Raw genomic sequence first — 226,128 nt, 5'->3', positions numbered from 1 at the left:
ATGGCGTTCTTGATGGCGGCGGGCACCGAGCGATTGTGCTCGGGCGAGACGAACAGCACGCCCTGGGATTCGGTGATCTGCTGCTTGAGCTTGGCCACGCCCGGGGGCAGGTTGTTCTCGTTGTCCTGGTTGAAGAGCGGCACGTCCAGATTCACGTAGTCGAATTTGAAATCCGGCGGAACCAGTTTTTCCAGCGCGCGGGCCAGGCGCAGATTGATCGAGGCGGCGCGCAGGCTGCCGACGAAAACGGCGATCTTGTAGTTGCTCATGGGACGCGTGCTCCAAGTGGGGGAGGGGGTCGGGACAGTGTAGACGCGCAATCCCGCAGGCTCAATGCGGGCCGCTACGTCCGCCGCGCAACCCGGCTGGCACGCCGCTTGCTTGATGTTCCGGTGCCAGGCTTGCCAGTTGTCGCGAGCCGCTCAGGAGTCCCTCATGCCGCGTTCCGCCTTGTCCGCCCCCGTCACCCTGCTCGTCACCCGTCACATCCAGCCCGAGCGCTACGGCGATTTCCTGGCCTGGATGCGGCAGGGCGAGATCCTGGCGGCGGGCTTTCCCGGTTTCCTGGGTTCCGGCGTGCTGCAGCCGCCGGCGGGTGGCGACCAGTACCAGATCGTGCTGCGCTTCGACGACGAGGCCAGCCTGGATCGCTGGGAACGCTCGCTGCCGCGCCGCATGTGGCTGGAGCGCGGCGCGGCGCTGGTGCGCGGCAGCGAGGTGCGCCGCGCCCGCGGCATGGACGGCTGGTTCGGCCAGGGGCCAAGCGCGCCGCCGCGCTGGAAGCAGGCGGTCAGCATCTGGCTGGCCTACTTCCCGCTGCTGCTGATGTTCTCGGCGCTGCTGGGCGAACGGCTGGCGGCCTTGCCGACGTTCTGGCGCGCGCTGCTGACCAGCGTCGCGCTGACGCCGGTGATGGTGTACGCCTGCATTCCGCTGGCCACGCGGCTGTTGCGACGCTGGCTGCGGCCGGCTTGATGGAGTCAGCTTGCTGCGGCGGTTCGCGTCCGACATGCGTTACATCGGTGCCGAGCGCGAACCGAGGCGGTGCGCCATGCACCAGTTGGAGCTGAAAGGGGCGAACTCCGGCTGCAACGGCAGGTCGGTCGTCTTGGGGAATTGATCTTCCGGTCCCAGCGGTTCGTCCTGGCGCCATTGGGCCAGCAACTCGACGATATTCCGTGGCGTGGTGATGGGCTCGTTGATGAGCCTGGCCTCGTGTGGCCTGGACGGATCATTGCGGATAGGCACGGCGTTCTTCTTTTGCGTTGAAGGTCCCCGCCGCCGGGCAACCCCGAGTGCGGCGCACACCTTTTCAGAGCGTACCCCGTCGCCAACGGGAAACGCACAGCATCTGTTCGGATAAATGTCAGCTAGCTGACCCTATGCTGAACGACAAACGAAAATTGTTTACACTCTCATCCGCAAAATAGAGTCCAGGCTGGCTCGCCGTGGGGGCGGGCCGCCGGAGTCACGGGAGAATTCGTATGCGCAAGTTGCTTTTGGGGGTGGCGCTGGCCGCCGCCGTATACGGCGGCACGGCACTGGCCACGGTGCAACCCAAGGCCGTGGTCGCCAATTACTCGGATCTGGCCCAGGCCGGCTACGAGGACGCGCTGGCCTCGGCCAGGAACTTGCGCAAGGCGGTGGATGCGCTGGTCGCCCAGCCCAGCCCGGACACGCTGAAGGCGGCGCGCCAGGCCTGGCTGGAGGCGCGCGTGCCGTACCAGCAGACCGAGGCCTACCGCTTCGGCAATGCCATCGTCGATGACTGGGAAGGCCGGGTCAACGCCTGGCCGCTGGACGAAGGCCTGATCGATTACGTCGACGCGTCCTACGGCACCGAGAAGGACGACAACGCCTATTACGCCGTCAACGTCATCGCCAATTCCAAGATCTCGGTCGGCGGCAAGACCGTCGACGCCAGCAAGATCACGCCCAAGCTGCTGTCCGAGGTACTGCACGAAGCCGACGGCAACGAGGCCAACGTGGCCACCGGCTACCACGCGATCGAATTCCTGCTGTGGGGCCAGGACCTGAACGGCACCGGTCCGGCGCCGGCCGGCCGCCAGGGCACGCCGCAGGAACGCCACTCGGGCAACCGTCCGCACACCGACTTCGACATCAAGCAATGCACCGGCGGCCACTGCGAGCGCCGCGTGGACTTCCTGAAGGCCGTGACCGAGCTGCTGGTGACCGACCTGGAAGAAATGGCGGGCCACTGGAAGCAGGGCGGCGCCGCGCGCAAGGCCGTCGAGGAAGATCCCAAGGCGGGCCTGGTGGCCATGCTGACGGGCCTGGGCAGCCTGTCCTACGGCGAACTGGCCGGCGAGCGCATGAAGCTTGGCCTGATGCTGCACGATCCCGAGGAAGAGCATGACTGCTTCTCGGACAACACCCACAACTCGCACTTCTACAACCAGATCGGCATCCGCAACGTCTACCTGGGCGAGTACAAGCGCATCGACGGCAAGACCGTGTCCGGCGCCAGCCTGTCGGAACTGGTCAAGGCCAGGGACCCCAAGCTCGACGCCGAGGTGCGCGCCAAGCTCGATGCCACCGTGGCCGCCATGCAGGCCATGAAGACGCGCGCCGAGACGGTCGAGACCTACGACCAGATGATCGCGGACGGCAACAAGGAAGGCAACGCGGTGGTGCAGGCCGCCATCGACCGCCTGATCGACCAGACCCGCAGCCTGGAACGCGTGATCGCGCTGCTGGACCTGGGCAAGATCGCCATCGAAGGCTCCGACAGCCTGGACAAGCCCGACGCCGTATTCAAGTGAAGCGCGTCCTGGCAGCCATACTGGCGGCGTCGGTCCATGCCGGCGCCGCCGCGCAACCGCCGGTGCGCGACGACCTCACGCCCGGGGATCTGAAGCGCGTCACCGCCATCACCGCGCCCGCCCGCGATTTCTCCAAGGCCGAGACCTTCGAGACCATGCAGGCCGGCGCGGCCACCACCGGCAAGATGATCAACGCCGACATTTTCTCGCAGCCCTCGGCCAACATGGATTTCGAGCGCCGCCAGGAGTTCCAGGTCGGCAATGGCCTGTTTCGCAAGGACTGGGTGTCGGCGCCGTCGTCCACCCAGGCCTCCGATGGCCTGGGGCCGCTGTTCAACGCGCGCTCCTGCCAGGCCTGTCATACCAAGGATGGGCGCGGCTCGGTGCCGGGCTTCGATCCGCTGGAACGGCCCGACGCCGTGGCGCTGCTGCTGCGCCTGGCCATCCCCGCCGGGCCGGATCGCGGCCATTCGAAGCTGGGGCCGGACGAGATCGCCTCGCTGCCCGAGCCCATCTATGGCGTGCAGCTGCAGAACTTCGCCGTGGCCGGCCTGCCGGCCGAAGGGCGCATGGAGATCGATTACACGCCGATGGTCGTGCCGCTCAATGGCGGCGAGACCGCCACGCTGATGAAGCCCGCCTACCGCATCGAGAACCTGGGCTACGGCCCGATGCGCGCCGACACGCAGATCTCGCCCCGCCTGGCGCCGCCCATGATCGGGCTGGGCCTGCTCGAATCCATCCATGAGGCTGACATCCTGGCCAATGTGGGCGCCGACAAGCGCGACGGCATCGTCGGCAAGGCCAACTGGGTGACCGACGCGCGTAGCGGCAAGACCGTGCTGGGCCGTTTCAACCTGAAGGCCGGCCAGCCCACCGTTGAACAGCAAAGCGCCGCCGCCTTCTCCAACGACATGGGCCTGTCCACGCCGATGTTCCCCAGCCATTGGGGCGACTGCACGCGCGGCCAGCAGCGCTGCCTGGACATGCCGCACGGCGCGCAGCCGCGCTTCGGTCCCGAAGAGGTGCCGGCCAAGCTGATGGACTTCGTCACCGTCTACTCCACCAACCTGGCCGTGCCGCAGCGGCGCGACGCCGGCGAAGCGCGCGTGCTGGCGGGCAAGAAGCTGTTCTACGAGGCCAATTGCGTGGCCTGCCACGTGCCCAAGTACGTCACCAGCCGCAATGCCAGGCAGGCCGAGCACCGTTTCCAACTGATCTGGCCGTACACCGACATGCTGGTGCACGACATGGGCGATGACCTGGCCGACGGCGTCAGCGACGGCCTGGCCAACGGCCGCGAATGGCGCACGCCGCCGCTGTGGGGCATCGGCCTGACCAAGACCGTCAATCCCGGCGCGACCTGGCTGCACGACGGCCGTGCGCGCACGCTGCTGGAAGCCGTGTTGTGGCATGGCGGCGCGGCCAAGCCGGCGCGCGACCGCGTGGTGGCGATGACGCCCGAAGAGCGCGCCGACCTGATCCGCTTCCTGGAGTCCCTGTGATGCCTCCATTCACCGCCGGCCGCCGCGCCGGCTCCGTGCCGTCCCGGCCCCTGCTTGCGTCGTTGACGGGGGCGACGTTCCGGACGGTGCCTCGGGCATTGCCCCGATCCTTCGCGCGGGCCCTGTGCGCCGCCACGCTCTGCTCGCTGGCGCCGGTCGCGATCGCGGCCGGGCTGCCCGCCGACCTGGGCGAGCGCCTGGCGCGCGACTACGCCCGACCCGCGATGGCCAGGATGGCGCAGGCCTCCGAACAGATGGACGCCGCGCTGGGCGCCTGGTGCGCGCGGCCCGACGCCGCCGGCGCCACGCGCGTGAACGACGCGCACACCGGGCTGGCCCTGGCCTGGTCCGGCATCGAGTTCCTGCGCTTCGGTCCGCTGGTCCAGGCCAACCGCTATGAGCGGCTGGCCTTCTGGCCCGATACGCGCGGCGTCATGCCCAGGCAGGTGCAGGCCGCCATCGCCGCGCAGGATCCCGAGCTGATCAAGCCCGGCGCGATGGCCGGGCGCAGCGTGGCGCTGCAGGGCCTGCCGGCGCTGGAATACGTGCTGTACGGCGAGCCGGCGCTGCTCAAGCGCGCCGACGGCGCGGACTTCGCCTATGCCTGCGGCTATGCCCGGGCGGTGTCCGCCAACGTGTCCGGCATCTCGCGCGAATTGGCGCAGGCCTGGAGCGCCGAAGGCGATTTCGGCCGCCAGTTCGCCGCGCCCAGGCCCGCCAATGACCTGTACCGCAATTCGCAGGAAGTGGCGGCCGAGGCCGTCAAGGCGCTGTCCACCGGCCTGCAGTTCGCGCGCGACGTGAAGATCCTGCCCGTGCTGGGCGACGCGCCCGAGGCCGCCCGGCCCAAGCGCGCCGCCTATTGGCGCAGCAATCTGTCCTCCCGCACGCTGGCGTCCAGCCTGGACGCCATGCTGGCCTTCCACCGCGCAGGCGCCTATCCGCTGCCGCAGGGCGGGAGCTGGATCGACGAGGCCGTGCGTGGCGAATTGTCGCGCGCCGCGCAGACCCTGCGCGACGCGGCGGCGCCCTACCAGGACGTGGCCAGCGACGGCGAGACGCGCCGCCAATGGACGCTGGCCGGGTTGACCTTGAAGAACGCCAAGGCGGTGGTCGACCAGGACCTGGCGCCCGCGCTGGGCGTGACCATCGGCTTCAACGCGCTCGATGGCGATTGACCGTCGCCGCTTCCTGGCGCTGGGGGCCGCGCTGGGGCTGGGCCATATACCTGTCGCGGCCCTGGCCGCCGAAGCAGAAAGGGCCGCCGAGGCCGCGCGGACCGGCGGGGCCCGCTACCTGAGCGCGCGCAAGCGCGGCGGCCGCGACGAGACCGCGCTGCTGGACGAATCGGGCCGCGACCTGCGCGTCGTGCCGATGCCGGCGCGTGGCCACAGCTTCGCCATTGACGCGGCCGGCGGGCGCGCCGTGGTCTTCGGCCGCCAGCCGGGCTTCTTCGCGCTGGGCTTCGGCCTGGATGGCGCGGCCGGCCCCGTTGAACTGGACCTGCCGCAGGACCGGCATTTCTTCGGCCATGGCGCGTTCTTCGACGACGGCCGGCTGCTGGCCGCCACCGAAAATGACTTCGATGGCGGACGCGGTGTGCTCGGCATCTACGACGCCTCGGCCGGCGGCGCCTACCGGCGCGTCGGCGAATTCGATTGCGGCGGCATCGGGCCGCACGAGGTGCTGCTGCTGCCCGACGGCAAGACGCTGTGCGTGGCCAATGGAGGCATCCTGACGCATCCGGACTACGGCAAGCTGGAGCTGAATCTGGACACCATGCGCCCGTCCCTGGCCTATCTGGACGCGGCCAGCGGCAAGCTGCTGGAGCGGGTGGAGTTGGATCCCGCGCTGCACCGGCTGTCGATCCGGCACCTGGCCGTCGCGGCCGACGGCGCGGTGTGGTTCGGCTGCCAGTACATGGGTCCGGCGGGCGACCGGCCCGCGCTGGTCGGCCGCCATCGGCGCGGCCAGGCGCCGGAACTGTTCCCCGGCCCCGGGGATGCCTTGCGCCAGATGCGCAACTACATCGGCTCGGTCGCGGTGGACGCGGCCGGCGCGGTGGTGGCCACGTCCAGCCCCGTGGGCGGGCAGATCATGTACTGGGACGCGGCCAGCGGACGCAGCCTGGGCGCGACCGCCGTGGCGGACGGCTGCGGCGTGGCGCCGGCCAGCGCCGGCGGCTTCCTGGTCAGCAGCGGCCTGGGCGCCATGCTGCGCGCGGATGCGGGCGGGCAGGAACGGCCGGTGTTGCCGGCTTCATCGGACCTGTCCTGGGACAATCATTTCCGGCGCGTGCCGGACGTGGCGGCTCCCCGGTATCCTTACAAAGCTTGACACAGGAAGCCCGCGCCCGCGCCTTGGGCGCCATGGTCTTCTGATAAAGTTTTCGGTCGCATTTTTCGCCGCCGCGCCGCTCGCCCGGGTTGGCGACCGTTACACACTTTGCAGGAGATACCGTGGAAGAAGCCTTGAAATCCGTCAATGCATGGGCGCCCAAGCTCATGGACCTGGGCACGAATCTGCTCATCGCCCTGGTCATCCTCGTCGTCGGCTGGTGGGTATCGGCCTTGCTGGGCCGCTGGGTCCGGCGCATGGCGACCCGTTCCAGCAAGATCGATCCGACGATCGTTCCCATGTTCTACAGCACCGTGGTCTGGACGGTGCGCATCTTCACGCTGATCGCCGTGCTGGCGCGCTTCGGGGTGCAGACGGCCAGCCTGATCGCCGTGCTCGGCGCCGCCGGCCTGGCCGTGGGCCTGGCCTTGCAGGGCACGCTGCAGAACATCGCGGCGGGCATCATGCTGCTGATCCTGCGTCCGGTGCGCACCGGCGAGTTCGTCGGCCTGAGCACCGGCGCCGAGGGCACGGTCGAGGAAGTCGGCCTGTTCCTGACGCGCCTGGTGCAGGTCGACGGCATCCACATCACGCTGCCCAACAGCGTGGTCTGGAACGCCACCATCACCAACTACAGCCGCAACAAGACCCGCCGCCTGGATATCCCGGTGCCGGTGCGCTATGGCGACGACCTGGAACTGGCGCTGGCCAAGCTCAAGGAAATCGTGGCGGCCAACGAGTTCGCGCTCAAGGATCCCGAGCCGCTGGTGAAGGTCAGCGAGTATCGTGAGAACGGCGTTATCGTCAACGTGCGCGCCTGGGCCGAGGCTTCGAAGTACTGGGATCTGCGCTGGGGCCTGTACCAGCAGATCCGGAGCAAGCTGGAGGCCGCCGGCTTCCAGGCGCCGATTCCCGTGCGCGAAATCCAGAACCCGGCGCAGTCCGCCAAGTCCGGCGCCGCCTGATTCTCCGCAATACGCAGCAAAACCGGCAGCGGCCGGGAGGTTCGCATGTGCTCGAGCATGTCCTTCACCCTGCCGCTGGCGGCCACGCGCTTCATCGGCGACGCCCGGCTGTCGCCCGACGAGGTCGGCGAATCGCCTTGTGACGTCTACCGCTTCACGCGCGGCAACGACCGGTACTTCCTCAAGATCTCATCCGCCGTCCTGGCGCCCACGACCTATAGCGTGGTGCGCGAGGCGCAGGTGCTGCAATGGCTGTCGGGCCGGCTCAATGTGCCCGAAGTGGTGCAGGCCGGCGCCAACGGCGGCGGCGCCTACATGATCACCCGCGCCGTGCCCGGCGAACCGCTGACCGCGCGCGTGGACGCCGGGCGGCCGGTGCGCGGACTGTTCGCCGAGGCGCTGCGCCAGCTGCGCGCGGTGCCGGCGGCGGATTGTCCGTTCCAGGCGGGCGCGGCCTTTCGCCTGCGCGAGCTGGAATACCTGCTGGCCAATGACCTGTGCGACAGGAACTACGACCTGGAACCCTGGCCGGACCTGTCCACGCCCGAGGACCTGCTGGAGCGGCTGCGGGCGACGCTGCCGAGCGAGGACCCGGTGTTCTCGCACGGCGACCTGGGCGACAGCAATGTGTTCGTGGACGCGCGCGAACAGCTGCATTTCATCGACATGGGCCGGGCCGGACTGGCGGATCGCTGGATGGACGTGGCCTTCATCCATCGCAACCTGCGCGAGGAAGTATCGCTGCCTGAGGCCGCCGCCTTCCTGGATGCGTTGGGCGAGCCGGACGAGCCGGCCAAGCGGGAATTCTTCGAGATGCTGGATGAGCTGTTCTAGCGCGCTTGCCGGGGCAAGATCGGGTTCCAGGCCGAGTGTTCGACGGACCGCGTTCGAGGGCGCCGTGGCGCCATCGAACGGGCCGCGCCGGCTAGGCCTGCGCCGCCAGCCTTGCCAGCTCGGTCTTGATCCAGCCGGCGATCTCGCGCTGGCGCTGCGCCGGCATGCGGTCGATGATCGCGGTGACGCTGACGGCCAGCAGCGGCGCGCCATGCGCGTCCAGCAGCGCGCAGCCCACGCCCAGCGCGCCGCGCACGGCGTGGTTGCCCACCACCGAATAGCCGCGCGCGCGGGTGTTCTCGATCAATCGGTACATTTCCTGCGGCGTCATGCCGCCGTACTCGTCGAGCCGGCCGGAATTGCGCTCGACGATGCCGCGCGCGACCTCGTCGGGCAGGGCGGCCAGGAGCGCCATGCCGCCCGATCCCACGCCCAGCGGCTGGCGCTTGCCGGCGTAGGTGGCGAGGATCTGCACGGGGTAGCTGCCGATCTCGCGGTGCAGGCTGATGGAATCGTCCTCGTCGCGCACCACCAGGAACACCGCGTCGCCGGTGCGGTCGGCCAGCCGTCGCAGCACCGGCAGCAGCTGGCGCACGCGCGGGTCGCGGGAGCGGGTATCGGGGTCCACCGCGAGCTGGGCGCGGTACTTCTTGGTGCCCGTCACGGGCAGCACCAGGCCGGCGTCTAGCAGGGCCGCCAGCAGGCGGTAGATGGTGGGGCGCTGGATGCCCGTCAGGCGGGCGATATCGGTCACGCTCAGGCCGTCAGGGCCCTGATCCCGCAGGGCGGCCAGGACGGCCAATCCGCGCCGCAATGTGCGTGGGCCTGCGGCCGCGGCATCGCTGTCTTGCATGCAACTCTCTGAAAACTTTGGGGATTATCACCAACTGGCAAACGCCGGGCAAGGGAAAACCATTGTCCGTTGCGTGGACTCTACCTTGATGCGCCGGCCGTGTATAGCCGAGAATTCCCTATTCAAGAATTCAAATCGTCCACTTGATGGACAGTACCTGCACGGAGACATCATGATTCCAGGTCACAAGCCCGGTCTGCGGCGCCTTGCCGCCACCCTACTGACCGCCGCCGCGGGTGTGTTCGCCAGCGGCGTCGCCCTGGCGGCCTATCCGGACAAGCCTGTCCGCATCGTGGTCGGCTTTTCCGCCGGCGGAACCACCGACGTGATCGCCCGCATCATGGCCAAGGAACTGACCGAGAGCCTGGGCCAGTCCTTCGTGGTCGAGAACAAGCCGGGCGCGGGCAGCAACATCGCCACCGATCAGGTGCAACGCGCGGCGCCGGACGGCTACACGCTGCTGTTCGTGGCCGTGACCAGCGCGATTAACCAGACGCTGTACAAGAACGTCAACTTCGACCTGACCCGCGATTTCGCGCCGGTGGCGCTGGGCGCCAAGGTGCCCAACATCCTGGTGGTCAATCCGCAGGTGCCGGTAAAGACCGTGCAGGAACTGGTCGACTACGCCAAGAAGAATCCCGGCAAGCTGGCCTTTGCCTCGTCGGGCAGCGGCACCTCGATCCACATGGCGGGCGAGCTGTTCAAGATGCAGACCGGCATCGACGTGCTGCACGTGCCCTACAAGGGCAGCGCGCCGGCCATCACCGACCTGATCGGCGGCCAGGTGCAGTTCATGTTCGACAACATGCCCTCGGCATGGCCGCACGTGCAGTCGGGCAAGCTGCGCGCGCTGGCGGTGACGACCACCGAGCGCTCCAAGAGCGCGCCGGACGTGCCGACCATGAAGGAAGCTGGCTTCGCCAATTTCGACGTGTCGTCCTGGTTCGGCCTGATCGCCCCGGCCGGCACGCCGCCCGAGGTCATCAACAAGCTCAACGCCGCCATGGTGAAGGCACTGGACAAGCCCGAGGTGCAGCGCAGCTTCGAGCAGCTGGGCGCCGTGGGCGTGAAGACCACGCCTGCCGAGTTCGGCCAGTTCATCAAGTCGGAAGTGGAAGGCTGGGCCCCGGTGGTCAAGGCCTCGGGCGCCAAGGTGGACTGAGCGCCGCGGGCCGGCGTGGCCGGCCCCGGCGAATCGCCCGGGCCCGTCGCCGGATGGCGGGGCCTGGACGGACAGGGGACGGAATTTCCGTCCCTTTTTTTGCCTATTTTTTCCTGCTGTTCCGGTAGTCCGTCAGCATGGCGGTGCAGACGCCGCGCATCATGTCGACCTCGTCGCGCGTGAGGCCGGCCCGGGAAAACAGGTGTCGCATGCGCGGCATCAGCTTCTTGGGGTGGGCGGGGTCCAGGAAACGCACCTCGACCAGCGCCGATTCCCAATGGGCCAGGAAGGCCTGCACCGCTTCGCTGGAGGCCGGCTCCGCGCCGCGCGAGGGTTCCTGCGCGGTCGAGACGGGCAGCAGGGCCGCGCCCTGGTCGATCAGCAGCGCGTAGCGCAGTTCCCAGGCGGCCAGCTGCAGCGCCTGGGCCACGTTCAGCGAGCTGTACTCGGGATTGGCCGGGATGTGGCAGATGCGGTGGCACAGCGCGATCTGGGCGTTGGTGAGCCCGGACTTCTCGGTGCCCAGCACGATGGCCGCCACGCCCTCGGCCGCCTGTCCCAGGTGCGCGCAGGCCAGCTCGGCCGCCTGGCGGATGTCGCAGGGCGGGGGGGCCAGGTCGCGCACCCGCGCCGTCAGCGCGAAGGCCAGCGTCACCGGGGCCAGCGCCTCTTCCAGCGTGGCGTAGACGCGGGCGTTCTCCAGCACGTCGGCGGCGCCGCTGGACAGGGCCACGGCCTCGGGGTGCCGGGTCACGTCCTCGACATGGGGCGCCACCAGCACCAGTTCCGAGAACCCCATGGTCTTGATCGCCCGGGCGGCCGAGCCGACATTGCCGGGGTGGCTGGGGTTCACCATGATGAAACGGACGCGGGAAAACACCGCCGGCGAGCCGGTTTCGGGGGGCGCGCAGACCCCTTCGGAAGAGGGCGATTTACCGTCCCGGGACGGTTCGCCGATGAAATTTTCTTGAGTCATTTAAAATGGCGCGTTTGGCTTGGCGCTTTCCTGATATTTTCGGGCCGTTACCCCAGTGTGGGAGCGGCGCGGCGGGGAGGCGGCTGACGGCCTATCTCACCGCATTCGTACGGAATTTTATGCACCCGATGCTCAACATCGCCATCAAGGCGGCCCGGCGTGCCGGCACCATCATCAACCGTGCCAGCCTGGATTTGGAACGCCTGAACGTGGCTCGCAAGGGGCCGCGCGATTATGTCACGGAAGTCGACCGCGCCGCCGAGGAGTCCATCGTCGAGACGTTGCGCGCCGCCTACCCGGACCACGCGGTCCTGGGCGAGGAATTCGGCCTGCAGGGTCCGGATCAGGCCGAGTTCCAGTGGATCATCGATCCGCTGGACGGCACCACCAACTTCATCCACGGCCTGCCGAACTACGCGGTGTCGATCGCGCTGACGCAGCGCGGCCAGGTCACGCAGGCGTGCATCTATGATCCGTCGCGCAACGAACTATTCACCGCCAGCCGTGGCGGCGGCACCTTCCTGAACGACCGCCGCGTGCGCGTCTCGGGCCGCATCCGCTACCACGACGCGCTGCTGGGCGCCCACTGGCCCAACTCGGGCGACATGGAGCAGGGCTCGGCGCGTTTCCGCAAGATGGCCGAAAACAGCGCCGGCGTGCGCCGCCTGGGCGCCACGGTGCTGGATCTGGCCTACGTGGCCTGCGGTCGCCTGGACGGTTTCTGCGGCGTGGGCCTGAAGCCCTGGGATGTGGCCGCGGGCAGCCTGCTGGTGCTGGAAGCGGGCGGCCTGGTCGCCGACTTCGACGGCGAGCAGGGCTGGATGGACTCCGGCAACGTGCTGGCCGCCAGCCCCAAGATCTTCACGCAGATGCTGGCCGGGCTGAATCCCTCGGCCTCGATCTGATTCCGGCTATCCCAGCCGGGCCCGGCCGCCGTCGGGCAATGTGAACCACGCGCGCAGCCCCAGGCTGCGCGCGATTTTTTTGGCGTCCTCCAGCGGCATGTGGGAAAAGGCGGTCGACAGCGCGTCGGCCGCCGTGGCCGTGGGCGCCATCACCGACACGCTGCGGTAGCGCGGCCGGGCGTTGCCGTCGCGCGGATCGAACAGGTGCGTGTAGCGTCCGGCCGCGTCTATCGGCGTGCCGTAGCCGCCCGAGGTGGCGAGCGCGCGGTCGCGCAGCGTCACCTGTCCGGCCAGCGCGTCGGGATGGTCGGGGTCGGCCAGGCCGGCGCGCCATGGCTGCCCGTCGCTCCGCTCGCCCATGGCATAGATCTCCCCCATGTCCACCAGCGCGCGGTCCAGGCCGCCGCGCCGCAGCAGGTCGGTCACGCGGTCGGTGATATAGCCCTGCGCGATGCCGTTCAGCGTGACGGCCATGCCGGGCCGCGCGTAGCGGATGGCGCGGCTGTCGAGCACCACGGCGGCGTGGGACACCTTGGCCAGCGCCTCGCGCAGGCGCGCCGGCGGCGGTCCGTCGGGATCGGCGCCGGGCTGCGAGAAATGCCCGGCGTACAGTTGCCACAGCGGCTGCACGGTGGGATCGAACACGCCGCCGGTCAGCACGCTGAACCGCCGGCTTTCGCTCAAGAGGCGCAGCAGGTCGGCGGGCGGGTCGTTCAGATGGCCCTGGCGGTTCAGCACGGCCAGCGCGCTGTCGTCGCGGTACAGGCTGAATACCGTCTCCAGCCGGCGCAGCTCGTCCACCGCGCTGTCGATCAGGCGCCGGGCCGCATCCCGGTCCGGATGCAGCAGATGCAGCTCGGCGTCCGCGCCCAGCGCGACGCCGCGCCAGACCACGGGTTCCAGGCCGGCTTGCGGGCGGGCGCTGAAGGCCAGCGCCCGCCAGGGCAGCAGGCCGAGCGCCGAGCTGGCGGCGGCGATGCCGATGAATCGGCGGCGTGAGGGAAGCTTCATGATGCGGGTCTCGATGTGGGGCTCGATATGACTCTGGATGCGAGGGTCTGTTGACGCGATGGGTTGATGCGATGGGGGCGGCGCCACCGCGCTATTGCGCGAAGACGTAGCGCTCGGGCACCTCGCTGAAGGCGGCCACGCGGCCGCCGTGGCGGCGGGCGAAGTCCTGCGCCCGCGCCTGGTCGGAAAACGGCATGGCGTCCTCGGCGCCCATGCCGCCGATGTAGCCGCCCTCGATCACGTAATAGGCCTGGCGCGCGTCGATCCACACGGCGGGATCGGGCGCGCCGTCGGCGCCGGCGGTGGCCATGTCGTTCACGTACACGGCGAGCAGGCCCTTGGGCTCCTCGGGCAGCATGGTGTAGGCGAAGACCTGCTTGATCGACGAGAACCACACCGGTCCGGCGCGGCCGCGCACGAAGATCTGGCCCTTCGGGCCGGCGTGGTCGTTCAGGACCATGCCGCAGTAGTGGCCGACGGCGTCGGCGCTCATGGCCTGCGGCGCGGGCGGCGCGGCGGGCGTCTCGTCGCGGCAGGCCGCCAGGGCCAGCGCGGCCGTGGCGGCGGCCAGCAATGTACGTAGCGTTTTCATAGCTGGCGGCTCCGGAATACCGCCGCCGCCAGCAGCAGCGGCGCCGCGATCCACAGCAGCAGCGCCAGCGCCAGCGTGGGCAGCGGCAGGCTGGCCTGATCGCCCACGCCGGCCATGCCGGCGTACATCGCGATGTGCTCGAAGCCGGTGAGGTTCAGCAGCCGGTACACGTCCGAGGGGTTGAGCAGCAGCAGCGCGTTGAGCGCGCCCGGGCCGATGTGGCGGCCCTGGTCGGCCGCCAGCGCGCCCAGCAGCGCCATGTCGTAGATCACCACGAAGAACAGCCAGACGCCGACCGCGATGCCGGCCGCCGTGGCGCGCTCGCGCACCGCCGCGCTGACCAGGTAGCCCAGCGCCAGGAAGCTGGCGCCCAGCAGCACGCTGGCGCCGATCAGCAGGGCGAAGGGCCGCCAGGCGGCCGCGTCCAGGCCGCCGCCGTGCAGCCATTGCAGCGCCAGGCCGGCGAAGCCGTAGCCGGCGCCGGTGGCCAGCGCCAGGATCACCAGGTGGCCGGCGAACTTGCCCGCCATGACCTGCCAGCGCGCCACCGGATAGCTCAGCAGCAGCGCCAGCGTGCCCCGGTCGGCCTCGCCGACGATGGCGTCGTAGGCCAGCAGCATGGCGATCAGCGGCACCAGGAAGATCGACAGGCTGGACAGGCTGACCACGGTGACGGTTAGCGGATCGACCTTGACCGAGCCGGTGGGGGCGCTGCCCAGCAGCCCCAGGGCCAGCGCCAGCGCGGCCAGCAGCAGCGAGGTCGCCAGCACCCAGCGGTTGCGCAGGCCGTCGCGGATTTCCTTGGCGGCGATGGCGTGGATGGCGTTCATATGTCCTCCCGTTCCAGCAGATGGGCGTAGATCTCGTCCAGGCCCGGTACGTCGATGTCCAGATCGCGGATGTCCTGGCCGATGGCGCCGATGGCGCGGATCGCCGCCACCTTCTCGTCCTCGGCGCACAGGCGTTCGTAGCGGCCGCTGTCCAGCGCGCGCCAGGGCGGGGGCAGCGGCGCGCCGGAGCCAGACCCAGACCCAGACCCGGACCCAGGCCCGGCCAGCGTCAGGCGGATGCGCAGCGGCAGGCCGGTGCGCCGGCGCAGTTCGGACAGGGTGCCGTCGGCGATCTTGCGTCCGGCCTTCATGACCACGACGCGGTCGGCGTGTCCGGCCAGCTCGGACAGGGCGTGCGTGCTGAGCAGGATGGTGGCGCCGGCCGCGCGCAGCTCGGCGACGATGCGGTAGAACAGCTGGCGCGAGGCCGGGTCCAGGCCGGTGGTGGGTTCGTCCAGCAGCAACACTTGCGGCTCGCCCAGCAGCGCCTGCGCCAGCGCCAGGCGCTGGCGCATGCCCTTGGAATAGCCGCCGACGCGCCGGCCGCTGGCGGCGGCGATGCCGACCCGTTCCAGCAGCGCGGCATTGGCCGACAGCGGCTGGCGCTTGAGCCGCGCATAGAAGGCCAGCGTTTCCGCGCCCGTCATGGACGGATGCAGCGCCACCGTTTCCGGCAGATAGCCGACGCGCGCGCGCAGCTGTGCCGCGCGCGGGCTGTGGGCGTCATGCCCGAACAGCGCGACGCGTCCGGCGCTGGGGCGGATCAGGCCCAGGATCAGCTTGATCAGCGTGCTCTTGCCGGCACCGTTGTGGCCGGCCAGCGCCACGCATTCGCCTTGCCGCAGGTCCAGGTCCAGGTCCTGCAGGGCATGGTGCGCGCCGTAGCGCTTGCCGACGCCGGCCAGCGCGACGAGGGGGGAAGTCATTGCAGCTCCTGGTTGCTTGCGCCGGGCGGTTTCATCAGCGGCGCGCTGTCCACCACGCCGCCCGGCAGGATCGCGGGGAATTGGGATTGGGCCCAGCGCACCACCGACACGGCGGGGCTGTTGAGCAGGATGCGCGCGGACGGGGCGCGCCACAGCAGCTGGTCGACCACGTCGTTGGGCCGGTAGGCGGTGTCGGCGATGCCGTCGCCATCCAGGTCGAAGGCGGTGTTGTCGCTCCAGTAGTTGCCCTGGCCGTCGACCGACCAGTCCAGCGTGCGGGTGCCGACATACTTCACCTGGTTGCGGTTGTGCAGGAAGGCGTTGCGCGAGATGCGGTTGCCGTCCGAGCCGGCGGTGAAATGCACGCCGATGTCGCAGTTGGCGAAATGGTTTTCCTGGAAGGTGTTGTGATTGGCGTTGTAGATGAAAACGCACTTGCCGCCGCCGTCCACGCTGTTGCCGGTGATGACGGAGTGGTTCGCGTAGTTGAACATCAGGCCCTGCTCGACGCTGCCGCGCGCGACGTTGTCCTTCACGACCAGGCGGTGCGAGTACATGATGGCGTAGGCGATGTCGTTGCCGATCGAGACGTTGCCGCTGATCTCGCTGTCGTTGGTGTACATGTAGTGCACCGCGTAGCGCAGTTCGTGGAAGCGGTTGCCTCGAAACAGGTTGCGCTTGCTGGTGTTGACGAAGATGCCGTCGCGGCCGGCGGAAATGTCGTTGTCCAGCACCCGTGTGCCGGGCGTGTTCCACAGGGTCAGGCCGTTGCCGCGCTCGGCCACGCGCAGCTCGCGGTTGCCGACGATGCGGTTGCCCTGGACGGTGGCGTCGTCCGGTCCCCAGACGTGCACGCCGACCAGGTTGTCGAGGATGTCGTTGCGCTCGACCAGGGCGCGGTGCGCGGTCCGGTCCAGGAATACGCCGGCGTCCATCTCGGCCAGGCTCAGGCCAGAGCGGGTCACTGTCAGGTGGCGCAGCGTCACGTCGGGCGCGGTGATCCACAGCGTGCGGCCCTGGCGCGTGCCGACGATCTCGGCGCTGCGGTCGGCCGGGCCTTCCAGCGTGAGCGGCTTGTCGATGACGAGGCCGCCGGCGTAGCGGCCGGAGGCCAGCAGCAGGCGGTCGCCGGGCGCGGCCGCCGCGACGGCGCGCGCCAGGTCGGCGCCGGCGCCGATGGGGATGTCGGCCGCGGCGGCCGGGCCGGCCAGGGCCGCGCACAAGGCGGCTCCGGCCAGCCGCCGCGGCAGGGGCGGGGCGGGCTGGCGCATGGGACCCTACGCGGACTTCTTGGGATGCACGATCATCTGGCCCGACATCTCCATGTGCAGCGCGTGGCAGAACCACTGGCAGTAGTACCAGTGCACGCCCGGACGGTCGGCGGTGAAGGTGACCGAGGCCGTGGCCTGCGGCGCCAGTTCCATGGCGATGCCGTGGCCTTCCAGCGTGAAGCCGTGCGTCAGGTCCTCGATCACTTCCATGTTGGTCACCACCACCGTGACCTCGTCGCCCTGGTTCACTTCGAATTTCTTCAGGCTGAACATGGGCGCGACCGCCATCATGTAGACGCGCACCTTGTTGCCATCGCGCACCACCTTGGCCGCGTCCTCCAGCGTCACGCCGTCCTTCTTGGCCATCTGGCGGGCGTCTTCCCACATGGGGTCGTCGCGCTTCCAGACGCTGACCGGATTGATCTTGGAGCGGTGCACCAGGCACATGTCATGCGGCTCGGCGAAGCTGGGGCCGTCGTGCACCAGCTTCATCTCATCGCCGGAGATGTCGATCAGCTGGTCGTTCTCGGGCTTGAGCGGGCCCACGTTCAGGAAGCGGTCCTTCGAGAACTTGTTCAGCGACACCAGCCACTTGCCGTCGGCCTCGCGCGTCTCGCCCATGGTCGAGTGGTTGTGGCCGGGCTGGTAGTGCACGTCCAGCTTCTGGATGATGGGGTCGACCTTCTCGCCCTTGAAGGCGCGCTTGGCCAGGTCGATGTTCCACTTGACCATCTGGCTGTCGATGAAGAGCGTGGTGTAGGCATTGCCACGGCCGTCGAAGGCGGTGTGCAGCGGGCCCAGGCCCAGCTGCGGCTCGGCCACCACGCAGTCGCGCGGCTTGATCTTGTCGTCGAACAGGTCGTCCAGCGTGCGCACGTCCAGCACCGTCACCGTGGGCGAGAGCTTGCCGTTGAGCACCAGGTGGATGCCGTCGGGCGCGGCGTTGCAACCGTGCGGCGAGTTCGGCACCGGGATGTAGCGCGTGTACTTCGAGCCGTGGCGTCCGTCCACCACCGGCACGCCGCCCATGGTCTTGAAGTCGCCTTCCTTGATGGCCTGCTCGATGCGCTTGATGTTGAACACCACGACCCAGTCCTGCTCGTTGGCCGAGGCTTCCTCCACCGATACGCCCTTCTCGGAGTTGTAGCAGGTGGAGAAGGAATACTTGCCCTGGTAGTCGGCGTCGCCGTTGTCCAGGTTGCCGTCCACCAGCACCTGCCAGGCGATCTTCATGGTGTCGCCGTCGATGGCGGTGTAGACGGCGAAGAAGTTCTTCTTGGGATCGTCGGTCACCTTGCCATCGTTGGGCAGCGGGATGATGTGCTCGCCGTTGGCGAAGACATAGCCGGTGCGCGGATAGCGCTGCGGCCGCAGGCCGTGCACGCCCGACACGTTGGGCAGCTCGACGATCTTGTCCGTCTTCATCACGTCCAGGCGGATGCGCGCGACGCGGTTGTTGGCCTTGTCGTTGACGTATAGATAGCGCCCGTCGTAGGTGCGGTCGGTGAAGGACAGGTGCGGGTGGTGGGCGTCGCCGTTGATGAACACGCCGCCCTTGTCCTTCAGGTAGGCGCGCGTCTCCGGCGTCAGGCCCTCGGTCAGGATCTTGCGGCTTTCGTTGGTGCGGCCCCAGCCGGTGGCGCTGCAATGGTTGAAGACCGGAATGCGGACCAGCTCGCGCATCGACGGCAGGCCCAGCACGCGGATTTCGCCCGACTGGCCGCTGGAGTTGAAGGCATAGTATTCGTCCAGCTCGCCGGGGCCGATGTGCGAGGTCTGGCCGCCGGCGGCGGGCTTGGCGTCCTTGCCGTGCGCGACCGGCAGGTGCGAGCCCGCCACCAGGCCGGCGGCGCCGGTGATGGCGGCGGTCCCCAGGAAACTGCGGCGGCTGAGACCGGACTTGGGAGCATTGCTTTCAGACATGGGTGACTCCAGGTAAAGGACGGCGCATGCGCGTCGTGTATCGGAACGGTCGGGCTCAGGCTCCGGCTGGAGGCTGGCCGGCGTCGCCGGGATTGGGAAAGCGGCGCATCACGACTTCCTGCGGCGCGGCCTCGGCGGGCGGGGCGCGGCGGCGTTCGCGCCGGGCCTTGCGCTGCAGCAGGTGCGGGCACTTTTCGTCGTGGTGGTAGAGCATCTGGCAGTGCAGGCACTGGATGCACTCGTTGGGATTGATTTCGCCGCTGGGCTCGATGGCCTGCACCGGGCATTCGTGGTTGCAGCGCTGGCAGGGATTGCCGCAATCGTGATAGCGCTTGAGCCAGTTGAAGATGCGCAGGCGCGCGGGAATCGCCAGCGCCGCGCCCAGCGGGCACAGGTAGCGGCAATAGAAGCGTTCGATGAAGAGCCCCGCGGCCAGCAGCAGCGCGGCGAACAGCACGAAGGGCCAGGCGCGCGCGAAGCGCAGGATGATGGCGGTCTTGAAGGGCTCGACCTCGGCCAGCCGCTCGGCCAGCGCCAGGTCGTACAGCGCGTAGCCGAACAGCAGCACGAAGATGATGTACTTCAGGGCCGACAGGCGCTGGTTGACGCCGTGCGGCACCTGCAGCTGCTTCACGCCCAGGCGCTTGGCCGCGCGGTTCAGCAGTTCCTGCAACGCGCCGAACGGACAGAGCCAGCCGCAGAAGGCGCCGCGGTTCCAGAACACCATCGACACTGCCGTGGCGCACCACAGGATGAACACCAGCGGATCCATCAGGAAGTAGTCCCAGCGGAAGTCGCTGCGCAGCGCCGAGAAGAAGGTCAGCACGTTCACCACCGACAGCTGGGCCTGGCCGTACCAGCCGATCCAGAACAGGGCGAACAGCAGGAAGGCCAGCCGCAGGCGGTCGTGCAGCAGCGGCCGGCGGGCCAGCTGGTCCTGGAAGAAGAAGATGCCCGCCAGCACCGCCAGCGCCGCCGTCAGGATGGCGATCTGCAGCGGCTTGCCGTTCCAGATCTGGCGCCACAGTTCGGGCGGGGCCTCGTCCGCTGGCGCGTCCGCCTGGGCCGCGCCGGCGGACGAGGGGCCCTGTGACGCAGGCGTGGCGGTCGCTGGCCCGGCCGCAGCGCCAGCGCTGGCCGGGGCCGCACGCGTATACACATCCGGCAGCGCGTAGTCCAGGTCGAAGGTCACGAAGGCCTTGTCCGAGACGCTGAGCACGCGCTGCACCATGAGTTGCAGGCGCCATGGCGCCACCGGATCGAACGGGGCGTCTTGCGGCACCACGAACAGCGCCACCTCGCGCAGCGCCGGCGCGCCCTCGGCGGCGATGTCCGCCAGGCGCTGGTGGTCGCGGTCGCGGAAGCGGAAGCCGGCGTCGTGCTGGACGATTTCGACGCGGTCGAAGATGCCGCCGCGCACATAGCCGGAGCCCTTGAACGAATACAGGCCGCCGCCCGCCACCAGCACCGCCTGCTGCCCGGGCTTGAGCCGTTCCTTCAGGCGCAGCCAGCCGGTCTCGCCCAGCAGGCTGCGGCCGATGGCGGGCGCGCTGACCTGCGCGACATAGAGTTCGATGAAGGCATCGGCCTCGTCGCGGCTTTCCGCGTGCGCGGCGGCATCGTCGCGGCCGGAGGCGCGGAAGGCCTGGTTCACGTCGGCCACGCTCAGGCGCAGCTGGCGCACCGCGCCGTTGTCGAGCAGGGCTTGCCAGGAGCGGACCTCGCCCGGCGTCTCGTCGACCGTGCGCGCCTGGACGCGCGCCGTCGCCGCCTGCGCGGGCCGGGCTGCCTTGCCGACGCCGTGGGCGCGCGCCACCGCGATGGCCGAGCGCGTGATGCTGTCGCCGATCACCATCAGCGTGACCGTGGCGCCGCTGACGATGTCCACCGGCGGCGGCGCGCCGTGGCGCGGCGGCGTGTCGACGAAGTTCAGGCCGACATAGCCGCTGATGAAGTGGTCCACCTTGGACTGGGGGATGCCGATGAGCACGATGGGCTCATGGTGCTCGACCAGCTTGGCGCCCGCGATGCGGCCGTCGCTGGCCAGCGCCACCAGCACGTCGATGGGCTTGCTGGAGTAGCCGCGCGTGTTGACGACGTCGGACGTGAGGTACACCAGCCCGAGTTCGCGGTCGCCCGAATAGGCCTTGGCGACCATGGGCTTGCCTTCGGGCGGGCCGTAGCGGTCGGCGCCGGGGAACAGCTCGGCCGGCGGCGTGGCGCCCAGGAAATCGGGCAGGCGCTGGGCCCGCGCCGACTGCATGAGTCCCGCGGTCAGACAGAGCAACAGCGCAATCGCCATGCGGATGATGCGGAAACTTCCATGACGCCCTGCGGTGCTGCCAGACATGCTTGAACCCGATCCGTCGTTGTTATTCAGGCGCATCCTAAGAGCGCGCTGGAGGCGCGGTTTTGCGGTGCGTCAAAAGCGCCGTCCTGCGAGCGCGGCAGGACGCAATATCCTTGCGCGGCGTGGGGATATTGGCTGCTTGCGGCCCCGCGCAAGGCGCGCGCTTGATGCCGCGCAAGCGCGACGGACGCGCGGCGGCGTAGGCTACCGGCGCCGACCAGGCCTGCGCGTGGCGGGCGGGGCACAGGCTTTCCAGGTACGATGGCCCGCACACACATATGCGGGAGGGGCTGATGGGGTGGATGAATCCGATGGAGTGGATCGGCGGACCGCAAGCCTGGTTCGGCGTGCTGGGCCTGACCATGATCGAGATCCTGGTGGGCCTCGCCAACGTGGTCTTCATCGTCATCCTGGCCAATGAGTTTCCCGCCGCGCAGCGCAACGGCGCGCGCCTGTTCGGCCTGGGCCTGATGTTGCTGATGCGCCTGTGGCCGCTGGCCCAGGGGCTGGACTGGCCGGTCAAGTTCCTGAACCGGTCGCAGCTGTCCGTCGGACCGTATGAGTACACCGGACAGCATCTGGTGCTGATGGCGGGCGGCGTGCTGGTGCTGTCGCTGCTGTTCCAGGGCGCCAGGTCCGGATGGCGGATCTGGAAGGGTGCGCCGGATCCGGCGGATTCCGGCGGGGGCGCCGGACTGAGGGCGATGCTGGTCCTGTTCCAGATCGTGGCGCTGAATGCGGTGTTCGCGGCCCGGTCGGTCGTTACCGCCTCGGCGATGGCGTCCCGGGTCGAGGTCGCCATGGCCGCGATGCTGGCCGCCTTCTGGTTCCTCCTGCGCCTGTCCCGGCCGCTGGCGCGCGTCGCCGGGACGTCCCCATGGCAGATGATGGCCTGGACCGCGCTGCTGGTGTTCGCCAATCGGATGGACTGGGCCTGACGTCCGCGTCTGACATCCATATGACATGCGTGCCTGACCTCCGGGCCGGAACACTGAGCCGGAACATCGGGCCAGCCCCCTGGCCGGACCTGGCCGCGTTTCCTGCCTGGATCCCCCCCCGGCGCGGGCCCGGCGCCTTGCCGGGCGGGGTTTTCATGACCGGCGTGTCATGGATTTTCCAGGTACGATTGTCGGCTGAGTAACTTTTGGAGCTCCTGATGGAGTGGCTGCTGGACCCCGCTGCGTGGGTCGGCCTGCTTACCCTGGTCGTTCTTGAGATCGTCCTGGGCATTGATAACCTGATTTTCATCGCCATCCTGGCGGACAAGCTGCCCCCTTCGCAGCGCGACCGCGCGCGCATCCTGGGGCTGAGCCTCGCGCTGGTCATGCGCCTGGGCCTGTTGTCCGTCATGTCCTGGCTGGTCACGCTGACCACGCCGCTGTTCTCCATCGGCCCCCTGGCGCCGTCCGGACGCGACCTGATCCTGATGGCGGGCGGCTTCTTCCTGCTGTTCAAGGGCACCATGGAGCTGCACGAGCGGCTCGAGGGCGGCGGCCACGGCTCTTCGTCGGGGCCGCGCGTGTACGCCAGCTTCTGGGTCATCGTGACGCAGATCGTGGTGCTGGACGCGGTGTTCTCGCTGGACTCGGTCATCACCGCGGTCGGCATGGTGGACCACCTGGCCATCATGATGATCGCCGTCATCATCGCCATCGGCATCATGCTGCTGGCGTCCAAGCCGCTGACCCGCTTCGTCAACGCGCATCCCACCGTGGTGGTGCTGTGCCTGGGCTTCCTGCTGATGATCGGCTTCTCGCTGCTGGCGGAAAGCTTCGGTTTCAAGGTGCCCAAGGGCTATCTGTACGCCGCCATCGGCTTCTCGGTCGCGATCGAGGCGCTGAACCAGCTGGCGCGGCGCAATCTGCTCAAGTTGGATGCGCGCCGCCCCATGCGCGAGCGCACGGCGGCCGCCGTGCTGCGCATGCTGGGCAAGCGTCCGCCCGCCGACGAGCCCGATCTGCCCAGCGCCAACGCGCCGGCCATTCCGGCTTTCGGCGTGGAGGAGCGCAACATGGTCAGCGGCGTGCTGACGCTGGCCGAACGCTCCATTCGTTCCATCATGACGCCGCGCACCGACGTGTCGTGGATCAACATCGACGATGACGCCGACACCATCCGAGGCCAGTTGATCGAGGCGCCGCACAGCTTCTTCCCGGTGTGCCGGGGCTCGCTGGACGAGGTGCTGGGCATCGGCCGCGCCAAGGACCTGATCGCCGATCTGCTCACCGAGGGCCGGGTGCGCCGCAACCGGCTGCGCGATCCCATCATCGTGCACGAGGCCATCGGCATCCTGCGCCTGATGGACACGCTCAAGCGCTCGCGCGGCCAGCTGGTGCTGGTGGCGGACGAGTTCGGCGCCATCGAGGGCCTGGTGACGCCGATCGACGTGTTCGAGGCCATCGCCGGCGAATTCCCCGACGAGGACGAGCTGCCCGACATCGTGGCCGACGGCGAGCACACCTGGAAGATCGATGGCGCGGCCGACCTGCACCATGTCGAGCAGGTGCTGGAAACCGAGGGCCTGATCGACGAGGCCCAGGACTTCTCCACGCTGGCCGGCTACCTGCTGTCGCGCTTTGGCCATCTGCCCAAGCCGGGCGACGCCTGCGAGTATGAAATCCACCACGATCATTTCCGCTTCGAAGTGCTGGAGATGGACGGACGCCGCATCGCCCTTGTGCGGGTCGACAAAAAGCCCCAGGAGCCGCTGTCCGACGAAGCGTCCCTGACCAACGACTAACCCCGGACCCGCCCATACCGTGACCGAAAACACCCTGTATCTGATCAAGGCCTTCTTCCTGGGCATCGTCGAAGGACTGACCGAGTTCATCCCGGTGTCCAGCACCGGCCACCTCATCCTGATCGGCGACTGGATCAACTTCGAATCCAGCCAGGGCAAGGTGTTCGAGGTGGTGATCCAGCTCGGCTCCATCCTGGCCGTGATGTGGGTGTTCCGCGCGCGGCTGCTGCAGCTGATCCGCGGCACGCTCACCGGCGTGCCCAGCGAGGTCGCCTTCACGCGCAACCTGCTGATCGCCTTCCTGCCGGCGGCGGTGATCGGCGGCATCTTCATCAAGTCCATCAAGCAGGTCTTCTACCACCCGGGCGTGGTGGTGGTGACGCTGGTGCTGGGCGGCCTGATCATGCTGTGGGTCGAGCGCAAGACGCGGCATACGCCCGGCGATGTGCCGGGCGCGGCCGACGACACCGCTTCGGACGAGCGCGCCACCGCGCGCAGCCTGGAGCAGATCACCTGGAAGCAGGCGCTGGGCGTGGGCGTGGCGCAATGCCTGGCCATGATCCCGGGCACCTCGCGCTCGGGCGCCACCATCATTGGCGGCATGATCGCCGGCATCCAGCGCAAGACCGCGACCGAGTTCTCGTTCTTCCTGGCCATGCCCACCATGCTGGGCGCGGCGGTGTACGACATGTACAAGAACTTCGGGCTGCTGACCCAGCACGACCTGTCCGGCATCGCGGTGGGCTTCGTCGCGGCCTTCCTGAGCGCGATGGTGGTGGTGCGGGCGGTGCTGCGCTTCGTGGCCAACCACACGTACCGCGTGTTCGCCTGGTATCGGATCGTGTTCGGCGCCATCGTGGCGGCGTGGATCTGGATGGCGTGATCGCCCGTCCGGCAAGGCGCCTCGCGGGCGCGACATCGCCGCGCGCTCGCTGAATCGTTCGCTGAATCGTTCGCGCATTGCGGCCCAAGGGTGGGATATCAGTCCAGCCCTTGGGCTTTTTTACGCGCGCGCGCTCGGCGTCGCCGCGCTTGACCGTTGTCGCGCCGCGATGCCCCGGAAGCCTGGAATCCCGGGCTCCGTCCTAGGACATCCGGTACGCCAGCATGGCGGCAAGCCGATGGAAAAGGTGACTTCCGTGTCATTGCGCGCAACGCTTGCATGGAAATATGCCTTTTGACGACGCACTGTTGCCCAGCGCTGTCAACAACTGTCAAGAGGAAAAAATCCAACACGAACGGCGCTGTATTGTCCGGGCGTTCATGGCGTGCCAGGCAGATTTCCATCGCCTGGCATGCGCTGGACGGAATGGGCGATAGCGCCGCGCGAGCCTTGCCGGACAGGCTGCGATGCGCATCGGTGAACGGCTTGAATCAAGGCGGCGGGCATGGCCCGCGTCGACGCCAGTCTGGCGTCCGTCGCGGGGCGCGTGCCCGGCATGCGGGATTCGGCATTGCGGATGTCTCGGGGTCTTGCCGCGTGGCGACAACAGAGCTTCCAAATCGATGTTGGAGAGTAAGGATGAAGTCAGTGTCTAGAGCGGCCCAGGGCCGCGCGGGCCGGCCGGCTGTTGGCGTCCCGGTTTCGTCGGCGACAGGCGGCAAGGTCGGCCCGATGCGGGTCGCGGCCTGTGCGCTGGCGATCACGGCGGCGATCGCGGCGAGCCCCGCGCATGCGCAGTACTACAGCGTGAACGACGGCGGTACGCCGGGCGGGAACAGCACGAATAACGGCGCGACCGGCGCCGGCTCCCTGGCCGCCGGGACGGATGCGACCTCGACCGGGCTTGCGGCGACGGCGGTGGGATCCAAAGCGCAGGCATCGGGAGATTACACCATCGCCATCGGCGAGCAGGCGCTGGCGACTGGCGAGAATAGCGTGTCGATCGGAAGAGGCGCTGGCACTCTCTCGCATGCCTCAAGGGACAACGTCGCGGTGGGCACGATGGCGGGTAACACGATGCAGGGCGAGGGCAACGCGGCAGTTGGCACGGGTGCTGGGGCGATCGTGCAGGGCAACCACAACACGGCGACGGGCAACACCAGTGGCGTCTCGGTGACGGGCAGCTACAACAGCGCCTTTGGACACAGCGCGGGGATAGCCGTCTACGGGGATAGCAACACGGCGATAGGCACGAGTGCCGGCATCGGCGTTGGTCGCATCGGGGCGCCGGTACTCAACAACGCGGCGTTTGGCGCCCTGGCTGGCAACGGCGTGTTGACCAGCACCAACGTGGCCATTGGCTACGTCAGTGGCAATGCCGTCTCTGGCGGAGACAACAACGTCTCGATCGGTACCTATTCCGGTACAGCAGTGGCCGGCGGCAACAACGTGAGCATCGGCTCCCGGGCGGGGCTGTACGCGACGGGCAACAACAATATCGCGATCGGCATGGACGCGGGCAGTTCCATAGGCTCGTCGGCCGCGCCGGTCAACGACGCGATTGCCTTCGGCAACGCGGCCCAGGCCACGCAGAGCACCGGCGTTGCGCTGGGTTATCAATCGAGCGCGACGACGGTCGGCGGGGTCGCGCTGGGGGCCGGCTCGGTGGCCGACCGGGCTGCCGGCGCCTACGTGGATCCGGTCAGCGGCAACGGCTTCACGACGACGGCCGGCGCGGTGTCGGTCGGCGCGGCGGGCGGGGCGCGGCAGGTCATCAACGTCGCGCCCGGCGTGCAGATCACCGACGCGGTCAACCTGGGCCAGCTCCAGAGCGCGGTCAGCACGCTGAACCAGACCATCAACGGACTGCCGCCGGGTGGCGGCGGCAGGACCTGGGCCACAGGCAATCCGACGACCTACACCGCGCCATCCGCAAGCGGCCGGAACGCGACGGCGACGGGCAGCGGCGCGGTGGCATCGGGCGACGCCAGCACCGCGATAGGCGATCACGCCTACGCCAGCGGCGCGAATTCGGTCGCGGTGGGGGCGAATTCGGTGGCGAGCGCGCCCAACACGCTGTCGGTGGGCTCGGTCGGCAATGAGCGCGGCATCAGCAACGTGGCGCCGGGCGTGAACGGCACCGATGCCGTCAACCTGAACCAGTTGAACAACGCGGCGGCGCAGTCGAACCGCTACACGGATCAGCAGATCAAGGGGCTGAAACGCTATGTGGATGGCGGCGTCGCCGCGACGATGGCGGTCGCGGGCCTGCCGCAAGCGACGGAGCCGGGCAAGAACATGGTGTCGATGGCCGGTTCGACGTGGCAAGGGCAGCAGGGCATGGCGATCGGCATATCCCGGGTGTCCGAGAGAGGCCGCTGGATCTACAAGGGTTCGCTCGCGACCAGCACCCGGGGGCACGGCGGCGCGGTGATTGGCGCCGGCTATCAATGGTGAGATCGGGCGCCCGCGCCACTACGTGGCGCGGGCGGATACGGCTGCGCGTTCAGTCCTCGGTATCGAGGTCGTAGAACGTCAGGCCATCCTGATCGATCACCAGCCAGCCGCCGCGCGGCGGCTGGGCGTGGTCGCAGTCCCAGTCGGGCAGCACCCAGCGCTCGCGCTTCTTGCCGTCGACCTCCAGCACGTGGCGGGCCGGGCGGTGCGTGTGGCCATGCACCAGCAGGCTCACGCCCGTGTCGCGGAAGACGGCTTCGATGGCGCCAGGGTTGACGTCCATGATTTCCTGCGACTTCATCTGGTTGGCGGCCTGGCTTTCGCCCCGCGCCTGCTGGGCCATGGCCAGGCGTTCCGGAATGGTCTTGGCCAGGAAGGCGGCCTGCCACTGCGGATCGCGCACCATGGCGCGGAACTGCTGGTACGGGGCGTCGTCGGTACAGAATTCGTCGCCGTGGGTCAGCAGCACCGTGCCGTAGTCCGTTTCCAGCAGGGCCGGTTCCGGCAGCAGCTTGGCGCCGATCGCGGCCGCCAGTTCCTCGCCCATGAGGAAATCGCGGTTGCCGCGCCCCAGCCAGACCGGAATGCCGGCGGCCGTCTCGCGCAGCGCCTTCAACACCGTCGCCAGCCAGGGCGGGGCGACGCGGATCGCGTCGTCGCCGATCCAGGCGTCGAATATGTCGCCCGGCAGCAGCAGCGCGCCCGCTTCCTCGCGCGCGGCCTGCAGAAAGGCCAGGAAGGCTTCGGACGTGGCCGGCGTGGCCGGCCCCAGGTGCAGATCAGAGGCCAGCCAGACCGGGCCGGTCAGGGCGATCTTATTCAAGAACTTCGGCCTTCTCGATGATCACGTCCTCGTTCGGGACGTTCTGGTGGAAGCCCTTGTTGCCGGTCTTCACGCCCTTGATCTTGTCGACCACGTCGGTGCCTTCGGTCACGGTGCCGAACACGGCATAGCCCCAGCCATTGGGCGTGGGGGCGGTGAAGTTCAGGAAGTCGTTGTTGGACACGTTGATGAAGAACTGGGCGGTGGCCGAGTGCGGGTCGCTGGTGCGGGCCATGGCCAGCGTGTACTTGTCGTTCTTCAGGCCGTTGTTGGCCTCGTTCTCGATCGGGGCGTGGGTCTGCTTCTGCTTCATGCCGGGCTCGAAACCGCCGCCCTGGACCATGAAGCCGTCGATCACGCGATGGAACACCGTGCCGTTGTAGAAGCCTTCCTTGGTGTAGGTCAGGAAATTGGCCACCGTCTTGGGCGCCTTGGCGGCGTCCAGGGTGATGACGATGTCGCCTTGGTTGGTGTGCAGCTTGACGCGGGGATTGGTGCTCATGGATTTCGTGCCTTCAGTGGTGGAGGGGGTGGAGGAGGCCGCGGGCGCGGCGCTGGCGAGCGCGGGCGCGACAGCGGCCAGCGTGAATGCGCAGGCCGTCAGGCGCAGCAGGCGCAGGGGAGAATAGCTCGACATCATTTGCCTTGTTTTTCCTTCAACATGGTTTCGACTTCGCGGGCCTTGTCCTGCATGCCCGGCACGCCATCGCTGGCGGCCTGCTTGTAGGTGCGCAGGGCCTGCAGCAATTGCAGGTCGCCCAGGTTGGCGCGCGCCGCGGCGTAGCCGGGATCGGCGCGCAGCGCCATTTGCAGGGCGTCCTGCGCTTTTTCCAATTCACCGCGACCCGCATATAGAGCGGCAAGGTTGTTCCAGGGTTCCGGCAATTCGGGGTAGCTGGTGGTCATCTCGGTGTAGACGTCGATGGCCTCCGCCGTGCGGTGCAGGGCGGCCAGGGCGCGCGCGTGCTGGAACATCAGTTGTACGTCGGTGCCGCGCTGGCCCTTGGTCTCGGCCTGGCGCTTTTCGATCATGTCCAGCGCGGTGGCGTTGTCGCCACGGTTGAGCAGGCGCTCGATATGGTCGGTGACCTGCGACGCGGTCGGCGTCAGGCGGGTGTCGACGCCGGGTTGGACGGCCTTGAGCACGTTGGCCAGGCCTTCCCAGCCGCCTTCGGGGGGATGGGATCCAGGGTGGTGCGGCTGGCGTTGGGATTGGCGGCGCCGCCGCCGGACATGGATTGGGCGAACGAGGGACCGGCCGATCCGCCGGCCAGGGCCAGGGCGATCAGGGCGACGCAGAAACGCGGCTTGATAGTCACGTGGGCATCCGTTAAAAGTCGCGAACCCGCCGCGCTTACGCGCGCGGCCGGGCCGCTTGCTATACTTGTCGGTCGCCATTTTAGCCCCGGAACCGATTCTTGCCGGAAGACCGGGCGGATATGGCGGACAGCCCCCTGGAGATGATCCTCCCGGCGACCTGGAGCACAGGCCGGGGCAGGAGCCGGCGGCTTGCGGCGCGAGATTCTCGAGCGTATCCGTGCCATATGGGGATGCCGCGCCGGAGCGCAAGACCTCGCGGCCATCCCGGAAACCCACACGAACCCAATAGCGCCATGCTGCAAATCTACAACACGTTATCGCGTACCAAAGAACCGTTCAAACCGGCCCAGGCCGGCCAGGTGCGCATGTACGTGTGCGGCATGACCGTGTACGACTTCTGCCACCTGGGCCATGCCCGCATGCTGGTCTCCTTCGACGTGGTGCAGCGCTGGCTGCGCGCCAGCGGCCTGGCGGTCGACTACGTGCGCAACATCACCGATATCGAAGACAAGATCATCCGCCGCGCCGTGGAAACCGGCCGCCGCATCGGCGAGGTCACCGAGTTCTACATCGACGCCATGCACGCCGACGAGCGGGCGCTGGGCGTGCAGAAGCCCGACCGCGAGCCGCGCGCCACGCAGTATGTCGGCGACATGCTGGACATCATCGGCAAGCTCGAACAGAAGGGCCTGGCCTACCAGGCCGATGACGGCGACGTGAACTACGCCGTGCGCGGCTTCGAGGGCTACGGCAAGCTGTCGGGCAAGTCGCTGGACGACCTGCGCGCCGGCGAGCGCGTGGCGGTCGGCTCGGCCAAGCGCGATCCGCTGGATTTCGTGCTCTGGAAATCGGCCAAGTCCGAGGAGCCCGAGGACACCAAGTGGGAGTCGCCCTACGGCCTTGGGCGTCCGGGTTGGCACATCGAGTGCTCGGCCATGAGCAAATCCTTGCTGGGCCTGCCGCTGGATATCCACGGCGGCGGTCCCGACCTGAAGTTCCCCCACCACGAGAACGAGATCGCCCAGACCGAGGGCGCTTTCGGCGGCGTGCTGGCCAACGTCTGGATGCACTGCGGCCCGCTGATGGTGGACTCGGACAAGATGTCCAAGTCGCTGGGCAATTTCCGCACCATCCGCCAGACCATCGCGCTGGACGACGCGCCCGCCGACCAGGCCGGCTATCGCGTCAATCCGCGCGAGGCCGAAATGGTGCGTTTCTTCATCGTGCGCAACCACTACCGCAGCCCGCAGAACTACACGCCCGACAACCTGGTCGACGCGCAGAACGCGCTGGACCGGCTGTACCAGGCGTTGCAGAACGTGCCCGCCGACGGCCAGGGCGTGGACTGGAACGAGCCGCAGGCCCAGGCATTCAAGGCCGCGATGGACGACGATTTCAACAGCTCGGGCGCCGTCGCGGCGCTGTTCGAGCTGGCCTCCGAGGCCAACCGGACCAAGAGCGCCCGCAGCGCCGGCCAGCTGAAAGCGCTGGGCGACCTGCTGGGCCTGCTGCAGCAGGAACCGGCCGCCTATTTCCAGTCGCCCACCCGCTATTCGGCCGTGGGCATGGAGCAGGGCGGCCGCCCGGCGCTGGACGCCGAGGCCATCCAGGCCCGCATCGACGCCCGCGCCGCCGCCAAGGCCGCGCGCGACTTCGCCGAAGCCGACCGTATCCGCGCCGAGCTGCGCGATGCCGGGATCGAGCTCGACGACAAGCCCGGCGGCGTGACGCAGTGGCGCCGGGCCTGATGAGCCGGCAGGAATAAGCCCGACATGTCCACCGCAGATACCCCGATTCCCAAGCCCGACTATTGGGAAGCCGCCGTCGCGCACCTGATGCGCCGCGACCGCATCCTGAAGAAAATCATCCCGCAGCACCCGGACGCCTGGCTGACCTCGCGCGGCACGCCGTTCGTGACGCTGGCGCGCGCCATCATCGGGCAGCAGGTGTCGACCAAGGCGGCCGACGCAGTCTGGGACAAGTTCATCGAAGCCGCTGGCAAGCGCCCCACGCCGGTGGCGGTGCTGCGCGTCGGCATCGACGGCCTGCGGCAGGCCGGCCTGTCGCAGCGCAAGGCCGAATACGTGCTGGACCTGGCCGCCCATTTCGGCGAGCGCCGCGTGCATCCCGAGCGTTGGGCGGACATGGACGACGAAGCCGTCATTTCCGAGCTGGTCGCGATCCGCGGCATCGGACGCTGGACGGCGGAGATGTTTTTGATTTTCAATCTGCAGCGACCCGATATCCTGCCACTGGATGATCCTGGGTTGCTGAAGGCAATCTCGTTACACTACTTCAGCGGCGAGCCCGTCTCTCGTTTCGAGGCCCGCGAGGTCTCGTTGGCGTGGCAGCCCTGGCGTACCGTGGCGACCTGGTATCTGTGGCGCAGTCTGGAACCGGATCCGGTTCAATACTGACGTTCATCAGGCCGCCCATCTACGGAACCACACTACATGCGCAATACTTTCCTGGAATTCGAACAACCGCTCGCCGAGCTTGAGAACAAGATCGAGCAGCTGCGCTACGTGCAGGCCGATTCCGCCGTGGACATCTCCGATGAAATCGGACGTCTGCAGCAGAAAAGCCAGACGCTGGCCAAGGAGATCTACGCCAAGCTGACGCCGTGGCAGACGGCGCTGGTGGCGCGCCATCCCCAGCGTCCCTACACGCTGGACTACGTGCGCGAGATTTTCACCGACTTCCATGAGCTGCACGGCGACCGCATGTACGCCGACGACCAGTCCATCATCGGCGGCCTGGCCCGCTTCAACGGCATGCCCTGCATGGTCATCGGCCACCAGAAGGGCCGCGACACCAAGGAACGCGCCGCGCGCAACTTCGGCATGCCCCGGCCCGAGGGCTATCGCAAGGCGTTGCGCCTGATGCGCCTGGCCGAGAAATTCAACCTGCCCGTGTTCACCTTCGTGGACACGCCCGGCGCCTATCCCGGCATCGGCGCCGAAGAGCGCGGCCAGTCCGAGGCCATCGGCCACAATCTGTACGCCATGGCCGAGCTGAAAGTGCCGGTCATCGTGACCATCATCGGCGAGGGCGGCTCCGGCGGCGCGCTGGCGATCGCCGTGGGCAACGCCGTGCTGATGCTGCAATACGCCACCTACGCGGTGATCTCGCCCGAAGGTTGCGCGTCCATCCTGTGGCGCAGCGCCGACAAGGCACCCGAGGCCGCCGAGGCGCTGGCCATCATCGCCCCGCGCCTGAAGGACCTGGGCCTGGTCGATCGCGTCGTCAACGAACCCGTGGGCGGCGCGCACCGCGACCCCCGCGTCATGGCCCGCCTGCTGCGCCGCGCGCTGGGCGACGCCCTGCGCCAGCTGCAGGGCATGACGCCCGAGCAGCTCGTGGAGCAGCGCATCCAGCGCCTGCTGTCCTACGGCGCCTTCCAGGAAGTGCGCGCCTGATCCGCGCGGGCGCCGGCCTTGTCGCCGGCGCCGCGGCCGAGGTCCACGCGCCCCGTTCCGCCATGAACACGCCGACCGCGCCCGACGCCATGCCCTCGGGCGCGCCGGCTGGTTGCCATCCCCATGTGCTTTCCCCGGCCCTGGCCGAGGCGCTGCGACAGGCGCTGGCCGGCCTGCCCGCGCGCCCGCAGCGCATGGCCGTGGCCGTCAGCGGCGGCGCCGATTCGGCCATGCTGGCGCTGCATGCGGCCGCCATCGCCCGGGAGCAGGGCATCGACCTGCTGCTGTTCCACGTGCATCACGGCTTGCAGGACGCCGCCGATGCCTGGAGTGAACAGACACTGGCGCTGGCCCGGCTGCTGGGCCTGCCGGCGCACGAGGCGCGCGTGACCGTGGCCGAAGGCGCCGGCAAGGGCATCGAGGCGGCGGCGCGCGATGCGCGCTACCGCGCGCTGGCCGGGCTGGCCCGCGAACACGGCGCGCCGCTGGTGCTGCTGGCGCATCACCGGGGCGATCAGGCCGAGACCGTGCTGCTGCGCCTGTTGCGCGGCACCGGGCTGGCGGGCATGGCCGCCATGGCGCCGCTGTCGCGCCGTGACGAGGTGGACTACCTGCGGCCCTGGCTGGACCAGGACCGCGATGACATCCTGCGAGCCTGCGCCGCCTTCGAGGCGGCCACCGGCTGGCGCGCGGTGCAGGACCCGACCAATTCCGATCCCCATTACACCCGCGCGGCGCTGCGCGAGTTGCTGGCGCCGGCGCTGGACGCGCGCTGGCCCGGCTGGCGCGGCATCGTGGCGCGGCATGCGCGCCACATGGCCGAGGCCGCGTCGATCCTGGACGAAGTGGCGCGCGAGGATTTCGCCGCGCTGGAGCCGGGCCCGGACGGCGCCAGCTTTTCGCTGCGCGCGTGGCGCGATCTGTCGCCGGCGCGGCAGGCGCAGGTGTTGCGCTGGTGGCTGGACGCCAATGGCGCGCGCATGCCTTCGGAAGCGCGCATGCGCGACCTGCTGCGCCAGCTGCGCGGCCTGCACAGCCTGGGCCATGACCGCCAGCTGCGCGTCGAGCAGGCCGGCCATGCGATCCGCTGCCACCGTGGCCGGGTCTGGCTGGAGCGTCGCTGAATCCAGGTCGGGCCTGGCTGGAACGCCGCTGTCTCCGGGGCGGGCAGGGCGGTGTTGCGGGTAAACCCGAGGGGAAGCCCCAGGCTGCGCAAATTTTCACCGTGGCGCTAGAATATGAGGTTTTGCCCGTCAACATACTTGGGGCGGGTTCCCAGCCAGAGTACGAGATGTCCCTCATCGTTCACAAATATGGCGGTACTTCGATGGGCTCGGTCGAGCGCATCAGGAATGTGGCGCGTCGCGTCGCGAAGTGGCACGCCGCAGGCCACCAGGTTGTCGTGGTGCCGTCGGCCATGGCGGGCGAGACCAATCGCCTGCTCGGTCTGGCGCGCGAGATTTCGCCCGTGCCGGACGGCCGCGAGCTCGACATGATCGCCGCCACCGGCGAGCAGGCCAGCAGCGGCCTGCTGGCCATCGCGCTGCAGGCCGAAGGCGTGGCCGCGCGCAGCTACGCCGGCTGGCAGGTGCCCGTGCGCACCGACTCGTCCTACACCAAGGCCCGCATCACCTCGATCGACGACGCGCGCATCCGCGCCGACCTTGACGCCGGCCGCGTGGTCATCGTGACGGGCTTCCAGGGCGTGGACGCCGACGGCCACATCACCACGCTGGGCCGCGGCGGTTCCGATACCTCGGCCGTGGCCGTGGCGGCGGCGATCAAGGCCGATGAATGCCTGATCTACACCGACGTCGACGGCGTCTACACGACCGACCCGCGCGTCGTGCCCGAAGCGCGCCGCATGGCGGTCGTGTCGTTCGAGGAAATGCTCGAGATGGCCTCGCTGGGCTCCAAGGTCCTGCAGATCCGCTCGGTCGAATTCGCCGGCAAATACCGTGTGCCGACGCGGGTGCTGTCCTCGCTGACCGACCCGCTCATCCCGCTCGAAGAAGAAATGCATTCGGGCACGCTGATTACTTTTGAGGAAGACGAAAAAATGGAAGCCGCCGTTGTCTCCGGCATCGCCTTCAGCCGCGACGAAGCCAAGATCACCTTGCTGGGCGTGCCGGACAAGCCCGGCATCGCCTTCTCCATCCTGGGTCCGGTCGCCGCCGCCAACATCGACGTCGACATGATCGTGCAGAACCAGTCCGTGGCCGGCACGACCGACTTCTCGTTCACCGTGAACCGCAACGAGTTCGCGCGCGCCGTGGACCTGCTCAAGCGCGAGGTCATCCCGGCCGTGGGCGCCCGCGAGCTGTCCACCGACGAGAAGGTCGCCAAGGTCTCCATCGTCGGCATCGGCATGCGCTCGCACGTCGGCGTGGCCAGCCTGATGTTCCAGACCCTGTCGCAAGAGGGCATCAACATCCAGATGATCAGCACCAGCGAGATCAAGACCTCGGTGATCATCGACGACAAGTACATGGAACTGGGCGTGCGCGCGCTGCACAAGGCCTTCGGCCTGGACCAGGCGCCCGCCGCCAAGGCCTGAGGAACAAGGATCCGGCGCAAATTTTTTTGTGATTCGTACCCGATTCCGGGCAAGGCCCAAAAAAGTCGTGCTAGAATCTCGTTCTCTTCGGAGACGTGCCCGAGAGGCTGAAGGGGCTCCCCTGCTAAGGGAGTATGTGGCTAAAAACTGCATCGAGGGTTCGAATCCCTCCGTCTCCGCCAGACGCCTCTTCGGTCCAGTCTGACTGGATCGAAGACAAAAACCCGCAACAGTGCAAGCTGTTGCGGGTTTTTCTTTTTCAGGCGGCGCTTGCTTGTCCGGCCTGTGGTTCGCGTGTGCCGCGCATGCCTGGGGTTGATGCCGTTGCCAAGGGATCATTCCACATGCGCCAGTGAGTAGATCGAAATCTGCGTGGCATGTGCGAGGCATGCGCGGAGCGCTTGTACGAACCTGTCTGCGCGGCTGTGCAGGTCGCCGTTCCTGCGTCATGACATTGTGCGGCGGCACCAGTCGACTTGCGCAGTTTCCGAAACAACGCTATTATTCAAGGCTTGCTTTGAAACGCGCCCGTAGCTCAGCTGGATAGAGTACCTGGCTACGAACCAGGGGGTCGTAGGTTCGAATCCTGCCGGGCGCGCCAAGCTCTTGAAAAAGAGCCTGGATGCCGAAGCAAGCGCAAGTAGCATGCAATTCGTAGTATGCAATGCGCAATATGCAGTTCGTAGTATGGCAATGCCGTGACGAATTGCCAGAAGTACGGCGAATTATCTGATATAATTTTGCCTCTTTACCGGAGCGCCCGTAGCTCAGCTGGATAGAGTACCTGGCTACGAACCAGGGGGTCGTAGGTTCGAATCCTGCCGGGCGCGCCAAGTCTTGAAAGAGACAGATGAGAAGGCCTTTGATCATTGATCGAAGGCCTTTTTGTTTTGGTTCCTGTCCTTGTCCTTGCGCTGCTCTTGCCGGCCCCGGAGCGCGCGCAGGCGGCGATAGTCAGCTTTCGCGGGCCTCGCGTCCGGAAGGCCGGCCCGAGCCTATCGCTCCAGCGTCTTGCCGTTCGCATCGCGCGATGCCGCGTCGGCTTCCACTTCCAATCCCCACTTGCCCACCGTGTACCAGTCATCGCCCAGCAGTTCGGCCGGATGCATGCTGCGGTCGGAGCCGTTGCCACAGGCCATGGCGTCGGCCGCGCAATAGCGGTCGCAGCCCCAGCAGATGCGCTCGGGGTGTTTGGGATGGAGCGGAAATTTCTTTGCCATGGGGTCTCCTCGTGCTTCATGCGAGCCTGGGGCCACGCGCGCCTTGCGCCATGGCATCCCGGCCTGCTTGCCCCCAGGCTACGCCGGGCATGCGCCGCGCCATTTGCGCTGGCGCAAGGACGCGCGGATTGTGCGCGGGCCGTATGCGGTCCCGCATGCCGTCCATTTGCGAGCCCCGGCCTATCCATGGTATAAACACGCCTCTTTAGCGCGCCCGTAGCTCAGCTGGATAGAGTACCTGGCTACGAACCAGGGGGTCGTAGGTTCGAATCCTGCCGGGCGCGCCACCAATACGAAAGCGGCTTGATGACATTGCGCATCAAGCCGCTTTGCTTTGGGCATTTTGCTTTAGGGCCCAGTCGCGGCGATTTACTTCTGACACGCGCTCTGCCTATAGTGCGCGTCTTGCCGCCGGCTTGCGCAGGGATTCGACATCGCGCCGGCGTTTTTCATCGCCTCCATGACAGGATCGCCGCTACATCCATGAGCCAGCTCGACATCCGCCACGCCAGCGTCGCCGACGCCGCCCGCATCGCGCCCTTGTTCGATGCGTATCGCCAGTTCTATGAGCAGCCGGCGGACGCCGCCGCCGCGCTGGCCTTCATCAGCGCGCGCCTGGAACGCGGCGAATCGGTGATCCTGCTGGCCAGCGTGGACGGCGCGCCGGTGGGCTTCTGCCAGATGTACCCGTCGTTCTGCTCCGTGATCGCCGCGCCCATCTACGTGCTGTACGACCTGTTCGTCGCGCCGGCCGCGCGCCAGAGCGGCGCGGGCCGGGCCTTGCTGCGCGCGGCCGAGACGCATGCGCGCGAGCGCGGCTGCAAGCGCATGGACTTGACCACGGCCCGGAACAACGCCACCGCGCAGTCGCTGTACGAATCGCTGGGCTGGGTGCGCGACGAGGTCTTCTACACCTACACCCGCGACCTGGCGGCCTGACGCCGCGGCGTTGTGTCCGGCCCCGGCGCTTACCAGACCTGGAATACGCGTCCGGTCTGCGCACCTTCCACGCTGCGGCTGTAGGCCAGCGCCACGCGCTGGGCAGGCACCGCCTCGAAGCCCAGGAAGTATGGGCCGTAGCTGCCCCAGGACTCTTGCAGCACGCTGGGGCTGACGGCGTTGATGCGGCGGCCTTGCAGTTCCACCGCCGCGCCGCGCACGAAGCCGTCGATGGCCGAGTTCACGGCCGAGGCGTTGGCGCCGTAGCGGATCGGTTCGGCGCTGACGATGCCGCTGGTCAGCGTGATGGAGCCGCCTTCGTTGAGGTAGTGCTGTCCGATCAGCGCCAGGTCCACCTGGCCCAGCAGCTTGTCGTGCAGGCCGATCTTGAATTGTTCGGCGGTCATTTCCGCCAGGGGGCCGAAATGCAGGCCGCCCGCCGCCGATACGATGGCGTCGACCTTGCCGATGCGCTCGAACAGCGCGCGGATGCTGTCGCTGCGGGTAATGTCGACCTGATGCTGGCCGCTGTTCCTGCCGACCGCGATGATGTCGTGGCGCTGGCCCAGTTCCTGGACGATGGCGCTGCCGACGGTGCCGCTGGCGCCGATGAGTACGATTTTCATGGGATCTCCGTGAGTGTGGTTGCGGGCGCTGGCGGAAGGCCGGCGCATGCAAGCATTCTGGCCGCCCGATTCCTTTCGAAAAATCCTAGAATGGTTGGAATACTTCATACCTGGAGTCAGTAATTCATGGACCGCCTGCTCAGCATGGAAGTGTTCGTGGCCGTCGTGGAGCTGGGCAGCCTGACCGCCGCGGCCGCGCTGCACGAAATGTCGCCGGCCATGGCCGCCAAGCATTTGAAGAACCTGGAGACGCGTCTGGGGCTGCGGCTGATGGTGCGCACCACGCGCCGCCAGAGCCTGACCGAGGCCGGGCAGGCGTACTTCGCGCGCTGCAAGGGCATCCTGGCCGAGATCCGCGATGCCGAGCAGGGCGCCGAGGCCATGCGCGAGGCGCCGCGCGGCAATCTGCGCATCACCTCGACCGTGTCCTTCGGTTCGTTCGCCCTGACGCCGGTCATCGCCGACTACCTGTCCACCTATCCGGACGTGAGCGTGGAACTGTCGCTGAGCGATCTGGTGGAAGACCTGGTCGCCTCGCGCTACGACCTGGCCGTGCGCATCGGCGAGCCGGCGGATTCCGGGCTGATCGCGCGTGGGCTGGGCCGCTATCAGATGATGGTCTGCGCGGCGCCTTCGTATCTGGAGCGCTACGGCACGCCGGCCACGCCCGCCGATCTGGTCCGGCATCAATGCCTGGATTTCTCGTACTGGAGCCGTCGCACCGGCTGGCGCCTGGGCAATGGCGATGGCGGCGAGACGGGCTATCCCAGCGGCCGTTTCGTGTCCAACAATGGTCAGGCGCTGCGGCAGGCGGCGCTGGCGGGATTCGGCATCGTGCTGCAGCCCGAGCTGCTGCTGGCCGATGATGTGCGCGCGGGCAGGCTGACGCCGATATTGCGGCCCTATTGGCCGGCGGCGCGGCCGATCTCGTTGCTCTATCCGAAGGACAGGCAGGCGCTGCCCAAGCTCACCACTTTCGTGAACTTCGTGGTGGCGCGTTTCACGCCCTAGCAGGACCGGGGGTCAGCCGCGTCGTCGGTCGACGGCGGTCAGCGAGGTGCCGCTCTTGAGCAGCTGGTAGGTTTGTCCGCCCAGCCAGGCGACCTTCTCGCCGGAGCTGGTGCGGCAGACGCAATGCGTCCGGGGGTCGAAGCGCGAGGTGCCCATGGCCGAGTAGGCGTCGGGGTCCGAGACGAAGCGCTCGATCCGGTATAGCGTGCCGTCTGGCGCAGTGGCCAGGACGTCGGTCAATCTTCTTGCTGTTCCGAGCATTTTTTCCATCCCCCTCATGCGCGGGCCATTTCCTGCTACGGCGCCGAAACCGTCCCGCCAGCGGACATCAATGCATGTGTCCGCCAAAAGACGAGTCGTCGAGCTGTTCGGGCGATACCCCCAGCGCTGCCGATACCCGCTCCAGGATGATCTGGCGGGGGCGCGGCCGCGGCCGTTCCAGTTCGATATAAATGGAGTGGTCCACTCCCAGCCGGGCAGCCATGTCAGCGGTGCTGATGTTCAGGTGCTCGCGCCAGGCGCGGATCAGGCTCCAGTCGTTGCCGGTTTTCAGGTTGATCACAGCCAATGGTAACTCGGTCCTGGGCGGAGGCGACGCAGCGGGACCCGCCTGCGTGCGGCAGGCGTCCAGCGCGGGCTCGGCGTCAGGATTCTGCTTGCGGGCGTCGCCCTGGGCTTGTTGGGGCCGCACCGCCGTGTAGACCTTGCCGCCATCGACCTGGCGATAGCGGTTGTCGCCGATCCAGGTCAGGGCTTCCCCATTGTCGAGCATGCACTGGCAATCCAGGTGATAGTCGCTGGGAATGCTCTCAAGCTTGGCAATGGTCTCCGTGGTCGTGGCATGCCGCACCACGCGGTGCAGGGCACCGTCGGGCGAGCGCACGAACACGTCGGGAAGTCTCCAGGAAAATGGAATGATGCTCTCCAGGGCCGGATGGTGTCTTGCCACTTTAAGTCCATCGCGAGCGCCCTGGAATTTGGGGTTTCCCCTCGTTTCGTGGCGGCGCGCGCGTAGCGCTCACAGGACTCGGCTACAACTTCACAAATCTTCACCGGCGCGAGGGCTATCATCCCCCGGTCGCCCGTGGAATCGGGCTTGTCAGTCGAGTATTGCAGATGGTCCCGATGCTTGCCGCCGGCCATGTCAACGGCCTGGGCTGGGATGGCGGGAATGCGCGCGGCAGGCGCGCAAGGTCGTGGATCGCGGCCTTGCTGGCCTGCGCCTTGCATGTGGGCATCGGAAGCCTGATCTGGCGCGGCATGACGCCGTCGCCGATTCCGCCGGCCATGCCGTCTGATTCCGAATCCATGTTCGTGGAGCTGCTTGCGCCGCCGACTCCACGCGTCGAGCGCAGCGCGTCGCCACGCGGCGAGAGCGGGCAGGTCGCGGCGCCCGCGCGGGGTTCCGTGGAGACGCCGGCGGCGGATGTGCCGCGAGCGCAGCCCGAACGCGCCGAGCCATCGTCCACGCAGGCGAACACGCAAAAAAGTACGCAGACAAGCACGCAGCCAGCGGCAGCGCGACCTCGCGTCCAGTCCGAGCCTCGCGCGGGCAAGCCGGCTGATGTGCCGTCCGCCGGCGCGTCAGCGCCTGCGTCGCGCGATTTCGGTTGGCAGCCGTCGGACTCGGCCGCGCCCGGCGAACGGCGCGCGCGCGGCGAACCCGTGCCCAGGCTCGCGCCCAAGGCGCCGGCCGAACGCACCGTGCTGTCGCGCGAGATGGAGAAGGCCGCGCGTCCGCCTTGCCGCGATGCGCATGCGTCCAAGGGCCTGCTGGCGCTGCCCTTTCTTTTGGCTGATACGGTCACGGACAGCGGCTGCAAGTGGTGATCGCCGCAGACGCGGCAGGGCACGCATGATGCGCGTGGCTGATAGCCATGCGGGCGCCATTTGCGGATGATGCGCACGGCGTGGCCCGCGTTCGCGGTCGCCGGTTCAGATCCCCGCGCTTTGCAGCAACCTGGGCAGCACGTCGGCGGCCTGGCCGCGCAGATTGAACTTCACGCGCGCATCCATTGGCGTGGCGGCCGGATTGACCTGCGCGACGACGGCGCCCGCGGCCAGCGCGCGTTGCGGCAGCTCCGCGGCGGGATAGACCAGGGCCGAGGTGCCGATGCTCAGCAGCAGATCGCATTGCTCGGCGGCGAGCTGGGCCGCGCGCCAGGCGTCGGTGGGCAGGCTTTCTCCGAACCAGACGACGCCTGGCCGCACGGGACCGCCGCAAGTGGCGCAGCGCGGCGGCTCGATGCGGCGGCCTTCGTCCTGTTCCCCGCTCGGCGCGCCGGACGCGGCCGCGCTGGCGGTCGCGGCGTCGGCTGTCCGGATATCGGCTGCCGTTGTGCCGGCTGCCGCGGCGTCAGCGCTCGCGGGCTCGGCGCGGCTCCAGGGCGCGCGGCAATCGGCGCAGCGCGGCGCGTGCAGGCTGCCATGCAGATGCAGTACTTTCGGACTGCCCGCGCGCTCGTGCAGATCGTCCACGTTCTGCGTGATCACGGTGAGCGCCGGCGCATGCGCGGCCAGTCTGGCGATGGCCAGGTGCGCGGCGTTCGGCCGGGCGCGCAGGGCCTGCTCGCGTCGCCATTCATACCAGCCCCAGACCAGGTCGGGATGGGCGCGGAAGGCCTCGGGCGTGGCCAGGGCCTGCGCGTCGAAGCGCGACCATAGTCCGGTGAGCGCGTCGCGGAACGTCGCGATGCCGCTTTCGGCGGAGACGCCCGCGCCCGTGAAGACCACGGGCCGCCTGCTTTGCCGCAGGGCCTGCGCCAGCGCGGCGGGAATGTCGTGCCGCGGGCCGGTCATCGCGGACGGGCGCAAGCGGGGCGCGTGGGAAAGTCGGTGGCGTGATGCATGTTCAACCTGATCGATGGTTCACTACGCTGCCTGTACGCGGACATGCCTGTCAAGCGGGGGAGCAATCGCCGTGCTTGTTGCAATCGCCGCGACCGGCGCATGGGCATTGCGCCTGCGGGTTCCCGAATCGTGGATACTGCCACCAGGATTTTGGGAACATCAACCGGGCCAGGGCGGATTCGCCCGCCGCGCCCGACCTGGGAGACTAGCAATGCCTGAACCGATCACGGGCCTGGACCGGCTTCGTTGCTTCATCGCCACCGCCACGCGGCTGGCCGGCCCGGCGGGCCTGGCGCAGAGCCCGGCGCTGGAGTCCGCGTTCACGGAGCTGCTGCGGCACGATGACTGGCTGCCCGAGGCCTGTACCGTGCCGCATCCGCAGTATTACCAGCAATACCTGCTGCATTGCGACCCGCTGGAGCGCTTCTCCATGGTCAGCTTTGTCTGGGGGCCGGGCCAGAGCACGCCGGTGCACGATCACGAGGTCTGGGGCTACGTGGGCATGTTGCGCGGCTCGGAGATCAACCAGCGCTACGTGCGCGAGGCGGACGGCGGCCTGCGGTTGGCGGGCGCGGCATCGACCCTGCTGCCGGGCGACGTGGAGCGGCTGGCGCCCGAGGAAGGCGATATCCATCAGGTGTCCAACGCGCATGCCGATCGCGTATCGATCAGCGTGCACCTGTATGGCGGCAATATCGGCGCGGTGTCGCGCCATGTCTATGATCCGGTCACCGGTATGGCCAAGCCTTTCGTGTCGGGCTATTCCTCGACCAGCCTGCCCAATCTCTGGGACCGTTCGCTAGCGGTGCGCGCCGGGCTGGCCGCCTCGGCCTGACAGGCGCCGGCCCAGGGGGCGCGGACCTGTCCGCGCTCCACGTCTCATGCTATGGTCTCGTCCTAAATATTAGGAAATAGACGATATGGACAAGACGCTGCTCAAGGGGCTGATGGTGCTGGAGGCGGTCACCGACGTGGACAATCCGCCGCGCACCATCGATGCGCTGGCCGCCCGCGTGGGACTGACCCGCAGCAATACCCATCGCACGCTGCAGACGCTGATCCATGCCGGCTATGTGATCAAGGACGACGAGGGCGGCGGCTATCGCGGCGCGGTGCGGCTGTTTGAGCTGGCCGCGCGGCAGCTGGCGCAGCTGGACGTGCGCAAGCTGGCCGCGCCCTACATGCGCACGCTGGCCGACCAGACCGGCGAAACCGTGCATCTGTCGGTGCTGGACGGCTTTGACGTGGTGTACGTGGACAAGATCGACAGTCCGCAGCCGATCCGCGCCTATTCCATGATCGGCGGACGCGCGCCGGCCTATGCCGTGGCCACCGGCAAGGCGCTGCTGGCCTATCAGTCCGACGGCTATGTCGAGCGCTATGCGGACCAGTTGCAGCGGCACACGCCGGCCACCATCGTCACCATGCCGCTGCTCAAGGACGAGCTGCGCAAGGTGGTGCGCGCCGGCTACGCCATCAATCGCGGCGAATGGCGCGAAGGCGTGGGCGGGCTGGCCGTGGCGCTGTTCAACAGCCTGGACCAGCCCGTGGCGGCCGTGGGCATCTCCGGGCCGCTGGACCGCCTCAGCGCGGCCCGGATGAAGCAGCTGGCGCCGGACGTGGCGGCCTGTGCGCAGGCGATATCCCAGGGCATGGGGTATCGCGGCGGCTTCCTGGGACAGTAGCGCCCGCGTCCGCCAGCGCGGCGGCGATGCGCCGCGCCTGGTCCCGCGCCAGGCGGGCGTTCACGTCCATGGACGTGGTCCAGAAGTAGGTGCCGCCGGCCAGGCTGCCCAGCACGGTGATCGCGGGTTGCACGACGCCGCCAGCGTCCAGCAGGCTGCCGGTGGCGTAGTCCAGCGCCAGCCCGCCATGCGGATGCGCCTGCCCGTGGCCGTCGCGCAGCAGCGCCGACACCAGGGGATCGGCGGCGCCAGCCGCGTCCACAGAGAAACTGGTGGCGTTGATCAGATAGCGGCTGCGCAGCTCGCGCTCGCCCGCCGGCGTGCGCAGGCGGGTCACGAAGCCGCCGGCGGCGTCATGGCGGCTGTCGACGTAGCCGCTTAGCACCTCGAGCTGGCCGGCGCGGAACAACGCCTGCAGCTTGCGCGCGTTGCGCATCGGAAAGTTGGCGCGGCGCGCCATCCACAGCGCGCGCCATTGCGACTGGAAGCGCGCGCGCTCGGCGTCCGGCAGCAGATGCCAGATCAGGTCCACGGCCGCGTTGGTCGCCGCGGCCACCGCCTGCCATGGGCGCGCGTCGTGTTCGGAACGGCGGATTTCATCGTCCAGCGCGGCCCGCGCGTCGCCATCGACGCCCAGGATGTCCTCGGCGTCGACCGCGCCGCCCAGCGCCCGCACTTCGCGGCCCAGCGCCGCGGCGATCCGTTCCAGCGTCAGCGCGCCGCCGTGCGCGTGCGCCAGCGCCTGCGCGCCATCGCGGCTCAGTTCGGTCAGGCCCCGCGGCGGCGGCCGGTTATGCGGGCTGCGCACCGAGGGCAGCCGGCCATTGCGCGACACGCAGATGAGCGGACCGCGATGCCCGGCCTGCTGCAGCGCGACCACGGCGTCGACCGCGCTCAGGCTGGTGCCGATCACGCAGACCGTGGCGTCGGCGGCGATGCCGGCCGCCAGCTCGCTGACCGGATAGGGGCTGTTGAAGTAGCCGGGCGCGGCTGCCAGCGCCGGGAAGGCGCGCGAGGGCAGGTTGCCGTTGCACAACGCCACGCGGCGCGCCACACAGGGCTGCCCCGATTCCGCCAACACCCGCACGCGTCCATTGGCCAGCGGCGTGACGCCGGCGACGCGCGCGCGCACGTGTTCCAGCGTCACGCCCCGGCTTGGCGCCAGCGCGCGCGCCCGCTCGTAGGCGTCGGCCATGTAGGCGCCGAACAGCGGCCGGGGCAGGAAATCGCCCGGATCGATCGCGCCTTCCACCCCGTGGCCGGCCAGCCAGGCGGGATCCTGGCGCCGCAGCCAGCCCACGAAGTCCAGGCGCTCGTCGGCCAGCGCCGACATATTGCCGGCCGGGATATTGAGCAGGTTGCTGCGCAGGTCGTCCTGGTAGGCGCCGCCCGGCCCGGGGCACTCCTGCGGTTCGTACAGCCGCAAGCTGAGCGGCCGGCCGCCGCCGGCGGGCAGCGACAGCAGGAACTGGAGCAGCAGGCTGACGCCGACCGATCCACCGCCGATGATGGCCAGGTCGACGGCCTGTGCGTCATGCGTGTCGGGGGCGGCCGTCATTTGGCCGCCGACAGGCGCACGACCTCGGCCCAGCGGGCAGTCTCCTGCTGCAACATGCGGCGGGTGTCGGCCGGCGACGTGGCGACGGCGTCGGCGCCGAGCTTCTGCGCCGCCTGCTTCACGGATTCCATCGCGGCGGCCTTTTGCATGCCGGCCGAGAGCTTGTCCACGATGGCGGCCGGCGTGCCAGCCGGCGCCAGCAGGGCATAGGTGGTGGCCACCGAGTAGTCCTTCACGCCCTGTTCGATCAGCGTGGGCAGCTCGGGCAATGCGGCGGCGCGCGTGGGCGTGGTCACGGCCAGCAGCCGGATCTTGCCGCTGGCGGCCTGCGGCAGCAGCGCGGGCAGGGTCTCGATGACCATGTCGATCTGGCCGCCCAGCAGGTCCGTGATGGCCGGCCCGCTGCCGCGGTACGGCACGTGCATCAACCGCGTGCCGGTGACCACCTGGAACAGTTCGCCGGCCATGTGCTGCGAGGTGCCCGGCCCGGCCGAGCCGTAGGTGATGGACCCAGGCTTGGCCTTGGCCAGCGCGATCAGCTCCTGCACGTTGCGCGCCGGCACCTTGCTGTTGACCGCCAGCGCCATGGGCATGCTGGTCGCCATCGACACGCCGACGAAGGCCGTGCCGAAGTCATAGCCGGGCTTGTCGGGCATGGCGGCGTGGATCGCATGGCTGCCCACCGCGCCCATCAGCAGCGTGTAGCCGTCGGGAGCCGACTTGGCCACGTACTCCGCGCCGATCTCGCCGCCGGCGCCGGCCTTGTTCTCGACCACCACGCTCTGGCCCAGATAGTCGCCCAGGTGCTGGGCGTAGATGCGCGCGGCGGCGTCGGTGGCGCCGCCGGGCGGGAAGGGCACGACCATGCGCACGGGCTTGCCTGGCCAGGCGTCGGCCGCCTGCGAGGGGCCGGCCGCCAGTCCCAGCGCCAGGGCGGCAGCGGCGAATACGGCGAGTGTTCTCATGACTGTCTCCTTGGGGGATGCGGACCTGCCTGCTCGGGGTGGGTTCTTATATGTCCTAAAAAATAGGACTTGAATTCCAATAAATGGTTTACCTAGAATTCCACACGGTGATATGCTGGTCAACGATTAAGCAATGGACCTAGGGAATGTTCTAGGTTTCATAGGGACGCCCGGCACGGCCAGGCAAGCGGGACGCTCATGGTGCCATTGCCGGATTCGCCGCTATAGATTATTTTTCGTATCCCAAATATTGAATTTTCATAACGAGAGGTCAGACATGACACCCAGCTCGGCACTGGCCGGCATCACGGTGCTGGAGATTTGCAATGTGGCGGCGGGGCCGTTCTGCGGCATGCTGCTGGCGGACATGGGCGCCGACGTGATCAAGGTCGAGAACCCGGACGGCGGCGACACGCTGCGCAGCTGGCCGCCGATCTCCGACGGCTACAGCGAGAACTTCGCCTCGCTCAATCGCAACAAGCGCTCCGTGACCTTGAATCTGAAAGACCCCGGGGACCTGGAGCTGGCGCGCGAGCTGGCGCTCACCGTCGATGTGCTGATCGAAAACAACCGTCCCGGCGTGATGGACCGCCTGGGCCTGGGCTACGAGGCATTGAAGGCGCGCAATCCCCGGCTGGTGTATTGCTCGATCTCGGCCTACGGACAGTCTGGCCCGCGCGCGCAGGAAGGCGGCTTCGACCTCACCATCCAGGCCATGAGCGGCATCATGAGCGTCACCGGCGAGGCCGGCGGCGAACCCGTCAAATGCGGCGTGCCGCTGGCGGACTTCTCGGCCGGGCTGTACGGCGCCTTCGCCATCGCCTCGGCGCTGCGCGCCGCGCAGGCCAGCGGGCAGGGCGCGCACATCGACGTGCCCATGCTGGGCGCCACGCTGGGCATCGCCGCGCTGCAGACCTCCGAGTTCTTCGGCAGCGGGCGCGATCCGGTCAAGCTCGGCTCCGCCCATCCGCGCAACGCGCCCTACCAGGCGTTCCGCTGCAAGGGCGGGTACTTCGGCATGGCCGCCGGCAACCAGGCGCTGTGGAAGAGCGTGTGCGAGGTGGTTGGCCGCGATGACCTGCTGGCCGACGCCCGTTTCGCCGACACCAGCCTGCGCGCCCGCAACCAGGACGCGCTGCGCGAGATCCTGGAAGCCATCTTCGCCGGCGACGAGGCCGCGTCCTGGCTGGCGCGCTTTCGCGAGGCGGGCGTCCCCTGCGCGCCGATCAACACCTATTCGGAAGTGCTGGCCGATCCGCAGGTCGAGCACATGGGCTGGGTGCAGCCGCTGGAACTGCCCAACGGCGTGCGCACGCGCACCTTCGGCCTGCCGGTGCGCTTCGACGGACAGACCACGGCGCTGCGTCGCCGCCCGCCAGCGCTGGGCGAGCACAACGAGGAAGTGCTGGGCGCGCTGCGCGCGCGGCGCAAGGAGCCGGCATGAGCGACATCACGGAAACGGACGGCCTGCGGGTCGAGCGGCGCGGCGCGCTGCATCTGCTGACGCTGGCACGGCCCGACAAGATGAACGCACTGTCGGCCGGGCTGGTCGAGGCGCTGATCGCGGCGGTGGACCGGGCGCAGGCCGAGCAGGCGCGCGCCATCGTGTTCCAGGGCGAGGGCCGCAATTTCAGCGCGGGCTTCGACTTCGGCGATTGGGAATCGCAGAGCGAGGGCGACCTGCTACTGCGCTTCGTGCGCATCGAGATGCTGCTGCAGCGCGTGGCGGCCACGCCCTGCCTGACGGTGGCGCTGGCGCATGGCCGCAACTTCGGCGCCGGCGTGGATCTGTTCGGCGCCTGCAAGTGGCGGCTGGCCGCGCCCGAGGCCAGCTTCCGCATGCCGGGACTGAAGTTCGGGCTGGTGCTGGGCACGCGGCGCTTCGCCGCGCTGGTGGGCGCCGAGCGCGCGCGCACCATCCTGGAACAGGCCGCGACCTTCGACGCCGAAGCGGCTTTGCGCGACGGCTTCGTCAGCCGGCTGGCGAAGCAAGACGAATGGCCGGCGGCGGCCGATGAGGCGCTGGCCGTCGCGTCCGCGCTGACCGATGCGAGCCGCGCGCAGCTGTACGCCGCGCTGTCGCTTGAGGCGCCGGACGCCGACCTGGCGCGGCTGACGCGCTCGGCCGCCGAGCCGGGGCTCAAGGCCCGCGTGGCCGCCTATTTGCAGGCCCGCTAGCCGCGCGGCGGGACAAGGAGACAAGATGGGTTCGGGATACAACCAGAAGAACAAGCAGCGCACGCTGGCGGAACTGGCCGCCATGGTGCCGGACGGCGCCAGCATCGCGCTGGGGGGCAGCTTCCTGCATCGCGGGCCGTTCGGCTTCGTGCGCGAACTGATCCGGCAGGGCAAGCGCGACCTGGAACTGATCAAGCAGTCGCCCGGCTACGACGTGGACATCCTGTGCCGCGCCGGCGCGTTGCGCCGCGTGCGCGCGGGCATCGTGGCCATGGAAGGCAACTTCGGCCTGGCGCCCTGGTATCGCAAGGCGATCGAGCGCGGCGAGGTCGAGCTGGAAGAGCATGCCTGCGCCAGCCTCACGGCGGGCCTGCGGGCGGCGGCGTTCGGCGTGCCGTTCCAGCCCTGCGGCGGCCTGCATGGCAGCGGCCTGCCCGAATTGAACGGCTGGAAATGCATCGACGATCCCTACGGCAGCGGCCAGCGGACCTGGGTGGTGCCGGCGGTGCGGCCGGACTTTGCCGTGATCCAGGCATCCGAGATCGACGCGCAGGGCAATGTGCGCGTGAGCGGCACCGCGCACTGGGACCGCATCATGTCGCGCGCCGCCGGCAGCGTGTTGGTAGTGGCCGAGAAACAGGTCGACAGCGCGGTGTTCGAGGCCCAGCCCGAGTCCACGCTGGTGCCGTACTTCATGGTGCAGGCCTATGCCGTGGCGCCGGGCAGCGCCTGGCCTGGCTCGTGCTGGCCGGCCTACGCGATCGACTACCCGGCCGTCGAGGCCTACATGGACAAGAACAGCGAACTGGCCGCCCACCTGGCGGCGGCGCCGGAAGCGAAGGAGGCCAGCCATGGCTGAGCAATGGTCGGGCTTTTCCTACATCGTGACCAACCTCGCGCGCTTCATCCGCCCGGACGAGATCACCTTCAGCGGCGTCAATTCCACCATGCCGATGCTGGCCTGCCTGCTGGCCAAGCGCGCCTATGACTGGGACTACGTCTACATCAACGTGGCGGGCGGCGTGAATCCCAGGCCCTCGCACGTGCCGCTTTCCAGCTCCGATCCGGTGCTGGCCGAACACACGGCGTCGATCTTCGCCAACGAGGATTTCTACGATCTGTGCACGCGCGGCCGCATGGACCTGACCTTCCTGGGCGCGGCCCAGATCGATGGCGAGGGCTGCGCCAACAACTCCTGCATCGGCGACTGGCACGCGCCCAAGGTCCGCCTGCCGGGCGGCGGAGGCGGCGCGGTCATGCTGCCCACGGCGCGGCGCGCCTGCACCTGGCGCACCGAGCACTCGACGCGCACGCTGGTGCCCAGGCTGGATTTCGTCACCTCATGGGGCGGCTTTCATGGCGTCGTCACGCCGATCGCCGTGTTCATCAAGCGTGACGGGCGGCTGGCCCTGCAGTCATGGCATCCGCAGGCGAGTCTCGCCGAGGTGCGCGAGCGCACCGGCTTCGAGTTCGACGCCAGCGGCGCCGCACCCACCGAGCCGCCCACGCCGGCCGAGGCGCGCGCCTTGCGCGAGCTGGACCCCGAGGGCCAATTCGAACGCGATGCGGCGGTGACGTTGCGCTGAGTAGGACCACCCCCGAGCGCTGGCGCGCTCCCCCCTCAAGGGGGCGCCGCGATGGCCCGGCAAAGCCGGATCCATGCGGCCCCGATCGCCTGGAGACACTGGTATGAACAACGCCGATGCCACGCTGGTGGCCGCCTACGCGCGCAGTTGGACCCGGCCGGACCGGGCGCGGTTGCCCGCCCTGGTCGCCGAAAACGCCACGCTGGACTACGCGGCGCTGCATGAGCGCGTGGCCCGCGCCGCGGGCGCGCTGCGGGCGGCGGGCGTGGGCGAGGGGGACTTTGTCGCCGTGGCGATGGAGCGCTCGCTGGAGCAACTGATCGCGATCCTGGGCGCGATGGCGGCGGGCGCCTGCCCGTGTCCGCTGGAACCGCGCCTGGCCGATGAGGAAACCGCGCGCCGCGTCGCCGCGGTGGGACTGGCCTGGATGCTGCACGACCCCGCGCACGCGGGCACGGCCGCCGCGTCCGGGCTGCCGGCGGCCCGCCTGCTGCCCGCCGAGCGCCTGGCGCTGGGCGAACCCGCCTGTGCGCAGGCGCTGGCGCCGGACGCGCCGGCGCTGCTGCTGTTCACCTCCGGCAGCACCGGCCATCCCAAGGGCGTGCTGCTGAGCCATCGCGGGCTGATGAACAATGCGCGCGGCGTGCTGGCGCATAGCGGCCTGACGCCGGACGACCGGCTGCTGCATGTGATGCCGCTGCATCACACCAACGCGCTGAACAACCAAGTCTTCACGCCGTTGCTGGCCGGGGCACGCGTGGCGCTGGCCGGACGCTTCCGCGCCGAGGACATGCCGGGACTGCTGGCGCGCTGGCGGCCCACCATCATGACCGGCGTGCCGACCATGTACGCGCGCATGCTGGACCTGGCATTCGAACCTGCCAGCCTGGCGGGCCTGCGCTACGCGCGTTGCGGCTCGGCGCCGATCACCGAGGCGCTGCACCGGCGCATCGAGGCTTTCCTGGGCTGCCCGCTGCTGGTGTCCTACGGCCTGTCGGAGGCGACCTGCACCTCGACCATGAATCCGCCCGGCGCGCGGCGCGTGGGCACGGTGGGCACGGTGCTGGCCGGCCAGCGCGTGGTCCTGCGCCAGCCCGACGGCAGCGCGGCGCCAGCTGGCGGCGAGGGCGAGATCTGCATCGAGGGCGACAGCCTGATGCTGGGCTACCTGGGCGCGCAGGGCCAGGCCGGCGTGGCGGACGGGCGGCTGCGCACCGGCGACGTGGGCCGCTTCGACGCCGACGGCTATCTGACCATCACCGGGCGCATCAAGGACGTGATCATCCGTGGCGGCGAGAACATCTCGCCAGCGCTGGTGGAGGGCGTGGTGGCGGCGCTGCCCGGCGTGGCGGCCTGCTGCGTGGTGGGCGCGCCCGATGCCGACCTGGGCGAAGTTCCGGTGGTGTTCGCGACCCGCGCGGCCGGCGCGCCGCCGGCGGACGAGGCGGGGATCCGCGCCGCCGTGCTGGCGGGCCTGGGCCGCATCTATGTGCCGCGCGACGTGCTCTGGGTGGACGCGCTGCCCGAGAACGCGGTGGGCAAGGTGGATCGCAAGGCGCTGGCGGCAAGGGTGGCGGCCGTCTGAGCCGCCCGCGTCTGCCGACGCGGGCGCACGCTCAATCCAGCCCTACGAACCCACCCGTCTGGTGGCTCCAAAGCCGTGCATACAGCCCGCCCCGGGCCACCAGCTCGGCATGCGTGCCGGCCTCGACGATGCGGCCCTGGTCCAGCACCACCAGCCGGTCCATGCGGGCGATGGTGGACAGCCGGTGCGCGATGGCGATCACGGTCTTGCCCTGCATCAGCGTCTCCAGGCTTTCCTGGATGGCGGATTCGACTTCCGAGTCCAGCGCCGAGGTGGCTTCGTCCAGGATCAGGATGGGAGCGTCCTTGAGCAGCACGCGGGCGATCGCGATGCGCTGGCGCTGGCCGCCGGACAGCTTGACGCCGCGTTCGCCAACGTGCGCGTCCAGGCCGCGGCGGCCTTCGCCGTCGATCAGACCGGCGATGAAGTCGCCGGCCCGCGCGCGCCGCACCGCGTCCTGCAGCTGTTGCTCGGACGCGTCGGGGCGGCCATAGAGCAGGTTGTCGCGGATGGAACGGTGCAGCAGCGAGGTGTCCTGCGTGACCACGCCGATCTGCGAGCGCAGGCTTTCCTGGGTGACGCCGGCGATGTCCTGGCCGTCGATCAGGATGCGTCCGCCCTGCAGGTCGTACAGGCGCAGCAGCACGTTGACCAGCGTGGACTTGCCGGCGCCGGACGGGCCGATCAGACCGATCTTCTCGCCGGCGCGCACCGTCAGGTCCAGATGCGGAATGACCTCGCGGGCGCCGCCATAGTGGAAGGAGACGTCGTCGAAACGCACCTCGCCGCGCGCGATCGCCAGCGGGCGGGCAGCCGGCGCGTCGAGCACCTGCTTGGGCTGCGAGATGGTGCTCAGCGCGTCCTGCACGATGCCGACGTTCTCGAAGATGCCGCTGACCTCCCACATGATCCAGGCCGACATGTTGTTGATGCGGATCACCAGCCCCAGCGCCAGCGTGATCGCGCCCAGCGTGATGCTGTCCTGGCTCCACAGCCACAGCGCCAGGCCGGCGGTGCCGACGATCAGCACGCCGTTCAGCGTGTTGATGGACACGTCCATCGCGGTGATGACGCGGGTCGACAGCTGCTGCTTTTCCGTCTGTTCGGCCAGCGCCTGGCGTGCGTAGTTCTCTTCCTGCCGGGCATGGGCGAAGAGCTTGAGCGTGCCGATGTTGGTATAGCCGTCGACGATGCGGCCCATGAGCTTGGAGCGCGCTTCCGACGCGGTCACGGCGCGCGCCTGCATGCGCGGCACGAAATAGCCCAGCATGCAGCAGTAGCCGACGATCCACAGCACCAGCGGGATCACCAGCCGCCAGTCGGCCTCGGCGAACAGGTACAGCGCGCTGACCACGTACAGGATGACGTGCCACAGCGCGTCCACCGACTGCACGGCGGAATCGCGCAGCGCGCTGCCGGCCTGCATGACGCGGTTGGCGACGCGGCCGGCGAAGTCGTTGTGGAAGAACGCCAGCCCCTGGCCCAGCACGTAGCGGTGATTCTGCCAGCGCACCAGCGTGGTCAGGCTGGGCGCGATGGTCTGGTGGGTCAGCAGGTCGTGCGCGGCGATCGCCAGCGGGCGCAGCACCATCACCACCACCGCCATCCACAGCAGCAGGCCGGCGTGGCGCTGGAAGAACTCGGCGGGCGGCGTGTCGCGCGCCAGGTCGACGATGTCGGCCAGGAAGCTGAACAGCGCCACCTCGACCAGCGCGCCCGCCAGTCCCACCACCAGCAGCACGGCGAAGATCGGCCAGACCTGCAGCAGGTAGTAGGCGTAGAAGCGCAGCACGCGGCCGGGCGGGGTGATGTCCGGGGCGTCCTTGAACGGGTCTATCAGGCTTTCGAAACGACGGAAGATGGATTTGTTCTGGACGCCGGGCATGGATGATCCGTAGGGGCGCCTGGCCGGCCTTGTGGGCGCGGCGGGCGCGGACGGCCGTGGCGCGGCTGCGCGGACGGCAGACGCCTAGCGTAGCAAATCTTTGTGGAGACGCCGTTGAATGGGGGCCTCTACCTCGCCCGGCGGGTGCCGCCGGCGCGCCGGCTGGCCTTGTCTGACACGATGTTGTCCTCGGCCATGCGCCGGCCGCGTTGCTCGATGCGCGCCAGGAAGCCGCGCAGCTGCTCGACCTCGGTCGCGCTCAGGTCCTGCACCAGCATGTCGTTCAGGCGCGCGACCTCGGGCAGCAGCGCCAGGTAGCGTTCCTGCCCGCGCTCGGTGGCCTCGACCCGGACCACGCGCCGGTCGGCGCTGTCGTGCAGCCGGCGCAGCCAGCCCTTCTCGCACAGCGTGCCCAGCGTGCGCGACGTGCGGGCCAGGTCCAGCTTGGCCGCCGCCGCCAGCTCGGCCGAGGTCATGATGCCGCCTTCCACCGCGCAGGCCAGCAGCCGCCACTCGCGCCGGGTGATGCCGTAGCGGCCTTCGCACAGGCGCACGAATACCGGGTTGGATTGCGACCATGCCTGGTAGAGACGGTACATCAGCATATCGGACAGGCTGGCCTGGCCGGGGGCTGGGGGCGTTGCCATGGCGTCTCCCGCGGGCCGAGCTGTTGCCCGTCGCGCATGCATATCGTTATGGAAAGTACTGGATTAGATCAACAAAGCGTCGCGTTGCTAAATTCATTTTGCCCATTTGGGCATGCGCCGGGCATAGGGAATAGCCCCCGGAGCAGCCACGGGGAATGGCCCCGGCAACCGGCCAACCGGCCGGGGAGCGCCAGGGCCGCAGCGAACCAGGAGATAGCGATGCGCAACAGATTGAGCGGCTGGGCGACGGGCCTGGCCTTGGCGGCAAGCGTGGCGGCCTGTCCCGCCGTACAGGCCCAGCCGCCGCTGGACGGCGCGCTGACCATCGTGGTGGGTTATCCGCCCGGCGGCAGTTCCGACCGCGTCGCGCGGCTGGTGGCGGACCGGCTCAAGGAGCGCATCGGTGCGCCGGTGGTGGTCGAGAACAAGACCGGGGCCGGCGGCCGCATCGCCGCCCAGGGCCTGCATGCGGCCGGGGCGGCGCAGAACGTGCTGATGCTGGCCAATCCGGCCGTCATGGTGGTGGCGCCGCTGGTCTACGACAAGCCTGGCTACGACGCGCAACGCGATTTCAAGCCGGTGTCGCTGGTGAGCCGCTACAAGTTCGCGCTGGCGGTGGCGGCGGATTCCAAGGTGCGCGACGTGGCCGGCCTGCGCCAGGTCCTGCGCGACGATCCCCGGCTGTTCTCGGTGGGCGTGCCCGCCACCGGCAGCCTGCCGCATTTCTTCGCGCTGATGCTGGGCCGCGCCATCAACCAGGAGCCCGAGATCGTCGGCTACCGGGGGTCGGCGCCGCTGATCTCCGAGCTGATCGGCGGCGTCCTGCCGCAGGCCATCGACACGCTGGACACGCTGCTGCCGCAGCACCGCGCCGGCAAGATCCGCATCCTGGCGACGTCGGGCCAGACGCGCGATCCCGACCTGCCCGACGTGCCGACCTTCCGCGAGGCCGGCGTGGACCTGGCCGCTGACGGCTGGAACGCCTTCTTCGCGCCGGCCGCCATGCCGGCGGACAAGGCTGAGCGGCTGGGCCGCGACATCGCCGCCGTGCTGGACGAGCCGGCCCTGCGCGAGGCCGTGCGCGCCGCCTACCTGGAACCGGTGTCGGCCGACGCCGCCCGCAGCGCCGAGGCGCTGGACGCCTACCGCAAGCAGTGGGAACCGGTGGTGCGCGCGTCCGGCTTCACGGCCACGCAATAAGGACAGGGGCAGACATGGGCGCCGTCCAGAATGTGCTGTTCATCATGGCCGATCAGCTGCGGGCCGACCACCTCGGCTGCTACGGCCATCCCTACCTGGAGACGCCCAGCCTGGACGGGCTGGCGGCGCGCGGCGCGCGCTTCACGCGCGCCTTCGTCAATTCCGGGGTGTGCGGTCCGTCGCGCATGAGCTACTACACCGGCCGCTATCCATCGCGCCACGGCGCGACCTGGAACCGCGTGCCGCTTTCGGTCAACGAGATCACGCTGGGCGAATACCTGGCCGGCCAGGGGCGCGACCTGGCGCTGGCCGGCAAGACCCACGTGATACCGGACAAGGCGGGCATGGAGCGGCTTGCCATCGACGGCGCGTCGGAACTGGGCATCCTGTTGAACCGGGGCGGCTTCGTCGAGCTGGACCGCTACGACGGTCACCATGAACCCGGGGCCGAGAGCGGCTATCCGGCCTTCCTGCGGCGTCACGGCTACGACAGCGCCGATCCCTGGACCGACTACGTCATCGCCGGCGTGGACGCGTCCGGGCAGGTGGTCAGCGGCTGGAACATGCGCAATGTGCATCTGCCTTCGCGCGTGGCCGAGGCGCATTCCGAGACCGCCTACATGACGGACCAGGCGCTGGACTTCATGAAGCGGCGCGGCGGCCAGCCCTGGGTGCTGCATCTGAGCTATGTGAAGCCGCACTGGCCCTACATGGCACCGGATCCCTACCATCGGCGCTACCGCGCGGACCAATGCCTGCCCGTGCGCCGCAACCTTGCCGAGCTGGAGAATGCGCATCCGGTGGTGGCCGCCTATCGGCAGCACGAGGAGAGCGTCAGTTTTTCCAGCGACGATTGCGTGCGCGTGGTGCGTCCGGCCTACCAGGGCCTGATCCGGCAGCTGGACGACCATCTGGGACGCCTGTTCGATTACATGGAAGGCGCGGGCCTGATGAAGAACACGCTGATCGTGTTCACCGCCGACCACGGCGATTTCCTGGGCGACCATTGGCTGGGCGAGAAGGAACTGTTCTACGACACCGTGCAGCGCGTGCCCTTCATCGTCATGGATCCGTCCGGCGAGGCCGATGCCACGCGCGGCCAGGCGCTGGACCACATGGTCGAAAGCGTGGACCTGGTGCCCACCGTGCTGCGCGCGCTGGACGCGCCCCGGCCGGCGCACCGGCTGGAAGGACGCGAGCTGCAGGAAGTGCTGCATGGCCTGCCGGACGGCCAGCCCTGGCGCGACTGCGTGTATTCGGAGCTGGACTACAGCTTCCGACAGGCCCGCCTGCTGCGCGGCAAGACGCCGCGCAATGCCCGCGCCTGGTCGCTGCGCACGGACCGGTGGCGCTATGTGTACTGGCTGGACGAGCCGGAGCAGCTGTACGACCTGCAGGCCGATCCCGAAGAGTTCCAGGACCTGGGGACCAGCGCCGCGTACGCCGAGGTGCGCGGGGCCTTGCGCCACCGTCTGCTGGAATGGATGCTGCGCGGCCGCACCCGCACCACGATGAGCGACGAGGCGGTGGAGCGGGCCACCAACGCGCACAAGCGCGCGGGCGTGTATTTCGGGCAGTGGTAGGCGGCGCGCCGTCGCGGCGGCGCCAAATCGAAGCGGGCCGGCGCCGCCGGCCCGCCGCGACGCGGGATCAGGCCTGGGCGGGCGCCTTGGCCTGCGCCTGGGCTTCCGGCTTGAGTTCGCGCCGCAGGATCTTGCCGACGTTGGTGCGCGGCAGGTCGTCGCGGAACTCCACGTAGCGCGGCACCTTGTAGCCGGTGAGCTGGGTGCGGCAATGGGCGATCAGCGTCTCGGCGTCCAGGTTCGGATCCTTGCGGATGACGTAGAGCTTGACCGCCTCGCCGGAGCGTTCGTCCGGCACGCCGACCGCCGCCACCTCGCGCACGCCGGGGTGCAGCGCGGCCGCATCCTCGACTTCGTTCGGATAGACGTTGAAGCCGGACACCAGGATCATGTCCTTTTTGCGGTCCACCAGGAACACATAGCCGGCCTCGTCCACGTAGCCGATATCGCCGGTGCGCAGGAAGCCGTCCGCGTACAGCACCAGCGCGGTCTCGTCCGGGCGCTTCCAGTAGCCGCGCGTCACCTGGGGGCCTCGCACGCAGATCTCGCCGCGCTCGCCGATGGGCAGTTCGCGGCCCTCGTCGTCGCGGATGGAGATGTCGGTGGACGGCACCGGCAGGCCGATGGAGCCGGTGAATTCCTTCACGTCCAGCGGATTGATGGTCACGGCGGGCGAGGTCTCGGTCAGGCCGTAGGCCTGGGCCAGCGAGCGGCCGGTGACGGCGCGCCAGCGCTCGGCCACCGAACGCTGCACCGCCATGCCGCCGCCCAGCGTCAGGCGCAGGCGCGAGAAATCCAGCTTGGCGAAATCGGGGTTGTTCAGCAGCGCGTTGAACAGCGTGTTGACCCCGGTGAAGGCGCTGACCGGCGCCTTGGACATTTCCTTGATCAGCCCCGGTATGTCGCGTGGGTTGACGATGAGCAGGTTGCTGGCGCCGATCTTCATGAACGTCAGGCAGTTCGCCGTCAGCGCGAAGATGTGATATAGCGGCAGCGCCGTCACGATGAGTTCTTCGCCGTCCCGGACCAGCGGCGTCACCCAGGCGTGGGCCTGGCTGACGTTGGCCATCAGGTTGCCGTGCGACAGCATGGCCGCCTTGGCCACGCCGGTGGTGCCGCCCGTGTATTGCAGGCAGGCCAGGTCGTCCTGATTCAGCTCGACCTCGGTGAAGGGCAGGGCGCGGCCGGCGCGCAGCGCCTGGCCCAGCCGCTGCGCGCCGGGAATCGACCACGCCGGCACCATGCGCTTGACGCGCTTGACCACCAGGTCGACCAACCGGCCCTTGAGCGGGCCCAGCAATTCGCCGATGGAGGTGACCAGCACGCGCTCGATGGCGCTCTTGGGCAGCGCCTGCTGCAAGGTTGCGGCGAAGTTGTCCGCCACCACGATGGCGCGCGCGCCCGAGTCGGCCAGCTGGTGCTCAAGCTCGTGCGCGGTGTAGAGCGGATTGCAGTTGACCACGACGCAGCCGGCGCGCCAGGCGCCGAACAGGCAGACCGGGTATTGCAGCAGGTTGGGCATCATCAGGGCGATGCGGTCGCCCTTGCCCAGCCCGTTGGCGTGCAGCCAGGCGGCGAAGTCGCGCGTCAGCGCGTCCAGTTCGGCGTAGCTGATCGACTTGCCCATGCTGATGTACGAGGTCTTGCCGGCATACTGCCGGCAGCTGTCCCGCACCACCGTCACCATCGTCGACACGCCGTCGAGCTGGATGTCCGTGGGCATGCCGGGGGGGTAGCTCTTTTGCCAGATTCGTTCCATATCGTTGGGGATTCCGCCTAGTTGCCCAGCAGGGCCTTCTTCAGGGAGGACTGCGACGGGTTTTCGCCCAGCCATACACGCAGCAGCGCCCGGGCGAAGGCGGGATCGTCGATGCGTCCGCGCGCCTTGCCGTTGTCGCTGACCGATACGCCCTTGGCGTCGAAGTCCAGGTCGATCACGTCGCCTTCCTTGGCCGAGCCCACGCTGGCCATCAGGGCCGAGAGGCGTTGGGCCGGTTCCTTCAGCGCTTCCAGCTCCTGCTTGGGCGTATTGTCGCGCAATCCGTCCTGCAGCGCCCCGTCCAGGCTCTTGCTGTCGACGTCGCGCAGCATGTGCAGCCGCATGCGGCGGGGTTCGGCGCTATTGACCAGCGCGGCGGCGTCGCTGGTCCTGGCGGTCGCGTATAGCGCGGCCACGTAGACCTTCACGACGAACTTGGTGCGCACGCCGGCGCCGTTGAGCACCAGCGCGCGGCCGCCCTCGGACAACTGGTCCGGGACGCGCAGGCCGCCGACTTCGACGTCGGCCGCCAGGGCCGGGGCGCCCGCCAGGGCGGCGGCCAGGATCAGGCTCAGGGCGGCGGTTCGCCCTCCGGGGATGCGATGCATTTGTCACCTCCTTGGGTCTTCTGCTTGTAGAACTTCTTGTTTGCGATATAGATCGTTCGTTCCACGACGGCGTAGACGACGCCGTCCTTGTCCTGCAGTTCCACCGTGTACGTCCGGGTGGTTTCATGCTCGCGCGCCAGGATCTCGCGGATTTCCGCGATTTCCCCGGCAGGCAGGCGGAAATCCACGTACAGGGTGGTGTAGGCGGGCTTGCGGTAGCGGATGGACGCCGCCTTGTCCCATACGATGTGATCCGAGCCTAGCGCGGACATCAGCATCGTGGGGTGGGCGCCGTCGGTCACCGCGAACAGCGAGCCGCCATACATCGAGCCAACGATATTGCGGGTGCGCCGCAACAGCGGCAGCTTGATCCGGATGTGATGAAAATCCGGAGACACGTGCAGCACCCGCCCGCCGGTGGCGCGGAACGCCGGATGCAGGTTGAACCCCACCCGCATCAGCCGCGCGCGCCATTCGGGGGACAGGCGCTTGAACCAATAAGGCTTCACTGGATACCCGCCGTCCTACAGCGCCTCGAACAGGCCAGCCGCGCCCATGCCGGTGCCGATGCACATCGTCACCAGCCCGTGCTTGCCGCCGGTGCGGCGCAGGCCATGGACCAGCGTGGCCGTGCGGATCGCGCCGGTGGCGCCCAGCGGGTGGCCCAGGGCGATGGCGCCGCCCAGTGGGTTGACCTTGGCGGGGTCGAGCCTGAGTTCGCGCATCACCGCCAGCGATTGCGCGGCGAAGGCTTCGTTCAGTTCGATCCAGTCCAGCGCATCCTGCGTGATGCCGCCGCGCTCCAGCACCTTCGGGATCGCGGCCACCGGCCCGATGCCCATGACCTCGGGCGGCACGCCGGCCACGGCGAAGCTGACGAAGCGCGCCAGCGGTTGCAGGTTGAATTCGCGCAGGATGCGGTCGGACACCAGGATCACGGCGGCCGCGCCGTCGGACATCTGCGAGCTGTTGCCAGCGGTGACGCTGCCGCGCGCGGCGAACACCGGGCGCAGCTTGGCCAGCGATTCCGCGCTGCTGTCGGGGCGCGGGCCTTCGTCCGTCTCGACCAGCCGGCGCGCCACGCGCACCGCGCCGTTGGCGTCGGGCAGGTGCGACACCACCTCGAAGGGCGTGGTCTCGGCCCTGAAATGGCCTGCCGCGATGGCGGCGCAGGCTTTCTGGTGGGAAGCCAGCGCGAAGGCGTCCTGGTCTTCGCGCGACACCTTCCAGCGCTCGGCGACCTTCTCGCCGGTCAGGCCCATGCCAAAGGCCATGCCCAGGTTTTCCTCGTGCGCGAAGATGGCCGGATTCATCGACACCTTGTTGCCCATGATCTGCGGCATGGCGCTCATGGACTCGGTGCCCGCGCCGATCATGATGTCGGCCTCGCCGGTGCGGATGCGGGCGGCGGCGTCGGCCACCGCCTGCAGGCCGGAGGCGCAGAAGCGGTTGACGGTGACGCCCGCCACGCTCTGCGGCAGTCCCGCCAGCAGCAGCCCGATGCGCGCGACGTTCATGCCCTGTTCGGCCTCGGGCATGGCGCAGCCCGCGATCACGTCCTCGATGCGCGCGGGATCCAGCCCCGGCGCCTGCGCCAGCGCCCCATTCAGCGCCGCCGCCAGCATGTCGTCCGGCCGGGTGGTCGCATAAGCGCCATTGCGCTTGCCCACCGGCAGCCGCGTCGCGGCAACGATATACGCGTCTTGAATTTGCTTGCTCATCTCATATCCTCAAATATTCATGGACCCAAACTCAACCCACAACGGCGCCCCAAGATCGGGGCCGCGCGGATCCGGCTCCGCCGGTCCGCAGCCGGCGCCCCCTTGAGGGGGAAGCGCCAAAGGCGCTTCGGGGGTGGACCCCATCAATTCCGCAGAGGCTTGCCGGTTTCCAAGGTGTGGCGGATGCGGGCCTGGGTCTCCGGCGTGCGCAGCAGCGCCACGAACTCCTTGCGCTCCACGGTCAGCAGCCATTCCTCGTCCACGCGCGTGCCGGTCTCGATCTCGCCGCCGCACAGCGCCACGGCGGCGCTGCGCGCCACGCGGTAGTCGTGCGCGCTGATCATGCCGCCTTCGCGCATGTTGACCAGCATCATCTCGAAGTTGGCGATGCCATTGCGGCCGGCGACCGGCACGTTCTGCAGCCTGGCCGGCGGCACGTAGCCGGCCTGGGCGGCGGCGCGGGCCTGGCCGATGGCCACGAACAGCAGCTCGTCCGGATGGAACAGCACGATGTCCTGTTCGCGGGCGAAGCCGGTCTCGATGGCCTCGCGCGCGCTCTTGGCGACCTGAGCGGTGGCGATGGTCTGGAAGATCGGTTGCAGGAACGGGAAGACTTCGCCGGGCGTGGCGGTCTTGGCGGCCAGCGCGGCCGCGCGACCGGCGAATTCCTTGCTGCCGCCGCCGGCCGGGATCAGGCCCACGCCGGCCTCGACCAGGCCGATGTAGCTTTCCAGCGCCAGCACGCGGTGCGAGGCATGCATCAGGAACTCGCAGCCGCCGCCGAGCGCCATGCCCTGCACGGCGGCGACGGTGGGGATCTGCGCGTACTTGAAGGCCTGCGAGGCGCGCTGGAACTTCTCGACCGTGGCTTCCAGCATGTCCCACTGGCCGGCGGCGCAGGCTTCGACCACCTGCTGCAGGTTGGCGCCCACGGCGAAGGGAGCCGGATGCCAGATGACCAGGCCCTCGAACTCGCGCTCGGCGCGGGCCACGGCCTGCAGGATGCCTTCCAGCACCTCGGCGCCCAGCGTGTGGTTCTTGGAGATGACCGACAGGATGGCCACGCCCGGATCCACGTCGGGCAGGTTCCAAAGGCGCACGCCTTCGTTTTCCCAGACGGTGACGCCACGGTTGTCGGGCGCTTCGCCGAATACGCGCTCGGGATAGATCTGGCGGCGGTACACCGGCAGGGCCGAGCGCGCATGCAGCTTGCCGCTGCGCGCCGAATACGAACCCTCGGGCGCGTGCACGCCCTGGCGGGCGGGCTCCAGCGCCCAGGCGGGCAGGGGGCTGTCGCTCATGGCGCGGCCGGCGGCGATGTCCTCGGCCACGGCCTGGGCGATCTGTTGCCAGCCGGCGGCCTGCCAGGTCTCGAACGGGCCCTGGGCCCAGCCGAAGCCCCAGCGCATGGCCAGGTCCAGGTCGCGGGCATTGTCGGCCACGTTGGCCAGCTGCGCGGCGCTGTAGTGGAAGATGTCGCGGAACAGGCTCCACAGGAACTGGGCCTGGGGATGGCTGCTGGCGCGCAGCGCGGCGAAGCGCTTGGCCGGATCGCGTTCCTTGAGGATCGCGCCCACCTCGTCTGCCAGCTTGCCGGCGCTGGGGCGGTAGTCCTGGGCTTTCAGATCCAGCACCTGGATCTCGCGGCCGGCCTTGCGATAGACGCCTGCGCCGCTCTTCTGGCCCAGCGCGCCTTTGGAAATCAGTGCGGCCAGCCACTCGGGCTGCTTGAAATAGCGGTGCCAGGGATCGTCGGCCAGGTTCTTGTCCATGGTGCCGATCACATGCGCCAGCGTATCCAGGCCGACCACGTCGGCGGTGCGATAGGTGGCGCTCTTGGGACGGCCGATCTTCGGGCCGGTCAGCGCGTCGACTTCGTCGAAGCCCAGGCCCAGGCGGGCGGTGTGATGCATGGCCGCCAGGATCGAGAACACGCCGATCCGGTTGGCGACGAAATTGGGGGTGTCCAGCGCGCGGATCACGCCCTTGCCCAGCGTCGACGTGAGCCAGGTTTCGAGCTGGTCCAGCACGCGCGGTTCGGTGTGCGAGGTGGCGATGATCTCGACCAGCCGCATGTAGCGCGGCGGGTTGAAGAAATGGATGCCGCAGAAGCGGTGGCGCAGCTGCTCGGGCAGGGCGTGGCCCAGCGCGTCGATCGACAGCCCGGAGGTGTTCGAGGCGATGATGGCGCCGGGCGCCACGTGCGGCGCGATGCGCTCGTACAGCGCGGTCTTCCAGTCCATGCGCTCGGCGATGGCCTCGATGATCAGGTCGCAGCCCTGCAGCCGTTCGATATGGTCGTCATAGTTGGCGGGCTGGATCAGGGCCAGGCGCGCGACGCCGGCCAGCGGCGCGGGTTCGAGCTTCTTCAGGCCGGTCAGCGCCTTCTTGACGATGCCGTTGCGGTCGCCTTCTTTGGCGGCGAGGTCGAACAGCGTGACGGGCACGCCGGCGTTGGCCAGGTGGGCGGCGATCTGTGCGCCCATGACGCCGGCACCCAGCACGGCGACGTGTTTAACGACGAACTTGCTCAAGGAAGTCTCCAAAAAATGCCCAAGGCTGTGTGCCTTGTTGCGCTTGCCGTCCCCGTGCAGGAAGGGACATGTTGCTCCGGTCCTTCACGAAACGGGCGCCACCCGCCGCGCATACAACGGGTGGCCCCTATTCCTGTCCAAACCGCGCGGAGCCGGCTTTGCCGGTCCGGTCCGCGGCGGCGCCCTTGATGCGGAGCGCATGGCGCTCCAGGGTGGGCGGCCCTTAGAAGCGCGACGAGACCTGCAGGCCGAAGATGTGGCCGCTGCTGTCGTAGCTGCCCGCCACGCGACCCTTGGCAAGGGCGTTGCCGGAGTTCGTGTCGATGTACGTCTTGCGCAGGTACAGGTAGGTGTAGCCCACGTCCAGCGTCGTGTTCTTGGTGGCCTGCCACTGCACGCCGGTCGAGAACCAGTAGCGGTCGTTGTCCGGCAGCGAGGTGGGGCGGTCCTGTTCCTTGTGGACCGGCGACTGGTCATAGGCCAGGCCGAACTTCCACTTCCAGTCGGGCGCGAACTTGTAGTTCGCGCCGACGGCCAGGCGCCACGTGTCGCGGAAGTTCAGCGGCAGCTCGTCATCCTTGGCGCCGGTGCCCGAGTTGCGGATCTTCAGCGCGGGGATGCTGCTCCAGCCGGTCCACGAGATGTCGCCCAGCAGTTCCCAGCGCTCGTTCAGCTGGTGCGCGGCGCTCAGGATCAGCGTGTCGGGCAGGTCCACGGTCGCCTTGGCGTCGAACGAAGCGGACTGACGGGTCGGCCCGATGTTGTCGATGTCGGTATCGCCCTTGGCCGTCTGGCGGATCTTCGAGCGGTACGACAGGCCGATGCGGGTGTCCTCGGTGGGTTGCAGCATGAAGCCCACGTTCCAGCCCCAGGCGTCGCCCTTCAAATTGAGGTCGGCATCGCCATTGGTGAAGACCGGGCGGCCCGGCACGGGCAATTGCACCACGGTCTTCTTTTTGTACTCGGCGTCGATGCGCTGCCAGTTCAGGCCAAAGCCCATCGAGAACTTGTCGTTGACCTTATAGGCCACCGAGGGGTTCACGTTGATGGTCTTGATGTCGAACTTGTTGGAGTGGTACTGGCCGGCCCAGCCTTCGTCGTACTTGGTCATCAGGCCGAACGGCGCGCCGATGCCCAGGCCGATGAACCACTTTTCATTGAGCTGCAGCGAGGCGTAGAGGTTCGGCACCACGCCGAGCTTGCCGGCGTCGCCGCCGTTGCCGCCGGTGGGACGCGAGCCGCCCAGGCCGGAGCCGGGTATGCCGGGCACGCCGGGATTGCGGCTGTCGCCGTTGTCCGAGAACTTGAACGAGGGCTTGATCAGGTTGACCCCGCCCGAGAAGTTGAAGCCCGGCAGGTACGTCATGCCGGCCGGGTTGTAGTAGATGATGCTGGCGTTTTCCGGATTTGCCGCCGAGCCCGCGTAGGCGTTGCCCAGGCCGCTGGCGTTCTGCTCAAGGAGCTGGAAGCCGGCGGAGTGGGCGACGGTGGACGCGCCCAGGCCGGCCACGATGACCGACAGGGTGCTCAGGGACAATGAACGTCTGCTCATGGTACTGCCTCCTCGTGTTGGATAGGTGTCGTTATGGCACTGCCGGGCTCGGCGGCCCGGTCTATCGGCGTGAGCCGTATTTCCTCTACTGCGCTACGTCTTGGTCCTGCCTTGATAATGCAAGGGACCGCCCGTGAAGGGGGCGAATCCCGTTCCGAAAATCACGCCGGCGTCGGCCAGGTCGGCGTCGGCGACGATGCCCTGATCGACCCGCTGCCGGGTCGCGTCGATCAGGGGCTGGATCAGGCCGGCCGCGAGGCCGGCGGGGGCGGCGGACGCCTTGTCCTTGACGGGCTTGCCGTCGCGCCAGGCATAGAAGCCCTGGCCGGTCTTGCGGCCCAGCTGGCCGCGCGACAGCCGGTCCGCCAGGCAGCGCGGCGGCTCCTGGCCGCCGGCCAGCTCCTCGCCGGCGGCGCGGGCGATGTCCAGACCCACGGTGTCGGCCAGCTCCAGCGGTCCCATCGGCATGCCGAAGGCCACCAGGGCCGCGTCGATCGCGGCCGGCGCGACGCCCGCGTCCACGCTGCGCATGGCTTGCAGTATGTAGGGCGCCAGTACCGCGTTGACCAGAAAGCCGGGCGCGCTCTTGACCGGCAGGGCGAGCTTGTCGATCTGGCCGACGAAGGCGCTGGCGCGCGCCAGCGCATCGGCCGCCGTGCCGTCGGCGTGCACCACTTCCACCAGCGGCATCTTGGCCACGGGATTGAAGAAGTGGATGCCCACCAGACGCTCGGGCCGCGCCAGTCCCGCGCGCAGCGTTTCCAGAGACAGGCTGGACGTATTGGTGGCTAGCACCGCGTCGGGCTTCATGCGCGGTTCCAGCGCGCGATACAGCGCGAGCTTGGCCTCGGGCTGTTCGCTGATGGCCTCGATCACGATGTCGGCCAGCGTCGCGCCTGTGCCGGCGGGATCGGGGATCAGGCGGTCCATGGCGGCGCGGGCCGCGCGCGGGTCCTTCAGGCGGCGCGCGTACAGCGTCGCGGCGCGCTTGATGGCGGGCGCGATGCGGGCCATGTCCTGGTCCTGCAGCGTGACGGTCAGGCCCTTGTATGCGCACCAGGCGGCGATGTCGCCGCCCATGACGCCGGCGCCGACCACATGGATGCGCCGCGCCGGGGCTGCCCCGGGCTGCCGGCCGTTGGCCTTGAGCCGCTCCTGCAGGCGGAACACGCGCAGCAGATTGCGGGCGGTGTCGGACGCGATGATGCCGTCGATCAGCGAGGGCGCGCGCTGGGCGTCGCCGTCGTGCTGTTCCCACAGCGTCACGATGGCCGGCGCGGCGGGATAGTGGCCCAGGGGATCCTTGGCCGCGATCTGCTTGCGCGCGCGGTTGGCGACGATGGCCTTGAGCGGCCAGCGGTTGGTCCAGGCGGCCAGGCCGCGCGTCTGGCGCGCCGGCTTGCCGGACAGCACCGTGGCGCGCGCGGCGGCTTCCAGCAGGCGCGGCGGCACGCGCGCGTCGGCCAGGCCCAGCGCGGCGGCGCGGCGCGCGTCGGCGCCCCGGCCGGTGAGCATCATGTCCAGCGCGGCCGGCGCGCCGATCAGGCGCGGCAGCCGCAGCATGCCGCCCCAGCCGGGGAAGATGCCCAGCATGACCTCGGGCAGCGCCAGCGATACGCCGGCCTGGTCCGCCACGAGGCGATAGCGGCAGGCCAGCGCCAGCTCCAGGCCGCCGCCCAGGCAGTGGCCCTGGATCAGGGCCAGCGTGGGATAGCGCACGGCGGCCAGCCGGTTGAACAGGTTCCAGCCGCGCGCCACCAGTGCACGGCCCTGCTCGGGCGTGTCCAGGCTGGCGAATTCGTTGACATCGGCGCCCACGATGAAGCCGGTCGGCTTGCCCGAGCGGATCACCAGGCCCTTGGGCGGGTCCTTGTCCAGCGCGTCCAGCACCAGGGCGAGTTCCGCCATGGTGTCGGCCGACAGGGCGTTGACCGCGCTGGCGGCGCGGTCGAAGGTCAACCAGGCCAGGCCGTCGGGGTCGCGCGCCAGGCGCCAGTGCGAGAGGGTGTCCAGTGCGCTCATCGGGCGGTCTCCGTGGTACGCGTCGAGGCGGCGTTGCGGCTCATGCGCGCTCCTCCAGGGTTTCGACCAGCATGGCGCCGCCTTGGCCGCCGCCAATGCAGATGGCGGCCATGCCGCGCCGTGCGCCGCGGCGCTTGAGCGCGTCCAGCAGGTGCAGCACGATGCGGGCGCCGGACGCGCCGACGGGATGGCCGATGGCGATGGCGCCGCCGTCGATGTTCAGGCGATCGGTGTCGAGCTGGCCCCAGGCCGGCGTGCCGAAGTGCTCCTGGCAATAGGCCTCGTCGCGCCATGCGGCCAGGCAGCCTAGCACCTGGGCGGCGAAGGCCTCGTTGATCTCCCACAAGTCCAGGTCATTCAGGCCCAGGCCTTGGCGTTGCAGGATGGGCGTGGCGGCGTGCACCGGACCCAGGCCCATCTGCGCCGGATCCAGGCCGGCCCACTGGCTGTCGACGATGCGGCCCAGCGGACGCAGGTTCCAGCGCTGCACGGCCTCTTCCGATGCCAGCACCAGCATGGCCGCGCCGTCGGTGACCTGCGAGCTGTTGCCGGCGGTGATGTTGCCCCAGGGCTTGTCGAACACGGGCTTGAGCTTGGCCAGCTTTTCCGGGGTGGAGTCGGCGCGCACGCCGTCGTCCTCGGGATAGAGCGTGCCCTTGGCGTCGATGATCGGCACGATCTCGGCCAGGGCGCCGGCGGCGCGCGCCGCCAGCGCGCGCTGGTGGCTGCCGGCCGAGTAGGCGTCCATGGCGGCTCGGTCGATGCCGAAGCGGGTGGCGACGTTTTCGGCCGTCTGGCCCATCGACAGTCCGACCACGGGATCGGTCAGGCCCTTGAGCAGGCCGATGACGGGCGCCAGGTTGCGCAGCTTGAAGCGGCGCAGCGCGGACAGCTTGGCGCCCAGGCCGCGCGCGGCATACCAGCCGGACAGCCAGCGCACCATGTCGTCCGAGAACAGCAGCGGCGCGCGCGACAGCGCGTCCACGCCGCCGGCCACCACCAGTTGCGAACGGCCCGACTGGATGTTGGCGATGGCCGAGTCCAGCGCCTGCATGCCCGAGGCGCAGTTGCGCATCACGGTCCAGCCCGGCACGCGGTTGCCGCAGCCCAGGCGTAGCGCGATCACGCGGCCGATGTTGACTTCGTCGGGCGAGGGCGCGGCGCAGCCAATGATGACCTCGTCCACGTCGGTGGGCGAGAAGGGCTGGCGCAGCAGCAGCGCGCGCCCGGCCTGCACGGCCAGGTCGCCCGCCGAAAACGGGCCGGGGCCCGTGCGCGCCTTCAGGAAAGGCGTGCGGGACCCGTCCACCACATATACCGGTTTGAATGCCATCCGTGCGTCCTTGGTGCTCATGCGGCCCGGCGCTCGGCGGCGGGACGGATCGCGCCCGCGCCAAGATCGAAGGGGAAATCGTCCACCTTGACCACGGTGTCGCGCAAGGTGTTTCTGCGCTTGACCACGGCGTATTCCTCGTCGGTCAGGCCGCCGGCCGCATAGGCGGCGTCGGCGATGTCGCGCACGTTGGCCTGCGGATTGCCGTCCAGCGCGCCGCGCTTTTCCAGCTCGCGGATCTTGGCCTCGATGGGTTCGGCCTCCAGCGTGGCGGCCAGCGCCAGTTCGATGGCGCCTACCGGCTCGTCGGCGGTGGCGGGCAGGTGGCAGCCGGCGGTCAGGCGATCACGGGCGGCGCCCGGGTTGATCAGCAGCTTGGCGACCTGCTGGCCCAGTTCGTCCGAGGGCAGCGATTGCGGATGGCCCCAGGGGAAGACGATGCGGCGCAGGCCCCAGGCGACGAAGCGGTTCGGGTAGTTTTCCAGCACGCCGTCGAAGGCTTCCTGCAGGCGGAACAGCGCGTCCTGGATCGACCAGTGCGCCAGCGGCGCATCGGCGGCCTGGCGGCCTTCGTCCTGGTAGCGCTTGAGCGTGGCGCTGATCAGGTACATCTGCGACAGGATGTCGCCCAGGCGCGCGGACAGGCGCTCGCGGCGCTTCAGGCTGCCGCCCAGCACCAGCATGGAGGTGTCTGCCAGCAGCGCGAAGGCAGCGCTGTAGCGGCTGAGCTGCTGGTAGTAACGCTTCATCTCGGGCGCGACGTCGGCGTTCACGCCGACCAGGCGGGCGCCGGTCAGCGCGGTGCCCAGCGCGCGCAGCTTGTTCTTCACGACGAAGCCCACGTGGCCCCAGAAGGCGCGGTCGAAGTCATGCAGACCTTGCTGGCGGTCGGACGATTGCGCGGCCTGCATCTCGGCCAGCACGTAGGGATGGCAGCGGATCGCGCCCTGGCCGAAGATGATCAGGCTGCGGGTCAGGATGTTGGCGCCTTCCACGGTGATGCCGATGGGAATCTGCTGGTAGGCGCGGCCCAGGAAGTTGGACGGTCCCAGGCAGATGCCCTTGCCTCCGATCACGTCCATGCCGTCGTTGACGACCTGGCGCGCGCGCTCGGTGACGTGGTATTTGACGATGGCGGAGACGACCGAGGGCTTTTCGCCCAGGTCCACCGCGCCGGCGGTCATGCTGCGCGCGGCGTCCATCATGTAGGTGTGGCCGCCGATGCGCGCCAGCGCTTCCTCGACGCCCTCGAACTTGCCCACCGGTGTGCGGAACTGGCTGCGCACGCGGGCATAGGCGCCCACGGCGCGGGCGGTCAGCTTGGACATGCCGGTGTTGGAGGACGGCAGCGAGATCGAGCGGCCGGCGGCCAGGCATTCCATCAGCATGCGCCAGCCCTGGCCGGCCATGGCGGGGCCGCCGATGATGAAGTCCAGCGGCATGAACACGTCCTGGCCGCGCGTCGGGCCGTTCATGAACATGGCGTTCAGCGGGAAGTGGCGGCGGCCCGTGTCCACGCCGGGGTGGTCGTGCGGCACCAGCGCGCAGGTGATGCCCAGGTCCTTCTCGTCGCCCAGCAGTCCGTCCGGGTCATACAGGCGGAACGCCAAGCCGAGCAGGGTGCAGACCGGCGCCAGCGTGATGTAGCGCTTGTCCCAGGTGACGCGCATGCCGACCACTTCGCGGCCCTGCCATTCGCCCTTGCAGACGATGCCGCTGTCGGGAATGGCGGCGGCGTCCGAGCCAGCCCAGGGGCTGGTCAGCGCGAAGGCCGGCACTTCCTCGCCGCGCGCCAGGCGCGGCAGATAGTGGTTCTTCTGCGCGTCGGTGCCGTAGTGCAGCAGCAGCTCGGCCGGGCCCAGCGAGTTCGGCACCATGACCGACACGGCCAGCGCCGACGAGCGGGTCGACAGCTTGGTCACGATCTCTGAATGCGCATAGGCGGAAAAGCCCAGGCCGCCGTAGGACTTGGGAATGATCATGCCCAGGAAGCCCTGGTTCTTCAGGTAGTTCCAGACATCGGCGGGCAGGTCGAAGCGTTCCTGCGTGACTTCCCAGTCGTTGACCATGCGGCAGGCTTCCTCGGCCTGGTTGTCCAGGAAGCGCTGCTCATCGTCGGACAGGCGCGGGCGCGGATAGGCGTGCAGGCGGCTCCAGTCGGGACGGCCGCGAAACAGCTCGCCTTCCCACCATACGGTGCCGGCCTCGAGCGCGTCGCGCTCGGTGTCCGACATCTGCGGCAGCACCTTGCGGTACATGTTGAAGATCGGGGCCGACAGCACGGCTCGTCGCAAGGGACGCAGTCCCAGCAGGACCACGGCCAGAAGCGCCAAGACGAGCAGCGCAAGAAGGATCGGGTGCATATTCTTGTCTCCTATCGCAATGTTCGGCCCATTGCCGGGGGCCTGACCGTTGCTGGCTCTAACAGGATGGCCGCTGCGGCAGCGGCGCGCGCAGGCCCCCGAGCAGGAAGCTCATCAGGCGCGGCAGCAGCAGTTCGGGGTTGTTGGGTTGTTCGGCTTCGTCGATGACCCAGCCGGTGACCGAGCGCAGCAGGTCCGTGCCGATGATGGCGTAGGACGTCGCGCCCAGCATGAATTGAAAGCGCCACATGATTTCGGCGCGCGGCACGTCCGGCAGCGCCGCGAACAGCGCGTTGCGGTAGCGGTCCAGCACGTCCGCGTATTCCTCCGCGAACAGCGCGCGGATGAAGTCCGTGGGGTCGGTCATGGTGCGTTCGAGCAGCGGCAGGAAAGTGCTGCCCGCCTGCTCCGGGTCGGCGGCCAGGCGCAGCAGCGTGCCGAAGAAGGCGTCAACGATTTGCGAGGGCTTGAGCGGCTTGCCCTCGGCTTGGGCTTCGAGCTCGTCCAGCAGGCGCATGCGCTCGCTGTTGAGCACGGCCAGGCGGCGCTTGAGCACCGCCTGCACCAGCGACTCCTTCGAGCCGAAGTGGTAATTCACGGACGCGAGATTCACGCCGGCCGCGCCAGTGATCTGGCGCATCGACGTGCCGTCATGACCCTGCTGGGCGAACAACGCCTCGGCAGTGTCCAGGATGGATTCCCGGGTTGAAGAGGATCTGAGTTCTTGCATGAGGTTGAATTCAAACGTTCGTTTAAATTGAGTATGCGACAGATTTCCGGCAAGAGCGAGTCCCTGCAATCCCGAATAGGGTTTACCCCAGGGGCATGAGACAAGGCAGAGGGATGCCGGCCGCCGCGCCCCGCGCGCCGCGCGCTGCTACGTCCGGATGGATGAACTCCCCCGGCGAATTTGGCCGAGGCAAGGGCGCTCGGTGGGCGCGCCATGCGCCATTTGGCTTCGTGCGCCAGCCCTAGGCTGAAAGCTCGCTGGAAGATGCCTGCGAAACGTTTCAGTATCCGTATGAAGGCTGTGTAGCCATGCCCTTATGGTTGCGCCGCCAGCCCGCCGGCTGGCGGCGGCTGGCCCTTGCCCCGACACAGGAGCTGGAGAAATGAAGACCTACAGAGTGGGACTGCTGGTCGACGGATACGAGCAGCCCGGCTGGATGCATGAGCTGGTCGAATGGCTGGCGCACAGCCAGGACTTCCAGATCGCCGCTCTGCTGGTGGCCGGCCGCGCGGGCGCGGAAACGAAGGCGCATTTCGGCGCCAGGGCTTTTTTCGGCGCGCTGTCCCGTTTCGAGTCCCGGCTGCTTGGAAGCAAGCCGCGCGCGCAGCTGGCTTGCCGCGACCTGCGCGAGCACCTGCCCGGTCCCGATACTGAGATCGTCGAGATGACGGCGGGCGGCGGCGCGGAGCGGTTGGCGCCGCCGGGGCTGGACCTGGTGATCGTGCTGGGCGCGCCGCCTGTGCCGCGCGAGCGTATCGCGGGCTGGGCGCGCCAGGGCGCCTGGCAGTTGAGCTATTCCGACGTTGCGGTTGCCAGCGGCAGCTATGCGGGATTCTGGGAGGTGTATCAGCGGGCGGATCACACCACGGTCAAGCTGTGGCGCCTGGGCGCGAGCGAGGACGAGGACGAGCTGCTGGACCAGCGCAGCTTCAACACCGAGATCTTCTGGCTGAAGAATCGGGCGCGCGCATTCTGCCTGGGCAACTTCATGGTCCGCGACGCGCTGCAGGCGCTGGCGCGCGCGCGCCGCACGCCGCCGGCTGGCATGCAGATCATGAGCGGCGAGCGGCGCCGGGATCCGGTGGCCTGGGACGGCGCGGCGTATGTCGCCCGCCAGGCCTGGTTAATGGCTGATTTTATTGTGCGTCGCATCATGAAACGTAACGTGCGCTGGCGGATAGGCATGTTTCCGTCGGGCCGGCAGCAGGCGGTGATATCCGAAGCGATGGTGTTGCAGCCACCCAAGGGCAGGTTTTTCGCTGATCCCTTTGTATATACCCACGATAAACAGCCCTATATATTTTTCGAGGATTACGACTTCTCCTCGCGCAAAGGGACGATCTCGGTCGCGACGTACTCCGACGGGGCTTTCCGCCTTTTGGGGACGGCGCTGAACCTGCCGTACCATTTGTCGTTCCCGTATATATTTGAATATGAAGGTGTCACCTACATGGTGCCGGAGACCTGCGGTAATCGCAGCATAGAATTATGGAAATGCACGGATTTTCCATTGAAGTGGGAGCTTCAATATAATCTGATGAGTAATGTTTCCGCTGTCGATACGATAATATTCAAGCACGGGGAATACTGGTGGCTATTGACCAATATCGACAGGACGGACGGGCAGAGCCATTGCGACGAGCTGTTCGCGTTCTTCGCCGATTCGCCGCTCTCCACCAATTGGACGCCGCATGCCTGCAACCCCATCGTGCGCAACCCGATGCGGGCGCGCAACGCTGGAATCGTTGTCTCGCCTGGCGGAGACGTCATCCGCTGCGCGCAGTACCAGGGCTTCTGCCACTACGGCAAGGGCGTGTCGCTCAACCGGATCGAGCAGTTGTCGCCGCACTCCTACGTCGAGGATGACGGAGAAATACACTACGCCAATTTTCTGGGACGGCGTCATGCTTCGATGCACCATTGGCATCATCAGGGCGGTCACACGGTATTCGACTTCGCCTATATGGAGTAAATGACCGTGCGTCCGAAAAAATAAAAGTGTTACCTATATTTCGATTAATCGGCCCATATCCTGGGGTGATGTGTCCGGCGCAACATATCGATAATTCTTGCCACGCCGGCGTCCCATCGGGCCAGGCACCAGGATGGTGCCAGCCTCATCCCCCGAAGCTTGCCAACAGCCGAATTCCGGGCTGTCATTCGGCTTTCTCCGCCCGTGGGAAGGCCTTTCCCTCTCTATGAAACTCCGTGTAAACCCTAGCGTCGAAATGGATGAGAACATGTTTTCATCCTTATTTACGAGGGCGATTAAGGCTAACGATTGATTTCTGTTTTTGTCGGATTATATCGCCCTGAAACGTCTTGATTTTGCAAATCCCGAACCATAAGATGGACTCATGCCATCCGCCGTAATGGTGGCTACCAAAGTCTCCCAGCCAAAATACCCGGATACGATGTATTCACATATCCAGGGCTACCGCGGACCCGCTTCGCGGGGCTGGAAAAATAAGTCTTCAGTACAGCGAAGATCCCTTCTAGGCCTGTCTAGTAAACCGGGAGGACATCATGGCCAAGATGGTCCTGATTGAAGCTCATCCGCTGCTGCGGCTGGGTTTGTGGCAGATTCTGAGCAAGTTGGATGACGTGTGGGAGATCGAGGGGATGGGCCTGGCGGACGTGTCCAAGGCCGATGGCGTCCATGCCGGCGCTGATCTCCTGATCTACGGACTTCCGGTGGATACGGATGAGGCCTGGAGCGCGTTGCATGAGATCCAGCGCGTGCTCACCCCCAAGCGCATCCTGCTATTGACCGATGTGATGCCCTTGCCGATGCCCGTCCAGGGTCTGCCGGGCGCCAGCGTCTACGGCTGTCTGATGAAGACCGCATCGGTCGAGATCCTGGAGGCGGCGATCCGGCTGGTGATGGCGGGAGGACAGTGCTTCCCCAGCGAACAGGCCTTGCAGGCGCCCGCCCAGACGATCTGCGCGTTGCCGGCGCATGACGCTGATGACGCCGCGGCCAAGGGCGCCATGCCCATCAGCGCGGGCGCGCAATTGCTGCAGATCACGCCGCGCCAGTACGAGGTGCTGGTGTTGCTGGCCAGGGGCTATCCGATCAAGACGGTCAGCCGCATGCTCAACATTTCGGTCGCCACCGCCAAGACGCATGCCTGCACGCTCTATCAGCGCCTGCATGTGAAGAACAAGGGCGAGGCCGTGTACGCGGCGTTGCAGCGCGGCGCCACGCTGGAATGGCACGAGCCCAACGGCAGGGAAGTCGACGCAGGACAACTATACGGCCGCAAAGCAGGCTGATACCGCGCGCGCGCCAGCTGCCGACCCGGCAGGCAGCCTGGCCCGACGCGATGCCGCCCCGCCTTCCCTCCTAGTGCTTTCATCGCAGTTCCGCCTGCATTGCGCAGCGCCTCAGTCCTCCCCCAATCATCCTCCTGAACGAGATTCAACGGCGATAGCCGCTGATAGCATGGTTCGTGTCCGCAAGTGCGGGCCGGGACGGCGAACCACAGCACGCCGCCCGGGCCGCAGCAGCGGACAGGATTCCCGTGAACCGCGCCGTCGCGCGGCCGCGCGCGCATCGCGATCCGTCTCGCGTGCGACATGGGAACCGCATTTGGGCCCTGTGTCGCAAGGTTCCATTCGGGATGACAACCGTTCTAATCGAAGACTATGCGTTGCTTCGCGTCGCCATCCAGCATGTGCTGGAGCGCGTGCGCAAAACGGACGACATCCTGGCGATCTCGCCGGCCCAGATGCTCAACCTGCCCAATTCGCTCAACCGTCCGGTGGAAATGCTGGTGGTCGGTTGCGGCGGCATCGCCGAGAACGATATCGCGCTGTTGACACAGGCCATCGCCTTCTTCGGGCCCAGGCTGGCGATGGTGCTGTATTCCGTGCTGGATCAGGCGGTGATGGCGGCTTGCGCCCGCGCGGGCGTGGCCGGCTATCTGCCCAAGGCATCCAGCCCGGACGCCCTGGCGGCCGCGGTCAGCCTGGTCCAGGCGGGAGGCGAATGCTATCCGCAGCCGGCTGGCCGGCCGCTGCCGCGCACCGCCGCGCCGGCGCTGGAGCTGCGCGAGCTGACGCAGCGGCAGGCGGAGATCCTGCAGCTGCTGGTGCAGGGCAAGACCATGCGCGAGATCGGCGAGCAGGTGGGCATATCGGTGGCCACCGTGAAGAGCCATGCGCGCACGTTGTACTGGAAGCTCAATGCGCGCAATCAGGCCGAGGCCGCCTATGTCGCCGTGCAGCTGGGGCTGGTCAGCGGCGTGGGCCTGCCGCCGACGCCGCGCGAACCTTCGGAGTGATCGGACGGACGCCGTCAGGCGTCGCGGGCGCGCGAGGCCTGTGTCCTGCCCGGGACGGCAAGGGCCGCCAGTTCGCGCTCGGCCGCGCCCAGCACCGCGTCCACGTGCAGATGAGCCAGGGCATGGCGCCGCGCGGCCTGGCCCAGCGCGGCCCTGGCCGCGCCGTTTTGCGCCAGGCTGAGCACGGCCTCGGCCATGGCCGCCGCGTCTTCAGGGGGAGTCAACAGGCCGCAGCGCGTGATCACGCCCGCCAGTTCCGTGCCCGGCGCGGCGCCGCAGACCACAGGACGGCCGCTGGCCAGCATGCCGGTCAGCTTGGACGGCATGACGAGGTCGGCCGCGCCCGCGCGCTGCGGCAGTAGATGGATGTCCGCCATGCACAGCAGCTCGCCCAGGCGTTCGGCGGGCTGCAGGTCCAGGAAGCGTGCGCGCGCCAGTCCGGCGCAGCGCGCCTGCAGCGCGGCCCGTTCCGGTCCCTGGCCGCAGAAAACGAACCACAGCCGCGTTTCGCCTTCCAGGCGGCGGGCCACGTCGGCCAGGACCTGCAGGCCCTGCTTGCCGCCCATGTTGCCGGAATACAGCGCCACGATCGCGTCGGCGGGGATGCCGAGTTGCGCGCGGTACGCGCCGCCGTCCAGGTCCGGCGTGATCGCCTGCGCGTCGATCCAGTTCGGCAGCAGCACGGCGCGGGCGGGCTCCACGCCCTTGTCCCTGGCCAGCGCCAGCATGCGCTCAGAAATGGTGGAAACGCGGTCGAAGCGGCGCATCAGCCAGCGCTCGGCGCGGGCGACGGCGCGGCGCAGCCAGGCGCCCTTGAGCAGGCCCAGCTCGAACGCGGCGTCCACTTCATAGTCCTGCACGTGCAGCCAGGCGCGAGCGCCGCACAGCCTGGCGGCCAGCCATGCCGCGGGCGCGCAGAACAGCGCCGGCTCGACCACCAGGATGACGTCGGGCCGCCCAGCGGCGGCGCGCAGCAGGCTGGGAAGGCTGGACAGGGCGAAGCTGGCCAGGTGCAGCAGGCGCTTGACGCCACCGGGCCGCGCCGGCACCCACAACGGGGCGCGGCGCACCGAGACGCCGGCGCGCTCCTCGCGCGCATAGCGTCCGGCGCGATAGCCGTCATGCACCCGCCATTGCGGATAGTAGGGCGGCGCCGTGACCACGCTGACGCTGTGTCCGCGGGCGGCCAGCCATTCGGCCATCTCCGCGCTGTACTTGCCGATGCCGGTCAGTTCGGGGGCGTAGTTGATGCCGTAGATCAGGATCTTCATGCGCGCTCCCGTCCGCGCGCACGCACGGGCCTGCACGGCGTGCCGTGGCAGATCATGGCGGGCGGCAGATCGCGAAAGACGGAGCTGCGCGCGCCCACCACGGCTTCGCGGCCCACGGTCACGCCGGGGGCGACGAACACGTCGGTGGCGACCCAGGCGCCGTCCTCGATGCGCACCGCGCGCTCGCGCAGCGGGAAGTCGGGTTGGTCCGGGTCATGGTCGGCGGCGCAAAGGTAGCTGCGCTGCGACACCACGGCGTGCGCGCCGATGTGCACCGGCCCCAGGCTGTAGATCACGGCATCGTCGCCGATCCAGGCATGCTCGCCGATGTCGACTTTCCAGGGATAGGTCACGGTGGCGCTGGGCCGGATCAGCGCCTTGGCGCCGACGCGCGCGCCGAACAGCCGCAGCAGCCAGCGCCGGAACCCATAGGCGAACTGCGGCGACCAGCGGAACAGGGAACCCTGGACCAGCCACCAGAGCTGCACCGTCAGCGCGGAGCGGCCGCGCTGGCCGGGCGCCAGTGTGAACAGGTCCAGCCGCTGCAGCGCGCCAGGCGGGTCTCCGACGCGTGGCCAGACATGCGCCGCATCCGTCGCATCCGCGACATCCGCCTCGCGCGCCGGGCCCGCGTGGAACCGACGGGCGGGGATCATTTCGCCGCTCCCGCCACCACCTTGTCGTCGCCATCCTCGGCGCAGGCCTGTCGGGCCTTGCGGATTTCCTCGGTCTTGATGCGGATCTGCCAGTAGTACATGGCGCGCGCGACCGCATAGTCGAAGCCGGCCTTGCCGTCCAGGAAGCCCAGGCGGAATACATAGGAATGCAGGAAGGAGATCGGAGCCTTGAACGGCAGCGCGTGGAACAGCCGCTTGAGCAGCGCGCGGCCGCCCAGGTTGGCTTCGCGCGGGTCGTTCATCAGGCCCTTGACGCGCAGGCTTGCCTCCCAGTCCGAGTAGCGGTTGTGCTTGTCGAAATAGTGGAACAGCGAGTCATGGTCATTGTGGACCATGGGCTCGCGCAACGCGAAGGTCTGGCCCTGTACCTGGGGCTGGTAGTGGCCCTCGACTTCCCACATGTGGGCCACGTCCAGGTCGTCGTAGTCCAGGAAGCGCGAGCGGTCGCGGGCCAGCAGCGCCAGCTTGTAGACGCGGTGGCCGTGTCGCAGCTTGCGGCCGCAGAACACGTAGTCGAAGGGCACGAAGGCGCCGCCGGCGCCGGCCTCGAAGCGCGGCAGGCTGGCGCGGATTTCGCGGGCCAGCGCCGGCGTCATCTCTTCGTCGGCGTCGACGTACAGGACGACCGGGTGCGAGAAAGGCAGCTGCTCCAGGCACCATTGTTTTTTCTTCGGATACTTGCCGTTCCACTGGAAGTCCACCACCTTCGCGCCCAGCGAGGCGGCCAGCGCGCACGTCGCGTCGGTGCTGCGCGAGTCGATGACGAAGACTTCGTCGAACTCTGCCAGCGCCTTCAGGCACTTGGCGATGTTGCGCTCTTCGTTCTTGGTCATGACCACAACGGATACCGGTATTTTCTGCATGATGCGATCCAGGTCAGGGCGCGCCACGGCGCATCAAGGGCTGGAATAGCGCAATGACGTCGCGGCAGTGCCGGTCTAGGGAGAATGCGTCGGCGCGGACCGGCCCTTCGGCGGCCAGCCGTTCGCGCGTCGCCGTGTCGTAGGCCAGGCGCCGGACCGCCGCCGCCAGCGCGGGCGCGTCGCCGACCGGGACCAGCAGGCCGTAGCGGCCGGCGTCCAGGATCTCGGCCGGGCCGTGCGGGCAGTCGGTGGAAATCACCGGCACGCCCAGGCACAGCGCCTCCACCAGCACGTTGCCGAAGCTCTCGCGCACGGAGGTCAGGGCGAAGGCGCCGGCCCGGGCGATGGTGGGGAAGGGGTTGTCGATATGACCCGCCAGGCGCACCGTGGTGCGGGACGGCCGCGCATCGATGCGGCGCTGCAGGGCCGCGTGCTCCGAGCCTTCTCCCACGATGGTGAAGGCGATGCGCGGATCATCCAGCAGCGCGGCCGCGTCGATCAGGGTGGCGTAGTCCTTGACCGCCTCCAGCCTGCCGACCGCGACGACCTGGTACGGTTCGTCCCTGGCGGCCGGAGCCGTCGCGGGGGCCGGCGGCGAGACGCTTTGCTCGCGCACGTCGTCCAGCGGCACGCCGTTGTAGATGGTATGAACCTTGCCGCGCAGCGGCGGGAACATGCTGACCAGATCTTCCTTCACGCCCTCCGAGACGCCGACCACGGCGTCATGGCGGCGGTAGGTCTGGCTGACCAGCCAGTATTTCAGGCGGCGCATGCGCGAGGCGCCGTAGTGGATGGCCGGGCTGCTGTGTTCGAACGCCACGATGGCGAAACGGCCGCGCAGGATCTTGCGGGCGGCCACGGCCAGCATATTGCACAGCAGCCCGTGCGAGCACACGATGGCAGGCTTGTCGCGACGGATCTGCGCCAGCAGTCGGGCGAAAGCCAGCGGCAGCGCCAGTCGCAGCGCCGTCGGCGATTCGATCACCGGCAGCGCCTTGACCACCTTCGGATTGTCGATGGGGTATTCGCGGTTGCGGGCGCGCAGCAGGAACAGCGAGGCATCGACCCCGTGGGCGGGCAGGCCGTCGGCGATGAAGGCCACGCATCTTCCGACGCCGCCGTGCAGGTCCGGCGCGACAAACATGACATCAGGCATGGGGCAGCACTCGCGTCAGGGTCCGGCGCGGCGCATCCGGACGGTTGCCGGGATCGGCGGGATCCCGCGCAGGCACGGGCATGGCGCGCGCGTTGCGCAGCAGGGACAGGCAGTAGCACAGCAGGAACCCGGTGAAGGCGGTCTTGGGCGCATAGGCCAGGCCGCCCGACATGGAGTCGATGAAGATGTAGATGGGCGCGGTGGCCAGCAGGTAGCGCCGGTGCAGTTCCAGGCCGGGATGGGCGTAGCGCCGGAACAGCGTCAGCAGCAGGATCAGCAGGGGCGGCAGCATGATCATGATGGTGCCGACCAGCCCGAACTTCATCAGGTAGAAGGCCCAGGAGTTGTGCGCGAAGGTGCTCAGCTCGAAGCCATTCTCGCCCATGACCCAGCTGCGGAATCCCGCGCCCTTGCCGAACACCGGGCTTTGCGCGAAGAAGTCCATCTGGCCTTGCATTTCCTGCACGCGCGCGCCGTAGCTGGAGTCCTCGTCCAGCCGCTCGACGCTGAAGATGCGGTTGGTCAGCACGTCCAGGTAGCCGATGCTGGCGAACACCAGCACGCCGGCGACGGCGGCGGGCGCGAAGATCAGCACGACGCGGCGGCGCACCTCGGAGCCGGACGCCAGCATCATGGCCAGCAGCACGGACACGGCCAGCTGCAGGTACTGGCTGCGGTTCAGCGAGAACACCAGCGCCAGCAGCATGTAGAGCGTCAGCGCATAGGCCTTGGGGCCCGAGATCCTGAGCGTGCGCCGGAAGTAGAGCAGCGACACCACGCCCAGCGGAATCGCCCAGACGCCCAGGCGGACATTGCGCACCGGGTTGGCGATGCTGAAGCCCTGCAATTGTTGCAGCAGCATCAGCGTGGCCACCGTCAGGCAGGCTGCGATGATGTACTTCTGCAGCACGGCATAGGCATGCGGCGTGTCGATGTCCTTGTAGCAAAGAAAGGGCGTGGTCAGGAAATAGAACACGATGCGCAGGTCGCGCGCCACGTCGCCGGTCTCGATGCCGGGATGGTCGATGGACACCAGCAGCAGATAGGCCACCGACAGCGCCTGGATGCCCAGCAGCAGGCCCAGCGCGCCGCGCGGCAGCGCGTAGGCCGCCGGATCCGCCAGCCGCATCGCCTTGACGACGAGGATGGCGACGAAGATGACGTCGAAGGGCGACAGCTTGAAGCTGCCCACGCCGAGGATGAAGCTGTCGTCGTTCAAGGCCAGCGCCGTGAAGGCAAAAAGGCCCAGCAGATGCAGGGTGGACAGATGGCGGCTGTGCATGACGGCGGCTCCGTGGCGCTGGGGGGATGGCGGACGCGCCTAGTGCGCGGTCCAGTCGTCCCGGCCCAGCAGCCGGGTGGCGAGCTTTTCGAACAGGTAGGACAGGTCGCCCTGGCGGGCATGGGCCGCCACCTTCGAGGCGCGGCAGGACAGCTGGAACAGCTTGCCCAGGCCGGGTTCGCTGTTGCGGATGCGGTCGACGATCTGCTTGCGTTCTTCCAGCAGCACGTCTTGCATCAGCGCGGTCTTGGTCTCGTCGTGCGCGGTGTAGACGCCCATGGCCTCGGGAACGATGACGTTCTTGCCCTCGCGCAGCAGGCGGCTCCACAGTTCCAGGTCCATGCAATAGCGCATGCTCTCCTGAAGCAGTCCGTGCTTTTTCAGCAGGTCGCGCCGGAAGATGGCGGACTGGTTCGGAATGGACGCCTTCACCACGGTCAGCGTGCCCCGGTTGACCGGGGTGTAGTGGATCTTGCGGAAGATGCGGTTGTTGGCGTCGGCCACGAACAGGTTGCCGCTGACGATCGGCGCCCGGCCGCGCGCCGCCGCCGCGCCCAGCTTGCGCAGCGCGCCCGGGAAGTACAGGTCGTCCGAGTTCTGCCAGCCCACGTATTCGCCGGTGGCGCGCTCGAAGCCCTTGTTGATGGCATGCGACTGGCCCCGGTCCGGCTGGCTTTCCCAATGGGTCAGATAGCGTTCGTACTTGCGGATGATGTCCACGCTGCCGTCGGTGGAGCCACCGTCGATGATGATGTATTCCAGCCTCGGATACCCCTGATTCAGCACGGACAGGATGGTTCGCTCCAGGAAGCGGGCCTGGTTGTACGACGGGGTCACGATGCTCAGCTTGGGCAGCAGGCCGCCGGCGATGGGGGCGGGCGGACGCAGCTCGCGGACGAAGTCGACCAGCTCGCGGGTGTATTCATTGTGGCGCTTGCTCATGGGGGCCTCTTCCTGGTTCGGTTTAGCGGGTGGCGGCGGGCATGGCGCCCTGGAATTCCGGACGGGACTGGCGGATCGCCAAGGCGACGCCGGCCAGGGTGATGACGGCATACGCCATGCGGCCCCAGGCCGCGGCCTGTTCGCCTGCGCTGGCGGCGAGCGCGGCCATGATGGCAAGCATGGCCAGTCCTCCGAGTCCGTTCAAAATGGCGATGGCGCGCGAATTGCCCATGCCCAGCAGCGAAAAGTGCGCGGCCGCGTTCAAGGACAACAGGCCCGACGCGACGATCAGCAGCCGGAATGTGTGCAGATGGCCGGCCGCGATGGCCGGTCCCAGCATCAGGTCCAGCAGCGGCCGGCTGGCGGCCAGCACGGCCAGCGTGGCGCCGGCAGACAGCGCCAGGTTCCACAGCATCTGCCGGCGGACCTCGCGTTCGGCGGCGCCGGGAAAGGGCGGCGCCGCCAGCAGCCGGCTGACGCGCGGCATGGCTTTCTGGAACACCGCCACCGAGGCGGTATGAATCATCTGGCCGACCTGTACGCCGACGGTGTAGATGGCCAGCGCGGCCGGGCCCATCAGGCCGCCGACCAGCACCCGGTCCACCGAGCCGAAGGCCAGCGCGCTCAGGCTGTTGAGCCAGGACCAGCGCGAGAATCTGAAGGCCGCCATCATGGCGGGACGGTCGATCACCGGGCGCAGCAGCGCATGGCCGTAGGCGCGCGAGAACACGAACATCTTGACGGTGCCGGCCAGCAGCAGGCCGAGCGCCTGCGCCAGCGCGGTCCAGGTCGGCGAGGCCGTCACCAGCGCCGCGGCGCAGGCCAGCCCCATGGTGCCGGCGCGGCTGAAAGCCTCGCACAGCGCCGTGGCGCGGAAGTCCTCTCGTCCCTTCAGGCAGCCCGATAGCAGCTGGTCGTATTGCTGGGTCAGGTAGACGGCCAGCGCCGGCATGGCCAGCAGCGTGACCGCCACGCCGCCGAAGGTGGCGCCGGGCCAGCCCAGGCCCACCACCAGCCACAGCAGCAGGGCGATGGCCGAGACCACGGCCAGCGCGCAGCTTATCAACGCCATGCCCACGCCCGCGGCGCGGTAGGCGCCGCCCGGCTCGTGCGCGCGTTCGGACACCAGCTTGGTGGCCGTGACGGCCGCGCCCAGGTTGGCGGCGTTGCCGAATCCGGCCAGCGCGATGATCATGGAATATTGCCCGAAGCCGACCGTGCCCAGCTGCCGGAACAGCATGGGCAGGGCGACCAGCGCGGCGGCCGGTCCCGCGCCGTACTCCACCAGCCCCCAGAAGGAGGCATTGCCGGCGACGTGTCTGCTGAGGAAAGCGCGCATCGGTAAGCCTGTCTGTCGTCCTCGCGGGCGCGACCCTCAGGCCACGGGCACCGCCTGTTGCGGATGCTCCCGCAGGAAATGGCCGTAGGCCAGCTCGATGCCGTGCGCGAGCGAGATCTCCGGACGCCAGCCCAATGCCCGGATGCGTCCGGAGTCCATCAGCTTGCGCGGCGTGCCGTCGGGCTTGGACCTGTCATAGTCGATCGCGCCGCGAAAGCCGACCACCCGCGCGACCAGCGTGGCCAGTTCCGCGATCGCGATGTCCTGGCCGGCGCCGATGTTGTAGATGCCCGTGGCATCCGGGTGCTCCATCAGCATGACGCAGGCGCGCGCCAGGTCGTCGACGTAAAGGAACTCGCGCAGCGGCGCGCCGGTGCCCCAGATCGTCACGCTGGCCTGTCCGGCCTCGCGGCCTTCGTGGAACTTGCGGATCAGCGCCGGCAGCACATGGCTGCTGTGCAGGTCGTAGTTGTCGCGCGGGCCATACAGGTTGGTCGGCATGGCGCAGATGAAGCGCGCGCCATGTTGCCGCTGGTAGGCCTCGCACAGCTTCAGGCCGGCGATCTTGGCGATGGCGTAGGGCTCGTTGGTCGATTCCAGCGGGCCCGTCAGCAGCGCGTCCTCGCGCAGCGGCTGCGGCGCCTCGCGCGGATAGATGCACGAGGAACCCAGGAACAGCAGCTTGCGCACGCCGGCCGCGTAGGCGGCGCGGATGACGTTGCTCTGGATCATCAGGTTCCGGTACAGGAAATCCACCGGGTGGTTCTGGTTGGCCAGGATGCCGCCGACCTTGGCGGCCGCCAGGTACACCACGTCCACCGGCGTGGTGGAAAAGAAGCGGTGGACCTGGTTCTGGTTCTCCAGGTCCAGCTCCTGCCGGCCGCGCGTGATCACGTTGCGATAGCCGCGCCGGTCCAGTTCGCGGGCCAGCGCCGCGCCCACCATGCCGCGATGGCCTGCGACAAACACCCGCTGATCCAGGTTCGTCATGGCGGCTTACTCCTTGTAGGCGTAGATTTCATAGCCGTTCTGCTCGACCAGCGCGTCGCGCCGGGCTTCCTTCAGGTCGCTCTCGACCATTTCCTTGACCAGCTGCGCGAAACTGGTGCGCGGCGACCAGCCCAGCTTCTCGCGGGCCTTGGTGGGGTCGCCCAGCAGCGTCTCGACCTCGGTCGGACGGAAATAGCGCGGGTCCACTCGCACGATCACCTGACCCGGCTTGATGTCGTGGATGGGGCTGAACAGCACGGTGGCGGTTTCCTCCACGCCTTCGCCTTCCCAGGCCAGCAGCAGGCCCAGCTCGCGCGCGGCGGTATTGATGAATTCACGCACGCTGTACTGCCGGCCGGTGGCGATGACGTAGTCCTCGGGCTTGTCCTGTTGCAGCATCAGCCACTGCATTTCCACGTAGTCGCGCGCATGGCCCCAATCGCGCAGGGCGGACAGGTTGCCCAGGTACAGGCATTCCTGCAGGCCCAGTACGATGCGCGCCAGGCCGCGCGTGATCTTGCGCGTGACGAAGGTCTCGCCGCGCTTGGGCGATTCGTGGTTGAAGAGGATGCCGTTGCAGGCGTACATGCCGTAGGCTTCGCGGTAGTTCACGCTGATCCAGTAGGCGTAGAGCTTGGCGGCGGCGTAGGGGCTGCGCGGATAGAACGGCGTGGTCTCGCGCTGCGGCGTTTCCTGCACCAGGCCGTACAGTTCGGAGGTCGAGGCCTGGTAGAAGCGCGACTTGTCTTCCAGCTTCAGGATGCGGATCGCTTCCAGCAGGCGCAACGTGCCCAGGCCGTCGGCGTTGGCGGTGTATTCCGGTTCCTCGAACGACACGCCGACGTGGCTCTGCGCCGCGAGGTTGTAGATCTCGTCGGGCTGCACCGATTGCACGATGCGGATCAGGCTGCACGAATCGGTCATGTCGCCATGGTGCAGCACGAAGTTGCGGGGCTGGTCGTGCGGATCCTGGTACAGATGGTCGATGCGCGCGGTGTTGAACAGCGATGCCCGCCGCTTGATGCCGTGCACCTCGTAGCCCTTGGCGAGCAGGAACTCCGCCAGATAGGCGCCGTCTTGGCCTGTGACGCCGGTAATCAGTGCCCGTTTTGGCATGGTTGTATCCTTAAGACTTAGTGACTGCACGAAAGGAGCCGATGGCTGCGGAACCAATGTGCAATGAGATTACTGTCGCACCCGCCGCCGAGATATCGGCCAAAAGGTCTAAGAGATCCGCCTGTCTGTACGGGAAGAACGACTGGATGCCTTCATCCAGCGCGCCCAGCGCGGTGGCGGACAGGAATGCCAACAGGGCGGGCCGCCGGTTGAACGAGGCGTAGGCCAGGCAGGTCAGCGTGGCGTAGGCGGCCAGGTGCAGGCGCTTGTCGCCGTAGGCGTCGGACATCTGCGCGGCCAGGCCGGGCAGGTTGCCGATCGTCACCAGCGCAAGGAAGAACAGCGCCGCCGCCGGCACGCAGACGCGCGCCAGCCCCGGACGCCAGAAGGGCGCCTGAACGGAATCAGGCGCGGCCATACATGTCCTGGAATCTGACGATGTCGTCCTCGCCCAGATAGGCGCCGGACTGCACCTCGATGATTTCCAGCGGGATCTTGCCCGGGTTCTCCAGGCTGTGGATCTCGCCCAGCGGGATGTAGGTGGACTGGTTCTCCGTCAGCAGGTATTGCTTGTCGCCGTTGTAGATGCGGGCCGTGCCGGACACCACGATCCAGTGCTCGGCGCGGTGATGGTGCATCTGCGACGAGAGCCGGGCGCCGGGTTTGACCGTGATCCGCTTGACCTGGTAGCGCGGACCCTGGCCCACCGAGTCGTAGGAGCCCCAGGGCCGCTGCACCTCGCGATGATGGTTCAGCTCGGAACGGTGCTGGACCTTGAAGGCTTCCACCAGCCGCTTGACGTCCTGCGAGCGCGACTTGTGGGCCACCAGCACCGCGTCCGCGGTTTCGATCACCACGATGTCGTCCAGCCCCACCGAGGCCACCAGCCGGCTGGTGGAATGGATCAGGCAGTTGCGCGAATCCTCCACCATCACGTCGCCGGTGGTCGAGTTGCCCTCCACCGATTTGGGGGCGATGCCCCAGACCGCGTCCCAGGCGCCCACGTCGCTCCAGGGCGCGGCCAGCGGGATGACCACGGCGCTGTCGGTGCGTTCCATGATGGCGTAGTCCATCGAATCGCTGGGGCAGGCCTCGAAGGCGGGGCCGTCAAGCTGGAACAGCGCATCGTCGCCATGCCCGGCGGCGATCGCGGCGCGCACCTGCTGCAACATGCGCGGCGCGAGCCGGTCCATCTCGGCCAGGAAGACCGAGGCCTGGAACGCGAACATGCCGCTATTCCAGTAGTAGTTGCCTTCCTCGATGAAGCGCTGCGCGACCTCCGGCGAGGGCTTTTCGACGAAGCGGCGCACGCGCCGGGCGGGCGCCATGGCGGCGGGCGCATCGGCCTGGATGTAACCATAGCCGCTGAGCGGCGCGGTCGGGGTGATGCCGAACGTCACCAGCGCGCCCTGGCGCGCCGCCAGATAGGCCTGCGCATAGGCCGTGGCCAGCACCTCGCCGTCCTCCAGCACATGGTCCGAGGGCATGATGAGCATCACCGGGTCCTCGCCGCCGCGCATGGCGCGCAGCGTGGCGGCGGCGATGGCCGGCGCGGTGTTGCGGGCGTGCGGCTCCAGGATCAGCTCGGCATCCTTGATGCCCAGCTCCTGCGCCTGTTCGGCCGCGATGTAGCGGTGGGCTTCGTTGCACACCAGCGTGGGGTGCGCCTGGGCGCCGGCCGAATCCAGCCGCAGCAGGGTGTTCTGCAGCAGGCTGCGGTCATCGGTCAAACGGATGAACTGCTTGGGCAGCAGCTCGCGCGACAGCGGCCACAGCCGCGAGCCCGATCCGCCGCAGAGGATGACGGCGCGGTAGGGGGGAGGGGGATTGGTCATGGCGCGTACTCCTTGAAGTAGGCCCGGGTGTAGGGATGCACGTCAGGGTCGGCGACGATGGCGGCGGGCGACAGCCAGCGGTAGCCGCGATGCTGCGCGTGCGGCAGGCTGGCCGGATCCAGCGCCCGCTCGGCCTCGTAGGCCAGCACGATGTAATGGGTGGAGCGGTTGATTTCGCCGGCGAAGTTGGTGGAGTAGAAATGCTCGTGGACGCCGCAAGGCGTCCAGGCGGCGGCCATTGCGTGCAGGCCCAGTTCCTCGCGGGCGATGCGGTCCAGCGCCAGCGCCAGCGGCTCGTTCTTGCGGATGCGCCCGCCGGGCACGAACCAGGCGCCCTGGGCCGGCGGATTGCTGCGCAGCCCCGTCAGGTAGCGCCCCTGGCCGTCGTGCAGCAGCAGATCGATGGACACCAGCGGCAGCATCTCCACCGCCCGCCGGAAATCCGCCGGCGACAGCAGGCCGCCGGCCGGTTCCGCCGCGCCCGAAGCCGCCGTTCCGTGCACACCAGACTCACCGCATGCAGCCGCCGCCCCCAGCCCGGAAGCGCCACCACCAGTGGCGGCGGCCTTCAGCCCGGGCGCACCACCACCACCAGCGGCGGCCTCCAGCACAGCCCCCCCGCACGCCACCGCTGCCACGCAATCGGGATGCCGCGGATCCGGCTCCGCCGGTCCGCAGGCATGCCCCCCTGGGGGGGAAGCGCGCAGCGCTTCGGGGGGGGGGCCACTCCTTCTAGTAGACATTGCGGCCCGTCCATCCGGAGATCGCCGTGCGGGCGATGATCCGCAGGTCCATGCGGAAGGTCCAATGCTGGATGTAGTACAGGTCGTGCTCGACGCGGTCGCTCATCTTGCGCAGCGTGTCGGTCTGGCCCCGGAATCCGTTGACCTGCGCCCAGCCGGTGATGCCGGGCTTGACGCGGTGGCGCATCATGTAGCGCTGCACCAGGTCCTTGTACATCTCGTTGTGCTCCAGCGCGTGCGGCCGGGGGCCGACCACGGACATGTCGCCCAGCAGTACGTTGATGAATTGCGGCAGCTCATCCAGGCTGGTGCGCCGCAGGAAGGCGCCGATGCGGGTCACACGCGCATCGCCCCGGGTGGCCTGCGTGACCACGCCGTGCTCCTGGTGCACCGTCATGGTGCGGAACTTGTAGACGCGGAACACCTTGCCGTCCACGCCCAGGCGGGGCTGGGTGAACAGCACCGGACCGCGCGAGGACAGTTTCACCAGCGCGGCCACGGTCAGCATGACCGGCGACAGGCCGATCAGCGCGCATAGCGCGAACACCCGGTCGAACGCTTCCTTGGCCAGGCCGCGCACGCCGGCGGCCGGCAGGGTGTTGAGCTGGATGGCGGGCAGGCCCAGGAAGTCGCCGATCCGATGGCCCAGCAACTGGATCGACAGCACGTCCGGGATCCAGCGCACGTCCACCAGGTCATTGCGCAGGTGATAGAGCACTTCGCGCAATTCCTGCCCGGCCTCCATCGGCAGCACGATCCAGATCTCGCGCACGCCATGCTCCAGGACGAAGGCGTGCAGTTGGTCCAGGCTGTGCAGGCGTCGCACCTGCGACGGCAGGTTCTCGTGCGGCTCGGCATAGATGCCGGCGACTTCGTAACCGGCCTCGCTATGGCGCCGCACCCGGCGCCACAGGTCGTGCCCCAGCGCGCCGAAGCCGACGATCAGCACGCGCTTTCTGTTCAGGCCGCGATCGCGCGCCGCACCCAGGACGGCGTAGGCGCCGACGCGCGCGCCGACCAGCGCGACGGCGGCCAGCGCGAACCAGGCGCCGGCCCACATGCGCGACAGCGCCGCCGCCTGGTGCATCAGGAAACTGATCAGGATGCCCAGCGCGAACACGGTCGCCCAGGCGGCGACGCAGCGCGCCGCCAGATCGGCCAGGCGCCGGCCGCGCCAGGACTGGTAGAGGCGAAACGCGGGGAAGACGGCGATCACGCCCAGCCCGCACAGGTAGATGAGGAACAGATGGATGGGCGGCGGATCGCCGGTCATGTCCTCGGCGAACTTCAGCTCGGTGGCCGCGAGTCCGCAGGCGATCACGATCCCCGCGTCCAGCAGGCGATAAAGCAAGCTGGCGCCATTGAATCTTGCCGACGCGTCCGATTGGGGCGTGTCCATCGCGCACTCCTCTGTTCTTGGCTGGATGCCAGAAGGAACCGGGAACAGGCCGCTGCGTTGCCGCAAAGCCTGGGGCCACTGGAAAAATCTTATTGACTGGAGGGCGCACTCGAAACCTCCAAACGATGTAGGAGAAGGCTTAGGGCATCCGTCGAATGTGCGGGCCGGAAAAAAGAGAGTGGAATGTCGCAACCCGTTACGCATCGGGCTCTCTTGCTGGCAACGAAGTCATTCACCGTGGAGTCGCCATGACGACAATTTTCGGAACCGTGAGCCGGGCCCTGGCAGCCATCGCGCTCGTGTCCTCGTTGGGCGCTTGCGCCTTGTCCCCCGGCATGACCTTCAAGGCCGGCCACCTCGTCGATCCCAATGATCCGAATTCCGTCTCGGAGGTCCGCGAGCTCACGCCGGCGCTGGTCATGGACGACGTGCGCGCCCGCGACGCGCTGATCGACAACGACGGCGTGGACCGCCTGTACGGCAAGAGCGAGCCGTACCGCATCGGCCCCGGGGACATCCTTTCGATCGTGGTCTGGGACCACCCCGAACTCGTGCTTCCGACGCAAACCTACGCCATCGGCGCGGGGGCGACCGAACTAGCCATTGGGGACACCGCCTCGGGCATTCCGGGCTATGCCGTATCAGCCACTGGATTCATCCAGTTTCCGTACACGGGATTGCTGAAAGTGGCCGGGTTGACGGAGCTTCAGGCGCGCAATCTCATAGTCAATAGTTCGAGCAAGTACATCCAGGATCCGCAGATCACCGTGCGCGTGCTGGGCTACCGGAGCAAGCGTGTCTATGTGGAAGGCGAAGTGAAGACGCCGGGCGCGCTGGCGATCAACGACATTCCCATGACCCTGATGGAAGCGGTCAACCGGGCCGGGGGCATCCTGGCGACGGGCGATCGCAGCGGCGTGTATGTCATCCGCGAAGGCCGCCGCACGCGCATCAATCTGCCGGCTCTGATCGAACGCGGCAAGGACCTGAACCAGGTCCTGCTGAAGGCGGGAGACATCGTGCGGGTGACGCCGCGCGATGACAGCAAGATCTTCGTGATGGGCGAGGTGACCACGCCCACGGTGGCGGTGATGCGGGACGGCCGCATGTCGCTGAACGAGGCGTTGGGACTGGCCGGCGGCCCCAGCCAGTTGAACTCGGATCCGTCGCAGGTGTTTGTCGTGCGCAGCACGGAGGAGGCAAAACCGCTGGTCTTTCACCTGAACGCGGCATCGCCGCAGGCGCTCGCGGTGGCGGAGAAATTCGAGTTGCAGCCCAAAGACGTCGTATTCGTGGATACGGCCGGTCTGGTGCGTTGGAACCGTTTCATCAGCAACCTGTTCCCCAGCGCGCAAACGGTGCAGACCGTCAATTCCATCAAGTAGTCGCCTGACAAACAACGCCTTTGGAGGCGCCGCGACGGCGGCGGCGCCTTCTCCTGGAGAGCTGCATGTCGTTGCCCATCGAGTCCTTTGAACCCACGGCGCCTGCCCGTCAGCAGGAAACCCCGCTGTCCTCGCACGTGGACGCGATCTTCTCCAACCGCTGGATGATCATCGGCATCACGCTGCTGGCCCTGCTGGGCGCGGTGATCTACGTGATGATGACGCCGTCGGTCTACCAGGCCGACATCATCGTCCAGGTGGAGGAGGAGCAGCCCAACGGACAGGCCCGCAGCCTGCTGGGCGATGTGTCCGCGATCTTCGACACCAAGACCGAGACCTCTGGCGAAATGGAGGTGCTGCGTTCGCGCATGGTGGTCGGACCGGCGGTCGACAAGTTCTTGCTGTATATCCACGCCAGGCCGAATTACTTCCCGGTGGTGGGCGCCTGGCTGGCGCAGCGCCACGAGAGCTTTCCCTATCCTGGCGGCCTGCCCCGGGGCGGCTACGCCTGGGGCGGCGAGACCATTTCCGTGTCGCAGCTGGATGTGCCCAATGAATGGCTGGGCAAGCCGCTGCGGGTGACGACGCTGGGCGACGGGCGCTACACGCTGTTCGACAAGATCACCGGCTCGACCTTCACCGGGACTGTGGGCACGCCGCAGCATTTCGTGCTGCCAGGCGGCGGCGCGCTGGACGTGCACATCGACGCGCTCAGCGGCCGTCCGGGCACCGAGTTCACCGTGTCGCGCAGCTCGCGGCTGGCGGCCATCGAGGACGTGCAGGCGCGCATGGGCATCTTCGAGCGCGGTCGCGCCTCGGGCGTGATCGGCGTCACGCTGGAAGGCAACGATCCCGCGCTGACCACCGCCGTGTTGAACGAGATCGGCGCGGAGTACGTGCAGCAGAACGTGAACCGCAAGGCGGCGCAGGCCGAGAAGTCGTTGAGCTTCCTGGAGCAGCAGCTGCCCCAGATGAAGAAGGACCTGGACGCGGCCGAGACCAAGTACAACGCCTTGCGCAACAAGCGCGGCACCATCGACCTGAGCGAGGAAGCCAAGCTGATCCTGGCGCAGTCGGTGGACGCGCAGACCAAGGTGATGGAACTGCGCGCCAAGCGCCAGGACCTGATCACGCGCTTCGCGCCCACTCACCCCAGCATCCTGGCCATCGACCGGCAGATCGCCTCGCTGACCGGCGACGTGAACCGCATCGGCAACAACATCAAGCAGTTGCCCGACCTGGAACAGGACGTGGTGCGGCTGGTGCGCGACGTGCGCGTGAACACCGAGCTGTACACCGCGCTGCTGAACAATACCCAGCAGCTCAAGCTGATTCGCGCCGGCAAGGTCGGCAACGTGCGCATCCTGGACGCGGCGGTGCAGCCGGACAAGCCGGTGCGGCCCAAGGCCGCCATCATCATCCTGGTGGCCAGCGCCATCGGCCTGATCATCGGCCTGCTGTCGGCCCTGGTGCGCAACGCCCTGTTCGGCGGCCTGTCCGAGCCGGAGGAAGTGGAGCGCTATACCGGCCTGCCGGTGCTGGCGGCGATTCCCTACAGCGACATCCAGGACAAGCTCTGGCGCCGCAGCCGCCGCAAGAATGCGACCGTGCCCGCGCTGCTGGCGCAGAGCCAGAGCAACGCGCCGCCCATCGAAAGCCTGCGGGGCTTCCGCAATGTGCTGCAGGCCTCGCTGCGCCAGTCGGCCAACAACATGGTCATGTTCACCGGCCCCGTGGCCGGGGTGGGCAAGTCCTTCCTGTCGGCCAACTTCGCCTTCATCCAGGGCGGCGTGGGCAAGCGGGTGCTGCTGATCGACGCCGACTTCCGCAAGGGCCAGCTCAACCGCTATTTCGGCGTGCCCAAGGAGGACGGCCTGTTCGAGGTGCTGTCCGGCACGATCCCGCTGGAGCAGGTGCGCCGGCACAGCGTGTCCGAGGGCGTGGATTTCATTTCCACCGGCGCCGTCACCTTCGACCCGTCCGAGCTGCTGGCCTCGCCCGTGTTCGGCCAGACGCTGCGCGAGCTGTCCACCCAGTACGACATGGTGGTGCTGGATACCGCGCCGGTGCTGTCCTCGCCGGATGCAGCAGTGGTGGGCAGCCATGCGGCCGCGGTGATGGTGGTGGTGCGGTCCGGCATGAACACGGTGGGCGAGATCCGCGAGACGGCCAAGCGGCTCATCCAGGCCGGCGCGCCGGTGGACGGCGTGCTGTTCAACGGCCTGAAGCTCTTGCCCGAACGCTTCGGCCTGCGGTCCAAATATGGCGGATACCGCTACTCCAGGGCGGCGTACTACGGCGATTTCAAGCAGAACGGTCCCAAGTGACGCCAGCCGGAGGAAACGGACATGCACGGAACTTTTGGCTGGGACGCTCCGAACATCCTTGATTCGGTTTTCAAGGCCTACGACATCCGTGGCACGGTGCCCGAGGAGATCGACGCGCGCTTTGCCCACAGCCTGGGCATGGCGGCGGGCGTGAAGGCGCTGGAGCTGGGCGCGCGCGCGATGGTGGTGGCGCGCGACGGCAGGCTGAGCAGCGTGGAGCTGTCGGCCGCGCTGCAGGCCGGCTTGCGCGCCGCCGGCCTGCATGTGATCGACATCGGCATGGCGACCACGCCCATGCTGTATTTCGCCACGCGGCTGATGGATACCGGCGCGGGCATCGCGGTCACCGGCAGCCACAATCCGCCCAACCACAACGGCTTCAAGCTCGTGCTGGATGGCGCTTCGCTCTACGGGGACGGCATCGCCGCGCTGCGTGACGCCATGCGGCGGCCGATAGAAGGCGCGGCCCATGCCGGCGGGCGCACGCAGATGCAGATGCAGCCCTGCTACGCCGCGCGCGTGATGGGCGACATCCGGCTGACCCGGCCGATGAAGATCGCCGTCGATTGTGGCAACGGCGTGGCCGGCGCGATCGCCCCATCCCTGTTCCGCGCGCTGGGCTGCGAGGTCACCGAGCTGTTCTGCGAGGTGGACGGCGCCTTTCCGGGGCACCATCCGGACCCGGCCGATCCGCAGAACCTGCAGGACTTGATCTATTGCCTGCGCTATTCGGACTGCGAGATCGGCCTGGCCTTCGATGGCGATGGCGACCGCCTGGGCGTGGTCAGCAAATCCGGCCAGATCATCTGGCCGGACCGGCAGCTCATCCTGTTCGCGCGCGATGTGCTGTCGCGCAACCCGGGCGCCGAGATCATCTACGACGTGAAGTGCAGCCGCCATGTGGCCCGCGCCATCACCGAGGCCGGCGGCAAGGCCACCATGTGGAAGACCGGCCATTCGCTGATCAAGGCCAAGATGCGCGAGACCGGCGCGCTGCTGGCCGGCGAGATGAGCGGGCATCTGTTCTTCAAGGAACGCTGGTACGGCTTCGACGACGGGTTGTACGCCGCCGCGCGCCTGCTGGAAATCCTGTCCGCGGCGTCGGATCCCTCGGCCATGCTGGAGGGGTTGCCGCAGTCCTGCGCCACGCCCGAGATCAAGCTGGAGACCGCCGAGGGCGAGCAGTTCGCCCTGGTCGAGGCGCTGCGCGCGCAAGGCGGATTTCCCGGCGCGCAGTCGATCAACGATCTGGACGGCGTGCGGGTGGATTACGTCGACGGCTTCGGCCTGGCGCGGCCGTCCAACACCACGCCGACGGTCGTGCTGCGTTTCGAAGGGGACACGATGGCCGCCCTGGCGCGCATCGAGGAGGACTTCCGCAACGCCTTGCGTCGCGTCGCGCCTCATGTCCGTTTACCGTTCTAAGGAGCACTACGCGATGGATAGGGCTGAATTTGCGAGGGAAGAGGCGCAAGCCGCGGGATTGCTGGACTGCGCCGAATGGCGCGCCTTCGACCATGCGGCGCGTTGCGCGGAACTGGACGCCGGCGCGCTCAAGCTGATCGAGGCGGCGGGCCTGAGCCTGGACTTGTCCATGCAGCGTCAGTCGCCCGCGCTGGAGGCGGCGGGGCTGGCCCTGCTGCGCGCCCGCGGCGTGCCGAGGGCGGTGCAGGCGCTGTTCGCGGGCGAGGCGGTGAACTGGACCGAGGACAAGCCCGCCTGGCACACCGCGTTGCGCGCGGGCCGCACGCGCGAGCAGCCCGACGGCCAGGATGCCGGCTCCGTCTGCGAGTACGCGCGCATGCTGGACTTCGTGCGCGCGCTGGACCAGGAGGCGGACATCGGCGCCGTGCTGCATATCGGCATCGGCGGCAGCGACTGGGGGCCGAGGCTGGCGGTGCAGGCCTTTGGCGGCCCCACGCAGCGGCGTCAGATCCGTTTCGTTTCGAATATCGACGGCCATGCGTTCAACGACGCGGTGACCGGGCTGGACCCGAGGCGCTGCCTGGTGGTGGTGTCGTCCAAGTCCTTCACCACCGCCGAGACCCTGCACAATGCCCGCGCCGCCATCGCCTGGCTGCGGCGCGGCGGCGTGACCGATGTGGCGGCGCATCTGGCGGCGGTCACGGCCAACGCGGCGGCGGCGCGCGCGCTGGGCGTGCCGGCCGAGCGGGTGTTCTCGATGTGCGACTGGGTGGGCGGCCGCTATTCGGTATGGTCGGTGGCGGGCCTGTCCATCGCGCTGACGGTGGGCGCGGAGGTGCTGATCGGCATGCGGGCCGGCGCCGAGGCCATGGACCAGCATTTCCGGCTGGCGCCGCTGGCGTCCAATGCGCCGGCGCAGCTGGCGCTTGCCGGTCTGGTCAATTGCAGCGTGCTGGGCCACAACTCGCTGAACATCGCGGCCTACAGCGCGCGGCTGCTGCACCTGGTGACCTACCTGCAGCAGCTGGAGATGGAATCGCTGGGCAAGCGGGTGGCGGGCGATGGCCAGGCCGTGGGCGTGCCGTCCGCGCCCATCATCTGGGGCATGCCCGGCACCGACGGGCAGCACACCTTCTTCCAGTGGCTGCACCAGAGCGAGAACGGCGCGCCGGTGGATTTCATCGCCAGCCTGCAAGGCTGCCCGGACAACCCGGACGCGCACCGCATGCTGCTGGCCAACTGCCTGGCGCAGCGCCAGGCCCTGCTGCGCGGCAAGAGCCTGGAGCAGGCGCTGCTGGACGTGGCCCATATCGACGACCGCGAGCGCGCGCTGCGTCTGGCGCGGCACATGGTGCATCCCGGCGGGCGTCCTTCCTCGCTGATCGTGCTGCGCAAGCTCGACCCGCGTGGCCTGGGCGCGCTGCTGGCCTTGTACGAGCACAAGGTGTTCGTGCAGAGCGTGGTCTGGGGCATCAATCCCTTCGACCAATGGGGCGTGGAGCTGGGCAAGCGGCTGGCCACCGGCATCGAGCGCGAGCTGGCGGTGCCGGTGTCGGCGGCCGTGGCCGACCGGGGGCACGACGCGTCCACGTCGTATTGGATCGATTGCTACCGGGGCCACGCCCAGGCGCCGCTGCCGCGCCATGCCTGGGTGCCGGGCGTCGCGGCGCATCTGTGAGCGGCGCCAGGGGGCCGGCGCCCAAGGGGACGACCCCTGCCGCATAACCCCTACGCCGTGTCGGGGGGATTCCGCGAAGAGGGCCCCAGCGGTTACAGTTGACGGGAATATTGCAAAGCAGCATCGGCCCGTCGGCCAGTCCGGCGGCCGCTGCTCCGTCAGCGAGGCACTTCATGTTCGACCTTCATTCCCACGCCGGCGCCGCCGGCATTTCCTTGCGGGCGCAGCCATGAGCGGGCCCAGCCACACCACGCCCGCGCACTGGAACCTGGACGGCATCGTGTCCGGCCTGCGCGAGGCGCGCCTGGCCTGGCGCGGTCCGCGCGGCCGCCTGCGCGAGGACGCCGGCCTGCGCGAGTTTCCGTCGCAGGAAAGCCTGCGCCAGATCGTCAAGGATCTGAGCGGCGCGCTCTTCCCCATGCGCCTGGGGCCCATCGATCTGCGCGAGGAAGTGGAAGACTTCTACGTCGGCCACACCATTGGCGCGGCGCTGGACGCGCTGCTGCACCAGGTCTGTCTGGAGCTGCAGTACGCCGGGCGCAATGATCCGGCGCTGCTGGCCGACACGCAGCAGCGCGCCATCGGCATCGTGCGCCAGTTCGGCGCCGAGCTGCCCAAGGTGCGAGAGGCGCTGGACCTGGACGTGACCGCCGCCTATCAGGGCGACCCGGCCGCGCACAGCGCCGACGAGGTGCTGCTGTGCTATCCCGGCGTGACCGCGATGATCCACCATCGCCTGGCCAACGTGCTGTACCGGCTGGGCGTGCCCATGCTGGCGCGCATGGTGGCCGAGATCGCCCATGCCGACACCGGCATCGACATCCATCCGGGCGCCACCATCGGCCGCAGCTTCTTCATCGACCATGGCACCGGCGTGGTGATCGGCGAGACCGCCATCATCGGCGACCGCGTGCGGCTCTACCAGATGGTGACGCTGGGCGCCAAGCGCTTCCCGCCCGGCGAGAACGGCGAACTCAAGAAGGGCCTGCCGCGCCACCCGTTGATCGAGGACGATGTGGTGATATACGCTGGCGCCACGATCCTGGGCCGCATCACCATCGGCAAGGGATCGACCATCGGCGGCAACGTCTGGCTCACGCGCAGCGTGGCGCCCGGCAGCAACGTGACCCAGGCGAGCTTGGTCAGCGACATGCCCGATTGCGGGCTGGGCGGCTGATCGTCGCGCCGGGCGCGTCCGCCGGTCCGCGCATCGGTGATTCTGGGAGCCTGGATGGACACACGCGTTTCGGATCTGGCCGCGCTGCGCGGCTTCGTCGACCGCCACCCGCGGCTGTTCGTGCTGACGGGGGCGGGCGTCAGCACCGATTCCGGCATTCCGGATTATCGCGACACCGAGGGCGAATGGAAGCGCAAGCCGCCCATGACCCTGCAGATGTTCATGGGCGGCGACCTGGCCCGCGCGCGCTATTGGGCGCGCAGCATGATCGGCTGGCGCCGCTTCGGCCGGGTCCTGCCGAATGACTCGCACCGGGCGCTGGCGCGGCTGGAATCGCGCGGCCGGCTCAGCCTGCTGGTGACGCAGAACGTCGATGGGCTGCACGAGGCCGCCGGCAGCCGCGAGGTCGTGGACCTGCACGGCCGGCTGGATCAGGTGCGCTGCATGCAGTGCGACTGGCGCGGCGGGCGGCAGGCCTGGCAGGACGAGCTGGCGGGGCTCAATCCCCATTGGGAGTCGCTGGAGGCCAGCGACGCGCCCGACGGCGACGCCGATCTGGATGGCGTGGATTTCTCCGGCTTCCGCGTTCCACCCTGTCCGCGCTGTGGCGGCGTGATCAAGCCCGATGTGGTCTTTTTTGGCGAGACGGTGCCGCGCGAACGGGTGGACCGCGTCAACGCGGGTCTGATGGCCGCCGACGCGGTGCTCGTCGTGGGGTCTTCATTGATGGTGTATTCGGGCTATCGCTTCGTGGCCGCCGCCGCGCGCAACGGCATGCCGATCGCGGCGATCAATCTGGGCCGCACGCGCGCCGACGCCTTGCTGACCCTGAAGGTGGAACAGCCTTGCGCGCTGGCGCTGGATGCCCTGTGAAAGCGCCCGCCGGCCGCCAGTCAGCGGCCGGTTTTTGAGCGGTTTATACAAGCCCTTGTCCTGCAAGGGTTTTTTTCTGCTGTTACAGAGCTTTCCATAGGGTTGTCCACAGATAGTGGGGATAACTCCTAGGGATAACCCGAGGCGGAGTCCCGGAAAATGGGACTCCGGACGGGGACGGACCCCGCCCGGGCTCAGCTTTCCGAGGCCACGAAATCCTCGCCCATCAGCGCTTTCTGCGCGGCATGCCAGCTGCCCGCGTCGGGCGCGTACAGCAGGCCGCCGCTGCGGTGCGTGGGCTTGTACGGCGAACCGTCGAAGCGCGCGGCATAGCCGCCGGCTTCGCGGTGCAGCAGCCAGCCCGCGGCGTGGTCCCAGGCGGTGAGCTGGTTGTACAGCGCGACATGGCAATGGCCCGCCGCCAGCATGCGGTATTCATGGGCCGCGCAGCGCAGCGAGGCCGTGCTGCCCAATTTCGAAAGATTGCCGTTGACCGTGCTGCGCAGCGGCTCGGGCAGCGCGCCGGTGGAGATCAGGCCGTCCATGTCCTCGGGCGGCGCGGGACTGGCCACGGCCAGCGGCGCCTGCTTGCCGTTCTCGTATTCCATCCATGCGCCTTCGCCGCGCACGGCCAGCGCGCTGTCGCGGCTGACGGGGTCGTAGATTACGCCGGCGATCACGTCGCCGCGATGGCAGGCGGCGATCATCATGCCGAACAGCGGCAGGCCCGCCACGTAATTGCGGGTGCCGTCGATGGGGTCGATCAGGAAGGCCAGGTCGGCGTCGACCAGCATGTTCAACAGCGCGGGGTTGCGGGTCGAGGCTTCCTCGCCGATCAGCACCGCGCCGGGATACAGCTTGGCCAGCCGCGCGCTGATCATGCGCTCGGCGGCCTCGTCGGCATCGGTGACCAGGTCGCGCACGGAGGTCTTGCCGCGCACGGCGCCCTCGGGCAGGTTGCGAAAGCGCGGCATGACCTCGGCCTGGGCCGTATCGGCCAGGATGGACGCCAGCCGGCGCGTTTCTTCGCGGGTGAAAGATCTGCTCATAGTATTCGTCCTAGCAACGCGCAAATCTAGCATGCCGGCAAGGCAATTGATCGTGTCGGGGTAGGGGTTGAATCAAAAGAGCATTTCAGGGACGGCTTGGCGTAGCGCGCCTTCGGATTCATGATGTCGCGCGGAAAGCGCCATCCCGTTGTGCGTGCCCTGACAGGATCAGATGAACAGGACCGTGGGCACGGATGATGGAAAAAAACCAGCATGGTCGGCATGCTGGCGGGGGTGGAGGCGCACGGGCTTCTTCTGCCCTGATCGGGGTATTTATCGCGCCCGCCCACGAAACAGCGCCGTCGGCAAGACGCGCGGGAACCTTCCCCACATGCTTTGCCGACGGCGCTGTCGCGTTCGTAAACGTCCGAAACGCGTAAAGCCATTCGCCCCGAAGCGCCATGCGCTCCAGGGCTTGGCCTTAACCCAGATCCAGGCAGAGGTACTTGATCTCCAGGTATTCCTCGATCCCGTACTTCGAGCCTTCACGGCCCAGGCCGGATTGCTTGACGCCGCCGAACGGGCCGACTTCGTTGGAGATCAGACCCGTGTTGATGCCGACGATGCCGTATTCCAGCGCCTCTGACACGCGCCAGACGCGGGCGTAGTCGCGGGTGAAGAAGTACGCGGCCAGGCCGAAGATGGTGTCGTTGGCCTGTTCGATGACTTCCTGCTCGGTCTCGAAGCGGAACAGTGGCGCGACCGGGCCGAAGGTTTCCTCGGTGGCGAAGCGCATGGACTTGGTCACGTCGCGCACCACGGTGGGCTCGAAGAAGGTGCCGCCCAGCGCGTGGTGCTTGCCGCCGACGATGACCTTGGCGCCGTGCGCGGTGGCGTCGGCGATGTGCTCCTGCACCTTCTCGACGGCGTTGGCGTCGATCAGCGGACCTTGCGTCACGCCCTCGCCGAAGCCGTCGCCGACCTTCATGGCCTGGACCTTGGCGACCAGGCGCTTGGTGACTTCCTCGTACACGCCGGCCTGGATGTAGATGCGGTTGGCGCAGACGCAGGTCTGGCCGGCGTTGCGGAACTTGGAGGCCAGGATGCCGTCCACGGCGCGATCCAGGTCGGCGTCGTCGAACACGATGAAGGGCGCGTTGCCGCCCAGTTCCAGCGACAGCTTCTTGATGGTGGGCGCGCACTGTTCCATCAGCGTGCGGCCGACTTCGGTCGAGCCGGTGAAGCTCAGCTTGCGCACGGCGTCGCTTTCGCACAGGGCCGCGCCGATCTCGCGCGAGCTGCCGGTGACGACGTGGAACACGCCGGCCGGCACGCCGGCTTCCTCGGCCAGCACGGCCAGCGCCAGCGCGGTCAGCGGGGTCTGCTGGGCGGGCTTGAGCACCATGGTGCAGCCGGCGGCCAGCGCCGGGCCGGCCTTGCGCGTGATCATGGCGGCCGGGAAGTTCCACGGCGTGATGGCGGCGGTGACGCCGATGGGCTGCTTGAGCGCCAGCAGGCGCTGGCCGGCCTTGGGGCTTTGCAGCACGTCGCCGTCGATGCGCTTGGCTTCCTCGGCGAACCATTCCAGGAACGAGGCGGCGTAGGCGATTTCGCCGGCGGCCTCGGTCACGGGCTTGCCCTGTTCCGAGGTCATGATGGCGGCCAGGTCCTTCTGGTGCTGCATCATCAGCTGCGACCACTTCAGCAGGATGGCGGCGCGTTCCTTGCCGGTCTTGGCGCTCCAGGCGGGCAGGGCGGCCTCGGCGCTGGCGATGGCGGCCTCGGTTTCCTTGCGGCCGAACTTGGGCACGGACACGATGGTCTTGCCGGTGGACGGGTTGCTCACGGGAATGGACGGGCCATTGCCGGCGCCGACCCACTCGCCGCCGATGTAGCAGGCGTCGCGCAGCAGGTCGGGGCGGGTCAGATTGATTTGGGTCATGTTGTCAGTCTCCTAGAGTGTTTGGGCAGTGTTGGGCTCACCCCCGAAGCGCTGCGCGCTTCCCCCTCAAGGGGGCACGCCTGCGGACCGGCAGAGCCGGATCCGTGGCATCCCGATTTTTGGGGGGCGGCCGTTTCAGGGGGGGGGCGTGGGGGTGGCACGATGGCGCCGTGTAAACGGATATCCGGCCGGGGCGGGCTCAGCCCTTTCGGGCTGGCGCCACCGGCCGGATGATCGGGGTGCGCCCGGTGCTTATGCTGCCAGCGCCTCGGACAGGATGTCCAGCGCGCGGGCGAACTGGGCGTCGGGAATGGTCAGGGGGTACAGGAAGCGCAGGACGTTGCCGTACACGCCGCAGCTCAGCAGGATCAGGCCACGTTCCATTGCGCGCGCCTGCACGCGCTTGACGGCGTCGGCGTCCGGCTTGCCAGTGGACGGGTCGTTCAGTTCCAGCGCCACCATCGAGCCCAGGCCGCGCACGTCGGCGATGCCGGGGACCTTGGCGCGCAGGCCTTCGAGATGGGCGCGCAGCTTGTCGCCCAACTGGACGGCGCGCTCGCACAGTTTTTCTTCCGCGATGACGTCCAGCACCGCGTGCGCGGCGGCCACGGCCAGCGGGTTGCCGGCGTAGGTGCCGCCCAGGCCGCCGGCGGCGGGCGCGTCCATGACGTCGGCGCGGCCCACCACGCCCGAGATCGGCATGCCGCCGCCCAGGCTCTTGGCCATGGTGATGAGGTCGGCCTGCACCGAGTGGTGTTCCATCGCGTACAGCTTGCCGGTGCGGCCGAAGCCGGTCTGGACTTCATCGGCGATCAGCAGGATGCCGTGCTCGTCGCAGACCTTGCGCAGCGCGGTCATCAGTTCGGGCGGGGTGATGTTGAAGCCGCCTTCGCCCTGCACGGGTTCGATGATGATGGCGGCGACGCGCTTGGGATCGATGTCGACCTTGAACAGCAGGTCCAGCGCCTTGAGCGAGTCGGCTACCGTGATGTCCTGGGTGCCGTTGGGGAAGGGCACGTGGTAGACGTCGCCCGGCATGGGACCGAAGGACAGCTTGTACGGCGCGACCTTGCCGGTCAGCGCCATGCCCATGATGGTGCGGCCGTGGAAGGCGCCGGAGAAGGCGATCACGCCCGAGCGGCCGGTGGCCGAGCGCGCGATCTTGATGGCGTTCTCGACTGCCTCGACGCCGGTGGTGAAGAAGGCGGTCTTTTTCAGGCCGTCGATGGGGGCCAGGCGGTTGATGCGTTCGGCCAGCGAGATGTAGCCCTCGTAGGGCACGATCTGGTAGGCGGTGTGCGTGAAGTTGTCGAGCTGGGCCGAGATGGCGGCCTTGACCTTGGGATGCAGGTGGCCGGTGTTCAGCACGGCGATGCCGCCGGCGAAGTCGATGTATTCCTTGCCGTTGGCGTCCCACAGCGTGGCGTTCTCGGCGCGCACGGCATAGAAATCGCACATCACGCCGACGCCGCGCGGCGTGGCCAGGGAACGGCGGGTATTCAGGTCCTGATTCTTCATCTCAGCCTCGCATCGCGGGTAAAGGGTTAGCCCCTAATTTAATGCTACGATGGCCCCATTGTTGGGAACCACTTTTGTAAAACAGGTAGAACCAATTGCGTTCCATCGTAGGCGACCTGCTGCTGCTCCGGCTGGCCGAGGCCAGCGCCGAGCCGATGAACCGGCGGCTGTATCGTGGCCTGCGCGAAGCCATCCTGGAAGGCGCCATCGCCGCCGATACCCGCCTGCCGGCCTCGCGCGACCTGGCGGCCGAGCTGGGCATCGCCCGCAATACCGTGGTCCACGTCTACAGCCAGCTGCTGGCCGAGGGCTATACGCGCAGCCGGCAGGGCAACGGCACCTTCGTCAACGCCTCGCTGCCGGATTCGTTCCTGAGCAGCGGACGGCGCGCCCGCCCGGCGGCCGCGCCACAGCCGCGTGCGGCGCTGTCGCCGCGCGGCGCGGCCATCGTCGACGGCGCCTCGGCCTCGCCCTACCAATGGGGCGCCTTCATGCCGGGCGTGCCCGACCTGACCGAATTCCCGCACCGCAAGTTCGGCCGCATCGTCAGCGCGCTGTGGCGCAATCCGCCGCCGGACCTGCTCACCTACGCCCATGGCGGCGGGCTGCCGGCGCTGCGCGAGGCGCTGGCGCAGCACCTGGCGCTGACGCGCTCGATCGACTGCGATCCGGAACAGCTCATCATCACCGAGGGCTCGCACCAGGCCATCGACCTGGCCTCGCGCATCCTGGGCGATCCGGGCGAGGTGGCCTGGGTCGAGGACCCGGGCTATTGGGGCGCGCGCACCGTGCTGCAGGCCAATGGCCTGCGCATCCGCCATCTGCCGGTGGACGAGGAAGGCATGCAGGTGCCGCAGGAAGCCGGCGGCGAGCCGCCGCGCTTCATCTTCGTCACGCCGTCGCATCAGTACCCGCTGGGGCCGGTGATGTCGCTGGCGCGCCGCCGCCAGCTGCTGGCCGTCGCGCGGCGCCATGGCAGCTGGATCATCGAGGACGACTACGACAGCGAGTTCCGCTTCTCGGGGCGGCCCATCGCCTCGCTGCTGGGGCTGGAGCCGGATGCGCCCGTGATCTACATGGGCACCTTCAGCAAGACCCTGTACCCGGGGCTGCGCGTGGGTTATCTGGTGCTGCCGCGCCCGCTGGTGGCGGCGTTCCAGGCGGCGCACGCCGAGCTGTACCGCGAGGGCCACCAGATGACGCATGCCGCGCTCGCGGCCTTTATCGCCGACGGCCACTACGCCGCGCACATCCGCCGCATGCGGATGCTGTACGGCCGCCGCCGCGCCATGCTGGTCAACCTGATCGAACGCCGCCTGGGCGCCGACTGGCTGCATCGCGACGCCAGCCTGGCCGGGCTGCACCTGGTGCTGACGCTGCCCCCCGACATGGACGACCTGCGCGTGGTCGAGGAGGCGCGCGCGCGCGGCGTGCTGACGCGTCCGCTGTCGCGCTACTACGCCGACCCGGCGCTGCGGCGTCCGGGGCTGCTGCTGGGGTTTGCCTGCGTGCCCGAGCAGGACATCGCGCGCAAGTTCGAGGTGCTGCTGGACAGCCTGGCGGAAGTGGCGCGCAAGCCGGCGCGCGCGGCCCGCGCCTGAGCCGCCAAGAGCGCATCGGCGACCGTGTCTCAGAACCCCGGCAGCGCCGCCGCGAACGCGGCCGCGTTGCGCACGCCCTGGTCCTCGAAGTTGGTGTTGAAGACGGCGTGCGCCTGCGCGCTTTGCGCGGCGAGCCGGGAAAAGCGCTCGGCCAGTTCCGCCAGCTCGGCCTCGGAATATTCGTACTGGAAGCGTCCCGACGAGGCTTGCGTGGTCCGGTTCCAGGCGGCCGCGTTGCGGCCATGCAGCCGCAACAGCGTCAGCTCGGGATGCGTGCTTGCCCAGACGGCGGGCACGCTGTTCTCCGGCCCGGCGGGCGCGTCCACCACCGTGTGCACCGCGCCCAGATCACGCAGCAGGGCCAGCGTGCCGGCCGTCGCGGCGGGGCTGTCGAACCAGCTGCGGTGGCGCAGCTCGATGGAGATCAGATGCTCGTCCATGCGCCGCGCCGCCTCGGCCAGCGCCGCGTGGCCGCGCGCGTCGCGTCGTATCCAGGGCGGGAACTGGAAATGCACGGCGCCCAGCTTGCCCGGCAGGCGCAGCGGCTCCAGCGCCAGCGTGTAGCGCCGCCAGAGTTCGTCGCGCAGCTCGCCGGGCACGTCGTTGTAGTAGAGGAACGGCGCCGGCCAGCCGTCAAGCTCCGCGCGGATGTCGGCGGGCAGGGCGGACAGCGGCGTCTGGTGGCCGGTGAACAGCCGGAATGCCTTGATATTGAAGACGAAGCCGTCCGGCGTGCGCTGGTCCCAGCGCCAGGCGTTCTCGGCCGTGGGCAGCGCGTAGTAGCTGGAATCGACCTCGACCAGCGGGAAGCGCGCCGCGTAGTAGCGCAGCCGGGCCTCGGCGTTGGCGGCCACGGCCGGCGGATAGAAGCGGCCGCAGGCCAGCAGCGTGGGATCGGTCCAGGAGGCTGCGCCGGTGAGGATGCGCATGGTGGGCAAGGGCGATGGAGGACGAGGAAACGCGGGCGGGTCGGGCGCGCGGGACGGGGCGACGGGCCGCTCAGGCGCTCCGGGCAAGGGCGCCGTGGCGGAGCGGGCACCGGGTTATGATAGCTGGATATATGAACAGTTGTCTGGCCTGTGCGCGCCCAGGCCGGTCCCGCCTTCCGGGCCGCGGGCGCGCATGGGACTGTTGCCATTCCCCCGCCCATGTCCGATACGCAATCCCCGTCTTCATCAGCGCCGCAGGACCGTCCCGATCCCCTGGCGGACCTCAACCCCGCCCAGCGCGCGGCGGTGGAATTCGGCGTGGCCCCGGCCCGCGCCGGGCAGGGCGGCGGCGAGGACGGCCCGCTGCTGGTGATCGCCGGCGCCGGTTCGGGCAAGACCAATACGCTTGCCCACCGCGTGGCCCATCTGATCCTGAACGGCGCCGATCCCCAGCGCATGCTGTTGTTGACCTTCTCGCGCCGCGCCGCCTTGGAAATGGAGCGCCGCGTGGGCGCGGTGCTGCACCGGGTGATGCGCCTGCATGCGGCGCAGCAGCCGCCGGCCCTGCCCTGGGCGGGCACCTTCCATGCCATTGGCGCGCGCCTGCTGCGCGATTGCGCGCTGCGCATCGGCCTGTCCGAGTCCTTCACCATCCTGGATCGGGGCGACGCCGAGGACCTGATGGGCATGGTGCGCCACGAGCTGGGCCAGTCCTCGGCCAAGTCGCGCTTTCCGCTCAAGGGCACCTGCCTGGCCATCTATTCGCGCGTGATCAACAGCCAGGCGCCGGTGGAAGACGTGCTCAAGACCGCCTTTCCGTGGTGCGCGCAATGGGAGGCCGAGCTCAAGGCCCTGTTCCGCGCCTACGTCGCGGCCAAGCAGGACCAGCAGGCGCTGGATTACGACGACCTGCTGCTGTACTGGGCCGAGATGATGGGCGATCCCGGCATCGCGGCCGATGTGGGGGCGCGCTTTGACCATGTGCTGGTCGACGAGTACCAGGACACCAATCGCCTGCAATCCGCCATCCTGCTGGCCATGAAGCCGGACGGGCGCGGCCTGACCGTGGTGGGCGACGACGCGCAGTCGATCTATTCCTTCCGCGCGGCCACCGTGCGCAACATCCTGGACTTTCCCACGCAGTTTCCGAAGCCGGCGCGCGTGGTCACGCTGGACCGCAACTACCGTTCCACCCAGCCCATCCTGAACGCGTCCAACGCCGTGATCGGATTGGCGGCGGAGCGCTATGCCAAGGATCTCTGGACCGACCGGCAATCCTCGCAGCTGCCCGAAATGGTCAATGTCAGCGACGAGGCCGGGCAGGCGCGCTGGGTTGCCGACCAGGTGCTGGCGCAGCGCGAGGCGGGCGCCACGCTCAAATCGCAGGCGGCGCTGTTCCGTTCGGCCAGCCATAGCGCGGCACTGGAACTGGAGCTGACGCGGCGCAATATCCCCTTCGTGAAATTCGGCGGACTGCGCTTCCTGGAGGCGGCCCACATCAAGGACCTGCTGTCCCTGCTGCGCTGGGCCGAGAATCCGCGCGGCCGCATGGCGGGCTTCCGGGTGGCGCAGCTGTTGCCGGGCGTCGGTCCGGCCACGGCCGGCAAACTGATGGATGCGATGTCGGCCTCGGCCGAGCCGCTGGCGGCCCTGCGCGCGTTCAAGCCGGGCGCGGCGGCGCAGCAGGACTGGGGCGCCTTCGCCGACACCTATGCCGCGCTGCGCGATCCCGCGCTGAAATGGCCCGCCGACGTGGACCTGGCCTTGCGCTGGTATGCGGGCCAGCTCGAACGGCTGTACGACGATGCGCGCGTGCGCCGCGCCGACCTGGAACAGCTGGCCCGCATCGCGGCCGGCTATCCGTCGCGCGAACGCTTCCTGACCGAGCTGACGCTCGATCCTCCAGACGCCACCAGCGACGAATCGGGCGCGCCGCTGCGCGACGAGGACTACATGATCCTGTCCACCATCCATTCCGCCAAGGGACAGGAATGGAAATCCGTGTATGTGCTGAACGTGGTGGACGGCTGCATTCCGTCGGACATGAGCACCGGCACGGCCGAGGAAATCGAGGAAGAACGCCGCCTGCTGTACGTCGCCATGACCCGCGCGCGCGAACGCCTGCAGCTGGTCGTGCCGCAGCGTTTCTACGTGCATCAGCAGACCGGCATGGGCGACCGGCATGTGTATGCGTCACGCACGCGCTTCATCACCAACGCCATGCTGCCGCTGTTCGATCACCTGCCCAAGGCGCCGCCGCTGCCCGAGGGGAACGGCGCGGGCCCGTCGCCGCAGGCGCCGGGCATCGATGTGGCGCGTCGGGTGCGGGGCCTGTTTTCCTAGTGCGCTTTCAGCCCAGTTGGGTTAAGAATAGTCCTACGAGACTTGGCGCTTTTAAAGAGTCAAGCCTCGTCGGCCGTTAACGGAAGTGTCAGCCCAGGCGCTCGCCGCCGCACGGTTGCGCGGATTCCCGCCCACATGGCGGGGGCTTTGTTCAAACTCTTGATCCGTCCATCATGAAGCTCAAACATATTGCTCTCGTCGCAAGCCTGGCCATGTCCTCGGCCAGCGCGGCCCATGCCGCTCCCGTCGTCAAGAAGATCACGCTCACCGCCCAGATCGGAGATTCCATCTTCGTTTCCCGGCCGGACGGCTCCGGCTGGTACGACCACGAGGAACTGGACGCCACCGACCGCACGCAGCGCGCGTTCTCCAAGACCTTGCCCATCCGCGTATGGACGAAGGGCACGGAGTTCAATATCGCGCTGGCTCGGCCCCTGACGATGCGGGGCGGCGTCTATGAGATGCGCGATGCCAAGGTGGTCCTGTCGCAGTCGGGGCGGGAGGACGAGGTTCGCGTCGGCGCGCCGCTGAAGGTGCAGCAGAGCACACCCGGCGACGGCGGCTACGACCAGATCCACAGGCTCACGGTGAGCGCGCGGGCGCCGGCGCAGACGCCCGATGGCCCGAGCATCAACGGCATCTATCGCGGCGATCTGGTGGTGCTGTTCGAGCCTTCCGCCGCCACGCCTTGAGTGGATGGCCGGCGCGTCCTGCGCGCCGGCCGGCGTGGCTCAGGCCAGTTCGGGGCGGGCGAAGCGCCGGTTGGCCAGCACCGGCAGCGCCTGGCGCGCCTGGGCCAGGCGCCGTGGATCCAGCTCGGCGTACAGCAGCGCGTCCTGCTCGGCCGCGCGGGCGATCGCCACGCCCAGCGGATCCACCACCATGCTCGCGCCGATATTGCGCGGGCCGCATTCGCCCACGGCCACCACGTAGCAGGTGTTGTCGAGCGCGCGGGCGGTGGCCAGCACTTCCCAGTGATGTTCCTTCAGCGGTCCCTTGACCCAGGCGGCGGGCACCAGCAGCGCGTCGGCGCCGTCCACCGCCAGGCGGCGCGCCAGTTCGGGAAAGCGCAGGTCGTAGCAGGTCATCATGCCGAAGCGCAGCCCGTCCACCTCGAGCAGCGGCGGCACTTCATCGCCGGGCACCACGTTGACCGACTCCTGCATGGAGAACGCGTCATACAGATGCAGCTTGCGATATTGCGCGACGATGCGACCGCCGCGCAGCGCGACCTGGATGTTCCAGACCTTGCCCTGATCGGCGGGCACGTGCACGGTCATGACCAGCGTCAGCGCGCGGTCGCGGGTGGCCTCCAGCATGCGGGTCATGAAGGGGCCGTCCAGCGGCTGGGCGGCGCGGCGCACCAGGTCGGGATCGGCGATGTCGCGCGCCAGGATGCCTTCCGGCAACACCAGCAGGCGCGCGCCGCCGGCGTCGGCGCGGGCGATCAGGTCCAGGCAGATCGCGGCGTTGTCTTGCCAGTCGGGGCGCACGGCGAATTGGCCCAGGGCGATTTTCATGTGAAGTCTCCTTGTATGTTCAAGAACGTCAGCCGTGGGCGAACAGTTCCGCCGGCGACATGCTGCGCTCGGTGAGACGCTGCGCGCGCAGTTCGGCCAGGAAGTCCGTCACCATGGGCTGGTTGGCTTGCAGACCGTTGCGGTCCCAGCCTTCGGGCAGGTCGCGCGAGGTCTGGATCAGCTCGTCCAGGATCCAGGGCGTGGTGTCCGCGTATTTACGGCGCTTGTGCAGCCACATCGCGGCGGACGCGTCCAGCGCGGCGCTCAGGGACTGGCCGACCCAGGGGTGGGCGCGCAGGATGTCCGGCTTGATGCCCAGCAGATGCATGCCGGGCACGTAGCCCACGTCGCGGAAGTACGCCACTTCGTCGCGGCGGCACTGCGGCAGCAGCTGGCGCAGGTCCGAGTCCGCGTCGAAGAAGCCGTCGGGCATGAAGGGCGTGAACACGGCTTCCAGTTCGCCCGAGCGCAGCAGGTCCACCAGCGGGCGCTCGCCGGCCACGGCCTCGATGCGTCCCGGCTGGCCATAGCCGGACAGCCGGTCGGCGACCGGGTGCGCGGCGGTCAGGCGGCCGACCCGCCATTGCGCGTCGTCGATGCCGATGCCGACGCGGCGCAGCAGGGCGCGCGTCCAGGTATTGCCCGAGTCCTGCCAGCCGGTCATGCCGATGCGGGCGCCGGCCAGCTGCTCCAGCTGGGTGATGCCGCTGTCGCGATGCGTGATGATGCAGCGATGGCGAAAGCCGCGCATCAGGAAGTGGGGCACGGCGGCGATATCGTCGCGGCCGCGCAGGCGACCCAGGCAATAGCGGCTCATGGACATCTCGCCGGCGTCGTAGCGCGGATCGGCGGCCAGGTCCTCGGGCAGGGCGGGCACCCGGTCGATGCGCAGGTCCAGGCCTTCGGCGACCACGTCGCCCAGGGCGAGCGGCACGATGTAGTCCCAGTCGCGCACGGCGAGTCGGATTTGGAGTGTCATGGGGATGGCCTTGGCGGCCCGGCGGACCGCGGTGGGAGGGGGAAGGGCGATGAGGGGCCTGGCGCCGCGCGTGCGGCGCAGGGGGCGGGCCGAACCCGCCCGAGCGGCGAGCCGCGCCTAGTCCAGCCTGATGCCGCGGGACTTGACCACGCCGCGCCAGAAATCCTGCATCTGCTTCTGCATGGCGAGCATGTCGTCGCCATAGAGGTCCAGGATGTCGTTGCCGCCGGCGAGGATGAACTCGCGCACCGCCGGCGTGTGCAGCGCCTGCTTGAGCGCACCGCGCAGCCGCGCCAGCGTCTCGGGCGGCGTGCCGGCCGGCGCGTACAGCCCGGTCCAGCCGTACAGCGTCAGCGAGGGATAGCCCAGTTCCTTCAGGGTGGGCACGTCGGGCGCGTCCGTGACGCGGGCGTCGCTGCTGGCGGCGATGGCCACGGTCTTGCCCGACTTCACATGCGGCAGGGCCGAGGACGGAGTATCGAACAGCAGGTCGATGGTGCCGCCCATCAGGTCGGCCTGCGCGGCGGCGGGGCCCTTGTAGGGCACGTGCGTCAGCTCGATGCCGGCCAGCTGGCTGAGCAGTTCGCCCAGCAGGTGCGGATTGGTGCCGGGTCCCGCGCTGCCGTAGGTGATCTTGCCGGGATGCGCCTTGGCCTTGGCGATGAGGTCCGGCAGGTCGCGGATGCCCGAGGCCTGGCTGGCGACCAGCAGGAACGGCGAGCGCGAGATCACGCCGATGGGCGCGAAATCCTTGTTCTCGTCATAGGGCAGCTTGCGCGTGAGCACGATGGGCAGCATGACCATGGCGCTGGAAGCGCCGGCCAGCAGCGTGTAGCCGTCCGGCGCGGCCTTGGCGACCGCGTCCACGCCGATGGCGCCGCCCGCGCCCGAGCGGTTCTCGACCACGAAGCTCTGGCCCAGCTGGTCGCCCATGGCCTTGCTAACCGCCCGCGCCAGCACGTCCGACGAGGCGCCGGGCAACGTGTGCACGATGACCTTGACTGGCTTGTTCGGGTAGGCGTCCTGCGCCTGCGCGGCGGGCGCGGACAGCAGGCTCAGCGACAGGATGGCGCCAGCGGCGCGGCCGAAGAAGGCGTTCATGGTTTTCCCCTGATTTGTCATGTGATGGCGCTGGGGCGGGCCACAGCGTTGCCGCATTGTCGGCAGGGGTGTTTATGTGCGTCAATCGTGAAATTAGGCATAATGATTGCATATCATGCAAGTATTTGCGGAGCGACTATGCAGCTCATGGGCATGGAGGCGCTGCGCGCCTTTGTCGAAGGCGGTTCGATCGCGGAGGCCTCGCTGCGCCTGCGCCGCAGCGCTTCCCAGGTCAGCCGCCTGCTGGCCGCGCTGGAGGACGATGTCGGGTATGCCCTGCTGGTCAAGGAGGGACGGCGGCTGACGCTGACCGAGCCGGGCCGCCAGCTGTACGAGCGCATCGGCGAGATGCTGCGCGCCAACGATGCGCTCACGGACTATCTGCGTCACGCGCGCCGCAAGAGCCGCACCCATGTCAACGTGCTGGTGGCGCAGCACCTGATCGACGGCCTGCTGGTGGACGCCATCGCCGGCGCCACGCGCGAGGAGCCGGATTTCGGCGCCAGCGTCAATGCCCGCATGCCGCCCAATGTCGACGCCTGGATCAGCCAGCAGCATTTCGATATCGCGCTGGCCCAGCTGCCGGTCGAGCATCCGCTGCTGGTCACCGAAACGCTGGCCGAGACGCATGCCGTGGCGGTGTTCGGGCCGGACGATCCGCGCGCCGATCTGCCGGGCCCGATCACGCCGCGCGCGCTGGGCCAGGGCAGGTTCATCGGCATGCCCGCCGGCGGTTCGCTGTTCCACCGCTACCTCAGGGCCTTCGGCGAAGCCGGCTATCAGCCCGAGGCGCAGTTCGAGGTGACGTTCGGCTTCTTCGCCTGCCAACTGGCCGCCTCTGGCTGCGGCGCGGCCCTGAGCGATCCGCTGGCCGCCCTGACGCAGCTGCATCGCGGCGCGCGGCTGCGGCGTTTCGAGCCGGCGGTTCCGCTCCAGTACGGCCTGATCTATCCCAAGTCGCGCCCGCCCTCGGCCGCGGCCCGCCTTCTGATCCGTCATCTGCGGCGGGTGGTGGGCGAGAAACTGGCACAGGCTGAAGCCCTGCTGAACGCCGCGGAGCCGGGACGCGCTGCGCTATCATCGGCCCACCGTCGCCGCGTGGGGCGCCGGGCAGCAGCGCAAGAGGACACTGGCTCATGACCACAGAACCGCAACCCGACGCCAACGGCAACCGCGAGGTCGTCGCGTCGATCTCCTATGTCAATGGCCGGCGCGACCGCGAGGTGCCCATCGACCAGGTCGGCGCATACGTGCGCCCGGAGCACGGCATGCTCTGGATCGGGCTGCGCAACCCCAGCCCCGAGCTGCTGGGCAAGGTGGTGAGCGAGCTGGGCGCCTGCGACAAGAACCAGGAAGAGATGCTGGAGCCGCACCGGCGGCCCAAGATCATCGACTACGGCAACATGGTGCTGATCGTGGCCATCACCGTCGAGGTCGAGGCCGAGCGGCCCATCTTCGGCGAGACCCAGTTCCTGATCGGCGACGGCTTTCTCGTCACCGTGCGGCGCGGCGCCACCGCCGGCCACAGCCCGCTGCGCGAACGGCTGGAAGCCTCGCCGGACCTGCTCAAGCGCGGCAGCGACTACGTCGCGTCCGAGCTGCTCGACTGGCTGGTGGACCGCTATGTGGCGGCGGCCGCCAAGATCGAGAGCGTGGTCGAGGGCGCCGAGCAGAAGCTGCTGATCCGGGGCGCCAAGGATTCCGATATCCGCAGGCTGTACCGCCAGCGCCGCGACCTGCTGCGCATCCATACCGTGGTGTCGCCGCTGGCCGAGATTTGCCGCCGCCTGGCGCGGGTCGAGATGACGGCGGTCGATGAACACGCGCGGCCCTATTTCGGCGAGGTGGCCGACCGCGTGCTGCGCGTCGACGAACTGTTCAATTCCTTGCGCGAGGCGCTGGCCTTCGCGTTCGAAGCCAGCCTGATGATCGGCCAGGCGGCGCAGAACGACACCACGCGCAAGCTGGCGTCCTGGGCGGCCATCCTGGCCGTGCCCACGGCCATCGCCGGCATCTACGGCATGAACTTCGAGTTCATGCCCGAACTGAAATCGCCCTGGGGCTATCCGGTGACGCTGGGCGTCATCGTGACGATCTGCTCCGTGCTCTATTGGCGCTTCCGCAAGTCGGGCTGGCTGTAGCCGCCGCGCCGGCCGGCCGCGCGTCGCCATCCTGTTCCGGCCCGGAGACGGGCCGGGCTTGTGGCACACTGCCAGCCATTCATTTTCCTGGAGCGCGGCGATCTTGCGCGGCAAATCCCCCTTCGGCGGCAGCAGGCTGACCGCCCTGATCGTGGCCCTGATCCTCGCGGCGGCCGGCGCGCTGGTCAACTGGATGCAGTCGTCGAAACCGGCCCAGGACGCCGGCCGCCCGCCGGCGGCGGGCAAGCCCCAGGGCGGCGCAGCCGGCGCGCCGCTGGCCGGCGGCATTCCCAAAGGCAGCTATACGATCACCGGCACCGTCGTCAACGTCGCGGACGGCGACACAGTGACGCTGCGGGCGCCGGACGGACAGCGCCGCATCCGCATGGACAGCATCGACGCGCCCGAGGAAGGCCATGGCGCGGACCAGCCCGGCCAGCCCGATGCCGAGGCCTCGCGCAAGCACCTGGCGGAGCTGGTGGCCGGCAAGACCCTGATCGCGCAATGCTATGAAAAGGACCAGTACGGCCGCGAGGTCTGCGCGCTGATCCTGGAGGACGGCCGTTCGGCCAACCGGCTGCAGGTCGAGGCGGGCTACGCCTGGGCCTATACCGCGCGCCAGGGCGACTACCTGCGCGACCAGGCCATGCCCGATTTGCAGCGCCAGGCCAAGGCCGCCGGCCGGGGTCTGTGGGCGCGGCCGGGCGCGGTGCAGCCCTGGAAGTGGCGCTACGACTGCTGGCGCCAGCGCCAGTGCGGTTGAGCCCGGCAGAGCATTAGGGGCATGCCGGGGTTCTGGTCGCGCCCCGGCTTTGCTATCCTCTGTCGCAACCATTGTTCTGGGAAGGTCTTATGCGCGTCATGAAGCAGCTGCGGGCAGCGGCGGCCGCGTTGCTGCTGCTGGCGGCGGCGGGCTGCTCCAACGACGGCAGCCCCGTCAACAGCCCCTATGAGTCCGGCGCCGAAAGCCGGAACACGCTGTATTCCGCCTTCGTCAAGCGCTCTCCCAAGTACCTGGACCCGGCCAGCTCTTATTCCAATGACGAGACGCCTTATACCTACAACGTCTATGAAACGCTCTACGGCTATCACTACCTGAAGCGGCCCTACGAGCTGGTGCCCCGCGCGGCCGCGAGCATCGATCCGCCCGTTTACCTGGACAAGCAGGGCAACACGCTGCCTGCCGACGCGCCGGGCGAACAGATCGCGCAGAGCGTGTACGACATCAAGCTGCGCCCCGGCATGCGCTACGCGCCGCATCCGGCCTTCGCTAAGAAATCAGACGGGTCTTACGCGTATTTCCCCGTGGCGGCTGCTGAGCTGCAGGACAAGTACGCCATCCCGGATTTTCCGCTGACCGGCACGCGCGATCTCACCGCCGACGATTACGTCTATGCCATCCGCCGCCTGGCCAGCCCGCGCGTGGTGTCGCCGATCTATTCACTGATGGCCGAGTACGTGCACGGCCTGAAGGACTACGGCGACCGGCTGCGTCTGCGCGACCAGGCGCTGCGGCGCGACGCGCCGGGCGGGGCGGGGGCCTCGCCCTGGCTGGACTTGCGCGAGGCCGATGGCTTCGACGGCGTGCAGGCGCTGGATCCGCTGACACTGCGCATCCGCGTCAACGGCAAGTATCCCCAGTTCAAGTACTGGCTGGCCATGACCTTCACGGCGCCGATCCCCTGGGAGGCCGACCGCTTCTACAGCCAGCCCGGCATGGCCGAGCAGGACCTGTCGTTCAATACCTGGCCCGTGGGCACCGGCCCCTACATGCTGGTGGAGTCCTTGCAGAACCGCCGCCACGTGCTGGCGCGCAACCCGAACTTCCACGGCGAGCCCTATCCCTGCGAAGGCGAGCCGGGCGACCAGGCCGCGGGCCTGCTGGCCGACTGCGGCAAGCCCACGCCCTTCATCGACCGCGCCGTGTTCAACGTCGAGAAGGAAGCCATTCCGCTGACCGGCAAGTTCCTGCAGGGCTATTACGACGTGCCGCAGATCGAGCGCGGCGAGTATGGCGTGGCCATGCTGGTGGCCGCCGGCGACAGCCAGGACAAGGCCCGCAAGTATCGCGAGCATGGCATCAAGCTGCCCACCACGGTCGAGACCGCGAACTGGTACATGGGCTTCAACTGGCTGGACCCGGTGGTAGGCAAGGGCGACACGCCCGAGCAGGCCGACCGCAACCGCAAGCTGCGCCAGGCCATCAGCATCGCCTTCGACTGGGAAGAATACGTGGCGGTGTTCGAGAACAGCCAGGCCTCGGTGGCCTACGGCCCGGTGCCGCCGGGCGTGCTGGGCTACCGCGAGCCGCCCGAGGGCGTGAACCCGGTGGTCTACGATCTGGTCGACGGCAAGCCGGTGCGCAAACCCATCGACGTGGCGCGCAGGCTGCTGGCCGAGGCCGGTTATCCCGACGGCCGCAATGCCCGGACCGGCGCGCCGCTGGTGCTGTACTACGACTCCATGACAGGCGGCGGCTCCAACCCGCAATTCGACTGGATGCGGCGGCAGCTTGCCAAGCTCGGCGTGCAGCTGGACGTGCGCGCCACCGACTACAACCGCTTCCAGGACAAGATGCGGCGCGGTTCGGCCCAGATCTTCTTCTGGGGCTGGAACGCCGACTATCCGGACGCCGAGAACTTCCTGTTCCTGCTGTACGGCCCCAACGCCAAGGCCAAGACCGGCGGCGAGAACGCGGCCAATTACGACAGCCCCGAGTACGACAAGCTGTTCGAGCAGATGAAGCTGCTGGACGATGGCCCCGAGAAGGAACGCCTGATCGCCCGCATGGTCGCCATCGTGCAGCGCGACGCGCCCTGGATGTTCGGCTACTTCCCCATGTCGGGCGGCGCCTACCAGCAGTGGGTCGGCAACGCCAAGCCCACCCAGATGGTGCGCAACATCCTGCAGTACATGAAGATCGATCCGGAACTGCGGCACCGCAAGATCGATGAATGGAATTCCCCCATCTGGTGGCCGCTGGGCGTGTTCGCGCTGCTGCTGGCGCTGGCGGTCTGGCCGTCGTACCGGGCCCTGAAGCGGCGCGAGCGGCAGACGGCGTTCGCCCAGGCCGCGCGCAAGGAGCATCAACCATGATCGGCTACGTGATTCGCCGGCTGCTGTACGGCGTGCTGATCCTGATCGGCGTCAACCTGTTCACCTTCATCCTGTTCTTCGCCGTCAACACGCCCGACGACATGGCGCGGCTGGCCATCGGCGGGCAGCGCATCAGCCAGGACGCGGTGGAGAAATGGAAGGTCGAGCACGGCTACGACAAGCCGCTGTTCTACAACGCAGAGGCGCAGGGCGCCGGGCGGCTGACCGACACGGTGTTCTACCAGCGCTCGGTGCCGCTGCTGGCCATGGAATTCGGCGCCTCGGACGGCGGGCGCGACATCGGCCGCGAGATCCGCACGCGCATGGGGCCCAGCCTGGCGCTGGCCGTGCCCACCTTCCTGCTGGGGCTGTTCGTCAGCATCGCGTTCTCGCTCATGCTGGTCTATTTCCGCGCCACGCGGCTGGATTTCTGGGGCGTGGTGCTGTGCGTGATCCTGCTGTCGATCTCCAGCCTGTTCTACATCATCGCGGGCCAGTGGCTGTTCGCCAAGACCTTGCGGCTGGTGCCTTTCTCGGGCTTTTCCGGCGGGCTGGACATGGCCAAGTTCCTGGCGCTGCCGGTGCTGGTGGCGATCATCTCGCGGCTGGGGCCGGAGGCGCGCTTCTACCGCACGCTGTTCCTCGAGGAAATCGGCAAGGACTATGTGCGCACCGCCAGGGCCAAGGGCCTGGCCGAGCGCGCCGTGCTGTTCCGCCACGTGCTGCGCAACGCCATGCTGCCCATCCTGACCAGCACCGTCGCGGCCTTGCCGCTGCTGTTCATGGGCAGCCTGATCGCCGAATCCTTCTTCGGCATTCCCGGCCTGGGCAGCTACACCATCGACGCCATCAACGCGCAGGACTTTTCCATCGTGCGCGCCATGGTGTTCCTGGGCGCCTCGCTCTACATCGTGGGCCTGATCCTGGCCGATATTTCCTACACGCTGGCCGACCCCCGCGTGCGTTTCGAGTAGCCGCCATGCCCAAGATCGTCTTGCTCTGGACCGATATCGCGCTCTGGCTGATGGCGTTGGGGGTGCTGGCCTACGCCTGGTACGTGCGCCGCAGTCCGGCGCTGCGCGCCACCTGGGGGCGTGTCGCGCGCGACACGCCGGCCATGTGTTCGGCCGTGATCCTGGCGGCCTTCGTCATCGTCGGGCTGCTCGATTCCGTCCACTACCGGCCGCTGCTGCCACCGGCGCCGGGCGCGCCGGCCGACGCCGCGCCCGCCTACGCGCCCGTCGTGCGCTCGGCGCTGGACGGGCTGCTGGACGGCAGCGTGTTGACGAGTCCCGAGAAAACCTATTCCACGCCGCTGGCGGTGCGCCAGTTCACCAAGGAAACCACGCTGGTGGACGACAAGCCGGTGCGCGATTTCCCGCTGCTGCGCGGCGCGGGCAAGCACCTGGCCGATCCGGACCGCGACCGTCCCGCCGACGTGCTCAAGCGCCTCGGCCTGGGGCTGGCGGGCGGCCTGGCGGCCGGGCTGGCCGGCACGTTCCTGCTGGCGGCCTGCCTGGCGCGCCGGCGCGGCGGCGTCGTGGCCGCCGCCGCCGAGGTCCTGGGGGGGCGCGGCGAACTGCCGTGGCGCGCCATGAGCCTGACCTTCGTTTTGCTGTGCATGGCGGCGGGCGCGTTGATCGGGCTGTCCACCGGCTATCACGCGCTGGGCACCGACCGCATCGGCAACGACGTGCTGTGGCAGGCCTTGAAGAGCATCCGCACGGCGTTGGTCATCGGCAGCCTGACCACGCTGGCCATGCTGCCGCCGGCCATCGTGTTCGGCATCTCGGCCGGCTATTTCAAGGGCAAGGTCGACGACGCCATCCAGTACCTGTACACCACCATCACCTCGATTCCGGGCGTGCTGCTGGTGGCGGCCTGCGCGCTGATGATGCAGGTCTACATCGACAACCACGCCGAGCTGTACGACACCTCGGCCGCGCGCGCCGATCTGCGCCTGTTCCTGCTGTGCATGATCCTGGGCCTGACCGGCTGGTCCGGCCTGTGCCGCCTGCTGCGCGCCGAGACGCTCAAGCTGCGCGAGCTGGAATATGTGCAGGCGGCGCGGGCCTTCGGCGTGTCGCACTGGCGCATCATGACGCGGCACCTGCTGCCCAACGTGGCGCACCTGGTGCTGATCACCGTGGTGCTGGAGTTCTCGGGGCTGGTGCTGTACGAGGCCGTGCTGTCCTATCTGGGCATCGGCGTGGACCCGAGCATGAATTCCTTTGGCTCGATGATCGACGGCGCCCGCCTGGAGATGTCGCGCGATCCCATGATCTGGTGGAACCTGATGACCGCCTTCGTCTTCATGCTGGCCCTGGTGCTGGCGGCCAACCTGTTCGCCGACGCGGTGCGCGACGCCTTCGATCCGCGCACGCGCCGCTACAAGCCCAGCCGCGTGGCGGGCCTGGCGCGCTCGCTGCGCCAGCGCCGCGCGCAATCCCAGGCTGGCCAGGGAGATGCGCGATGAACGCCGGCTCACCCATGCTCGAAGTCCGTGATCTGGAAATCGACATCGCCGGCGAACGCGGCATCACCCAGGCCGTCAAGCGCCTGGGACTGGCGGTGGCGCGGCGCGAAACCTTCGCGCTGGTCGGCGAGTCAGGCTGCGGCAAGAGCATGACCGCGCTGGCGCTGCTACGGCTGCTGCCCGATGCCGGACGCATCGTGGGCGGACAGATCGACCTGGACGGCGAGGACCTGAACCGCCTGCCGGAAAGCGCGATGCGCGGCGTGCGGGGCGGGCGCATCGGCATGATCTTCCAGGAGCCCTCGACCAGCCTGAACCCAGTCATGCGCGTGGGCGACCAGATCATCGAGACGCTGACCACGCACACCTCGCTGCGCGGCGACACGGCGCGCCTGCGCGCCATCGACTGGCTGAGACGGGTCGGCATTCCCGAGCCCGAGCGGCGCATCGACGACTATCCCTTCCAGTTTTCCGGCGGGCAGAAGCAGCGCGTCATGATCGCCATCGCGCTGGCCGCCGAGCCGCTGCTGCTGATCGCCGACGAGCCGACCACGGCGCTGGACGTCACCGTCCAGGCGCAGGTGCTGGACCTGCTGGCCGACATCCAGCGCGAGCTGGGCATGGCCGTGCTGCTGATCACGCACGACCTGGCGGTGGTGAAGAACGTGGCGCACCATGTCGCGCTGATGCGCGGCGGCGAGATCGTCGAAAGCGCCAGCGCCGAGGAATTCTTTCGCGCGCCGCGCCATCCCTATGCGCGCCAGCTGTTCGACGCCATCCCGACCTTCGACAAGCGCGGCGCGCCGCTGACCGAGCAAGGCCGGCAGGCGCGCCAGGGATCGCGGCGCGGCGAGCGCGGCGCCGGGGCCGTGGTGCTGGACGTGCAGGACCTGCAGGTCCACTACCCGGTGCGCAAGGGGCCGCTGCGCCGCATCGTGTCCTGGGTCAAGGCGGCCGACGGCGTGTCCTTCACGCTGCGCGCCGGCGAGACGCTGGCCCTGCTGGGCGAGTCCGGCTGCGGCAAGACCACCACCGGCAAGGCGCTGCTGCGCCTGATCGACGGCGCGCACGTGTCGGGACGCGCCATGCTGCTGGGGCATGACCTGCTGGCGGCCGACCGGCGCAGCCTGCAGCGGCTGCGGCAGGATATCCAGATCGTGTTCCAGGATCCCTTCGCTTCGCTCGACCCGCGCATGCGGATCGGCGACATCCTGGACGAAGGCCTGGAATCCCTGCGGCGCGGCATGAGCCCGCGGGAGCGCGCCGCGCGCGCGGCCCGGCTGGTCGAGCGCGTGGGCCTGCCGGCCGACACGCTCAGCCGCTATCCGCACGAGTTTTCCGGCGGCCAGCGCCAGCGCATCGCCATCGCCCGCGCGCTGGCGGTCGAGCCCAAGGTGCTGATCTGCGACGAACCCACGTCCGCGCTGGACGTGTCGGTGCAGGCGCAGATCCTGGACCTGCTGAACGAATTGCAGGAAGAGCTGGGCATCGCCTATCTGTTCATCACGCACAACTTCGGCGTGGTGGAATACCTGGCCGATCGTATTGCCGTGATGGACGGCGGGCGCATCGTCGAGCTGGACCAGGCCGATGCCGTGCTGCACGCCCCGCGCCAGGAAGTGACGCGCAAGTTGTTGGCGGCGGTGCCGCGCCTGCAATTCGGCGCCGCGCCCGAAGGTGGTTCCCGCTGAGGCGATGACGCGCGGCAAGCGCGCGGTCGCATCCCGCGCGCCCACGCAAATGCGCGTCCCGATCCTTGCGGAAGGGGACGCGCGCCGGGCCTCGCCGCTCGCCGAGGCGGGCCGGTTCAATGGTCGTCGTGATGATGCGCGCTGCGGGTTTCCAGCCACACCAGGGTGTCGTGCCTCAGGGCGCGCACGCACTGCGCCAGGAAGGCATGCACCGTTTCCAGCTCCGACGCGTCATAGCGGCGCGCCAGCGTGACGACTTGCTCCGTGATCCACTGCCGTTCCTGGGCCAGCATCTGGCAGGTTTCCTCGACCGGCCGGATCACGATCATCCGGCGGTCCAGGGGATGGCGACCGCGTTGCACATAGCCAGCCCCTTCCAGGCGATTGATCAGGGCCGTCGCGCCGCCGGAGCTGATGCCCATCAGCTGGGCCAGTTGTCCGGTGGGCAGTGCGTCGAACTCCATTACCAGCTCCAGCGCTTTCAGATCCGCCAGGGGGATCTCCAGCTTTTCCGCCAGGGCCGCCTGGCAGGCCGCGTTGTACACGGCGAACTGGCGGCCCAGCATCAGGGCGATATCCTCGAGCATTCCGGGGCGCAGCGTGGCGGTGCGGGACTCAGGCATCACGGTCACATGCTCGTGGTGAACGATGGTTTCTTGTTGCAGCATGATTTCGCTCCCTCACGAATCAGGTTGTCGTCATTACTTCTTGGCCGTCAGGCCGCCCGTCAGGCCGCCGAGCAATCCGCCCAGCAACCCGCCGTTGGCCGCGCCGCCGGACGAGCCGGTGGTGCCGCCGGTCGCGCCGCCCAGCAAGCCGCCAAGCAGCCCGCCGTTCGCGCCCGCCGAGGCGCCGGCGCTGGCGCCGCCCGCGCCGGCTCCCGCATTGACGGCCACGCCGCCGAGCAAGCCACCCAACAGTCCGCCGTTGGCCGCGCCACCCGAGGCGCCACCCGCCGTCCCGCCCGAGGCGCCGGCCGTGACGCCGCCGGTCAGTCCGCCCAGCAATCCACCCAGCAGGCCGCCATTGGCCGCGCCGCCAGCCGTGCCGCCCGCGGTGCCGCCGGCCGTGCCGCCGAGCAGGCCGCCCAGCAGACCGCCGTTGGCCGAGCCGCCGGCTGTGACGCCCAGGCTGCCCGTCACGCCCGCCAGCAGGCCGGTGACCGGCGCCAGCAGGCCACCGTTGCCGCCCGCCGGGGTGCCGCCGACGCCGCCCACGCCACCCAGGATGCCGGTGATCGGGCTCAGCAGTCCGCCGTTGCCGCCGGCCGCGCCGCCCAGGCCCAGGCCGCCGGTCAGGGCCGCCACGGTGCCGGTGGCATTGGCCAGCGTGTTGCCCAGCGGGTTGGTGTTGCCCGGCGTGGCGTTGAGCAGGCCGCCCACGCTGCTGACGGTGGCGCCCAGCCCTTGCAGCACGCCGCCCAGGCCCGCGGTGTTGCCGACCTGACCGCCCAGTCCGGCGACGGTGCCGCCCACGTTGTTGAGCAGGCCGGCGACCGGCGCGCCCAGCTTGGTGGTGGCGCCGACCTGCTGGGTCAGGTTGGTGACCGTGCCGGCCAGCGGGCCGACCGTCGGGTCAAGCGCCGCGCCCACGCCGCCCAGCGTCGGGCCCAGGCCCAGCGGCAGGAGGTTGTCCGCGGCCTTGCCCGTATTGGCCAGGGCAGGTTCCAGCACGGGCTTGTAGGGGCCGCTGAGCACGCCGCCGGTCACGCCGCCGACCAGCTTGTTCACCGGGTTGAGCAGGCCGCCCTGGCCGCCCAGGCCCGCGGTCAGCGCGCCCACGGCATTGGTGGCGTTGCCGAGCACGGTCTTGAGCGGATCCGGATTGTTCGGAGAGGCATTGAGCAGGCCGCCCGCGCTGGCCACGGTCTTGCCCAGGCCGTCGACCAGTCCGCCGACGCCGACGCCCAGTCCGCCCGGCAGGCCGGTGCCCTTCACGGTGGTGCCCAGATTGCTGACCAGGCCGCCGGTTTGTTGCAGCACGCCGTTCACGGGCTGGCCCAGGCCGGTCGTCGCGCCGACCTTCTGCGTCAGGCTGACCACCTGGTCGGTCACGGGCTTGACCGTGGGATCGAGCGCCTTGCCGATGCCGCCCAGCGTCGTGCCCAGGTTCAGGGGCAGGACGTTGTCCACGGCCTTGCCGGTATTGCCCAGGGAGGTTTGCAGCGCGCCCGGCGTGGTGGTCGGCGTGGTGGGGCCGCCAGGATCGGGGTTGCCCGGGTTTCCGGGATTGCCGGGGGTGCCGGGGTTGCCCGGCAGGCCGCCGCCCGGGTTGGTCGGGATGTTCGTGCCCGGCAGGCCGGCGGATTTGCTTCCACCGCCGCCACCGCCGCCGCAGGCGGAGAGGGCGCTCATGATGGCGGCCGCCATGACGGTGGCGGTCAGAATGCGTTGCACACGTTGCGTATCGGTCTTGATGTACATGGCGAGCTCCTGGTTTGGAAGGGTCAGACGGCGATACCGCCCGATACCTTTCCTCATGCATAAACCGTGCCAAGTTTTTTCTGGAACCGATTTTGAACGCGATTAATGGAGTTGAAGCTTAATAAATATCCATTTTTTTCAATGGCTTGCGTATCGCTCCAAGGGTTTGCACCAATATTGAGAAACCCGCAAATCTGGGATCGCAAAGAGCCTGCGAATGTTACGAATGCGGCGGATTCGGGGGTTACGTTACGTCCGGCGTTACGTAACGTGATGTTGGAAACCGGCAAAAAAAAGCGCCTGTCGCAACAGGCGCGGGGATATCGTGATTTATCGACGCCCCGGTTTGTCCGGGACGGGGGGCATGCCGTTCAGAATGCGTCGTAATAAAGAGAGTAATTCGCGTTGAAGCGCAGGTCGCGGTTGTCGCCGTTGGAGGTGCGGGAGGCGACGGGCTTGGCGACGTTGAAATCGAATAAATAGTACTTGTCGTCGGTAAACCTCAGGCCGAGCGCCACCGAGGACAGATGGCGCTGGTTCAATTGCTGGAGCGACGCGTTGTTGTACCAGGTGCGGGCATAGTCCACCAGCGCGTAGGGCTGCACATTGCTCAGATACCGCCAGCCTGTGTTGAAACGCCGATTGATTTCCAGCGACGCGCCCACGCCCTTGTCGCCGCTCTGTTCTCCTTGCGGGTAGCCCATGGCGTAGCGCCAGCTGCCGAACGAGACCTGTTCGGACGAGGGCAGGATATTGCTGGAGTATTGGCCGGCCGCGGACAGCACCAGGCCAAACTGCGCCGGCAGCACAAACGTTTGTTTCGCGTTCAGGTTGAAGCGCTTGAAATCCAGGTCCAGGACAGGCACCGAGGAAAACCCGTAATTGGTCGAGATTTCCTTTTTCGCGCCGGCGGCGTCAAAACCCTTGGCCACGCCCAGCGTCACGTCGGTGGCCATGCTCTCCGACAGCTGGATATACCTGAGCTCGGCATTGACGGCGCGCACGCGCGCGTCCTGTTGCAGCCAGCGATCGCTGTTGTTGGCTTCGTAGCGGTCCTTGGAATTGGCCGCGTATACCCCCAGCGTGCCGGTCAGCGAGCGGGTATTGTTGAGCAGGAAGGGGTAGCTCACGCCCAGGCCGATACGGTCATTGCGGACGCGTCGCTGAAATCCCAGGTATTCGATTGCATCGTCCTTGGGACGCGCGTCGTAGTGATAGCCGTCCACCTTCACGGCCAGCCCGTCGGAGCCGATCGGCACGCGGATCTCGCCCATGACGTATTTGACGTCGCCCGACCTGAAAGGCACGGCGGCTGTCAGTTTGATCTGTTCGCCCAGCGGCGTCAGGCTGTTGGTGGCGACATTGACCAGCGGCTGCATGCCCTTGCCCAGCTCGGCCACGCCGCCGGTCAGGCTCACCGGCTGCCGGCTGGCCTCCAGCACCAGTTCAGTGGCGCCGTCCGCGCGCCGGGGCAGGTCCAGGCTGGGCGTGAAGGTCACGCCGGGCACGGTGCGCATCAGGTTGAGCACGCGCTCCAGCGTGGCCTGCCTGAGCGGCTTTTCCTCTTTCAGCCGCTGCGCCAGCGATTCGAGGCGGTCCTTGGCATTGCCGAGGTCGCCGTTGATGCGAACGCTGCCGATATGGCCTTCCACCACCGTCACGACTACCAGACCGTTGGCGAAATCCTGGTTCTGCACCAGGGCGAACGACAGCGGATAGCCGCGGTCGCGATAGAGCTGGGTGATCTTGTCCACATGCTGCACCAGCTCGCCCAGGCTGATTTCCTTGCCGGACAGCGGGCTCAGCAGCGCCGACACCTCTTCGAAGGGCATGGCGTGCACGCCGGATACGTCGAAATGGCGCGGCACGATGCGCTGGGCCAGCCGGGCCTGCAGCGCCAATTGCTCCGGCGTGGGCGCCTGCACCACGGGAGGCGGCTGGTTGGCCGACGCGGGCCTTTCCATCGGCGGCAGCGAATCCACTGGATTGCCGCGCAGCGGGCCGTCTGCGTGGGCGGTTCCTGCGGCCAGCGCGCAGGCCAGCAGTACGTACGAGGGGCTTGCGGGGAGCGTGCGTCTCATGCCTGTCGTGTCTCTGATGTGCCGCGGCATTGCCGCCGGAACGGTAATGGCGATATATACCAAATATCAGTTATTAATGGGGACGCAATATTTACCGGGATAAATGGAGGATTGATGTCAGGCGGTATCTTGCCAGCGCCCATGGGTAATGACAATTTATTTCATTGTGGCCGGATGGCCACTTGCCGTAATTGCCCGGGATGCTGGCCGACGGCACGCTGAAATCAAGTGAAACCGTTGTCTGGCCTGGAGTTCTCAAGGGTTTCCAATATGATTGTTCTGAATATTGGGGGTAGGAGTTACATGTCTGTTGTTGTCACGCTGTGAATGCTGGTATAAACCCTGATGTGTATTAATTGTTAATAGATAAGACTATATACACGTTTCTAAACACTTTCGATTTTCGGGTTAACCGGAGTCCGCAAGATGTGCCAGGATGACCGCAAGACGAGTCGCGGCGAACGTTCGGCAAGACAGGCAGGCCAGGGGCTGCTGCCTCGGGGGCGCGCATGAATCCGGGTGACGTCGTTCCGCTTTCCTTCAATGGCGGCCTGGTCGCGCTGTCGTTCCTGACGGCGGTGCTGGGCTCCTATGTGGCGCTGCTTGCCGCTGTCGGCATCCGCACGGAAACGCAGGACGGCGATATCCGCCTGGGCTATATCCTCATCGGCGCGGTGGCGATGGGCGGCGTCGGTATCTGGAGCATGCACTTCATTGGCATGCAGGCGCAGGACCTGCCCTTCCTGGTTGGTTATCAGGTGGGTTTGACCGTACTCAGCTTCCTGGTTGCCGCGGGGTTCTCCGGGTGGGCTTTCTGGTATGTGGGACGTGACCGTTTCACGATCGGACGCTGCCTGGTCGGCGGCCTGGCCGCAGGCCTGGGCGTCGCCGCCATGCATTATGTCGGCATCAGCGCCATGCGCATGCCGGCAGTATTCCTGTGGAATCTGCCGCTCGTTGTTTTATCGGTTTTGATAGCCGTAATCGCCGCGTCGGCCGCATTATGGCTGGCTTTCAATACGCAAAATGAGCTCCAGCGCGCCGGAGCGGCCGTTTTGATGGCCGTGGCCGTGTGTGGCATGCATTACACCGGCGCCGCGGCGGGCACGGTGGTGTGCGCCGCGCCGCGCGACGGAACCGGCATGCAGATCGGCGGCGTGCTGCTTCCCTATATTGCCTTCGGGCTGTCGGCCGTGGTGCTGGTGCTCATGCGCTGGCACCTGCAGCGGGCCTCCAGCCGTTTTCGCGCTCGCCTGGCGCAGCGCATCGACGCCATCATCGAATCGGCTCCCGCCGTGGAGCCGGGCAGGACCCACGGTCCCACGGTGGGACCGGGTTAGGCACAGGGCCCGGGTGCAGGCCGGCGCCAGCGGGCTTGCGGACGGTTCCTGGCCTTAGCGAGCATGCTTCGCACGCGCGGGCGGCTCAATTGATCAATCGAGACCTTGGGAGCTCGACATGAAAGCGAAACTTGCGCAGTTCTGGAACGATGAGGAAGGCATCACCGCCCTGGAATACGGGCTCATCGCGGGCCTGGTGGCAGTGGCCCTGGTCATAGGCGTTGGCGCGTTCACGGGCAGTCTGAAAGACATGTTCAACGCACTCAAGACCAAGCTGGATACCGCCAGGACCACCTGATGGGTCGGCTGGCGGGCCGGCGGATGGCCCAGTGCCGGCCGCCGGTTCCAAGGGTCCGCCCGGCCAAGGGTGGAGCTGATGACAGAGCAGGAGTCTGAGATGAAAGCCAAGCTCATGCAGTTCTGGAATGACGACGCCGGCATCACGGCGCTGGAGTATGGCCTGATCGCCGGACTGGTCGCGGTCGCGCTGATCGCGTCGGTGGGCTTGTTCACCGGCAGTCTTCAGAGCATGTACCAGGCGCTCAAGGCGAAGCTCGACGCGGCCCAGGGCACCTGAGGCCCTCGGGAACAAGCCCGGCGCGCCGCGGACGGTCCAGGTTCCGGGGCCCCGCCCGCGGACTGCCGCGGTGGTGTTCGCGATGCACGGATTGGAGGGGCGGCGTCCGTTCGGACGGACGCGCTGCGGTCGTATCGGTAACCGTTGGAAGGTCGTGCCTTGTATCCAGGGGAAGCGCTGTGGTGGCTGTTGTTCGCATACTGGAATCTGGTGTTGATCCACGCCGATCTGCGCCATCGCCGCGTTCCCAATACGCTCATCGTCGCGGGATTCGCGGGGCAGCTGCTTTGGCTGCTGGCCGCCTGGCTGGTTCCTGGCTGGATGCCTCCGCCGCGTTGGGCCGGCTGGGGCATGGCGCTGGCAGGCTTTTTCTGCGCCTTCCTGTTCCTGCCTGTTTGGGCGCGGCGCAAGATGGGCGCGGGCGATGTCAAGGCCATCGCCATACTCGGCCTGCTGCTGGGCTTCGCGCCGCTGATGGTGACGCTGGTGGGGGCGAGCCTGCTGGCGGGCCTGCATGCGCTGGCCTATTTGCTGATCAACCGCCATTGGGCGCTGGCCGACCGCTGGAAGCAGATTCCCTATGGCGCGTATCTGGGCGCCGCCGCGCTCAGCGTGGTGTTTATTCCCTTGAATTCGGTCTGGTATTCGTGGTGTTTTTCCTGGTGTTCTACGGGATCCTGACCTACTCCTTGGTGTTCGCCGCACAGCATTCCATCACGCTGGCCGCGCAGGACGGCGCGCGCAAGGTGCTGCAATGGCAGGCCGGCACGCCGTCGCTGACGGCCCGCGCCAATGCCGGCCGCGACACCGCGCTGGCCCTGGCCAACTGGGTCAGCACAATGTCCTCCGCGCCGGTCAAGGTGGCGGTCTGCGGCAGCACCGGCACGCTCAGCAGCGCCGGCGGCGGCGCCTGCAGCGGCATGACGCTGGCCAAGGACCAGATCGAAGTGACGGTGTCCTATGCCTATGGCGCGCACCCGCTGATCCCCGCCTTTCCGTTCCTGCAGGATGCGCTGATGTCCGCATCCAGCGTGCTCAGCGCGCGGGCCACCGTGTATCTCGGCAACACCATGGACGGAGATACCTGAGCCATGCGGCCCGCGATGAAGCCCACTCCTGATCGCCATGGCGCATGCCGCGGGCAGCGCGGCATCGCCGCGCTGGAGTTCTCGCTGACCTTGACCATGCTGCTGATGTTCATCTGCGCCGTGGTCGGCTATGGCGTGCTGTTCTGGATGCAGCAACAGCTGGCCGCGGCGGCCAACGAAGGCGCCCGCGCCGCCGTGTTCGCGCGCTTCTCGGGCGCGCCCGACGTGAATGGCGCGGCCTGCACGGCGGCGATGGGCGTGTTCTCGACCGGCTCCGCGGTGGGCTGCGCCATCACCCGCGCGCCTTGCGCCTGGAGCGGCGCGGGCGGACAGACGGCCAACTGCGCCACGATCTCCATGACCTACAACACCCAGTCCTGGCCGGTGCTGGCCACCATGCAGGCGCTCATCGCCATGCTGCCCGGCACGAACAAGGACTGGATCCCGTCCAGATTGTCTTCCAAAGCCACCGTGCAAATCTCACAAGGGACACCATGAGCAGCCTGAGCAAGATCATCGCGGGCGTGTTGTTGGCGGCTGGGCTCGTGCTGGCTTTCGTGGCCTGGCGCCTGGCGTCGGCGCCGTCCTCGCCGCCGCAGCCGGTCTCGCCCGTCGCGGCCAGCGCGCCGGCGCCGCAGGAGCCGGTCAAGTTCTATCCCGTGGTGGTGGCGGCCAAGGCGATCCCGGCCGGTACGCGCATCGCGCCGGACATGCTGGAAGTGGCGAAGTGGCAGGTGGCCCTGTCGGGCGGCTTTCCGGCGGCCGACCTGCTCGCCGGCGCGATCGTGCGCACCGACGTCGCCGTGGGCGATCCCCTCTTGCCGTCCATGCTGGCGCATGGCATGGCCAGCCTGCTGCAGCCGGGCGAACGCGCGCTGGCGGTGGCGGTGGATGAAGTGAGCGGCGGCGGCAATCGCATCCTGCCGGGCGATTTCGTCGATGTGTTCTTCATGCTGGACAAGAGCTCGGAAGTGCAGGCGGGCCAGGCGCGCCTGCTGCAATCGCAGCTGCGCGTGCTGGCCTATGGCGCGAACTCGCTGGACGGCCCGGAAGAGAAATCGCTGTTGCAGCAGGGCGCGCCCGCGCAGCCGGCCAAGACGGCGGTGCTGGCGGTGCCGGTCGAGCGCGTCAGCGAGCTGATGCTGGCCAGCCGCGCCGGACGGCTGCAGCTGGCGCTGCGTCCGCTGGGTGACGCGGGCGTGCCCGATATCGCCCTGTTTCCGCAGCGCCGCGCGGCGATGCAGGCGCGCGCCGACCTGACGCCCGGACAGCGCGAGCTGCTCGACAGCGGCCCCAACAGGGCCTATGGCGGCGACACCCTGTTGCAAATGGACGGCACCACGCTGTCGCCGCGCCAGGCCGCGCGCGGGTCGGGCGGTGGCGGGCGCAGCGTGGAAATCGTCAGGGGAGACAAATCCGAACGCGTGCGCTATTGAACCCGGCTGCCGCCGGCAGCCCTGTGTACAGGCCCCAGAGACCGCAACCATAATCTGACCGAGCATGATGAAGAGATATCAGTTGTCCATGGCGCAGGCGCGCCACACGCATCGCAAGAATGGGATATCGCTCCATCGGGGCCGCGCGGAGCCGGCTTTGCCGGTCCGCGGTGACGCCCTCCTCAGGGAGGCATGCGTGGCGCCGCGAGGGTGGGCTGCCCTGCGGCGCTCTGCCTTGGTGATCTGCGCGCTGGCCGCCGCGGCGACGCTGGCCGGCAGCCCGGCCGCGATGGCGCAGAACGCCGCGCCGGCGCAGGGAGCCGTGGCGCCCGCAGGCAATATCGCGGTGGCGGTCAGGGGGCAGCAGACCCTGATGCTTGGCGGCGCGCCGTCGCGCATCGCCATTGGCGATCCGGAAGTGGCCGATGTGAAAGTGCTGCCGGCGTCCGGCAAGCGCGCCGCGTCGGTGCTGGTCTATGGCAAGAAGGCCGGCACCACCCAGCTGCAGGTATGGAGCGGCGCCAATGCCGCGCCGCAGGTCTGGAACGTGCGTGTGTCAGGCCCGGTCCAGGGCGTGCTGGCCGGGCGCGGCGTGAGTGGCGGGGCCAACGTGGACATGGCCGGCGACAAGGCGGTGTTGTCCGGGCATGCCGAGTCGCAGCTGAGCCATCAGGGTTCCGTGTCGGCGGCGGCCTCGGCCGTGGGCGGCGAGAAGAACGTGGTGGACCTGTCCACCGCCGGGCCGGGCGGCGTGGTCCAGGTCGAGGTCAAGGTGGTCGAGGTGCAGCGTTCCGTGATGAAGCAGGCGGGCATCAGCTTCGCCGGCCGCAGCGGTCCCTGGGGCGGCACCAACTCGATCACGCCCGATGGCTTCACCGCGCCGCTGGGCTTCAACAAGTCCGCGCCGCTGGCCTCGGGATTCTCGCTGTTCTATGACTCGAACAATTTCAGCGCGCGCTTGCGCCTGCTGCAGGGGAACAACATGGCCCGGGTGCTGGCCGAGCCAACCCTGGTGGCGCTGAGCGGGCAGAGCGCCAGCTTCCTGGCTGGCGGCGAACTGCCCGTGCCCGAGGCGGCCGGCCTGGGATCGGTCACGGTCGCATTCAAGCCCTTCGGCATCGGGCTGACCGTCACGCCGACGGTGCTATCGCGCGAGCGCATCGCGCTGAAGGTCGCGCCCGAAGCCAGCGAACTGGACTACAGCAACGGCATTCCACTGGTCACCAGCGCCGATAACGTCACGGTGATCCCGGCGCTGCGCACGCGCCGGGCCGACACCACCATCGAACTGGGCGACGGCGAGAGCTTCGTGATCAGCGGCCTGGTGTCGCGCCAGACCAAGGCGCTGGTGAACAAAGTGCCCATGCTGGGCGACCTGCCGATCATCGGCGCCTTCTTCCGCAGCGTGGACTACAAGCAGGAAGACACCGAGCTGGTCATCGTGGTGACGCCCCGGCTGGTGCGTCCCATCGCGCGCGGCGTATCCCTGCCGCTGCCGGGGGCCAAGCAGGAGGCGAGCGACACCGCGTTCAACGCCTGGGGCTATTACCTGATGGGTCCGATGAGCGGGCAGCAGATGCCGGGTTTTTCACGGTGAGCGACATGAAGACACATGCCAGGGAATGGGTGGGCCTGCAGAGCGGGAACCGCTTCTTGTTTTGTTCCAAGGGCGATGGCGTGGCCGCGCAGCTGGGTCAGGCCATCGGCGATCTGGGGATGCTGACCCAGGAAGCGCCCGCCGTCGAGGACCTGGCCAAGCGCCTGGCCGAGATCGCGCCGCAGGTGGTGTTCCTGGACTTCACGCTGAGCGAGGATGAACCCGGCAAGCTGTTCCGTTCGGCCGAGCTGGCCCGCTTGCTGGCGCGCATCGCGCCGGGCATTCCCAGGGTCGCGGTGGGCCTGCTCAGCCAGCCCGAAGGCGCCATCGCCGCCTTGCGCGCCGGGGTCAGCGATTTCGTCGATCCCTCGGTCGCGCCGCAGGAAGTGAAGGACGTGGTGCAGCGCCTGCTGGACACGCCCGTCGCCGGCGGCGGGCGCGCCGACGGCCAGCGGCGCAGCGTGCTGCTGCTGGGCACCCGTCCGGGCGTGGGCACCAGCACGCTGGCCGTGCACCTGGCCGGCCTGGTGCAGGACCGCATGAAGCAGGCGCATGCGCTGCGTGCCGGGGCTAGCGGCGCCAAGCCGTCCAAAACCGCCGAGGCCGGCGCCATGCAGCCGCTGTCCAGCCGCGTGGCGCTGCTGGACCTGGGTTGGCCGGTGGGCGATTGCCAGCTCTATCTGAACATCGGCAGCGACTTCGATTTCGCCGAGGCCGCGCGCAACCTGCGCCGCCTGGATCCGACCCTGCTGGGCTCGGCGATGGCGCACACGGCCAACGGCCTGAGCGTGCTGGCCCTGCCGCGCGATCTGGGCCAGATGCGCGATATCTCGCAATCCGATTCGCTGCTGGTGTTCGAGCGGCTGCGCCAGCATTTCGGCGTGGTGGTGGCCGATGCCGGCGGCTTCAACAATCCTGATTTCGTGGCCGGCCTGGCGCGCACTTCGCAGCAGAACTGGATCGTGACCGACCAGAGCGTGGGCGCGCTGGTGTCGCTGGCCGGCCTGTTGCAGGAACTGGAGCAGCTGCACGTGGATCGGCGCAGCCTGGGCCTGATCGTCAACCGCTATGACGAGCGCTACGGCATGACCGCGCAGCAGATCGCCGAGCGTTTCCAGCTGGAACTGGTCGGCACCTTGCCCGACCGCACGCTGGCCCTGATGGTCTGCACCAACCAGGGCCGCCTGCTGCACGAGGAGGCCGAGCGCGACGTCTATGTGCGCGCCGTGCATGCGCTGGCGGAAAAACTGAGCACGGAAGAACACACGCCCGGCGGGCGCGCGAGCTGGCTGGCCACCTGGCTGCCGGGCGTGCATCGCCGCATGGTGGTGGATTGACAAGGGACGGCGGCGGAATCCGACATGATCATGACAGGCACCATAGAATTCGGCGGCGACGGCGACCGGGGCTTTTCCGCTTCGAATCGCTACCAGGAAATCAAGACGGCGGCCTACGAGCACCTGCTGTCCCGCATCGAGGAACTGGGGGCGGAATTCGGCCGCTGGGCCCGCACGGCCATCCAGGAATTCGTCGATATCGAGGTGGCCAGCTTCGTGCGCCTGCGCCGCGTGCCCATCAACGAGGGCGAGATGCGGCAGATCTCGGAGGCCCTCACCAAGGAGCTGGCCGGGTTGGGGCCGCTCGAAGACCTGCTGGCCGATCCCGCGGTCGAGGACATCCTGATCAACGGCTATGACAACGTGTTCGTGTCGCGGCGGGGCGTGCTGGCGCGCGAGACGCTGCGCTTCACCGACAACCAGCACGTGCTGCGCATCGTGCGCCGCATCCTGGCGCCCATGGGCCGGCGCCTGGACGAGTCGACGCCCATGGTCGATGCCCGCCTGCCGGACGGCGGCCGCCTGAACGTGGTGATCGAGCCGCTGGCGGTGGACGGGCCGATGGTATCGATCCGCAAGTTCCGCCAGGATCCGCTCAAGCCCGCCGACCTGCTGACGCTGGGCACCTTCGACGAAGAGATCTACCGGCTGCTCAGCGAGGCGGTGAAGCACCGCTGCAACATCCTGGTGTCCGGCGGCACCAGCTCGGGCAAGACCTCGCTGCTGAACGCGCTGGCGTTCTTCATCCCGGAAACCGAGCGCGTGGTGACGGTGGAGGACACCGCCGAACTGTCGCTGAACCATCCTCACGTCGTGCGGCTGGAGGCGCGCCAGGGCGGCTTTGACGGCAGCGGCGCGGTCACCATCCGCGAGCTGATCCGCAACAGCCTGCGCATGCGGCCCGACCGCGTCGTGGTGGGCGAGGTTCGGGGCGCCGAGGTGATGGACATGCTGCAGGCCATGAACACCGGCCATGAAGGGTCCATGGCGACCATCCACGCGAACTCGCCGCGCGAATGCCTGTACCGCATCGAGATGCTGGCCGGCTTCGCCGGTTTCCAGGGTAGCGAGGACAGCCTGCGTCGCCAGATCGCCAGCGCGCTGGATTTCATCGTGCAGATCGGGCGCCTGTCCAACGGCAAGCGGCGCGTGCTGTCGGTGACCGAAGTCACGGGCATGGGCGACAACGTGATCTCGACGCAGGAACTCTACCGGCACGAATCCTTCGCCACGCCGGAGGGCGAGGAAAAGGACCGCTGGAACTGGCTGGGCATCCATCCGCATACGCCCAAGCTCGCCAAGATGCGGCACGAGGCGCGTCAGTCCGACGGCGGCGCGCCGGAGTCCGACGGCGGGGGCGGCGGGTTCTGGAGCCGGAGGCGCTGATGCAGCAAGCCCTGGTCCTGGCGGCATTGGCGCTGGTGCTGGCCGTGGCGGCCGTGCTGCTGTGGCGGCACGCCAATAGCGGCGCGCGCCGCGCCGCGAGTTCCGCCTTCCTGGAAAACCAGTTGCGGCGCGCGCGCGACGTGCCGATCGGTGGGGCGACATTCGCCGGCGGGGCGCGCGCGGCGCGCAGCGGTTTTTCGTGGTGGGACCGGCTGTTGCTGCTGGCCGGCCTGCGGCATGGCGCAGGACTCTACCTGCGGATCTTCGCGCCCATCGTCGCGGGCGCGCTGCTGGCCTGGGCCTTTTTGGGCGCCTTGTCCGGCTTCGTCACGCTGCTGTTGCTGACCGTCGGCGCCTATTTCCTGCTGTGGCTGCGCGCCGACAAGCGCCAGCGCCGCATGATCTCGCAATTGCCGGCCTTCCTGGACAACATGGTCCGGCTCATCACCATCGGCAACAGCATGGCCTCGGCCTTCCAGACCGCCGCCGCCAGCGCCGACGCGCCGCTGCGCGAGGTGGTCGAGACCGCCGCCGCCCTGAGCCGCTCGGCCAAGGAACTGGACGAGGCGCTGGCGCACGTGTCGCGCCAGTACGGGCTGAAGGAGCTGTACATGGTGGCGGCGGTGGTGTCGATCGCGCTGCGCTTCGGCGGCCGCAGCGATCAGGTGCTGGAGCGCATGGCGGCCTTCATGCGCGACGTCAGCCAGGCCCGCAGCGAGCTGTCGGCCAGCTCGGCCGAGATCCGCCTGTCGGCCTGGATCCTGGCTCTGCTGCCGCTGGGCATCGCCGGTTTCATCATCGTGGCCAACAACGATCTGTTCGTGGGATTGTGGGAGGACCCGCTGGGCTTCAAGATGCTGGCGACCGCCGTGGCGATGCAGGTCGGCGGATCCTATTGGCTGTACCGCATGGCCAAATCCATCTGACGGGGGCGAGGATGCAAGCGCTGGAATCCCTGAACCCGACCCTGGTGCTGGCCATGGCGCTGACCCTGGTGGCCGTCGCCATGCTGGTCCTGGGCGTCAGCATGGTGCGTCGCCTGCGCGGCCAGGGCCGCAGCCGCCAGGTCGTCGATCAGGCGCTGGCCACCCGCAGCGGACGGCCCAAGGCGGCCGAGCCCGAGGAGCCGGGCCGCCTGGCCGCCGCGGCTCGCGCGGCGGATTCCTTCGGCAAGCGCCTGACGGAAGGGCGGCTGGCCGAAGCCCTGATGGCTTCGGAAGACCGCAAGCTGGTCGATATGGCGGGCTACGCGAATCCGGTGGCGGCGCGGTCGCGCTTCGTGGCGGCGCGCTTCGTGCTGGCCATCCTGCTGCCCATCGCGGCGGTGGCGCTGGACCTGGAGAAGAATCTGATCGATTCCTCGGTCGGCGTGCTGATCGCGGCCTTCCTGGGTTTCGCCGTGGGCTACATGTTGCCGAAGATCTTCGTGCGCCGGCGGCTGGCGCGCCGGCGGCGGCAGGCGGCCGACGAACTGCCGCTGCTGATCGATCTGCTGCGCCTGCTGCAGGGCGTGGGCCTGTCCATCGACCAGAGCCTGCAGGTGCTGGTCAAGGAATTCGCCCAGGTGCTGCCAGTGCTGACATACGAGCTGCGGCTGGCCACCGAGCTGCATGTGCGCGGACGCACGCGCGAGCAATCGCTGGCGCGGCTGGCGTCAGGCTTCGACAACGACGATATCTCGGCCATCTGCCGATTGATCGCGCAGGTGGACCAGCATGGCGGCGCGGTGCAGGAGCCGCTTCAGCGCTTCGGCGAGCGGCTGCGCGACAAGCGTCGGCTGGACCTGAAGGAGAAAGTCGGCAAGACCACCGTCAAGATGACGGGGGTGATGATCGTGACCCTGCTGCCGGCCCTGTTGATCGTGACGGGTGGCGCGGGCTTCGTGGCGGTATTGCGCGGTCTGTCGCGCATGGGGGGGATGTGATGGCGGGCGGTATCGGAAGCACGATGGGCAGGCTGCGGTGGGCGGCGCTGGCGGCATTGATGGCGGGCGCGGGCCTGTCGGGGTGCAAGACCAACAACGTCGAGTCGGCGTGGCAACTGATTCAGCAGCAGCAACAGGAGCAGGCGCTGGCGCGGCAGAAGGAGGACGAGGCCGAGAACAAGCGGCGGCCCGCCGAGCCCGAGCTGATGCTGAGCATGATCGCCGAAGCGCAGCGACAGGAGCGCTATTTCGCTTCGCTGGCCTATATCGACGCCTTCCAGCAGCAGTTCGGCAATGATCCGCGTGTCGGGCCGATGCGCGCCGAGGCGCTGCGGCAGACGGGGCAGACCGCCGCCAGCGAGCAGGCGTACCGGGCCTTGCTGGGCACGCCACAGGCCGCCGACGGTTGGCACGGGCTGGGCCTGATCGCCGGCGCGCGCGGCCAGTACGCGCAGGCGGCGGACGATTTCTCGCGCGCGGCCAAGCTGGCGCCGACGGATCCGCGCATTCTGGGCGACCTGGGCTACGCGCGCCTGCGGGCGGGCGATCCCGCCGGCGCCCGGGTGCCGCTGGGCCAGGCCGCCGAACTGGCGCCGGACAATCCCAAGGTGCTGGCCAACCTGGCCCTGTTGTTGCTGGTGGAAGGCGACGCGGTCAAGGCGCAGCGGGTGATGGACCAGGCCAGGCTGGGCGAGGAGGCGCGCGCGCAGGTCCTGCGCCTGGCTTCGGAGGTGCGCAGCCAGAATGCGCCGCCTCCGCTGGCGGACGCCACGCCCTTGCGGACGCCAGCGGCAGGCGCGGCCCCGGTGTCGCCGGTGGTGGGGCCCATGATGGACCGGCTCGGCAACGGGCCCATCGTGCGTTGAGCGCGATTGATGAGCAAACCGATATTTCCCAGGAAAACCGTCATGTTCCCAGACCCGAAACGCGTGACCCTGTGCCTGGCGCTATTCATCAGCGCGAGCGCGACGGCGCAATCGAACGCGCCCCTGACCGGCGCGATGAACGGCGGCGCGCAAGCGCAAGCCGCGCCCGTGCCGGCGGCCGACATGCCGGCGCGCCCCGTGGTGCAGCAGGTCCAGACGCCGATGCCGCCGCCCCAGGCGAGCGCGCCCGAGCCCGAGCCGCGACCTGAAGCCGTGGGCGACATCACGCGCGCGCTGTTCGAGGCGCAGGCCGACGGCCGCCGCGCGGGCGGCGCGCTGCCCATGCTGGGGCCGGTGTCCTCCGCGGCCTGGAACCGGTATCTGGAGAGTTTTTCCCATCCCATTCCCGAGTGGTTCCAGAAGCGGATGGAAACCAAGAACACCAATTAATCAGCATGCGTTCCGCGCGCCCCGGGCCGGTGCCCGGGACGCGCGGGTTCCCCGGTCCAGGCACGCCGGTCTTCGTATCCATGCGGAGTCGCGAACATGTCAACCCGCTCGATCCGTTACGTTCCTCGCTCGCGGCAGCGCGGCAGCATGACCGTCGCCGTCGTGTTCGCGGTGCTGGTGGGCCTGGTGCTGCTGGGCGTGGCGCAGCTGGGCTATGGCTACTACATGAAGCGCGAGGTCCAGAAGGCCGCGGATCTGGCCGCGCTGTCGGCCGTGCAGGTGCTGGGCACGGGCGCCGCGGCGGATTGCAGCCGCGCCAAGGCGGCGGGCGTGTCGGCGGCGCTGGCCAATCTGCCGAATATCCTGGACACCTTTTCCGCGGCCGACGTGACCGTGGATTGCAAACTGTGGGATCCGACGCGCCCGCCGGTCGGCGGCATGCCGCTGTTCGATCCGGCCAGCGGCCAGCTGCCCAATGCGATGCGCGTGCGTATCGGCAAGACGCTGGGCAATGTCATTCCCAGCGCCTTCGTCGGCGGCGACACCGTCGTGTCGGTGCAGGCGGTGGCGACCAGCACGCAGCCGGTGGCAGCCTTCACGGTCGGATCGCGGCTGCTGCGGCTGGAAAAGGGCGGTCTCCTGTCCAAGATCCTGGCCTCGGTGGGCGCCACGCCGCAGCAGCTGGACGTGCTCGACGCGGCCGGCCTGGCCACGGTCAACATCACGCCGTCCGGCTTGCTCGATGCGCTGGGCCTGCCGCTGTCGGTGGCCACCGGCGTGGGCACGCCCGCCCAGCTGGCGGCGGTCAGCAACCTGACGCTGGGCCAGTTGCTGAACGCCACGCTGACCGTGATCAACAAGGCGGGCACGGCGGCGGCCGACATCACGCTGCTGAACAATGCCATCAAGACGGTGCTGCAGGTCATGCCGCTGAACCTGCCGGTCAAGCTGTTCGGCGATGGCGGCGTGCTGGATCTGCAGGTGGTGGGCGGCAGCGTCACGTCGGCGCTGCAGGCGAACGTCAACGCGCTCAACATCCTGCAAACCGCGCTGGTGATCGCCAACGGGCAGAACCTGATCGACCTGGGGCTGAACGTGCCGCTGCTGGGCGTGCAGTCGAAAGTGCGCATCGTCGAGCCGCCGACGATCGCGGTGGGCGGCGTGGGCGCAACGGCCACCAGCGCGGGCATCCGCGTCTACCTGCGCATCAACACGAGCAATATCCCCGTGCTCGGTCCTCTCCTGGGCACGACGCTGGGGACCTGGGTCGACCTGCCGGTCATCATCGACGTGGCCCAGTCCACCGGCACGCTCGCGAAGCTGTGCCAGGCGCCGCTGACCTCGACGCAGGCCACCATCAACGTGACCTCGTCGCTGGCCAATGTCTGCCTGGGTCGTTTCCCGGGCATGACCTCCGACAGCGACACCAGTCCGGCCAACTTCCTGGCCCTGACCAATGCCTGCCAGCCGGCTTCGTTCAACACCATTCAGCGCTATAAGGTGCTCAATGTGCTGGGCATTCTGCCGTTGACCAGCAAGGTCACGCTGCCGGTCTTCAATTCAGCGGCGCCGGTGCCGGTCACGCTGACCGCGCCGCCATCGCCCAATTCCACGGCCACCGTCAACGCCACCTCGCTGGACCTGACCAAGCTGGCCTCGAATCTGGCCGACGCGCTGATCGGCGGCATCCTGGGCGACCTGTTCAACACCGGCACGCCGCTGACCGAGCAGCAGCGCACCGATCTGGCCACCAAGCTGGTGGGCGGCGGCGGGTCGAACCCGGGCAAGTCCGTATCGGAAGTCGTCAACAACATGCAGTGGTCCACGGACGCCATGAATCAGCTCGGGCAGCGCATGAGCACGGGCGGGTTGACCGGGGTGCTGGGGGGCACGCTGCAGCTGGTGGGCAATATTCTGAGTTCGCTGCTGCTGGCGCCGCTGAGCGATCTGACCTGCGCGCTGGCGATCGTGCCGGACGCCATCCGCCAGTGCCGGGTCGGCGCCGTCAGCAGCCTGGCGTTGACCGGTGGCAATCAGGCGAGCGGCGTGCTGTCGGTCGTGGTGACGCTGCTGCAGCCGCTGCTGGACATGCTGTCGAACCTGCTGCAGCAACTGCTGAACCTGCTGGGCCTGAGCCTGGGCCAGACCGATGTGTCGCTGCTGTCGGTGGATTGCGGCAAGCCCCGGCTGGTGTATTGATCTGGAACCTCTAACTGGAAGCCCGGAAGCGGGCTGCGTGGTTTGCCAATGAATCAGAAATTCGTCCGCGAGGAGTTCGATCTGTATGTCTGGGAGGGCACTTCCGACATCGCCGCGCGCGCCGAGCGCTGCCTGGCGGGCATGGACGTGACGCTGGTGCGGGCGGACGCCGGCACGGCCTTCCCGCCGCCGCGCGATCCGGGCCGGCCCGCCGTGGCGCTGGTGTCGGTGTCGGTGATGGGTGACAACCGTTTCAGCGGTTATGACTGGCTGGCCGTGCAGGCGCTGCCCATCATCTGGGTGGCCTCCGAGGCGCGCGGCCGCGATCCGCGTTACTACCCGCCCGAATATTCCTATACCTTGCCGCTGGCCTTCACCACGGCCGACCTGCGCAAGCTGCTGTTCGAGCTGCTGGGCGTGCTGGGCCAGGCCCGGCCGGCCGCGCCCCGGCGCGAGCAGCCGCTGATTGCCGTGTCCGAGCCGATGCGGGCCCTGCTGGCGGAGGCCGAGATGTACGCGGACTGTCGCAGCAACGTGCTGGTCCATGGCGAAACCGGCGTAGGCAAGGAGCGCGTGGCGCGTCTGCTGCACGACCGCGCGGCCTGGGCCGACGGCCCCTTTGTCGCGGTCAATTGCGGCGCCATCCCGGAAGGACTGTTCGAGGCGCATTTTTTCGGCCACGCCAAGGGGGCGTTCACCGGCGCCGTCGGCGCGCACAAGGGCTATTTCGAGCAGGCCAGTGGCGGCACGCTGTTCCTGGACGAGATCGGCGACCTGCCGTTGTACCAGCAGGTCAAGCTGTTGCGGGTGCTGGAGCAGAGCACGGTCACGCGCCTGGGCTCGGCGAACGAAGTGCCGGTGGATTTCCGGCTGGTCGCCGCCACCAACAAGGATCTGCGAGTGCTGGTGGCGCAGGACGAGTTCCGCGCGGATCTGTACTACCGGCTGGCGGTGATCGAATTGCGCATCCCCAGCCTGGAGCAGCGCGGGGCCGCCGAGAAGGTCGCGCTGTTCCGCTCCCTGCTGGAGCGGATGGGCGCCGGGGACGAGCCGCCGGACTGGCTGCTGGAACGCGTCGGGGCCACCCGCTACGAGGGCAATGTGCGCGAGCTGTCCAACGTGGCCGAGCGCGTGGCCATCGTCCGGCGCCAGTTCCAGTCCTGGGACCGGGCGCGCATCGAGCGCATCTTCGACCAGCTGGCCGAGCCGCTGCGCCCGCCCGCCGCGATGGGCGCGGGCGGCGCGCAGTGCGAGCCGCCGGTGTTCACCGATGCCGAACGGGCCGAGCGCGCCCGCATCCTGGCCGCGCTGGACGCCAACGGCTGGCGCCGGCAGGACACCGCCAATACCCTGGGCATCAGCCGCAAGGTGCTGTGGGAAAAGATGCGCAAACTGCATCTGGGCGGCGGGCAGGGTGAAACCGCGGACGGGATGGTGGAAGCCTCCTGAAGGCGCAATAGGGAATGGCCCGTAGAGGGCGACATCCGGGGCGGCGCGCCCTGCGCGCGCGGCAGCTTCCGGAGCAATAAATTGCTATAGTTCCGCAACGATTTTTTTGGGGTAGGCATGAACGTCCACTTTATCCGTGCCACCGCGCGCATGGCGCTGTTGGGTACGGCCCTGTCCGGTCTGGCGGCTTGCGCCAGCGCCCAGCAACCCGAAGCGGCCCGGCCCGCGGTCCAGCAGGTTGAAGACACGCAGGCGGCGTCCACGCCGGTGACGCCGCCGCCGCCCGCGCCCGCCGCGCGTCCGGCCAGCACCGTCGCCGAGCTGCAAAGCCTGATCCAGAACCGCCAGGTCTCGGAACTGCGCACGACCTACAACGGCACCTATGGCGCCAGCCTGCTGTTCAAGCCGGACGACCTGACCTATTACGTGGCCCTGTTCCAGCAGAAGGATTTCTGGCGCGTGGTCAAGACCCAGTCGGACAAGCAGGCCGAGGCCACCTACCGCGCCTTCGCCGGCCAGTCGATGGAACTGGCCGAGGTCGATATCCAGCGCATCCGCCTGCAGGCGGAGTACGCCCACAACGAGAAGCTGCTGGCCAGCCGCAACGCCCAGCTGAGCACGCTGCAGGCCGACAACACGCTGCGCATGCAGCAGGAAGAGCAGGTCGCCGCCCGCCAGCAACAATCGCGCCAGGAAGCCACCGCCCTGGCCGACCAGCAGAAGGACGTGCGCCAGCAACTGCGCGATCTGCAGCGCCAGATCGACGCCCTGCAGGCCCAGCAGGCCCAGCTCGGCGGCGCGGGCGCGTCGTCCAAGCGGGGCAGGTAAGCGCTCTTCAGTGCGTCCGGCATGCGATATGGCGGGCCCGTCTGGGCCCGCTTTCTTGTATTCTGCCGGGTGATCCTCATATAGACCCCATGGCACTCAAAGTTTTCGACCTCCAGTGCGAGCACAGCCACATCTTCGAAGGCTGGTTCGGTTCGCACGAAGACTACGACGCGCAGCAGGCGCGAGGTCTGGTCACGTGCCCTGTCTGCGGGTCGGCATCGATCACCAAGCGCCTGTCGGCGCCTCGGCTGAACGTCGCGCACCTGCACGCGCCTGAGCCCGCGCCCCAGCAGCGGCAGGCCGAAGCGCCCGCCGGTGCGTCCGATGCCCAGAAAATAGCGGCCCTGCAGGCCGCCGTCCTGACCCAGGTGCGGGCAATGCTGCGCAACACCGAGAATGTCGGCGCGCGTTTCGCCGAAGAGGCGCGCCGCATCCACGAGGGCGAGGCCGACGAACGCCCCATTCGCGGGACCGCGTCGCGCGAAGAGCGCGAGGCGCTGGCCGAGGACGGCATCGAGGTCATGGCGCTGCCTGACTTCCTGGACGACGACCGGCTGCAATAGGCGCGGGCCAACCAGGCGATAAACGCCCGGTCAACAAACGTCGGGCGCGGACTCATCCCCGAACGACAGGCAAAAAAAAGCCAGACCGAAGGTCTGGCTTTTTCGCTTGCGGCCGGGATCAGTTGTTGACGCGGCTGCGGTACTCGTTCGTGCGGGTGTCGATTTCGATCTTGTCGCCGATGGCGCAGAACAGCGGCACGTTCAGTTCGTAGCCGGTGTTGATCTTGGCGGGCTTGAGCACCTTGCCCGAGGTGTCGCCGCGCACGGCCGGCTCGGTGTAGGTGATTTCGCGCACGATGACCGTGGGCAGTTCCACCGAGATGGCGCGGCCGTCGTAGAAGACCACTTCCACGGGCATCGACTCTTCCAGGTAGTTCAGGGCGTCGCCCATGCTGTCGGCTTCGATTTCGTACTGGTTGTACTCTTCGTCCATGAAGACGTACATCGGGTCGCCGAAGTAGGAGTAGGTGCACTCCTTGCGTTCCAGTTGGACGACTTCGAACTTTTCGTCGGCCTTGTAGACTGATTCGCTGGCGGCGCCGGTCAGCAGGTTCTTGAACTTCAGCTTCACAACGGCGGCGTTGCGGCCGGACTTGTTGTATTCAGCCTTCTGGACGACCAGCGGGTCCTTGCCGACCATGGCCACGTTGCCGACTCGCAATTCCTGAGCGGTTTTCATCGATAAAACTCCGGGGGGTAAGGGGTGCACTCGCCGTGCTTGCACAAATCACCGCCTTGTCGACCCTGGTCCGCCATCGCCATCATCTGGCGGGCGGATGCGGGATTTCACGCGGGTTTTCGATCTTGTGCACACCCCGGGAGGCGTCAGTATTTTGAGGCCCGATCGCGTCAGGGCTTCTCAGAAAACTCTCTATTCTAGCGTTTCTTGGCCAACTCTGCGCAAAATGCGGCCAGATTTTCCGCCAGATCGGGCCGGTCGGCCTGGGCTGCGTCCCAGTCACGGGCGGCCCGGGCCCAGGCCTGCCAGGCCTCGGGCGCCAGGGCGGCGGCCAGGGCCGGACCAAGGGCTTGCGGGCTGTCGGGCTGGTTCCAGGCCCGGATCAGCGCCCGGGCGCCTTCGGTGGCGGGGTAGCGGGCCAGCCAGGCCTCGAGCTTGTCCAGATGGACCGGGTCGTGCTGCGGGTAGATCTGCCAGACCAGCGGACGCGCGGCCCAGGCGGCCCGCACGAAGGAATCCTCGCCGCGCACGAAGTTCAGGTCGGCGCACCACAGCAGGCGGTCGAAGTCCGGCTGGCTGACGAAGGGCAGCCTGACCAGGGCGGGGCGGCCCGGCGCGGCGCAGGCCGTTTCCAGGCCGGGCGCCACGCCTTCGGGCGCCAGCAGCACGGTCGGGCGCGGATCGGCGGCCAGGGCCGAGGCCAGTGCGTCGACCGGCGCGTTCGGATAGCAAAACAGGGACACGAGGCGAGCGCCGTCGCGCCGGCGCGACAGCGCGTGCTGCGGCACGCCCAGCGCGCGCAGCACGGACTCCTGTTGTTCGGGCGAAGCCTGCAGCGCGTCGCGTTCGGCGGACAGGCCGGGCTCGCGCAGCAGTCCGCCCGTGGCCGGAGTGAAACCGGGAAAGTAGAAATGCTTGACCAGCCCGTCGGGCCGTTGCGACGGCAGGCCGTGACAGCTTTCTATCCAGGCTTCGGCGCTCAGGTATTCCAGGTTGATCCAGACCGGATGGACCTGGCGCATGGCATCCAGGAAGGCGTCGGGCGGATCGCAGGCGAAGGCCTCGATCACCACGTCGCCGGGCGTCAGGTCGGCGGGCGGCGCCGGCGTCCAGTGGATGATGTCGATGCCCAGGCATTGCTGGCGCGCCTGTTCCGGGTCCAGCCCGGGCTGGATGCGGGCGAAGGCCCGCAGGTCGTCGACCCACAGGCGCGGCCGCCAGCCCGGAACCTGGGCCAGCCGGCGGGCCAGGCGCCAGCACACGCCGATGTCGCCGTAGTTGTCGACGACCCGGCAGAAGATGTCCGCCCGCATCGCGCTTCCTAGTGGAACTTGGCCGGCGCGGCCTCGGCGTCCTCGGGCAGCTCGGCGTGCACCAGTTCGCCCAGCGGATTCGGGAAGTAGGGCGCGCCGCAGTCCTCGCAGTAGTCGGGCGGCAGCAGGCCGGGAATGCGGCGCACGTCGTTGACGCCGTATTCCTTGAGCAGCGCGGCGATTTCGTCGACCACGTCAGGCTGGCCTTCGTCGGCCGGCAGGTCTTCCTCGCGCCCGTACAGCGGCCAGACGCAACCGTAGTACACGTCGTTGCTGTTGCGCGCGGTGAAGCCGATGCGGTATTCGTCGATCCTGCTTTCGCCGCAGCCGGCCACCACGGCCCGCAGTTGCGAGGCTTCGAGATTGACCGCGCCTTCGAGCCAGCTGATGGCGGCGCGCAGCGACAGCGGGCGCACGCGCCGGTCGGCTTCGCGGTTGCTCACGTAATAAGCGTCCGGCAGCAGCGATTCGAAGCCGCAGCCGGGCAGCAGGGCGGCCAGCGTGGGCTGGGCCTGCGCGGCCCATTGTTGCTGGCAGGCTTCGCGGCTGGCGTCGGCGTCGCCAATCTGTTCCTGCCAGCGGAAGATGGGGGCGTGCTCGGGCACGGCCACCGCGGCGACGATGTAGCGGGTGTCCGCCAGCATGTTCGCCGTTTCGGCCTCGGTGTTCAGCGCCGGTTTCATGGTTTCGGCGCCCAGCGCCTGGGTGCCCAGGCGTTGCAGCCACTGCCAGGTTTCGGAGAAGGTACGCGGCATCTGGTCCACGCTGACCAGCCAGGGCATGAGCGCCGCGCGCGCCTGGCTGGACAGCACATGGCCATGCAGCTGGGCCAGCACCGCCTGCTGCGCGCTGGCGGAGATGGCGCCGGTCGGGATCGCGTAGCGCGTCCAGGCCACCACCGGGGCCACCACCAGCAATACATCGTGGCGCACGCCGTTCTTGTCGATCTTGGTGGATTCGGACAGGGTTTCCGCCTGTTCGATCAGCACCTCGTAAGCGCCGACATCGGCCTGCGCCAGATGGTCCAGCGCGGCTTCGAGCGGGGCGTCTTGCCCGGCCTTGAGCAGCTTCGGGATGGCTTCGGCCAGCTGGGCTTCCCAGAAGATGTCCTCGACGCGGCTGCCCGAGCGGTTGAGCGCCTGGGCAAGCGTGATCAGACGGCTGGCGTCACGGGTCAGGCGGGGAGCGGATTGGCTGCGGGAACGGGCCATGACTTCTATGGGCATCCAGTGAGTGTGCAACAGCGTAGTTTAACGCCCGCGCTGAACCGGATCATTGCGGTGTCGGCCGTGGCCGCGCGCAGGCGCATGGATGCTGGAGCCCGGGCGGGGGGAAGGCGATTGCGGCACGCCTTTTCGTGCGCGCGCGGCGCGGCTGCAAAAACGGTGGGAGGTATTGATCCGATTTTGGCAACAGAGCATGTCGAAATTCCATATTTATTGCTCAATCAAATCGGAAGAAAATGTTGTCATCGGATTTTATTCAGGAGGCAGCGCCATGCGTTGGCCCACGCTTTTCGTTTCCCACGGTTCCCCTATGCTGGCCGTCGAGCCCGGTCTGACCGGCCCCGCGCTGGCCGCCTGGAGCCAGGCGCAGGGCCGCAAGCCGCGCGCCATCCTGGTGGTGTCGCCGCACTGGATGGGCCATGGCCTGGCCCTGTCCACGCGCGACCAACAGGTGGCCTGGCACGATTTCGGCGGTTTTCCGCCGGAGCTGTACACGTTGCAATACGCCGCGCCCGGTTCGCCGGAACTGGCCGCGCGCGCGCAGGCGCTGCTGGCCGACGCCGGCATCGCCGCCGACCGTGATCCGCGCCGTCCGCTGGACCATGGCGCCTGGGTGCCGCTGCGCTACCTGTATCCCGAGGTCGACGTGCCGGTGGTGCAGTTGTCGCTGGACATGGAGCGCGACGCCGCCGGGCAGCTCGAACTGGGCCGCGCGCTGGCGCCGCTGCGCGACGAGGACGTGCTGATCATCGGCTCGGGTTCGCTGACGCACAATCTGCGCGATGTGCGCATGCCGCAGGATGCGCCGCCGGCGTCGTATGTGCCGGCGTTCCAGCAATGGTATGCCGGCCGTCTGGCCGACCATGACCTGCCGGCGCTGCTGGACTGGCAGGCGCGGGCGCCGGGCGCGGCGCAGGCCCATCCGCATGACGATCACCTGATGCCGCTCTACGTGGCGTTGGGCGCGGGCGGCGGGCGGGCCACGCGGCTGAACGACGAGATTTCCTATGGCGCCCTGGCGATGGATGCCTATGCCTTCGATTGACAGAGGCCGCTCGGGCTACCCGAGCGGGTTCGGGGCCTAAGGATAAAAGGCCCGTCGAAACCCGTAGCAGACGGGGGGCGCGTCGCGCCCGGACGCGCTTGCCTACGGTTTGTTACCCGGTGTGGTTTGAAATTTCAAAACGCCTGCGCATAATGGCTGCCGCCCGTATCCGCGGGCGTTTTCCTTTCTGGACGCATGCCGGAGCCTTCCGGCCGGGAGTGTAGAGATCGTGAATGCGCATATCGTGAAATCCGCGTGTCTGGCCGCCATCGCGGCGTCGCTGGCGACGTCGTCGCCGGCCTGGGCCGAGGACGTGAAGGGATCCAAGGACCATCCCGCGCTGACCCGCTTCGAGGGCGCCGAGATCCGCGCCTACGAACACAAGGACTTCGACGAAGCCGTGATGCCCGACCGGCCGATCCCGCGCGAAGCCGAGGCCAAGGGCCTGGAGCTGGAGGGCAAGCTGACCCGCATCTCCTACCGCATCGACGGCAAGAAATCGGCGCTGGAGGTCTACCGCAATTATCAGGGCGCGTTGCAGGCCGGCGGTTTCAAGACCCTGTTCGAATGCAAGGGCGACGAGCAGTGCGGCGGCGATTTCCAGTCCTTCGTCATCAACGGCGGAAAGGTACGCCAGCCCGGCCAGGGCGATGCCACGTTCGGCGGCAAGTACTACGTGGTGCTGGCCAAGAAGGAAGCGCCCACCGGCGACATCTACGTGTTCCTGGACGTGATGGAAGACGGCTCCAACCACATCACGCCGGTGTTCCAGCAGGTGCTCGAAACCAAGCCGATGCAAACGGGGCAGGTCCAGGTGCTGGACATGGCCGCCATGCAGAAGTCGCTGGCCGAATCGGGCCGCGTCGCGATCTATGGCGTGTACTTCGATACCGACAAGGCCGTGGTCAAGCCTGAATCGAAGGCGGCGCTGGACGAGATGGGCAAGCTGCTCAACGCCAATCCGAACCTGAAGGTCTACGTGGTGGGTCACACCGACAACCAGGGCACGCTGGCCGGCAATATGGACCTGTCGCAAAAGCGCGCCGACGCCGTGGTCAAGGCGCTGGAGGCGGGCTACAAGATCCCGGCCGCGCGCCTGTCGCCGCGCGGCGTGGCGTCGTTGGCGCCGGTGGCCGCCAACGACGCCGAGGCCGGCCGCGCGAAGAACCGCCGCGTCGAGCTGGTCAGCCAGTGACGACACGCCACCGAGGCATGGCCCGGTGATCAAAAAAGCCCCCGGAACCGCGAGGTTCCGGGGGCTTTTGCCTTGATGGCCCGCGCGGGGCCCGGGCTCAGGCCGCCAGCAGCTGGCGCAGCACGAAGGGCAGGATGCCGCCGTGCTGGTAGTAGTCCACCTCGATCGGCGTGTCGATGCGCAGCAGCACGGTCACGTCCTGCTTGGAACCGTCCTTGCGGGTGATCGTCAGCGTCACGTCCTGCATCGGCTTGATGCCGTTTTCCAGGCCGGAGATGTCGTAGGTTTCCTCGCCGGTGATGCCCAGCGACTGCACGCTGTCGTTGCCCTTGAACTGCAGCGGCAGCACGCCCATGCCGACCAGGTTGCTGCGGTGGATGCGCTCGAAGCTGCGGGTGATCACGGCCTTCACGCCCAGCAGCTGGGTGCCCTTGGCGGCCCAGTCGCGCGACGAGCCGGTGCCGTACTCCTCGCCGCCGAACACCACGGTGGGCGTGCCGGCCGCGACGTACTTCATGGCCGCGTCATAGATGGACATCTGTTCGCCGGTGGGCTGGAACAGGGTCTCGCCGCCTTCGAAGCGGCTGCCGTCCGGCAGCGCGGGAATCATGAGGTTCTTGATGCGCACGTTGGCGAAGGTGCCGCGCATCATGATCTCGTGGTTGCCGCGGCGCGAGCCGTAGCTGTTGAAGTCGGCCTTCATCACGCCGTGTTCCTTGAGCCACTTGCCGGCGGGCGAGGTTTCCTTGATGGAGCCGGCCGGCGAGATGTGGTCGGTGGTGACCGAGTCGCCGAACACGCCCAGCGCGCGCGCGCCCTTGACGGTCGGCGTGGCGCCCGGCGTCATGCCGAAGTCCTGGAAGAACGGCGGCTCGGCGATGTAGGTCGAGTCGGGCCAGTTGTAGGTGTCGCCGGTGACGCCCTTGATGTGTTCCCAGAGTTCGCCGGGGTTGCTCTTGACCTGGCCGTAGTTGGCCTGGAAGGCCTTGGGATCCAGCGCGAACTTGAGCAGCGCGTCGATTTCCTCGGTGCTCGGCCAGATGTCGCCCAGCCACACGTCGCCGTGCTTGCCTTGGCCCACGGGCTCGGTCATCAGGTCGCGCGTGATGGTGCCGGCCAGGGCATAGGCCACGACCAGCGGCGGCGAGGCCAGGAAGTTGGCCTTGATGTTCGGGTGGATGCGGGCCTCGAAGTTGCGATTGCCCGACAGCACGGCGGCGCAGACCAGGTCGTTGCCGGTGATGGCCTCGTTCAGGTCCGGGGTCAGGTCGCCGGCGTTGCCGATGCAGGTGGTGCAGCCGTAGGCGGCCACGTCGAAGCCCAGCTTTTCCAGGTAGGGCAGGAGGCCCGTCTTGGTCAGGTATTCGGTGACCACGCGCGATCCGGGGGCCAGCGAGGTCTTGATGTGCTTGGGCACGGTCAGGCCGGCTTCGACGGCCTTCTTGGCCAGCAGGCCGGCCGCCAGCAGCACGCTGGGGTTGGACGTGTTGGTGCAGGACGTGATGGCCGCGATCAGGATGTCGCCGTTCTTGACCTTGGTGCCGGCGCTGGTGGTGTAGGTCTGGCCGAGCTTGTCGGCGGGCTGGTTGAAGCCGTTCTCGGCGACCGGCTTGGAGAACAGATCGATGAAGGTGTTCTTGACGTTGCCGATCTCGATGCGGTCCTGCGGACGCTTCGGGCCGGCCAGCGACGGCGCCACGGTGGACAGGTCCAGCGTCAGCAGCTTGGTGAAGTTGATGTCCTTGGCCTTGGGCACGCCGAACATCTTCTGGGCCTTGAAATAGGCTTCGAAGGCGGCGATCTCGGCTTCGGTGCGGCCGGTGCCGCGGAAGTAGTCGATGGTGCGTTCGTCGACCGGGAAGAAGCCCATGGTCGCGCCGTATTCCGGCGCCATGTTGCCGATGGTGGCGCGTTCGGCCACGGACAGGCTGGCGGTGCCTTCGCCACAGAATTCGACGAACTTGCCCACCACTTTTTCACGGCGCAGCATTTCGGTGATGGTCAGCACCAGGTCGGTGGCGGTGACGCCGCCGCGCAGTTTGCCTTTGAGCTCCACGCCGACCACGTCGGGGGTCAGGAAGTACACGGGCTGGCCCAGCATGCCGGCCTCGGCCTCGATGCCGCCCACGCCCCAGCCGACCACGCCGATGCCGTTGATCATGGTGGTGTGGCTGTCGGTGCCCACCAGCGAGTCGGGGTAGTAGACGTTGTGCTTCTTGTCCTGGTGCACGCCGCGCGCCAGGTATTCCAGGTTGACTTGGTGGACGATGCCGAAGCCCGGGGGCACCACGCCGAAGGTGTCGAAGGCCTGCATGCCCCACTTCATGAACTGGTAGCGCTCCTGGTTGCGCTTGAATTCCAGCTTCATGTTCAGGTCCAGCGCGTTCTTGGTGCCGAAGTAGTCGATCATGACCGAGTGGTCGACCACCAGATCGACCGGCACCAGCGGCTCGATGCTCTTGGGGCTCTTGCCCATCTGGTCGGCCACCGAGCGCATGGCGGCGATGTCGGCCAGCAGCGGTACGCCGGTGAAGTCCTGCAGTACCACGCGCGCCACCACGAAGGGGATCTCATCCTCGCGCTTGGCGTTGGCCTGCCAGTTGGCCAGCTGCCTGACGTGTTCTTCGGTGACTTTCTTGCCGTCGCAGTTGCGCAGCACCGACTCCAGCACGATGCGGATGGAGACGGGCAGCCGCTGCACGTCCACGCCCAGGGCCTTGCCCAGGGCCGGCAGCGAATAGTACTGACAGGACTTGTCGCCGATCTTGAAATTCTTCAGGGTGTCGAGGGTGTTGTGCGGCATGATGGACTCCATGGTTTCGCCCGCGTGAAGCCGGCATTTTCTGGCGTTTTGGCGCGTTTGTCATTCTAAGCGTGACAAGCTCGCGGCGGACCTTATGTCTTATATCTTATATAAGACTTGGGTGGCGCGTCAAAGTTCCGGCCCTGCCCAAACCGGGCCCGAGGCCGTCCGGCCCGCCTCGCGCGCCGCCGCCAACGCGCGAGGCGGCGGGCGCATCCCCGCGGGGACCCTGTTTTTTTACCAAGAAAGTCCTGCAAGCGTATGGCGGCCGGCACGCGGCGGGCGTTCAACCCAGCCGCGCGGGCAATTCGGCGATGGCGAAGTCCAGGAACCGCCGCAGGGCCAGCGGCGTGCCTCGGCGGGCGGGCATGACCGCGTAGATGCGGGCCGGCGCGGCGGTCCAGGACGGCAGCAGGGCGACGAGGTCGCCGCGCGCCAGCGAGGCCGCGCACAGATAGTGCGGCAGTAGCGCGATGCCCAGGCCGGCGCGCGCCATCTCGCGCACCGCGGCCGGATTGTTGCTCAGGCTGCGGGGCGTGAACTCCAGCGACTCCCGCTCGCCCGAAGGATGGCTGAATTGCCAGTTCTGCAGGCTGTCCTGCGTGGCATGGGCCAGCAGCGGCAGCGCGGTCAGGTCGCGCGGACGGCGCAGGTCGGCGCGCGCCAGGTCCGGCGCGGCGACCAGGACCAGCGGAACCGGGGCCAGTTCGCGCGCCACCAGTCGCGAGTCCGTCAGCGAGGCGCCCTGCGCGCGGAAGGCCAGGTCGTAGCCTTCACCCACCAGGTCGATGATCTGGTCGCGGGTGTCCAGCAGCACGCGCACGCGAGGGTGCTGCTGGCAGTAGCGTCCGATCAGGTCGCCCAGCAGCGTGACCGCCAGGGCCGACGGCGCCGTGATGCGCAGCAGCCCGCTGGGCGTGTCGCCCATCGATGCCGCCAGGTCATAGGCCGTGCGCGCCTCGCGCGCCATGGCGCGGGCGTGCACATAGATCTGTTCGCCCATGGGCGTCAGCGAGATATGCCGGGTATTGCGTTGCAGCAGGCGCAGCCCCAACCGGGCTTCAAGGTCCGCCACGCGCCGGCTGAGTTTGGAGCGCTGCAGGCCCAGGATGCGGGCGGCGGCGGAGAAGCCGCCTTTTTCCACCACCTCGCTAAAAAGCAGCAGGTCGTCCAGGTGGTGAATATGGGAAGTCATAAAGGAAACATGTGTTGAGATTGTCCTGACAAGCAGGACAATTATTCCTGAAATTGGCCTCTATTGTCTGGCATGCGGAACGCCTAAGCTGTGCGCCACGCAACAATCAGGCAGCATATTCTTGACGATTCTTCTCAGCCCGCTGGTCGCCAGCCAGGCCCAGCCGGTCGGCGAGGCCTGTTCCATCCGCCAGTTCCGCCACACCGATTTCCCCCTGGGCATGTCGCCGCTGGTGCTGGTGGACCATTTCGTGATGACGGGTCCGACCTTCGCGCCGCATCCGCACGCCGGCATTTCCGCGGTGACGCTGTTGTTCGAGGACAGCCAGGGCGTGATGCAAAGCCTGGACAGCGTGCGCAACGACCACGAGATCCGCGCGGGCGACCTGCACTGGACCCTGGCCGGCAAGGGGATCGTGCATACGCAGCAGCCGGTCGGCCCGGCCCGGCTCAACGGTCTGCAGATGTTCGTGAACCTGCCCGAGCGTCTGAAAGGGCTGCCTCCGGCGACGTCGCTGCTGCGCGCCTGGGAAATGCCCATCATCCAGAGCGACGCGGGCCGGGTGCGCGTGGTGTCGGGCGCCTATGACGGCTGGGAGTCGCCGCCGCTGGGTCCCGAGCCGCTGCTGATCCTGGACATCTGGCTGCGCCCCGGCGCCACTCGCCTGGTGCCGCTGCCCGACGGCTGGAATGCCTGGGTCTACGCGGTGCAGGGCGACCTGGGCCTGCGCGCGCGCCACCAGCTCGGGCCCGGCGCGGCGCCGGCCGCCAGGCGGCAGGGGGAGGATCCGGACTTCGCCGTCCTGCATACGGGTTCGGCCGTGGCGGCCTCTGCCGACGGCGACGGCATGCTGCTGCTGATCGCCGGCCGGGCGCCGGCGCACATCGTCCTGATCGCCGGGCCCGTCATCGACGAGCCCGTGATCCAGCGCGGCCCATTCGTGATGGCTTCGCAGCGCGCGCTGGAAGAGGCCATGCGGGCCTACGACGCGGGCGATTTCGGACGGATCCGAGATGACGGGGCGGCGCCGGGCAGGCCCGCGGAGCCGGCCGGCGCGGGCTGAGCCGGCCGCCGCGGCGGCGCCGCTATTCCAACGCGCCGCCGGTGTATTCCTGGCGGTCTATGCCATGGCGTTGAAGCTTGTCGTAGAACGTCTTGCGCGGAATGCCCAGGGCTTCCAGCGTGGATTTGATATCGCCATGGTTGACGGCCAGCGCGTCGCGGATCAGTTGCGCCTCGAAGCGTTCCACCCTTTCCGGCAGGCTGCCCGCACCGGCAGGCTGCGGCGCCGACAGCGGCGTGCCGCCATGCACGCCCAGCACGACGCGCTCGGCGAAGTGGGCCAGCTCGCGCACGTTGCCGGGCCAGGCGTGTTCCAGCAGATGCTGCCGGACCTGCGCCGGCAGGTCGGGGATGTCGCGCTGGAAGCGCCGCGAGGCGATGCCCAGGTAGTGCGCGAACAGCAGCGGAATGTCGTCGCGCCGTTCGCGTAGCGGCGGGATCCGGATGGTGACGACGTTCAGGCGATAGAACAGGTCTTCGCGGAAATGCGGGCGCGCCAGCGCGCTGCCCAGGTCTTCCTTGGTGGCCGCGACCACCCGCAGGTCCAGTCTGCGCACGTCGTTGGTGCCCAGCGGCGTGATCTGGCGGGTTTCCAGCACGCGCAGGAACTTGACCTGGATGTTCAGGGGCATGCTCTCGATCTCATCGAGGAACAGCGTGCCGCCGCTGGCATGCTCGATGCGGCCGATGCGCCTCTTCTGGGCGCCGGTGAAGGCGCCCGCCTCATGGCCGAACAGCTCGCTCTCGATCACGCTTTCGGGCAGCGCGCCGCAGTTGATCGCCACCAGTTCGTGCTGGCGTCGGCGGCTCAGACGATGCAGTGCGCTGGCGACCACTTCCTTGCCGGTGCCGGTCTCGCCTTCCACCAGCACGTCCACGTCGGCGTCGGCGATATGCCGCAGCGTCTGCTTGATCCGCAGCATGGCCGGGGTATTGCCGATGAATGGCTCCGCGTCGGCGCCCGAGGCGAAGGCCGCTTCCTGCAGGCGGCGGTTTTCCTGCACCAGCCTGCGCTTCTCGGCGGCATGGCCGATGGTGGCGATCAGGCGCTCGGCGGGATAGGGCTTGGCCAGGAAGTCATAGGCGCCCTCGCGCATGCACTGGACGGCGGTGGCGATGTCGCCATGGCCGGTGATCAGGATGACGGGGATTTCGGCGTCGAGGTCGCGCAGCCGCTGGAACAGTTGCAGCCCGTCCATGTCCGGCATGCGGATGTCGGTCACCACCACGCCGTCGAACGCGCGCGTCAGCACGGGCAGCGCGGCGCGGGCGCTGGCATGGGCCTCCACCTGGAAGCCATGCAGCTTCAGCGTCTGGCTGTTGGCGCGGCGCAGCTCGGCGTCGTCGTCGATGAAGACCACGCGCACGGCGGGTTTGGCGGGCAGGGCGGCGGCGCCGGATGGCGGCGCGGAAGAGGCGGATCGGCTCATGATGCGGGAAGGGGGGACGCCTTGCGCAGCGTCAGGATGAACAGGGCGCCGCGTCCGGGGCCGTGGGGCGCGGGGAACTCCGGGTCCGTGGCATCCGCCGCGCGCAGCTCGCCGCCGAATTCGGCGACGATGTCGCGGGAGATCACCAGCCCCAGTCCCAGGCCCTCGGGCTTGGTGGTGTGGAAGGGCGTGAACAGGCCGGCCAGCGCTTCGGCGCTCAGGCCCGGTCCGTTGTCATGGAAATAGAGCTGCACCCGCTCGCCCTGGTCGCGCAAGGCCAGGGTGATGCGGCCGCCGGGCTGACCGCCCAGAGCGTCCAGCGCGTTCTGCAGCAGATTGACCAGCACCTGCTCCAGCCGGATGCGGTCGGCCAGCACCCGCGCATCCTGGCCGGCGGCCGGCCGATGCAGCGCCACGCCCTGCCGCGCGGCGCGCGGGCCGGCCAGCAGCAGCGCGCCGTCCAGCGCCGCGCCCAGGCTGATCGGCGCGACCTGCGTGCTGGCCTTGCGCGAGAAGGCGCGCAGCTCGCCGGTGATATGGCCGATGCGTTCCGTGAGCGAGGCGATGGATTCCAGGTTCTCGCGCGCGGTCTCCGGATCCTGGCGGCGCAGGAATTCGGCGGCATTGTCCGCGTAGCTGCGGATGGCGGCGACAGGCTGGTTGATTTCGTGCGCGACGCCGGCGGCCACCTGTCCCAGCAAGGCCAGCTTGCTGGCCTGGACCAGCTCATCCTGCAGCGTGTGCAGCCGCGCCTGGGCGCGTTGGCGTTCGTCCATTTCGCCGAGCAGCCGGTCGTTGGCCAGCCGCAGCTGCGCCGTGCGTTCGTGCACCTGGTCGGCGAGCTGCTGGCGGATGGCGGTCTGCTGCCGGGTGTGCTCATGGCCTCGGTGCCGGCGGTAGAGCAGCACGCCGACGATGGCGGCCAGCAGGCTTTGCGCCAGCAGCGCGCCCAGCTGGGCATTGGCGCTGGCGCGGTTCAGCGCGGACTGCACCGGCGACAGCAGGTGCAGCGTCCATCCCGGCGATTCGGTGATGGGCAGCGTGGTGTGCAGCAGCGGCGAGCCGGCCGGTATCTGCGGCAGGGCCACGTCCGCGCGCACCAGCGTTCCCGTGCTGCTGGTCTGCAGCGGCGGGCTGATCGGCACGGACTGGAAGCGGGCGTCGCCGAATTGCAGGCTGGTGCGCAGCCGCTGCGCCAGCTCTTCGGATAGCGGCGCCAGCACGTCGAAGCGCCATTGAGGCAGGCTGCCCAGCAGGACCACGCCGTGTTCGTCGGTGACGAAGATCGGCGCGTTGGACTGGCGCCAGTCGGCCTCCAGCTCGCGGAAATCCACCTTCAGCACCACCACGCCGAGCATGCCGCCGTCCGGCGCGTCGACGCGGCGCGACAGGTACAGGCCGGCTTCGTGGCTGATGGTGCCGAGCGCGAAGTGCTCGGCCGAGCCATGCGCGACCGCGCCACGGAAATACGGCCGGAACTGGTAGTCCACGCCCTCGAAGCTGGCCGGCTCGCGCCAGTTGCTGGCGGCGATGGCGTAGCCCGTGCGGTCCAGCACGTAGATGGCCGCCGCGCCTACGCCGCGGCTCAGGGCTTCGAGTTTTTCATCGAGCGGCCCGATCTGGGCCGGCACGGGATCCAGCAGCGCCGCGCGCAGGTCCACATCGCGCGTCAGCACGAAGGGCAGCGCGCGGAATTTGTCCAGGTTGTTGCGCAGCAGGGCGGCGTTGATTTGGCTGGCGTTGCGCGCCAGCTGGGCCGCCTCCCGCAGCGCGCCTTCGCGCGCCCAGCCGGTGGCCAGATGCAGCACGGCGAAGATGGCGCCGATGAGCAGCAACGCCAGCGTGATGCGCGCGGGCCAGCCCATGCCCGGCTTGCTGGCGGGCGGCTCGATGCGCGGGGTGGCGGTGGAATCGGACATGGTTGTGCGGTTTTTCGCACATTTTATCTCCGGCTTGTGCGGACTTTCGCAGCCAGGATCCGCCGATGTTCATTGGAAAAAAAGAAAATCCTTGTTTTTCAATGGGTTGGAATGTTTTTGTGTGCCCAGGCAGGTTGGCACGCCGTTTGCATAAGAAAGGACAAGCCCGTGGCGCGTCCGCGCGGTGAAATCGGCCGCCTCCCCATGCGGGGCGACCATAAAAGAGATAACGCCCCGCCGCCCGTGCTGCTGAATCGCGCGGAGCTGGGGCCCTGGTGGGGACAAAACCCATGATCGACACTGATCAAGGCGCGCCCGCGCGCAAGCTGAAGTTCTATCAAGTCCTGTACGTGCAGGTGCTTTTCGCCATCGTGGTCGGCATGCTGCTCGGCCACTACAAGCCTGAGCTGGGACAGTCCATGCAACCGCTGGGCGACGGCTTCATCAAGCTGGTGAAGATGATCATCGCGCCCGTCATCTTCCTGACCGTGGCCACCGGCATCGCCGCCATGAGCGACCTGAAGAAGGTCGGCCGCGTGGCAGGCAAGGCCATGCTGTACTTCCTGGTGTTCTCGACGCTGGCCCTGGTGGTCGGCATGGTGGTCAGCCATATCGTGCAGCCGGGCGCCGGCATGCACATCGACCCCAAGACGCTGGACACCAAGGCGGTGTCGGGCTATGTGGCCAAGGCCCATGACTCGACCATCACCGGCTTCCTGATGAACATCATCCCGACGACCATCTTCAGCCCCTTCGTCGGCGGCGACATCCTGCAGGTGCTGTTCGTCGCGGTGTTGTTCGGCATCGCGCTGGCGCAGGTCGGCGAGCGCGGCAAACCGGTGCTGAACTTTCTGACGGCGCTGGCCCAGCCCATCTTCAAGCTGGTCGCCATCCTGATGAAGGCGGCGCCGATCGGCGCGTTCGGCGCCATGGCCTTCACCATCGGCAAGTACGGCATCAAGTCGGTGGTCAATCTGGCCATGCTGGTGGGCACGTTCTACGCCACCTCGGTGTTGTTCGTGGTGATCGTGCTGGGCGCGGTGGCGCGCTACAACGGTTTTTCCATCCTGAAGCTGGTGCGCTACATCCGCGAAGAGCTGCTGCTGGTGCTGGGCACGAGCTCCTCGGAAGCCGCGCTGCCGACGCTGATGCAGAAGATGGAGAAGGCCGGGTGTTCGAAGTCCGTGGTCGGGCTGGTGGTGCCGACCGGCTATTCGTTCAACCTGGACGGCACCAATATCTACATGACCATGGCGGCGCTGTTCATCGCGCAGGCCTGCGATATTCCGCTGTCGCTGGGCGATCAGATCCTTCTGCTGCTGGTGGCGATGCTGAGCTCCAAGGGCGCGGCGGGCGTGACGGGCGCGGGTTTCATCACCTTGGCGGCCACGCTGTCGGTGGTGCCCAGCGTGCCGGTCGCCGGCATGGCGCTGATCCTGGGCGTGGACCGTTTCATGTCCGAATGCCGCGCGCTGACCAACCTGGTCGGCAATGCCACGGCCGCCGTGGTGGTGGCGCGCTGGGAAGGCGAACTCGACCGCGGGCAGCTGGAACGGGCGCTGGACGGCCAGGATTTGCCGTCGCCCGGCGAAGCGCCGCAGCAGCAAGGCCAGAGCCTGGCGGTGCCGGCACCGGCGCAGCAGGGCTGACGGGTCAGGGAATGCGGATGCCGACCGCGCGCAGCAATGCCGCGGTCTCGAATACCGGCAGGCCCATCACGCCGGTATAGCTGCCCGACAGGCTGGCGACGAAGGCGCCGGCCAGTCCCTGGACGCCATAGGCGCCGGCCTTGCCATAGGGCTCGCCGCTGTCGCAATAGCGCGCGATGTCTTCCGCGTCCAGTGCACGCATGCTGACTTGCGTGACCGAGACGGCTTCCCGCAGGCCGTCGCCGGCCCACAGCGCCACCGCGGTGCGGACTTCATGCGTGGCGCCGGACAGGGCGCGCAGGATGCGTTCGGCATCGGCGCGGTCGGCGGGCTTGCCGAGCACGGCGCCCGCCAGGATCACCGTGGTGTCGGCCGACAGCAGGGGCAGCGGCGCCAGGCCCTGGGCCTGCATCCAGTCGCGTCCGCGCAGGGCCTTTTCCCTGGCGGTGCGGACCACATAGTCGGTGGCGCTTTCGCCCGCGTGCTGGGGTTCGTCCTCGCCGGGCGGAGCCGGCACCTGCAGCACCTCGTGCGCCACGCCCATCTGGGTCAGCAGCTCGCGGCGCCGGGGGCTAGCGGACGCCAGGTAGATGCGCGCGGGCGCGCCGGAAGTCGAGGTCAGGTCCATGCGGGGCTGGCCGCGCCCGGAGTCAGGCGCGGTGATAGGGATGGTTGGTCATGATGGCCCAGGCGCGGTAGAGCTGCTCGGCCAGGACCACCCGCACCATGGGGTGCGGCAGGGTCAGCGACGACAGGCGGATCTGCCCGCCGCAGGACGCCTTCAGCTCGGCGTCCAGGCCATCGGGGCCGCCCACCAGGAAGGCCACGTCCTGGCCGCCCGCGCGCCATTGTTCCAGCTTTTGCGACAGCGCGACCGTGGTCAGGTCGCGACCGCGCTCGTCCAGCGCCAGGCGCAGCGCGCCCGGGGGCAGGGCGGCATCGATGCGCTTGGCTTCCGCCGCCATCATCTGCGCCGGCGTCTTGCCACTGGTGCGTGGCTCGGGCTTGATTTCGCGCAGTTCCAGCGCGCAGTCCGGCGGCAGCCGCTTGGCGTAATCGTTCCAGGCAGTCTCGACCCAGTCGGGCATGCGCGTGCCGACGGCCGCGACGATGAGTTTCACGGCGGACTCAGTCGTCCACGCCGTCGTAGGCGTTGCTGCCGGCGACGGGGGCGGCGCGGGTGGATTCCGGCAGCAGCTTGACGCGCACCGGCTTGCCGCCCCAGATCTCTTCCAGGTTGTAGTACTGGCGGATGGCGGGCTGCATGATGTGCACGACCACGTCGCCCAGGTCGACCACGACCCACTCGCCGGTGTCCTCGCCTTCGATGGTGATGCCGGACAGGTCCATGGCGCGGCCACGGTCGGCGACGCTGGACGCCAGGGCGCGGGTTTGCCGGTTGGAGGTTGCGCTGGCGATCACCACCCGGTCGAACAGGCTGGTGAGGTGCGTGGTGTTGAAGACTTTGATGTCTTGCGCCTTGACGTCTTCGAGGGCATCGATGACGGCGCGTTGGAGTTTCTGTATATCCATAGCTGCGAATAATAACCCGCGGGCGGATGGCCGGAACCGATATTCACGGCGATCGCGCCCGGCGGGCGGGAGGATTATCGGTAGAGATTGTGCGCCGCAATATACGCGGCCACGGGCTCGGCCAGCATGCCCGCCGTGGATTCGCCCTTGGCCAGGCGGCGGCGGATTTCCGAGGCGGACACGGCCATGGGCGCGAAGGGCAGGGATTGCAGCCCGCGACCCAGCTCCCGCAGGCGCGCCGCCAGTTCGGCGGGCGGCGCCAGCGGCGTGCCGGGACGGACCGCCACGGCCATGTCCACGCGCTCGGCGATTTCGTCCCAGGCGCGCCAGGTGCAGAAGTTGGCCAGCTGGTCGGCGCCCAGCAGCCAGACGTAGCGGGCATCGCCGGGCAGGGCGCGCAGGGTGTCGATGGTGTAGGTGGCGCCGCCCCGCTCGATCTCGATGGGGTTGACGGCCAGGCCGGGCTGGTCCGCGATGGCCAGCGCCAGCATGTCGAGGCGCTGCGCCGGGGTCGCTTGCAGCGCCTCGCGCTGCCAGGGATTGGCGGTGGGGATCAGTTGCACCTGTTCCAGCGCCAGCGCCGACAGCGCGCTTTGCGCCAGCGCCACGTGCGCCAGATGGACGGGGTCGAAACTGCCGCCCAGGAGCCCGATACGCTTCACGCCCAGTCCCGTGGCGTCAGGTAGGCCGCCAGCTCGGCCTCGGGCGTGCCCGCCTGCGGCTGCCAGTCGTAGCGCCAATGCGCCATGGGCGGCATGGACAGCAGGATGGATTCCGTGCGTCCGCCCGATTGCAGGCCGAACAGCGTGCCTCGGTCGAACACCAGGTTGAATTCGACGTAGCGGCCGCGCCGGTAGGCCTGGAAGTCGCGCTCGCGCTCGCCGTAGGTCAGGCCGCGACGGCGTTCGACGATGGGCATGTAGCCCGGCAGGAAGGCGTCGCCGACCGAGCGCGTCAGCGCGAACGAGGCGTCGAAGCCGGGCGCGTTGAGATCGTCGTAGAAGATGCCGCCGACGCCGCGCGTCTCGTTACGGTGCTTCAGGAAGAAGTACTCGTCGCACCAGCGCTTGTAGCGCGGATAGTAGTCCGCGCCGTGCGGCGCCAGCGCGTCCCGACAGGTTGCGTGGAAATGGCGGGCGTCTTCCTCGAACGGGTAGTACGGCGTCAGGTCGATGCCGCCGCCGAACCAGAAGACGTCGCTTTCGTCATGGCCGGGACGGGCCGCGGCCAGGAACATGCGCACGTTCATGTGCGTGGTCGGCACATAGGGGTTGCGCGGATGCAGCACCATGGACACGCCCATGGCTTCCCAGGGGCGGCCGGCCAGCTCGGGCCGGTGCGCGCTGGCCGACGGCGGCAGCTGCGAGCCCTTGACGTGGCTGAACAGCACGCCGGCGCGCTCGAACAGCGCGCCGCCCTCGATCAGGCGCGACAGCCCGCCGCCGCCTTCGGCGCGGGTCCAGGAGTCGCTGCGGAAGGCGGCGCCCTCCGCGTCTTCCAGCGCGCCGACGATGCGGGACTGCAGCCCGGTCAGATAGTCCCGGACATCGGTGACGGGCAGGGCGCTCATCGGCCGGTTTTCTGCTGGGAGGGCTTGAGCGCGCGCCAGCCGATGTCGCTGCGGTACTGGCGGCCGTCGAAGTGGATACCGTCGATCGCCTCGTACACGCGGTCGCGGGCCATCTTGACCGAGTCGCCCAACGCCGTCACGCACAGCACGCGGCCACCGGTGGTCTGGACTTCATCGCCTTCCAGGCGCGTGGCGGCATGGAACACCATGCAGTCCTCGGCGTCGGCCGGCAGGCCCTTGATGACGTCGCCGGTGCGCGGCGTGTTGGGGTAGTTGTGCGAGGCCAGCACCACGCTCAGCGCGGTGCGGCGGTCCCAGGTGATGTCGGCCTGGTCGAGCGTGCCGTCCACCGCGTGCTCCAGCGCGTCGAGCAGGTCGCTTTTGACGCGCATCATGATGGGCTGGGTTTCCGGGTCGCCCATGCGGCAGTTGAATTCCAGCGTCTTGATGGCGCGGTCCGGATCATCGCCGGGGGCGATCATCAGGCCGGCGTACAGGAAGCCGGTGTACGGGATGCCGTCGCGCGTCATGCCCTGCACGGTCGGCAGGATGATCTCGCGCATGATGCGGTGGTGCAGCTCGGGCGTGACGATGGGGGCGGGCGAATAGGCGCCCATGCCGCCGGTGTTGGGGCCCTGGTCGCCGTCCTGCAGGCGCTTGTGGTCCTGGCTGGTGGCCAGCGCCAGCACGTTGCGGCCGTCGCACATGACGATGAAGCTGGCTTCCTCGCCGACCAGGCATTCCTCGATCACGACGCGCGCGCCGGCCTCGCCCATGGAGCCGTCGCCCAGCATGGCGTCGACCGCCGCGTGGGCCTCTTCCAGCGTCGCAGCCACCACCACGCCCTTGCCGGCGGCCAGGCCGTCGGCCTTGATGACGATGGGGGCGCCCTCCGCGTCGATGTAGGCGTGCGCGCGGGCCGGGTCGGTGAAGGTCTCGTAGCGCGCCGTCGGGATGTTGTGGCGGACCATGAAGGCCTTGGCGTAGTCCTTCGAGCTTTCCAGCTGCGCGGCCGCCTTGGTGGGACCGAAGATCTTCAGGCCGCGCGCGCGGAACACGTCGACGACGCCGGCCGCCAGCGGAGCCTCGGGGCCGACCACGGTCAGCGCGATGCCTTCGCGCTGGACGAAATCGGCCAGCTCCTCGGCATTGGTGAGCGCGATGTTTTCCATCTGCTCGGCGCGCTGGGTGCCGCCGTTGCCCGGCGCGACGTAGACCTTGTGTACGCGCGGGGAGCGGGCCAGCCGCCATGCGAGGGCATGTTCGCGGCCGCCCGAGCCAATTACCAGGAGTTTCATTATTGCGTGGTTCTGAAGGTTGCTTGCGGCTTACTGCGCTTCGTCGAAAACGACGGTCGTATAGACTTCCTGCACGTCGTCCAGGCCTTCCAGGGCGTCGAGCAGTTTCTGCATCTTGATGGCGTCTTCCCCGGCCAGCTCGGTTTCATTCAGGGCCTTCATGACGATGCCGTCCATCTCGGCCTTCAGGCCGGCGGCGTCGAAGGCCTTGCGCACGGCGGCGTAATCGGCCGGCGCGCTGATCACTTCGATCACGCCTTCGTCATCGGTCGTCACGTCCTCGGCGCCCGCTTCCAGGGCGGCTTCCATGACCTTGTCTTCCGGGGTGCCGGGGGCGAACACGAACTGGCCGCAATGCTTGAACATGAAGGCGACCGAGCCTTCCTGGCCCAGGTTGCCGCCGTTCTTGGCGAAGGCGTGGCGCACTTCGGCCACGGTGCGGGTGCGGTTGTCGGTCATGCAGTCGACGATCACCGCCGCGCCGCCGATGCCGTAGCCCTCGTAGCGGACTTCCTCGTAGGCTTCGCCGTCGGCGCCGCCGGCGCCGCGCTGGATGGCGCGCTGGATGTTGTCCTTGGGCATGTTGGCGTCGGTCGCCTTGTCCCAGGCCATGCGCAGCCGCGGATTGCTGTCCGGGTCGGGGCCGCCGGCACGGGCCGCCACCGTGATTTCACGGATGATCTTGGTCCAGAGCTTGCCCCGCTTGGCGTCTTGACGGCCCTTGCGGTGTTGAATATTGGCCCATTTGCTGTGTCCGGCCATAGCGTTCCAGGATAAAAGGTCTTTGAAGGCGAGCATTTTACCGTGCCGGCGCGGCGCGCGCCCGGCCGCGCGCCGGTTGTGTCCGTCCGGCCACGCGCACAAGCCCGCCGGCAGGCTCTACACTTGGGCATCTGTTTCAACCGGTCCGGAGTCGTCCATGCCCAACCCCATCCTCATCGCCAAGAACGCGCAGACGGAACTGGCCCTGCTGCCGGCCTTGGCAAACCGGCATGGCTGCATCACCGGCGCGACGGGGACCGGCAAGACCGTCACCCTGCAGGTGCTGGCGGAATCGTTTTCCCGCATCGGCACGCCGGTGTTCATGGCCGACGTCAAGGGCGACCTGACCGGCGTTTCCCAGGCGGGCGCGGCCTCTCCCAAGTTGCAGGAACGGCTCAAGAGCCTGGGCCTGGCCGAGCCGGCCTGGGCCGCCAGCCCGGTGGCGCTGTGGGACGTGTTCGGCGAGCAGGGCGCGCCGGTCCGGGCCACCATTTCCGACATGGGGCCGCTGCTGCTGGCGCGCATCCTGGAACTGAACGACACCCAGGAAGGCGTGCTGGCGCTGGTGTTCAAGGTCGCCGACGACGAAGGCCAACTGCTGCTGGACCTGAAGGACCTGCGCGCCATGCTGCAGAACGTGGCCGACCGCAGCGCCGAGTTAAAGACCCGTTACGGCAACGTGTCGGCCGCCAGCGTGGGCGCGATCCAGCGCAGCCTGCTGACGCTGGAGTCGCAGGGGGCCGAGAAGTTCTTCGGCGAGCCCATGCTCGATGTGGCCGACCTGATGCGCACCGACGCCCAGGGACGCGGCATCGTCAACGTGCTGGCCGCCGACAAACTCATGCAGGCGCCGCGCCTGTACGCGATCTTCCTGCTCTGGCTGCTGGGCGACTTGTACGAAAAGCTGCCGGAAGTGGGCGACATGGAACAGCCCAAGCTGGTCTTCTTCTTCGACGAGGCCCATCTGCTGTTCACCGACGCGCCGCAAGCCCTGCTGACCAAGATCGAGCAGGTGGTTCGCCTGGTCCGATCAAAGGGCGTCGGGGTGTATTTCGTCACCCAGAACCCGCTGGATATTCCCGACACGGTGCTGGGTCAGCTGGGCAACCGCGTCCAGCACGCGCTGCGCGCCTTCACGCCGCGTGACCAGAAGGCCGTCAAGACGGCGGCGCAGACCATGCGTCCCAATCCCGGGCTGGATATCGAGGCCGCCATCACCGAACTGGGCGTCGGCGAGGCCCTGGTGTCCTTGCTGGACGCCAAGGGGCGGCCGCAGCCCACCGAGCGCGCCTGGATCGTGCCGCCGGCCAGCCGCATCGGGCCGGCCACGGATGCCGAGCGCCAGGCGTTGCGCCGGGCCAATCCCTTGTCGGGCAAGTACGAGCAGGCGATCGACCGCGAATCCGCCTATGAGGTGCTGGCGGGCCGGGCATCGGCTCCCGCTGGCCAGAATGGCGGCGGCGCGGCCGCGCCCGGCGCGCCAGCGGGCGGGCAGGCGCCGGCTGGCGAGGAGGGCGGCTTCATGCAGGGCCTGAACGAAGTGCTGTTCGGATCGACCGGCCCCAGGGGCGGCAAGCGCGACGGGGTGGTCCAGACGATGGCCAAGAGCACCGTCCGCACGGTCGCCCGGGAACTGGCGCGAGGCATCCTGGGATCGTTGCTTGGCTCGAAGGGGCGCCGCTGACGTTGCGGGAGGATTGGCGGAGCCGTCCTACCTGACAATGCGCTGTCATACGCAATAGTCTGAAACGGGATTTTTGTGGCCGGTTTCCCGGAAATATCCGGAGTTTTTGTAACCAGGGGTATTGCGCCACTATAATTTATGCCTATGATCTTGGGCGGTATATACCGAGAATCAAAGGGAAAAAATTGGTGGCTAAGAAACACAAGATCGCGGTGCTTCCGGGAGACGGCATAGGCAAGGAAGTCGTGCCCGAAGGCCTGAAAGTGCTGGATGCGGTCGCGGCGCGATTCGATATCGGATTCCAGTGGGACCACTTCGACTGGAGCTGCGATTATTACGCGAAGCACGGCAAAATGATGCCGGACGACTGGCGCGCGCAGATTGGTCAGCACGAAGCGATTTTCTTCGGCTCGATCGGCTGGCCGGCCACGGTGCCCGACCACGAGGCGCTGTGGGGTTCGCTGTTCAAGTTCCGCCGCGAATTCGATCAGTACATCAATTTGCGTCCCGTGCGTCTGATGCCCGGCGTGCCTTCGCCGCTGGCTAATCGCAAGCCCGGAGAGATCGATTTCTACATCGTCCGCGAAAACACCGAGGGCGAATACTCCAATAGCGGCGGCCGCCTGTTCGAGGGCACCGAGCGCGAGGTGGTGATCCAGGAAAGTGTGTTCACCCGTGTTGGCGCCGACCGCGTGCTGAAGTTCGCGTTCGACCTGGCCCAGAAGCGCGGCAAGCACCTGACCGCAGCCACCAAGTCCAACGGCATTTCCATCTCGATGCCTTGGTGGGACGAGCGCGTGGCCGATATCGCCAAGGGCTATCCCGACGTGCGCTGGGACAAGTACCATATCGATATCCTGTGCGCTCATTTCGTGCAGCATCCCGACTGGTTCGACGTCGTGGTGGCGTCCAATCTGTTCGGCGATATCCTGTCGGACCTGGGTCCGGCCTGCACGGGCACCATCGGCATCGCGCCGTCGGCCAACCTGAATCCCGAGCGCAAGTTCCCATCCCTGTTCGAGCCCGTGCACGGTTCGGCGCCCGACATCTACGGCAAGGGCATCGCCAATCCGATCGGCCAGATCTGGAGCGGCGCGCTGATGCTGGATTTCCTGGGCTATCCAGAGGCATCCGCCGCCGTCGTGAGCGCGATCGAGACCGTGCTGGCGGACGGACCGCGCACCCGGGACATGCAGGGCACGGCATCCACCGCCGAGGTCGGAGACGCGATCGCGTCGCTGATTTCGGCGCGCTGAGCAAGGTAGTGAGGAAGGGCTTTACAGAGTGAAAATGGACCAAGCGATCTCGCCTGCTCCGCCCGGCCACATTGGTGGCGGGCGGGCGGATCGATTCGTGCGCAAGTTGTTCCGCATGCTGCGCTCGCGCAGCCAGCGGCACAACCAGCATCTCTGGCCGTTTGTCCGCATCCAGCGAGATTCGCTGGGAACCATCAGTGGTTATCGGGCATTCGGCCGGTCAGTGCCTGTGACGCCGTTGGACGAAGGATACGACCCCTCCGACGAAACCGTTCATCTGATCCTGAGCGGCCCTTCCATCGCGGAAATCCCCTATGACCGGATGAACATCCAGTGCGCGATGGGGGTGAACGGCGCGATCGTGCTGGCCAACAAGTACGACCTGCCGTTCAAGTATTACTGCATTATCGACCAGAACTTCGTGCGCGATCGCATCGCCCTGGTGCGCGAGATCGTGTCGCGCGACCTGACGCTGTATGTCTCGCCCGAGGTGCTGCGCTACATCGTCCAGGGCGTGCCCCAGGAAGAGATACGCTGCCGCATCTGTATCATCGAGCTCATCCTCGAGCGGGCCTATCAACGCAGCACGGCGCCGGCGACGTTGGTGCGCATGGTCCAGGCGAACCCGGACCTGCACCTGCTGGATGCGGAGCTGGGGCTGGGCTTCAGCTTCAATGCTGCGCTCGGGGTGTTCGATGCCGACACCGTGGCCTATGCCGCGTTGCAGGTGCTGTTTTCGTATGGCGCCCGTAATCTCTACGTGCATGGCCTGGACCTGAGCCTTGAAAACGGCCTGCGCTTCTACGATGAAGGCGTGTCGCCTCAGAGCAGCCGGTTGGCGCGGCATTTCGCCCGCGTGATCGAGCCGTCCTTCAGGTTTGCCGCCAGGCATTGGGCCGAGCGCGGCCTTTCGGTATACAACCTGTCCCCGGTCAGCGCCTTGCCGCCGGACGTGATCGAACGCAAGGACTGGCGCGAGTTGCTCAAGCCCGGTGCCGTCGAGCGCAACGAAACCGCCTGAACCGCGTCACTCTGGCGCGGGTCGTCGACGGGAACCCGGCCGCATCAGCCCTCATTCGCAACAGACCCGCCTCCAGGGCGGGTCTGTTCATTCCTGGTGGCCGCCAAGGCGGCTCGCCGGGTCTAGTGGGCTCCCGCCGCCGCTTCCGCCGCGCCGCCGCCGCCCGCCTTCGCGGACTTGGGCCGGGCGAACCAGACCAGGCCGGTCAACAGCAGGAAAATCACCGCCGAGCCATAGAACACGTCCACCGCGGACATGGTGAAGGCCTGCGTGTTGACCATCCGGTCCACCAGCGTCAGCGCCTGCGCGTGCGACACGCCCAGCCCGTTCTGCAGCGTGCCGACCGTCTGGTCGAAGGCCGCCTGTCCGGGCCGCGCGATTTCCGTCAGCTGCGCGTGATGCATCGTGGCGCGGTTTTCCCATAGCGTGGTGGCGATCGAGGTGCCGAAGGCCCCCGCCGTCAGGCGCAGGAAGTTCGACAGACCCGACGCCGCCGGAATGCGCCAGGGCTCGATGCTGGACAGCGTGATCGAGGTCAGGGGCACGAAGAAGGCCGCCATGGCCGCGCCCTGGATGATGGTCGGCGTCATCAGCGTGCGCACATCGGTCTGGGTATTGAAGCCCGAGCGCATGAAGCACACCAGCGCGAAGATCAGGAAGGCCACGGTGACGATCTGGCGCGGATCCCGCGTGGCCAGCATCTTGCCCACGACCGGCGTCAGCAGGATGGCCAACAGCCCCACCGGCGCGGTGACCAGGCCCGCGTAGGTGGCCGTGTAGCCCATGTTGCTTTGCAGCCAGAGCGGCAGCAGCACCACGTTGCCGAAGAACACGCCGTAGGCCACGGCCAGCGTCAGCGCGCCGACCGTGAAGTTGCGCACCTTGAACAGACGCAGGTCCACCACGGGGTGCGCGTCGGTCAGTTCCCAGATCAGGAAGAACACGAAGGCCACGACGGCCACCGCCGCCAGGATCAGGATGGTGGGGCTGGCGAACCAGTCCAGCTCCTTGCCCTTGTCCAGCATGATCTGCAGCGCGCCGACCCACACCACCAGCAGGACCAGCCCCAGCTTGTCGATGGGCAGCTTGCGCGTGGGCGATTCGCGGTCGCGGTAGATGCGCCAGCTGATCCAGGCGGCCAGCAGGCCGACCGGCACGTTGATGTAGAAGATCCAGGGCCAGGTGTAGTTGTCGGAAATCCAGCCGCCCAGCAAGGGCCCGGCCACGGGCGCCACCAGCGTGGTCATGGACCAGACCGCCAGCGCCATGCCGGCCTTCGACTTCGGAAAGCTCGCCAGCATCAGCGCCTGCGACAGCGGGATCATCGGGCCGGCGACGGCGCCCTGCAGCACGCGGAAGGCGATCAGCGCCTCCAGCGACGGCGAAAAGCCGCAGAGCCACGAGGCCAGCACGAACAGCAGCGTCGACATCAGGAACAGCCGCACCTGGCCGAAGCGTTGCGTGAGCCAGCCGGTCAGGGGCACCGTGATGGCGTTGGCCACCGCGAAGGATGTGATCACCCAGGTGCCCTGGCTGGTGCTCACGCCCAGGTCGCCCGAGATGGTGGGAATGGACACGTTGGCGATCGAGGTGTCCAGCACGTTCATGAACACCGCCGTGGACAGCGCGATGGACCCGATGATGCGGGTCGCGCCTTCCAGCGGCGGGTGGGCGCCCGGGGGGCGGGCCGGCGCGGCGGGCGCGCCGCCGGCCTCGGGCTGGGCGGGAGTGCTCATGGCGGTTCCTCAGCGGGCCGGGCCGGCGGACGCCGCCGACGCCACGGCGTCGCTGGTGTCCAGGTTGTCACGGATGATCTTGGCGACCATGGCGTCGATCTCGCCGTGCGCCGGCTCAAATGCGCGGGTGGACCAGGCCGGTTCCTTGCGTTCGGCCTGCGTCAGCGGTTCGCCGTCCTGCTTGCCCACATCGACTTCCACTTCCATCGACAGGCCCACGCGCAGCGGGTGCTTCTTCAGGTCCTCGGGATCGAGCGTGATGCGCACGGGCACGCGCTGCACCACCTTGATCCAGTTGCCCGTGGCGTTCTGTGCGGGCAGCAGCGCGAAGGCGCTGCCGGTGCCGGCATCCAGGCCGGCGATCGTGCCGTGGTAGGTCACCGAGGTGCCGTACAGGTCGGCATTCATCTTGACGGGCTGGCCAATGCGCATCTTGCGCAGCTGGCCTTCCTTGAAGTTGGCTTCCACCCACACCTGATCCAGCGGCACCACGGTCATCAGCGCGGCGCCCGGGGCGACACGCTGGCCGACCTGGGCGCTGCGGCGCGCCACCACGCCACCGACCGGCGCGGGCAGCACGGTGCGCGATTGCGCCAGCCAGGCATTGCGCAGGCCGGCGACGGCCTGCTGCACGTCCGGGTGCCCGGCCACGTCGGTGCCCCGGGTCAGCGCCTGGTTGGTGGCGAGCTTGGCGCGCGCGGCGGCCAGCGCGGCCTTGGCCTGGGCCAGGCCGGACTGCGCGGACTTCAGCGCGGCTTCGGCGTGCAGGATTTCCTCGCCGCTGACGCCGCCGGACTTGGCCAACTGCTGGCGGCGGCTGACGTCGCTCTGGGCGCGGGCCAGCTCGGCCTGGGCGCGCACGATGTCGGCGCTGCGCAGGTCGACGTCGGCGGCCAGCGCATCGTTCTGCACGTAATAGGTGCGGACCTGGCGCACGGTCTGGGCCAGCTTGGCCTGGGCCTGTTGCAGCGCCACGTCGGTGTCGGCGGAATCGAGACGCACCAGCGGCTGGCCGGCGCTCACGGTTTCGGTGTCGTCGGCCTCGATGGCGACGATGGTGCCGGGCACCTGCGGCGTGATCTGCACCAGATTGCCGTGCACGTAGGCGTCGTCGGTGTTTTCGAAATGGGCGCCGAACAGGGCCCACCAGATGCCGTAGGCGATGGCGATGAGCACGAAAGCGCCGGTCGCGAGCAGCAGCAGGCGTTTGCGGGCGGGATTGGTAGCGGGAGCGTTCATGACGTCTGAATCCGGGTCGGTCAGTGAGTGGTGGCGCCAGCGGGCGCGGGCTGGGCGTCAGGGGCGGCGGGCGCGGCGGGTGTGTAGCCGCCGCCCAGTGCGTAGGCCAGGTCGGCGTCCAGCTGGTAGGCGCGGATGCGCAGGTCGGTGTCGAGGCGGGCCTGGGTCAGCACGCCCGTCTGCGCGATCAGCACCGACAGGTAATTGCCCATGCCGGCCTTGTAGCGCTTGACGGCCAGGTCGTAGGCCGCCTCGATGGCGGCGCGCGCCTGGCGCTGCTCGCCCCGTTCCTGGTCCAGCAGGCGCAGGCCGTCGAGCGCATCGGCCACCTGGCGCACGGCGTCCAGCACGGACTGGTTGTAGTCCGAGACCGCCAGGTCCGCGTCCGCGCGGCGGCCCGCCAGATTGGCGTTGAGCGCGCCGCCGTGGAAGATGGGCAGCGAGATCGCCGGACCGATGCCGGCCATGCGCGAGGCCGCGTCCAGCAGGTTGCCGGTGCCCATGGCCTGGAAACCGGCGAAGGCGGTCAGGTTGATGTTCGGATAGAACTCGGCCTTGGCAGTGTCGATGGCGTGACGCGCGGCTTCGGCGCGCCAGCGCGCGGCCACCACGTCGGGACGGCGGCCCAGCAGGTCCAGCGGCACGCTGGCGGGCACGCCGCCGGCCGGCGCGACCAGCGCCGTCTCGGTCAGCGACTGGCCGCGCTGCGGGCCGGCGCCGGCCAGCGCCGCGACCTGGTTGCGCAGCTGCGCCAGCGTGGTCTCGACTTGCGTCAGTTCGACCTTGCCCGCGGCCAGCGATGATTCCGCCTGCTTGACCTCGACCTGCGTGTCCAGGCCGGCCGAGTAGCGGCCGCGCGTCAGTTCGAGCACGTCGGCGCGCTGCGCCAGCACGCGCTTGAGCACGCTGCGCTGGGCGAAGCCGTTCTGCAGATTGAGGTAGGCGCGCACGACAGCGCTGGCGAGCAGGTTGCGCGCGGCCTGCGCATCGGCCGCCGCGGCCGCCTGCTGCGAGACCGCCGACTTCAGGCGCGAGCGGTTCTTGCCCCAGAGATCCAGTTCATAGCTGAAGTCCAGCGCCAGCCGGTTGTCGCTGACCACCGAGCCGCCCAGCGGGGCAGGGTAGATGTACTGCTTGGACAGGTGCTCGCGGTTCAGCGTGTAGTTGGCGTCCACCTTGGGCAGCAGCGACGAGCGCGCCGTGCTGACGGCGGCATTGGCCTGGGCCAGGCGGGCCTGGGCGGAACTCATCGACGGGCTGTTGGCCAGCGCTTCATCCACGAGGGCGTCGAGCTGGCTGTCGCCGTAGCGTTGCCACCAGTGGTCGGCGGGCCAAATCGCATTCTGGCCGGTGAGTCCCAGCTGGGTCGCGTCCAGCGCCGGCACGGGTTCGGGGCCGGGTTCCATCAGCGCGCAGCCGCTCAGGGCGAGCGCTAAAGCGGTAGTGAGAAGGCGTTTCATCCTGACGGTTTGCTGAAAGTAATTGATTAATCTGTATTTGCCTAGGCAGATATTATGCCAAAGAAAACCCGCCTGAGCGGGGATGCGCGTGTACGTCAGCGCTCGGGCGCGCTGCTACAGGCCGAGCCGTTGGCCAGCATGCGCATCATGAAGTGCTTGAGTTGCTGCACCTCGTCGGCGCTGAAGCCGCGCAGGTGATGATTCAGCACGTGGGCGATGTTGTTCGGAATCTCGCGCGCCTTGGTTTCACCCAGCTCGGTGAGTTCGAGCTTGACCACGCGGCGGTCGGTCTGGCTGCGGTTGCGCCGCAGCAGGCCCTTGGCTTCCAGGCGATCCAGCGTGCGCGTCATGGCGCCGGTGTCCGTGCCGGTCAGGCGCGCCAGCTCGGCGGGCGTGTCGGCGCGGCCGCGATACAGCATGGCGACGGGGCGCCATTGCATGGCGGTCAGGTCCAGCGGCGCCATTTCCTGATCCAGCATGCGGTTCAGCGAGGAAGAGACCAGCTTGATCAGGTAGCCGGCGTTGTCTTCCGTCATGCAGCTATCGTTGCCGCGATAGTGGACGACGGCGTCGGGATTGGGTGTTTCGGCATTCATGAGGCCGAATTTTACTGCCTAGTCAGTTATTGTCAAGGCTGTTATTGTGCGGCAGGTTCCGAGGCCGCGGCCGCCTTGCGCAGGCCGGACCAGACGATGGCCGTCACGATCAAGGCGGCGCCGGCAAGCATGCGCGGCGTGGGCTGCTGGCTGAACAGCGCCCACGCGAAGGCGATGGCGTAGACCGGCTCCAGCGCGATCACCAGCCCGGCGCTGCGGGCGTTGAGCCGGGTCAGGCTGGACACGAACAGGTAGTGCGACAGCCCGGTGCAGAACACGCCCAGCAGCGCCAGCCAGAGCCAGTCCACCGCGGCGACCGAGGGCAGTTGCGCCGCCGCGAAGGGCAGCATCACCAGGGCCACCACCAGGTTCTGCCAGCAGGCGACCTGCATCGGATCCATGCCGGAGGCCGAACGGCGGTTGCTCAGGGCCAGCAGGGCGAAGGTCAGGCCGGACAGCAGGCCCCAGGCCAGGCCGACCGTGCCCTGGTCGGCCAGGTCGAAGGACGGCGTCACCAGCACCAGGCCGGCGGTGACCAGGCCCAGCAGCAGCCATTCGGCCAGCCGCACGCGCTCGCGGAAAATCAGGCCCTCGAACAGGGTGATGAAGGCGGGGAAGCTGGCGAAGCCCAGCGTGGCGATGGCGATGCCGCCGACCTTGACCGAGACGAAGAAGGTCACCCAGTGGGCGGCCAGCAAGGCGCCGGAGATCACCAGCACGAACAGCTGCGCCGGCGTCAGCGCGCCCAGCAGCGGGCGGCGGCGCATGCGGGCGAACAGGCCCAGCGCGGCAACGGCAAAGACGGCGCGGCCCATGGTGATGACCACGGCGCCGGCCTGGATCAGCTCGCCGAAGACGCCGGTCAGGCCGAACAGCACGGCGGCGATGTGGATGTAGGTCAGGGCGCGTTGTCGGGTCATGCTGCGAGGGAAGGGGCGTTGTGGAAAAGAAAAATGCACAGGCAAGGCGCGCGAACGGGCGCGCGCTGAAACTAAAATCATCGCATGAATCGTCTTGCCAGTTTCTTGCCCCTGAGCCATCCGTCCAGCCGCGCGGCGGGATATTGCCTGGCGACGCTGGGCGCCGTGTTGTTCTCGGCCAAGGCGATCGTCGTCAAGTTCACCTACCGCTACGGCATCGACGCGGTCACGCTGATCGCGTTCCGCATGCTGTTCGCCATGCCGTTCTTCGCCGCCGTGGCCTGGCACCAGTCGCGCCGCGCCACCCGTGGCGAGATTCCCGCCCTGAGCGTCCGGGAGCGCCTGCAGGTCTGCGTGCTGGGCCTGATCGGCTATTACCTGTCCAGCTTCCTGGATTTTCTGGGGCTGCGCTATATCACCGCCAGCCTGGAGCGCCTGATCCTGTTCCTGTCGCCGTCGCTGGTGGTGCTGATGTCGGCCTTCTGGCTCAAGCGGCCGGTGGCGCGCCGCCAATGGCTGGCCATGGCCTTGTCCTATGCCGGCGTGGTGCTGGTGTTCGCCCACGATCTGAGCTTCGGCGGGGGCGGCGAGGTGCTGTTAGGGTCTTTGTTCGTTTTCGCCTCGGCGACAAGCTATTCTGTGTACCTCATCTGTTCCGGGGAACTGATCAAGCGGGTCGGCGCGACGCGGCTGGTGGCCTATGCCATGCTGGTGTCCTGCGTGGCCTGCATTGCGCAGTTCTTCGCGGTGCATCCCGCTACGATGCTGCTCCAGCCCGCCGGGGTCTACGGCTACTCGCTGATCCATGCGACGCTCAATACCGTGGCGCCGGTGTTCATGCTGATGTGGGCGGTGGCGCGCATCGGCGCCCCGACCGCCTCGCTGCTGGGCATGGTCGGCCCGGTGTCGGTGCTGTTCCTGGCGGCCTGGTTCCTGGACGAGCCGATCACCGCGTGGCAGATGGCGGGCACCGCCCTGGTGCTGGCCGGCGTGCTGGTGCTGACGGCCGGCGCCAGGCCAGCGCGCTGAATACCGATTTCGTTTTATCCGCGTTATTCCCTCACGCATCACTCGCATGAAAGGAGGCCAGCATGGCCAGCAATCTCGTCAAGGCAATTCGTATCGAGCAGCATGGCGGTCCCGAGGTCCTGAAGCTCGCCGAGGTGGAAGTGCCGCCGCCGGCCGCCAATGAAGTCACCATCCGCCAGCACGCCGCCGGCCTGAACTTCATCGATATCTATTTCCGCACGGGCTTGTATCCGCATCCGCTGCCGCACGGCCTGGGTTTCGAGGCCGCCGGCGAAGTCACCGCCGTCGGCGCCGACGTCAAGCACCTGAAGAAGGGCGACCGCGTCGCCTACGGCCAGAGCCCGATCGGCGCCTACGCGCAGGCGCGCAACGTGCCGGCCAACCAGGTCGTCAAGGTGCCCAAGGGCATCGGTTTCGACGAGGCCGCCGCGCTGATGCTCAAGGGCCTGACGGTGCAGTACCTGTTCCGCCAGACCTACCGCCTGCAGGGCGGCGAGACGATCCTGTTCCATGCCGCCGCCGGCGGCGTGGGCCTGATCGCCTGCCAATGGGCCAAGGCGCTGGGCGTGAAGCTGATCGGCACGGTCTCCAGCCCCGAGAAGGCCGAGCTGGCGCGCGCCAACGGCGCCTGGGAAACCATCGACTACTCGCGCGAGAACGTGACCGAGCGCGTGCTTGAGCTGACTGGCGGCAAGAAGGTGCCGGTGGTGTACGACGGCGTGGGCAAGGACACCTGGGAAACCTCGCTCGACTGCATCGAGCCGCGCGGCCTGATGGTCAGCTTCGGCAATGCCTCGGGCCCCGTGTCCGGCGTGAACCTGGCGGTGCTGAACCAGAAGGGCAGCCTGTACGTCACGCGTCCGTCGCTGGGCGTGCACGTGAACACGCTGGAAAAGCTGCAGGCCGCGTCCGACGAGCTGTTCGGCCTGGTGCTGAAGAAGAAGATCAAGGTCCGCATCGACCAGCGCTACGGCCTGGAGCAGGCGGGCGAGGCGCAGACCGCGCTGGCGGCGCGCAAGACCACCGGCGCGACGGTGCTGATGCTGGACTGATCGACCCCGCGCGGGCGGCGCTCCCTGGCGGGCGCCGAGCCACGATCCGGCCCGGATGCTCTCGCGGCGTCCGGGCCGCTTCCTTTTGCGGCCTGTGCGCAGAATGACAAATCCCCATGCACGCGCCGACAAGTGTCCGCCGGACGCCGGCGCTATCCTGGCCTCCACCTATCCGTTGGAGCGCCAGCATGCCGTCCACCCTCACTCCGTCCGCCGCCGAACGTCCCGAACTGGGCGCCATCCGCGAGCACATGCTCATCGACGGCCAGCCCGTGCGGTCGGGGCAGGGCGAGTCCATCGCGGTCCATGATCCGGCCACCGGCGAGATCATCGCGCGCGTGCCGGACGCCGGCGCCGCCGAGATCGACCAGGCGGTGCGCTCGGCGCGGCGCGCGTTCGAATCCGGCTCCTGGCGCGATATGCTGCCGGCCGGGCGCGAGCGCCTGCTGCTGGCGCTGGCCGATCTGGTCGAGCGCCACGGCGCCGAGCTGGCGCGCCTGGAAACGCTGAACAACGGCAAGCTGCTGGGCGTGGCCCAGGGGCTGGAGGTCGGTTCGGGCGCGCAATGGCTGCGCTACATGGCCGGCTGGGCCACCAAGATCACGGGCGAGACGCTGTCGCTGTCGATCCCCTTCCCGCCGGGAACCCAGTACAGCGCCTACACGCTGCCGCAGGCGGTGGGCGTGGTCGGCGCCATCATTCCCTGGAACTTCCCGCTGCTGATGGCGATCTGGAAGATCGCGCCGGCGCTGGCGGCCGGCTGCACCGTGGTGCTCAAGCCCGCCGAGGAAACGCCGCTGACCGCATTGCGCCTGGGCGAGCTGGTGCTGGAAGCCGGCTTTCCGCCCGGCGTGGTCAACGTGGTCACCGGCCGGGGCGAAACCGCCGGCGCCGCGCTGGTCGCGCATCCGGGCGTGGACAAGATCGCCTTTACCGGCTCCACCGAGGTCGGCAAGCTGATCGGCCGCGCCGCCGTCGACGACATGAAGCGCGTGTCGCTGGAACTGGGCGGCAAGTCGCCGGTGATCGTGCTGGACGACTGCGATGTCGACCGCGCGGTGCAGGGCGCGGCGGCCGCGATCTTCTTCAACCAGGGCCAGGTCTGCACCGCCGGCTCGCGCCTGTACGTGCAGCGCGGCCTGTACCAGAAGGTAGCGCAGGGGCTGGCCGACGTGGCCGCCAGCATGAAGCTGGGCTCGGGCTTCGACGCCGACACGCAGGTCGGTCCGCTGGTATCTGCGCGGCACCAGCAGCGCGTGCTGGACTACATCGGCCTGGGCCGCGCCGAAGGCGGCCGCGTCATGGCGGGCGGCGAGGCCGGCGCGGGCGCGGGCTATTTCGTGCGGCCCACGGTGTTCGCCGACGTCCGGCCCGATGCCCGCATCGTGCGCGAGGAGATCTTCGGCCCGGTGGTGGTGGCCCAGCCCTTCGACACGCTGGACGACGCGGTGCGCCTGGCCAACGACAGCGTGTTCGGCCTGGGCGCCAGCATCTGGAGCAACGATCTGTCGCGCGTGCAGCGCCTGATCCCGCGCATCGCGGCGGGCACGGTCTGGGTCAACACGCACAATATGCTGGATCCGAACATGCCGTTCGGCGGTTTCAAGCAGTCGGGCATCGGTCGTGAACACGGCCGCGCCGTGATGGACATGTACCTGGAGAAGAAGTCGGTTTGTATCGCTTACTAGGCTAGAACGCCAAAAAACGGCGCGCGCGGATCAGACCGGGACACAACGGCGGCCGCGTTCGCGTCGACAACCAAGGGGAAGTGCATGGCAGGCAAGATCGGTTTCCGGTCTCGCGCAGGGGCGGCGTTCGCGCTGGCCTGTGCCGGGGCCTTGCAGGCGGCGTGGGCGGGAGACCCCAGCGCGCGCGATTGGATACCCGCGCCGGTGGGGACGAACATCATCGCCGGCTACATGGCGGGGTTGCGTTCGTCCGGCGTGTACGCGGCGGGCAAGCGCGCGGACGGCGTGTCGGTGGACGTGGACATGCTGATCTATCGCCAGATGCACTACCGCGATTTCTACGGCAAGACCGTGCAGCTGGAATTCATCGTGCCGATGAGCCGGACCACGCAGGAAGCGCCCGGCGCGCCGCGCGACCGCAAGTCCGGCATCGGCGACGTGACGCTGGGGTCGGCCATCTGGCTCTACAACAACGACCAGACCAAGACCTGGTTCGCCTGGGAGCCCTTCATCACGGTGCCGGTGGGCCGCTACGACGGCTCGCGTCCGGACGTGTCGCCGGGCAAGAACCGCTGGTCGACGGTGCAGGATTTTTCCTTCGTGCAGGGCGTGGGCGAGTCCACCTTCCTGGAAGCCATCGCCGAGGTCGAGATCTACGGCCGCAACACAGACTGGTTCGGCCAGACCCTGAAGAAGGATCCGTCGCTGCGCCTGTTCGCGCTGGCCTCGACCAACCTGACCGAGAACACCTACACCGGCGTGCGCTACCGCTACGAGACCGGCGGGCGCGAACGCTCCGGCGGCCAGACGGTGACCAGCCGCGCGCGCAATCACCAGCTGGCGCTGGAGCTGACGCACCAGATCAATCCGTCGAACCAGATTCAGCTGCAGTACATCCACGACCTCAAGGTCGAGAACGGGCCGCGCATGCGCGGCGTGCAGATGCGCTATGTCTACGCATTCTAGGAACAGGATCATGAAAGGAGACAGACAATGAGTGCGCTACGTGCAAGAACACGCGCCGCGCGGGCGGGAGGCTGGGCGCTGTGCGCCGCGCTGGCCGCCGCCGCCGGCGCGTCCTGGGCGGACCTGCCCGTGGAGGAATTGAAGGGCGGCACCCGCCTGCCACCGGCCACGCCGCATCGCCTGTACGTCATGGACGCGGCCTTCAACCACCTGGTGGACAGCCGCGTCAATCTCTACGATGGCGACAGCCTGAAGTTCCTGGGCCTGGTGCCCACGTCCTTCAACGGCCACATGACGGTGTCGAACGACGGCAAGGACATCTATGTGATGACGTCCTACTACGAGCGACTGAACCGCGGCAAGCGCATCGACGTGGTCGAGGCCTGGGACGCCGAGGCGCTGACGCCGAAGTACGAGGTGGCCATTCCCGAGAAGCGCGCCCAGGCCCTGAACTACCGCAACTACCTGCGCCAGAGCACCGACGGCGGCCTGCTGTTCGTGCAGAACGCCACGCCGGCCACCTCGGTGACGGTGGTGGACCTGAAGACGCGCAAGTTCACCGACGAGGTCACGGCCACGGCCGGCTGCTGGAGCATCATCGTGCCGCCGTCGCGGCCGCGCGGCTTCGCCAGCATCTGCGGCGACGGCGCGCTGCTGACCGTGGACCTGGACGACAGCGGCAAGCCGGCAGGCCAGCAGCGCAGCAAGCCGCTGTTCGACGTGGAGAAGGATCCGATCTTCACGCACACCGAGAACGTCGGCGATACCTTCTACTTCGTGTCCTACCAGGGCAATGTGTACAGCGCCGACATCGGCGCCAAGGACGTGACCCTGGGCGAGTCCTGGTCGCTGCTGGACAAGTCCGGCAAGGACCGTGGCTGGCGTCCGGGCGGCTACAACGTGCTGGCGGTCAACCGGGCCAACAAGCGCCTGTACGTGGGCATGCACCCGAACGGCGCCGAGGGCACGCACAAGACGCCGGCCGCCGAGATCTGGGTCTACGACCTGGCCACGCGCAAGCGCGTGGCGCGCATTCCGGGCCAGGGCGCGTTGTCCATGTCGGTGTCGCAGGACGACAAGCCCCGGCTCTTCACCATCGATGGCGGCAACGTCAATGTCTACGACGCCGCGCCGGTCGCGCCGGTGCTCAAGGGCGCCATCAAGGGCGCGGGCGAGACGGCGCTGCAGGTCGAGCCGCAGCCCTGGGCGGGAGCCGCGAAATGACCGATCCCGTGCTCTTCTATTCGGCCAGCGCGGCGCTGGCCTGCGTGCTGCTGCTGGGCGCGCTGGACAAGTTCCGCGACCTGCCCGGCTTCGCCGCCGCCGTGTCGGCCTACGAGATCCTGCCGGCCGGCATCAGCACGCCGTTCGCGCTGCTGTTCGCCCTGGCGGAAGTCGCGGCGGGCGCGCTGCTGCTGACGCCCGCGTGGCAGCCGGCGGGCGCGGGCCTGGCGCTGCTGGTGCTGGCCACGGCCACGGCCGGGCTGGCGTTCAATCTGGCGCGTGGCCGCCGCGACATGGACTGCGGCTGCTCCGGTCCGATGTCGCGCCGGCCCGGCGCGCGCGGCACAGGACTGTCCTGGTGGCTGGTGGCGCGCAACGCGGCGCTGGCGGCCTGGACCGCGCCGGTGCTGGCGGCCGGCGCCGCCGGCCTGTCGCGCGGCCTGCTGTGGACGGACGCCGCGTCGGTGTTCGGCCTGGCCGCCAGCGCCGTCGCCCTGTACTTCACGGCCAACCACCTGTTGGCTTCGCATCTCAAGCTGCAAGCAATCTGAAGGGAGCGTCACATGGATGCCTTGATCATTTCCAATTTCCTGCTGTGGGGCGTGTTGCTGTGCCTGGTGCTCGTCATCCTGGCCCTGTCGCGCCAGATCGGCGTGCTGTATGAACGCGTCGCGCCGATGGGCGCGCTGACCATGGACCGCGGCCCGGCCGTGGGCGAGGCCGCGCCGCGCTTCGACATCAACGACCTGCTGGGCCGTCCGGTCGCGGTGGGCGGCGGCGGTGGGCAGAGCCAGCTGCTGTTCTTCCTGTCGCCGTCGTGCCCGGTGTGCAAGAAGCTGCTGCCCATCCTGAAGTCGGTGGCCGGCACCGAGCATGCGTGGTTGCGCATCGTGCTGGCCAGCGACGGCGAGATGCCGGAGCACCTGGCGTTCTACCGCCAGGCGGGGCTGGAGCGCTTTCCGTATCTGCTGTCCACCGAGCTGGGCATGAAGTTCCAGATCAGCAAGCTGCCCTATGCGGTGTTGATCGACGAGTCGGGCACGATCCGCGCCAAGGGCCTGGTCAATTCCCGCGAACAGCTGGAAAGCCTTTTCACCGCCAAGGAACTGGGCGTGGCGTCGGTGCAGGAATTCCTGGCCACCGGCGCGACCCTGGACGAGACCCGCATTTCGCGCAAGGAGAACCGCAATGCACTGGCTGGATAAGCTTGGGGAGCGCGCCGCGCGCTCCGTCGCCCACGCCACCTCGCGGCGCAGCGTGCTCAACCGCATCGGCCGCCTGTTCGTCGGCGCCGCCTTCATCATGCCGGTGCTGCCGGTGGCGCGCGCGGCGCCAGCCGCCGCCGCCAAGAAGCCGCAGACCGACGAGACCGCCTGCGACTACTGGCGCTACTGCGCGGTGGACGGCTTCCTGTGCTCCTGCTGCGGCGGCAGCATGACGTCCTGCCCGCCGGGCACCTCGCCATCGGCTGTGTCCTGGGTCGGCACCTGCCACAATCCGCTGGACGGCAAGGACTACCTGATCAGCTACAACGACTGCTGCGGCAAGACCGCCTGCGGCAAGTGCATGTGCGCGGCGGCCGAGCGCGAGCGGCCGGGCTATCAGATGTTCCTGCACAACGACGTGAACTGGTGCATGTCGAACGAGTCGTCCATCTTCCACTGCACCACGTCGGTGATCGTGGGCCTGGCCAAGCCCAAACCATGAACGGGACCAGGCGTTTCGTCGGGGGGCCGCGCCGGCACGCGGCGGTCCTGGCGCTCGCCTTGCTGGCGCCGCTGGCGGCCTGGTCGCAGGACCGGGCCGCCAGCGGCGAGGCCACGCTGCGCGCGGCGGCGCGCGCGGACTACGTGCTGCAATGCGCCGGCTGCCATCGGGTGGACGGGCGCGGCAGCACGCGCCACGGCATACCGGACTTCCGCGATTCGGTCGGCCACTTCACGCGCTTGCCGGCCGGGCGCGAATACCTGATCCGCGTGCCCGGCGCGGCGCAGTCGCAGTTGAGCGACGCGGACCTGGCTGCGGTGCTGAACTGGGTGCTGGCTTCGTTCAGCGCGGCGCAGCTGCCGGCGGACTTCCAGCCCTACACGCAGGCCGAGGTCGCCGCCGCGCGGCCGCGTCGCTACGACGACGTGGTGCCGGTGCGGCACGCGCTGGGGCGGGAACTGGCGGAGCGCGGATTCCCGCTGTCCGAGTATTCCTATGGCAGCCATCGGCAGCCCTGAGCGCACGCGGTTCGGGATCGGGCGGCAGCGGGACTCTTTCCATCGCCGGCAGACCATAGGGGTTGTCACCGATACTCGGGGGCGATCTCGGGTGCTAGAAAGAGTTCAAAAGAGACCGTGAAGCCGGAGCCGTCATGTCCCAAACCCTGTTGCGCAGCGCGCCCAAGCAATTCCTGGATTGCGCCAGCTGGAAGGAGAGCATCAGCAGCGCCTTCGTGCCGCTGGAAGTGTCCGCGCTGCACCCTGGGCGTTTTCGCAGCAGCGTGGCCGATGACGAATTGGCGTGGCTGCGCGTGAGCGAGTTGCATACCAGCGCGCAGCGCGTCAGCCGCAGCCGGCTGCAGGCCAACCAGTCCGAGAGCGCCGGCTACAAGGTCACGCTGCAGCTGTCTGGCCGCAGCGAGATCCGGCAGGCGTCGCGGCGCGCGCTGCTGGCGCCGGGCGAGTGGGGGGTGTACGACACCACGCGGCCCTACGAGGTCGACGTGGACGACAATGCGCATTTCCTGGTGATGCAGGTGCCGGGCAGGCAGGTCCAGGCCTGGGAGCCTTATATGCAGAACGCGGTGGCGCGGGTATTCAGCGCGCGCCAGGGTTGCGGGCGCATGGCGATGGACCTGCTGCGCGTGGCGCTGGGCGAGCATGCCCATCTGTCCGAGAGCGCGGCGCGCGACGCGGCCAATGCCGTGATGCAGATGATGGGGCTGGACATCAGCGAGCGCGCTGGCGGCCGTGCCGACCAGGAGCAGGCCGGGCTGCGCCAGGCGCAACTGCGCCGCGTGCAGCAGCACATCCTGGAGAACCTGCACGATCCCGAGCTGTCGCCGGCCATGGCCGCGGCCGCGTTGCGGGTGTCGCGACGCTATCTGTACAACCTGTTCGCCCAGGCCTCGACCACCCCGGCGGATTTCATCCTCAGCGCGCGCCTGGAGCGCTGCCGCGACATGCTGTGCGACGCCGCCCAGGCCGCGCGCCAGATCGGCGATATCGCTTTCCGCTACGGCTTTTCCGACGCGGCGCGCTTCAGCCACGCGTTCCGCCGCCGCTACGGCGTGTCGCCTTCCGAGTACCGGCGCCGCGCCGTCGAAAACGCGACGGGGCGCTGAACGCGCCCCGTGGTGTTGTCCGCCGACAGCCCGTTCCGGGCCGTTCCTGGCGTTGACCCGTCCTAGAGGTTTTCCTCTTTGAGCAGGTCTTCCTTGCCGTAGAACTTCACGCCGATATGGATGCGCTCGCGGCCCTGCGAGCGGCGATGGCGGTTGGTGTCGCGCAGCGAATAGACGCAGCCGCAGTACTCCTGCTGGTAGAAGTTCTCGCGCTTGCTGATCTCGATCATGCGCTGCGAGCCACCGCCCTTGCGCCAGTTGTAGGTCCAGTAGACCAGGTCGTCGTAGCGGGCGGCGGCGCGTTCGCCGCAGCCGTTGATCTGGTTCATGTCCTTCCAGCGCGAGATGCCCAGCGAGCTGGTGATGGTGTCGAAGCCGTGCTCGTGCGCGTACAGCGCGGTGCGCTCGAAGCGCATGTCGAAGCAGACCGTGCAGCGCTCGCCGCGCTCGGGGGAGTCTTCCAGGCCCTTGACGCGGTCGAACCAGTTGTCCATGTCGTAGTCGGCGTCGATGAACTCGATGCCGTGCTGCTCGGCGTAGCGGATGTTCTCCTGCTTGCGGATCTCGTACTCTTTGACCGGATGGATGTTCGGGTTGTAGAAGTAGATCGCGTAGTCGATGCCGGAGGCCGTCATGGCTTCCATGACCTCGCCGGAACAGGGCGCGCAGCAGGAGTGCATCAGCACCTTGCTGCGGCCGGCGGGGAGATCGAGTTTGGGGCGCACGAGTTCGGACATGGCGGACAAGACAGGGAAAGACGGCCGGTGCGGCCGGAAAAACCCTTATTTTACGACGAGTTGGCGCAAGGCGGGCCGCCGACCCGCCCGCCCCGGACGGCTCAGCCCAGCACCGTGGTCCAGAGTTCGCGCACGGCGGCCCGCTCGGCCTGCAGCTGGTCGGGCGCGACGCGGGCCTTTTCCACGCCCTGCAGCCGCATCTGGTGCTGCACCCGGCGCAGCGTGCGGTAGGCGTCGCCGGCTTGCAGGGCCAGGTCGGTCGGGATCAGGCCGGCTTCGCCCGCCAGCCGCAGCAGGGCGATATTGCCCAGGTTGCGCACCAGCACCGGGTGGCTGCCCGAATGGCACAGCACCAGATATTGGGTGACGAATTCCACGTCCACCATGCCGCCCGCGTCGTGCTTCAGGTCGAAATTGGGCGTGGCGTTGGGATGGCCCGCATTGATCTTGCCGCGCATTTCCAGCACTTCCTGGCGCAACGCCGCCGGATCGCGCGGCTGCACCAGGATGTCGGCGCGAATGCGCTCGAAGCGCTCGCCGACCGCCGCGTCGCCGGCGGCATGGCGGGCGCGGGTCAGGGCCTGGTGCTCCCAGGACCAGGCGTGCTTGCGCTGGTATTGCTCGAAGGCTTCGACCGACACCGCCAGCAGGCCGGCGTCGCCGTCCGGCCGCAGCCGCAGGTCGATTTCGTACAGCCGGCCCGACGAGGTCATGGTGGACAGCCAGGAGGTCATGCGCCGGCCCAGCTTGGCGTAGACCTCGGCGGCGTCGTCGCGCGGGTCGTCGAACAGGAACACCAGGTCCAGGTCCGAGGCGTAGCCCAGTTCCTTGCCGCCCAGCTTGCCGTAGGCGATCACGGCGAAGCGCGGCTCGGCGCCCGGCTGCCGGTTCACCAGCGGCCAGACGCGGCGGATGGTTTCGGCCAGCAGCAGGTCGGCCAGGGCGGACAGCTGGTCCGCCAGCTTTTCAACGGTGAGCTCGCCTTCCAGATCCTGCGCCAACAGCTGGAAGCTGGCCTGGCGCTGCACGTCGCGCATCAGGTTCATCTGGCGTTCGATGTCGGGATCGCCGTCGGGTAGGCGGCAGGCGTCCAGGTCGGCGGCGAGCTGGCGCGCGATCTGACCGAAGTCCAGCGGCTCGAACAGCGTGCGCCAGTCGATCAGGCTGTCGAGCAGCAGCGGGTGCTGGGTCAGGTACTGCGCGGCCCAGGGGCTGGCGGCCACCATGCGCGCCACGCGCGCCAGCGTGTCGGGATATTCGGCCAGCAGGGCCAGGTAGGCGCTGCGCTGGGCGATGGTCTCGATCAGGTCGAACAGCCGCACCGCCGCCTGCAGCGGCGCGGGCGTCTGCCGCGCGGCGCGCAGGGCGGCCGGCAGCAGCGCCTCGACGCGGCGGCGGCTGGCGTCGGGCAGGCTGCGCACGCGGTGGCTGCCCATCAGGGTGTCGGCGCGCCGCAGCAGGTCGTCGGCCTCGTCGCCGAAGGCCTGACGGATCTGTCCGGCCAGCGCGCACTGTTCGTCGGGTTCTTCCTTGTCGGCCGCATCGGCGGCCGGCGCGGGCTCCTCGGCGTCGCCCATGCCGACCAGGCGGAACACGTTGCGGAAAGTCCGTGAGACGAAGGCGCGGTGCGCGGCCAGCGTGTCCTCGAATTCGCCGGCCTGCATGCCCAGCGCCGCCGCCAGCGCGGCGCGCAGGGCGGGGTCGCCGGGCAGCAGGTGGGTCTGCTCGTCTTCGCGGTACTGCAGCGCGTGCTCGGTGCGGCGCAGGAAGCGGTAGGCGGCCTCCAGCCGCTGCGCGTCGGCTTCGGGCAGCAGGCCGGCGGCGCTTTCGGCGTGCAGCGCTTCGAGCAGGCCGCGGCGCTGCAGGGCCGGCATGCGTCCGCCTCGGATCAGCTGGGCCAGCTGGACCACGAATTCGATCTCGCGGATGCCGCCGTCGCCCAGCTTGATGTTGTTGGCGCTGTCGATGCCGTTGCGCGCGCTGGCGCGGCGCTGCCAGTCCTGGCGGATGCGCTCGCGCAGCGCGCGCAGCGCGGCCAGCGCGTCGAAGTCGAAATACTTGCGGTACACGAAGGGCACGCGCAGGCTTTCCAGCTGCCGCGCCTGCAGGGCGCTGTCGCTGCCCTCGAAGGCGCGGGCGGGCATGAGCCGGGCCTTGAGCCAGGCATAGCGCTCCCATTCGCGGCCCTGGCCGATCAGGTAGTGTTCCAGCGCGTCCAGGCTCCAGGCCAGCGGGCCGGCGTCGCCGTCCGGGCGCAGCCGCAGGTCGGTGCGGAAGACCTGGCCGTTGGCGTCCACCTCGGACAGCACCGGCATCATGCGGCGCGTCAGGCGGCCATAGAACTCATGGTGGCTGATGCGGCGCGGCCCGTCGGTCTCGCCTTCCTCGCCATAGAGCATGATGAGGTCGATATCGGACGACACGTTCAGCTCGCAGCCGCCCAGCTTGCCCATGCCCACGATCAGCATTTCCTGGGGCAGGCCGGTGGCCGGGTCGCGCGGCACGCCGTGCACGGCGGCCAGTTCGGACGCTACGCTGCGGTAGGTTTCGGCCACCGCCAGATCGGCCAGCGCCGTCATGGCGCCCACCACTTCCTCCAGCGGCGCCTGGCCGCCCAGGTCGCGCGCGATCAGCGTGCAGAAAACGCGTTCGCGCAGCTTGCGCAGCACCATGCGGCAGGCGTCGACCGGCAGCGGCGCGGCGTCGTCCATGCCCGCCAGTTCATCGCGCCATTCGGCCAGCCGGGCCGGCGTGACGGGCGCCTGGCGGGCCGTTTCCAGCCAGGCCGCCAGGTCCGGCAGGGCCTCAAGGCGGCGGCGCAGGTGGCCGGACCAGGCCAGGACGGGGGCGAGGGTGGGCGATGGTGTCATGATGAAATAGGCGCAGACTAAAGGACGCGTTTCAGGTATAAGTGGGGACGATACCGCAAGACCCTTACTCCTGCCCACTGATCCGTGTCTGTTCCGAAAAAAGTGCTCCGCGGCCTGTACTGGGGCGCGCTGGCCGTTTATGGCGTCGCCGCCATCGGGTTGCTGGGCCTGCGCTATTGGGTCCTGCCCCGCGTCGACCAATGGCGGCCTCAGATAGAAGCCTACGCCAGCCAGGCGTTGGGCGCACAGGTTTCGATCGGCGCGATCCAGGCCAATTGGCAGGGGCTCAATCCCAGGCTGGATCTGGCTTCGGTCCAGGTCCATGACGGCGCGGCCGATGCCGTGCTGACCCTGCCCAAGGTATCCGCGGTGCTGGCCTGGCGCAGCATCCTGACCCTGTCGCCTCGGCTGTTGCAATTGCGGCTCGACCAACCCGAACTGAACCTGCGCCGCGACGCGCAGAACCGCCTCTGGGTCGCCGGCATGGCGATCGACCTGAACGACCAGGGCGGCCCCGCGCCCGGGCTGGAGCATCCCGCGCTGCGCTGGCTGACCTCGCAGCGTGAATTGCTGATCCATGGCGCCGTCATCCGCTGGCAGGACGAGTTGCGCCAGGCGCCGGAACTGACGCTGCGCGACGTGGAATTCCTGGCGCGCAACGGCCGGCTGTCGCACCGATTCGCGCTGCGCGCCTCGGCCGGCGAGGCGCTGGCGCGGCAGCTGGACCTGCGGGCCGAGTTCAATCGCGGCCTGTTCTCGGGCGACGCGGGCAACCCCGCCAACTGGAGCGGACAGATCTATCTGCAGGCCGACGATCTGGAGCCGCTGGCCTGGTCTGCCTGGCTGCCGGCGCCGCCCGTGGCCGGCCGCCTGAGCGGCCGCGCCTGGCTGCAGCTGGACCACGGCAAGTTCACCGAGCTGACCTCCGACCTGGCCGTGCGCGGCCTGTCCTGGGCGGCGCGTCCCGAAGGGCCGGCGCTGCGCGGCGAGTACGCGCAGTTCCGCGTGCAGGGGCTGCCGGGTGATTTCATCCAGACCGACAGCCTGGCCCTGGCCCGCAGCCCGGGCGCGCCCAACGCCTCGCTCAAGGGCCGCGCCGAACGGTTCCAGTTCACGCTGCCCGACGTCTTCGAGCAGCCGACCGTCAAGGTGGGCGAGCTGGACGTGGACGCGCAGGTCAAGGGCCCGGATGCGCGCGACTGGTTCGTCGACATCGCCGAGCTGCGGGTCCGCAACGAGGACCTGGACGCGCGCCTGCAAGGCCAATGGCGCGCCGAGGGCAAGACCGCCGCCGGCAGCGCCGACCTGCGCGGCGTGATGATCCGTGGCGCCATGCCGGCCATCCACCGCTACCTGCCACTCACGGTCAATCCCGACGCGCGCGAATGGCTGGCCACCGGCTTGCCGGCGGGCGAAATGCGCTCGGCGGCGATCACGCTGAAAGGCGACCTGGACGATTTCCCTTACGGCGCGCCGGGCGCGCAGGGAGAATTCGTCATCGCGGGCGAGTACGCCGGCGCGACCGTGGACTATGCCCCCGCGCGGCCGCAGCGCAAGGCCTGGCCCATGCTCGAGAACCTGTCCGGCAACTTCCGCATCGACAAGGTCAGCCTGACGCTGGACACGGCGGGCGGCGCGCTCATGCATCCGGCGCCGGGTCAGACGCTGTCGCTGGGCGCGATCAGCGCCGTCATTCCGAACATGGAACTCAATTCCGTGTTGCAGGTGACCGGCAACAGCTCCGGGTCCGTGCCCGCCTATCTGGCGCTGGTGGCCAACTCGCCGCTGGGCAAACTGCTCGACGGCGCGCTGGACGAGGCCCAGGGCACGGGCGACTGGCGCATGCCGATCAAGCTGACGGTGCCGCTGCTCAATACCGACGACACGCAGGTGGACGGCCATATCCAGTTCGCCGACAACAGCTTCTCCTTCATGCCGGAAATGCCGCTGCTGACGCAGATGCACGGCGACCTGGAGTTTTCCGAGAAGGGCGTGCAGACCCGCGAGGTCCGCGCCCAGTTCCTGGGCGGACCCGTGAAGATCTCCGGACGGCTGGCGCAAAGCGGTGACGCGCTGAACTTCGAGGGCACGCTGGCTGGCGCCGGCCTGACGCAGATCAGCAATGCCGCGTCGATGTCGCGCTTCTCGGGCAAGGCCGCATACAAGGGCAAGCTCAGCTACCAGAAGGGCGGCGCCGTCGAGATCTCGGGCGAGTCCGATCTGGCGGGGATGGCGATCGACATGCCGGCGCCGGTTGGCAAGTCCGCGCAGTCCTCGCAGCTGTTGAAGCTGCAATGGGGCTCCGCGCAGGACCAGGGCAGCCGTGGCCGGCGCTGGCTGACGGCCAGCCTGGGCACGACGGTCAACGCGCTGTTCGAGCGCGATCCCGCCAGCAGGTCGGCGTCGTATTTCGCGCGCGGCGCGGTCGGCATCAATCGCCCGGCCAGCCTGCCGACCGAAGCGGCGCTGAGCCTGAGCGCCAGCCTGCCGGAACTGGACATGGACGGCTGGGAAAAGGTCGGCGACGGTTTTTCCGTCCAGCCCGGCAAGGGCAAGCCGGCGCCCAAGCCGATCCTGCCGCCGCCCGGCCGTGTCAGCCTGGCCACGGGCGTGTTGCGCACCAGCGGCTACACGCTCAATGACCTGACCCTGTACGCCACCCGTCCGGATCCGGCGCAGTGGCGCGTGGACATCCAGTCGCGCCAGGCGGCCGGTTCGCTGGAGTGGCGCGAGGCATCCGGCGCCATCGCCGGCCAGATCACCGCGCGCCTGAAGCACCTGGCGCTGGGCGGCGAGGACGACGGCAACAAGGCCGACGAGGCCCTGTCCTCGAACAGCGATCTGTCCGACATTCCCGCCATCGATTTGCAAGCCAAACAGTTCCTGCTCTACGGGAAAAACCTGGGCGAATTGCAGGTGCTGGGCACCAACCTGGAGCGCGGCCGCCGCTGGCGGCTGGACAAGCTGTCCATCGCCAATGACGCCGCCAAGCTCGACGCCAAGGGCGACTGGACGCTGGACGGAGCCAGCCGCGGCCTGACCGTGGACGCGGCGATCAAGTTCGCCAACCTGGGCGGTTTCATGGACCGGATCGGCTTCGAGAAGATGGTGTCCGGCGGCGACGGCACGATGCAGGGCCGCATGACCTGGCGCAACCTGCCCTGGACCCACAATATCGCCGACATCGATGGCGAGGTCGAGGTCAGTGTCGACAAGGGCCGCTTCATGCACGTGAACTCGCGCACGGCGCGGCTGCTGGAACTGCTGTCGCTGCAATCGCTGCAGCGCCTGGCCAAGCTGGAAGCCAACCCCACCAGCCTGCTGCGCGACGGCTTTCCGTTCGACACCATCCGAGGCCACATGAAGCTGTCCGACGGCGTGTTGCGCACTGATGGCTACAAGGTCAACGGACCCGTGGCGGCCATCGTGCTGGCCGGCGACGTGAACGTGGTGCAGGAGCGCTGGAACCTCAAGGCCGTGGTGATTCCGAACCTGGACGCCAGCGGCGCGGCGGTGGTGACGGCGCTGGCAGTCAATCCGCTGATCGGCCTGGGCGCTTTCGTGACGCAGTGGCTGCTCAAGCATCCGCTGGCGAGCGCGATGACCATGGAGTACGCCGTCACCGGCACCTGGGACGATCCCAAGATCGACCCGCTGGATGGTTCGGGCAAGCCCGTGCCCAAGCAGACGCCGCGTCCGGCGGACGCGCCGGTGCGTCGCCTGGAAGAGTTCATCGAGCATTGAGGCGGCGTGGGCCGCGCCGCCGCTCAGGCGCCGCGGATCGCGATGCCGCCGATAGCTCCCGCCGGCGCGCGTCGCCAGCGCGCGGGGCCGTCCTCGTGCACGTTGCCGCCCTGCGCGTCCACCGCCACGGTGACGGGCATGTCGACCACGTCGAACTCGTAGATGGCTTCCATGCCCAGGTCTTCGAACGCCACCACGCGCGCGCTTCGGATGGCCTGCGACACCAGATAGGCGGCGCCGCCGACGGCGATCAGGTAGGCGGCGCGATGGCGCCGGATCGCCGCGACCGCCTCGGGTCCGCGCTCGGCCTTGCCCACCATCGCCAGCAGGCCGCCTCGCGCCAGCATCATCTCCGTGTAGTCGTCCATGCGCGTGGACGTGGTGGGTCCGGCCGGGCCGACGGCTTCGCCGCGCACCGGGTCCACCGGGCCGACGTAGTAGATGACCCGGCCCGCGAAATCGGCGGGCATGGGCTCGCCGCGCGCCAGCAGATCCTGGATGCGCCGGTGCGCGGCGTCGCGGCCGGTGAGCATGCGGCCGTTGAGCAGCAGCGTGTCGCCGGCGCGCCACTGCGCGATGTCGTCGCGCGTCAGCGTGTCCAGGTCGACGCGTCGCCCGTCCGTGGCCGCCGGCGCGAGGTCCGGCCAGGCGGCGGGCGGCGGCGCGTCGAAGCGGGCGGGACCGTGGCCGTCCAGGGTGAAGCGCGCATGGCGGTTGGCGGCGCAGTTCGGAATCAGAGCGACCGGCTTGGCGGCGGCGTGCGTGGGATAGGTCCTGAGCTTGACGTCCAGCACCGTGCTGAGCCCGCCCAGGCCCTGCGCGCCGATGCCCAGCGCGTTGACACGCTCATGCAGCTCGACGCGCAGGGCCTGTTCCGGCGTCAGCACGCGACCGGCCCGCAGCGCCGCGCGCAGCGACAGCATATCCAGCGGTTCCATCAGGCTTTCCTTGGCCAGCTGCATGGCCTTCTCGGCGGTGCCGCCCACGCCGATGCCCAGGATGCCGGGGGGACACCAGCCGGCGCCCAGCTCGGGCACCGTGCGCAGCACCCAGTCGACCACGCTGTCGCCCGGGTTCAGCATGGCCAGGCGGGCCTTGTTCTCGGAGCCGCCGCCCTTGGCCGCCACCGTGACCGTCAAGGTGTCGCCAGGCACGACGCGGGCATGGATGACCGCGGGCGTGTTGTCGCGCGTGTTGGGGCGGCCGAACAGCGGATCGGACACCAGCGACGCGCGCAGCGGGTTGTCGGGATGGCGGTAGGCCAGGCGCACGCCTTCGTTGACGGCATCCTCCAGGCCATCGTCGAAGCCGCTCCAGCGCGCGTCCATGCCGACTTCAAGCAGCACGTTGACGATGCCGGTGTCCTGGCAGATGGGGCGCCGGTCCGTCGCGGCCATGCGCGAGTTCAGCAGGATCTGCGTCATCGCATTGCGCGCGGCCGGGCTGGCCTCGCGCGCATGGGCCTCGGCCAGGTGCGCGAGGAAGTCGGCGGGATGGGTATGGCTGATGTGCTGCAGGGCGCGGGCGACGGAGTCGACCAGGTCCTGGCGGCGGATGGGGAGGGTCATGGCTGGAGGTCGTGGCGGCAAGGTCATTCGCCGTGCAGCGTGGCGCCGGCCCGTTCGCGGATCAGGCTGACGGCGACCAGGGACACCAGGGCCATGGCGATGACGTACACGCCCACCATCCAGGACTTGCCGGTGGCCGAGATGATCCATTGCGCGATCATGGCCGCGAAGGCGCCGCCCAGGATGGAGCCGAGCGCATAGCCGACCGAGATGCCCGAGTAGCGCACGCCGGCGGGGAACATCTCGGCGTACAGCGCGGCCTGCGGGCCGTAGGTCAGGCCCAGCGGCAGCGCCAGGATCACCAGCGCGGCCGTGAATTGCCCGATGTCGGCGGCGTCGATGAAGCCCCACATCGGCACGGCCCACAGCGCCAGCAGCACATAGCCGATCTGGAACGTGCGCACCCGGCCGATGCGGTCGCCCAGCCAGCCGCCGAGCAGGGTCGTGGCCAGCCAGACGCCGGCGGCCAGCGTGCAGGCCATCAGCACCTGCTGGGCCGGCATCTTCAGCGCGCGGCTGCCGTAGCTGATGAAGAAGCCCACCAGCAGATAGCCGGCGGCGCTGTTGCCCACGAAGATCAGCGCGGTCAGCAATACCTCGCGCGGATGCCTGCGCAGCAGTTGGCCCAGCGGCGCGGCGCTGGCGCGCTTGCGCGCCTGCATCTCCAGGAATACCGGCGATTCCTCGACCGCGCGGCGGATGAAGGTGCCAACCACGATCAGCAGCACCGACAGCAGGAAGGGCACGCGCCAGCCCCAGTCCATGAAGCGTTCCATGCCGATGGCGGTGGTGAGGCACCAGAGCACGCCGGTGGCGACGATCATGCCCATGGGCACGCCGATCTGCGGAAAGGCGCCGAACAGCGAGCGGCGGTGCGCCGGCGCGTGTTCCACCGCCATCAGGGCCGCGCCGCCCCATTCGCCGCCGGCCGAGAAGCCCTGCAGCACGCGCAGTCCGACCAGCAGCACCGGCGCCCAGACGCCCAGCACGGCATAGGACGGCAGCAGGCCGATCAGCGCGGTGGCCGAGCCCATCAGGATGAGCGTGGCGGCCAGCACGCGCTTGCGGCCGTAGCGGTCACCCAGGTGTCCGCAGATGATGGCGCCGAGCGGCCGGAACAGGAAGGCCACGCCCACCGTGGCGAAGGACAGGATCAGCGCCCATTCCGGATTGTTCTGGGTGAAGGGGGCGAAGAACAGCGCGCCCAGCACCAGCCCGGCGGCCTGCGAATAGATGAAGTAGTCGTACCACTCGATGGTCGAGCCGACCAGCGTGGCGGCCAGCACCTTGCGGTCGTCGGCGCTGATCAGCGGGCGGCCGGCGGGCGCGACGGCGGCGCCGGGCGCGGAAATCTCGGTTTGCATGGTTTGTCTCCTGGGTGGCGGCGGCGCCGCTGATCTTGGGAGGGCCGCGCGGGGCGCGGCCCTCCTGGGGGGCTGCGATGGGACTGCGCGGTTCAGGCGGGATTCGCGGCCGGCGCGGGCTGCGGCGCGTCGGGCTGGTGCTCGGGGCTGGCGGCCTGGAAGGCTGGCAGGGCGGCGCAGGCCCGCGCGATGGCGTCGATCCGTCCATACGGCGCCAGGTCCGCGCCGTAGCGTCTGGCGTTGTAGACCTGCGGCATCAGGAAGCACTCGACGATGCCGGGCGCGTCGCCCAGCGCGTAGGGCGAGCCGTCGTCGTCGCCCAGCGCGGCCTCGAAGGCGGAAAAGGCCTCGTGGCACCAATGGCGATACCACTCGCCGACCTGCTCGTCGTCGGCGCCGAACTGCGTGCGCAGCCGCTTGAGCGCGCGCAGGTTGTTCAGCGGATGGACCTCGCAGGCGATCAGCTGCGCCAGCGCGCGGGCGCGCGCCCGGGCCGCGCGGCCTGGCGGCAGCAGCGCGGGTTCGGGGTTGCGTTCCTCCAGGTACTCGATGATGGCCAGCGACTGCTGCAGGCGCAGGCCGTCAATGTCCAGCATCGGCACCAGGCCGAACGGCGCCAGGCCGAACGGCGCCAGGCGCCGGTAGGCCGGCTGCAGGTGCTCGCCCTGCGCCATCTGCCAGGTGACGCTGCGGTACGGCTGGCCCTTCAGGGCCAGCGCGATGCGCACGCGGTAGGCGGCCGAGCTGCGCCAGTAGCTGTGCAGCACGGGGATCGAAGCGGATTCGGCCATCGCGCGCTCCGTTCAGGCTGCGGCGGTTTCAAGTGCGGCCGTGGCCGGCAACGGCCGCGTGGCGGGAATTTCCACCTCCTGGTCGATATCGCCGAACAGGCTCGCGCCGGCATCGTCGCGCATGCCGATCCGCACGCGGTCGCCATGCTTGAGGAATGGCGTGCGCATTTCGCCATCGCGCAGCTTCTCGCGCACGCGCGCTTCCACCAGGCAGCAGACGCCGGCCGCGTCGCTGGCGTTGGAGATCGTGCCGCTGCCCAGCAGCGTGCCGGCGCCCAGGCGGCGCGTGCGCGCCGCATGCGCGATCAGCTCGCCGAAGTGGAACTGCATTTCCTCGCCGGCCTGGGGCTGGCCGATGAGCCTGTCGTTCAGCCAGACCTGCATGGGCCGGTGCAGCTTGCCGCCGCGCCAGTACGGTTGCAGCTCGTCGGGCGTGACCAGCACCGGCGACAGCGCCGAGGCCGGCTTGCCTTGCAGGAAGCCGAAGCCCTTGGCCAGCTCGGGCAGCACCACGTTGCGCAGCGTGACATCGTTGACCAGGCCCAGCAGCACGATGTGTCGCAGCGCGTCGTCGGCGTTCACGCCCAGGGGCACGTCGTTGGTGATCACGACGATCTCGGCTTCCAGGTCCACGCCCAGGTCCTCGCTGGCGGCGGTGATGGGATCCCGCGGCCCCATGAAGTCGTCCGACGCGCCCTGGTACATGAGCGGATCGGTCAGGAAGGATGGCGGCATTTCGCCGCCGCGCGCGCGTCGGGTCAGGTCGACGTGGTTCAGGTAGGCCGACGCGTCCAGCCATTGATAGGCGCGCGGCAGCGGCGCGGCGCAATGCGCGGGATCGAAGGGTTCGCCGGCGCGGCGGCCGTCGTTCAGGGCCTGGTATTCGGCTTGCAGGCGTGGCGCGATCCGAGTCCAGTCGTCGAGCGCCTGCTGCAAGGTGGCGGCGATGGCGGACACGGCGAGGTGGCGAGACAGATCGCGGCTGACGACGACCAGTTGGCCGTCGCGCGCGCCGTTCTTCAAGGTGGCGAGTTTCATGGGTTCAATCTCCTGCGGGGTTCGTCGGGGCGGCGCTTCAGCTGTTCAGCTCGGCCCACATGTCGCGGTCGCGCTCGGCGGTCCAGACGCGCGGGTCGACGATGCCGCTGGCTTCGTCGTAGGCGCGCGAGACGTCGAAGGGAATCGCGTGTTCGTAGATGACGACATGGCCGAATTCCGGATCCATCACGCGTCGCGTGTCGGCATAGACCTGCTTGAGCGACTTGCCGCTGGCCACGCCCTCGCGCGCGCAGCCGTACAGCGTCTGCACCCAGCGGCGCGTGTAGCCGATGGCTTCTCGGCAGTCCTGCGGCGTGGTCAGCGCCGGGCCTCGGCCCGGCACCATCTGCGCGGGGCGCAGCGCCTCGAGGCGATCCAGCGTGGCGGGCCAGTCGGCCAGGTAGGCGTCGCCGGTGTAGACGCCGGCGTTGAACTCGACCAGGTCGCCCGCGAAACAGATGCCCTGCGACGGAATCCAGACCACGCTGTCGCCGCGCGTGTGGCCATTGCCCAGATGCATCATGCGCACCTCCAGCGAGCCCAGCCGGATCGTCAGCTCGCGTTCGAACACGAGGGTGGGCCAGGTCAGGCCGGGGATCGATTCGGACGAGCGGAACAGGCGCGGAAAACGGCCGATCTCAGAGTCCATGTCGGCCTGGCCGCGCTCGACGATCAGCTCGTGGGTGCCACGGCTGGCGATGACGGTGGCCGCGCCTTCGGCGGCGAAGGCGGACGCGCCCAGCACGCGCACCGCGTGGTAGTGCGTCAGGGCGACATGGCGGATAGGCTTGTCGGTGACGCCGCGAATCGCGCGGATCAGGTCCTGCGCCATGGCCGGCGTGGCCGTGGCGTCGACCACCATCACGCTGTCGTCGCCGATGATGACGCCCGAATTCGGATCGCCGTCGGCGACGTAGGCATAGGCGTTGTCCGACAGGCGCTCGAACGAGATTTTCTTTTCCGCCAGGTCGGCCTGGGACGCGAAAGGCTTGCTCATGGGATTTCCTTGTGAAGAACGAAACAGGGGGTCAGCCGGCCTGGCGCGCCTGGCTGCTGGTGCCGCTCTGGCCGGGCCGCAGGCCGGCGGCCTTGTCGCGGGTCCAGGCGGCCAGCTCGTCGTGCGCGGCGCGGCGCTTGTCGGCGACGTAGTCGTGCATGGGCAGGCGCACGGTGATTTCCAGGCGCAGGCCGTTGGGATCGAAGAAGTAGATGGAGCGGATGAAGTGGTGGTCGGTCGGCCCGACGGTCTCGATGCCGTGTCCGGTCAACCGTCGGCGCATGGTTTCCAGCGCGGCTTCGTTCTCGACTTCCATGGCGAAGTGATTGACCCAGCGCGGCGTGGCGGGGTCGGGGACGCTGACGCCGTTGTCGCCCAGGTCGAAGAAGGCGATGTGCGAGTGGTCGGCGAATTCGAAGAACAGATGCACGAAGGGGCAGTATTCGCCGGTCGACGGCACGCGCTCTTCCTTGACCACGTGCACCAGCGGCAGGCCGAGGATGTCTTCGTAGAAGTGGCGCGTTTCCTCCGCGTCTCGGCAGCGCCAGGCGAAGTGATGCAGTCCGCGCAGGGCGGCGCCGGACTCGGCGTCGCGGGGCAGGTCGGATTGGGTCATGCGGGGTCTCCGGGAATCAGGGAATGGACAGGCAGGACGGGTCCGCGTGCGCCGCCATCATTTCGTCGACGACGGCCTGGGCACGGTCGCCGTCGCCCAGCGCTTCGATCAGCAGCAGCACCAGCTGCGCCAGACGGTCGCGCTGGACCGAGGGATCGGGCGCGCTGGTGAGCGCGATCAGACGTTCGAGCAGATCGTCAAGCTGCGGCTGCGACAGGGGCATGGGCGTGGGCTCCGGCATTCGATGGGGAGTGCGCGTCCGGGGACGCGGGGTGGGCGCAGGGGTAGAGCGCGGCGGCGATCCAGTCCGGCAGGGCGGCGCCAGCCTGGCCCGAGGCGGCGGCATCGACGGCGGCCATCACATGCTGGTCCGGTCGGATCAGCCAGACTTCGCCGTTCATCTCCACGCCCAGCTGGCGCCGCAGCGCCTCGCGGCCCTCGGCATCGCAATGGGCGCCGACCGTCACGCGACGCAGCAGGGCGTCGTCGGCGGCCGGCTCCGGGATGTCCGGTACGGGGTCGCCGAAGACCAGGGCGGTGAACCAGGGGCCGAGCAGCTGGTGCAGTGAGCGCTGCGCGCGCCGGTCCAGCACCACGTTGGGCAGCGCGCGTCCCGCATGCGGGCTGGCGGGATGCGCCAGCGGCGACGGCGGATAGATGGCCGGCATGCAGAGCCGGCCGGTATTGATCATGCGCGCGGGCACGTCGTGGCGCGGGGCCAGCGCGATGATGGCGTCGCGCCACATGCGCGCCGATTCGGCCGGGCCGGGATGCACGAAGCGCGACGAGCGCCGCGCCTGGCGGATGTTCTCCAGCGCCGCGTGCTTGCGCTCGGCGCTGTAGCTGTCGAGCAGCGTGTCGCTGGCGCGTCCCTGCAGCACCAGCGCCAGTTTCCAGCCCAGGTTGTCGGCGTCCTGGATGCCGCCGTTGCCGCCGCGCGCGCCGAACGGCGCCACCAGGTGCGCCGAGTCGCCGGCGAACAGCACGCGGCCATGACGCAGGCCGGGCAGGCATTCGTGGCGATAGGCCCAGACGCCGTGCCAGGCGATATCGAAATCGACCTGTTCGCCCAGCAGGTCCCAGACGCGCTGGCGCATGGCCTGCGGCGTGCAGGCGGCCTGCGCGTCCTCGTCGGGGCGAAGCTGGAAGTCCAGCCGCCAGGTGTCGTCGGCCATCTTGTGGCGCCAGACGGCCCGGCCGTGGTTGCTGCCGGCGTCCAGCCAGGTCCAGCGCTCTTCCGGCCAGGACGTACCGCGCAGCACCACGTCGATGATGATCCAGCGGTCTTCGTTGCGGTCGTAGACCTCGGGCCGCAGGCCCAGCGCCTGGCGCAGCGGGCTGTTGGCGCCGTCGCAGGCGATCACCCATTCGGCCTGCGTGCGGTAGTCGCCCTCGGGCGTGTGCACGCGCAGCGTGACCGGACCGCCGTCGGCGGGCGAGTCGATCGCGTCGACGCGGTTGAGCCAGCGCAGCTCGGCCAGCGGCTCGCGTTGCAGCGCCTCGACCAGGAAGGCTTCCAGATAGTATTGCTGCAGGTTCACGAAGCCGTTGTGGCGCATGTCGGGCTGCGCCTGCAACGTGAACGAGGCGACTGCCGCATCGCGGCACAGCACGCGCCCGACGTTCCAGCGCACCCCCTTGGCGACGATGACGTCGGCCACGTCCAGGCGGTCGAAGATGTCCAGCGTGCGCTGCGCCCAGACCATGCCGCGCGAGGCCAGGCCGCGCACGCCCACGGTGTTGTCGTCGTCCAGCAGGGTCACGCGCTGGCCCCGGCGGACCAGGTCCAGCGCCATCGTCAGGCCGCTCAGGCCGCCGCCCACGACGATGACCGGGTGCGGCGCGGACCGGGCTCGGTCCAGCTCGTCGGGCCTGACGAAAGGGTAGGTGGGAAGCTCCATCATGGCTTGACCTTGTGCTCCAGTGATCTATAGTTCTCGGCGTCAGGGCACCAATGTAGAAGTGCCGCCGACGGGCGTCATGTCCTCACGCAAGAGGACAATGCGCGGCCCGCCGATCCCCGTAGAATCGATCGCCAAGACTGGGGGAGCCAGAACCATGAGAGAGACAAGCCATCAAGCGTTCGCGCGCGCGGACGGCGGGCAGTGGGCAGTTCCCGTGATCACCGGCCTGGGCGGCCCGGCCTTTCATGCCACCTTGCTGGCGGGGCTGCGCGATCTGGTGGGCGCCGACCACGTCACCGACCTGAGCTACGACCGCGCCGGCGGACTGGGCCAGTGTTCGGCCGCCAGCCTGCTGAATCAGTCCATGATCGAGTGGACGACCAACCTCTATGTCAACGGCAGCTTCTATCGCCGTGACCCCAATTACCAGATGCTCTGCGGCATGGCGGGACAGCGGCGCCGTTCGGAAGACCTGATCGTCGAGACGCTCTGTCCCGAGGGTATTCCCGATGCCGAATACCGGCGCCTGCTGTTCGAGCGGCCGGGCTTCGCCAGCAAGATCTCGGTCATCGGCGCGCGCGACGATGGCGTCTGCTACATCAACCTGTATTTCTCGCGGCGGCACGGCGCCGGCGTGGAGGATCTGCTGCGCGGCTGCGCGCCGCTGCTGATCGCGCTGAGCCGGCGTCATCGCGAACTGCGCTGCCCGGCCGAACCGGCATGCACCGGGGCCGAGAGCTGGGCTTCGGGGTTTTCACTGAGAGAGATCCAGGTGGCCGGCCTGTTGCGGCGCGGCCATACCGCCAAGCAGGTGGGGCGCGAGCTGGGCTTGTCGCCAGCCACCGTGGTGACCTACAAGAACCGCATCTTCAAGAAATGCCAGGTCGCCAGCCTGAAGGAATTCCTGCTGAAGACGCCGTCGCCAGCGGCACAGGAACGGATCGGCCTTTCCTGTTGAGCCGCGATGGGCGGCCCGGCGCGCCGGGCCGCTGGCGGCCTCAACGCGGCGACGGGGAAACCGCCCGGCGTTCGGCGCGATGGCACCAGCGCAGCACGCGCCAGGTCGACAGCATCATCAGGAGCAGCACGAACAGGAATGGAAAGCCCGTGGCCACCGAGGCGGCCTGCAGGGAATTGAGTCCGCCGCCCAGCAGCAGGATAAGCGCGACCACGCCCTGGGCCACGGCCCAGAAGATGCGCTGGATGATGGGCGCGTCGACCTTGCCGCCGGCGGTGATGCCGTCGATGACCAGTGAACCGGAATCCGACGAGGTGACGAAGAAGATCACCACCAGCACGATCGCGACCAGCGAGGTCAGGCCGGCCCAGGGCAGCTGGCGCAGCATCATGAAGAGCGACAGCTCGGGCTGGTTGGCCAGCACCATTTCCTGCACGCCCGTATAGCCCTGCGCCACCAGCTGGTGCAGCGCGGTGCCGCCGAAGGTGGTCATCCAGAAAATGGAGACCAGCGTCGGCGCGATCAGCACACAGACCAGGAACTGGCGCACGCTGCGGCCCTTGGAAATGCGGGCGATGAACATGCCGACGAAGGGCGACCAGGAAATCCACCAGGCCCAGTAGAACGAGGTCCAGCCCTGCAGGAAGGCGTTGTCGTCGCGGCCGAAGGGCTGCGACAGCTGCGGCAGGTATCGCAGGTAGGCGGCGGTGTTGTCGAGCAGGCCTTGCAGGATGTCGGCGGTCGGGCCCACGGCGATGATCAGCAGCATCAGCAGCAGGGCCAGCGCCACGTTCAGCTCGGACAGGCGCTTGACGCCCGCCTCGATGCCGGCCACGACCGAGCCCAGCGCGATCGCCGAGATCACGATCACCAGGATGATCTTGTTCTGCGCGTTGATCTCGATGCCGTACAGGTGATGCAGGCCGGCCAGCGCCTGCTGCGCGCCAAGGCCCAGCGAAGTCGCCAGGCCGAACAGCACGGCGAACACGGCCAGTATGTCGATGGCGTTGCCCAGCGCGCCGCGCGCGTGCCGCAGTCCGAGGATGGGATAGAGCACCGACCGGATGGACAGCGGCAGGCGCAGGTTGTAGGTGATCAGCGCCAGCGACAGGCCGACGACCGCGTAGATCGCCCAGGGATGCAGGCCCCAGTGGAACACCGTGGCGGCCATGGCCAGCTCCCGCGCGGGCGCGACGGCCGGGGCAACCAGCTGGCCTTGCGCGTCCAGCGGCGGCGCCAGGCCCAGCGGCGGATTGTTGAAATGATGCATGGGCTCCATCACGCCGAAGAAGACCAGTCCGATTCCCATGCCGGTGGCAAACAGCATCGAGGTCCAGCCGACGAAGGAATATTCGGGCTTGGCATCCTGGCCGCCGATCACGACGCTGCCCATGGGCGAGAAGATCAGGAACAGGCTGAACAGCACGAAGAGATTGGCCGCGCCCATGAAGAGCCAGTCGAAGGTCGAGGTCAGCCAGCCTCTGATGCCGTTGAGCGCGGCCTCGGTGGGGCCGGCCTGCAGCAGGGCGAAGATCACGAAGGCGGCGATCACGGCCACCGAGATGGGAAAGACGGGGTGATGGATGTCGAGGATGCCGAAGCGGATGTTGTCCTGGCCCGCCTGCGCGCTGCCCTGCAGGCGGTCCAGGAACCGATGGTGGGGATGGGTCATGACTCCGGCGCGCGCTAGGGCGCGTGCCGCCTCCTGTGTGTTTCATGGTTGTGCCGCGCCTGGATGCGGGCTTGTGGCGCACTTGTCTGCCTTGCGTGCGACGGGCCCGCAGTCATTCTTCTCCCAAGCGCTGCGCGGCTCTTTTCCGGGCCGGACGCGAAACTGCCTATTCCCGACATGGCGCGCGCCGCGCGTCGGGCGGGTTGCCGTCGCAAACCGTCTGGTTCCTGTCGCCTGGAGACAAGCGCGCCCGCGCCGGCGGCGTCACCATCGCGTAGGCGCGGCCGCCCGGCCGGCACGACGCCGGCGCGGCCGGCCAGGAGACGAGCGATGGCAGAGAACAGAGGCGTGGTTTACATGGGGCAGGGACGCGTGGAGGTCCAGCCGCTCCGCTTCCCCGAGCTGGTGGATCCCCGGGGCCGCAGGATCGGGCATGGCGCCATCCTGAAAGTGGTCGCCACCAACATCTGCGGTTCCGATCAGCACATGGTGCGCGGCCGCACCACGGCGCCCGCGGGCATGGTGCTGGGGCACGAGATTACCGGCGAGGTCATCGAGATCGGCCCCGACGTGGAGACGTTGCGGGTCGGTGATCTGGTGTCCGTGCCGTTCAACGTGGCCTGCGGCCGTTGCCGCTGCTGCAAGGAACAGGACACGGGCGTGTGCCTGAACGTGAATCCGGACCGGCCCGGCGGCGCGTATGGCTATGTGGACATGGGCGGCTGGATCGGCGGACAGGCCCGCTACGTGATGGTGCCCTACGCCGATTTCAACCTGCTTCGCTTTCCCGACGCGGCGCAGGCCATGGAGAAGATCCGCGACCTGACCTGCCTGTCGGACATCCTGCCCACCGGCTACCACGGCGCGGTGTCGGCGGGCGTGGGGCCGGGCAGTACGGTCTACGTGGCCGGCGCGGGACCCGTGGGGCTGGCGGCCGCGGCCTCGGCGCGGCTGCTGGGCGCGGCCGTCGTCATCGTGGGCGACGTGAACGCGGCGCGGCTGGCGCATGCGCGCGCGTCCGGTTTCCAGACCGTGGACCTGACGCTGGACGCGCCCCTGCCCGAGCAGGTCGCGGCGATCCTGGGCGCGCCGGAGGTGGATTGCGCGGTCGACGCGGTGGGCTTCGAGGCGCGCGGCCACGGCGGGGAGGGCTCGCGGGCCGAGGCGCCGGCGGCGGTGCTCAACGCGCTCATGGAGGTGACGCGGGTGGCGGGCCGCATCGGCATTCCCGGACTCTATGTCACCGACGATCCCGGCGCCGCCGATCCGGCCGCGCGGCGCGGCAGCCTGTCGGTGCGCTTCGGACTGGGCTGGGCCAAGGCCCATAGCTTCCACACCGGTCAGACGCCGGTGACGAAGTACAACCGGGCCCTGATGCAGGCCATCCTCTGGGACCGCCTGCGGATCGCCGACGTGGTGGGCGTGACGCTGATTTCCCTGGACGATGCGCCCAGGGGGTATGCCGAGTTCGATGCCGGCGCGCCACGAAAATTCGTGATCGATCCGCACGGCGCGCTGCTGGCGGCGTGACCGCGCGGGCCCGACGCCGGCGCGCGCCGCGTCAGGCCCGCGCGCGCCGGCGTTCGCTGTTCGGCGGATGGCCGAACTGCGAACGGTATGCCTTGCTGAAATGACAGGGTGACTGGAAGCCGCAGGCCACCGTGACGCTCATCACCGACATGTCCGTCTGCAGCAGCAGCTCGCGCGCGCGGCGCAGCCGCAGCCACAGGTAATAGCGGGTGGGCGAGATGTTCAGGTATTCCTTGAACATGCGCTGCAATTGCCGCTGCGACAGCCCCACGCTCTCCGCGATCTGGTCGAAGCTCAGCGGGTCTTCGATGTGCGCTTCCATGAGCTGCGCCGTGCTCACCAGTTCGCGTCGGTTGACGCCGATGCGCGCGGCCATCGGGATGTGCTGCTTTTCGGTGGCGCTGCGGATACGGTCCAGGATGAACTGTTCCGACACGCCGGCGGCTACCGCGTCGCCGTAGCGCCGCGCCATGAGATCCAGCATCAGGTAGAGCGGCGCGGTGCCGCCCGAACAGGTGATGCGGTCGCGGTCGGTCACGAACAGGTCTTCGGTGAATGTCACGGCCGAGAATTCCTCGCGCAGCGAGGACAGGTTTTCCCAATGCACGGCGCAGCGATAGCCGTTCATCAAGCCGGCCTTGACCAGCGCGTAGCTGCCCGTACAGAGGCTGCCCAGCGTCATGCCCAGGCGCGCCAGCCGCGTCAGCGCCCGGATCAGCGCGCCGTTGACGTGGCGCCTGACCTCGATGCCGCCACAGACGAACAGGGTCTCCATGGCGGGCGTGTCGTCCAGGCTCGCGGTGGGCGTGATGGGCAGGCCGTTGCTGCCCGTGGCGGGCGCGCCGTCGGGCGTCAGCACCGACCAGCGATACAGCGGGCGCCGGCTGACATAGTTGGCCATCCGCAGCGCCTCGACGGCGTTGACGAAGGCGATCATCGAGAAGTCGGGCAGCAGCAGGAAGCCGAAATGGCTGTGCGCCGCGTCGGGCGGATCGGGCTGGACAGGCAGGGGCCGGCTGGAAACCGGGGTGTCCGGATGGGGTTGGGGATGCATGCGTATCGACCTCGTTCAAGGCCAAGCAAACATCCGGCTGGCGTCGCCTTCGCGGGCAGGCGCCGGGCCGGGCCTGTTGCCGGCGGGTAAGCGCCGGCAGTCCAGCATGACGACCGAAAGTGCTGCTGAGTATCGGCCGTTATCGCGTTTGCGTGGAGCGGTATCGCGGGTTCAGGGAAGAAATCAGGGTTGTCCTATCGAAACCGTTGATGGAAACAGCGCCTGCCTGATCTGGCTCTCGGCGCCCGCGTTTACTTCTCGATGATCAGGTCGCTCAGGGGGCGGCTGCAGCACAGCAGCACCATGCCCTGGTCGATTTCCCGTTGCCGGATGCCGCCCTGATGGCGCATGTCGACCTCTCCGGACAGCAGTCTGACCTTGCAGGTGCCGCACATGCCTTGCGTGCACGAGGACGGCAGCCGCAGGCCGGCGGCGCGCGCGGCGTCCAGCACGGTCTGGTCCGCCGCGCAGCCCAGGCTGCGCTGGCTGCGCTCGAACCGCACGGTGTAGCTGGACCCGGTGGATGTGGCGCGCGGCTCCGGGGCCGGCGCGGTCGCTTGTTCGTCGAAGGAGAAGCTCTCTTCGTGATAGCGGCTCATGTCCAGGCCGGCCTGGGCCAGCATCTCGCGCGCCGCGCGCATGTAGGGGGCCGGCCCGCAGGTGAACACGGTGCGCGTCAGGAAATCCGGCGCCATGAGCGCCAGCGCGGGCAGGCTCAGCCGGCCGGTCAGTCCGTGCCAGGACGGCCGGCGGCCGAGCTGCTCACAGACGAAGTGGGCGCGGAAGCGCGACAGGTTCGAGGCCAGCAGGTCCAGTTCGCGCTCGAAGATGATGTCGTCGGGCGTGCGGGCGTTGTGGACGAAGACGATGTCGCGGTCGTCGCACAGATCGCGGTGGGTGCGCGCCATGGACATCAGCGGGGTGATGCCCGAGCCGGCGGACAGGAACAGGTAGCGCTCGGCCGGATGCAGCGCGTTGCTGAAGACGCCCGCTGGGCCGAGCGTTCGTACCGACATGCCCGCGCTCAGGTGGTCGTGCAACCAGTTCGACACGGGGCCGCCAGGCACGCGCTTGACGGTGATGGACAGGGTGTGCGGCTGGGTCGGCGGCGACGAGATCGTGTAGCAGCGGTTCAGCCGCGTGCCGCCGATGTCCAGCTCCAGCGTCAGGAACTGACCGGGCGTGAAGGCGAAGGCGTGGCCGGCCGGCGAGCGGAAGAAGAAGCTCTTGACGTCGTGGGTTTCGGCGCGGACGTGCGTGCACAACAGCGCTTCCTCGGTTTCGCAGTTCCAGGGCGGCGGCAGGCGTCGCCAGTACTCATGCTGGTGCAGGCGCGACATGGCGCCGTCGATGGACGGCGCGGCGGCCAGGGCGGTCTGGGGGGCGTTCATGGCCGCGCGTCATTCCAGGCAGTAGGCCGTCAGCCGGCCGACATACCAGTTGCAGAATTTCTCCACCAGGCCCTCGGCATAGGGGGAGTAGGGGCCGGGTTGGTAGGCCGGGTTGCGCACGCCCTGCTGCGACATCTCGACCAGCGCGCGGTCCTGGCTGTTGGTCGCGCGCCAGACCGCTGTCAGATTCTCGATGTCGTAGTCCTCGTGTTCGCGCGCATCCTTGTGCACCAGCCAGGTGGTGCGCACCAGGGTCTTTTCGGGCGCGATCGGCAGCACCGAGAAGGTGACGATGTGGTCGCTCATGAAGTGGAACCAGGCGTTGGGCTGCGTCCAGAACGACAGCCCGCCCAGGTCGGCGCGCTGAAAATTGCCCAGCAGCTTGCGCGAGGCCACCCGGCCGTCCAGGGTTTCCGATTCGCCGGCGCGGTCCAGCGGCAGGCGTCGCACGCGGTAGCCGGTGATGCGCTCGTCCAGACAGTCGAGTTCTGATGAGGGCAGTCCGTCTGCCTGCCATTCGGATTCCAGGCGTTGCGACAGCGCGTCGAAGTCGGCCAGCTGCTGCGCGTTGGCGGCCGAGGGCTGATAGCCGAAGCCGTATTCGAACAGCGAGATGGTCAGCTCAGGGTGGTTCGCCGCGCAGTGATAGCACTCGCGGTTGTTCTCCATGGTGAGTTTCCAGTTGCCTTCCTCGATGATGTCGATCTGCGCGGCGATCTTGCAGTCGTTCAGATGGTGCGGCAACAGATAGGGTTCGACTTCGTCGCGCAGCCGGGCGAAGTCGGTCGGCGGCGTGTCCGCCAGGCAGATGAAGAGCAGGCCGGCCAGGCTTTGCACATGCACGGGCTTGAGTCCGTGCGCGCGCTTGTCGAAGCCGGCGCCCATGTGTTCGGCGTAGGCGAGCTTGCCATCCAGCGTATAGGTCCACTGGTGATAGGGGCAGACCAGATTGCCGACGGAGCCCTGCTGTTCCTGGCACAGGCGCGAGCCGCGATGACGGCAGACGTTGTGGAAGGCGCGGATCTGCTGGTCGTCGTCGCGCACGATCACGACCGAATGGCGGCCGACGTCCACGGTGATGTAGTCGCCCGGTTCGGGAATGTCAGGCTCCACCGCTACATGGATCCAGTGGCGGGCGAAGATCGCCTCCATGTCCAGGTCGAAGACCTGCTGGCTGAGGTAGAACGGCGCGTCCAGGCTGTGGCCCGGAACGCGGTTGGCGATCAGGGCGCGCAGTGCGTCGTCCACGCGCGGGCGGGATGGGGAAAGCGGGGCGATGATGTTCATGGTCCACCTCAGTAATCAACCAGGTTGTGAGTGCGCAGATAGGCAAGCACCGCGCGCGCTTTGTCTTCCGGGGAGCCGTGCTGAATGACTTCGCCGCCCCGGCTGGCCATGGCGGTCGCGGCCAGCAGCCGGTCGCGGCCGGAGCGTCGTTCGGGCGCGGCCAGCTTGCGCGGCCGCGCGTCGGCCGGTTCGATGCGCCAGGCGTCGGCCAGCGGCGCGGCCTGGGCGGGCGCCGCAACGGGCAGTACGCGCCCGGCGCGCTCCCGCGCATAGGCATAGCGTGGTTCGAAGGGCGCGGCGGGGTGCACGGTCAGCAGCGCTGGCAGGTCCGCTTCCATGTCGCGGCGCCGGCCCTTGGGCAGAAACTGCCGCGCCCGGACCGCGCCGCCGGCCAGCTGGGCGGAGAGCACGTTGGGCAATAGCGGACGGCCCAGACGCTGCGCCAGCAGATAGGGCAGCAGGCCGCTGCCCATGCCGGACTCGCCGCGGCTGCCGCAAAGCACCAGGGCGTAGTCGCTCAGCAGGGCGGCAAGCGGATCCAGCACGTCCCGGTCGCGCGGCACGTCGATGGTCTGGACGCAGGGCGCGCCCAGCGCCAGATAGCCGCGCAATGCCGGTTCGTCGGGATCGCCGGCGTGCAGCACGGCGACGGACGCGCCGCCCAGGCGCCGGGCCAGCGCCAGCGCGGCGCCGTCGTTGCGGCTCCAGCGGACGGCGCCGCTGACGGGATGGCGTCCCAGCGAAACCAGGACGGCGATGCGCGGTTCAGCCATGGGGCGTCTCCAGGGGAGTGCGCGCGGCTTGGCGGGCCCGCGCGACTTCATCCAGCAGCGCCCGCGTCACGCTGTGCGCGTCGTCGATGATGCTCAGGTCGGCGCGCTTGATCAGCGGCGCGCTGGCGTCCAGGTTCACGGCGATCACGTGCCGGCAATCCTTGATGCCCTGCAGGTGCTGGACCGCGCCGGAGATGCCGAACGCCAGGTACAGGCTGGCGCTGACGGTTTTGCCGGTGGCGCCGATCTGCTGCGAACGGGGAAAGCGGCCATCGTCCACCGGCACGCGGCTGGCGCCGACGGCCGCGCCCAGCGCGGTCGCCAGCGCATGGAAACTCTCCAGGTCGTGCACGCCGTTGCCGGCCGAGACGATCAGATCGGCTTCTTCCAATGCCAGCTCGGCGGCGTCCAGCTTGAAGCGCGCCTGTTCGCGATAGCGCGCGGGCGCCTGCGGCCAGGGGAGCTGGCGGCGCAAGCCACGGCCGGCGCAGGGCAGGGCCTCGTCGACGGCGTCGGCGGCCAGCAGCAGGATGCGGGGCAGGGGGCAGCGGGCGAGCTGCGCCGGGCCGGCCATGCGGAAGGCTTCGCTGGCGTTCAGCGAGACCACGCCCGTCGCCGCCGTGTAGCCGGTGTGCGCGCCCAGACGCCTGCCCAGGTCGGCGTCGTCGGGATCCTCGTCGGACATGAAGATGTGCAGCGGCGGATCGCCGGCGATTTCCGCCAGCAGGGCGGCCAGGGCAAGATCGGGCGCATGGGCGGCGGGCGCTTGCGCCTGGATCAGCATATCCGCTCCCAGCGCGGCCGGATCGTCGCGGCAGTCGCCGAACACCAGCAGGTGCACGGCCGTGTCCGCCTGTGCCAGCAGCGCCGCCGCCGCGACGGCCTGGCGCGCGCCCGCCGACAGCGCGCCGCGTTCGCTGTGGGCCACCGCGAGCATGCGGCGCACGGCGGGCGCCTGGCTGCGCAAGGGCTTGGCGGCGCTGGCGGCGCCGGCTTGCGCGGGCGTCGACGCATCCTCGCCGACCGAGGCGGACTGGCCCAGCACGATGCGCTTCAGGCCCTCGGCTGTGTGGGTGTACGGCCGGCGCGGATTGATCCTGCGGATGGCGTTCATGATGTCTCCAGCGCGTCGGCGACCAGTTCCGCGATGTCGCGCACGTCGGGGCGCGGGCCGACCACGCCCTCCAGCATCGCCGTGCAGTTGGGACAGGCGACGACGATGGTGGCCGCGCCGGTTTCACGCGCGTCGGCGATGCGGATGTCGGGGATGCGGCGCTTGCCGGGGATGTCGGTCAACGGCGCGCCGCCGCCTCCGCCGCAGCAACGGCCTTCCAGGCCATGGCGCGTCATTTCCCGCAGCGGCGCGCCCAGCCGCGCCAGCAGCTCGCGCGGCGCCTCGGTTTCACCGTTGTAGCGGGCCAGGTAGCAGGGGTCGTGGTAGGTCAGGGGCGCGGACGATTCCAGCGGCTTGAGGCGGATGCTGCCTGTTCTGGCCAGGGCGGCCAGCGTGGCGGCATGATGCTCCACGGCATAGCGTCCGCCCAGCGCGGGGTACTCGTTGCGCAGACAGTGCATCACGTGCGGGTCGGCGGTCACGATGCGCTGGAAGTCCAGGCTGTCGAGCGTCTGGATCAACGCGCGCGCCAGCTGCTGGAAGGTGGCCTCGTCGCCCAGGCGGCGCGCCACGTCGCCGGTATCTGTTTCAAGCGCGCCCAGCACCGCGAAGCGCACGCCGCCCGCCTGCAGGGCCTTGACCAGCGCGCGCAGGCTGCGCTGGTAGCGCATGTCGAACGCGCCTTCGCCGGCGATGAGCAGCGCATCCACCGGACGGCCGGGCTGGATCTGTTCCACGCCCAGGTCCACGGCCCAGTGATAGCGCGCGCCCAGGTCGAAGCCGCCCGCCGTGCCGGTTTCGCGCAGGTTCGCCAGCGCCTGGGCGGCCTTGCCGGGCGCGGCGCCATGTTCCAGCGTCTGCTGGCGGCGCATGTCGACGATGGCGTCGACATGCTCGATCAGCATCGGGCAGGCCTGCACGCAGGCGCGGCAGGTGGTGCAGGCCCACAGTGTTTCCGGCTCGATCAGTTCGGGCACGATGGGGCTGGCCGGCGCGCCGTGGTGGAATCCGACGGGCAGGCCGGGCGAGGGACTGCCCGCATAGCCGGCGTCGGTGCCCCCGGCCATGCCCACGACCAGATCCTGGATCAGCTTCTTGGGATTGAGCGGCTGGCCGGCGGCGAAGGCGGGACAGGTGGCTTCGCACTTGCCGCACTGCACGCAGGCGTCGAAGCTCAGCAGCTGCTGCCAGGTGAACGTCGCCGGCGTGCCGACGCCCAGCGTCTGGCCGTCCAGCGGCAGCGGGCGCAAGGCCGCGAGCTGGCCGCGCGGCGTCTTGCCGAAACGTTCGGGGCGGGGGTGGAAGGCCAGGTGCAGCAGGCCGGCAAGCGCATGCTTCATCGGGCCGCCGCGCGCCAGTCCCACGGTCAGCTCCCAGGCGCCCACCGCCAACAGCGCGGCGGTGCCCAGGCCGGTCAGCCCGGCCAGCCACGCGGCGGGCAGCGCGCCCAGCAGCAGCAGGCCCAGCGCCAGCGCCCCCAGCATCCACGGCAGCCGGTTCCACAGGCCGCGCGACAGCCGGGCGGGCGGATGGCGGCGGCGCAGCCAGACGAAAGCCAGGCCGGTCAGCATGACCAGCGCGGCGAGCGCGATGGCCATGTCCAGGGACTGCCGATAGAGCGCCAGGCCGTAGTTGAGCGCCACCAGCAACATGGCGGCCACCGCCGCGCCCGCCGTGGCGATGTGGGCGCGCGCGATGTAGGGATCGCGCGCCACGACGTGGTGCAGGTCGACGAAGTAGCGCTTGGGCACGGCGAGCATGTCCAGCCAGCGGATGGGGGCGCTGCGCCCGGCGCGCCAGAGCGAGGCGCGGCGCAGCGTTCCGGCGCCGATGCCCAGCACGGCAAGCCAGAACAGTCCGGTGATGAGGGAAGGAAAGGCGGCCATGGTCAGAAGTCCTTGCACAGGCGCAGCGAGTCGTAGATGGCGCCGTGGATGTTGTGCATCGATACGCAATCGCCGACGCGGAACAGCAGGAAGCGTCCGCCGCCGGTCGGCTCGGCCAGGGCCGGCTGCGGCTCGGCGGCGTACAGGGCATGGATGTCGGTCTGGCCCAGGTTGACGGATTGGGACTTGAGCGCGCCGTACAGGGCATCGTTGGGAATGATGCCGTTCTCGATGACGACCTGATCGACTTCGCGTTCCTCGCGCTCGTCGGTGTATTCGTTGCGCAGCAGCGCGATGCGCTTGTCGCCTTCGGCGCTGACGCGCTCCAGCCAGGTATTGGGCGTCAGCACGACCTGTTGCGCGTAGAGCCTGCGGTAGAAGATGGGGAAGGTGGTGCCGCCCACGCTCTCGGAAACCTTGGTGTCCGGCGTCACCACTTCGACCAGTCCGCCACGGCTGGCGATGTAGTCGGCCACCCCCGCGCCCGCGTGGGTGCTGACGCCGTCATAGACCAGCACGCGCCTGGCCGGCTCGACGCGGCCGGCCAGCACGTCCCAGGCGCTGACGGCCAGGCCGTCGGCCACGCCCCAGGCCGGCAGGTGGTGCACATGGCTGCGCCCGCCGGTGGCCAGCACCACGATGTCGGGATCCAGTGCGCGCACATCGTCCGCATCGGCGGCCTGTCCCAGCCGGCAGTCGATGCCCAGGCGCTTGATTTCAAGGTCGAACCAGCGGACGATGCCCGCCATCTGCTCGCGCTGCGGCGCTTTGGCGGCCAGCAGGATCTGCCCGCCCAGCGCGGCGTTGCTTTCCAGCAGCACCACGTCATGGCCGCGCTCGGCGCTGACGCGCGCCGCTTCCATGCCCGCCGGCCCGGCGCCCACCACCACGATCCGGCGGCGCCTGCCCCGGGTCGGGACGATGCGGTGCGGCATGGTGGTCTCGCGCGTGGTGGCGGCGTTCTGCACACAGAGCACGTCCAGGCCATCGTACTGGCGGTCGATGCAGTAGTTGGCGCCCACGCACTGCTTGATCTCGTCCTCGCGGCCATCGCGGATCTTCACGACCATGTGCGGATCGGCGATCTGCGCCCGCGTCATGCCCACGAGGTCGGCCGCGCCGCTGGCCAGCACGCGCTCAGCCTGGTTGGCGTCGCGAATGCTCTGCGCGTGCATGACGGGGATCTTCACCACCGATTTGATGCCCGCCGACAGGTGCACGAAGGGCTCCGGCGGCAGCGCCATCGGCGGCATACAGTTGGCCAGCGTGTTGTGCGTGTCGGCGCCCGAGCCGATCACGCTGAGGTAGTCGATCAGGCTGGTCTCGGCCATGGCCTGGGCGATTTCCTTGAGCATGTCGTGGTTCAGGCCGTCCTCGTGGAATTCGTCGCCGCACATGCGCAGGCCCACGCAGAAATCCTTGCCGACGGCCTCGCGCACCGCCTGCAGCACCTGCATGCCGAAGCGCAGGCGGTTCTCCAGACAGCCGCCGTACTCGTCGGTGCGGAAGTTGGTGCGCGGGCTCCAGAACTGGTCGATCAGGTGCTGGTGGGCGGCGGATATCTCGATGCCGTCCATGCCGGCCGCCTGCACGCGGCGCGCCGCCGCCGCGAAGTCGGCGATGATGCGGCGGATTTCCTCGGGCTCGATGGTCTTGGCGTTGCCCTGGTGCACGGGCTCGCGCACGCCGGACGGGCTGACCAGGTGCGGCCAGTGTTCGCCATGCCAGGACGAGCGCCGGCCCATGTGGGTCGCCTGGATCATGATGCGCGCGCCGTGGCGGTGCATGGCCTCGGCCAGGCGGCCCAGCGGTTCGATGACGCGGTCGGTGGAAAGGTTGACCGAGCGCCACCAGCCTTGCGGGCTGTCGGGCGAAACGATGCTGGAGCCGCCGCAGATGGCCAGCCCCAGGCCGCCCTTGGCCTTTTCCTCGTAGTAGCGCAGGTAGCGCTCGCCGGGCAGGCCGTGTTCGTCGGCGATGACTTCGGCGTGCGCCGTGCTGACGATGCGGTTGCGCAGCACGACTTGGTTCAGGGTGATGGGCGTAAACAGGCGTGAATAGCGCATGGCCGGCCTCAGGCGTCGATGGGACGAACTATGAATTCACAGTGCGCATGCCCCTGCGAACCGCAGTGGTGTTCGGCGCATTGGGCGCGCGCCGGCCGGCCCTGCTGGTCGCTCAGCCAATCCATGGCGCCCGCGAACCAGCCCGAGTACATGTAGCAGAGCAGGCCGGCCGTCCCGGGCTGGGCCAGCACGAAGGCGGAGTGACGCAGCGTGATGCGCGCGCGGGTGCGGGCGGGATCGATCTCGTCCAGCGCGAAGATTCCCCAGCCGCGTTGCGACAGGCGCCGCAGATAGTGCTCGTAGACCGGCGCGCCGCTGATCTTGTGGCGGCGCGATTCCTGTTCGCACCAGTAATAGGCGGACTTGTGGCCGGCGGGATACAGCAGGGCGGCGTAGGCCTCCCGGCCCAGCACGCCCTCGGCCGCCAGGTGGTTGTTCATGAAGAAATGGCGCGGCACGTACAGCATGGGCAGGCCGTCGGTGCGCCAGACGCCTGTTTGCTCGTCGACGTCGATGGGCAGGGTCGGTTGCATGGCGGGCTCCTTATCTATTCCACACTTCGCCGAAGACGCGCAGCCAGTTCTCGCCGATGGCCTTGCGGATGCGGATGTCGCTCCAGCCGGCGCGCCGCATGGCGTCGGTCAGGTTCGGCAGCTCGCCGATACTGCGGATGCCGGCGGGATTCTGGATGGGGCCGAAGTCGGTCAGGCGGCGATGGCGGCCCTTGTCATGGGTGAGCCAGTCGAAGAAGGGCTGCCCGTAGCCTTGCGTGAAGTCCGTGCCGATGCCCACGTTGTCCTCGCCGACGATGGCGCTGACGTAGTCGATGGCCTCCACGTAATCGTCCACCGTGGCGTCGATGCCGCGCTTGAGGAAAGGCGGGAACATGGTCACGCCGACGAAGCCGCCGCGCTCGGCGATGAAGCGCAGTTGCTCGTCGCTCTTGTTGCGCGGGTGCGCCTTCAGGCCCGAGGGCAGGCAGTGCGAATAACAGACCGGGCGTGTCGAGGCGAGGATGGCTTCTTCGGAGGTCTTGGCGCCGACGTGAGACAGATCCACCATGATGCCGACGCGGTTCATTTCGGCGATGACTTCGCGTCCGTAGCCGGACAGACCGCCGTCGCGCTCGTAGCAGCCGGTGCCGATCAGGTTCTGCGTGTTGTAGCAAAGCTGGACGACGCGCACGCCCATGTCGGCGAAGGCTTCGATGTTGCCCAGGCGGTCCTCGAAGGCGTGGCCGTTCTGGAAGCCCAGGATGATGCCGATCCGGCCCTCGGCCTTGGCGCGGCGGATGTCGGCGGCGTCGCGCACCAGCGTCAGCAGGTCCTCGTTCTGGCGGATCATCTGCTTCATCGCGGCGATGTTGTCCACCGTCTGGGCAAAGCCTTCCCAGACCGATACCGTGCAGTTGGCCGCGGTCAGGCCGGCGCGGCGCATGTCCTCGAACACGGACCGGTCCCATTTGGAAATGATGAGGCCGTCGATGACGACGCTCTCCCGATGCAGGGCGTTCATGATGAAGTCTCCGTTGTGGGATCGCGGCGTACATGGCGCCGCGTCCTGTGACCGGACACCAGGGAGGTGCCAGGCGGGTTTTTTGGAGCATTCTTCTCTGAAGGCGGGATCCGCTGTTTCCCCGGCCGGACGCTATCTTGTCCAAATACGACATGGACGGCTGTCGTCGAGCGACAAGCGTCGGCCGGGAGGCAGGCAGGAAGGAACGGCGCGGGATCGGCAGGGATCCGCGGGGTCGGCTCAAGGCGGGGGATGCGTCGTCGCGCGGGCTGGCCGGGCATGGGATGCCGGCGCGGCGCATGGCCGGGCGGGCCACGATCGACTGCGCAATCGGTAGGACGACAAGACGGGGGAGGGCAGGCCGCGCGCGGCGGCCTGGGTGCTGCGGTCGCGGACAGGCGCGACCCGTCCGCGGCTGGCGGCGCGCGGCGCCGCCAGGGACTGGCTTACTTCTTCTTCATCATGTCGAAGAATTCGGCATTGGTCTTGGTGACGCGCATCTTGTCCAGGATGAATTCCATGGACTGCACTTCGTCCATGTCGTGGATGAACTTGCGCAGCACCCAGACCTTCTGCAGCAGGTCCGGCGCGATCAGCAGCTCTTCGCGGCGGGTGCCGGACTTGTTCAGGTTGATGGCCGGGTAGACGCGCTTTTCAGCCAGGCGACGCTCGAGGTGGACTTCGGAGTTGCCGGTGCCCTTGAATTCCTCGTAGATCACTTCGTCCATGCGGCTGCCGGTTTCGATCAGCGCGGTGCCCAGGATGGTCAGCGAACCGCCTTCCTCGAGATTGCGGGCGGCGCCGAAGAAGCGCTTCGGGCGCTGCAGGGCGTTGGCGTCCACGCCACCGGTCAGCACCTTGCCGGAGGCCGGCACGACGGTGTTGTAGGCGCGGGCCAGACGGGTGATCGAGTCCAGCAGGATCACCACGTCCTTTTTCATTTCGACCAGGCGCTTGGCCTTTTCGATGACCATTTCAGCCACTTGCACGTGGCGGGTGGCCGGCTCGTCGAAGGTCGAGGCCACGACTTCGCCGCGCACCGTGCGCTGCATTTCGGTCACTTCCTCGGGACGCTCGTCCACCAGCAGCACGATCATGACCGCGTCGGGATAGTTGGTGGTGATGGCGTGCGCGATGTGCTGCATCATCACCGTCTTGCCGGACTTGGGGCTGGCGACGATCAGGCCGCGCTGGCCCATGCCGATGGGGGCGAAGACGTCCAGGATGCGGCCGGTGAGGTTTTCCTCGCTCTTGATGTCGCGTTCCAGGCGCATGGTCCGGTTCGGATGCAGCGGCGTCAGGTTCTCGAACATGATGCGATGCTTGATCGCCTCGGGCGCCACGCCGTTGACCTTGTCCACCTTGACCAGGGCGAAATAGCGCTCGCCATCCTTGGGCGTGCGGACTTCGCCTTCGATCGAATCGCCCGTGTGCAGGTTGAAGCGGCGGATCTGCGACGGCGAGATGTAAATGTCGTCCGTGCTGGCCAGGTAAGAGGTCTCGGGCGAGCGCAGGAAACCGAAGCCGTCGGGCAGGACTTCGAGCACGCCGTCGCCAAAGATCTGCTCGCCCTGCTTGGCGCGCCGTTTCATGATGGCGAACATCAGTTCCTGCTTGCGCAGGCGGTTGGCGTTCTCGATTTCCAGGCCAGCGGCCATTTCCAGCAACTGCGAGACGTGCAGCGCCTTCAGTTCGTTGAGGTGCATCGCGGTGAGTGGTGGGGGAATGTAAAGGAGGGGTTTGTCGGCGCGCCACGGACGGGCTCGCGCGTATTTCTTTGAAGGACGCCGCCGCCTGGGCGGCGCCTTCGGTTACAGCGCGCAGTTTACAACGCGCCGTCCAGGAATGCGGTAAGTTGCGACTTCGACAGCGCGCCGACCTTGGTGGCGGCGGCCTGGCCGTCCTTGAAGAGCATCAGGGTGGGAATGCCACGGATGCCGTACTTGGCGGCGGTGCCCTGGTTGTCGTCCACGTTCAGCTTGGCGACCGTCAGGCGGCCAGCGTATTCGGCGGCGACTTCTTCCAGGATCGGGGCGATCATCTTGCAGGGGCCGCACCAGGCAGCCCAGTAGTCCACCAGCACCGGCTGGCCGGACTTCAACACATCGGCCTCGAAGCTGGCGTCACTGACGTTCTTGATTTGGTCGCTCATGATGGTGATTCTCTGTTCCGCGGCAGAGGGCGCGAAAAAGGGGACGTGCCATGCCGTTGTTCTAGTTTGTAATGGATTAAAGCATACCACTGTCGATAACAACAGGGTTTGCGGCTTTTGTGTAGGATGTTGCGGCGCGGCGGCCGAGGTCCTGCAGAAAAACAGCCGGACAGGGCCGCCGCCATGACTGTCATCCTACCGAATATGGGGCTGCTCAGGTCCTGCGCATCCCACCGGGAGCCGCGCGGAATCTGGGCTTGTCCGTAAAATGTCGGTTTTTTTCCACAGATGTTGGGGATAACTTGGCCACTCCACGTTACAACGAGGCGTCCATCCGCGTCCTGAAGGGGCTGGAGCCCGTGCGCCAGCGCCCGGGCATGTACACCCGCACCGAGAACCCGCTGCACGTCGTGCAGGAGGTGATCGACAACGCCGCCGACGAGGCGCTGGCCGGCTACGGCAAACAGATACAAGTCACGCTGCACACCGATGGCAGCGTATCCGTCGAGGACGACGGCCGCGGCATACCCGTGGGATTGCACCCGGAAGAAAACGCGCCGGTGGTTGAATTGGTGTTCACCCGCCTGCACGCCGGCGGCAAGTTCGACAAGCAGGGCGGAGGCGCCTATGCGTTCTCCGGCGGTCTGCACGGCGTGGGCGTGTCCGTCACCAACGCGCTGGCCACCCGGCTGGAAGTCGTGGTCTGGCGCGACGGCGGCGTGAACCGGCTGGTGTTCAAGGACGGCGAGGTCGCCGAGCCGCTGGCGCCGTATGCCGAAGGCGGACGCAAGAAGTCCGGCACCCGCGTGCGCGTCTGGCCCGACACCAAATACTTCGACAGCCCCACGATTCCGCTGGGCGAGCTGACGCATCTGCTGCGCAGCAAGGCCGTGCTGCTGCCGGGCGTGAAGGTCATGCTGGTCAACGAGAAGACCGGCGATACCAAGACCTGGCAGTACCAGGACGGCCTGCGCGGCTACCTGGCCGAAGCGCTGGCCGGCGCCGAGCTGATGGTGCCCTTTTTCGAGGGCGCGCAGTACGCCGGCGCCGACCACGAGAACTTCGCGGAAGGCGAGGGCGCGCAGTGGGTGGTGGCCTGGACCGAGGACGGCAACGCCGTGCGCGAGTCCTATGTGAACCTGATTCCCACGCCGGCTGGCGGCACGCATGAATCGGGCCTGCGCGAAGGCCTGTTCGGCGCGGTCAAGAGCTTCGCCGAGCTGCACAGCCTGCTGCCCAAGGGTGTCAAGCTGCTGCCCGAGGACGTGTTCGCGCGCGCCAGCTTCGTGCTGTCGGCCAAGGTGCTGGATCCGCAGTTCCAGGGCCAGATCAAGGAACGGCTGAACAGCCGCGACGCCGTGCGCCTGGTGGGCGGTTTCTCCAAGAGCGCGCTGGATCTCTGGCTGCACAGCAATGTCGAGTACGGCAAGAAGCTGGCCGAGTTGGCGATCCGCCAGGCGCAGGCGCGCCAGCGCTCGGCGCAGAAGGTCGAGAAGCGCAAGAGTTCCGGCGTGGCCGTGCTGCCCGGCAAGCTGACCGATTGCGAAGCCAGCGACGCGGCGCGCACCGAGGTCTTTCTGGTCGAGGGCGACTCGGCCGGCGGCTCGGCCAAGATGGGTCGCGACAAGGAATTCCAGGCCATCCTGCCGCTGCGCGGCAAGGTGCTCAATTCCTGGGAAGTGGACCGCGATCGCCTGTTCGCCAACAACGAAATCCATGACATCTCGGTGGCCATCGGCGTCGACCCGCACGGGCCGAACGACACGCCCGACCTGTCCGGGCTGCGCTACGGCCGCATCTGCATCCTGTCGGACGCGGACGTCGACGGCTCGCACATCCAGGTGCTGTTGCTGACGCTGTTCTACAAGCACTTCCCCAAGCTGGTCGAGGCCGGCAACGTCTACGTCGCCAAGCCGCCGCTGTTCCGCCTGGACGTGCCGGCGCAGGGCAAGCGTCCGGCGCGCAAGATCTACTGCCTGGACGACGGCGAGCTGGAAGCCGCGCAGGACAAGCTGCGCAAGGAAGGCGTGCGCGAAGGCGCCTGGGCGGTCAGCCGCTTCAAGGGCCTGGGCGAAATGAACCCCGAGCAGCTCTGGGAAACCACCATGAATCCGGACACGCGCCGTCTGCTGCCGGTGGGCTATGGCGACCAGTCGCCGGAAGACACCACGCGCATGTTCGACATGCTGATGGGCAAGGGGGAATCCTCGCAACGCCGCGCCTGGATCGAAGAGAAGGGCAACCTGGCGGAGCTCGACATCTGATGACGCAAGCCGCGCCCGCGTCCGCCGTCATGGAAGTCGACCTCAAGGCCGATGACTATGCCGACTTCGTCGCTTATATGTACAAGCGGCCCGAAATGCGCGGCCGCCGCATGCGCTCGCATCTGCGCTTCGCCGTGCTGATGGTGGTGGCGCTGCTGGCCTACACGGCATGGAGCGCCTGGGGACCGGGCGGCCCGGACTGGGGCGCGGTCCTGCCCGCCTATTTCCAGGGGCTGGCGGTGGGCCTGGGCGTTCTGGTCCTGCTGGCGCTGGCCTACGAATTCGTGCTGCCCGCCCTGGTGAAGGCCAATACGCGGCGCATGCTGCGACGTCAGCCCGATGAGATGTTCCTGGGCCGCCATCGCCTGGAATTCGGCGCCGACGGCATCGATGACGCCACCGCCTCGGCTTCGGGCCGCATGGATTGGAGCAACGTCAGCCGCGTCGAGGAAACGCCCGAACACCTGTATGTGGTCCTGGGCACGCTGCAAGGCGTGATCATCCCCAAGCGCGGGCAGGACGCCGGCACGCTGGAGGCCGTGCGCGCGCAATTCCGCGCGCATGTGGCCGACGCGAAGCTGGCCGTGTCCGCGCCGGCGCAATGACGCCGTTCCGATGAAATTGTCTACCTGAATACATCATGACCGACAGCAATCAACCTGGTCTTTTCGACGCCTCCTCGTCCGGTGACGGCGACGCCGCCATCACGCTGGCGCGCTATGCCGAGCAGGCCTATCTGGACTATGCCGTGTCCGTGGTTCGCGGCCGGGCGCTGCCCGACGTGGGCGACGGCCAGAAGCCGGTGCAGCGCCGCATCCTGTTCGCCATGCAGGCCATGGGCCTGGCGGCCGGCGCCAAGCCCGTCAAGTCCGCGCGCGTCGTGGGCGATGTGCTGGGTAAGTACCACCCGCATGGCGACCAGGCCGCGTATGACGCGATGGTGCGCATGGCGCAGGATTTCTCGCTGCGCTATCCGCTGATCGACGGTCAGGGCAACTTCGGCTCGCGCGACGGCGACAACGCCGCGGCGATGCGTTACACGGAAGCCCGCCTCACGCCGATCGCCAAGCTGCTGCTGGACGAGCTGGACGAGGGCACGGTCGATTTCGTGCCCAACTACGACGGCAGCCAGGAAGAGCCGCAGATGCTGCCGGCGCGCCTGCCGGTGATGCTGCTGAACGGCGCGTCCGGCATCGCCGTGGGCATGGCCACCGAAATCCCGCCGCACAATCTGCGTGAAGTGGCGCAGGCCTGCGTGACGCTGATCAAGCAGCCGCAGCTGACCGACGCCGAGCTGTACAGCCTGGTGCCCGGCCCCGACTTCGCCGGCGGCGGCCAGATCATCACGCCGGCCGCCGATATCGCCCAGATCTATTCGACCGGTCGCGGCTCGCTCAAGGTGCGCGCGCGCTGGCAGTTCGAGGAAATGGCGCGCGGCCAGTGGCAACTGGTGGTGACCGAGCTGCCGCCGGGAACGTCCTGCCAGAAGGTGCTCGAAGAGATCGAGGAAATCACCAATCCCAAGGTCAAGACCGGCAAGAAGAGCCTGACGCCCGAGCAGACCCAGTCCAAGGCCGTCATGCTGAACCTGCTGGACGCCGTGCGCGACGAGTCCGGCAAGGACGCCGCCGTGCGCCTGGTGTTCGAGCCCAAGACCTCGCGCGTGGACCGCGATGAATTCGTCAACACGCTGCTGGCGCAGACCAGCATGGAAAGCAGCGCCTCGGTCAACCTGGTCTGCATCGGCACCGACGGCCGTCCGCGCCAGAAGGGCCTGCGCGACATCCTGACTGAATGGCTGGCGTTCCGCACGCAGACCGTGACGCGCCGCACGCGCTTCCGCCTGGACAAGGTCATCGACCGCATCCACGTGCTGGAAGGCCGGATGGTGGTCTACCTGAACGTGGACGAAGTCATCCAGACCATCCGCGAATCCGACGAGCCGCGCGCCGCGCTGATGGAGCGCTTCAAGCTGACCGAGCGCCAGGCCGACGACATCCTGGAAATGCGCCTGCGCCAGCTGGCCCGCCTGGAAGGGATCAAGATCGAGCAGGAACTGGCCGGCAAGCGCGAAGAGCAGGTTCGCCTGCAGGAGCTGCTGGACAACCCGGCCTCGCTCAAGCGCCTGCTGGTCAAGGAAATCGAGGCCGACGCCAAGCAATATGGCGACGATCGCCGCACGCTGATCGAGACGGCCGAGCGCGCCGTGCTGGAAACCAAGGTGCTGGACGAGCCGGTGACCGTGATCGTGTCGCAGAAGGGCTGGCTGCGCGCGCGCCAGGGCCACGGCCACGATGCCTCGCAATTCGGCTTCAAGCAGGGCGACGACCTGTATGGCGCCTTCGAATGCCGCACCACCGACACGCTGATCGCGGTGGGCGACAACGGCCGCGTCTACTCCGTCGCCGTGTCGGGCCTGCCGTCGGCGCGCGGCGACGGCCAGCCGATCACCACCATGATCGACCTGGAAAGCGGTTCGCGCATCGTGCACATGATCGCGGCGGCCGCCGATTCGCGCTGGCTGCTGGCCACGCGCGGCGGCTACGGCTTCGCGGCCAAGCTCTCGGACATGTTCAGCCGCCAGCGTGCCGGCAAGCAGTTCATCACGCTGGAAGCCGGCGACGAGCTGCTGCGGCCGGTGCCGCTGTTCGACGGCGCGACGCAGCTGGCGCTGCTGTCGGACAAGGGCAAGTTCCTGGTGTTCGGCCTGGACGAGGTCAAGAGTCTGTCGGGAGGCGGCCGCGGCACGATCCTGATGGGGCTGGACACCGCCGACAAGCTGGACCAGGCCGTGCCGATCGGCGCGGCCGGGCTGCGCGCCGCGGGCGTGTACCGCAACAAGCACACCGAGGACATCCTGGCCGGCTCGGCGCTCACGCCCTACGTGGGCAAGCGCGCGCGCAAGGGCCGGCAGCTGGACGTGCGCCCGAAGCAGCCGGTGCTGTCGCCGGTGTTGGGCTGAGCGTCCGGGCGCGCTCCGGGAACACGCCCAATCCCGCGCCATGCTGGCGCGGGATTTTTTCTGGGAGGCGTCCTGGCGGTCTCGATCAGGGGCGCCTGCGGCCCTTGCGTGGACGGGGTCGGCGCGATCCTTTCGTTGACGAAGCGGCGCGGCTTGGTTTTTAATTAATAGACTAAATTATCTATTAATGGTTCCCATGCGCAAAGTCGACCCCATCAAGCAGCAGGAGCGCCGCCGCCATATCCTCAACGCCGCCGCGCATTGCTTCGCCGAGCATGGTTTTCACGGCACCTCGACCGCCCAGATCTGCGAGCGCGCAGGCATGAGCCCGGGCAACCTATTCCACTACTACCGCAGCAAGGCCGATATCATCGAGGCCCTGATCGCGGCGGATACCGAGGCCACGCGGGATGTCATCCAGGCGGCCTGCGCCTCGCCCGACGCCCGCGCCGCGGCGCGCGGCTGGCTGGCCGAGCAGGTGTTGCTGTATCTGGATCCGTCCTATGTGCGCCTGGGCATGGAAGTGCTGGCCGAGGCGGTGCGCAATCCCGCGGTGCATGCGCTGGTCATCGCCAACGAGGCCGAGCGCAAGCAGGGCCTCACGGCGATGCTGGCATCGGCATGGGGCAAGGCGCGCGGCGAGACGCCGCCGCAGCCGCCGGACGAAATGGCCGACATGATCCTGCTGCTGCTGGATGGCATTTTCAGCCGCCGCGTGGTCGATCCCGGATTCGACGCCAAGGCCGGACGTCGCCTGATCGAGAGCGCGTTGGCCCGCTATCTGCCATCCGACACCGCGGCCGGAGGTCGCAAATGAGTGCCGTCCCGGCTGCGGCCGGACCCGCGCGGCTGCAGCAGGTGGATGCGCTCAGGGGCTTCGCCCTGTTCGGCATCCTGGTCGTCAACATCGGCGTGTTCGCCTCGCCGTACTACGGCAGCGGCGTGGTCGATCCCGCGTTCGGACGCCCGCTGGATCTCGCGGCCAGCTGGGTCTTCGGCCTGCTGTTCGAGACCAAGTTCTATCTGCTGTTCTCGTTCCTGTTCGGCTACAGCTTCACCCTGCAGATGGCGGCCGCCGAGCGCGGCCAGGCGGCTTTCCTGCCGCGTTTCCTGCGGCGGCTGGCGGGCCTGGCCGCGCTGGGCGCGGCGCATGCCGTGCTGTTCTATCACGGCGACATCCTGCTGACCTACGCCATCCTGGGCATGCTGCTGCTTTGCTGCCGCAACCTTGAGCCCGCCCGCGCGTTGCGCCTGGCGTTGTGGCTCATCGGACTCGCCTCGGCGGCCTGGGCGGTGCTGGCCGGCTTGAGCCTGCTGGACCCGCCGGGCCCCGAGGTCGCGGCGCAGGCGCGGGCCGACGTGCTCTCCGCCCTGCAAGCCTACCGGGGCACGGTCGGTTCCGTGATCGGGCAGCACGCCAAGGAACTCATCGAGTACGTCTGGGTCGTGCTGCTGCTGGTGCAGGGGCCTTACGCCTTCGCCATGTTCCTGGTCGGCTACGCGCTGGGACGGCGGCAGGCGCTGGAAGATCCGTGGCGCCAGCCTCGCGCGCTGGGGCTGCTGCTGGCGCTGGGCCTGTTGCCGGGCCTGGCCGGCGCGGCTTTCTATGCCTGGTCCGCGCTGCCTTCGGTGGCCGGGCCCTCCTGGGAGTTGCCGGGCCTGGCCGTGGGCCTGCTTACGTCGCCGCTGCTGACCATGAGCTATGCCTGCGCCTTCCTGCTGATGCTGCGTTCGCGCTTGGGCGCGCGGCTCTCGGCATGGCTGGTGCCGGCGGGCCGGATGGCATTGACCAACTACCTGATGCAGTCCGTGGTCTGCGCGCTGGTGTTCACGGCCTGGGGCGCGCGCCAGATGGGCCTGTGGTCGCCGCTGGAGGCCGGCGGGCTGGCGCTGGTGATTTTCCTGGCGCAGACGGCGGCGTCGGCCTGGTGGATGCGCCGTCATGCCTACGGGCCGGTGGAGTGGTTCCTGCGCGCGTTGACGGTGGGCGTCTGGCCGCAATGGCGCCGGACGTCGGATGGCCGCGGCGCGGCTTGAGCGGCGGACGTAACGACGAGGGCTGGCGGGGCGCCGGGATGGCGCCCCGCTTCTTTGCCGCTGCCGCCGGGCCTGCCGGCCAGGCGTGCCCGTGGCTGGATTCGCCGCGGACGCTCGCGCTCAGCCGCGCGCCTGTGCGATGGCGGCGTGGATCGCCCCGGCCAGGCGCTCCGTCAGCTGGTCGAGCTCGTCGTCCGAGACGATGAAGGGCGGGGCCAGCAATACATGGTCGCCATGGCGTCCGTCGATGGTGCCGCCCATCGGATAGACCATCAGGCCGCGCGCCATGGCCTCGCGCTTGACGCGGGCATGCAGCGACAGCGCGGGATCGAAGGTCTGCTTGCTGGCGCGGTCGGTGACCAGCTCCAGGCCCATGAACAGGCCCCGGCCGCGGATATCGCCCACATGCGGATGATCGCCGAACGCGCGTTCCAGGCGCTGGCGCAATCCGGCGCCTTGCGCGCGCACGCGCTCGAGCAGGCCGTCGCGGCGGATGACCTGCTGCACTGCCAGCGCGGCGGCGCAGGCGGTGGCGTGGCCCAGATAGGTGTGGCCATGCTGGAAGAAGCCCGAGCCCTGTTCGATGGCGCGCACGATGCGCTCCTGCGCCATGACCGCGCCGATAGGCTGGTAGCCGCCGCCCAGGCCCTTGGCGATGGTGATGAGGTCGGGCGTGACGCCTTCCTGTTCCACCGCGTACAGCGTGCCGCTGCGTCCCATGCCGCACATGACCTCATCGGCGATCAGCAGCACGCCATGGCGGTCGCAGACTTCGCGGACGCGGCGGAAATACGTGGACACGGCCGTGACCGCGCCCAAGGTGGCGCCGACCACCGGCTCGGCCACGAAGGCCATGACGCTGTCCGGTCCCAGCCGCTGGAAGGTCTGTTCCAATTCGTCGGCCAGCCGCGCCGCGTATTGCTCCTCGCTTTCGCCCTCGCGCTGGTCGCGGTAGGCGTAGCAGGGCGAGACATGCTCGACCTCGATCAGCAAGGGGGCGAACTGCGCCCGCCGCCAGGCGTTGCCGCCGACGGCCAGCGCGCCCAGCGTGTTGCCGTGATAGCTCTGGCGGCGCGCGACGATGTGGCGGCGGCCGGGCTGCCCGATTTCCACGTAGTACTGCCGCGCCATCTTCAGCGCGGCCTCGATGGCCTCGGAGCCGCCGGAGACGAAATAGGCGTGTGACGTGCCGGCGGGGGCGTCCTCGACCAGCATGGCGGCCAGCGATTCGGCGGCCTCGGTGGTGAAGAAGCTGGTGTGCGCGTAGGCCAGCGCGTCGATCTGCGCGTGCATGGCGGCCAACACGTCGGGGTGGTTGTGTCCCAGGCAGGACACCGCCGCGCCGCCCGAGCCGTCCAGGTAGGCGCGGCCGGATTGGTCGTACAGCCAGGCGCCCTGGCCGCGCACGGCGACGGGGGGCGTGGCGCGCAGGGAGCGATGGAAAACTCGGGAGCGGGTCATGACGCAGGTTCCGGACAAGGTTAGGCGCGCGGCGGATTCAGCGCCGCGCGCGGGAGGGGGCTGGGCGGCCAGGCGTTTCGGGCCAATACACGCCATCGGCGCGCTGGCGCGATTCGATTTCGGACAGCCGTTGCAATACGCCGTCGCCGCCCAGGACGGCGACGCGCGCGATCAGGTGCTCGGCCAGGCCGAGCAGGCCCGCCGTGCTGTGGAAGAACGAAGCGGGTCCGCCCGTGTCGCCGGGCGCATCCTCGGGCCGCGCGAAGCGCAGGACATGGCGGGCGAACGGAAGGATCGGGCTGGTGGGGGCGTCGGTCAGCGCGATCACGGCCGCGCCGCGCTCGGCCGCCGACCGCGCCAGTTCGAGCGTGGCCGCCGCGTAGGGCGCCTGCGTCACCACCACCAGCGCGTCGCCCTGGCCCAGGGTATCGGCCTCGTCGGAGGAGGCGCCGCCCAGGCCGCCGATCAGCATGCCGTTGCGGCACAGCATCTGGTAGGCATAGCGCATCTGGAAGGCGATGCCGAAGGCCGAGCGCGTGCCCAGGAAGCCGGCCTGGCGGGCGGCCAGCAGCGTGGCGGCGGCTTCGTCGAAGGCGGAGTCGGCGTTGACGGCGCCGATGGATTCCAGTGCGGCGGTCTGCCAGCGGGTGAGGGCGGCGCGCGCGTCCACAGCGGGCGTTTCGGCGCGCCGGGCCTGCAGGCGCGCGGCGCGGTCGCGCCAGCCCGCTTCCATGCCTTGGGTCAGCGCGCGCTGGAAGGGCGCGCGGAAGGCCTCATAGGTGTCGCAGCCGGCGGCGCGCGCCATGCGCAGCATGGTGGCGGGCGCCACGCCCACGGCCTGGGCCTGGCGCCGCATGGACCACAGGCCGACCTCGGCCGGATTGTCCAGCGCCCAGCGTGCCGCCCGCTGGAGTTCGGCGGGCAGGCCGGGCAGCATGTCGCGCAGGCGGTCCTGGAGCGTGGAGGTCATGGACGTGGGACTCGATATAAAACAAATGATACTTCTGTCTTTATTGAAAAAACAATTGTTTTATATGGGCTGGGCAAGAACGAGCGCGCGAGCCGGTCACGGCGGATTTTCTGAATGAATGTAACGGCTGTCGTCGCGGGAAACGCCGGGGCAGAGGGCGGGCGGGGTACATGGATTTGATTACAAAATCCGCCGGGCTCAGGTTTGACAGAGGAGAATTGCGCTCATATCATTTGTACAGAAATCAATTTAACTGAACTGATTCAGTCATGAATAAACAGACCGTAACCGATCCCTCGCAGCAGTACGACCTGCGCATCCTGCGGGCCTTGCGCCGCATCACGCGCTCGATCGCCCTGCATTCGCGGCAGCTGTCGGCGGTGAGCCACATCACCGCGCCGCAGCTCATGTGCCTGCGCACCGTCATCGCCAACGGGCCGCTGACGGCCACGGCGATCAGCCGCGAGATCCACGTCAGTCCCAGCACCGTGGTCGGAATCCTGGACCGCCTGGAGGACAAGGGGCTGATCCGGCGCGAGCGCGGCCGTGAAGACCGCCGCATCGTGTTCGTCACCGCGACCGAAGCCGGACGCGCACTGGCCAAGGATGCGCCGTCGCCGCTGCAGAAACACCTGGCGGACGCGCTGAACGCGTTGCCGGAACTGGAGCAGGCCACCATCACGCTGTCGCTGGAGCGCATCGTGGCCTTGATGGAGCAGGACGGGCACGCGGCCGCCGCCGAGCCGCACGCCGATCCTGCTTCTCCCATCCTCGAGGTGCCCACCGGCGGCGCGCCTCCCGAATCGGGGCTGGTCGTATGATCGATACCGCACAGGAAACCCCCATCCTCTCAAGTGCCGTGGCGCCGGCGGCTTGCGGCGGGACGCAGCAGATGCGCCCGCCCAGCCGCAAGGACGGCGCCGCCCTGCACCGCCTCATCTCCGAGTGCCCGCCGCTCGACCTCAATTCCCTCTACGCGTACTTGCTCCTGGCTGAGCATTTCAGCGACACCTGCGTCCTGGCCGAAAGCGCCGGAGGACGCATCGACGGTTTTATCTCCGCTTATGTGCTGCCCGACCGGCCCGACGTCCTGTTCGTCTGGCAGGTCGCGGTGCACGCCCGCGCACGCGGCCATCGGTTAGGCCGCGCCATGCTCAGAGAACTCTTGCGGCGCAAGGGGCTGGAGCATGTTCGTCATCTCGAAACCACGGTGGGGCCTGACAACCAGGCTTCGCGCCGCAGCTTCGCCGGCCTCGCCGCGGAGCTGGGCGCCCACGTCAGCGAGCAGCCGTTCTTCGACCGGCAACTGTTCGGCGGCGCGGACCATGAC

At 68.6% G+C, this 226,128-nt stretch carries 192 protein-coding genes, 4 tRNA genes and 1 pseudogene (2 of these 197 only partly in view); 98 read left to right on the top strand and 99 right to left on the bottom strand.

Translation table 11 applies throughout. The annotated features are described in order from the left end of the window. On the bottom strand, positions 1-269 hold the start of the coding sequence (locus C2U31_RS26475) for an NADPH-dependent FMN reductase (protein ID WP_103275521.1). It extends 283 nt beyond the left edge of the window; the window shows 269 of its 552 coding nt (coding positions 1-269); its start codon is at positions 267-269; its stop codon lies beyond the left edge, outside the window. Positions 270-435: 166 nt separating this feature from the next. Between C2U31_RS26475 and C2U31_RS26470 the strand changes: the two genes are divergently transcribed. Next, positions 436-975 carry an antibiotic biosynthesis monooxygenase gene (locus C2U31_RS26470; RefSeq protein ID WP_103275520.1) on the top strand — a complete coding sequence of 180 codons (540 nt, stop codon included), beginning with the start codon at positions 436-438 and terminating at the stop codon, positions 973-975. A 39-nt stretch (positions 976-1,014) separates the two neighbouring features. Here the strand turns inward: C2U31_RS26470 and C2U31_RS26465 are convergent, their stop codons facing one another. Further along, a complete protein-coding gene (locus C2U31_RS26465; protein WP_199770899.1) occupies positions 1,015-1,248 on the bottom strand; it encodes a hypothetical protein in 234 nt (77 codons plus the stop codon). Positions 1,249-1,484: 236 nt separating this feature from the next. Between C2U31_RS26465 and C2U31_RS26460 the strand changes: the two genes are divergently transcribed. From C2U31_RS26460 to C2U31_RS26435, 6 genes are all read left to right on the top strand, one after another. Continuing rightward, entirely contained in the window at positions 1,485-2,783 is a 1,299-nt protein-coding gene (locus C2U31_RS26460; protein ID WP_103275519.1) for an imelysin family protein, read from the top strand. Continuing rightward, entirely contained in the window at positions 2,780-4,288 is a 1,509-nt protein-coding gene (locus C2U31_RS26455) for a di-heme oxidoredictase family protein (protein WP_103275518.1), read from the top strand. Before C2U31_RS26460 ends, C2U31_RS26455 begins: the two co-directional genes overlap by 4 nt. A 173-nt stretch (positions 4,289-4,461) precedes the next feature. Further along, the gene (locus C2U31_RS26450; protein ID WP_369869800.1) at positions 4,462-5,466 is read left to right on the top strand and encodes an imelysin family protein; all 1,005 of its coding nucleotides are present in this window, start codon (positions 4,462-4,464) and stop codon (positions 5,464-5,466) included. Further along, positions 5,456-6,625 carry a DUF1513 domain-containing protein gene (locus tag C2U31_RS26445; protein WP_103275516.1) on the top strand — a complete coding sequence of 390 codons (1,170 nt, stop codon included), beginning with the start codon at positions 5,456-5,458 and terminating at the stop codon, positions 6,623-6,625. The genes C2U31_RS26450 and C2U31_RS26445 overlap by 11 nt, the downstream gene beginning before the upstream one ends. Positions 6,626-6,792: 167 nt before the next feature. Beyond that, positions 6,793-7,590 carry a mechanosensitive ion channel family protein gene (locus C2U31_RS26440; protein WP_369869799.1) on the top strand — a complete coding sequence of 266 codons (798 nt, stop codon included), beginning with the start codon at positions 6,793-6,795 and terminating at the stop codon, positions 7,588-7,590. A gap of 57 nt (positions 7,591-7,647) precedes the next feature. Next, positions 7,648-8,424: an APH(3') family aminoglycoside O-phosphotransferase gene (locus tag C2U31_RS26435; protein WP_103276591.1), complete on the top strand. Its 777-nt coding sequence runs from the start codon at positions 7,648-7,650 to the stop codon at positions 8,422-8,424. Between the two features lie 91 nt (positions 8,425-8,515). Here C2U31_RS26435 and C2U31_RS26430 read toward each other — a convergent pair whose 3' ends face one another. After that, positions 8,516-9,277, bottom strand: a complete 762-nt coding sequence (locus tag C2U31_RS26430; protein ID WP_103275514.1) for an IclR family transcriptional regulator — start codon at positions 9,275-9,277, stop codon at positions 8,516-8,518. A gap of 172 nt (positions 9,278-9,449) precedes the next feature. Here C2U31_RS26430 and C2U31_RS26425 point away from each other — a divergent pair, with 172 nt between their 5' ends. Next, a complete protein-coding gene (locus C2U31_RS26425) occupies positions 9,450-10,439 on the top strand; it encodes a tripartite tricarboxylate transporter substrate binding protein (RefSeq protein ID WP_103275513.1) in 990 nt (329 codons plus the stop codon). 103 nt (positions 10,440-10,542) lie between these two features. Here C2U31_RS26425 and C2U31_RS26420 read toward each other — a convergent pair whose 3' ends face one another. Further along, positions 10,543-11,295 (bottom strand): RNA methyltransferase, encoded by a 753-nt coding sequence (locus C2U31_RS26420; RefSeq protein WP_233772935.1) that lies wholly within the window; start codon positions 11,293-11,295, stop codon positions 10,543-10,545. A 239-nt stretch (positions 11,296-11,534) separates the two neighbouring features. Between C2U31_RS26420 and C2U31_RS26415 the strand changes: the two genes are divergently transcribed. Beyond that, a complete protein-coding gene (locus C2U31_RS26415) occupies positions 11,535-12,320 on the top strand; it encodes an inositol monophosphatase family protein (protein ID WP_103275511.1) in 786 nt (261 codons plus the stop codon). A 6-nt stretch (positions 12,321-12,326) separates the two neighbouring features. Here C2U31_RS26415 and C2U31_RS26410 read toward each other — a convergent pair whose 3' ends face one another. The 7 genes from C2U31_RS26410 to C2U31_RS26380 form a co-directional block, all read right to left on the bottom strand. Further along, positions 12,327-13,331: an FAD:protein FMN transferase gene (locus tag C2U31_RS26410; protein ID WP_103275510.1), complete on the bottom strand. Its 1,005-nt coding sequence runs from the start codon at positions 13,329-13,331 to the stop codon at positions 12,327-12,329. A gap of 91 nt (positions 13,332-13,422) precedes the next feature. Beyond that, positions 13,423-13,923 carry a nitrous oxide reductase accessory protein NosL gene (locus tag C2U31_RS26405; RefSeq protein WP_103275509.1) on the bottom strand — a complete coding sequence of 167 codons (501 nt, stop codon included), beginning with the start codon at positions 13,921-13,923 and terminating at the stop codon, positions 13,423-13,425. Next, positions 13,920-14,753 (bottom strand): ABC transporter permease, encoded by an 834-nt coding sequence (locus C2U31_RS26400; protein ID WP_103275508.1) that lies wholly within the window; start codon positions 14,751-14,753, stop codon positions 13,920-13,922. Before C2U31_RS26400 ends, C2U31_RS26405 begins: the two co-directional genes overlap by 4 nt. Continuing rightward, the gene (locus C2U31_RS26395; RefSeq protein ID WP_103275507.1) at positions 14,750-15,679 is read right to left on the bottom strand and encodes an ABC transporter ATP-binding protein; all 930 of its coding nucleotides are present in this window, start codon (positions 15,677-15,679) and stop codon (positions 14,750-14,752) included. Before C2U31_RS26395 ends, C2U31_RS26400 begins: the two co-directional genes overlap by 4 nt. Then, the gene (locus C2U31_RS26390) at positions 15,676-16,950 is read right to left on the bottom strand and encodes a nitrous oxide reductase family maturation protein NosD (protein ID WP_103275506.1); all 1,275 of its coding nucleotides are present in this window, start codon (positions 16,948-16,950) and stop codon (positions 15,676-15,678) included. The genes C2U31_RS26395 and C2U31_RS26390 overlap by 4 nt, the downstream gene beginning before the upstream one ends. Positions 16,951-16,956: 6 nt before the next feature. Continuing rightward, complete coding sequence (gene nosZ, locus C2U31_RS26385; protein WP_103275505.1) at positions 16,957-18,873, bottom strand: TAT-dependent nitrous-oxide reductase; 1,917 nt, start codon at positions 18,871-18,873, stop codon at positions 16,957-16,959. A gap of 55 nt (positions 18,874-18,928) precedes the next feature. Then, positions 18,929-21,223 carry a 4Fe-4S binding protein gene (locus C2U31_RS26380; protein ID WP_369869708.1) on the bottom strand — a complete coding sequence of 765 codons (2,295 nt, stop codon included), beginning with the start codon at positions 21,221-21,223 and terminating at the stop codon, positions 18,929-18,931. A 293-nt stretch (positions 21,224-21,516) separates the two neighbouring features. On the opposite strand from C2U31_RS26380, the gene C2U31_RS26375 reads away from it, so the two are divergent. The 4 genes from C2U31_RS26375 to C2U31_RS26360 all read left to right on the top strand — a co-directional run bounded on the left by C2U31_RS26375 (position 21,517) and on the right by C2U31_RS26360 (position 27,303). After that, positions 21,517-22,161: a hypothetical protein gene (locus C2U31_RS26375; protein ID WP_158658467.1), complete on the top strand. Its 645-nt coding sequence runs from the start codon at positions 21,517-21,519 to the stop codon at positions 22,159-22,161. 218 nt (positions 22,162-22,379) lie between these two features. Further along, complete coding sequence (locus C2U31_RS26370; protein ID WP_103275502.1) at positions 22,380-23,963, top strand: TerC family protein; 1,584 nt, start codon at positions 22,380-22,382, stop codon at positions 23,961-23,963. A 19-nt stretch (positions 23,964-23,982) separates the two neighbouring features. Further along, on the top strand, positions 23,983-24,846 hold the full coding sequence (locus C2U31_RS26365; RefSeq protein ID WP_103275501.1) for an undecaprenyl-diphosphate phosphatase: 864 nt from the start codon (positions 23,983-23,985) through the stop codon (positions 24,844-24,846). Positions 24,847-25,485: 639 nt separating this feature from the next. Beyond that, complete coding sequence (locus C2U31_RS26360; RefSeq protein WP_158658466.1) at positions 25,486-27,303, top strand: YadA family autotransporter adhesin; 1,818 nt, start codon at positions 25,486-25,488, stop codon at positions 27,301-27,303. A 49-nt stretch (positions 27,304-27,352) separates the two neighbouring features. Here the strand turns inward: C2U31_RS26360 and C2U31_RS26355 are convergent, their stop codons facing one another. The 3 genes and pseudogenes from C2U31_RS26355 to C2U31_RS26345 form a co-directional block, all read right to left on the bottom strand. Next, positions 27,353-28,126 carry a UDP-2,3-diacylglucosamine diphosphatase gene (locus tag C2U31_RS26355; RefSeq protein ID WP_103275499.1) on the bottom strand — a complete coding sequence of 258 codons (774 nt, stop codon included), beginning with the start codon at positions 28,124-28,126 and terminating at the stop codon, positions 27,353-27,355. Next, positions 28,119-28,628: a peptidylprolyl isomerase gene (locus C2U31_RS26350; protein ID WP_103276590.1), complete on the bottom strand. Its 510-nt coding sequence runs from the start codon at positions 28,626-28,628 to the stop codon at positions 28,119-28,121. The genes C2U31_RS26355 and C2U31_RS26350 overlap by 8 nt, the downstream gene beginning before the upstream one ends. 134 nt (positions 28,629-28,762) lie before the next feature. Next, positions 28,763-29,445 (bottom strand): annotated as a pseudogene (locus C2U31_RS26345) (tetratricopeptide repeat protein). A 294-nt stretch (positions 29,446-29,739) separates the two neighbouring features. Between C2U31_RS26345 and cysS the strand changes: the two are divergent. The 8 genes from cysS (at position 29,740) to C2U31_RS26305 (ending at position 36,255) form a co-directional block, all read left to right on the top strand. Next, positions 29,740-31,194, top strand: coding sequence for a cysteine--tRNA ligase (cysS, locus tag C2U31_RS26340; protein ID WP_103275498.1), 1,455 nt, complete (start codon positions 29,740-29,742; stop codon positions 31,192-31,194). Between the two features lie 24 nt (positions 31,195-31,218). Continuing rightward, positions 31,219-31,863: a DNA-3-methyladenine glycosylase gene (locus C2U31_RS26335; protein ID WP_103275497.1), complete on the top strand. Its 645-nt coding sequence runs from the start codon at positions 31,219-31,221 to the stop codon at positions 31,861-31,863. A 36-nt stretch (positions 31,864-31,899) separates the two neighbouring features. Then, positions 31,900-32,865, top strand: a complete 966-nt coding sequence (locus C2U31_RS26330; RefSeq protein ID WP_103275496.1) for an acetyl-CoA carboxylase carboxyltransferase subunit alpha — start codon at positions 31,900-31,902, stop codon at positions 32,863-32,865. Positions 32,866-33,017: 152 nt separating this feature from the next. Continuing rightward, complete coding sequence (tilS, locus tag C2U31_RS26325) at positions 33,018-33,989, top strand: tRNA lysidine(34) synthetase TilS (RefSeq protein ID WP_369869798.1); 972 nt, start codon at positions 33,018-33,020, stop codon at positions 33,987-33,989. Between the two features lie 167 nt (positions 33,990-34,156). Next, the gene (locus tag C2U31_RS26320; protein WP_103275495.1) at positions 34,157-35,422 is read left to right on the top strand and encodes an aspartate kinase; all 1,266 of its coding nucleotides are present in this window, start codon (positions 34,157-34,159) and stop codon (positions 35,420-35,422) included. Positions 35,423-35,511: 89 nt separating this feature from the next. Beyond that, positions 35,512-35,604, top strand: a tRNA-Ser gene (locus C2U31_RS26315). 342 nt (positions 35,605-35,946) lie between these two features. Continuing rightward, positions 35,947-36,023, top strand: a tRNA-Arg gene (locus C2U31_RS26310). A gap of 155 nt (positions 36,024-36,178) precedes the next feature. Beyond that, positions 36,179-36,255 (top strand) — tRNA-Arg (locus C2U31_RS26305). 162 nt (positions 36,256-36,417) lie between these two features. Here C2U31_RS26305 and C2U31_RS26300 read toward each other — a convergent pair. Next, positions 36,418-36,642: a DUF3079 domain-containing protein gene (locus C2U31_RS26300; protein WP_103275494.1), complete on the bottom strand. Its 225-nt coding sequence runs from the start codon at positions 36,640-36,642 to the stop codon at positions 36,418-36,420. A 210-nt stretch (positions 36,643-36,852) separates the two neighbouring features. On the opposite strand from C2U31_RS26300, the gene C2U31_RS26295 reads away from it, so the two are divergent. Further along, positions 36,853-36,929: transfer RNA gene (locus tag C2U31_RS26295), tRNA-Arg, on the top strand. A 196-nt stretch (positions 36,930-37,125) separates the two neighbouring features. Further along, complete coding sequence (locus tag C2U31_RS26290; protein WP_158658465.1) at positions 37,126-37,581, top strand: GNAT family N-acetyltransferase; 456 nt, start codon at positions 37,126-37,128, stop codon at positions 37,579-37,581. Between the two features lie 29 nt (positions 37,582-37,610). Here the strand turns inward: C2U31_RS26290 and C2U31_RS26285 are convergent, their stop codons facing one another. Continuing rightward, complete coding sequence (locus C2U31_RS26285; RefSeq protein WP_103275492.1) at positions 37,611-38,207, bottom strand: short chain dehydrogenase; 597 nt, start codon at positions 38,205-38,207, stop codon at positions 37,611-37,613. A 126-nt stretch (positions 38,208-38,333) separates the two neighbouring features. Between C2U31_RS26285 and C2U31_RS26280 the strand changes: the two genes are divergently transcribed. Then, complete coding sequence (locus tag C2U31_RS26280; protein WP_103275491.1) at positions 38,334-39,218, top strand: LysR family transcriptional regulator; 885 nt, start codon at positions 38,334-38,336, stop codon at positions 39,216-39,218. Positions 39,219-39,230: 12 nt separating this feature from the next. On the opposite strand, the gene C2U31_RS26275 is transcribed toward C2U31_RS26280, so the two are convergent. Further along, positions 39,231-39,458 carry a hypothetical protein gene (locus C2U31_RS26275; protein ID WP_103275490.1) on the bottom strand — a complete coding sequence of 76 codons (228 nt, stop codon included), beginning with the start codon at positions 39,456-39,458 and terminating at the stop codon, positions 39,231-39,233. A gap of 88 nt (positions 39,459-39,546) precedes the next feature. Next, entirely contained in the window at positions 39,547-40,146 is a 600-nt protein-coding gene (locus C2U31_RS26270; protein ID WP_103276588.1) for a helix-turn-helix domain-containing protein, read from the bottom strand. Between the two features lie 188 nt (positions 40,147-40,334). Between C2U31_RS26270 and C2U31_RS26265 the strand changes: the two genes are divergently transcribed. Further along, entirely contained in the window at positions 40,335-41,048 is a 714-nt protein-coding gene (locus C2U31_RS26265) for a hypothetical protein (RefSeq protein ID WP_158658464.1), read from the top strand. 105 nt (positions 41,049-41,153) lie between these two features. Here C2U31_RS26265 and C2U31_RS26260 read toward each other — a convergent pair whose 3' ends face one another. Continuing rightward, positions 41,154-42,017, bottom strand: a complete 864-nt coding sequence (locus C2U31_RS26260; protein ID WP_103275488.1) for an NAD-dependent deacylase — start codon at positions 42,015-42,017, stop codon at positions 41,154-41,156. Positions 42,018-42,279: 262 nt separating this feature from the next. Between C2U31_RS26260 and C2U31_RS26255 the strand changes: the two genes are divergently transcribed. Together C2U31_RS26255 and C2U31_RS26250 are read left to right on the top strand one after the other, a co-directional pair. After that, a complete protein-coding gene (locus C2U31_RS26255; protein ID WP_103275487.1) occupies positions 42,280-42,903 on the top strand; it encodes a cysteine dioxygenase in 624 nt (207 codons plus the stop codon). An 85-nt stretch (positions 42,904-42,988) separates the two neighbouring features. Beyond that, the gene (locus C2U31_RS26250; RefSeq protein WP_103275486.1) at positions 42,989-43,753 is read left to right on the top strand and encodes an IclR family transcriptional regulator; all 765 of its coding nucleotides are present in this window, start codon (positions 42,989-42,991) and stop codon (positions 43,751-43,753) included. Here the strand turns inward: C2U31_RS26250 and C2U31_RS26245 are convergent. Then, positions 43,653-45,311, bottom strand: a complete 1,659-nt coding sequence (locus C2U31_RS26245) for an FAD/NAD(P)-binding protein (RefSeq protein WP_103275485.1) — start codon at positions 45,309-45,311, stop codon at positions 43,653-43,655. The two genes, C2U31_RS26250 and C2U31_RS26245, sit on opposite strands and share 101 nt — an antisense overlap. Then, entirely contained in the window at positions 45,308-46,276 is a 969-nt protein-coding gene (locus C2U31_RS26240; protein ID WP_103275484.1) for a tripartite tricarboxylate transporter substrate binding protein, read from the bottom strand. The genes C2U31_RS26245 and C2U31_RS26240 overlap by 4 nt, the downstream gene beginning before the upstream one ends. 277 nt (positions 46,277-46,553) lie before the next feature. Here C2U31_RS26240 and C2U31_RS26235 point away from each other — a divergent pair, with 277 nt between their 5' ends. The 5 genes from C2U31_RS26235 (at position 46,554) to C2U31_RS26215 (ending at position 51,625) form a co-directional block, all read left to right on the top strand. Continuing rightward, positions 46,554-47,720: a CaiB/BaiF CoA-transferase family protein gene (locus tag C2U31_RS26235; protein WP_103275483.1), complete on the top strand. Its 1,167-nt coding sequence runs from the start codon at positions 46,554-46,556 to the stop codon at positions 47,718-47,720. Beyond that, positions 47,717-48,454 (top strand): enoyl-CoA hydratase/isomerase family protein, encoded by a 738-nt coding sequence (locus C2U31_RS26230; protein WP_103275482.1) that lies wholly within the window; start codon positions 47,717-47,719, stop codon positions 48,452-48,454. Before C2U31_RS26235 ends, C2U31_RS26230 begins: the two co-directional genes overlap by 4 nt. Positions 48,455-48,479: 25 nt before the next feature. Further along, positions 48,480-49,313, top strand: a complete 834-nt coding sequence (locus C2U31_RS26225) for a CoA transferase subunit A (RefSeq protein WP_103275481.1) — start codon at positions 48,480-48,482, stop codon at positions 49,311-49,313. Next, positions 49,306-50,040: a CoA-transferase subunit beta gene (locus C2U31_RS26220; RefSeq protein ID WP_103275480.1), complete on the top strand. Its 735-nt coding sequence runs from the start codon at positions 49,306-49,308 to the stop codon at positions 50,038-50,040. The genes C2U31_RS26225 and C2U31_RS26220 overlap by 8 nt, the downstream gene beginning before the upstream one ends. Before the next feature lie 103 nt (positions 50,041-50,143). Further along, a complete protein-coding gene (locus C2U31_RS26215; protein ID WP_103275479.1) occupies positions 50,144-51,625 on the top strand; it encodes a class I adenylate-forming enzyme family protein in 1,482 nt (493 codons plus the stop codon). A 31-nt stretch (positions 51,626-51,656) separates the two neighbouring features. Here C2U31_RS26215 and C2U31_RS26210 read toward each other — a convergent pair whose 3' ends face one another. Both C2U31_RS26210 and C2U31_RS26205 read right to left on the bottom strand, forming a co-directional pair. After that, positions 51,657-53,510: an ABC transporter ATP-binding protein gene (locus tag C2U31_RS26210; protein ID WP_103275478.1), complete on the bottom strand. Its 1,854-nt coding sequence runs from the start codon at positions 53,508-53,510 to the stop codon at positions 51,657-51,659. A gap of 128 nt (positions 53,511-53,638) precedes the next feature. Further along, positions 53,639-54,157, bottom strand: coding sequence for a MarR family winged helix-turn-helix transcriptional regulator (locus tag C2U31_RS26205; protein WP_103275477.1), 519 nt, complete (start codon positions 54,155-54,157; stop codon positions 53,639-53,641). A gap of 219 nt (positions 54,158-54,376) precedes the next feature. On the opposite strand from C2U31_RS26205, the gene C2U31_RS26200 reads away from it, so the two are divergent. Both C2U31_RS26200 and C2U31_RS26195 read left to right on the top strand, forming a co-directional pair. Further along, complete coding sequence (locus tag C2U31_RS26200; protein WP_103275476.1) at positions 54,377-55,357, top strand: tripartite tricarboxylate transporter substrate-binding protein; 981 nt, start codon at positions 54,377-54,379, stop codon at positions 55,355-55,357. A 14-nt stretch (positions 55,358-55,371) separates the two neighbouring features. Then, positions 55,372-56,940 (top strand): sulfatase-like hydrolase/transferase, encoded by a 1,569-nt coding sequence (locus tag C2U31_RS26195; RefSeq protein ID WP_103275475.1) that lies wholly within the window; start codon positions 55,372-55,374, stop codon positions 56,938-56,940. 67 nt (positions 56,941-57,007) lie between these two features. On the opposite strand, the gene C2U31_RS26190 is transcribed toward C2U31_RS26195, so the two are convergent. The 10 genes from C2U31_RS26190 to C2U31_RS26145 form a co-directional block, all read right to left on the bottom strand. Beyond that, positions 57,008-58,699: an AMP-binding protein gene (locus C2U31_RS26190; protein ID WP_103275474.1), complete on the bottom strand. Its 1,692-nt coding sequence runs from the start codon at positions 58,697-58,699 to the stop codon at positions 57,008-57,010. 17 nt (positions 58,700-58,716) lie between these two features. Continuing rightward, positions 58,717-59,307, bottom strand: coding sequence for a chalcone isomerase family protein (locus tag C2U31_RS26185; protein WP_103275473.1), 591 nt, complete (start codon positions 59,305-59,307; stop codon positions 58,717-58,719). After that, positions 59,271-59,816, bottom strand: a complete 546-nt coding sequence (locus tag C2U31_RS26180) for a DUF4442 domain-containing protein (RefSeq protein WP_103275472.1) — start codon at positions 59,814-59,816, stop codon at positions 59,271-59,273. The genes C2U31_RS26185 and C2U31_RS26180 overlap by 37 nt, the downstream gene beginning before the upstream one ends. Before the next feature lie 15 nt (positions 59,817-59,831). Beyond that, entirely contained in the window at positions 59,832-61,028 is a 1,197-nt protein-coding gene (locus C2U31_RS26175) for an acetyl-CoA C-acyltransferase (RefSeq protein ID WP_103275471.1), read from the bottom strand. 143 nt (positions 61,029-61,171) lie between these two features. After that, positions 61,172-63,562 (bottom strand): 3-hydroxyacyl-CoA dehydrogenase/enoyl-CoA hydratase family protein, encoded by a 2,391-nt coding sequence (locus tag C2U31_RS26170; RefSeq protein ID WP_103275470.1) that lies wholly within the window; start codon positions 63,560-63,562, stop codon positions 61,172-61,174. Positions 63,563-63,785: 223 nt separating this feature from the next. After that, positions 63,786-65,114 (bottom strand): OmpP1/FadL family transporter, encoded by a 1,329-nt coding sequence (locus tag C2U31_RS26165; protein WP_103275469.1) that lies wholly within the window; start codon positions 65,112-65,114, stop codon positions 63,786-63,788. A 93-nt stretch (positions 65,115-65,207) separates the two neighbouring features. Next, entirely contained in the window at positions 65,208-67,136 is a 1,929-nt protein-coding gene (locus C2U31_RS26160) for a 3-hydroxyacyl-CoA dehydrogenase NAD-binding domain-containing protein (RefSeq protein WP_103275468.1), read from the bottom strand. Positions 67,137-67,176: 40 nt separating this feature from the next. Further along, positions 67,177-68,469: an acetyl-CoA C-acetyltransferase gene (locus C2U31_RS26155; RefSeq protein ID WP_103275467.1), complete on the bottom strand. Its 1,293-nt coding sequence runs from the start codon at positions 68,467-68,469 to the stop codon at positions 67,177-67,179. Positions 68,470-68,486: 17 nt separating this feature from the next. Next, a complete protein-coding gene (locus tag C2U31_RS26150) occupies positions 68,487-70,832 on the bottom strand; it encodes an acyl-CoA dehydrogenase (protein ID WP_103275466.1) in 2,346 nt (781 codons plus the stop codon). A gap of 58 nt (positions 70,833-70,890) precedes the next feature. After that, on the bottom strand, positions 70,891-71,562 hold the full coding sequence (locus tag C2U31_RS26145) for a TetR/AcrR family transcriptional regulator (protein WP_103275465.1): 672 nt from the start codon (positions 71,560-71,562) through the stop codon (positions 70,891-70,893). 382 nt (positions 71,563-71,944) lie between these two features. On the opposite strand from C2U31_RS26145, the gene C2U31_RS26140 reads away from it, so the two are divergent. The 3 genes from C2U31_RS26140 to C2U31_RS26130 all read left to right on the top strand — a co-directional run bounded on the left by C2U31_RS26140 (position 71,945) and on the right by C2U31_RS26130 (position 75,848). Then, entirely contained in the window at positions 71,945-73,534 is a 1,590-nt protein-coding gene (locus C2U31_RS26140; protein WP_103275464.1) for a hypothetical protein, read from the top strand. Between the two features lie 554 nt (positions 73,535-74,088). Beyond that, positions 74,089-74,838 (top strand): response regulator transcription factor, encoded by a 750-nt coding sequence (locus C2U31_RS26135; protein ID WP_103275463.1) that lies wholly within the window; start codon positions 74,089-74,091, stop codon positions 74,836-74,838. A gap of 347 nt (positions 74,839-75,185) precedes the next feature. After that, a complete protein-coding gene (locus C2U31_RS26130; RefSeq protein ID WP_103275462.1) occupies positions 75,186-75,848 on the top strand; it encodes a response regulator transcription factor in 663 nt (220 codons plus the stop codon). A gap of 14 nt (positions 75,849-75,862) precedes the next feature. Here the strand turns inward: C2U31_RS26130 and C2U31_RS26125 are convergent, their stop codons facing one another. The 13 genes from C2U31_RS26125 to C2U31_RS26065 form a co-directional block, all read right to left on the bottom strand. Next, positions 75,863-77,119, bottom strand: coding sequence for a glycosyltransferase WbuB (locus C2U31_RS26125; RefSeq protein WP_103275461.1), 1,257 nt, complete (start codon positions 77,117-77,119; stop codon positions 75,863-75,865). Next, the gene (locus tag C2U31_RS26120; RefSeq protein ID WP_103275460.1) at positions 77,116-77,775 is read right to left on the bottom strand and encodes a putative colanic acid biosynthesis acetyltransferase; all 660 of its coding nucleotides are present in this window, start codon (positions 77,773-77,775) and stop codon (positions 77,116-77,118) included. Before C2U31_RS26120 ends, C2U31_RS26125 begins: the two co-directional genes overlap by 4 nt. Further along, the gene (locus C2U31_RS26115; protein WP_103276587.1) at positions 77,772-78,659 is read right to left on the bottom strand and encodes a glycosyltransferase family 2 protein; all 888 of its coding nucleotides are present in this window, start codon (positions 78,657-78,659) and stop codon (positions 77,772-77,774) included. Before C2U31_RS26115 ends, C2U31_RS26120 begins: the two co-directional genes overlap by 4 nt. A gap of 13 nt (positions 78,660-78,672) precedes the next feature. After that, the gene (locus tag C2U31_RS26110) at positions 78,673-79,815 is read right to left on the bottom strand and encodes a glycosyltransferase (RefSeq protein WP_103275459.1); all 1,143 of its coding nucleotides are present in this window, start codon (positions 79,813-79,815) and stop codon (positions 78,673-78,675) included. Beyond that, entirely contained in the window at positions 79,808-81,097 is a 1,290-nt protein-coding gene (locus C2U31_RS26105) for an O-antigen ligase family protein (protein ID WP_103275458.1), read from the bottom strand. Before C2U31_RS26105 ends, C2U31_RS26110 begins: the two co-directional genes overlap by 8 nt. Before the next feature lie 39 nt (positions 81,098-81,136). Next, complete coding sequence (locus C2U31_RS26100; RefSeq protein WP_103275457.1) at positions 81,137-82,039, bottom strand: glycosyltransferase family 2 protein; 903 nt, start codon at positions 82,037-82,039, stop codon at positions 81,137-81,139. 22 nt (positions 82,040-82,061) lie between these two features. Continuing rightward, entirely contained in the window at positions 82,062-83,378 is a 1,317-nt protein-coding gene (locus C2U31_RS26095) for a lipopolysaccharide biosynthesis protein (protein ID WP_103275456.1), read from the bottom strand. A 36-nt stretch (positions 83,379-83,414) separates the two neighbouring features. Continuing rightward, positions 83,415-84,368 (bottom strand): GDP-L-fucose synthase, encoded by a 954-nt coding sequence (locus C2U31_RS26090; RefSeq protein WP_103275455.1) that lies wholly within the window; start codon positions 84,366-84,368, stop codon positions 83,415-83,417. A 6-nt stretch (positions 84,369-84,374) separates the two neighbouring features. Then, the gene (gene gmd / locus C2U31_RS26085) at positions 84,375-85,484 is read right to left on the bottom strand and encodes a GDP-mannose 4,6-dehydratase (protein ID WP_103275454.1); all 1,110 of its coding nucleotides are present in this window, start codon (positions 85,482-85,484) and stop codon (positions 84,375-84,377) included. Between the two features lie 10 nt (positions 85,485-85,494). After that, the gene (locus tag C2U31_RS26080) at positions 85,495-85,902 is read right to left on the bottom strand and encodes a VanZ family protein (RefSeq protein WP_199770897.1); all 408 of its coding nucleotides are present in this window, start codon (positions 85,900-85,902) and stop codon (positions 85,495-85,497) included. Beyond that, the gene (locus tag C2U31_RS26075; RefSeq protein WP_103275453.1) at positions 85,889-87,319 is read right to left on the bottom strand and encodes a mannose-1-phosphate guanylyltransferase/mannose-6-phosphate isomerase; all 1,431 of its coding nucleotides are present in this window, start codon (positions 87,317-87,319) and stop codon (positions 85,889-85,891) included. Before C2U31_RS26075 ends, C2U31_RS26080 begins: the two co-directional genes overlap by 14 nt. Further along, positions 87,316-87,777: a GDP-mannose mannosyl hydrolase gene (locus C2U31_RS26070; protein ID WP_304562619.1), complete on the bottom strand. Its 462-nt coding sequence runs from the start codon at positions 87,775-87,777 to the stop codon at positions 87,316-87,318. The genes C2U31_RS26075 and C2U31_RS26070 overlap by 4 nt, the downstream gene beginning before the upstream one ends. Positions 87,778-88,051: 274 nt before the next feature. Continuing rightward, the gene (locus tag C2U31_RS26065; protein WP_103275452.1) at positions 88,052-89,461 is read right to left on the bottom strand and encodes an undecaprenyl-phosphate glucose phosphotransferase; all 1,410 of its coding nucleotides are present in this window, start codon (positions 89,459-89,461) and stop codon (positions 88,052-88,054) included. A gap of 248 nt (positions 89,462-89,709) precedes the next feature. Between C2U31_RS26065 and C2U31_RS26060 the strand changes: the two genes are divergently transcribed. The 6 genes from C2U31_RS26060 (at position 89,710) to C2U31_RS26035 (ending at position 98,326) form a co-directional block, all read left to right on the top strand. Then, on the top strand, positions 89,710-90,846 hold the full coding sequence (locus tag C2U31_RS26060; protein WP_103275451.1) for a polysaccharide biosynthesis/export family protein: 1,137 nt from the start codon (positions 89,710-89,712) through the stop codon (positions 90,844-90,846). Positions 90,847-90,911: 65 nt separating this feature from the next. Next, positions 90,912-93,173, top strand: coding sequence for a GNVR domain-containing protein (locus C2U31_RS26055; RefSeq protein ID WP_103275450.1), 2,262 nt, complete (start codon positions 90,912-90,914; stop codon positions 93,171-93,173). 21 nt (positions 93,174-93,194) lie between these two features. Continuing rightward, positions 93,195-94,598 carry a phosphomannomutase/phosphoglucomutase gene (locus C2U31_RS26050; RefSeq protein ID WP_103275449.1) on the top strand — a complete coding sequence of 468 codons (1,404 nt, stop codon included), beginning with the start codon at positions 93,195-93,197 and terminating at the stop codon, positions 94,596-94,598. A 13-nt stretch (positions 94,599-94,611) separates the two neighbouring features. Then, positions 94,612-96,276 carry a glucose-6-phosphate isomerase gene (pgi, locus tag C2U31_RS26045; protein WP_103275448.1) on the top strand — a complete coding sequence of 555 codons (1,665 nt, stop codon included), beginning with the start codon at positions 94,612-94,614 and terminating at the stop codon, positions 96,274-96,276. A gap of 229 nt (positions 96,277-96,505) precedes the next feature. Next, positions 96,506-97,453, top strand: coding sequence for a serine O-acetyltransferase EpsC (gene epsC / locus C2U31_RS26040; protein ID WP_103275447.1), 948 nt, complete (start codon positions 96,506-96,508; stop codon positions 97,451-97,453). A 54-nt stretch (positions 97,454-97,507) separates the two neighbouring features. Beyond that, a complete protein-coding gene (locus C2U31_RS26035) occupies positions 97,508-98,326 on the top strand; it encodes an NAD-dependent protein deacetylase (protein ID WP_103275446.1) in 819 nt (272 codons plus the stop codon). Between the two features lie 194 nt (positions 98,327-98,520). Here the strand turns inward: C2U31_RS26035 and C2U31_RS26030 are convergent, their stop codons facing one another. From C2U31_RS26030 to C2U31_RS26020, 3 genes are all read right to left on the bottom strand, one after another. Continuing rightward, entirely contained in the window at positions 98,521-99,375 is an 855-nt protein-coding gene (locus C2U31_RS26030; RefSeq protein WP_103275445.1) for an inositol monophosphatase family protein, read from the bottom strand. 421 nt (positions 99,376-99,796) lie between these two features. Further along, positions 99,797-101,257, bottom strand: a complete 1,461-nt coding sequence (locus tag C2U31_RS26025) for an NAD-dependent succinate-semialdehyde dehydrogenase (protein WP_103275444.1) — start codon at positions 101,255-101,257, stop codon at positions 99,797-99,799. 252 nt (positions 101,258-101,509) lie between these two features. Further along, the gene (locus C2U31_RS26020; RefSeq protein WP_103275443.1) at positions 101,510-102,775 is read right to left on the bottom strand and encodes a 4-aminobutyrate--2-oxoglutarate transaminase; all 1,266 of its coding nucleotides are present in this window, start codon (positions 102,773-102,775) and stop codon (positions 101,510-101,512) included. Between the two features lie 95 nt (positions 102,776-102,870). Between C2U31_RS26020 and C2U31_RS26015 the strand changes: the two genes are divergently transcribed. Continuing rightward, positions 102,871-104,376, top strand: a complete 1,506-nt coding sequence (locus C2U31_RS26015) for a PLP-dependent aminotransferase family protein (RefSeq protein WP_369869707.1) — start codon at positions 102,871-102,873, stop codon at positions 104,374-104,376. Between the two features lie 29 nt (positions 104,377-104,405). Here C2U31_RS26015 and C2U31_RS26010 read toward each other — a convergent pair whose 3' ends face one another. Next, positions 104,406-105,305, bottom strand: a complete 900-nt coding sequence (locus C2U31_RS26010) for a DUF72 domain-containing protein (protein WP_103276583.1) — start codon at positions 105,303-105,305, stop codon at positions 104,406-104,408. Between the two features lie 219 nt (positions 105,306-105,524). Here C2U31_RS26010 and C2U31_RS26005 point away from each other — a divergent pair, with 219 nt between their 5' ends. Beyond that, positions 105,525-107,648 (top strand): ATP-dependent helicase, encoded by a 2,124-nt coding sequence (locus C2U31_RS26005; RefSeq protein ID WP_103275442.1) that lies wholly within the window; start codon positions 105,525-105,527, stop codon positions 107,646-107,648. A gap of 173 nt (positions 107,649-107,821) precedes the next feature. After that, positions 107,822-108,340: a fimbrial assembly protein gene (locus C2U31_RS26000; protein WP_233772507.1), complete on the top strand. Its 519-nt coding sequence runs from the start codon at positions 107,822-107,824 to the stop codon at positions 108,338-108,340. Positions 108,341-108,379: 39 nt separating this feature from the next. Here C2U31_RS26000 and C2U31_RS25995 read toward each other — a convergent pair whose 3' ends face one another. The 3 genes from C2U31_RS25995 to C2U31_RS25985 all read right to left on the bottom strand — a co-directional run bounded on the left by C2U31_RS25995 (position 108,380) and on the right by C2U31_RS25985 (position 111,248). Continuing rightward, positions 108,380-109,168 (bottom strand): deaminated glutathione amidase, encoded by a 789-nt coding sequence (locus tag C2U31_RS25995; protein ID WP_103275440.1) that lies wholly within the window; start codon positions 109,166-109,168, stop codon positions 108,380-108,382. A 28-nt stretch (positions 109,169-109,196) separates the two neighbouring features. Then, complete coding sequence (locus C2U31_RS25990) at positions 109,197-110,147, bottom strand: nitrate ABC transporter substrate-binding protein (RefSeq protein ID WP_103275439.1); 951 nt, start codon at positions 110,145-110,147, stop codon at positions 109,197-109,199. A gap of 117 nt (positions 110,148-110,264) precedes the next feature. Continuing rightward, positions 110,265-111,248, bottom strand: coding sequence for a tripartite tricarboxylate transporter substrate binding protein (locus C2U31_RS25985; protein ID WP_103275438.1), 984 nt, complete (start codon positions 111,246-111,248; stop codon positions 110,265-110,267). A gap of 138 nt (positions 111,249-111,386) precedes the next feature. On the opposite strand from C2U31_RS25985, the gene C2U31_RS25980 reads away from it, so the two are divergent. From C2U31_RS25980 to C2U31_RS25950, 7 genes are all read left to right on the top strand, one after another. Continuing rightward, on the top strand, positions 111,387-112,388 hold the full coding sequence (locus tag C2U31_RS25980; RefSeq protein WP_158658463.1) for a LysR family transcriptional regulator: 1,002 nt from the start codon (positions 111,387-111,389) through the stop codon (positions 112,386-112,388). Beyond that, positions 112,385-113,389 (top strand): magnesium and cobalt transport protein CorA, encoded by a 1,005-nt coding sequence (locus C2U31_RS25975; protein WP_103275436.1) that lies wholly within the window; start codon positions 112,385-112,387, stop codon positions 113,387-113,389. The genes C2U31_RS25980 and C2U31_RS25975 overlap by 4 nt, the downstream gene beginning before the upstream one ends. A gap of 100 nt (positions 113,390-113,489) precedes the next feature. Continuing rightward, positions 113,490-114,152 carry a thermonuclease family protein gene (locus C2U31_RS25970; protein ID WP_103276582.1) on the top strand — a complete coding sequence of 221 codons (663 nt, stop codon included), beginning with the start codon at positions 113,490-113,492 and terminating at the stop codon, positions 114,150-114,152. Positions 114,153-114,241: 89 nt separating this feature from the next. Beyond that, positions 114,242-116,485, top strand: coding sequence for an ABC transporter substrate-binding protein (locus C2U31_RS25965; RefSeq protein WP_103275435.1), 2,244 nt, complete (start codon positions 114,242-114,244; stop codon positions 116,483-116,485). After that, positions 116,482-117,459: an ABC transporter permease gene (locus C2U31_RS25960; protein WP_103275434.1), complete on the top strand. Its 978-nt coding sequence runs from the start codon at positions 116,482-116,484 to the stop codon at positions 117,457-117,459. Before C2U31_RS25965 ends, C2U31_RS25960 begins: the two co-directional genes overlap by 4 nt. Before the next feature lie 5 nt (positions 117,460-117,464). After that, a complete protein-coding gene (locus C2U31_RS25955; RefSeq protein WP_103275433.1) occupies positions 117,465-118,961 on the top strand; it encodes an ABC transporter permease in 1,497 nt (498 codons plus the stop codon). Further along, positions 118,958-120,652, top strand: coding sequence for an ABC transporter ATP-binding protein (locus C2U31_RS25950; RefSeq protein ID WP_103275432.1), 1,695 nt, complete (start codon positions 118,958-118,960; stop codon positions 120,650-120,652). Before C2U31_RS25955 ends, C2U31_RS25950 begins: the two co-directional genes overlap by 4 nt. Before the next feature lie 116 nt (positions 120,653-120,768). Here C2U31_RS25950 and C2U31_RS25945 read toward each other — a convergent pair whose 3' ends face one another. The 3 genes from C2U31_RS25945 to C2U31_RS25935 all read right to left on the bottom strand — a co-directional run bounded on the left by C2U31_RS25945 (position 120,769) and on the right by C2U31_RS25935 (position 125,039). Next, complete coding sequence (locus C2U31_RS25945; RefSeq protein ID WP_103275431.1) at positions 120,769-121,320, bottom strand: MarR family winged helix-turn-helix transcriptional regulator; 552 nt, start codon at positions 121,318-121,320, stop codon at positions 120,769-120,771. Positions 121,321-121,353: 33 nt separating this feature from the next. Beyond that, positions 121,354-123,075, bottom strand: coding sequence for a collagen-like triple helix repeat-containing protein (locus C2U31_RS25940; RefSeq protein WP_103275430.1), 1,722 nt, complete (start codon positions 123,073-123,075; stop codon positions 121,354-121,356). A gap of 371 nt (positions 123,076-123,446) precedes the next feature. Next, positions 123,447-125,039: a ShlB/FhaC/HecB family hemolysin secretion/activation protein gene (locus C2U31_RS25935; RefSeq protein WP_233772929.1), complete on the bottom strand. Its 1,593-nt coding sequence runs from the start codon at positions 125,037-125,039 to the stop codon at positions 123,447-123,449. A 626-nt stretch (positions 125,040-125,665) separates the two neighbouring features. On the opposite strand from C2U31_RS25935, the gene C2U31_RS25930 reads away from it, so the two are divergent. From C2U31_RS25930 to C2U31_RS25845, 18 genes are all read left to right on the top strand, one after another. Continuing rightward, the gene (locus tag C2U31_RS25930) at positions 125,666-126,496 is read left to right on the top strand and encodes an MHYT domain-containing protein (protein ID WP_103275428.1); all 831 of its coding nucleotides are present in this window, start codon (positions 125,666-125,668) and stop codon (positions 126,494-126,496) included. Positions 126,497-126,614: 118 nt separating this feature from the next. Then, positions 126,615-126,794 (top strand): Flp family type IVb pilin, encoded by a 180-nt coding sequence (locus C2U31_RS25925; protein WP_103275427.1) that lies wholly within the window; start codon positions 126,615-126,617, stop codon positions 126,792-126,794. A gap of 99 nt (positions 126,795-126,893) precedes the next feature. Continuing rightward, positions 126,894-127,073: a Flp family type IVb pilin gene (locus C2U31_RS25920; protein ID WP_103275426.1), complete on the top strand. Its 180-nt coding sequence runs from the start codon at positions 126,894-126,896 to the stop codon at positions 127,071-127,073. Between the two features lie 159 nt (positions 127,074-127,232). After that, on the top strand, positions 127,233-127,754 hold the full coding sequence (locus C2U31_RS25915; protein ID WP_158658462.1) for a prepilin peptidase: 522 nt from the start codon (positions 127,233-127,235) through the stop codon (positions 127,752-127,754). Beyond that, complete coding sequence (locus C2U31_RS25910) at positions 127,736-128,161, top strand: pilus assembly protein (RefSeq protein WP_233772506.1); 426 nt, start codon at positions 127,736-127,738, stop codon at positions 128,159-128,161. Before C2U31_RS25915 ends, C2U31_RS25910 begins: the two co-directional genes overlap by 19 nt. Positions 128,162-128,176: 15 nt before the next feature. After that, positions 128,177-128,659, top strand: coding sequence for a TadE family protein (locus C2U31_RS25905; RefSeq protein WP_103275425.1), 483 nt, complete (start codon positions 128,177-128,179; stop codon positions 128,657-128,659). Then, positions 128,656-129,597 carry a Flp pilus assembly protein CpaB gene (gene cpaB / locus C2U31_RS25900; protein ID WP_103275424.1) on the top strand — a complete coding sequence of 314 codons (942 nt, stop codon included), beginning with the start codon at positions 128,656-128,658 and terminating at the stop codon, positions 129,595-129,597. Before C2U31_RS25905 ends, cpaB begins: the two co-directional genes overlap by 4 nt. A gap of 289 nt (positions 129,598-129,886) precedes the next feature. After that, positions 129,887-131,194 carry a type II and III secretion system protein family protein gene (locus tag C2U31_RS25895; protein ID WP_103276580.1) on the top strand — a complete coding sequence of 436 codons (1,308 nt, stop codon included), beginning with the start codon at positions 129,887-129,889 and terminating at the stop codon, positions 131,192-131,194. After that, a complete protein-coding gene (locus C2U31_RS25890; RefSeq protein ID WP_199770896.1) occupies positions 131,191-132,531 on the top strand; it encodes a pilus assembly protein CpaE in 1,341 nt (446 codons plus the stop codon). Before C2U31_RS25895 ends, C2U31_RS25890 begins: the two co-directional genes overlap by 4 nt. A gap of 24 nt (positions 132,532-132,555) precedes the next feature. Further along, on the top strand, positions 132,556-133,917 hold the full coding sequence (locus tag C2U31_RS25885) for a CpaF family protein (RefSeq protein ID WP_103275423.1): 1,362 nt from the start codon (positions 132,556-132,558) through the stop codon (positions 133,915-133,917). Further along, positions 133,917-134,843, top strand: coding sequence for a type II secretion system F family protein (locus tag C2U31_RS25880; RefSeq protein ID WP_103275422.1), 927 nt, complete (start codon positions 133,917-133,919; stop codon positions 134,841-134,843). The genes C2U31_RS25885 and C2U31_RS25880 overlap by 1 nt, the downstream gene beginning before the upstream one ends. An 11-nt stretch (positions 134,844-134,854) precedes the next feature. Next, on the top strand, positions 134,855-135,841 hold the full coding sequence (locus C2U31_RS25875; RefSeq protein WP_103275421.1) for a type II secretion system F family protein: 987 nt from the start codon (positions 134,855-134,857) through the stop codon (positions 135,839-135,841). A 23-nt stretch (positions 135,842-135,864) separates the two neighbouring features. Next, positions 135,865-136,707: a tetratricopeptide repeat protein gene (locus C2U31_RS25870; protein ID WP_103275420.1), complete on the top strand. Its 843-nt coding sequence runs from the start codon at positions 135,865-135,867 to the stop codon at positions 136,705-136,707. A 42-nt stretch (positions 136,708-136,749) separates the two neighbouring features. Then, the gene (locus C2U31_RS25865) at positions 136,750-137,157 is read left to right on the top strand and encodes a DUF3613 domain-containing protein (protein ID WP_103275419.1); all 408 of its coding nucleotides are present in this window, start codon (positions 136,750-136,752) and stop codon (positions 137,155-137,157) included. Positions 137,158-137,253: 96 nt separating this feature from the next. Continuing rightward, positions 137,254-139,356: a pilus assembly protein TadG-related protein gene (locus tag C2U31_RS25860; RefSeq protein ID WP_233772505.1), complete on the top strand. Its 2,103-nt coding sequence runs from the start codon at positions 137,254-137,256 to the stop codon at positions 139,354-139,356. 48 nt (positions 139,357-139,404) lie between these two features. Next, positions 139,405-140,805: a sigma 54-interacting transcriptional regulator gene (locus C2U31_RS25855; RefSeq protein WP_103275417.1), complete on the top strand. Its 1,401-nt coding sequence runs from the start codon at positions 139,405-139,407 to the stop codon at positions 140,803-140,805. Positions 140,806-140,922: 117 nt separating this feature from the next. Further along, positions 140,923-141,633 (top strand): DUF2968 domain-containing protein, encoded by a 711-nt coding sequence (locus C2U31_RS25850; protein WP_103275416.1) that lies wholly within the window; start codon positions 140,923-140,925, stop codon positions 141,631-141,633. An 89-nt stretch (positions 141,634-141,722) separates the two neighbouring features. Further along, entirely contained in the window at positions 141,723-142,196 is a 474-nt protein-coding gene (locus C2U31_RS25845; RefSeq protein WP_199770895.1) for a DUF1178 family protein, read from the top strand. A gap of 118 nt (positions 142,197-142,314) precedes the next feature. Here C2U31_RS25845 and efp read toward each other — a convergent pair whose 3' ends face one another. The 3 genes from efp to C2U31_RS25830 form a co-directional block, all read right to left on the bottom strand. Further along, positions 142,315-142,875, bottom strand: coding sequence for an elongation factor P (efp, locus tag C2U31_RS25840; RefSeq protein ID WP_103275414.1), 561 nt, complete (start codon positions 142,873-142,875; stop codon positions 142,315-142,317). 197 nt (positions 142,876-143,072) lie between these two features. Next, positions 143,073-144,188: an elongation factor P maturation arginine rhamnosyltransferase EarP gene (gene earP / locus C2U31_RS25835; protein ID WP_103275413.1), complete on the bottom strand. Its 1,116-nt coding sequence runs from the start codon at positions 144,186-144,188 to the stop codon at positions 143,073-143,075. 8 nt (positions 144,189-144,196) lie between these two features. Beyond that, a complete protein-coding gene (locus C2U31_RS25830; RefSeq protein ID WP_103275412.1) occupies positions 144,197-145,399 on the bottom strand; it encodes a DUF2863 family protein in 1,203 nt (400 codons plus the stop codon). Positions 145,400-145,685: 286 nt separating this feature from the next. Here C2U31_RS25830 and C2U31_RS25825 point away from each other — a divergent pair, with 286 nt between their 5' ends. Next, the gene (locus tag C2U31_RS25825) at positions 145,686-146,459 is read left to right on the top strand and encodes a class III extradiol ring-cleavage dioxygenase (protein WP_103275411.1); all 774 of its coding nucleotides are present in this window, start codon (positions 145,686-145,688) and stop codon (positions 146,457-146,459) included. Positions 146,460-146,688: 229 nt separating this feature from the next. Then, a complete protein-coding gene (locus C2U31_RS25820) occupies positions 146,689-147,654 on the top strand; it encodes an OmpA family protein (protein ID WP_103275410.1) in 966 nt (321 codons plus the stop codon). Positions 147,655-147,751: 97 nt separating this feature from the next. Here C2U31_RS25820 and acnA read toward each other — a convergent pair whose 3' ends face one another. After that, complete coding sequence (acnA, locus tag C2U31_RS25815) at positions 147,752-150,457, bottom strand: aconitate hydratase AcnA (protein ID WP_103276578.1); 2,706 nt, start codon at positions 150,455-150,457, stop codon at positions 147,752-147,754. 286 nt (positions 150,458-150,743) lie between these two features. Continuing rightward, positions 150,744-151,652: a LysR substrate-binding domain-containing protein gene (locus tag C2U31_RS25810; protein ID WP_103275409.1), complete on the bottom strand. Its 909-nt coding sequence runs from the start codon at positions 151,650-151,652 to the stop codon at positions 150,744-150,746. 121 nt (positions 151,653-151,773) lie between these two features. Here C2U31_RS25810 and C2U31_RS25805 point away from each other — a divergent pair, with 121 nt between their 5' ends. After that, a complete protein-coding gene (locus C2U31_RS25805) occupies positions 151,774-152,715 on the top strand; it encodes a pirin family protein (RefSeq protein ID WP_103275408.1) in 942 nt (313 codons plus the stop codon). 22 nt (positions 152,716-152,737) lie between these two features. Here the strand turns inward: C2U31_RS25805 and C2U31_RS25800 are convergent, their stop codons facing one another. Both C2U31_RS25800 and C2U31_RS25795 read right to left on the bottom strand, forming a co-directional pair. Then, the gene (locus C2U31_RS25800; RefSeq protein WP_103275407.1) at positions 152,738-154,144 is read right to left on the bottom strand and encodes a sigma-54 dependent transcriptional regulator; all 1,407 of its coding nucleotides are present in this window, start codon (positions 154,142-154,144) and stop codon (positions 152,738-152,740) included. Beyond that, entirely contained in the window at positions 154,141-156,063 is a 1,923-nt protein-coding gene (locus C2U31_RS25795) for an ATP-binding protein (RefSeq protein WP_103275406.1), read from the bottom strand. Before C2U31_RS25795 ends, C2U31_RS25800 begins: the two co-directional genes overlap by 4 nt. Before the next feature lie 290 nt (positions 156,064-156,353). Here C2U31_RS25795 and C2U31_RS25790 point away from each other — a divergent pair, with 290 nt between their 5' ends. Then, on the top strand, positions 156,354-157,712 hold the full coding sequence (locus tag C2U31_RS25790; protein ID WP_103275405.1) for a dicarboxylate/amino acid:cation symporter: 1,359 nt from the start codon (positions 156,354-156,356) through the stop codon (positions 157,710-157,712). Between the two features lie 4 nt (positions 157,713-157,716). Here C2U31_RS25790 and C2U31_RS25785 read toward each other — a convergent pair whose 3' ends face one another. From C2U31_RS25785 to C2U31_RS25755, 7 genes are all read right to left on the bottom strand, one after another. Continuing rightward, positions 157,717-158,340 (bottom strand): nucleoside triphosphate pyrophosphatase, encoded by a 624-nt coding sequence (locus tag C2U31_RS25785; protein WP_103275404.1) that lies wholly within the window; start codon positions 158,338-158,340, stop codon positions 157,717-157,719. Positions 158,341-158,362: 22 nt separating this feature from the next. Then, complete coding sequence (rlmH, locus tag C2U31_RS25780) at positions 158,363-158,833, bottom strand: 23S rRNA (pseudouridine(1915)-N(3))-methyltransferase RlmH (protein ID WP_103275403.1); 471 nt, start codon at positions 158,831-158,833, stop codon at positions 158,363-158,365. A gap of 7 nt (positions 158,834-158,840) precedes the next feature. After that, positions 158,841-159,245 carry a ribosome silencing factor gene (gene rsfS / locus C2U31_RS25775; protein ID WP_103275402.1) on the bottom strand — a complete coding sequence of 135 codons (405 nt, stop codon included), beginning with the start codon at positions 159,243-159,245 and terminating at the stop codon, positions 158,841-158,843. Between the two features lie 74 nt (positions 159,246-159,319). Continuing rightward, positions 159,320-159,907, bottom strand: coding sequence for a nicotinate (nicotinamide) nucleotide adenylyltransferase (nadD, locus tag C2U31_RS25770; protein WP_103275401.1), 588 nt, complete (start codon positions 159,905-159,907; stop codon positions 159,320-159,322). Beyond that, on the bottom strand, positions 159,904-160,815 hold the full coding sequence (gene hemF / locus C2U31_RS25765; protein WP_103275400.1) for an oxygen-dependent coproporphyrinogen oxidase: 912 nt from the start codon (positions 160,813-160,815) through the stop codon (positions 159,904-159,906). Before hemF ends, nadD begins: the two co-directional genes overlap by 4 nt. Beyond that, on the bottom strand, positions 160,812-162,113 hold the full coding sequence (gene purD, locus C2U31_RS25760; protein ID WP_103275399.1) for a phosphoribosylamine--glycine ligase: 1,302 nt from the start codon (positions 162,111-162,113) through the stop codon (positions 160,812-160,814). The genes hemF and purD overlap by 4 nt, the downstream gene beginning before the upstream one ends. Before the next feature lie 30 nt (positions 162,114-162,143). Beyond that, on the bottom strand, positions 162,144-162,875 hold the full coding sequence (locus C2U31_RS25755; protein WP_103275398.1) for a YebC/PmpR family DNA-binding transcriptional regulator: 732 nt from the start codon (positions 162,873-162,875) through the stop codon (positions 162,144-162,146). 157 nt (positions 162,876-163,032) lie between these two features. On the opposite strand from C2U31_RS25755, the gene C2U31_RS25750 reads away from it, so the two are divergent. The 3 genes from C2U31_RS25750 (at position 163,033) to C2U31_RS25740 (ending at position 166,836) form a co-directional block, all read left to right on the top strand. After that, entirely contained in the window at positions 163,033-164,559 is a 1,527-nt protein-coding gene (locus C2U31_RS25750) for a helicase HerA-like C-terminal domain-containing protein (RefSeq protein ID WP_199770894.1), read from the top strand. Between the two features lie 188 nt (positions 164,560-164,747). Further along, positions 164,748-165,815, top strand: a complete 1,068-nt coding sequence (locus tag C2U31_RS25745) for a tartrate dehydrogenase (protein WP_103276577.1) — start codon at positions 164,748-164,750, stop codon at positions 165,813-165,815. Between the two features lie 34 nt (positions 165,816-165,849). Further along, positions 165,850-166,836, top strand: a complete 987-nt coding sequence (locus C2U31_RS25740) for a hypothetical protein (protein WP_103275396.1) — start codon at positions 165,850-165,852, stop codon at positions 166,834-166,836. 122 nt (positions 166,837-166,958) lie between these two features. Here the strand turns inward: C2U31_RS25740 and C2U31_RS25735 are convergent, their stop codons facing one another. The 5 genes from C2U31_RS25735 to C2U31_RS25715 all read right to left on the bottom strand — a co-directional run bounded on the left by C2U31_RS25735 (position 166,959) and on the right by C2U31_RS25715 (position 172,787). Further along, positions 166,959-168,572, bottom strand: a complete 1,614-nt coding sequence (locus C2U31_RS25735; protein WP_103275395.1) for a DHA2 family efflux MFS transporter permease subunit — start codon at positions 168,570-168,572, stop codon at positions 166,959-166,961. A 9-nt stretch (positions 168,573-168,581) separates the two neighbouring features. Continuing rightward, positions 168,582-169,811, bottom strand: coding sequence for an efflux RND transporter periplasmic adaptor subunit (locus C2U31_RS25730; RefSeq protein ID WP_199770893.1), 1,230 nt, complete (start codon positions 169,809-169,811; stop codon positions 168,582-168,584). Positions 169,812-169,831: 20 nt separating this feature from the next. Beyond that, positions 169,832-171,271, bottom strand: a complete 1,440-nt coding sequence (locus tag C2U31_RS25725; RefSeq protein ID WP_103275393.1) for an efflux transporter outer membrane subunit — start codon at positions 171,269-171,271, stop codon at positions 169,832-169,834. Positions 171,272-171,366: 95 nt separating this feature from the next. Then, positions 171,367-171,807 carry a MarR family winged helix-turn-helix transcriptional regulator gene (locus C2U31_RS25720; protein WP_233772925.1) on the bottom strand — a complete coding sequence of 147 codons (441 nt, stop codon included), beginning with the start codon at positions 171,805-171,807 and terminating at the stop codon, positions 171,367-171,369. A 101-nt stretch (positions 171,808-171,908) separates the two neighbouring features. Next, positions 171,909-172,787 (bottom strand): DMT family transporter, encoded by an 879-nt coding sequence (locus C2U31_RS25715; RefSeq protein WP_103275391.1) that lies wholly within the window; start codon positions 172,785-172,787, stop codon positions 171,909-171,911. Between the two features lie 84 nt (positions 172,788-172,871). Here C2U31_RS25715 and C2U31_RS25710 point away from each other — a divergent pair, with 84 nt between their 5' ends. The 10 genes from C2U31_RS25710 (at position 172,872) to C2U31_RS25665 (ending at position 182,077) form a co-directional block, all read left to right on the top strand. After that, positions 172,872-173,816, top strand: a complete 945-nt coding sequence (locus C2U31_RS25710) for a DMT family transporter (RefSeq protein WP_103275390.1) — start codon at positions 172,872-172,874, stop codon at positions 173,814-173,816. Between the two features lie 62 nt (positions 173,817-173,878). Beyond that, positions 173,879-174,868: a quinone oxidoreductase gene (locus C2U31_RS25705; protein ID WP_103275389.1), complete on the top strand. Its 990-nt coding sequence runs from the start codon at positions 173,879-173,881 to the stop codon at positions 174,866-174,868. A gap of 188 nt (positions 174,869-175,056) precedes the next feature. Then, complete coding sequence (gene styD / locus C2U31_RS25700) at positions 175,057-176,556, top strand: phenylacetaldehyde dehydrogenase StyD (RefSeq protein ID WP_103275388.1); 1,500 nt, start codon at positions 175,057-175,059, stop codon at positions 176,554-176,556. A gap of 84 nt (positions 176,557-176,640) precedes the next feature. Further along, the gene (locus C2U31_RS25695) at positions 176,641-177,522 is read left to right on the top strand and encodes a transporter (protein ID WP_103275387.1); all 882 of its coding nucleotides are present in this window, start codon (positions 176,641-176,643) and stop codon (positions 177,520-177,522) included. 27 nt (positions 177,523-177,549) lie between these two features. Then, positions 177,550-178,746 carry an amine dehydrogenase large subunit gene (locus tag C2U31_RS25690; RefSeq protein WP_103275386.1) on the top strand — a complete coding sequence of 399 codons (1,197 nt, stop codon included), beginning with the start codon at positions 177,550-177,552 and terminating at the stop codon, positions 178,744-178,746. Next, the gene (locus C2U31_RS25685; protein WP_103275385.1) at positions 178,743-179,297 is read left to right on the top strand and encodes a MauE/DoxX family redox-associated membrane protein; all 555 of its coding nucleotides are present in this window, start codon (positions 178,743-178,745) and stop codon (positions 179,295-179,297) included. Before C2U31_RS25690 ends, C2U31_RS25685 begins: the two co-directional genes overlap by 4 nt. A gap of 12 nt (positions 179,298-179,309) precedes the next feature. Beyond that, positions 179,310-179,951: a methylamine dehydrogenase accessory protein MauD gene (gene mauD / locus C2U31_RS25680; protein WP_103275384.1), complete on the top strand. Its 642-nt coding sequence runs from the start codon at positions 179,310-179,312 to the stop codon at positions 179,949-179,951. After that, positions 179,935-180,453, top strand: a complete 519-nt coding sequence (locus C2U31_RS25675; protein ID WP_103275383.1) for a methylamine dehydrogenase light chain — start codon at positions 179,935-179,937, stop codon at positions 180,451-180,453. Before mauD ends, C2U31_RS25675 begins: the two co-directional genes overlap by 17 nt. Next, the gene (locus C2U31_RS25670; RefSeq protein WP_233772503.1) at positions 180,450-180,971 is read left to right on the top strand and encodes a cytochrome c; all 522 of its coding nucleotides are present in this window, start codon (positions 180,450-180,452) and stop codon (positions 180,969-180,971) included. Before C2U31_RS25675 ends, C2U31_RS25670 begins: the two co-directional genes overlap by 4 nt. A 134-nt stretch (positions 180,972-181,105) precedes the next feature. Next, positions 181,106-182,077 (top strand): helix-turn-helix domain-containing protein, encoded by a 972-nt coding sequence (locus C2U31_RS25665; RefSeq protein ID WP_103275382.1) that lies wholly within the window; start codon positions 181,106-181,108, stop codon positions 182,075-182,077. A 62-nt stretch (positions 182,078-182,139) separates the two neighbouring features. On the opposite strand, the gene C2U31_RS25660 is transcribed toward C2U31_RS25665, so the two are convergent. Next, on the bottom strand, positions 182,140-182,814 hold the full coding sequence (locus C2U31_RS25660) for an epoxyqueuosine reductase QueH (protein ID WP_103276576.1): 675 nt from the start codon (positions 182,812-182,814) through the stop codon (positions 182,140-182,142). A 101-nt stretch (positions 182,815-182,915) separates the two neighbouring features. Then, positions 182,916-185,684 (bottom strand): bifunctional [glutamate--ammonia ligase]-adenylyl-L-tyrosine phosphorylase/[glutamate--ammonia-ligase] adenylyltransferase, encoded by a 2,769-nt coding sequence (gene glnE / locus C2U31_RS25655; RefSeq protein ID WP_103275381.1) that lies wholly within the window; start codon positions 185,682-185,684, stop codon positions 182,916-182,918. A 102-nt stretch (positions 185,685-185,786) separates the two neighbouring features. On the opposite strand from glnE, the gene C2U31_RS25650 reads away from it, so the two are divergent. After that, on the top strand, positions 185,787-189,428 hold the full coding sequence (locus C2U31_RS25650) for a YhdP family protein (protein ID WP_103275380.1): 3,642 nt from the start codon (positions 185,787-185,789) through the stop codon (positions 189,426-189,428). A gap of 23 nt (positions 189,429-189,451) precedes the next feature. Here C2U31_RS25650 and C2U31_RS25645 read toward each other — a convergent pair whose 3' ends face one another. The 8 genes from C2U31_RS25645 to C2U31_RS25610 form a co-directional block, all read right to left on the bottom strand. Next, positions 189,452-190,996: a fumarate hydratase gene (locus tag C2U31_RS25645; RefSeq protein ID WP_103275379.1), complete on the bottom strand. Its 1,545-nt coding sequence runs from the start codon at positions 190,994-190,996 to the stop codon at positions 189,452-189,454. A 23-nt stretch (positions 190,997-191,019) separates the two neighbouring features. Next, entirely contained in the window at positions 191,020-192,360 is a 1,341-nt protein-coding gene (locus C2U31_RS25640) for an MFS transporter (protein ID WP_103275378.1), read from the bottom strand. A gap of 92 nt (positions 192,361-192,452) precedes the next feature. After that, positions 192,453-193,151, bottom strand: a complete 699-nt coding sequence (gene maiA / locus C2U31_RS25635; RefSeq protein ID WP_103275377.1) for a maleylacetoacetate isomerase — start codon at positions 193,149-193,151, stop codon at positions 192,453-192,455. A gap of 12 nt (positions 193,152-193,163) precedes the next feature. Then, positions 193,164-194,189: a fumarylacetoacetate hydrolase family protein gene (locus tag C2U31_RS25630; protein WP_103275376.1), complete on the bottom strand. Its 1,026-nt coding sequence runs from the start codon at positions 194,187-194,189 to the stop codon at positions 193,164-193,166. A gap of 37 nt (positions 194,190-194,226) precedes the next feature. Continuing rightward, positions 194,227-195,186 carry an MBL fold metallo-hydrolase gene (locus C2U31_RS25625; protein ID WP_103275375.1) on the bottom strand — a complete coding sequence of 320 codons (960 nt, stop codon included), beginning with the start codon at positions 195,184-195,186 and terminating at the stop codon, positions 194,227-194,229. Between the two features lie 31 nt (positions 195,187-195,217). Further along, positions 195,218-195,802: a VOC family protein gene (locus tag C2U31_RS25620; protein ID WP_103275374.1), complete on the bottom strand. Its 585-nt coding sequence runs from the start codon at positions 195,800-195,802 to the stop codon at positions 195,218-195,220. 16 nt (positions 195,803-195,818) lie between these two features. Further along, a complete protein-coding gene (locus tag C2U31_RS25615) occupies positions 195,819-196,025 on the bottom strand; it encodes a DUF2783 domain-containing protein (RefSeq protein WP_103275373.1) in 207 nt (68 codons plus the stop codon). Then, positions 196,000-197,706: an FAD-dependent oxidoreductase gene (locus tag C2U31_RS25610; protein ID WP_103275372.1), complete on the bottom strand. Its 1,707-nt coding sequence runs from the start codon at positions 197,704-197,706 to the stop codon at positions 196,000-196,002. Before C2U31_RS25610 ends, C2U31_RS25615 begins: the two co-directional genes overlap by 26 nt. Before the next feature lie 154 nt (positions 197,707-197,860). Between C2U31_RS25610 and C2U31_RS25605 the strand changes: the two genes are divergently transcribed. After that, on the top strand, positions 197,861-198,664 hold the full coding sequence (locus C2U31_RS25605; RefSeq protein WP_103275371.1) for a helix-turn-helix transcriptional regulator: 804 nt from the start codon (positions 197,861-197,863) through the stop codon (positions 198,662-198,664). Between the two features lie 40 nt (positions 198,665-198,704). Here the strand turns inward: C2U31_RS25605 and C2U31_RS25600 are convergent, their stop codons facing one another. Beyond that, positions 198,705-200,336, bottom strand: a complete 1,632-nt coding sequence (locus C2U31_RS25600; RefSeq protein WP_103275370.1) for a BCCT family transporter — start codon at positions 200,334-200,336, stop codon at positions 198,705-198,707. A 330-nt stretch (positions 200,337-200,666) separates the two neighbouring features. Between C2U31_RS25600 and fdhA the strand changes: the two genes are divergently transcribed. Continuing rightward, on the top strand, positions 200,667-201,866 hold the full coding sequence (fdhA, locus tag C2U31_RS25595) for a formaldehyde dehydrogenase, glutathione-independent (protein WP_103275369.1): 1,200 nt from the start codon (positions 200,667-200,669) through the stop codon (positions 201,864-201,866). 31 nt (positions 201,867-201,897) lie between these two features. On the opposite strand, the gene C2U31_RS25590 is transcribed toward fdhA, so the two are convergent. The 11 genes from C2U31_RS25590 to trxA all read right to left on the bottom strand — a co-directional run bounded on the left by C2U31_RS25590 (position 201,898) and on the right by trxA (position 215,104). Beyond that, positions 201,898-202,920 (bottom strand): GlxA family transcriptional regulator, encoded by a 1,023-nt coding sequence (locus C2U31_RS25590; protein ID WP_103275368.1) that lies wholly within the window; start codon positions 202,918-202,920, stop codon positions 201,898-201,900. A gap of 251 nt (positions 202,921-203,171) precedes the next feature. Continuing rightward, a complete protein-coding gene (locus tag C2U31_RS25585; protein ID WP_103275367.1) occupies positions 203,172-204,311 on the bottom strand; it encodes a hybrid-cluster NAD(P)-dependent oxidoreductase in 1,140 nt (379 codons plus the stop codon). A gap of 9 nt (positions 204,312-204,320) precedes the next feature. Next, the gene (locus tag C2U31_RS25580) at positions 204,321-205,598 is read right to left on the bottom strand and encodes an aromatic ring-hydroxylating dioxygenase subunit alpha (RefSeq protein WP_103275366.1); all 1,278 of its coding nucleotides are present in this window, start codon (positions 205,596-205,598) and stop codon (positions 204,321-204,323) included. Between the two features lie 8 nt (positions 205,599-205,606). Beyond that, positions 205,607-206,371, bottom strand: coding sequence for a drug:proton antiporter (locus C2U31_RS25575; RefSeq protein ID WP_103275365.1), 765 nt, complete (start codon positions 206,369-206,371; stop codon positions 205,607-205,609). Then, the gene (locus C2U31_RS25570) at positions 206,364-207,485 is read right to left on the bottom strand and encodes an electron transfer flavoprotein subunit alpha/FixB family protein (RefSeq protein WP_103275364.1); all 1,122 of its coding nucleotides are present in this window, start codon (positions 207,483-207,485) and stop codon (positions 206,364-206,366) included. Before C2U31_RS25570 ends, C2U31_RS25575 begins: the two co-directional genes overlap by 8 nt. Further along, positions 207,482-209,371, bottom strand: coding sequence for a (Fe-S)-binding protein (locus tag C2U31_RS25565; protein ID WP_103275363.1), 1,890 nt, complete (start codon positions 209,369-209,371; stop codon positions 207,482-207,484). The genes C2U31_RS25570 and C2U31_RS25565 overlap by 4 nt, the downstream gene beginning before the upstream one ends. Before the next feature lie 2 nt (positions 209,372-209,373). Further along, the gene (locus C2U31_RS25560) at positions 209,374-211,437 is read right to left on the bottom strand and encodes an NADH:flavin oxidoreductase (RefSeq protein WP_103275362.1); all 2,064 of its coding nucleotides are present in this window, start codon (positions 211,435-211,437) and stop codon (positions 209,374-209,376) included. Positions 211,438-211,445: 8 nt separating this feature from the next. Beyond that, positions 211,446-211,970 carry a 4-vinyl reductase gene (locus C2U31_RS25555; RefSeq protein ID WP_103275361.1) on the bottom strand — a complete coding sequence of 175 codons (525 nt, stop codon included), beginning with the start codon at positions 211,968-211,970 and terminating at the stop codon, positions 211,446-211,448. 10 nt (positions 211,971-211,980) lie between these two features. Beyond that, the gene (locus C2U31_RS25550; RefSeq protein ID WP_103275360.1) at positions 211,981-212,952 is read right to left on the bottom strand and encodes a dipeptidase; all 972 of its coding nucleotides are present in this window, start codon (positions 212,950-212,952) and stop codon (positions 211,981-211,983) included. Between the two features lie 446 nt (positions 212,953-213,398). Beyond that, positions 213,399-214,658: a transcription termination factor Rho gene (rho, locus tag C2U31_RS25545; protein ID WP_103275359.1), complete on the bottom strand. Its 1,260-nt coding sequence runs from the start codon at positions 214,656-214,658 to the stop codon at positions 213,399-213,401. Between the two features lie 119 nt (positions 214,659-214,777). Continuing rightward, positions 214,778-215,104, bottom strand: a complete 327-nt coding sequence (gene trxA / locus C2U31_RS25540; RefSeq protein ID WP_103275358.1) for a thioredoxin TrxA — start codon at positions 215,102-215,104, stop codon at positions 214,778-214,780. Between the two features lie 302 nt (positions 215,105-215,406). Here trxA and parE point away from each other — a divergent pair, with 302 nt between their 5' ends. The 5 genes from parE (at position 215,407) to C2U31_RS25515 (ending at position 222,367) form a co-directional block, all read left to right on the top strand. Further along, positions 215,407-217,368: a DNA topoisomerase IV subunit B gene (parE, locus tag C2U31_RS25535; protein ID WP_199770892.1), complete on the top strand. Its 1,962-nt coding sequence runs from the start codon at positions 215,407-215,409 to the stop codon at positions 217,366-217,368. Further along, a complete protein-coding gene (locus tag C2U31_RS25530) occupies positions 217,368-217,973 on the top strand; it encodes a YcxB family protein (protein WP_103275356.1) in 606 nt (201 codons plus the stop codon). The genes parE and C2U31_RS25530 overlap by 1 nt, the downstream gene beginning before the upstream one ends. 35 nt (positions 217,974-218,008) lie before the next feature. Continuing rightward, the gene (parC, locus tag C2U31_RS25525) at positions 218,009-220,330 is read left to right on the top strand and encodes a DNA topoisomerase IV subunit A (protein WP_103275355.1); all 2,322 of its coding nucleotides are present in this window, start codon (positions 218,009-218,011) and stop codon (positions 220,328-220,330) included. Between the two features lie 196 nt (positions 220,331-220,526). Next, positions 220,527-221,147, top strand: coding sequence for a TetR/AcrR family transcriptional regulator (locus C2U31_RS25520; RefSeq protein ID WP_103276575.1), 621 nt, complete (start codon positions 220,527-220,529; stop codon positions 221,145-221,147). After that, positions 221,144-222,367, top strand: coding sequence for a DUF418 domain-containing protein (locus tag C2U31_RS25515; protein WP_103275354.1), 1,224 nt, complete (start codon positions 221,144-221,146; stop codon positions 222,365-222,367). The genes C2U31_RS25520 and C2U31_RS25515 overlap by 4 nt, the downstream gene beginning before the upstream one ends. Before the next feature lie 120 nt (positions 222,368-222,487). On the opposite strand, the gene C2U31_RS25510 is transcribed toward C2U31_RS25515, so the two are convergent. Continuing rightward, on the bottom strand, positions 222,488-223,828 hold the full coding sequence (locus C2U31_RS25510; protein ID WP_103275353.1) for an aspartate aminotransferase family protein: 1,341 nt from the start codon (positions 223,826-223,828) through the stop codon (positions 222,488-222,490). A 37-nt stretch (positions 223,829-223,865) separates the two neighbouring features. Continuing rightward, positions 223,866-224,798: a MurR/RpiR family transcriptional regulator gene (locus C2U31_RS25505; RefSeq protein WP_103275352.1), complete on the bottom strand. Its 933-nt coding sequence runs from the start codon at positions 224,796-224,798 to the stop codon at positions 223,866-223,868. A 269-nt stretch (positions 224,799-225,067) separates the two neighbouring features. Between C2U31_RS25505 and C2U31_RS25500 the strand changes: the two genes are divergently transcribed. Together C2U31_RS25500 and ectA are read left to right on the top strand one after the other, a co-directional pair. After that, complete coding sequence (locus C2U31_RS25500; protein ID WP_103275351.1) at positions 225,068-225,619, top strand: MarR family winged helix-turn-helix transcriptional regulator; 552 nt, start codon at positions 225,068-225,070, stop codon at positions 225,617-225,619. Then, positions 225,616-226,128, top strand: partial view of a diaminobutyrate acetyltransferase gene (ectA, locus tag C2U31_RS25495; protein WP_103275350.1) — the 5' portion only. Its footprint extends 48 nt past the window's final position; 513 of the gene's 561 nt are visible here — the first part of the coding sequence; its start codon is at positions 225,616-225,618; its stop codon lies off the right edge, out of view. Before C2U31_RS25500 ends, ectA begins: the two co-directional genes overlap by 4 nt.

Origin of the sequence: Achromobacter sp. AONIH1, from assembly GCF_002902905.1 — a bacterium.
Taxonomy (GTDB): Bacteria; Pseudomonadota; Gammaproteobacteria; order Burkholderiales; family Burkholderiaceae_B; genus Achromobacter.
This window is presented reverse-complemented; position numbering and strand designations above follow the sequence as displayed.

What these genes read in the sequence shown, in the direction of transcription:
- C2U31_RS25685 (WP_103275385.1), top strand. Translation starts at nt 178,743, where the DNA reads ATGACCGATCCCGTGCTCTTCTATTCGGCCAGCGCGGCGCTGGCCTGC.
- C2U31_RS25870 (WP_103275420.1), top strand. Translation starts at nt 135,865, where the DNA reads ATGGGCAGGCTGCGGTGGGCGGCGCTGGCGGCATTGATGGCGGGCGCG.
- C2U31_RS26120 (WP_103275460.1), bottom strand. Translation starts at nt 77,775, where the DNA reads ATGATCCCCGCCCGTCGGTTCCACGCGGGCCCGGCGCGCGAGGCGGAT.
- C2U31_RS25740 (WP_103275396.1), top strand. Translation starts at nt 165,850, where the DNA reads ATGGACCAAGCGATCTCGCCTGCTCCGCCCGGCCACATTGGTGGCGGG.
- C2U31_RS25950 (WP_103275432.1), top strand. Translation starts at nt 118,958, where the DNA reads ATGAACGCCGGCTCACCCATGCTCGAAGTCCGTGATCTGGAAATCGAC.
- C2U31_RS25665 (WP_103275382.1), top strand. Translation starts at nt 181,106, where the DNA reads ATGTCCCAAACCCTGTTGCGCAGCGCGCCCAAGCAATTCCTGGATTGC.
- earP (WP_103275413.1), bottom strand. Translation starts at nt 144,188, where the DNA reads ATGCGGGCGGACATCTTCTGCCGGGTCGTCGACAACTACGGCGACATC.
- C2U31_RS25510 (WP_103275353.1), bottom strand. Translation starts at nt 223,828, where the DNA reads ATGACCCGCTCCCGAGTTTTCCATCGCTCCCTGCGCGCCACGCCCCCC.
- C2U31_RS25570 (WP_103275364.1), bottom strand. Translation starts at nt 207,485, where the DNA reads ATGAACGCCATCCGCAGGATCAATCCGCGCCGGCCGTACACCCACACA.
- C2U31_RS26335 (WP_103275497.1), top strand. Translation starts at nt 31,219, where the DNA reads ATGTCCACCGCAGATACCCCGATTCCCAAGCCCGACTATTGGGAAGCC.
- C2U31_RS26220 (WP_103275480.1), top strand. Translation starts at nt 49,306, where the DNA reads ATGGCTGAGCAATGGTCGGGCTTTTCCTACATCGTGACCAACCTCGCG.
- C2U31_RS25505 (WP_103275352.1), bottom strand. Translation starts at nt 224,798, where the DNA reads ATGACCTCCACGCTCCAGGACCGCCTGCGCGACATGCTGCCCGGCCTG.
- C2U31_RS25985 (WP_103275438.1), bottom strand. Translation starts at nt 111,248, where the DNA reads ATGAACGCCTTCTTCGGCCGCGCCGCTGGCGCCATCCTGTCGCTGAGC.
- C2U31_RS26155 (WP_103275467.1), bottom strand. Translation starts at nt 68,469, where the DNA reads ATGGCATTCAAACCGGTATATGTGGTGGACGGGTCCCGCACGCCTTTC.
- C2U31_RS25660 (WP_103276576.1), bottom strand. Translation starts at nt 182,814, where the DNA reads ATGTCCGAACTCGTGCGCCCCAAACTCGATCTCCCCGCCGGCCGCAGC.
- C2U31_RS25720 (WP_233772925.1), bottom strand. Translation starts at nt 171,807, where the DNA reads ATGACGGAAGACAACGCCGGCTACCTGATCAAGCTGGTCTCTTCCTCG.
- efp (WP_103275414.1), bottom strand. Translation starts at nt 142,875, where the DNA reads ATGAAAACCGCTCAGGAATTGCGAGTCGGCAACGTGGCCATGGTCGGC.
- C2U31_RS25875 (WP_103275421.1), top strand. Translation starts at nt 134,855, where the DNA reads ATGCAAGCGCTGGAATCCCTGAACCCGACCCTGGTGCTGGCCATGGCG.
- C2U31_RS25580 (WP_103275366.1), bottom strand. Translation starts at nt 205,598, where the DNA reads ATGAACATCATCGCCCCGCTTTCCCCATCCCGCCCGCGCGTGGACGAC.
- gmd (WP_103275454.1), bottom strand. Translation starts at nt 85,484, where the DNA reads ATGCCAAAACGGGCACTGATTACCGGCGTCACAGGCCAAGACGGCGCC.
- C2U31_RS26360 (WP_158658466.1), top strand. Translation starts at nt 25,486, where the DNA reads ATGAAGTCAGTGTCTAGAGCGGCCCAGGGCCGCGCGGGCCGGCCGGCT.
- C2U31_RS25895 (WP_103276580.1), top strand. Translation starts at nt 129,887, where the DNA reads ATGGCGCAGAACGCCGCGCCGGCGCAGGGAGCCGTGGCGCCCGCAGGC.
- C2U31_RS26260 (WP_103275488.1), bottom strand. Translation starts at nt 42,017, where the DNA reads ATGACCGGCCCGCGGCACGACATTCCCGCCGCGCTGGCGCAGGCCCTG.
- C2U31_RS26000 (WP_233772507.1), top strand. Translation starts at nt 107,822, where the DNA reads ATGAAGCTCAAACATATTGCTCTCGTCGCAAGCCTGGCCATGTCCTCG.
- hemF (WP_103275400.1), bottom strand. Translation starts at nt 160,815, where the DNA reads ATGAGCGCCCTGCCCGTCACCGATGTCCGGGACTATCTGACCGGGCTG.
- C2U31_RS25645 (WP_103275379.1), bottom strand. Translation starts at nt 190,996, where the DNA reads ATGACCCTCCCCATCCGCCGCCAGGACCTGGTCGACTCCGTCGCCCGC.
- C2U31_RS26145 (WP_103275465.1), bottom strand. Translation starts at nt 71,562, where the DNA reads ATGCAAGAACTCAGATCCTCTTCAACCCGGGAATCCATCCTGGACACT.
- C2U31_RS26030 (WP_103275445.1), bottom strand. Translation starts at nt 99,375, where the DNA reads ATGAGCAGATCTTTCACCCGCGAAGAAACGCGCCGGCTGGCGTCCATC.
- C2U31_RS25695 (WP_103275387.1), top strand. Translation starts at nt 176,641, where the DNA reads ATGGCAGGCAAGATCGGTTTCCGGTCTCGCGCAGGGGCGGCGTTCGCG.
- C2U31_RS26390 (WP_103275506.1), bottom strand. Translation starts at nt 16,950, where the DNA reads ATGCGCCAGCCCGCCCCGCCCCTGCCGCGGCGGCTGGCCGGAGCCGCC.
- C2U31_RS25575 (WP_103275365.1), bottom strand. Translation starts at nt 206,371, where the DNA reads ATGGCTGAACCGCGCATCGCCGTCCTGGTTTCGCTGGGACGCCATCCC.
- C2U31_RS25715 (WP_103275391.1), bottom strand. Translation starts at nt 172,787, where the DNA reads ATGACCCGACAACGCGCCCTGACCTACATCCACATCGCCGCCGTGCTG.
- C2U31_RS25625 (WP_103275375.1), bottom strand. Translation starts at nt 195,186, where the DNA reads ATGAGCAAGCCTTTCGCGTCCCAGGCCGACCTGGCGGAAAAGAAAATC.
- C2U31_RS25800 (WP_103275407.1), bottom strand. Translation starts at nt 154,144, where the DNA reads ATGAGCCGATCCGCCTCTTCCGCGCCGCCATCCGGCGCCGCCGCCCTG.
- C2U31_RS25885 (WP_103275423.1), top strand. Translation starts at nt 132,556, where the DNA reads ATGATCATGACAGGCACCATAGAATTCGGCGGCGACGGCGACCGGGGC.
- C2U31_RS25605 (WP_103275371.1), top strand. Translation starts at nt 197,861, where the DNA reads ATGAGAGAGACAAGCCATCAAGCGTTCGCGCGCGCGGACGGCGGGCAG.
- C2U31_RS25565 (WP_103275363.1), bottom strand. Translation starts at nt 209,371, where the DNA reads ATGGCCGCCTTTCCTTCCCTCATCACCGGACTGTTCTGGCTTGCCGTG.
- C2U31_RS25560 (WP_103275362.1), bottom strand. Translation starts at nt 211,437, where the DNA reads ATGCGCTATTCACGCCTGTTTACGCCCATCACCCTGAACCAAGTCGTG.
- C2U31_RS25725 (WP_103275393.1), bottom strand. Translation starts at nt 171,271, where the DNA reads ATGAAACGCCTTCTCACTACCGCTTTAGCGCTCGCCCTGAGCGGCTGC.
- C2U31_RS26225 (WP_103275481.1), top strand. Translation starts at nt 48,480, where the DNA reads ATGGGTTCGGGATACAACCAGAAGAACAAGCAGCGCACGCTGGCGGAA.
- C2U31_RS26410 (WP_103275510.1), bottom strand. Translation starts at nt 13,331, where the DNA reads ATGAAGCTTCCCTCACGCCGCCGATTCATCGGCATCGCCGCCGCCAGC.
- C2U31_RS25935 (WP_233772929.1), bottom strand. Translation starts at nt 125,039, where the DNA reads ATGGAAAGGCCCGCGTCGGCCAACCAGCCGCCTCCCGTGGTGCAGGCG.
- C2U31_RS25980 (WP_158658463.1), top strand. Translation starts at nt 111,387, where the DNA reads ATGCAGCTCATGGGCATGGAGGCGCTGCGCGCCTTTGTCGAAGGCGGT.
- C2U31_RS26140 (WP_103275464.1), top strand. Translation starts at nt 71,945, where the DNA reads ATGAAGACCTACAGAGTGGGACTGCTGGTCGACGGATACGAGCAGCCC.
- C2U31_RS25960 (WP_103275434.1), top strand. Translation starts at nt 116,482, where the DNA reads ATGATCGGCTACGTGATTCGCCGGCTGCTGTACGGCGTGCTGATCCTG.
- C2U31_RS26080 (WP_199770897.1), bottom strand. Translation starts at nt 85,902, where the DNA reads ATGGCCGCGCCTGATTCCGTTCAGGCGCCCTTCTGGCGTCCGGGGCTG.
- C2U31_RS26175 (WP_103275471.1), bottom strand. Translation starts at nt 61,028, where the DNA reads ATGAGCAAGCAAATTCAAGACGCGTATATCGTTGCCGCGACGCGGCTG.
- C2U31_RS26230 (WP_103275482.1), top strand. Translation starts at nt 47,717, where the DNA reads ATGAGCGACATCACGGAAACGGACGGCCTGCGGGTCGAGCGGCGCGGC.
- C2U31_RS26115 (WP_103276587.1), bottom strand. Translation starts at nt 78,659, where the DNA reads ATGCAGAAAATACCGGTATCCGTTGTGGTCATGACCAAGAACGAAGAG.
- C2U31_RS25630 (WP_103275376.1), bottom strand. Translation starts at nt 194,189, where the DNA reads ATGAAACTCGCCACCTTGAAGAACGGCGCGCGCGACGGCCAACTGGTC.
- C2U31_RS26055 (WP_103275450.1), top strand. Translation starts at nt 90,912, where the DNA reads ATGTCGTTGCCCATCGAGTCCTTTGAACCCACGGCGCCTGCCCGTCAG.
- C2U31_RS25830 (WP_103275412.1), bottom strand. Translation starts at nt 145,399, where the DNA reads ATGGCCCGTTCCCGCAGCCAATCCGCTCCCCGCCTGACCCGTGACGCC.
- C2U31_RS26075 (WP_103275453.1), bottom strand. Translation starts at nt 87,319, where the DNA reads ATGACCAATCCCCCTCCCCCCTACCGCGCCGTCATCCTCTGCGGCGGA.
- pgi (WP_103275448.1), top strand. Translation starts at nt 94,612, where the DNA reads ATGGATAGGGCTGAATTTGCGAGGGAAGAGGCGCAAGCCGCGGGATTG.
- C2U31_RS25675 (WP_103275383.1), top strand. Translation starts at nt 179,935, where the DNA reads ATGCACTGGCTGGATAAGCTTGGGGAGCGCGCCGCGCGCTCCGTCGCC.
- C2U31_RS25620 (WP_103275374.1), bottom strand. Translation starts at nt 195,802, where the DNA reads ATGACCCAATCCGACCTGCCCCGCGACGCCGAGTCCGGCGCCGCCCTG.
- C2U31_RS26415 (WP_103275511.1), top strand. Translation starts at nt 11,535, where the DNA reads ATGCACCCGATGCTCAACATCGCCATCAAGGCGGCCCGGCGTGCCGGC.
- cpaB (WP_103275424.1), top strand. Translation starts at nt 128,656, where the DNA reads ATGAGCAGCCTGAGCAAGATCATCGCGGGCGTGTTGTTGGCGGCTGGG.
- C2U31_RS26020 (WP_103275443.1), bottom strand. Translation starts at nt 102,775, where the DNA reads ATGAAGAATCAGGACCTGAATACCCGCCGTTCCCTGGCCACGCCGCGC.
- C2U31_RS26135 (WP_103275463.1), top strand. Translation starts at nt 74,089, where the DNA reads ATGGCCAAGATGGTCCTGATTGAAGCTCATCCGCTGCTGCGGCTGGGT.
- C2U31_RS26430 (WP_103275514.1), bottom strand. Translation starts at nt 9,277, where the DNA reads ATGCAAGACAGCGATGCCGCGGCCGCAGGCCCACGCACATTGCGGCGC.
- C2U31_RS25610 (WP_103275372.1), bottom strand. Translation starts at nt 197,706, where the DNA reads ATGATGGAGCTTCCCACCTACCCTTTCGTCAGGCCCGACGAGCTGGAC.
- C2U31_RS26375 (WP_158658467.1), top strand. Translation starts at nt 21,517, where the DNA reads ATGGGGTGGATGAATCCGATGGAGTGGATCGGCGGACCGCAAGCCTGG.
- C2U31_RS26150 (WP_103275466.1), bottom strand. Translation starts at nt 70,832, where the DNA reads ATGCACCCGATCCTTCTTGCGCTGCTCGTCTTGGCGCTTCTGGCCGTG.
- C2U31_RS26060 (WP_103275451.1), top strand. Translation starts at nt 89,710, where the DNA reads ATGACGACAATTTTCGGAACCGTGAGCCGGGCCCTGGCAGCCATCGCG.
- C2U31_RS26130 (WP_103275462.1), top strand. Translation starts at nt 75,186, where the DNA reads ATGACAACCGTTCTAATCGAAGACTATGCGTTGCTTCGCGTCGCCATC.
- C2U31_RS26205 (WP_103275477.1), bottom strand. Translation starts at nt 54,157, where the DNA reads ATGGCAACGCCCCCAGCCCCCGGCCAGGCCAGCCTGTCCGATATGCTG.
- C2U31_RS26160 (WP_103275468.1), bottom strand. Translation starts at nt 67,136, where the DNA reads ATGAGCGCACTGGACACCCTCTCGCACTGGCGCCTGGCGCGCGACCCC.
- C2U31_RS25825 (WP_103275411.1), top strand. Translation starts at nt 145,686, where the DNA reads ATGCGTTGGCCCACGCTTTTCGTTTCCCACGGTTCCCCTATGCTGGCC.
- glnE (WP_103275381.1), bottom strand. Translation starts at nt 185,684, where the DNA reads ATGACACCATCGCCCACCCTCGCCCCCGTCCTGGCCTGGTCCGGCCAC.
- C2U31_RS26440 (WP_369869799.1), top strand. Translation starts at nt 6,793, where the DNA reads ATGGACCTGGGCACGAATCTGCTCATCGCCCTGGTCATCCTCGTCGTC.
- C2U31_RS26445 (WP_103275516.1), top strand. Translation starts at nt 5,456, where the DNA reads ATGGCGATTGACCGTCGCCGCTTCCTGGCGCTGGGGGCCGCGCTGGGG.
- C2U31_RS26215 (WP_103275479.1), top strand. Translation starts at nt 50,144, where the DNA reads ATGAACAACGCCGATGCCACGCTGGTGGCCGCCTACGCGCGCAGTTGG.
- C2U31_RS25500 (WP_103275351.1), top strand. Translation starts at nt 225,068, where the DNA reads ATGAATAAACAGACCGTAACCGATCCCTCGCAGCAGTACGACCTGCGC.
- C2U31_RS25515 (WP_103275354.1), top strand. Translation starts at nt 221,144, where the DNA reads ATGAGTGCCGTCCCGGCTGCGGCCGGACCCGCGCGGCTGCAGCAGGTG.
- C2U31_RS26265 (WP_158658464.1), top strand. Translation starts at nt 40,335, where the DNA reads ATGGTCCCGATGCTTGCCGCCGGCCATGTCAACGGCCTGGGCTGGGAT.
- rsfS (WP_103275402.1), bottom strand. Translation starts at nt 159,245, where the DNA reads ATGGATATACAGAAACTCCAACGCGCCGTCATCGATGCCCTCGAAGAC.
- maiA (WP_103275377.1), bottom strand. Translation starts at nt 193,151, where the DNA reads ATGGCCGAATCCGCTTCGATCCCCGTGCTGCACAGCTACTGGCGCAGC.
- parC (WP_103275355.1), top strand. Translation starts at nt 218,009, where the DNA reads ATGACCGACAGCAATCAACCTGGTCTTTTCGACGCCTCCTCGTCCGGT.
- C2U31_RS26425 (WP_103275513.1), top strand. Translation starts at nt 9,450, where the DNA reads ATGATTCCAGGTCACAAGCCCGGTCTGCGGCGCCTTGCCGCCACCCTA.
- C2U31_RS26395 (WP_103275507.1), bottom strand. Translation starts at nt 15,679, where the DNA reads ATGACTTCCCCCCTCGTCGCGCTGGCCGGCGTCGGCAAGCGCTACGGC.
- C2U31_RS26035 (WP_103275446.1), top strand. Translation starts at nt 97,508, where the DNA reads ATGGACACACGCGTTTCGGATCTGGCCGCGCTGCGCGGCTTCGTCGAC.
- C2U31_RS25530 (WP_103275356.1), top strand. Translation starts at nt 217,368, where the DNA reads ATGACGCAAGCCGCGCCCGCGTCCGCCGTCATGGAAGTCGACCTCAAG.
- C2U31_RS25975 (WP_103275436.1), top strand. Translation starts at nt 112,385, where the DNA reads ATGACCACAGAACCGCAACCCGACGCCAACGGCAACCGCGAGGTCGTC.
- C2U31_RS26420 (WP_233772935.1), bottom strand. Translation starts at nt 11,295, where the DNA reads ATGGTGAACCCCAGCCACCCCGGCAATGTCGGCTCGGCCGCCCGGGCG.
- C2U31_RS26025 (WP_103275444.1), bottom strand. Translation starts at nt 101,257, where the DNA reads ATGACCCAAATCAATCTGACCCGCCCCGACCTGCTGCGCGACGCCTGC.
- C2U31_RS26210 (WP_103275478.1), bottom strand. Translation starts at nt 53,510, where the DNA reads ATGCCCGGCGTCCAGAACAAATCCATCTTCCGTCGTTTCGAAAGCCTG.
- C2U31_RS25615 (WP_103275373.1), bottom strand. Translation starts at nt 196,025, where the DNA reads ATGCCCCTGTCGCAGCCGCAGCTTGACGATCTGCTCGAACGTCTGATC.
- C2U31_RS25670 (WP_233772503.1), top strand. Translation starts at nt 180,450, where the DNA reads ATGAACGGGACCAGGCGTTTCGTCGGGGGGCCGCGCCGGCACGCGGCG.
- mauD (WP_103275384.1), top strand. Translation starts at nt 179,310, where the DNA reads ATGGATGCCTTGATCATTTCCAATTTCCTGCTGTGGGGCGTGTTGCTG.
- C2U31_RS26240 (WP_103275484.1), bottom strand. Translation starts at nt 46,276, where the DNA reads ATGAGAACACTCGCCGTATTCGCCGCTGCCGCCCTGGCGCTGGGACTG.
- C2U31_RS25920 (WP_103275426.1), top strand. Translation starts at nt 126,894, where the DNA reads ATGAAAGCCAAGCTCATGCAGTTCTGGAATGACGACGCCGGCATCACG.
- C2U31_RS25755 (WP_103275398.1), bottom strand. Translation starts at nt 162,875, where the DNA reads ATGGCCGGACACAGCAAATGGGCCAATATTCAACACCGCAAGGGCCGT.
- C2U31_RS25925 (WP_103275427.1), top strand. Translation starts at nt 126,615, where the DNA reads ATGAAAGCGAAACTTGCGCAGTTCTGGAACGATGAGGAAGGCATCACC.
- C2U31_RS25705 (WP_103275389.1), top strand. Translation starts at nt 173,879, where the DNA reads ATGGCCAGCAATCTCGTCAAGGCAATTCGTATCGAGCAGCATGGCGGT.
- C2U31_RS25990 (WP_103275439.1), bottom strand. Translation starts at nt 110,147, where the DNA reads ATGACACTCCAAATCCGACTCGCCGTGCGCGACTGGGACTACATCGTG.
- C2U31_RS25795 (WP_103275406.1), bottom strand. Translation starts at nt 156,063, where the DNA reads ATGTCCGATTCCACCGCCACCCCGCGCATCGAGCCGCCCGCCAGCAAG.
- C2U31_RS26435 (WP_103276591.1), top strand. Translation starts at nt 7,648, where the DNA reads ATGTCCTTCACCCTGCCGCTGGCGGCCACGCGCTTCATCGGCGACGCC.
- C2U31_RS26050 (WP_103275449.1), top strand. Translation starts at nt 93,195, where the DNA reads ATGCACGGAACTTTTGGCTGGGACGCTCCGAACATCCTTGATTCGGTT.
- C2U31_RS25730 (WP_199770893.1), bottom strand. Translation starts at nt 169,811, where the DNA reads ATGAACGCTCCCGCTACCAATCCCGCCCGCAAACGCCTGCTGCTGCTC.
- C2U31_RS25520 (WP_103276575.1), top strand. Translation starts at nt 220,527, where the DNA reads ATGCGCAAAGTCGACCCCATCAAGCAGCAGGAGCGCCGCCGCCATATC.
- C2U31_RS25945 (WP_103275431.1), bottom strand. Translation starts at nt 121,320, where the DNA reads ATGCTGCAACAAGAAACCATCGTTCACCACGAGCATGTGACCGTGATG.
- C2U31_RS26165 (WP_103275469.1), bottom strand. Translation starts at nt 65,114, where the DNA reads ATGAGCAGACGTTCATTGTCCCTGAGCACCCTGTCGGTCATCGTGGCC.
- C2U31_RS25965 (WP_103275435.1), top strand. Translation starts at nt 114,242, where the DNA reads ATGCGCGTCATGAAGCAGCTGCGGGCAGCGGCGGCCGCGTTGCTGCTG.
- C2U31_RS26285 (WP_103275492.1), bottom strand. Translation starts at nt 38,207, where the DNA reads ATGAAAATCGTACTCATCGGCGCCAGCGGCACCGTCGGCAGCGCCATC.
- acnA (WP_103276578.1), bottom strand. Translation starts at nt 150,457, where the DNA reads ATGCCGCACAACACCCTCGACACCCTGAAGAATTTCAAGATCGGCGAC.
- C2U31_RS26350 (WP_103276590.1), bottom strand. Translation starts at nt 28,628, where the DNA reads ATGAGCACCAATCCCCGCGTCAAGCTGCACACCAACCAAGGCGACATC.
- C2U31_RS25750 (WP_199770894.1), top strand. Translation starts at nt 163,033, where the DNA reads ATGCCCAACCCCATCCTCATCGCCAAGAACGCGCAGACGGAACTGGCC.
- C2U31_RS25590 (WP_103275368.1), bottom strand. Translation starts at nt 202,920, where the DNA reads ATGCATCCCCAACCCCATCCGGACACCCCGGTTTCCAGCCGGCCCCTG.
- C2U31_RS25860 (WP_233772505.1), top strand. Translation starts at nt 137,254, where the DNA reads ATGTCAACCCGCTCGATCCGTTACGTTCCTCGCTCGCGGCAGCGCGGC.
- C2U31_RS26300 (WP_103275494.1), bottom strand. Translation starts at nt 36,642, where the DNA reads ATGGCAAAGAAATTTCCGCTCCATCCCAAACACCCCGAGCGCATCTGC.
- nosZ (WP_103275505.1), bottom strand. Translation starts at nt 18,873, where the DNA reads ATGTCTGAAAGCAATGCTCCCAAGTCCGGTCTCAGCCGCCGCAGTTTC.
- C2U31_RS25735 (WP_103275395.1), bottom strand. Translation starts at nt 168,572, where the DNA reads ATGAGCACTCCCGCCCAGCCCGAGGCCGGCGGCGCGCCCGCCGCGCCG.
- C2U31_RS25930 (WP_103275428.1), top strand. Translation starts at nt 125,666, where the DNA reads ATGAATCCGGGTGACGTCGTTCCGCTTTCCTTCAATGGCGGCCTGGTC.
- C2U31_RS25785 (WP_103275404.1), bottom strand. Translation starts at nt 158,340, where the DNA reads ATGGACCTGACCTCGACTTCCGGCGCGCCCGCGCGCATCTACCTGGCG.
- C2U31_RS25880 (WP_103275422.1), top strand. Translation starts at nt 133,917, where the DNA reads ATGCAGCAAGCCCTGGTCCTGGCGGCATTGGCGCTGGTGCTGGCCGTG.
- C2U31_RS25550 (WP_103275360.1), bottom strand. Translation starts at nt 212,952, where the DNA reads ATGAACGCCCTGCATCGGGAGAGCGTCGTCATCGACGGCCTCATCATT.
- C2U31_RS25955 (WP_103275433.1), top strand. Translation starts at nt 117,465, where the DNA reads ATGCCCAAGATCGTCTTGCTCTGGACCGATATCGCGCTCTGGCTGATG.
- C2U31_RS26125 (WP_103275461.1), bottom strand. Translation starts at nt 77,119, where the DNA reads ATGAAGATCCTGATCTACGGCATCAACTACGCCCCCGAACTGACCGGC.
- C2U31_RS26370 (WP_103275502.1), top strand. Translation starts at nt 22,380, where the DNA reads ATGGAGTGGCTGCTGGACCCCGCTGCGTGGGTCGGCCTGCTTACCCTG.
- C2U31_RS26200 (WP_103275476.1), top strand. Translation starts at nt 54,377, where the DNA reads ATGCGCAACAGATTGAGCGGCTGGGCGACGGGCCTGGCCTTGGCGGCA.
- C2U31_RS25600 (WP_103275370.1), bottom strand. Translation starts at nt 200,336, where the DNA reads ATGACCCATCCCCACCATCGGTTCCTGGACCGCCTGCAGGGCAGCGCG.
- C2U31_RS26005 (WP_103275442.1), top strand. Translation starts at nt 105,525, where the DNA reads ATGTCCGATACGCAATCCCCGTCTTCATCAGCGCCGCAGGACCGTCCC.
- rho (WP_103275359.1), bottom strand. Translation starts at nt 214,658, where the DNA reads ATGCACCTCAACGAACTGAAGGCGCTGCACGTCTCGCAGTTGCTGGAA.
- C2U31_RS26190 (WP_103275474.1), bottom strand. Translation starts at nt 58,699, where the DNA reads ATGGAACGAATCTGGCAAAAGAGCTACCCCCCCGGCATGCCCACGGAC.
- C2U31_RS26320 (WP_103275495.1), top strand. Translation starts at nt 34,157, where the DNA reads ATGTCCCTCATCGTTCACAAATATGGCGGTACTTCGATGGGCTCGGTC.
- C2U31_RS26250 (WP_103275486.1), top strand. Translation starts at nt 42,989, where the DNA reads ATGGACAAGACGCTGCTCAAGGGGCTGATGGTGCTGGAGGCGGTCACC.
- C2U31_RS26105 (WP_103275458.1), bottom strand. Translation starts at nt 81,097, where the DNA reads ATGCACAGCCGCCATCTGTCCACCCTGCATCTGCTGGGCCTTTTTGCC.
- C2U31_RS25810 (WP_103275409.1), bottom strand. Translation starts at nt 151,652, where the DNA reads ATGACTTCCCATATTCACCACCTGGACGACCTGCTGCTTTTTAGCGAG.
- C2U31_RS26090 (WP_103275455.1), bottom strand. Translation starts at nt 84,368, where the DNA reads ATGACGAACCTGGATCAGCGGGTGTTTGTCGCAGGCCATCGCGGCATG.
- C2U31_RS25995 (WP_103275440.1), bottom strand. Translation starts at nt 109,168, where the DNA reads ATGAAAATCGCCCTGGGCCAATTCGCCGTGCGCCCCGACTGGCAAGAC.
- C2U31_RS26280 (WP_103275491.1), top strand. Translation starts at nt 38,334, where the DNA reads ATGGACCGCCTGCTCAGCATGGAAGTGTTCGTGGCCGTCGTGGAGCTG.
- C2U31_RS25850 (WP_103275416.1), top strand. Translation starts at nt 140,923, where the DNA reads ATGAACGTCCACTTTATCCGTGCCACCGCGCGCATGGCGCTGTTGGGT.
- C2U31_RS26400 (WP_103275508.1), bottom strand. Translation starts at nt 14,753, where the DNA reads ATGAACGCCATCCACGCCATCGCCGCCAAGGAAATCCGCGACGGCCTG.
- C2U31_RS26185 (WP_103275473.1), bottom strand. Translation starts at nt 59,307, where the DNA reads ATGCATCGCATCCCCGGAGGGCGAACCGCCGCCCTGAGCCTGATCCTG.
- trxA (WP_103275358.1), bottom strand. Translation starts at nt 215,104, where the DNA reads ATGAGCGACCAAATCAAGAACGTCAGTGACGCCAGCTTCGAGGCCGAT.
- C2U31_RS26405 (WP_103275509.1), bottom strand. Translation starts at nt 13,923, where the DNA reads ATGAAAACGCTACGTACATTGCTGGCCGCCGCCACGGCCGCGCTGGCC.
- C2U31_RS25940 (WP_103275430.1), bottom strand. Translation starts at nt 123,075, where the DNA reads ATGTACATCAAGACCGATACGCAACGTGTGCAACGCATTCTGACCGCC.
- C2U31_RS26380 (WP_369869708.1), bottom strand. Translation starts at nt 21,223, where the DNA reads ATGTCTGGCAGCACCGCAGGGCGTCATGGAAGTTTCCGCATCATCCGC.
- styD (WP_103275388.1), top strand. Translation starts at nt 175,057, where the DNA reads ATGCCGTCCACCCTCACTCCGTCCGCCGCCGAACGTCCCGAACTGGGC.
- C2U31_RS26470 (WP_103275520.1), top strand. Translation starts at nt 436, where the DNA reads ATGCCGCGTTCCGCCTTGTCCGCCCCCGTCACCCTGCTCGTCACCCGT.
- C2U31_RS26290 (WP_158658465.1), top strand. Translation starts at nt 37,126, where the DNA reads ATGAGCCAGCTCGACATCCGCCACGCCAGCGTCGCCGACGCCGCCCGC.
- C2U31_RS25855 (WP_103275417.1), top strand. Translation starts at nt 139,405, where the DNA reads ATGAATCAGAAATTCGTCCGCGAGGAGTTCGATCTGTATGTCTGGGAG.
- C2U31_RS25555 (WP_103275361.1), bottom strand. Translation starts at nt 211,970, where the DNA reads ATGCAACCGACCCTGCCCATCGACGTCGACGAGCAAACAGGCGTCTGG.
- C2U31_RS26065 (WP_103275452.1), bottom strand. Translation starts at nt 89,461, where the DNA reads ATGGACACGCCCCAATCGGACGCGTCGGCAAGATTCAATGGCGCCAGC.
- C2U31_RS26460 (WP_103275519.1), top strand. Translation starts at nt 1,485, where the DNA reads ATGCGCAAGTTGCTTTTGGGGGTGGCGCTGGCCGCCGCCGTATACGGC.
- purD (WP_103275399.1), bottom strand. Translation starts at nt 162,113, where the DNA reads ATGAAACTCCTGGTAATTGGCTCGGGCGGCCGCGAACATGCCCTCGCA.
- C2U31_RS25905 (WP_103275425.1), top strand. Translation starts at nt 128,177, where the DNA reads ATGAAGCCCACTCCTGATCGCCATGGCGCATGCCGCGGGCAGCGCGGC.
- C2U31_RS26255 (WP_103275487.1), top strand. Translation starts at nt 42,280, where the DNA reads ATGCCTGAACCGATCACGGGCCTGGACCGGCTTCGTTGCTTCATCGCC.
- C2U31_RS25845 (WP_199770895.1), top strand. Translation starts at nt 141,723, where the DNA reads ATGGCACTCAAAGTTTTCGACCTCCAGTGCGAGCACAGCCACATCTTC.
- epsC (WP_103275447.1), top strand. Translation starts at nt 96,506, where the DNA reads ATGAGCGGGCCCAGCCACACCACGCCCGCGCACTGGAACCTGGACGGC.
- C2U31_RS25710 (WP_103275390.1), top strand. Translation starts at nt 172,872, where the DNA reads ATGAATCGTCTTGCCAGTTTCTTGCCCCTGAGCCATCCGTCCAGCCGC.
- C2U31_RS26110 (WP_103275459.1), bottom strand. Translation starts at nt 79,815, where the DNA reads ATGCCTGATGTCATGTTTGTCGCGCCGGACCTGCACGGCGGCGTCGGA.
- C2U31_RS26100 (WP_103275457.1), bottom strand. Translation starts at nt 82,039, where the DNA reads ATGAGCAAGCGCCACAATGAATACACCCGCGAGCTGGTCGACTTCGTC.
- C2U31_RS25690 (WP_103275386.1), top strand. Translation starts at nt 177,550, where the DNA reads ATGAGTGCGCTACGTGCAAGAACACGCGCCGCGCGGGCGGGAGGCTGG.
- C2U31_RS26010 (WP_103276583.1), bottom strand. Translation starts at nt 105,305, where the DNA reads ATGCGCATCCTCACCGGCGCAGCCTCCTGGACCGATCCCACGCTGCTG.
- C2U31_RS26195 (WP_103275475.1), top strand. Translation starts at nt 55,372, where the DNA reads ATGGGCGCCGTCCAGAATGTGCTGTTCATCATGGCCGATCAGCTGCGG.
- C2U31_RS25585 (WP_103275367.1), bottom strand. Translation starts at nt 204,311, where the DNA reads ATGAACGCCCCCCAGACCGCCCTGGCCGCCGCGCCGTCCATCGACGGC.
- C2U31_RS26235 (WP_103275483.1), top strand. Translation starts at nt 46,554, where the DNA reads ATGACACCCAGCTCGGCACTGGCCGGCATCACGGTGCTGGAGATTTGC.
- C2U31_RS26095 (WP_103275456.1), bottom strand. Translation starts at nt 83,378, where the DNA reads ATGCGCGCTTTCCTCAGCAGACACGTCGCCGGCAATGCCTCCTTCTGG.
- C2U31_RS26245 (WP_103275485.1), bottom strand. Translation starts at nt 45,311, where the DNA reads ATGACGGCCGCCCCCGACACGCATGACGCACAGGCCGTCGACCTGGCC.
- fdhA (WP_103275369.1), top strand. Translation starts at nt 200,667, where the DNA reads ATGGCAGAGAACAGAGGCGTGGTTTACATGGGGCAGGGACGCGTGGAG.
- C2U31_RS26330 (WP_103275496.1), top strand. Translation starts at nt 31,900, where the DNA reads ATGCGCAATACTTTCCTGGAATTCGAACAACCGCTCGCCGAGCTTGAG.
- C2U31_RS25640 (WP_103275378.1), bottom strand. Translation starts at nt 192,360, where the DNA reads ATGCAAACCGAGATTTCCGCGCCCGGCGCCGCCGTCGCGCCCGCCGGC.
- cysS (WP_103275498.1), top strand. Translation starts at nt 29,740, where the DNA reads ATGCTGCAAATCTACAACACGTTATCGCGTACCAAAGAACCGTTCAAA.
- C2U31_RS25790 (WP_103275405.1), top strand. Translation starts at nt 156,354, where the DNA reads ATGATCGACACTGATCAAGGCGCGCCCGCGCGCAAGCTGAAGTTCTAT.
- C2U31_RS25865 (WP_103275419.1), top strand. Translation starts at nt 136,750, where the DNA reads ATGTTCCCAGACCCGAAACGCGTGACCCTGTGCCTGGCGCTATTCATC.